Genomic DNA, 200,833 nt, shown 5'->3' on the forward strand with positions numbered 1-200,833 from the left:
CGGCAGCGGCGAGTACACCGAGGTCGGCGTCGGCGATTGGTGCCCGACCGCGATGCTGGTCGATTCGATGGACGCGACGACGCTCGTCGTGCAACTGGCGTCGGGTCGCGGGTTGGATCAGGTCGCTGCCGGCACCGCCGCGATGGTCGAGGATGAGGTGGTGCGCGTGGTCGCGATCGATCCGCAGGCACAAACGGCCACGCTCGCCCGCGGGTGCGCGGACACCGCGCCGGCGCCGCACACGGCGGGCGCACGCATTTGGTTCTATGAGGACTACGTGGCGAACGATCCGACCGACTACAGCGTCGGCGAGATCGTGCAGGCCAAGCTGCTGACGCGAACTTCCAGTGCGCAGTTGGACCCGGCGCTGGCGCCAGTGGATTCAATCAAGCTGGCCCAGCGGCAGGCGCGGCCGTACCCGCCCGGCGACCTGAAGCTCAACGGTCAACGCTACCCGCCGTCGATCGACGGCGACCTGGTGGTGTCCTGGGCGCACCGAGATCGGCGGCTGCAGGCCGACCAACTGGTCGACCACGGCCAAGGTTCGATCGGACCTGAGGCCGGAACGGCCTATGTCCTGCGGCAGCTGGACGCGATTGTGGGTCAAGCCCTCGATAGCCCGGCCGCTCTAACCGGCAACAACTACACCTCGCCATTACGCGGCGCGTATCGCGTGCGCGCGGAGATCGGCACGACGCGGGATGGCCTGGCCAGCTGGCAACGGGCCACCCACACCTTCGACTTCAAGAACGGACTGCTGCGCACGGAGACCGGCGACGAGCTGATCACTGAGGCAGGCGACTACCTACTCATCGAGTAACCATGGCGAATCAAAAACTGTCCCAACTGCCTGCAGCAAGTGCGCTGACCGGCACCGAGATCGTACCCGTCGTACAAGGCGGGCAAACTCGAAGCGCCACCACAGCCGCAGTTGCCGACCTGCGTAAGGGCGCCTGGCAGGCACCGACGCTCAACGCGTCGTGGGCGAACTATGGGGACGTCTTCGCCGTGGCCGGCTACCGCCGGGATGCCGGACGCGTGCAACTTCGTGGGCTGGTGAAAGCGGGAGGTGGGGGCACCGCCATCTTTGTGCTGCCGGTAGGGTTCCGCCCGCCCACGCAACAGATCTTTACGGCCGTGAGCGATTCAAGTGTTCAGGCACGCGTCGACGTGAAAGCGAATGGCGAAGTGCTGGTGTCGCAGCCGGGCGCCGGCGTGCTCGGGTGGCTATCCTTGGATGGGGTCGCGTTCTTCGCCGATCCCTAGCCCATACGCGGCAAGACGCGGTAGCGCCCATTCGTATCCGCAGAACAACTGCAGAGATCGCCTAGCGAGCCTGACCTGATTCCGCGGCGTCCGTAAATTGGAATGGCTCCGAAGGAATCCAGCAGCCGCGCGCCTGGCGAATTTTCACGCGGTAGGTCTCCCGTCCGACAGGCCTACTTTGACCCAGGAAGGTCAGTCGATCACCCGGAGGAATCGTAACAATTGCCGACGCGGGCTCCGGGTGGTCGATAACCGTCACATCATCGCTCCACCCATCGAATGCCAGCTTCTCAATTGTGAAGTTCAGCGGATAGAAGACCATCGGCTCTTTCTCGCCTTTATACGTCCAAAATCGCAAAATCTTCTTCGAGTTATTTATCAACAAGTACTTGCCATACACATAGCCCCAATCGCGAGCCCGCTCGGCATCGGCTCCACGATGGGTGATCTGAACCCCTTCAATCACCTTGTCACAATCGCCGTTGGCATGAGATGTCGCGGGGACAGTCAGAGCAACTGGTAGCAAAAGCATAACTAAAAGGTTCATCAAGCGCTTCCTTCCATGAAGAATCGGCGCCCCGATTTGAGGCGCCGATCGGACTTACACCAGTGACAGAAACCGTTGCCTAAGTCAGCTGTCAATCGTCTTCAGAACGAACTTGAAGGGCTCAGAAGGAATCCAGCAGCCTTTTGGCTCACGTACCTTCAGGCGATAAGTTCCATTCGGCCCGCCGTTACCGGACGCCAAAAATTCTCGTGTCTCACCAGGGCGAACTTTCAGCATCGAATCCGGTGGCTGCGGGTGATCGAGAACGATGACATCAAATGCCCAAGACCCTGCGGAGTTTTTATACTCAAGTGAGGCATCCATAGGATACGCGCGCTGCGGCGCAGGCCCTCGGTAAGTCGCAAGCCGAAACGTCTTCTCGGAAACATTCGAGATCGAATACTTTGCCAAGTGCACCGTGCGCCCATCTTTGACGACTGGTGCGTCCTCGATGTACTGGACGCGAACTGGCACGGCATCGCCTTCCTTGAGTTCACACACATCCGAGGCCGCTGCGGCTTCCGTGGAGAAGAGCAGCGCGCAAAGCGCGATCGACTTACTCAACATTGGCCACTCCCTAGTTGTTCTTGTCATAGTATGTATGCTTTTTGTTTGCATCCCAGTTCAAATACGATTGATTGGTTGTAATTCTCGCGCCTTCGGTCATCATCCCGCCCATCGCACGTTTGGCCGCATTGATGCAATCAATCTCGGTGCTATAGACATCTCCCTGCAACTTCTGCTCAAGCGCCGCTGCTTCTGCCTTCGCAGTTTTAAGCCACTCTTTGTAGTCGCCGACATGGTTATGCTCTTGGTTGATGGTGATCGAGCGCTGCTTAAGGTCATCAAAACGCTTTCGCAGATGGATAATAATCTCAGTCTGGACCGAGACCTCCTTCAGTCGGTACGATCCATCATTACATAGGCAGGTCGCATCGATAGTCCAGTCAATCGCCGTCCGCCCCATGGATGGGATTGCCTGGTCTGGCGTAGTCGCGTGAACGTAGGGGGCACCCGGATACGTAAACATGCCCATGCTGGTGCTACTGGTTAGCCAATCCAATCGCTTCAGAGGAAGTTCAGACCACTGCAACAGGCCGGTTGGGTCGGACCAATTAAGTGGAGTATTAGATACATAGTTGTAAGTATTCAATCCTCCAACTAAGCCGACAGGGTCACTCTGAAGAAATCGGCCTACCTTGGGGTCGTAGTCACGATGCAGGTTGTAATGAGTCCCGGAAATAGCGTCGAACTGTTGGCCTGGGAAACGAAGATCAAAGGGGAACGCTACGCCGTCGTTGTCTGGGTCTTGATTGGCCAGGGAACTACCAAACACATCCCCGCCTAGATCCCAGGTCCAAACCGCACGCTGCCGAGCAGGGTGTATCACAACGCGAGGCGTCCCCAAGTGATCGGACTCAACATAGTGCAGTGTGCCGCCTGAGATGACACCAATCGGCGCGTTACCCATCCAAATGACCTCTTGGGCTGCGGTGCCTGCGGCGTTGTAGCGGCCCAAGACTCGCCCGATAGTGTCGTAGCTCGTGTAATCCACGACAGTGCCAAGTTGACGTTGGACCCGTTCGCCGGTTCCGCTGTAGCGATAGGCCGCCTTCGTCACTCCATTCGCCTTGACGGCACTCATACGGCCCGCCGCGTTATAAGCGAACTCTTTCGCCGTGCCTCCGATACTGATCGTGTTGCCCGATGCATCATACGTTCGAGTCGTTCCGTTCCATTCAGTCAGGCGATCCACGGTGTAGGTAGAACTCGTACTTGTCGCACCGTTCGTGATCTCCATGGTGCGGTTCTGCGTGAAGTCGTGGTACAGGTAAGTCTTGAGAGAGGTATCTGCTCCGGTCTTCACATCGGTAAGCTGACCGAGCGTGTCGTAACCGTACTTTCGCAGCGCAGGTGAAGATTGATCACCTTTGCGTAGCTCCGATAGATTCCCGACTTCATCGAACACAAAGCCAGCCGAAAGACCGTCCACGCCGGTATCGAGAAAGCTGGTGGGTTGATAGTTTAGGTTGTGCGTCCGGGTAAAGCGCCGACTGTTTCCAAAGATTAGCTCGCGAGCTGGGCCGAAGGGGTAGTAAATGATGCTCGTGAGCAAGGCTTGGCTAGTTTGGCCAGGCCGAGTCACTGTGATGCTGGCTATGTCGCCTTCAGCGTTCGAACCATATGAAACCAAAGTCCCACTGGGATAAACCATGGCTTTGAGTCGCCCTCCTTTGGTGTACTCGTACCGTGTGCTGAAGGTCTTTCCGTTGACCACCTGGACTTTTCGGACGATATTGCCGTAGCGCCCATAGCAATAGTCGGTATGGCCAGTGGAATCGGTCATACGGGCCAAGCGTCCCTTGCCAAACCTCTCATCGACCGCACAAGCCGCGGATGGGCCGTCGTAGGAACGAGAAACTGTCAGGGATGGATCGGCTGGGTAGAGTGTCGCCAACGACCGACCGAGCGCGTCGTAGGTGGACTGCGTAACTCGTCCGTCAGCGTCGGTCGCCGACGTTCGATTTCCACCGCTATCGTAGACATAGGTGTTCGTTCCAGTCGCCGGGCTTCTCAAAGTCAATACTTCACCAAAGCGATTGCGATCGTAGCCGGTCTCGCGACCCAGGCCGTCATAAGTCGAAATGATCCCGCCAATGGCATCGTAGAAGTGACTTGCACCCGTGGTGCGTCCGGTCAAATTGGAGCGTGTCTGGTCGGTCTGGCCAAACCAGTTGGCTGTTTCAGTTCTTTGTCGTCCCAACGCATCGGTGGTATAGCTGGGAGTGCCGTTGGCCCAGTACGTGAAGCTTGTCGCTCGTCCATAAGCATCCTTCACGGTCTTGATCTGTCCCATCTGATTTCGCAGTGTGGACAGGGTGCGTTGAATAGCGCCGCCGGGATCCTTGATATCCGTTTTCTCGGGGCGCCCTTCGTTGTCCAGGGTGTAGTGGATCCGAGCGCCCGCTGAGCTGATCACATCCGTCAAGCGCCCCGCCGGATCATATTCAAAGCGGGCAATGACGCCATCGGGATCTGTGGTCTTTTTCAGAAGGCCGGCGGCGTCGTATTCCATCACAGTGATCGCGTCATCCGCCTCTGTCGCGTTGTCGCTTCCGCGAACGATCTTCCTCAGTAGCCAGCCGCGGGGGTGATATTCTAGATCCGTGACTACTCCGTTGACGTCCCTACTCGAAACGGCTCGGCCGCTACGGTCGTACTTCAGAACTTCTGCGACTTGGCCGAGAGCATTCGTCACCTTCCACACATCGCCCTTTCGATGTCCGCAGCTTCCGGTGGGCGTGGTGCATCCCGCCTCATCCTGGGCGTAATAGGCGAAGGATGTGATGTCATTGACGTCTGTGCGCGGTACGTCAAGCTGAGTGACCAGCCCAATGATCGGGCAGCGGCCCGCCTGCACATCGGTTGCTTCGCAGTAGCTCGTCACGCTAGTACGAACGGCACCACTCGGCGGGTCGAGTTTTATTGCCGTAAGTTCCTGCCCTCGGGCATTGTAGGTCCATTGCCGCTTTGTCCAAAGCTCGCCGTTTCGGTTGTAGACGCGCTCCTCCGTCGGAACGTCGAACGTCGGATGCCAATCAATCTGTGTGAGTCGCTCCTCTCGATCTCCAATTGCTTCGCGCTTCTGGGCAACTAGCCCACGGGTGTTGTAGTCGTAGTCCGCAGATGTACGCCCGAAGTCGCCAACCCGATCGGGAAAACCGTTGGCATCGTAGGTGTAGACGGCCGTCGCGCTGGCGCAGCCGTCCGTGCAGATCCGCTCTGCATCCGTCGTGAGTTTCCGCCCGTTGATCGTGGTGAACTTGTACTTGAATCGCAGGCCATTCGCATACACGACATCCGTTGTGCCGTACTGGCCACCTTCGACAACGTAGCGTTCCGCTCCCTGAGAGTGCTCCGTAGATAGGGGATTGCCGCTGTTGTCGTAGCCGAACGTGGCTTTCACCGCGCCGGTCTCATCCAGGATCTGAGTCAGGAGTCCGCGCATCCCAATCTCTGTGCCTGCGTAGTATCGGTACTCCCGCTTATACCCTGAGGTAGCCACGACCTTTTCTAGCCGCCGTTCCGTATCCCCCGGGAAGGTAGGGTAGTCGGGAGCCACGTACGTGTAGTCGTACCTGACGCCGTTTGGATCGGTCAATGACGAAATTTGCGCATCCCCATTGTGCAAGATGTGCAAGGACCGTCCTTGAGCATCGGTGACCGTGCTAAGGAGCCCCGAGGCGTACTCAAGTGTGAGGTGATAGCCATCGCGGTAGTCGATAGCCAACAGACGTCCATCCGCGTCATAAGTCTCGACAGACCCATCGGCGGCATTGGTCAGCTCCCAGCTGATTGGCTGTCCTGCCTCCAAGGTTGGGATCAAAACCATCTTTACCTCAGCACTGGGCAACCACGCGCCATCGACCCTGCGAAATATGATCTGCATGCCGTCATCACGATGGACAGTGATGGCCTTACTGTCGGCCGAGAAGGCATTGAACTCAAGATTCCGACTGTACGTATGCCGCCAGTTCTCGCCGAGATCAGCCGATTCGACTTCGGGGGCGCTGTTGTAGTAACGATGGAACTTCAGGCCCCTGCCGCCGGTGCCGGCATAGTCCGTCTCGTCCTGGAACTTGTTTGCGGCGTTCACCACGATAGGATTGCCGATGCAGTTGTTGCTGCAATCGCTTCGACCTAGATTCTTGCCGCTGTCCTCCTCGAGTGTTTTCAGTGGCCAGTACGCGTTGGTCGACCCGTAATAGTACGCATACCATTCCACGGGCGGATCTTTAGATGGCGGAAGATCGTACCGATTGCCCATCTCCAAATGAATGGTGAGCTTTCCCCCTGTCACCTCAGGCTGGACAATTGCCTTCTTGCAGTCGGTGATGATCCATGTCCTTTGATTGAATCCGTCTTGCATCGGCGGGTACTCAATCAAGTCCTCGGCTCTATCGATCTTGTGCTGCTTGCAGCTGGCCATGGCGTCACGGAGCGTATAGGTCGACGGCCATGCGCCCATCCAATTCGGACCAGGTGCAGGCCACTGGGACCGTCCGGTCTCAACCGGGAATGCGGCCATCGCCGAAAATGGGGCCATGGCAGTCAGCGCGAGAGCAAGGCTTGCAGCTAGCGGATTGAGTATTTTCCCAGCGAGCATCGTTATTCCTTGGAAATATGGTTGTTGTCCAGGCCGTCCCCGTCGTCACGCAGCGACGAATCGTGTTCTTGGCCAGTGTTGTACAAACGCGTCTCTTGATTTGAGATGCCGCGGCTACGAGAGGTGGCTGGTCAACATCCCGGTTCGGCGCGGCTGCGCTAGGCTGATGCTGCCAAACCAGGCGTTGCTCCGGGCCTCGCTGATCTGCTTGCGAGAGAGATCAGGCATGGTCCTTCCCTTTGCGGCAAACCCTATCGCGGACACCTTGGCGCGGGGGCTGGCAAAGAAGCTCCTCGCGCACGACGTGGGCCGTTCTCGGAGCCGTAATGCCGACTCGTACTTCACCCACGGAACGTGGCGGTAGTAGGCGGATCTCGATCTCGTCGCCGATCATTAGTGCCTGACCTGGGCAGCGTGTAAGGACGAGCATCGAAGTTCGGTTCTTGATGTTCATAGGCGCGCGACGACCAGACCGTAAACATCGCAGGCCTCGCGCAGCTGACGGCTGCTGCCACTCTCGGTTTCCACACAGAACTCAAGTAGCTCGTGCGGGAGCATGTACGTGACTACTGATTGCAGGGAACCATCCGGGCCGGGAGCCCGCACTTCCGTAGGAACACCCATATCATCATGCCGCTGGCGGGCTCGCGCCCGGGCGGCAGCGATACACGTTTCCTTCGAGGCAAACGGCACGTGTTCGTCCTCGCCGTTGACGGACACCCGCCAATTTAGTGATCCGCGCCAGACCACATCGAAGTGCACGACCCTTGTGCCTACCATCCCTCGTACTCCTTAAGAACGCCGATCCGCCGAACGAACTCTTCGCCCACCCATTGCGGGTGATACGTCCGTCCTGGCATTTGATCGGGATGCATGAACAGTGCCCGGGTCTCGCGCTCATCAGCGCAACACATCAGGGGAAACAGGGCCCAGAAGGTCACGTCGATTACTTCCTGGCTCGGCAGGGTCAACCAGGCATGCAGGCTCACGCGGGCGCCGGGCGCGATCCCGGTTCGTAGCATCTGCTCCAGTCCCTCGACTGGGGTATGGCAAAGCCGCTGTCCGTCCTGTTGGACATAGCCAAGCGTGTAGGCTAACGGCACCTTGAGTTCGGCCTCCAGCAGTACCCGCAACGCCGCGGTAAGCCCGAAGCGCTGGGTGGCGACCAAATCCTCATTGAGATGCCCGATCGAGCGAACGAGTTGCCAGCGGACGGCTGCAACCGTTGCCGTCGAGGCGCATCGGACGGGCGTAACGTCGATCGACGGCGGGCGCAGTCCCCATAGAATGGTGCGCGCACGCGCAGCCATGAAGGCGAGCTCGTAGTTGCCGGCCGCTCGCGGCATTACCTTGCGCCGTGAAGAAAAAAGCCGGCGTAGCCAATTCGGCAGCAGGGGGTTCATATACGCCGGTGACCAAAATCGGGACACAAAGCTCTCCGTGCAGCCCTTTCGGGGCGGCGTAGCTGAGGTCAGGTTGTAAACGGGGGAGCCGTCTTAGGCCACGCTAAAGGCCTCGGCGGAGCTCAGTCTGTTGCTACTTGCGCTAATCACGTCTTCTGCGCTGCACGGAATGCAGCTACTTCTCGGGCGACATCTTCAAAGGAATCTGCGCCGCGATACCGAACAGAACGACAGACACAAAACGAGCCACGATTATCATGCGGAGAGAGATCCACTCGATTCCGTCAAGTGACGTTGACATGCGGAACGAGCCCACTCGCGGGTCAGGCGTATCCCTAACGCGTGCGCGGTCGCTACTCCGAGGAGCAAGCCAAAAAGCCACGGCTTGATCAATGCGAATGGCATAGCGGCCAATGCCAACTGCAGGGCACCGAGAGACACCCAGGAGATTAGCGAGGCCAGGAACATGCGGTTCTTTGACGGCAGGAGCTCAATCTGTGCGTTTTGGCCGACCGTCATCCGCAGGATCATGCACCACGTGTAGCCGATCCCGGCCAGGCTTTGCAGAGCGGCGGCGGCTACCCCGGCAAGGATCGCCGGCCTGAGTATGGGTGCGAATGAGCCGCCCCAGCCGATAGCCAGCATGCTGATCGCCACACCGAGGAAGGCGAAGGCAGCAATGGATAGGGCACCGCACACGTCGGCGCTGCGCTGAAACAACCGATAAGTCGTCGTGCTGGCGTTCATGAGCAAGCCATCAGCGAGCACGAACAGGAAGGCTGCAGCCACTGAAATAGACCCAGCACTTCCCGGTACTCGACTCTTTGCAACGCTGCTGTCCCGCCGTAACCGCTTCGTTCTCTGTGGCAGCACTTTGTGAGAATGATCGGGTGCTGGAGTTGACGACCGCGGCACACTGGTTACGGAACACCAAGCCTGAGGAACAGGTCATGCCACCACGGCTTGTGCACTCCGATAGCGCTGACTTTTTCGCTTCGCGCTCGCTCTTCTTATCTGTGGCGATACCGAACGCGCCCTTCTCGTCGGTTGCGACCGCGCCCCAGCGACTTTCCCATTTTCGGCGACGCGGCTCCTGAGGGATAGGGACGCAGCTCGCCATCGAGGCTGCGGCCCCCTCGGCCGCCGTAAGGTTGCCCGGCATTTGTCCCGGTGGGCAGCCGCCTTCGGCATGAGAGGCGAAAGGAGCGACGGACAACGCCACGAGTATGAAGAAGAACTGGTATCGCATGCTCACTCCTTGCGGACTTCGCCAGCAGACTTGATTCGATTCTCATGCTTCGGGGTTGATTGGTCAGTTACCCTGTTTGCATGAGTGTATGTGCTGTATGGAGCTTGGTTGTTGCCCTTGACCGGGTCCTGGATATTGGTGGGTGAGACCGGTGCCCGATCATTGGTATTCGACGCCTGCCCAACTGCCGCCGCTTGGCCGAACCTGCCGAACGCCGAGCTGGCAACAAAGCTCCCCACCTGTGTCTGGAAGAAGTGTGCGGCCATGGGGGGCACTGAGATGATAAGCACCGTGAAGATCATTCCGATGCTGCCTTGTTGCATCGCTTGGTCGGTAATGCCTTCAGTACTGATGCCGGGGATGTTCACAAGTTTACTGAGCCACATGAACGACGCGATTCGAACGGTCAGCTCAAGCAGGATATTGGCAACGAAACTTAGCATCGCGAGCGAGAACAGCGTGCCCAGACCATACTTGAGCCAACTGGTGAACATTGCTTTGGTGGCGGGAAACGCAAGAGCGAATATGAAGATGGGTCCCAGGCCGATCCATAGATTGATCGCAAATGTCCACAGCAGCAGCATGCAACCTGCGGCGATGGCTGGGCCGGCGGAGCCCATGGTTGCCCAGGCCTTCGCCGAGCGCTTCTCCTCCAGCAGTTCGGGATCGGCTTCAAGCAGCTGAACGCCATTAATGGCCGTCATTGCGAGCTGCACGACGGCGAGGGACTTGTCGATGCTGCTCGCGGTGGATTGATTGTCGTTTCCGGTAACCAGCTGATGAATCGCCTTGTCCAAATCCTTTGTGAGAAAGGAGTTCAGAGGGATATTGTTGATCGCCATGGTTGTGGAGATGCCGAAGATCAAGGCAATTCGCGTCCCTTGCAGGACCGTGCTCATCATCGACTCGCGGGCGCCGTTGAGGATTCGGTAACCTTGGAAGAGCAGCCACAGCGTTACCAAGCTGAGCCCGACGCCGCCCACGAACCTCATGGAGCGACCCATGAGCGCCAGACCGAAATCCTCGACCCTGTTGGTGATCCAGCCGCTAATGAGGCGGAACAGGGCGTAGTCGGCCAGACCGCTTTGCGACGACGGCGAGAGCCAGCTCAGTAGGTCCATCGGACCGTTCAACAAATCCATGGGATGTGCCTGCCTCAAAGATGAATGAATGGTTCACTGGCCGATGGCTGACTTGATCACGTCGGTGGGAACGATGCCGTCCAGCGCGCCCTTCTTGCCGCGCATCGCGCGCTTAGCCAGGCGCGTGTGATCCCCCTTGAGCGCAACGATGTAGTCGTCATAGGCCTTCATTCGGGCCTGCCAATAATCCAGTTCCAGTTGGTTCCTGGCGACGAAACGGTAGGCTTCGTTGTCATTGGCGGCTAGCGCTCCCTGGCTACCGCCGACGCTGTCGCGCTGAACTTCGATCTGTGTGAACTCACGGCTGCGCTGCATCAGCGTTCGGAGCATGTTCACTGACTCGTTGTACTTCGCGTTATCGGCGTAGACCATCCGCTGACAGATCGCCAATTGCTCGTCGACCATGTTGCCTTCCAGCTTCGGCATAGCCTGCCGGAACGCCTTGGTCAGCTGATCCTTGATGCCTCTTCCAGGGCCGGGGCACATGTCTTCCATCCCGTAGTCGAGTTGGCGCGCAGGGAAACTGTCCTCCATCTGCGCCTGGCCAAAGTTCAACCGCTGCAGCTTGATCAACTGCTGCTGATAGTGGCTGGCGGTTGCCTGCCAGCGTTGCGCGTTCTTTCCGAACTCGGCCGCGTCCTTCGCGATCTGCTGGAGCTTGGCTGCGTAGTTGACGGGATCGTTAACCACTAGCTGTGCATTGGCCGGGCCTGCGGTCAAGCTCAATGCAACTACGATCGCTGCCCCAGTCCCTCTGAGGGAACCACGATTGACTCTGCTGCGATTATTCATGTTGACTCCCTGTCTTCGGGGCGGTGCGGGTTCTGATAGATCGGCCGGATGGCTTCGGCGTCAGCGAATCTCTGTACTCAAGCGCCTTGTCGAGCGCTGCGGCGGCACCGCCGAAGTGGCCGTCAAGAAAGATGCGGCTGCCCTTCTTCTTCCGCCCATGCCGCATGACTCTCCAACCGCCGACCGGACCGGCCTCGGGAAGGCGGTAGACATACTTGAGATATGACCGCTGGGACTCCATGAGGTCGGCGGCGACCATGGCCTCCCTGAAGGTATCCAGGGTTCGCTTGTGGTTCGGGCCTGACTGCTTCGTAGCGTGCGCATCAGCAGTTGCGGGTCGGCTGTCCGCGCCGATCGCGCCTTGCGCGAGTTGCCGGCGCTTCTCTGCTGCGGCCTCCCCTAGTACCTCAGCGTGTTTGCCCTTCCCGACAGGGAAGATGCTCGAGAGCACTCGGCCCGAGGGGAGACGTGTCTCCGCTGTGTACGCAACGATTCTTCCGTTGAGGCGAACTGAGCAGATGCCGTCATAGATTCGATCGAACACCAGCTGACGACCGCGGCGGCGTGTCGGCGGCGCGGTCGAGACAGGTGGGGTGTCGTTGTTTCGACGTCGCGGTATGTCCTCGCGCTTCGTCGGAAGTTGTGCCGATCCAATTCCCGTTGACTGCATGTCGCCCTCCGTGGCGTGTGTTGATACCTCGCAAGAGCGAGCGGAACAAGTCTATTTGAAGCGGATGTCAAAAAATGTAGGGAAAGTCTGATTTTCTCGTGGACGTTTGTCCAAGCCGCTTGGACAAACGTCCAAAGCCACTTCGTTTACTCTCGAAAAGCACACTTCGACAGGCTGTAATGCGCGGACGCCTGAGTGCATATCGTGGATGAGGAGCGACGGCTTCTGGACAAATGTCCAAGCCAAGATCGGAAGCGCGGCAGTCCGAAAATGATTTGTATTGATAACTCTAATTGCGTTGGGCTTAGTCGCACACCCCCGAGGACGTGTTTGCCAGGAGGCACCCATTGATCCGCGTATTTTTGGTGGAGGATCACTTCTTGTTCCGTCACGCACTGCACCTGATGATCGAGGATCAATCCGACATCGTCGTAGTAGGTGAGGCCGCTGGTGGTCGTGAAGCGATTGCGGCAATCTCCCGAACTGAAGTCGATATGGTGGTCTGCGATTTCATCCTTCCTGACATTGATGGGCTAGTCGTAACTCATAGTCTGCTACGGCAGAAGCCGGATCTCCGAATCCTGATTCTGTCCGCTATTGATCAGGGGCCGATCCCGAAGCGATTGATCGCTGCAGGTGCATTGGGCTATGTGACCAAAGGAGGCGATGATGGCGGGAAGATTGTTCGGGCTATCCGTGAAGTAGCAGCTGGCCGGCGGTACTGGGATGAAGTCCTAGGAATGACCGAATCGCTGACCAACACGCCCTTTGAGCGGCTCCAACCCCGGACGTACCAGGTTGCCATGCTGACGGTCAGGGGGCTCAGCATCTCTGAAATTGCGGAGGCAACAGGGATGACTGCATCCGCGGTTCGCAGCCAGAGGCAGGCGATGTTCACTACCCTGAATGTCCGGAACGACATTTCCTTGCTCTACTTGGCTCAGCGATATGGACTGGCAACTTTCGGAGCCGAGCCATGGGTGCACGCCGCTGGCGGCGACGGCGACGGCGAAGAGTAGGCGGGCTCTGTTGCTCGCTGCACCGACGGGCAGGGGATAGCGAGACGACCTTGAGTGTCAAGAACGCACTGGCCGCCAGTCCAGATTCGGCCGATCGCAACAGTCGAGATGACAAAAAGCACATTCCCGGGATGACGAATACTCACCACCAGCGAGTGGTGCATCACCAAGCCGACTGCGAACTCGGATCTGGGCGATACCGAACCGTTTCCTCGGAAACCAGTGAGCGGTCTTGACTCCCGCGTAGCCTACGGTACAAGCTTCATCTATTCCTCGGACGCGCCCAACGTAGGTGCTCCCGCCTGACCCAATCCTTGACTAGCCCCCGTAGCGGGCATTCAGGTACTTACCGCACATGACGTACGGTGAGAGTGTTTACACGGGTCCAACATGGACAGTTCATGCGCCACCGCTGCTACCGACCTCCGGCCAGTTTGCACCGCTCCGCTCTTGTACGCGGAAGCGCGTCGCCGCGCCTAAGAGCCGGGGCGTCTGGAGACGATCAATGTTGAAGTTCTTTTCGATCCTGTACGTGGGAACCGCGTGCCTGTTGATGCCATTGACGATCTGGAAATTCGATTGGCCACTAGGAATCATCCTGGCCTTTGGCGCAGCGATCGTTGTTACGCCGATCTTGGTGGTCGTACTTTCGTCGAGGGGCGGCTGGCACTAGGACATGGCTGGTCATGCCCTGCCCTTGAACGCCGTCAGTGGCTGAACCCTGGTATCTCTTCTAGCAACTTCTACAAGGCTTTAACGATGAGCAACCTAGTCCCGAACAATTCTTCTTCGATCCCCTGGCCGCTAACCTTCGATGCGTTCTCGTTCGGTGCTAGCTGCTACAACACATTGGCGAGCAATGTCATCTTCATGAACCATCAGTTCGCCTTAGTGATCGATGGTCCATCCGGCGAACCGCGCTCACCCGAATGGAAAGACCGCTGGACTGCCGGTTTCATCGTCATGGCCGACGAAATGCCTCCGGACCCGGTAGAACTTCGATGGACATCACTGGATGGTGTCGAGCACTACGCGGAAATCGACCTAATCAAAGACATCTTTCCCGAGCAGGTGGTCCTTCACAACGTTTCAAAAGAAGATGTCAACGAAGATTGGGCGCGGTACGAGGGCGGGAAAACCAACCCCCCCCAAATCCTAATGGAGGTCAATGACCGAACCATCAACATCTATTTAAAGGCAATGGTGCTCACCAAGCTCCCTCCGAATCCTAAACGACCTGACATCGTTGGCTGCCATGACTTGGTTCTGGCCTGGACGAAGACCTCCTAAGGAAGGGTGGGCACATGGAAGATAGAAAGGACAAGAAGAAGGTAGTTCGGCTCGACGAGGACGGGCTTCCGAAGGCCGACGTTTCGCACTTTGCCGCCACGCCGGAGCATCTGACGAGCTACAACCGGGCCGCCGATGAACTGTACAAGTTCCAGGCCCCAGCGTTGCTCGACACTAAGAATGAGCACTCGTACCTCCTGTTCGGATTGATGGATGGCACCGGCAACGATGCGGCGAAAGACCCGCTGCACGCGACTAACGTTGCTAGGTTTGAAACGCAGGTCTATAAGCTCAAGCAATCCGGCGTGAATGTCGATGTTGTGTACAAGGCAGGCCCCGGCACGCAGAACAACGCCCTGATAGAAACGTTCGACGCAGCAACCGGTCACACCAGCGAAGGAATCGCTGAGCGCACTTACCAAGAACTAGTGGTTCGCGCGAATGAAATTTACAAGCTTGATCCGGACGCGAAGATCGCAATCCATGCCGAAGGATTCAGTCGAGGTGCCAGTCAAGTCCCGCTCTTGGCACGAATGATTCACGATCGTGGTATTCCCAACTTATACCGCCCCGAGTACGTCCCAGACGAGCACGGGAATCTTACGAAGACCTACCCGCACTTCCATCAAGCCCCTGGGCACACGCCGATGTCGGTGGGCCTGTACGACCCGGTGCCGACCGGAGCGATGCAGAAGCTGGATCGGCGTTTGCCGCCATCAGTGGTCTCTGGCTTCCAAATCAATGCTGCCGACGAGAAGCGCGGAACGTTTCCTGTGGATCGCATCATCCCGACTGGGCTGTCGGAGGATGGACGCTTCCTGAGCGTCAGCGTGGCCGGCGCGCACTCGGACATCGGCGGCAGCTACTTGCGAAATGGTCTAGGCACGCGCAGTCAGAACCTGATGACGGACTATCACAACGCACTCTTCAGTGAGCCACTGTTGCAGCGATTGCCGGAGACCTACGACCCTCGCTTGAACGTCATCCATCGCTCGGAAGAGGGCGGTGTCTTTAAGTACATACAGTTTATTTCTGCCGCAGAGCGACATACGCCGAAAGGCGAGGTAACTAAGCTCATGCCAGACGACGGCAGTCATGTGTCGGCAGACCCGGCTGTTGCACTGGCTCGGCATCGGCCGGAGCCGTTGGCAGTGACAGTTGCAGAGGTTGTGCAGCGCGCTACTCCTGTGGTCCGCTCCGTTCCGCAGCAGATGACTGCCGTTCCTGCCGAAGAAGCGTTGGAGCAGTGGTTCAAGCATGTCGGCAAAGTCGAAGTTGAGCCGTACCGGCCACCGGTGCAATTGAGCCCGGGTGCCAAGGTCATGGCGGCGGCCGGCGTCGCCGGCATTGCCGCGAGCGTGGTGGATGCCAAGGCCAGCGCAGACCGCGCCAGCACGTTGCTTTCGCAGGACAGTCTGCTCGCCGCGCAGTCCGAGCTGACGCACTACGCCGCACGCGGCACCGGCGGCTGGATAGGCGGCGCGACGGCGGGCTTGGTCGCCACGGCGGCGGCAACCGGTCCCGGCGTCGTCGGCTTCATTGTGGTTGGCGGCGCGGCCGTGGCGGGCAGCCACGTGGGTGAGCACGTCGCCACGGTGTTGGATAGCTACAAAACCTTCAAGCAGACCGACCTTCAGGGTGTTAAGTGGGAGTCCAACGGGCTCCAATGGGTGCGGAAAGACCTGGGCGACATGATCGACGACGGCAAGAACAAGGCCGTTAAGCAAGACTTTTCGGCCGATCCGGAGAAGGCAAACGAGCTGAACTACAGGGCCAGCAATTCCGCAACCGAGCTGGCCATTGGGAAGTTGCAGCCACCGCGGAATCCGTACGCGCAGGCGGCGACGGACAACGATCCGCCGAGTCAGCGCCGCGCCGATTGGGAGCGTAACCCGCAGACCGGCACCTGGGATCGCAGGGTCGTCCTAGGGTTTGAGCAGCCCGGCGTGCCAATGGTTCGAGTCGATACGGCAAGCCCCGAACGTGCAGCCGAGCTCGATCGCGCCTCCCTGCAGGTCATCCGCGAGAACATCGCCAACGGGCCTGCCCCCATGGCTGCTCGCTATGAGATGGTGCATCGAAGCGAGGGCTGGGAACGGTTCGGCCCGGTGCCGCCCTCCATTCAGTCGGCGCTTCAGGAGGATTCGCTGGTCGCCTCGGATGGAAAGTTGTATCAGCGCTCCTCGGACGGGCAGTGGCAGCGCAACGGTGAGTCCCTGCAGGCCTCCGGGAATTTGCGTCAAGAATTGGAAAGCACGCGAGCGGCACTGCAGCCACAGTTGACGCAGCATGAGCAGCAGGTCGCCGCGATTCCGAATCGACAGCCGCCGACCTTGGAGGATATTGAGCGTAAGGACTTGTTGGCGACCCTCAAAGTGCACGAGGTCGAAGCAAAACCGGAGCAATTGGAAGCGATGCTGGAAGCGGTGAGGCGCACCCAGCAGGAGCAAGGCCTCAATCCGCTGACGACCTCGCTTCACCTGGGACTCAACGCGCGTAATGAGTTCGACATTGATAGCCCGATTGAACACGTCGGCCGTGACGCGGACGGCGCGAACCGGCCTCAGGCCGTCACGAGCCCCTTGGAAGTACAAATGGCGATGCTGGATCTGCGGTCACCGCCGCCCACGACGCCCGAGGCTCCTGAACTCCGAATTGCGAATCTGTCTCCGCAGCAACAGGCGGCCTTGGAGCAAGTCGTTCGCGAAGCGAATCGCTTAGGGCTGAAGCGGGATGATGTCCAGGACACTGCCCGCCAGGCTGTAGCGGGTGCGGCGGATCGGGAACCCGAAATAGTCGTTGGGGCAATCGACGTCGATCGCCTGCGACCGGCGCCCAAGGTTGAGGCGTCATCGGATGCGCCATCACCCGCGCCAACCAAGCCCGCGATTGCTGAGATCGCAGTGGAGAAGCCGAAGGAGCCGCAGCGGGGTCAGAACCGTACAGAAGATGGGCATACACCCGCCGAATCTCTGGACGGCGCGCAGCGGACCGCCGCCGCGCCTCCGGTCGTCCCTCTGACGACAGCGCCACCAGTTCGCGATGCACAGAACAGCCGTGCGTTGGCCGAACCGGAATCGCCATCAGCACCGAAACAGGTCGAGCCCGCGCCGGTTACGGCGGCGCTGGCTGAGCCAGTTAAGCCGGACGTCCTGGTCGCTAAGCCGCCGGCGCAGCAGGTGCCCACACCACACCCCGTGCCTGCGCCGGACGTGCCGACTCCGACGCCTTCCCAACCCGCCCCTCAAGTCACACCGCCTGTGGCGGCAGAGGCCGCGTCCGCACCGGACGACGGCACCTTGCGGCGCGGCGACCGAGGTGATGACGTCGAGATGCTGCAGTTCCGTTTGCAGCGCGTCGGCTATCGCGGAACTGAGGAGAATCCGATCCCAGAGCGGGGGCACTTCGACGCCGCGACTGAGCATGCTGTCCGTCAGCTGCAGCGCGACCATGGCCTCGCCGATACCGGGCGTGTCGACCCGGATACCGTTCAGGCACTTGCGTTAGCCCAGCAGGCCAAGATCGAAACGCAGAAGGCCGAAAAATCAGAGGTAGAAGCACTCACTGCCGAGAAGGCACCGAACCCAGCGGAACCGGCCTCGGCGCGCGACGGCCGCGTCGTCGAGCCGGCCGCGGCAGCGATGGCTGCGTCGCCGCCCAGTGTGCGTCCGAACGAAGCTGCCGCTATCAGACCAGAGCCTCCGGTGGCGCCTAACGAAAGCCAGTCAACCGCGCGCGAGCAGCGATACGCGCAGAATGGGGATGCTGCCGGCAAGGCTATTCCAGAACGGTCGACAGTGAGTCCGGACCTGTCGGGCCTATCTTCTGCGGATAAGGCGATGTTCGCGAAGATTCGTGGAAAGGTATCGGCTGACGTGCCAGACGAAACGGTGGCGGCGGTGATGCTAGCGGCCAAACGCAACGGTATCCCGGACGCGGAGAGCATCGGGCCCGTCGGCGTCGCCAACGGGAAGCTTTGGGTAGGGGCGAAGATCCCCGGCTACTATGCCGGCGTCTCGGCCATCGACCCAGCCCCGCCGATGCAACACACCTTGCGCGAAACGCAGTCGTTCAATCAGCAGCGCGATCAGCAACTGGCAGAAGCCGCGCAGCGCGCGCCGGATGATCCGAGCCGAGGACCGAAAATGTAGTCGCGACCTTGAGTGGGTCGAGCGCGGAAAATAACCTTGCGATGCCGGCAACGGAAGCTGCCGGCAAAAATCGATTGGAGATGTCGAATGCAACTGAGAATGTCATTGCGTTCCTGGTTTCTATTATTCTCATGCCTCTTCGCGCCACTCACGATTTGGCTCTTCGGCTGGGCGCTTGGCATCCTTCTAGCATTCGTGTCAGGCGCGATCTTTTGGTCAGTTGCGATAGTCGCATTAGTTTTCTGGGGGAGCCGCGGCGGTCGAAATCCTTGGCAATAGGTCGAGAAGAACGCTAGATGAGCCAGGCAACCTCACCTTGGATGGTCTACCTGTTGGCGGATCAACGCGCCGGCCCGTATGTGATGGGCATCGGCGGTTTGTTGGACGAGGTGATGCAGGAGGTTCGTGAAACGCATCGCAAGCGAGTCGCGGCGTCTGGCGATCGCAACTTGGCCGCTTTTTGCTTGGTGTGGTACGAGGGAGTGAAGACGTACGAGGAAGCGCGCGCGCGCGGCCGAGATCCGGCGTTGGCCCCACCGTTGGCAACGCCGCTTGATTGAGTCGGTGAATCCAGATTGGTGGGAACGCTCCCAAATGGAATCCGGGTTTCCCCGCGTGTTCTGGCAATGCATTCCAGAAAAGGCTAGCAGGCGAGGCAAATCGGTCTAGCCAACTATTTTTGAGGTCATGCGAAACCCTATGAGTAGGATGTTCTCTGCGATCGCGCTGATCTCCCTGCTTCCCGGGACTGGATTCGCATGTAGCCTCTACAGGTCAGATGAATTTCACCTGGAGGCCAACAAGCAAGCTTCCGCAAAACCACCGCGGGTTGGCGTGCGAGATGTCAAGTTCGTCCCATGGATTTCAGCCGATGACACCTGTAATGGAGTTGGCTTCATCAGAATTGAGCTTTCCGGCCCTGCGGCCCGTGACACCAATAACTACGGTGTCTTCGTCCAGGCGCAGACTGGAGTCAACGACGAGAATTTGCTCCCCCCGTATCCGCTTGCTCCAATGCGAAGCCATAGAGGGAAGGCCTCAGTAAGTTTGGCTTGGACAAGTATCTCGCGGGATGCAGATGGCCATGTCCGTTGGAGGTTGAAAATTACCCCTGTGTCGCTCGCGGGAGTGCTAGGCACTCCAGTGTCGGTCTGCGTGGCGTCCGACGACTCTTGCCCTCATCTTGTGCCTGACCAGCCGGCGGGCTGGCCCGTGATTGGCGCCTCGCCCCTGGCCGCTCTGGTGCTCTCGGTTTGATGCTCGCTTAGCGGGTCATCTACGCCGTCAAACCGCTCTATTTGATCCAGCGCTAAGCCTTTGAAAATAAAGGAAACGCGAAATCGACCATTGGACCAAAAAACCAACGGGCAGAGAAAAGAGGGGGGAGAGACCGGATTCGGCCGGAAGTTGGCCGGTGCGGCGAGGAGCTAGGTCCAATGCCTGTCGCGGAAACCCTCGAAAATAGGGGGCTTTCCGGTGCCGATGAAGTCGGCAGAGACTTTCCGAAGTGGGGAAGTTGGCGCGCCCACGGCTCCCAAGTTCAAACCAGTCTATTCACGCATGGGAACAGGCAGGCACACAGACGAACATGCCGCCGATGGGATAGTTCACTCCACATACCCCGCCGGACCGCTTTCCTCCCTGGCATAGCCCATGCGGCCGGCGACTGCGCTGAGTCCGAAGTCCGCCGTGACGGCGCCGTTGAAGATGTTGGTGTCACTGGGGGCGGGTCTTGATGATCTGCCGCACCGCAAGTGGCGTAGCAGATGGCGATCCACTAGTAGAGCGCGCTAGTGGACTGGCCTCGTTACAGTTAGTCAATTGAGAGGTTGCGTGAGCAAGATTGGAAGTGAGATGGAAATTTGATTCTGTTCTAGTGCCAAGGGATACATTAAGCAGCGTTTCGTTTGGAAAGCGATTTTCAATCGAATGTCAGACGGCGGATCGTAGCGGGTGACGATGAGGGTTGAGTTAGTGGCTTCCATCGCTAACTTACTTATTTATGATTCACTGAGACTGGAGGATCGGAATAATGGCCATGAAATTCATTTCATCGTGGTGCTCTGTCGTCATGGCAGCCGCCCTTTGCTTTTGCTTCCCGACGGCTGCGCGGGCCGAGATGGTCTTGATGACATGCACTGGCACGACCACCTTGCAGTACAGTCCTGGCCTTACGTTCACCCCAACGCTCAATTCGTACGCTGTAAATGCTGTAATGGCGCCATGCGTTGGCATCCCAGTTGGGGTGTCAAGTGCAAACTACTCGGCGAGTGGTTCTGAGGTGCTTTCGTGTGAGGTTATTACGAGCACTGTTACAAAGCCCCCCTACACGTTCCATTGGGGCGACGGAACGCAAAGCACAACGCAAACTGACACCGTCGTCATCCAGCGCCCATTGGGTCAGATCGTACGCATCGATACTGGTCACGTAGTGAGCGGTCGATTCTTGGGTGCGACTGTCGTGAAGACGATGACATTGCTGCAGACCGATCTGGATGCCTGCCTTACGACGGGTGTGACCAGCACCGGTGGGCCAGTTGTGCTGACAGTAACGGGCATCTAAGCCACGAAATCCTGGTAACTCCAAGTGGCGGGGGGCGAAAACCGCCCAGACGATCCCTTCCCCGTTACACCTGACGGAACAGGGGCCTGGCAGTGAGGGGGCGGCGCGCCCAAGGGACGCCTACTCCAGTGCCCGCCCTCGTTCGCGCGGTCGAGCACATCGGGCCGCCAGTCTGGTAGCGCAGCATCGACCTGCCTGATATCGGCGAGCGGCATAGATCTGCGCCGCCAAAACGTATCTTTGTGACTGAGTAACTCCTGCATCGTCCGGATATCGCCGTTCGCTTCGAGCAGATGGGCGGCAATGCAGTCTTGAAAGATGTGTGGGCTGACGATTCGAAGATACCAACCACCCAACCCGTGCTCTAGACGGACCGCCATGCAGCGGATCTATTCTGGCTCGTTATCGCCTGAGTCATTTTGACCAATGATCTCGACCTTGGCCGTGAACATGCGTGCATTGACCGTTGTGCGATACACAGTCCCGACACCTCCGCCATTCGCAACAACGAGCGGGATCAGTCCTACCATGCGGTGCTCCGTGAGGGTTAGAAATGTACTGTCGGCCACATACTGACCTTCAGGCAAATGCATAAGTGCGGTGCTGGGCACGCCGGCATACCGGTTCGACATTGAGCTCTCGCTAAGAACGTTAACCCAACTCACGTCACCGTTACTGGTGACGTCCACTTCCTTAAAATTGATGCGTGGGCCGTTCACGCTTCCGATCCGGCGCTGGGCTTCGGTTAACCGCGCGGCGCTGATCGGCCAGCCTCGAATAGCGAACACGCTACGGTCGACTTGACGCAGCAACGGCGAGTGAGCGAGGGCAGCGGAGAACGATACTGGGTTCATTCCCTTGCCTACCACTAGCGCCTGATGCAACTCGCTTCGGGATGCGAGGCCACCCCGAAGTCTGAGTTCCCCCAGGATTGATTCGGCGACACCATGCTTGGCGTTGAATTCACTCCCCTCCGCGGAGAGGCGGAAGTCGTCGCCCTGTTGACAGATCACCGCGGGCGACTTCGTCAGCAACTTATGCACGATCCCCATTGGAGGCCAGACGCCGGCTTCTTCGGAGACATCGGAATCACGGGAACGCGAATATCGGGTCAGCCCGCCATAGATGATCTCGATGTCGAGTGGGCGCTTTGCGAAAGCCAGGATCTCGATGGTGCGCTTGATCAGACGATTGGCGCTGCCCTCGGGTCCGAACCAGAACCAAGCCTCGTCATCGCCAATCCAGTCGAATCCTGGCGCATGAGCAATCACCTGCCGGAACTGATCCGGCGGAATCCAATCCTGGTGCTGACGCATGGTCAGCGCCCATACCAGGTTGAGTTGCGCAGCGCCACAGTGGCGGATCATGGTCTTAGATTGGGTGATCGCGGCTTGGAACCACAGCGGCAGATCGCCGGCAATGACGATAGTGTCGCCATTCCGGATGTGGACAAGTTGAATTGGGAGCGGTCTGCCGAGAACGTCCCGCCCGTAGTCGCTTGCGCCTTGCAGGCTCAGATTGCCGCCAAGAAGGTGTCGAAGGCGCGCCTCTGCCAACGAGACCGCGACCGACTCAAGCGCTAGACAAGCGGTTGCCAACGCATCGAAACACTCGGTTCTCAACGTTGTGGCGGGTAAGAAGGAGAGCTGCTTGTCGACAATCTGTCGAATTCGCTCTCGCGTCACCCCATGAGCGTTCCCAATAGCTCGCAAGGTGCTTTCATCGTCGCCGCGCCCGCCATAGCGCGCACGGAAGACATGGGCATTTCGTTCAACATGCCTCGATACCCGGGCGCAGCGGCTCAATAGACGTCCGGTGTACAGGATCTCCTCGTCCAACGTACTTGCAGCCTGGAAGTCCGAGCGATCATCGTTGTCAGTCGCGAAGAGCCGCGTGTCGAATGCGATCATTGGTTCCGGAACGCCGCACGCGGCGGCGATAGATTTGACTTCTTTTGATCTCGGGATCCGATTGAAATCTGGATTCTCCCAGGCCGCCACTGACGCCTGCGATTTGCTAATGCGTGCGCCTAGCTGTCCTTGGGTCAGTGGGCCACTGCGCCCTCTCGTGCGGGCGTCCTTGAGCCAAGCTTTCAGCGCTGGGCGCGACGTGATCTTGCACTCGCCTGGAGACTCTGTCGAAAGCAGCCCATCGATGATCTGCGGATGCAGGAACTTCGAGGCTTGCACCGCCAGGTCGTCGGCGGGATAGCCAGTAGCGGCAGAGAGGCTTGTGAGCTCATCTGGTGTCGGAGTTTCTTTACGATTGGCACTAGACAGTTTGGCCAGTCGATCGCGATTAATGCCTGCATACGCATGCAAGTGGGTGAGGCTACGTGCTCCGTGGCGCGCAAAAGTTAGCCAGTCCTTGAGGATCGCGGTTGCGTATTCCTCAGTCAATTCCTTCCCGTCAGCCCCGATCCATTCCGACACCACGTTGTCCTGTCATAAATTCGACGTTTCGTTTCCCTGCTTTGGTACGTCAGGAGAGCCAATCACCTCGCTCGGCATGAACAAGTTTCACGCCTCGTTCTCGAAGCATTGCGCCAAGTACCTCGGGCCACGCTGCATTCTCCGTCTCGAAGCAGAGAGCAGCCTCGACAAACGTTTCGTGAAGCAATCTGCAGCCTCGTACTCCAGGCGCGCTGCCAATAATCGATCGAGCCAAGAGGCCGATGTCTGCGAGTTTCGATGGCCGGTCAGGCGCTCTTGCGACGATTATCAAGTGCTTCCCCATGGCGTCCATCCGTTACATCCCTCGGGCATCCTCGCTCTATCTCAGTACGAATAGAGGACCGTTGGTCGGGTATGTCAGCTACGACGCGCAGCATGGTCAGGCGTTAGGCCGGGGCTCTAGGCAGTTGAAGTGTCAGAGCTGGGAGCGCGTGTGGCACTCCGTGCCGTTCGCCGCCCCGGCAGGGCTGAATCGATGGTCCGGCCTTAGCGTCCCCGATGCGGTGCCGGGCTGCAAAACCTAGCTAGCATCACAGCTGCAATGAGATGCGTACTCTGCGATTCGAATTCAGTGGATTGAGTTAGCGTCGCGTTGGTGGTCGCCAAGACGTTTCGCCGGAGAGCTGCGCATCCCAAAGCCTGCCGCGGCAGATCGATAGATTCTTCGATCTCCGGCAACTCGTCGCGGTGCGGATTCTGATGTCGGCGCGGCGGGCGCGATTGAATGCGACGAGCACGACTGGAAGCCGCTAGCCTAGCGCGGACGAGGTAGCCGTCGTGGGCACGCTAGAGCGCGCATGCCGAGGATGCCCTCGAGTCGCCGCTGGCTAGGGAATATTGCACTGGAAGGCGAGGGTGACTTGATTGCTCCCGGGTGTAGCGGACAGGGTGCCGAGCGCCAGACCGGCGGACAGGTCGCCGAAAGTCAATGCGCCTGCAGGACACGCGCCGGCCGGCCCGCTGCAAGTGACTGCGTTGCCGGCTGGGCAGACGATGCCAGTGCCTGCCGTGTCTCTTACCAGCGCCCCGGTTACCGAATCCGGTCCGGTGTTGGTCACCACCACGGTGTAGGTCGTGGTCGAACCTCGCGTCACGGTGTCGTTGGGTTGATCGATGTCGTTGTTGACGCCCGGCGTATTGGTCTTGGTGATCTGCAGGTCGGCCTGCTGGCGGGTATTGGTGATGGTGCAGACGATCGCCGTGTCGTTGTCGCCGACCGTCAGCGTGTTACCCGACAGGCCTGTGGTGCCAGCGCAGGCCCAGGCGCTTGGGTTGTAGAGGCCGATGTTGCCGGCGCCCAGGGTCTCGGTCAGGGTGAACACGGTACCGGTGTCGACGGCCACTGCTGTTCCGGTGTCGGTTTCGTTGGCGCTGTCGGCGATCGAGGCCAGCGTGGGATTCGCCACGCCACCGGTGGCGGTGAGGCTCGCGCTGTCGTTGATCGCGGCGCCGACCCAGGTCTTGGCCAACGCTACCGAAGCGGTCTTGCGCGCATTGGTGAAGCTGCAGTTGAAGTCGGTGCCCGCCACGACATCGGCGGACGCGATGGTAAAGGTGGTGCCGCTCAGGCTGCCGACATTGGCGGTGCCATTGCTGCAGGTCGCGCTGGCGAGTTGGTAGATCGCAGGCAGCGCGTTCTCCTGGATCGTGATCGCCGCGCCCGGTGCGACGATGCCGAACGGTTGGATGCCCGCGGCTGCGTTGCCGTCGACCTGTGCTGTGCCCGATACCGGGGTGCTTACCGTCGCGGCGGTCAGCGCTGTATTGGTCAGGGCGAACCCGAAGGTGCCGGCCGCGGCCGGGCTGGTGGTCTTGCTCAATGTCAGGCAGCCGGGGTCCACAACGGCCGTCGCTGTGTTGTTGGCGACGCCGCCCGGCGCCGGAGTGACGAATCCGGCTTGCACGCCGGTGCCCTCCTGCATCGGCGCGAGGACCGCGACCGTACTGGTGTTGGTGGTGGCCGCGCATTGGGCTGGGTCGAGCGTGCCGGTGATCGTATAGGTCAGGATGCCGCCGGCCGCGGCATTGCCGGCGGGCAAGATCGCGGTCGCGCTGATGGCGCCGGTGCCGCTGGCGGCCGGACAGACCGGCGCGGGCGTGCCGGTAGCAGCGCAGGTCCAGGAGAACGCGGTGAAGCCGGCCGGCAGCGCATCGGCGATCGAGACCTGCGCGTCGTGGACGTCGAGATCGGCGCCCGTGCCCACGGTCGGGCGCGCCGTGTTGTTCTGGTACGTCACGGTAAACACCGAGCTGCCGCCAGCTGCGGGGTTAGCGTTGCCGACGGCCTTGGTCGTGCGCGTGTCGACGTCGTTGTCGAGAATGGTGTAAGTCGATTGCGGCACGGATGGAGCGCCGCATGTGGAGGTACTGGCGATGGTGTAAGCCGAGGGATTCGGCACCACGCTCATCACGACCGTCTCGTTGTTCTCGATGATCGTGTCGTTGACCACCACGATGCCGGTGGCGAACTGGCTGCTCGCGCCGCCGTCGTAATTGCCGGCCGGTATCGTCATGGCGAAGGTGTTGGTGCCCGACGGCGTGGTGTAGTCGCTGCCGAGGGAGGCCGTGCTGGCGGCTGTGACTTGGATGGTCACGGTCACCGCAGTCGCGAGGGTGCCGGATACTGCGATAAGCGGACCAGCGCCGGCGCCCACGGATTCGGATCCCGAGCTGGAGGTGGTTCTGAACTCCAGGTAGGGGGTCAGGAAAATTTGGATTTGGTCGAGCAGGTTGCCAACCGCGTTGTTGCCGGTGGCCGTGCTGATCGCCTCGAAGCCGAAATTCTGAATGCCCGATGCGCCATTCCAGGTGAAGGTGCCGGTGTAGTCGGCCCACGTATTGATGGTCGTCGGCGGCGCGCAGCTTGCGCCGAGGACGAGGCCGCCCCCGCAGGATTGGACTGTGCCGGCGCCGGCCGTGTTGGTCGCAAAGCGGCCGATCTCATTTGCCGTGGAATCGATGTTGAACGACATCACATCGATGCCTTCACGGCCGCGATGGCTCAGTTGCCAACTGACCTGCTCGCCGGTAACCAAGCAAACGGGCTGATAGAGGCGCGAGGCCGCGTGGGCGTTGAGCTCGGCGAAGTTGCTGCCCGCGCGCGACGGCACCCCGGCGAAGCCGTTGCTCCACAGCTCGATCAAGGGGCCCGTTTCGCCGGTCGGAGGGCTCGTGCAGGAGCCACTGCTCGTGCCGCTAAAGTGAGTGGTGCTCCAACCTGGCACCCTCGTATCCGTGACGATGACGAAGCAACTGGCCGGCACCAGTATTGGATCTTCGAAGCCGAGATTGATGAAGCTGCGCTGGATTTGCGCCGCTGCCGGAAATGCCAGCAGCGACAGCAACGTTACTACGCAGCACCAGGCGAACAGACGCCCGCCGTGCGCAGTACGTGTGGTGCTTGGACGGTGGTAGGTAGACAAACGGCACCCCCTTGCACAGGCCAACCGATGAATCAGCATCGAGCAATGACGTTCTTCGCTCGATTCCTGGGGTTCGAACAACGCTGCGGTGGAGCCCGTTGAGACGCCAGCTACTCGGTTGGCGGCCCGACCAGGCTTTAAGCCATGGACCGTGTGACTTATATGGCAAAAAGGCGGCTGCCTCAATCAAGAAGCGACATTCATTGATCTACTTCATCAAGTGTGAGAGCCCCGCAAATGAGACCGGTCATCGCGGACGACCCTGTCTGCCACCTGCGTCGCTGCTCGCGAAGGCTCGCATGGAACCCTTGGCGCCTCCATGAGAGCCGGTATGGTATCGATCAGCCCACACCGTCTGCGCGGCCGTAGTACTGGCTGATGACGCCTTCCATTGCGCGGATCAAGGCGCCCTTGCTGATGGCTGATGGCTGATCGCCCGGTCGCCTGGGCGGAATGGGGGCGAAGATCCGCTGCAATTCGAGCTCGGCGGACGGTGCCGCAGGTCTAGGGCAGAAGAAGTCTGCGACTCAGTACTCTGTTTGTGGCGAAGTTTTTGGTGAGAGTGCGTGAGTGAAGCGACGCGCAATTGAGAAGTAGCGTTTCACGGCGTGTAGGTCCGAACCAGGGAGAACTCGATTGTCGAGCCAGCGGCTGATATCGAGAGAGGTTTAAGGAGCTCTCGTGATAATCGATGTATTGCTTGACTTCGCCGCCGACATCGCCCGCTGGCTGCATGTGCTTGCTGCGATCGCATGGATGGGATTCGGCTTGTGGCTCCGACGCCTGGCGTTCCGAGCTCGCCCGTTCGTAAGCCCGAGAGCCGAGTTGGAGGTTTGGGATACTCACAGCTTAGGGTTCTGGAGGACCACGAAAGTCGCCATGCCGACGGCTTCGGAGCTCGAAGGTCTGGTCTGGTCGTTCAATCAGATTCGCTGGTTGTTTTTTACAGGCTTGTTGCTATTGGGCCTCATCTATTACCGGCAGCCCCAAGCCTACATGGTCGATCCAAGTGTCTTTGCGCTATCCGGGCGAGAGGCAATTGCCTTGTCGGTGTTTGGCTTGTTGGGCGCGCCATTGATTAACGAAGTTATCAATCGCATCCCGCTTCGCTATGGAACTGTATACCTTCTAGCTTGCGTAGTTCATGTTCTTGGCTGGGTCTGCGCCTACGCAAACTTGTATTCGCAGCATGGGGCGATGATCCAGATTGGCGCCATGCTTGGCGTGATCATCACCGCCAATATCTTGTGGTACCTCTATCCGGCGACGCGCGAGGCAGTGGATGCTCTTATAAGGGGCGAGCGTCCCGATCCGGAAAAAAAACAGTACTGGGACCGGCGCAACAACCATTCGTTTCTCCTGCCTGCCGTCATCTTCCTGATGCTGTCCAGCCATATGGGGGCCGTGGTGCGCGCCAATGGCCACGCATTTCTTACGATCTCCACGGTTCTTGTCCTCAGTGCGATATCGCGTTGGGTGCTGGAGGCGACGCACAGGAACGGCGGCGTAATGCCCTTCCGACTTCGCTGGATAACGGCTGGAGCGGTCGTGGCCCTGGGCCTCGGAACAGGCTGGCTTTCATGGGCCCGGTACGGGTTCGATCAAGTACGCGGCGAGGCGCGCGCGCACAACCCAACAATCGATACGGCTCCATTGCGCGCGGAAGCGATCGTCTTTAGCAGGTGCGTGGCCTGCCATGCTGCACAACCAAGCTTTCCGGGCATGGCCTCGCCGCCTCGCGGAATTATTTTTACTTCCGACACGTTGCCTCACTATGCCGGTCAAATCGCGGTAGCGGTGCGAAGCGAGCGCATGCCGCCCGGGAACGCCACGGAAATGCTGCCGAGTGAGCGCAAGATACTGGCGGACTGGGCGATCAATCATGCACGCTGATCCGAAGAGACAAGGGCAGATTCACGGCATATCGGTGAGAGCTTCATGGCAGTTGCGTCCAACGCGCCCCCATGGAGACGTGGTTAAGGTCGTAATGAGCGGGCACCGCCTGCAAGCGGTCCCAGTGTGCGGCGCGAAGCAGCGCTCGGCCTGATCCGAGGGCGCTTCCAGGTCGAACTCGTTGACGTAGCAGCTGCTGGCGATGCCGACCAACTCGTCGTGCAGCGCCTTGAGCCAACGTCCGTTGACGTCGTGACCGCGTTCTTACTGCGACGGAATGGCCAGTCGGACATGTCGTCGTACAGATCGGCCAGGGTTTCGAGCTGGTCGACGTTGTGTTGAGACATGGGGTGGACGTTCTGTGCAACGGAAATCGTCATACTGTCGATGGAAGACGATGGCGCGTTCAATCTGCGCAGGGTGAGATGAGTGCTGCTTGTGCGCTGCAATGGGTTCGTGCGAGCGCCGCTGACTCTTCGTGGCGCTACTAGTACCTCTGAATTCACGTGAAAGTATGTGATTGGCTAATCACAAATACGTTTGCTAACGGATGTTCACGCGAACGGCTATCACATAGAAGAGAGCGGCATAGATCCTATCGGAACTGTTGCAGCTCCTTAAATTTCTCAGGATTTAAACGTGAACTACAGGGCCTGAGTGAGAAGTGAGCCCGTATCCCACTTCATGTTGGATCAATCGACTAATTCGCTGATCTGACCGCCGAATGATCACGCGGCGTAAGCAATGAGTCGCGCAACCGGTCCACGATGTCCTCGGTATCTAACTGCTGAATGTTCAACCTCCAGATTTCCGCGCGCTGGATTTTCTTTAGCGTAGGGAACGCGCGTTTCGCCGCCGCCTCATGCTTCGGCTGACGCAGGATTGCAGCTGCAATTTCCTCGATCGTTCGCCCTTTTTGCCTCGCACCCAACGCACGTCGACGTTGGACGCGATCCAGTTTGAATCCCAGCGTGGATTCAACGTCTCGAATATCGATCAATTCTCTCGTGAGCCTGGTGATCGACTCACAATGTTGCGCGCGGTCGCGTAAGTTCGCGAGTTCAATCCGGCTCAACTTCGGATGGCCTTTTGCCATGCTGTGTACGAGGATCGCCGTTCGCGTCGCCAGCACGACATCAATAATCAATTCGGGCTCGAAACCCTCCCGGCCAAGCAGCCGGACCACCGCTCGCTCCAACGGGTGCAACTCATTTAGCTGGGCAGACACAACGTCGAGATTCGAGGAAGAAATCATTAGGGCCTCCTGGCTAAACAACTGAGGTGACCTAGTTATGTGCTCGACCCTTGGAGCGGTCGCCTTGATGACACATCGGTCAAGTCTGTCGTAACTGCACTAACGCGAATGGCTAATAGATGCCCCGACCGTCGGCTATCAAATTCTTTAACGTCGTTAAAGCCTGCGTGACCAAGGCTCGCAAGCGCCCGTGACTGTGCTCTGTTGCGCGGTACACGAGTGAATCCCCATAGCGAGTAGATGTAACTCATGTCCCGCTCAAAAGCGACATCTGCCTCTAGTACAAGGAGCGTAAGGAATTTATCGGACCTCAGTGGCTCGGTGTAGCCCCTGGAACGGCGGTGCTCCCCTATATAGCCTACTGATGGGCTACGCCCAAAAGGGCCGTTCATCTCGTGGTGAGCTTTGGTGATTGTGGTGCGATGAGCCCTGGCGTACATGTTCGCGAACGAAATATTTACGCAATCTCCGGTGGGGATTCGAGCCATTTAAGCCTTGCGGGGAAGGGCTTCTGCCGCCCTAACCTCGGTCTGGAATTAAGCGTTGCTCAGTCGCTGTAACGTGCGTCTCAGTTTGCCGGAACGTAAAGATCCTCTGCGGGATAGAACGCAGAGTCCATCCCGATGGGGGCATCATGAAGAAGCTAGTCGAGCTCTTGGCGTCGAGAGGGCGTGTGTTGTCTGCGATCCTTTCGAGCACGGGAAACTGTCCGCCCCGCTCAGAGAATTCGATGGAGCTCGATGCTTCTAGGGATCGAACGGGAACTCCCCGGAAGCGCGGCCGTGCCTATGGCCTATGGGCGCTACTCGCATTGTTGTTTTGGTCTGGGGCGGCATTCGGACAGCAACCGAATTTTGGGACTTGTGATGCCCGGATGTGGTTAGGGCAGGGCCCTGTCGCCGGAGCCCCAAGTCAGCTCACAGCGGTCAACACCAGTACCAATCCGTTTTTGTTCACCCCGGTAGGTCTGCCCACGATGATCTACAACGGGATGGGGTACAACCCCGTTGATAACTACATTTACGCGATGGGTGGCGCTACTCCGACTAACACGCTAGTGCGGATTGGTGCGGACGGTAGCGTGGTTTCGTTAGGGCCGGTTACTGGCTTGCCCCCGGCGGCTTACAACGCTGGCGGGACGACTCCCAGCGGCGGCATCCTATATGTACGGGAAGGGACTTTGAACTCGACCCTGTACGCGATCAACCTTAGCACGCTGACCGCAACCGCGATCACCTTGTCACAACCGATCCAAAGTGCGGACTTCGCAGTGTCAGGGGGCTTGATATACGCGGTAGCTGCTGGCACCAACACTGGCCAGCTGTATTCCATCAACCCGACTACTGGCCAAGTGGTTGCCATTGGCACCCCGCAAAACACAACGTTGTTCTTCGGCTCTATGTTCGGAGGATCAACTGGGGTGTACGGCAGTGCCAATACCGGCGGATTCTATAAAATTGATGTGGCGACCGGCGGGCAAACCCTGATTTCAGGATCGCCTGGAGCATTTAACAACGATGGCGCGCACTGTCCGGCAGCAGCAATCAGCTTCGGTTCTGATCTGGCTATCACTAAAACCAATACGCCGGGTGTCAACGGCAATGTCGATCAGACGAATGACATCTACACCCCCGGTACCAACGTCGTTTACACCATCGTCGTCCGCAACAACGGCCCATTCGGCGCGCAGAACGTGCACGTCACCGATCCGTTGCCGGTCGGCATCACGACGGCCAGCTGGACTTGCACCGGCACTGCCGGCGGCATCTGCACTGCAAGCGGCACGGGTGCGATCAATGATTTGACCGTCGACTTACCGGTCGGTGGGTCCGTGACCTATTTGATGACGGTCACGGTGCCCGCGGCCTTTACCGGTCCGCTTACCAATACCGCGACGGTCGCGCCTGGCCCCGGTACCACTGAAACCACCCCTGCGAACAATCAGGCGACCGACAGCGACGATCACAGGCCGTGGGTAACGCTGAGCAAGATCAGCCTCGGTGGCGTCGGCAGCTTTGGCTTCACTGGCAGCAACGGCATCGCTGCACAAACATTGACCACGGCCGCGGCCGGCACGCCGGTTAACGGCGCGAGGCAGACGCTAACGACGGCAGGCGTGGCCACGACCATCACCGAAGCGGCGGTGGCTGGCTACCTAGTCACGGATATCACCTGTACCGGCATGGCGGCCGGCGGTACCGCGACACCGAACCTAGCCGCCCGCACGGTGACGCTGGATGCTGCTGCCACGGCGCTCGGCGCGGAAATCGTTTGTACTTTCACCAATAGCCGACAGCCGATTCTGCGTCTGCAAAAATCCCTGCCCGCAGGGCGCGCCGTCGCGAGCGACCAGTTCACATTGCAAATCCTCGGGCCAAGCGGCGGCAGCACGATCACCACAACGGGCAGCAGCAACACACCGACAGAAGTAGCCATCTTGAATCCGGCCACCATCGGTGGTGCGCACACCTTGTCCGAGGCTGGCGCTGGGGCGACCAACCTGGCGGGCTATACGACGACCTACGCCTGTACGAACGCCCTGGGCGGCGGGCAGACACCGACGGGCAGCGGCACCAGCTTCAATGTGACACCGGTGGCGGGCGACGACCTCACCTGCACCTTCATCAACACCCTCATACCGATTTCCGACCTATCGTTCAGCAAGGCCGTCGACAATGCCGCCGCTGCGGTCGGTACCAACGTCACCTTCACCTTGACGGTCAACAATGCCGGTCCGTCCGACGCCACCAATGTGGTGATCACCGACCTGTTGCCGGCCGGCTACACCTTCGTGTCCTCGGCTGGGCCGGGTACGTATACGCCGGGCACCGGCGTGTGGGCGGTCGGTACGGTCGTTAGCGGCGCAAGCGCCGTGCGCACCATCGTGGCGACGGTCAATCCCACCGGCCCCTACGTCAACAACGCGGAGGTCACCGGTGTCGACCAACCGGACCCCGATTCCACCCCGGGCGACGGCACCGGCGACGATTTCGCCAGCGTTACAGTGACGCCGAGCGTGACGGCCGATATAGCGGTCGCCAAAACCTTGACCACGGCCGGGCCGTACCTCATCGGCCAAACCGTGTCGTTCGACATCGTGGTCACCAACAACGGCCCGTCGCCGGCATCTAACGTCCAGGTAACGGACACGCCGACCAATATGACCGTGACCGCGGTGACCGGCGCTTGCACGGCGCTGCCATGCACCATCGCGAGCATCGCAGCAGCGTCTTCGGCGACGGTTACCGTTACCGGCACCATCACCGCCGACGGCGCGTTCTCCAACTCCGCGACCGCGACCTTGCCGCCGGGCACGATCGATCCCACGCCGGGCAACAACACCGGCACCGATGGGGGTACGACCACACCGACTGCTGACATCGCGGTGGTCAAGACCTTGACGACCGCTGGGCCGTACCTCGTTGGCCAAGCCGTAAGCTACGACATCGTGGTCACCAATAACGGCCCCTCGGCGGCAACGAGCGTGCAGGTGGCCGATACGCCGACCAACATGACCGTGACTGCGGTGAGCGGCGCTTGCACGGCCTTGCCGTGCACCATCGCCAGCATCGCAGCCGGCGCTTCGGCGACGATCACCGTCACCGGCACCATCAGCGCCGACGGCGCGTTCTCCAACTCCGCGACCGCGACCTTGCCGCCGGGCACGACCGATCCCACGCCGGGCAACAACACCGGCACCGACGGTGGTACGACCACACCGACCGCTGACATTGCGGTGGTCAAGACCTTGACGACCGCTGGGCCGTATGTCGTTGGTCAAGCCGTTACGTACGACATCGTGGTCACCAACAACGGCCCGTCCGCTGCAACGAGCGTGCAGGTGGCCGATACGCCGACCAACATGACCGTGACTGCGGTGAGCGGCGCTTGTACGGCGCTGCCGTGCACCATCGCCAGCATCGCAGCCGGCGCTTCGGCGACGGTCACCGTTACCGGCACCATCAACGCCGACGGCGCGTTCTCGAACTCCGCGACCGCGACCTTGCCGCCGGGCACGACTGATCCCACGCCGGGCAACAACACCGGCACCGATGGTGGCACGACCACACCGACTGCTGACATCGCGGTGGTCAAGACCTTGACGACCGCTGGGCCGTACCTCGTTGGCCAAGCCGTAAGCTACGACATCGTGGTCACCAATAACGGCCCCTCGGCGGCAACGAGCGTGCAGGTGGCCGATACGCCGACCAACATGACCGTGACTGCGGTGAGCGGCGCTTGCACGGCCTTGCCGTGCACCATCGCCAGCATCGCAGCCGGCGCTTCGGCGACGATCACCGTCACCGGCACCATCAGCGCCGACGGCGCGTTCTCCAACTCCGCGACCGCGACCTTGCCGCCGGGCACGACCGATCCCACGCCGGGCAACAACACCGGCACCGACGGTGGTACGACCACACCGACCGCTGACATTGCGGTGGTCAAGACCTTGACGACCGCTGGGCCGTATGTCGTTGGTCAAGCCGTTACGTACGACATCGTGGTCACCAACAACGGCCCGTCCGCTGCAACGAGCGTGCAGGTGGCCGATACGCCGACCAACATGACCGTGACTGCGGTGAGCGGTGCTTGCACGGCGCTGCCGTGCACCATCGCCAGCATTGCAGCCGGCGCTTCGGCGACGATTACCGTCACCGGCACCATCGGCGCCGACGGCGCATTCTCCAACTCCGCGACCGCCACCTTGCCGCCGGGCATTACCGATCCCACGCCGGGCAACAACACCAGCACCGACGGTGGGACGACCACGCCGACCGCGGACGTGGTAACGCAGAAAACGCTGACCACCACCGGTGTGATCATCGCCGGGCAAACGGTGCAATATCAGATCGTGGTGACCAACAACGGTCCGTCGATCGCCACCGGCGTTGTCGTTAACGACACGCCGACCAATATCACCATTACAGCGATCAGCGGCGCGGGCTGTACCGCATTCCCGTGCACCCTCGGCAGTCTGGCGGTAGGTGCAACCGCGACCATCACGGTCACGGCCACCGTCGGGCCGACCGGTGGCGCGTTCAACAACTCCGCGACCGCGACCTTGCCGCCGGGCACGACGGATCCGGTGCCGGGCAACAACACCGACGATGCACCCGCGACGGCCGGCGCTCAGCCGATCAGTGCCAACGCCGACAATCCGCCGGCCATCAATGGCGGCGCGGGTGGGACCACGCCGAGTGTGCTGGCCAACGACACGTTGAACGGTCAGCCCGTCACGGTTGGCCCTGGCGGCAACGTTGCGTTGACCCCGGGCCCCAGTCCCAATCCGAACTTGAGCATGAACCCGGACGGCACGATCACCGTCGCGCCGGGCACGCCAGCCGGTACCTACAGCTATCCGTACACGATTTGTGAGTTGGCCAATCCGACCAACTGCGCCACCGCCATCGCGACGGTGACCGTCGATCCGTCGGATTTGGTCGCCAACCCCGATGATTACAGCGCCCCACCCATCAACGGCGCCGGCGGCGGCACCACACCGTCGGTGCTCAGCAACGACACCCTCAACGGCCAGCCGGTCACGGTCGGTCCGGGTGGCAATGCGGTGCTGACCCCGGGCGTGAGCCCGAATCCGGGTTTGACGATGAACCCCGACGGCACGATCACTGTCGCGCCAGGCACGCCGGCAGGCACCTACACCTATCCGTATACCGTGTGCGAGGTGATCAACCCGAGCAACTGCGCGACCACCACCGCGACCGTCGTGGTCAGCGCCGCGCCGATCGTCGCGGTGCCGGACGATTTCAGCGGTACGCCGATCAACGGCAGCAGCGGCGGCACCACGCCGACGGTGATCAGCAACGACACCCTCAACGGCCAGCCGATCACGGTCGGTGCGGGCGGCAATGCGGTGCTGACCCCGGGCGCGAGCCCGAATCCGGGCCTGAGCATGAACCCCGACGGCACGATCACTGTCGCGCCAGGCACGCCGGCAGGCACCTACACCTATCCGTATACCGTGTGCGAGGTGATCAACCCGAGCAACTGCGCGACCACCACCGCGACCGTCGTGGTCAGCGCCGCGCCGATCGTCGCGGTGCCGGACGATTTCAGCGGTACGCCGATCAACGGCAGCAGCGGCGGCACCACGCCGACGGTGATCAGCAACGACACCCTCAACGGCCAGCCGATCACGGTCGGTGCGGGCGGCAATGCGGTGCTGACCCCGGGCGCGAGCCCGAATCCGGGCCTGAGCATGAACCCCGACGGCACGATCACTGTCGCGCCAGGCACGCCGGCAGGCACCTACACCTATCCGTATACCGTGTGCGAGGTGATCAACCCGAGCAACTGCGCGACCACCACCGCGACCGTCGTGGTCAGCGCCGCGCCGATCGTCGCGGTGCCGGACGATTTCAGCGGTACGCCGATCAACGGCAGCAGCGGCGGCACCACGCCGACGGTGATCAGCAACGACACCCTCAACGGCCAGCCGATCACGGTCGGTGCGGGCGGCAATGCGGTGCTGACCCCGGGCGCGAGCCCGAATCCGGGCCTGAGCATGAACCCCGACGGCACGATCACGATCGCGCCAGGCACGCCGGCAGGCACTTACACCTATCCGTACACCGTGTGCGAGGTGCTTAACCCGAGCAACTGCGCGACCACCACCGCGACCGTCGTGGTCAGCGCCGCGCCGATCGTCGCGGTGCCGGACGATTTCAGCGGTACGCCGATCAACGGCAGCAGCGGCGGCACCACGCCGACGGTGATCAGCAACGACACCCTCAACGGCCAGCCGATCACGGTCGGTGCGGGCGGCAATGCGGTGCTGACCCCGGGCGCGAGCCCGAATCCGGGCCTGAGCATGAACCCCGACGGCACGATCACGATCGCGCCAGGCACGCCGGCAGGCACTTACACCTATCCGTACACCGTGTGCGAGGTGCTTAACCCGAGCAACTGCGCGACCACCACCGCGACCGTCGTGGTCAGCGCCGCGCCGATCGTCGCGGTGCCGGACGATTTCAGCGGTACGCCGATCAACGGCAGCAGCGGCGGCACCACGCCGACGGTGATCAGCAACGACACCCTCAACGGCCAGCCGATCACGGTCGGTGCGGGCGGCAATGCGGTGCTGACCCCGGGCGCGAGCCCGAATCCGGGCCTGAGCATGAACCCCGACGGCACGATCACGATCGCGCCAGGCACGCCGGCAGGCACTTACACCTATCCGTACACCGTGTGCGAGGTGCTTAACCCGAGCAACTGCGCAACCACCACCGCGACCGTCGTGGTCAGTGCCGCGCCGATCGTAGCGACGCCCGACACCGCGACCACCCCGCAGAACACGCCGGTGGTCACCCCGGTGTTGTTGAACGACACGCTCAACGGCGTGCCGATCGACCCCACCCAAGTGGCGGTGACGGTGCCTACGCCGCCGGCGAACGGTACCGTGACGGTGAATCCGGACGGCACGATCACTTACACGCCGAACCCGGGCTTCTCTGGTACCGACACTTACACCTATCAGGTCTGCGAAACGATCAATCCGAGCAACTGCGCGACGGCGACCGTGACGGTGACCGTGCAACCCAACCAGGTGACCGCTGAAGACGACACGGCGAGCACACCGGCCAATACGCCGGTGACGATCCCGATACTGGGCAACGACAGCACCACCGGCTCGCCGCTGAATCCGGCGTCGATCACCTTCCCGACGTTGCCGGCGAACGGCACGGTGACCTTGAACCCCGACGGGACGGTGACCTATACGCCGGCGCCGGGCTATCTGGGCCCCGACACGTTCGTTTATCAAGTGTGCGATTCGTCCACGCCGACGCCGGTGTGCGACACCGCCACGGTGACCGTGCAAGTCACCGGCAGCCCGCCGGTCGCGAACCCGGACGGCGAGCAGGTTACCGGTGTGGCCGGCGAACCGCTGATCATTCCGGTGCTGGCCAACGACAGCGATCCCGACAACAACATCGATCCGACCTCGATCCTGTTGGTCGGTGCCGGCGGCGACGGCAAGACCCTGGTCGTGCCGGGCGAGGGCACCTGGACGGTGAACCCGAACGGGACGCTGACCTTCATGCCGGTGCCCGGCTTCGTGGGCGCGGTCACGCCGATCCAGTACACCGTGGCCGATACCACGGGCCTGCGCTCGAATCCGTCGACGGTCCGCGCGACCATCGTTGGCGACGTGCAGTTGCGCGTCAGCAAGACCGCCCAGCCGCGCGACGTGCGGATCGGCGATCTGGTGCGCTACACCCTGACCATCGAGAACGTCGGTCAAGCCGACGCGGTCGATGCGGCCTTGATGGACACCCCGCCGCCGGGATTCACCTACGTCAGCAATTCGCTGATCGTGGTCGATCGTGACGGCGGCGGTCGCCAGACCGGCACGTATCCCATCCGTGTCGATCAAATCGACATCGCCCGCGGCGGGCGCGCGACGGTGGCGTACATGCTGCGGGTCGGTGCCGGTGTGCGTCCGGGCGTGCACGTCAACCGCGCGCTCATGCAGGACAACGGCCGCACCGTATCCAACCAGGCGCAGGCCGAGGTGCGGCTGGTGTCCGATCCGCTGCTCGACGAGTCCTTGCTGCTGGGCACCGTGTTCGACGACCGCGACGGCGATGGCTGGCAGGATCCGGCCACGCTGGAGGACCTGCGGGTCCAGGGCGGGTTCGCAGCCGATGCGTACGTGCCGGGTTCGACCACGATCGATCGTGGCGACGGTCCGCAGCCGCTGGCCGATGCGAGTGCGCCGTTGCTGCACGGCATCACCGTCGGCACGCTGCCGGGCCGCGGCTCCGAGGCCGATCCGGCGCCGGTGGTGGTGATCGCTCAAACCTTGCGCGAGCCGAAATTCACCGACGACTTTGCTTTGACCAGCGGCAGCGGCACCGGGTTGCGCCTGAGCGCAGACGGCACCGGCCGCGTCGAGCGCAACGGTCGCGCGGCGAAGGGCCTCCATGGCGGTGCGCCGCGGGTGGAGCGTCGCATCAGCCAAGTCGAAGGCGGCGTGCGCGTGGAGTACGCGGTCTACAACGACGGCATCGACGAACGCGGCATTCCCGGCGTGCGCATTGCGTCGGTGGAGGGCCTGTTGATCGAAACCGATCCGTTCGGTCGCTATCACCTGGAAGGTGTGTTGGGCGGATCGTGGGAACGCGGCCGCAACTTCATCCTCAAGCTCGATCCGGCGACGTTGCCTCCGGGCACGGTCATGACGACGGCCAACCCGCTGGTGCGCCGCATCACCCCAGGCCTGCCGGTGCGCTTCGACTTCGGTGCCAAGCTGCCTCCGGGCACGCTGGACGCGGCGCCGGAAGCGGTGGAGATGCGTCTGGACGAAGTGATCTTCGAGCCCGGCAGTGCCGTCATCGGCGCGAAGTACCAGCCGGTGATCGCGAACATGGCCGAGCAGGTCGAACGTCATCGCGGCGGGGAGGTGGTGATTGCCGCGAACGGCGAAACCCAGACGCTGGCTTACGAGCGGGCTAAGGCCGTTCGTGAGGCGCTGCTGGCGAAGTTGCCGGCCGAGCAGGCCCAGTCGCTGAAAGTCACCCTGCGCAGCGATCTGGAGGGTGGCGAAGCGCTTGCCACGCTCGGCGACTCGCCGAGGCTGGGCACGGTGTTGTTCGATACCGGACAGGCGCGGATCCGACCGCAGTACCGAAGCTTGATCGAGGCCATGGCCGCCGATATCGAACGGCGCGGCAGCGGCACGGTCAGTGTGGTCGGTTACGCCGATGTCCGCGGCGACGTTGCCTCCAACGATCGGTTGGGATTGGCGCGGGCCAAGGCGGTGCAAGAAGCCATCGCGGCGAAGTTGAGCCCGGCCGTACGAGCGAAGTTGACGGTCCGTGTCGAGAGCGATCCGCAAGCGCCCATAGTGCGCAGCCAGGGGAGGACGCCGTGATGAGCCTCAAATTGAAGCTGCTGGACTACTCCCTGATCTGCGTGATTGCGAGTCTTTCAACGCAAGCGACCGCACAGACTCAGGAGCCTGCTTCCGCCACGCCGGCGCAACCGGCGGCGGCATCGGCTGAGGCGCCCGCAGGACAAGCGTCAGCGGACGCGGTGTCGTGCGGGAAGGACGGCTGCGGCGACGCAAACGGCCTGGTGATGCGCGTGTACACCCGGGGCGAGCGCGAGCCGAGCGTCGAAGGGGCCAACCCGCGTGCCGCGGCCGAAGTGCTGCAGCCCGATCGCCGTGTCGAGGTATCGCGCGACGGTCAACCGGGCCGTGCGGTGGCGACCGGCAAATGGTCGGCACAATTGCCCGGTGGCGGCGTGATCTGGGCGACCGAAGATCCCAATCTCGGCCAGCCCGAACTGAATGTATCGGCGCCGAGCCTGGTGGCATTCGATGGCCGCCGGGTGGTCAAGCCGGTGCAGTTCTACATGCAGAACAACTACTCGGCCTTCATCCGTCGCAGCGAGGTGCTGATTTACCGCGCCAGCGATGTGGATCTCGTCGAGCCGGTCGCGACCGTGCCGTTGACAGGCGGCGCCACCGGCAGCACCGAGTGGAGCGGCGAACTGCCGGAATCGATGCACCTGCGCGCCGGCGATGAGCTGGTGTACATCGTGCGCGCCCATGGCGACAACGGCGCCTACGACGAAACCTTCCCCCGCAAACTGCAACTGGTGCGCCCCGAAGAGGCCGAGCGTGGCGCGCAACAACTGCGCCGGGCGATCGAGCAGCGTTACGGCGATGCCTTCAACAGCGAGCAGGCCCAACAGCAGAGCCTGGTCGACAGCGCGTTCGGCGAGAATAGCCTGCGACAGCAGAACATCCCGATTTACGGCTCGCGCATTCGCATCCAGGGCCGCAACCTGCCGGCGGAGACCAGCGTCACCATCAACGGCCAGTCGCACCCGGTGGATCTGGAGCGAAAGCTGGTCGCCGAGTACCTGGTGCCGGTGGGGCAGCATCGCTTCGAGGTCGCGGTGGAGGGCAAGGGAGGCCAGTTCAAGCGCCAGCTCGATATCGACGTCAGCGGCCGCTACCTGTTTGCGGTGGCCTTGGCCGACGTGACCGTATCCAAAAACAGCGCGTCGGGTTCGGTGGAGGCGCTCGGCGCCGACGCCGACCGGCTGGACGATAGTTTGCTGGTCGACGGACGCTTGGCGTTCTATTTGAAGGGCAAGGTCCGCGGCAAGTACTTGGTCACCGCGCAGGCCGATACCCAGGAACGCGAAATAAGCGAACTGTTCAACGGCTTCTGGGATGCCGACCCGCAGGACATCTTCCGCCGGCTCGATCCGAACCTGTACTACCCGGTGTACGGCGACGATTCCACCGTCTACCGCGACGTCGACACCCAAGGTCGCTTGTACCTGCGTGTGGACTGGGACAAGAACCAAGCGTTGTGGGGCAACTTCAACACCGGCATTACCGGCACGGAGTACGGCCAGTACTCGCGTGCACTGTATGGCGGCGCGTTTGCGTGGCGCTCCCAGCGCAATACCGCACTGGGCGAACCTGGCACCGAGCTGCGCGCCTTCGTGTCGGAGGCGCAGACCGCACCGGGTCATAGCGAGTTCCTCGGAACCGGCGCCAGCCTGTACTACCTCAAGCACACCGACGTGCTGCCGGGGTCGGAGCGCCTGGTCATCGAGGTGCGCGACGACACCACCGGCCGGGTCGAAAACCGTATCGAGCTGCACCGCGGCGCCGACTACACCATCAACGAAATGCAGGGACGGATCGAACTGTCGCGGCCGTTGCTGACCCGCGCCGACAAGTTCAACTTGCCGCGACTGACCATCGACACCCCGCTCGACGGCTTGAGCCAAGTGCTGCTGGTCGACTACGAGTACGTGCCAACGGGTTTCGACCCCGACGACGTGACCGCGGGCGTGCGCGGCAAGCATTGGTTCGGCGAGCACCTCGCGGTGGGCGCGACCTATGTGGACGAAAACCGCGCAGGCGAGGACTACACGCTCAAAGGTGCCGACATCACCCTGCAAGCCGGGCGTGGCACCTACCTCAAATTGGAGCAAAGCCGTACCCAGGCCACCAGTGCGCCGGTGTTCTTCTCCAGCAACGGCGGCCTGAGCTTCACCCAGCGCAATGCGGCCTTAGGGGCACGCGAAGGCGATGCGCGAGCGGTCGAGGCGCGAGTCAACTTCAAGGAACTGGGCTGGACCCAGGACGATTGGGCGATGGCCGCCTGGTGGCGCAAGGTCGACAACGGCTACTCGATCAGCCGCTTCGATCAGGGCTTGTCGATCGAGGAGCGTGGCGCCGAGTTGATCGGCATGTTCGGTCCGCGCTTCCAACTGTACTCGCGCTACAGCCGCGCCGAACGCGGCTTGGACTCCCTCACTCAAGCGCAGATCACCGGCGAATGGCGCATCGATGAGAACAATACGCTCAGTGCCGAGCTGCGCCGGGTCGACGAGGAACATGGCGGCGGAGGCCCCTTCTCCGACGCGGCGGGCACTTTGGCGGCGCTGCGGTACCTGCGCCGGATCGGCAGCACCTGGGAGTTGTACGGGACGGCCCAGAAAACCGTCGACGACGACGATGGAAAATACCGGGACAACGACGCGGTGACCCTCGGCGGCAAGTACCTGTTCGGCGATCTTTCCAGTGTGGGTGCCGAGCTGACCAGCGGGGATCGCGGGGATGCGGCACAGATCAATGCCGAGTACCGGCTCACGCCCGATCACAGCTTCTATGGTGCCTACACGCACTCGACCGACCGCAGCGAGTACGACCCGCTGTTCAACCGCCGTCAGACACCGGGCTGGACATTCGGCCAGCGCTGGCGCCTGTCGAACCAGGTCAACTTGTTCAATGAGAGCCAGTTCTTGAAAGAACCGGACGCCTCGGGCATCGCCCACACGTTCGGCATGGATTTCTTCCCTGCGCAGAACTGGAATCTGGGCTTTACCCTGCAATCGGCCGAGTTGGATAAGGACATCGGCCAGGTCGATCGCGACGCGATCAGCCTCAGCGGCGGGCATACCACGTCCAATACGCAATGGCAGAGCAAGCTCGAGTGGCGGCGCGATTCCGGCGCCGAGCAGCGCGAGCAATGGGTCAGCACCAACCGAGTGCTGCACAAGTTCAGCGAAAGCTTCCGCGTGGCCGCGAGGGTCAACTACTCCAAGACCGAAGATCAGATCCTGGCCGAGGCGGGCGCGAAGTTCATCGAAGCCAATCTGGGTTTTGCGTGGCGGCCGTTCGACAGCACCCGCTGGGCGCTGCTGGGCAAATACACCTATCTGTACGACGTGTCGGCTTTGGAGCAGGAGGGCCCGAATCGCGCCGAGTACGACCAGCGCAGTCAAGTGCTGGCCTTCGAGGGCGTGTACAACCCCGACAACCGCTGGGAATACGCGGTCAAGCTGATGCGCCGCGAGGGCGAGGTGCGCACTGGACGACTGCAGGGCGAGTGGGCCGACTCGGCCGCGACGTTTGCCGCCGGCCAAGTTCGCTATGAATTTGGTGGCGTCTGGCACGCCTTAGCCGAGTACCGCTGGTTGGCTGTGAAAGACGGCGGCGACAAGCAAGGCGTGCTATTTGGCATCGACCGTGACATCGGTCAAAACTTCCGCATTGGCCTGGGCTACAACTTCACCGAGTTCAGCGATGACCTGACCGATTTCGACTATGACCACCGTGGCGTATTCCTTAATGTGGTCGGCAAGTACTAGTTGCACGAATACAAACGGTTCGTGCGACATGAGCTTCCTGGCCTTTGGACGGCACGCCCCCGAAGGGGCGTGCGCTGGCGGTTGATCCAGGGCTGGATTCCGGCTTCACGCCAAAATGGGGCGGGATTGATCGTGAGTAGCCCTGCTGGAAAGGGCATTGTCCGTTGCGCGCTGTCGGCCAGCCTAAGGACGTAACGCTTCATGGGTATTCACGTCACTTATCACCCGTTTGCGCCGGCCGAAGTGAACAGCATGTACTTCGACCTCATGAGCCGCGATGCGTCCATCGAGCGTTTAGCCCTGCAGCTAGGATTGGACCCGGACGCCTCGACCAAGCTGAAAACGTTACTGTTGAATGGCGGCCGCGCTCGTCCCGGTGGGATGAGTCTTAGCCAGACTCACGCGCACAACATGGCCAAAGTGTCGGGTCTGCTACGCAACTGCTGGTATACGGGCAACTGCCGATTTTCTGCACTAGAAGCGATGCCCGATTTCGGCCAGTACATGACCGATTGGCGGGACCTCATGCTCGGGAAGATTGTTCGCGGGCCGTCTCGCCATGAGAGCGTCGTGCCCGGCGACGACCGTATCTTATTTTTAAGCTGCGAGGCACTGAGGCGATTGCGTGCTGATGCTGCCGAGCATGGGGCAATGCGATCACAGTTGAATCGCGTCTTCCCACGAGGCTGGCTCCCGATTTTCTGGGAAGCCGCGGACCACGCTGTTGCGAGCGACTGTGGGCTTATTGAAGCGGTCGACCTTGTACGCCCTGACATTATCGCCCCGTCGTCGCTTATGGCGTAGTTTCCAGGTCCGATGGTTGCTCATGAGCGCGCGCCCTTGCGGACACCGGCAGGGCGGTGAGCCGAGTACGGAGCGCGACAGACGACGGGTCGACTCGATCGATCGACGCATAGCGGTAGCATCTTCGATACGGCGCTACTGCTGCCCATCGCGATGGGGGCGCGCTGATGCAGGTAACGACCTGGCCGACCTCCGCCCAGGCCCAATTGGCTGCCGCACCGGAGACAAGCGCCAGTTCGACGGGCAGGGCGTCTTCGATGCTAATCACGCCGGATGTCGCTGCGGGGTGGGTTGGCGTGCTGCCATTGGTTACCTGCAGCGTATCGGTGCCGTTCCTGCCACTGAACGAGTCACCGACGATGGTCTTCGCCAGCGTCAGTTGCGGCGCCAGTAGTGCGTCCGTGTCGAACGAGGCGTTGTTCTCCCTCGTGGAATCTATGCGGTTGGCTGGCACGGACACCGAGGCGGTGTTCGTGACTGTCTGGGCCCCAGCCGAAGACATCGCTCCGGCCAACCCGTAAATCAGAGGCGCGGCCGCCCACCACCGGGACCGGGCGGCACGCTGGGGCGATGTCCGAAAAATCATGTCGACATCCTCTCTTCTTTCGTCCACGACTTCACCGGGTATGCAAATCACAGAGCTTCCATTTAACGCCAAGAGGCTATTGCTCCTGATCTTGCAGCAATGTACCGGTTTCCTTTGCAAGTCGAGCGCACTTCAAGCTGGCATTCCTTAACCTGTGGCTGAGTGATACAGCCGCATCAGAAGACAGTTTCCTCGTGAGTTCAGGCACTTTCGATGTTGGAACGGATCGATCTTGATCCTGGATGCCACGCGTTCTTCAGCCGTCCGTCGGAGGACGCGGGTAAGCCTCACAGCGAAGGCGACAGTCCGTTTGCCGAGATGAACTATTCACGTGGCTTGCTTCCATAACGGTTCAGCCTCACGCAACTGTTTACCAGTGAGAAATCGTGAGCGTCCCACGTTATGAGCACTAATCCACAGAAGTAGTGCGCGCTCTATCTGATAGCGTTGCCTGGGGTGTCACCTCCTTAGCGCTGACCTAGAAAGGAAGGGGCAAAAAGGGAATCTACAAAACGATCGGCGCAGCTGCTGCGAGCGGCTCGAACGCTTGCACCTATTTTCCGCGGCTCCAGAGTGTCTTTATGCCGTGGCCACACCGCCCCAGCGTGATCCGCATGCCGAGCCCTCGGCGCGCCCGGCCATGCTTGATTCGCACAGAGATAGGCTAGGAGATTCCGCAATGATAGGCACATTGCTCGACTTGGCGGCCGATCTGGTCCGTTGGCTGCATGTACTCGCTGCATTCGCTTGGCTGGGCGGCGGCCTTTGGGTAAGACGCCTAACACTACGAGCAGAACCGCTCTTAGATCAGCGGTCTGACTTAGACGTCTGGGAAACGCACAGCCTACAATTTTGGCGGTGCGAAAGAATCGCTGCACCTACTGCGGCAGAGCTTGCCCGCGTCGTTTGGTCGTTCAATCAGATGCGCTGGATGGTCGGCAGTGGCATTGTGCTGTTCTGCCTCATCTACTATCGGCAACCCCTGGCGTACTTGGTCGACCCAAGCGTTGCTCGGCTGTCAGCCCGCGAAGCAATCGCAGCCTCGGTACTAGGCTTAATTGGCGCGCCTATTGTCAACGAATTCGTCAATCGCATACCGCTGCGTTACAAAACGCTATATATGATCGCGACCATCGCCCACGTCCTTGGTTGGGCTTGGCTGTATGCGAACCTGTTCTCCCAGCACGGCGCCATGATCCAGATTGGCGCCATGATCGGCGTAGTTATTGCGTCCAATATCCTCTGGTGGCTCTATCCGAGGATGCGCAAGGCGTTTAACGTGTTGTTTAAGGGCGGGAAGCAGGATCCCATCGATAAGCAGTATTGGGCTCGACGGGGTCTTCATTCGTACCTCACCTTAGCTATCGTCTTCTTGATGCTTTCCAGCCATATGGGAAGTGTCGTCCGAGCTAACGGCTACACGTTCCTTACCATTGCTACCGTACTGGCAGTGAGCGTGGGTGCTCGATGGGTCCTCGACGCCATCCACGAAAACGGCGGGGTCATGCCAATGCAGCTGCGCTGGAAAGCTGCGACTGCAGTCGTAGCACTCGGGCTAATGATGACCTGGATGGCCTTGCCGCGAACCCCGACCAAACAGGTCACCGCTCACACAAGTACCCACGCTCCGGTAAGCAGTGGCGCGCACCCAGCTGAGAACTCAAGCGTGGGTTCTGTCGCGAGCTCAGCCGTCAGTGGCGCAGTCCCATTGCGCGCTGATGCGATCGTTCAACAGCGCTGCGCGGTTTGCCACGCCGCGCAGCCCAGCTTCCCTGGCATGACCTCACCTCCGAAGGGAATCGTCTTCACCTCCGAAACCCTACCTCTCTATGCGAGCCTGATCGCCGCTGTAGTGCAGAGCGAACGCATGCCGCCTGGCAACGCCACGGACATGCAGCCGGATGAGCGCAAGACAGTGACTCAATGGGCAACCGAGCATGCACGCTGAGTTGCTCCCTTATTGGTACCCGATAGCGCGAAGTGAAGACGTGCGCAAAGGCCCCGTCAGCGCGTCGCTGTTAGAGCGCGATCTCGTGCTGTATCGGACCGGCCAACACATCGTGGTAGCCGCCGATCGTTGTCCGCACCGCGGCATGCGGCTTAGCTTGGGACAGCATCGAGATGGTGTCTTGATATGCGCCTACCATGGCTTGGCGTTCGGGCAGGAGGGGCGCTGCATTCATATACCGGCACATCCCCACCTCACGCCATCACAGCAGTTCCAGCTCTCCACTTATCCCGCGGTGGAGCGTTATGGATTGGTTTGGACCTGTCTTGGCGCCTCACCTTCGCCATTTCCGGAACTGAGCTCCGATTGGGACGATCCCGCATTTCGCAAAGTGGCGCCCGATCCAGTGCCGATCGCCGCTAGTGCGGGTCGACAAGTGGAGGGCTTCATCGACGTGGCGCATTTCGCGCACGTGCACACCACCACCTTTGCCGATCCTGCTAACGCGGCAGTGCCTACATATTCCGTCCAGGTCGACGACGGTGGATTGCGTTTTGACTACTGCAGTACGGTCTCGAACTACGCCGTCGGCAGTGGAATCACTGCGGAGGACTTCGTGTGGCGTCGTAGCTTCAACGTTCGCCTTCCCTACTTGGCTCACCTGACGGTGCATTTCCCCAACGGGCGCCTGAATATTTTGAACGCCGCCAGTCCGGTGGCGAGCGACCGTACCGTGCTGTTCTCTCCGGTGTGTTTCGACCTGGAGCTCGGCACGAACGAGGCGGTCAAGGATTTCAACGCCCGCATCTTCGCCGAGGACCGTCTGATGGTGGAGAACCAGCAGCCACGCCATCTTCCGCTGGAGTCCGGCGAAGCGTCCTTCGCGGCGGACCTCGCATCGGTTCACTACAGGCGTCTATTACGGCAAATGGGGTTGTCCACGGCATGAGCCGCACTATTCCATTTCTGTGGAATTCTCAGTGAGCCCCTCCCGCATACCGAGACGAGTGTGGTCTATCGGTCTGGTCTCTGGCATGGGCGGCATGCTGGTGATGCTGGACGGCACCCTCGCCGGCCTCGCCCTGATCTGCGTGCAAGCGGATCTCAACGCACCACTTGAAGAGGCGCAGTGGATTATTTCCAGCTATCTCATCTCCATCGCCGTCTCACTGCCGACCTCGACGTGGTTCGGCAGCCGGTTCGGCCACGGGCGTGTCTGGGGCGCCGCGTTGGCGGCCTTCATTGCGGCGTCGATAGGCTGCGCGTTCGCGGCCAGTCTCGACACGTTGATTCTGGCTCGTATTGTCCAAGGGCTGGCTGCCGGCATCATGCTTCCGACCGGGCATGCCATCTTGATAGGAGGCGCCGAGCGCGACCAGATGGGTCGTGTCCTCGGCGTTGTCGGCACCTTGATCAGCCTGGCTGCGGCGATCGGGCCAGGCATCGGTGGTTGGCTGGTTGATGTCGCCTCATGGCGGTGGTTGTTCTGGATCAATGTGCCGCTGGGAGCGATCGCCGCGGTGTGGGCGGCGAAGGTGATGCCGGGGGGCGTCGCCCAACGCGGCATCAGACTTCCTCTGGGGCAACTTGTCCTCATCGTTACCGGGCTGCCTTTGGCTCTATACGGCGCAGCGGAAATCACCTCCCGTCATCCTTCGGGGACCGGTTGGTTGTCCATCGGCGCCAGTGCTCTGCTTCTGGCCCTCTTCGTCGCGGTTGCGCGTACGAGCAACTCCTCGCTCCTGGCGCTCGAGCTGATGCGAAATCGCCAGTTCCGCGTGTCGTCGCTGCTGGGCGTAGCAAACAGCGCCAACGCGTTCGGAGGGCTGCTGCTGTTCCCGCTGTACTTCCACGCCAAGCATGAGATGAGCCACTCGCAGATCGGTGTGATGCTGGTATTCATGGGGGCCGGAATGGCCTGTGCACTATATCTCGCCGGTAACTTGGTAGACCGCTTCGGCCCCCGGCCCGTGGTCCTAGCGGGAGCGGCCATGCTGGCGGTGTCTGCGGCGCCCTTCGCCTTGGTCGCCGTGCCGTCCGACATCGCGGCGGTGCTTATGTTTGTCCGCGGCATCGGGCTGTCTTGGACTACGAACCCGACCACCACGGCCGCCTATGCCGCGGTGGAGCGTAAGGACATCGGCGGCGCGGCCACGCTGGTTCATATCGTGCAACGCGTAAGCGGCGCGCTCGGCGCGGTAGCCGTGGTTGCAACTATCGGATGGCTGAACGGAGGCGGGGGCCACGGTGAAGTTCGTGCGATGGGACTGATAGCGGTTCTGCCGCTACTCCAAGCGTGGTGGGGGAGCTATCTGACCGGGCATCGTGCCGTGCGCGAACCGGGTTAACCCTCCTGTCGTCAAGCAGCACGCTGTCGAGGCGTTACGGACATAGCAGTTGGAGGCTTTATGAGCTACTCACAGAACCTCATTGACTACTATTACCCGGTGGCCAGGCTGCAGGACCTCGATGCGGCCACGGTAGCAGGTAAGCCTCTGGCGGCCGTGTTGCTCGGCAAGCCGCTGGTGATCTACAAAATTCGGGGTGAAGTGGTAGTTGCCGACGACCGCTGCCCGCATCGCGGTGAAATGCTCTCTGCAGGTGCCGTGAGTGAAGCCGGGTTGCAGTGCCCTTACCATGGTTTGCAGTTCGCCCATCTGGGGGCATGCGCCAGAATTCCGGCTCATCCTCAAGTGCAAAACTTGAGAAGGTTCGATCTCCACTCCTATCAGACCGTCGAGTCGAATGGGCTGCTCTGGACCAGCCTTGGAGCAGGCACATTCTATGACTTAGGGCCTGAGCGCGAGACTGAAAGCCAGCGGCTGGTGGTAGCGCCGCCGGTAAACGTCAATGCGTCCGCTGGCCGACAGGTCGAAGGTTTCATGGACATCTCGCACTTGCCGTTCGTACACCGGACGACATTCAACGAATGCACGACCGAGATCATGCCGGCGTATAAAGTCGAATCGGTTGAAGGTGGTTTTAGTTTTGAATACACCAGTTCGCTTGGAAACTACCCACTTGGCCATTCTTCGCCAAAGGATTTCATGTGGCGGCGGGCCTGCAGAATACATTTTCATTTCATTGCCATTCTGGATATCTACTTTCCGGATGGGCTGTTTACCATCTTCAATTGCGCCTCCCCGGTCAGCGAGGAACAGTGCGTCTGGTTCTATCCCATCCGATTCGATAAATCGTTGAGCTTGGGATCGGATGAGGAGGTCAACGCATTCTCGGAAAAGGTGCAGAGGGACGATCTTGCTGTCGTGGAAAGGCAGCGCCCCAGATACGTCGATCTCACCAGCGACTCTGAACAATCGTTTGGCGCAGATGCGGCATCCGTCGCCTATAGGAAAATGTTGCGAACCCTTGGCCTGTGCAAAGTCTGAGCCCCGCGGCATTGTCAGGTTGTCGACAGCAACGAGCGACACTAAAGACCTCGTGATTTGACGATCTGCTGATGCTGCTTGGGTTGGCGCGTCGACTGAACGGCGATCGCGGCGGTAGCGGCGCGGCGGATGCAAACTTTCAATCAATGGCCCCACGCTTAGTTGTAGGGACAGCACCTGCGCGGCGGTTTCTCGTTAAATGTTTTGTAGACCTATTAATGGCTGGCTAGCCGGGCCCGCGCGTGGCCGCCGACCGGGCGTGGCGTTCCTCGGCACTGTTCTTTCTGTGGCCAGAATACAGTGAGTCCATCGCGAAGATTAACCCTTCAGCTGCCTATTGAGATGCCACATTCGCCCGAGACGCGATCACTGTTTAACAATGATATTCGGCCTATGTTTCGTTCCCTGCTAGGGGATGCAGGTGCGCTGTATATGTAGTTAAGGGGGTCAGGATGCGCCATTTACTTAACCAGCTTCCATTTGCCGAGAAGACGCTGGCTCTCGGCCCCAGCGAGTGTGTCCGTCAACAAGGTGAACCCGGCTATGACGCGTGGCGGCGCCAGGCATGCTGGAACGAACGCGAGGTCAGCCGACGCCCCGACTACATTGTTCGCGCTCGCTCGATTGACGACGTAGTAGCCGCCATCCAAGCCTGCCGCGAACAAGGGCTAGTCTTGGCGCTGCGCAGTGGAGGCCATAGTTTCGCCAATGCCTTCATTCGCCAGCATGGCGTACTCCTCGACCTGTCGGCGCTGCGCACATTGGTGGTCGACCCAGACTGCCAGCGCGCCACGATCGGGCCTGGAGTTACCAGTCGCGACCTGAGCTGCGCGCTTGCCTCCCACGGCCTTGGTTTTGCTACCGGGCACAGCGGCAGCGTCGGCCTGGGGGGCTTCTTGCTCGGTGGCGGGCTGGGCATCAACTTTGCCAACTGGGGCCCCATGAGTGCCTTCCATGTTAGGTCGCTCGAAGTGGTGACCGCCGATGGCGTGCTGCGCCACGCTAGTGCCGAGGAAAATCCCGACTTGTTCTGGGCCGCCCGGGGCGGTGGCCCAATGCTGTTCTTTGCGGCCGTATCGTTCGAGCTCGAATGCCACGCTTTGCCGGCGGTAATCACAGTGCGCAGTTTGCGGCTTCCGCTGATGAAACTGGCCAACGTGCTGAGATGGGTGGAAGTCGCCGCGCCTAATCCGCGGCTGCAAGTCATGCTCGCAGTGATTCCCTGTGAAAACAATGCTTCGCAGAAAACGCCGTCCCAAGAGCTGGCATTAACCACCGTCGCATTCGCCGAGAACGAAAAAATAGCCCACTCGCTGCATGCCTCGGTCATTGATCGACTGCTGCCGTGGGCATTGGGCCCGGCCAGCGAAGAACAGGCAACGGACTTCGCTGCCCTGCACGACCACGGTGACGCGACGTTCGGCGTCGGGCGCTATCTCGCCGATAACATCCTCACCGATCAGCCGGAACGTGCAGCGGAAATACTGCTCGCACATCTTCCGATGCTGCCTTCACCGGCCACACTCCCGCTCTTCATCTGGCGCGGCTCGCCATACCTTCCGGACGCTGCGTTCTCTGCCCGAGGGCATTGGTACTTTTCCACGTACGCTCGATGGCGAGATGCGAGCGAAGACGACGTCAACCAACAATGGATTCGATCGCTTTACGACGACCTGCAGCCGGTCGCCACGCACAGTTACATCAACGAATTCGACCTTGAGTACCGCTCGCGAGAAGTGTCGCGCTGCTTTTCTAATGCCGGCTGGCAGCGTCTTCGCGAGCTGAAACGGCGGCATGATCCGGCTGGGGTCTTCCACGATTTTGCGTCATGACAAGCGAATTGTTGAGGGCACATTGTCGCCACGAAACCGCGCCATCAGGAGATACCATGAACAGGAAAAGCACCGTTCTTGACGCGGTACGCCGCCAGGACCCCAATCACGTTGCCTTAGTCAGCGACCACGAGACACTGACTTACGGCGAACTTGATAGATACAGCGATGCCGTGGCGGCGTTCCTCGCCGGCCAAGGCATCTCTTCGGGCGACTTGGTCCCGATCGAAGCGACGCGGTCGACGAACTTCATCATTGGGCTATTGGGAATCGCCAAGTCCGGCGCGGCCTACATTCCGATCGATCATGCGTACCCCGAGGCACGAAAGGCCTACATCATCGAGCAAAGCCGCGCCGCATGGCTGCTGACGACCATCCCGGGCGTTGCGACCACAGCGCACGGTGTTCAGACCGTCGACATTGACGCGCTCAGACGCAATGCGACCGCGGCGCCGGCGCCGCGTTGCTTCCTATCGCCGAACGATCTGATGTACGTCATCTTTACCTCGGGGACGACCGGGGTTCCCAAAGGCGTTGCGGTCGAACACCACTCGGTGGCCGCGTTTATCGATTGGCACAATTATCGTTTTCAGGTCGATGGCCAGAGCCGATCCACGTCCATGGCAGCGCTCGGCTTCGACGTCGCGCATTGGGAGATTTGGTCGGCACTCTGCGCGGGATCGAGACTCTATCTGCTGAACGACGACATTCGGCGCGATGCCGGCGAGCTGGTGCAACAGTTCGCTCGCGAGGAAATCACGCACGCGTTCGTGCCGACCATTATGGCCGCGGAGGTCATTCGCCACAGCACCCAGCCTTCCGCGTTGAAGTACTTGTTCACGGGCGGTGAAAAGTTAAATCCTGTGGTGACGGACCATATTAAGTTCACGCTGGTAGATTATTACGGCCCGACCGAGGCCACCATCTGGACCACCTGCCATCTGGTGCCTAGCGCGTCTTTAGGCCGCGAACCATCGATCGGCAAGCCGGTGGGAGACGCCCGTGTCTGGATCCTGGACAAGACCATGCGCGAGGTGCCGACGGGGGCGATCGGTGAGATCTGCCTCTCCGGTGCGTGCCTGGCCCGGGGCTACCTCAATAACGATCGCCTCACGGCCGAGAAGTTCCCACCCCATCCGTACGAGGAGGGGCAACGCATCTATCGGACGGGCGATCTCGGTCGCAAGCTGCCGGACGATTATATCCAGTTCCTCGGCCGGGTCGACGAGCAGGTCAAGATCCGCGGACACCTGGTCGAACCGAGCGAGGTCGAGGTGGTTCTCGCCAAGCAACCCGGCGTTCGCCAGGTCAGTGTGTCCGCCACCACGCCGACGGACGGCAGTCCGAAGGAACTGGTCGCCTTTTTGATTCCCGAGAACGCCGAGGCTGTGCACCGGGATGTCGTCGCTCGCGTTCGTGAAGGGGCACGCGCCGTGCTGCCCGATTACATGGTGCCGGGTCACTATGCCGTTTTGGATCGCTTCCCATTGAACTCCAATGGGAAAACGGACAAAGCCGCCCTCATGGCCAACTTCGCGCGCACGACCTCGCCGGTCCGAACGTTCGAGGAGGTCGAGGACCGCGTCGAGCGGGCCGTCCTGACCGCATTTCAGGACGCCCTGGAGCACTCAGATTTTCAACGCAGCGATAACTTCTTCGACATCGGCGGGCATTCCATGCTCGCTGCCGAGGTGATTGCAGCCTTGTCGAAGGAACTCGGACTGGCTTTGCGGATTACCGACATCTACAACCAGCCGACCGCCGAATCCCTCGCCGCGGAGATTCGGCTGCGACAAGATGCCACCGACGACGTTTCCGACTACATTTCGCCTGTGATCTTGCGCCGGGACGCCACGCTTCCGGAGGACATCGTTTTCTCCGCCCCCTTTGATGCGCGTCGACTGGTTAGCCCCAACCACATAGTCCTCACCGGGGCTACGGGCTTCGTCGGCATTCATTTGCTCGCCGAGTTGCTCGCCAACACGCGCGCTGTCGTCCACTGCATCGTACGCGCCCGCACCGCGACTGAGGGCATGCGGCGGATTCACGAAAAGGCGGAAGAGTACAAGGTGTCCATCTCTCCCGCGGATATGGACCGCGTGCGAGCGCACCCGGGCGATATCGCCTCGCCCAGCTTTGGCCTGCAGGCGGACGACTACGACGCGCTGTGCCGCGACGTGGAGGTGATCTATCACTCGGCCAGCTCGGTCAATTTCATCAAGCCCTATGCGGCGATGAAGCGCGACAACGTCGATGGACTCGTCAACATCATCCGCTTCGCTGCCGAAAGAACCACCAAGGCGCTGATGCTACTGTCGACTATCTCTGTTTATAGCTGGGGATATTGGATCACGGGTCGCGATGTCGTCACGGAAGCCGCCGATATCGACGAAAACCTGGATGCCGTTTGCGCGGACATCGGCTACGTCAAAAGCAAGTGGGTCATGGAAAAGATTGCCGATCTGGCCGAGGCCCGCGGTCTTCCATTGGCCACGTACCGGCTCGGCTACGCCACCTATCACGCCCAAACGGGACTGAGCGCCAGTTACCAATGGTGGGGGCGGCTAGTGAAGACCTGCCTATCTCTCGGCCTCGTTCCGGATCTGCGTGAGCTGCGCGAAGGTTTGAGCTCGGTCGACTACATGACCAAGGCGATCGCCCATATCGGCCGGCAGCCAGCCTGCCTGGGGCAGAAATTCAACCTGATTCATTCCGGGGATACCAACGTGTCCTTGAAGCAGTTCTTTGATTTGCTGGAGCGTTACTTCGGCTTTGAATTTCGTGTGGTCCCCTTCCGCGAATGGCGTGCTTGCTGGATGAACGACCCGAAGACCCCGCTTTATCCGGTACTGAACCTGTTCCGGGATCCCATGCATAAGGACAATTGCATCCTTGAGATGTACCAGCACACCTATCTCTGGAAGCACGACAATACTTCAGCCCTGCTCGAAGGGAGCGGGATTCGTCCCCCAGCGTTCGACGAGCCCGAGCTTCGGCGCTACCTCGAACAATCTATCGGCGTTAGCGAATGGGTCGACGCGAAGGAGGCGGTGTAGTCAGGCCGCGTTGCGCGCTGACCCAGAAGCTCGGCGAGGCGCGGTGGAATCTGCGTCTTCGCCGCCGGCATTATTACCATCCGGCTCTAATACGCCCGCAAGTATGACGCGATGGCAGCGCCTAGCGGATTCGTTGGGCTAGGTGCATGCATAGAAGGGGTCGCCACAACGGAGGCGCCAATGTCAAATCAGGTCGCAGAACAGTTTCTAGTCACTCTTAACAAGGTGTGCAACGAGGCGGCCTATGCCGCCGCCTTGGGGCAGGAGATATTTTCCGACAGAGAAGAATCCAAGTACGTGCGGAGGGAATTGGTCGAATTGATGGAACAAATCGACTTAAAGATTATCCCCATTCTTCGCAAGCACTACCCGGACATTGACGGCTATATGCCGCTGGGGGAGTAGTGGAGAGCCACCGGACGGACGAGCTAATGATCTCGAATAGAGAACTAGCGGCCAGATATAAGTGAGCGCGTCTTGCGTGTATCCGACACGCCACAAGCATGCCATAGCGGGCTCTTAAGCCAGGGAGGGTGCTGGTGCGAGAAGGCGGCGATGCGAGGGCAAGGCTTTCTCCGAGAGCGATGTCCTCTAAGTGACCACTGCTTCGGTTGGCGAAGGGCTCAGACGGCGAGTAAGCATGCGATACAAGGGCTTCATGACGACGCCATGCGTTGTCGCGTCAGGTCCCGACTCCGTAGCGGGCATCCGTGCGGCGGTGATTTGCTCGGCTATGGTGAAGGTCTGAGCCTAACTGTTAATGGCACGGTCTTGCGCGAGGCTGGGGATGTTTGGTTACCGTTGGTGCTACGAACTGTTAAGTCTCCCTTCGCGCGGTTACGACACGCTGTATATGAGCCGCGCCCGATGCTCGCGTCTTAGCGGACAGTTCCGATCCGCCTTAGGAGGGACATCATGGCAAGCAGCAACGACAAGCGGGATCTTAACCGCGATCCGATCACCGGTACTCCGGGCTCTCACCCTGTCGGGGTGGGCGTAGGTGGCGTAGGCGGTGCCGCTGCCGGCATGGTCATCGGCGCTCTCGGAGGCCCGATCGGCATGCTGATCGGTGGCGGAATCGGTGCCATCGCAGGCGCTTCAGCCGGCAAGGGAGTCGCCGAGCGCCTCGATCCGACTGGCGAGGCCGAGTACTGGCGTGACGAGCATGCTCGGCGCCCGTACTACGATTCTAAATACAACTACGACACCGATTACGCGCCGGCTTATTCATATGGTGCTGACGCTCGTTCACGCTTGGGAAGTCGCGCCTGGGACGACAAGACCGACGCCGAGTTGGAGCGCGACTGGGCCAGTGCGCGCGGCGAATCCCGGCTGGATTGGAAGGACGCGCGCGCGGCAGTGCAAGATTCCTGGACGCGGGCGGACCACACGTACCGGGCGTACGAGGCGACTGACCGCTATCACCAGGCAAAGTTCGATCAGGCCCCCTATCGGGCAGCCGACGCCTCGTATAGCGATTACCAGCCCGCCTACCGGCTCGGCACTTACGCTCGCCAGCACCGAAGCGACCGAGACTGGGACGATAAACTCGAGGCGGAGCTGGGGCAGCGCTGGGACAGCGTGAAAGGCGAATCCCGACTGGGCTGGGAGAAGGCCAAGATGGCCGCCAAAGACGCTTGGCATAGCGTTGAACGGGCACTTCCCGGCGATGCCGATAAGGACGGCCGGTAACTAGAAGGCGGCGCGAAAGCGCCGCCTTTTTTACAACCATTAGAACCAGCGCCGTCTACGGCCCAGCGCTGTGGCAGCGGCGGCCATAGCGGCCACCGCGACCCAGAATCCGAGGTCGTGCGTTTTTGAAGAAAGTCGCGTCAAAATTCATCCCAAGCACGCCCGCAATGACGGTCTGCACTCCGATCACCACCGTGATGAAAGTCAGCACCCGCATGCTGGCGTTGGTTTCCAGCGCCACTTGGTTGGAGAACAGCTCGAAGCTGCCGATGATCTGCTCGCGGGCATTCTCGATGACGTCCATGGCGCGTTCGAACTGGTCGCCCAACGCCTTCAAATGCGCTTCCGACTTGCTGTCGGCGTCGGGCCGGAAGTCGGGGCGGGCCACGCTGGTGAATAGAACGCGGTGCGGCGCGAGCATGCGCCGCAAGCGAGAGGAGCCCTTGCGCAGTCGGCGCAGCTCATCAATGCTCTCGGCGGTGTGGTCGCGCAGCACGGATTCCTCTAGGCGCTCGACGCTGCGTTCGAAGCTTTCTCGCTCCCGTTCGACGGAATGCACGGAGCCGGGTTAGTGGGAGCGGGTGCAAAGGATGCCCCCATGGTGCAGCCTGTAGCCCAAGTCCGTTCCCGTTCGGACCCCTGAAGGCGATCGGCCGGCGCCCCGGGGGGGCTGGGCGCGCCGTTCTCCAACCCTCAACCCTTTCTGCGCCTCGTCACAACGACGAAGAAGCCCCGTATCTCGAAAATAGTGGGCTTTCCGTCGCCGATGAAGGCGGCACAGACTTTCCGACGTGGGGCGTCGGTGCGCCTGGCGGGATTCGAGCCCCCGACCCATGACTCGGCATTCGCCACGCCGGCCAGCTGATCTGCAGGCGCGTGGTCGCTTGGTGCGCCCGCGCCCGTGGCAAACGAGGGCCGCCGGTTCCCTCGTTGATCGAGCGGGCGCGGCCCGGACGGGGCCGGGCGCATGACATAGCGTGGGACTCCGCGAAGTGCCTGTCGCCCTCTGGGCGTCCAGGGCCGGTCGATGTCTGCCCAAAGCAAATTTACTAAACTATATTGCAATTTCACTAATCATGCGATACATTACCCAGAGGAAGGAACTAAATTTACTAAAACACCCCCTTTGGAGGGCGAATGAGCGTCGCGGCATTGGTGAGCTTGGCAATGGATGCGCAAGGATGTAACCAGAAGCAGCTGGGTCAACGCTTGGGTGTATCGCCTACACAGATCAGCAAGTGGAAAAAGGGAGAGCACATCTCCTCAGAAATGGAGGCCAGGCTGCGTGAACTGGCCAACCTCTCGGATGAGCATCCGGAGTTCGTGCAATTCGTGGGGACCGCGGCCGAAGCCGCCAAGTGGAAACGACTCGTGCACCACCTCGCCGACCGAGCCTATCAAGGCGCCGAGACGGGCTACAACACTGCGCCCCTTAAGGATGAGATGGGGTTGCTTTGCTGGAGTACGTTCCACGTACTGAAGGGAATGGGCGTGACCATCCCGCCGGCGTTCCCCAAAGAGCTGGACTTCGACTACGACGCAGAACTAGATTGCGAAGCCGCCTATGAGAAGAACGACGAGCTTCTGCAGACGCACCCACTCTCTCGCTTGATTTCGGATATCTACTACGCGCTCAATAACGTGTATGGCTTCTATGTGGCCTATGTAGGGGATCTGATCGACGACGATGATCTGGAGTTGTTCGACACGGATGCCGTTAACGTCGAGCCTGAACTGATGTCGCTAGCGGCATGCAAGCTAGAGGTCGACTCGGCGTTGGCACCGAACTTCTTGCGCTTCCGAAGGGAGACGCTGAAGAACTATCGTGAGTGGCTCGGCATAGTGAAGCAGGCGGCTTTTCGCTCTGGTGTGCCACTGCAAGCAGAACTACTGAACTTGGTCTATGAATCCGATGACGCCTTAGGGCACGAGGCAGAGGCGGAGAGCCTAGGTTTTAACGCCTCGCGCCTGCATCCGGATATCTACATGAACGAGCTATTGGTTGGAATGCGGATGATTCACCAGGTGTTGCCCGCGATCTTGAAAAAGCTGGCAATCGACAAGGAGTTCGAGCTGGATACCTCTAAGTTGTGTCTAGGAGATTAGCTTTGATCGCTCCACCGCTGCTGGCCTGCGCCAGATTCAAGGGGCAGCGGATGGGCGAGACAATTAGTGTCTGCTTTCAACCCGAAGCGGACACTAGATGCCTAGATTCCCCGGCGGCTCGTACTGTGGCTGCGCATCAACACCGACGAGCAATCCGAAGGGAAGGGGAGGAAGTCCTGGCCCGGGAGGGGGCGTGATGACCGAGGACCCTCTCCACACGGTCGAGCCTTGACGAAAGGTCGCCGCCGGGTTCCCAGCCGCGCTACGAGCCTTGTCGAACCACTCGCTCGGAGGCGCCCTCAACTTCAAGAAGAAGCAGCAGAAGGAACGGTGGACACTTGGAGAAGAGAAAGCCGACCAGTTCATTCGCGAGCACCGCGCGCTCCTGGAACCCATCATCGCCGCAGCGCGCCGGCCGGCCCCATGGTCCAAGCCGATGTATACATCGATGGCGCGACCGATGTCGAGACAGCGCAATGGTTGGCGGGCCATTTCGAATGATGTACGTGCGGCGCGCGAGGCTGACCCCATCACCATGACGCGGACGCCGAGTCCTGTCCGACCCCAAGGGCCATCGCGAGAGAACCACTACGTCCCCGAGTGGTACCAGCGCGGCTTTCGCGTCGCTGGCGCCGATAACTGGTTCCTCGACATTTCGCCACCACGCCCGCGTCCCGACGGAACCCCGATCCTCGCTAGACCGCGCCAGCGCCCGCCGAAGGCCTGCTTCTGGCAGAACGACCTGTACGTCACGCGCTTTGGCGAATACCTCAACGACCAGATCGAGACGGTGCTGTTCCAGGGCATCGACGACTACGGCGCGGCCGCGGTTCGAGCGTTCATTGGCGGCGACGTCGTGCAGGTCCACGACCAGTACCAGCCGATGTTGGCGTACCTGGGCGCGCAGAAGCTGCGCACGCCAAAGGGCCTGGACTGGATCCGCAGCCGCTACCCGGCGTTGTCCCAGCTCGAGCTGATGCGTGAGATGCAGCACCTGCGACAAATGTTCGGCACGCTGTGGGCCGAGTGCGCGCACGAGGTGGTATCGGCCGAGGATTCAGCGGTGAAGTTTCTGATCACTGACCACCCGGTCACGACCTTCAATGCCGGTCTTCCGCTCGACGCGTCGCTGCTCGACTACCCGAATGAAGCGCCGATCACCTGGAACGGGACGCAGACGCTGTTCCCGCTGGATGCCGAGCATCTGCTCATCCTGACGCACGTGCCGTACGCCAAGGACTCCGGGAGCGTGGAGCTGACCGCCAAGCGCATCAACGCCCGCTACTTCGGGCACACAATGCTGCGCACCGATACGCTGATTCGCGGACGACGCTTCGACACCGACGCAGTCCTCGCGGTGAATGCCTGGCTCAAAACGCGGGCGCACCGGTACATCGCGGCAGGGGATCGCGAATGGCTCTACCCCGAGCGCACCACAACGGTCGACCCGGAAACGCTCGCCCGGTTGCTGTTGCCGCTGAAGAGGGAGCTGTGGCGGCACGGCGGCGAAATCCACATCGGCTACAAGGACGGCACCTTCGGCTACCGCGACGCCTACGGGCGCACCTCGCACGAGCACGAGTTTGTCGCAAAGGAGCCACCGGCCGCACCGCCAGGGCCGGCGGATCGATGTCCGTGTGGCGCGAAAGCTACTTTCGGGGCGTGCTGCGCGAGCCTTCCGCCATGGGAGCGCCCCCCGTGGGACGTCTTGAGCCTGCGCGAACGAAACCTGGGATTTCTTCGCGCGATTGGCGGCGTGCTGGAACTGACCGAAGAGGACTCGTGGCAGAAGGTTCAACGAACCCTGTCCGACGAGCAGGTCGCCAGGCTGCACCGCATCTCCCGCGGACTGTGGCCGGAGGGGACGGACTTGGCGGCCATGCTCCCGCGCCCCGGTGACGGCGGCTTGCGGGCGATCTACATGGGCCCCTCCGACCCACGAACGGCCGGCGAAAGCATCATGAGCCTGGTGCCGTTGTTCGATCAGGTGCTGGTGATGGATCCGGTCCTTGCCTCGCGCAATTTACGGCCCGAGTACAGCCCGGTCGACTCCCCGGCGCAGCACAAGCAGCAGTTCCTCAAGAACATCATGTTCTGGCTGATGCTCGAGCCGTTGATCTGCGCCGGCAAGGTGCTGGTCTTTCCCGACCCGGGCGATCTCAGCCCGGAGTTCGAATACGCCATGCGCACCATGGCGATGGAACGCACCGCGCAGTGGTGCCTGGAGCCGCAGCAGCTCGACGAGTTTCGCTGGTTGCTGCGCGACGATGTGAAGCGCTCGATGCTGCAGCTGCCCGATCGCGTCCTGCTGTCCTTGGTCAAGGATGCCGCTCCGGATCAAGGAGAAGAGCATCACCTCGGCGCCGTAGCGTACATGCGGCGTCAGGGCGAGGAAGATCCGATGGCGCTGCTCCAAGTCCTTGAGGACGAAAAGACGCTAGACCAGATGTTCGTCGTTCGCTGCGTGAACTTGGAGGTGGCGTTGTTCATGGCGCAGAGCACCGGTGCCGCGGTCGTAACAGATGTCCGTGCGCTTTGGGACCACTTGCACCTGCATACGCGTGCGGAGCAGGCGACGGCCCCCGCGCCGACGTACGGCCAGATCGCGCTCAACGCTCCGCTCAACCCGTTTGATGCGCTTGCCGTCTACGCAACCGAGGGCGCCGCGGCAGTTCGCACGGTGCTCGACGGTCTACTCACCACTGCCGACGCCGAAACCAACAGTAGTGCCATATCCGATCTGGTCGAGAATTTACGCGCGAGTTGCGCGGTACTGGGCCAGGGCGTGCCCATTACGCGTGAGGAACTGCAGGTGGCGATGCACCTGACGCCGTCCGTGCCGCCCAGCGGATTTGAATCGCCGACGGTACAACGACTGGTGGTGGCCTTCGGCCGCGAACGAGCCCCGGTGACGGTACGGCTGGCGCTGTTTCGGCGCACCTTTGGCAATGCACCGCGCGTTGACGATGATGATCCGGACTGACCGGCGTCACGAGCCTTGAGAGCCTTCCGGAGTATGCTGGGGCAGCGAATTGATCTAGGCAAGAAGGGAGGCCGCAGTGAAACTTGATGCGCCGCATGTCCTCGAGGGCTATTTCTGGTTGCCCGGCCAGCTCGACAACGTCAGCGGGCGGCTGCGCATTTCAGAGGTCGGCAAGTGTAGCCTGGAGCTGATGGGGGCCTTCGGTGGCGAGGAGGCACAATTCCGCGACGAGCCGCATGATCTATCGACGATTCACGGCGTTGTCCAGGGCGGTGCGGTCACGTTGTATGACAGCTTCTATCTGACTGAGAACTTTTCCTTCGGCGGCGTGGCCATCTCCAATCTGCACGTGGCCACCGTATTTCGCGGTGCGAATTTGCCGCCCGAGGCGCAGCTTCGCTTCAGCAAGCTCGAAGCGGTGGTGTCCGGGCTGGATGACTGGCTGCAGATCACGGGGATTGACGCCGGATTCGAGTTCGACGCCGCGCACAAGGTGCAGTCGGCCTTCATCCGCTACGTCCCGCCACCCAAGATCGAACTGTCACTGCCCGGCATTCGCGTGAGCTTTGAGTTCTTCTGGACCGCACCGGGGGGCAAGGTCAAGAACGAAGCTAAGATCACCCACCAGTCACGACTAGTCGTCGTGCCGGAAGGCGAGGCGACCTTCGACGACCTTCGGCAGCAGTTGGGGCGCCTGGTCAACTTCCTTTCCTTCGCGACCGATCAGACGCTGGAGATCGACGCGCTTTGTGCCTATTCGCCGTCGGCGACGATGGACGTGTCGGGCGGAGAGAAGCCCATTTCGATGCCTGTGTTCTACGAGAGCAGCACGCCGGCCCGGCGTGTGGAGATCGAGCGCTACTCGATGCTGTTTTCCTACCCTGACGTCGCCGATCGGCTGCAGGGCATGTTGACCGATTGGTTGGCGCACCACGAAGCGCTGTCGCCGGCGTTCAACTTGTACTTCGCCGTGCGCGCCGGGCGCCATGCGTTCCTTGAAAGCCGCTTTCTATCGATCGCCCAGGGACTGGAGTCGCTGCACGACCGCACCAGCAGTGAGACCGGGGAACCGCCCGAAGAGTATGCAGAGCGCGTTTCCGCGATCCTCGCCGCGTGCCCGCAGCCGCATCGCGAATGGCTCGAGGAACAACTGGCGTACGCCAACAAGCTGTCCCTGCGCAAACGGATGCAGCGCCTGCTCAAGCCGTTCACTCGTCACTTTGGCAACGCCGAAGCGCGCAAAGAGCTTGTGGATAAGATGGTGGACACGCGCAATTACTTGACGCACTACGACCCGGCACTCGCCGCTCGTGCCGCGCAGCGCGGGGACCTGCTGCCGCTGGTCTTCAAGCTCGAGGCCTTGTTCCAGCTCCACCTGCTGCTCCTAATCGGTATTGACCAATCGCGCATCGATGCGCTGGTTGCCTCCAATCGCAAGCTGCGTTGGCGTCTGGGCATGGAGCCGGGGTGATCCACACGAGACTTAGGACGTCGACAACGCCATCGGCAGGCCTTAGCTGCGGCAGACGTAAAGCCCCTAAGCGGACGAACCAGCCCAAGCCGGCCCGGAACAATTCAGGCGTTGATCGATGCCCGCTCATGGCCGAAACTAGTCGGAAGCTGGCCGAATCCGTGGGAGGTCCTTCCTGCCCCGCCCCTCATCGGCCCCCACTAGCCCCCAAACGCCCCCACTAGCCCGTCAAGAGGGTTTGAACCCGGTTCCCGTGGCTCCACCACTAGCACGCCGAGGGTGTTTTCCTCCCCCCTCACGAAACGTCGAAAAACCCCTTATTTTCGGCAGTTCCCGCGCTGCCGTGGACTCGGAGATTGCCAGAAAGTCGCGGTTTGGCTAAAAAATCGCCACAGACAGCTCTCTCTTCTCCCTTCCTGTAGTCTTGAAACCAAGGGCTGGATTTTCGCACCTTACAAAACAACTGGTTAGCCGTGGACTTTTCTGCGAGTTTTTTGGCGATCAACCTCACAATGAGGACGATCAACTTGAAACCACAGCCTAAGAGAATTGAAGCCTAGTCGCCGCAGAAGTCGACGGACGTCACCGATTGGTCGGCGGTTTGCATCCTTTCGGACGCGCCAAACTCCCAGCCTCAACCTTTTCTACGCCTCGTCGTAACGACGAAAAAGGACTTATTTCCGAGGCTTTTGGCGTATTCCATTGGTCGGCGAGTTATCCACAGTCGGTAGCTCCAGGCGACGACCTCACTTGCACGTTCATCAATACACGCAATTCGATCGCGGATCTATCCATCACTAAGACCAACACTCCGGGTGCGGGAGCGGGCGATCAGGCTACCGACACGCTTACCCGCGGTACGACCTACATGATCGTGGTGACTAACAATGGTCCCGACGCAGTAACAGGCACTGTTCTTGCAGATCCGCTCATAGGCCGCAGTGGCGTAACCTGTACAGCACCGCCGACCTGCTCAGGTTCGGCATGCCCCGTTGGGCTGGCGCTTGCTCAGCTAGAGGCGGGAGTCGCCATAGGAAACCTGGAGAATGGGGCTTCGGTGACTGTTACCGTTACTTGCGTTATCAACTGACAATACGAAGGTGCTGCCACATCTTCTTCGTGCTGGCCCATCGTAATGGCAACAGTTCTCTCTATCATCGGCTCGGCTGTGGTTGCCGCGATCAACCGTATAGCAAGCAGAAATATTTGGTGCGCCGTTGCCGAACATGCAGAGCATAAAAGAGGGCGACTTTTGGTGGGTGCCAGGCCTGAACTTAAAGTAGGCTGCAGTGGCGCATGGAACATATTTTCCTGCATAAATATACGCTAGCGGAGGCAATGTAGGACTCGTCGTTTTACTGGATGTAATACGACAAATTCTGCAGACTGAGCCGAGACGATGCTACCGTCGCGCTGGTCGGCCCAGATATCGAAAATTTAATCCGGGCATGGATTAAATTGCACATTTCGTTTGCTTAAAAGGCTCAGGCGAGTAGCAAGTAACAGTTTCAGTTGAGGTGTCTACATTGCGTTTATCATTCATTACGGCTGTCTTTTTGAGCTTTCTGGCTGTATGCGGATTTTTTCTCCCCGGGTTCTACGACCGCCATGTGCGCGTCGATTGGAAGTCATGCGGAAGCGTCGAATACCGATCCTGGTTCCCGGATCGGCCTGCTCCGCCGCGGTTACTATGCGGTTACGTTGATGCACCGCTCATCTATGGGCCATATGAACATCGGCGGCGCCCGAAGGCCATTGCGGTCAAGCTTGCTATTACTAAACTTCCCGCAACACGAAAGCGACTCGGCAGCCTACTATCTATTTCCGGCGGCCCGGGAAGCCCAGGAATCAATGTTTATATTGACGACGATGGTCCGGCCAAAGTGATTGCGGCGCATTATGACATCATAAGCTATGACGCCCGAGGAGTAGGCAACTCTGTCCCTAGAATCAGCTGCCAACCCAGAGAATTTTCCTTCTCTCATGAGACATGGCAGTTGCCGGGAGACCGGGCTAAGAGTTCAGACGGCGTTGAATTGACGGCCCGAAAATTCATCGACGACTGCATTGAGGCTACAGGAGCGGACTTCCTCAAGCATGCGGGTACGCATTCGGCTGTAGGTGATGTCGAGACTTTGCGCCAGGCCATTGGCGAGTCTCACCTGAATATCATCGCTTATTCGTATGGCACAAAGGTCGCGGCTCTTTACGCGGAGCGATATCCATCAAAAGTTCGAGCCATAGTGCTGGATGGTGTAGTCGACCTGTCTGAAAATGATGCCACGATGTTGTTGAATCAGCAGCGAGGCTTTCAAAAGTCATTCGAACGCTTCGCCGCGTACTGCGCAAAAAATTCAGCGTGCCCTCTAGGAGACGATGTTAAGACGGCCATGCTCAGCTATCAGAAACTCTTGGCGAACTTGGATGAGCAACCAATTCAAGCTCCGTCGGGCCGTAAACTCGGATCGGACGAAGTAAGAGATGGCCTTATGGACGCGTTATTGTGGCCGGAACAGTGGTCCGACGTTATTTCCGCGTTGGCAGAGATTAAGTATGGAAGGGGCGAGAAAATGCTGCTTCTGACAGTAAAAAGTGAAGCTTCCGTCGATAGCGACGCTCTTGTAGTCATCAACTGCGCCGATACGGCATGGAATATGGAGGCACGAGGATTTGGTTGGGAACACGCGGCGCTTATTGATGCTGCATCGCCCTTCGATAACTCGGAGCCAGATGATGATTCAATCTGCAAGCTATGGCCCTTCCCCGGCACGGACGTCGCTCATATTCCAGTGCGCCATAAAGATCTGCCCCCTTTGTTGTTTGTGGCACAGCGACACGACCCCACCACCCCGCACGCTAACGCACGAAAGATGGCCACATTCTTTCGTAGCGCCTTGGTCACAAGGGAATTCGATGGCCATACGCTAGCCCTGTCCGGGCTGGACCATTGCGTTGATGAAGCGGTGGTGGCCTACTTGCTAGCCCCCCTGCAGCCGAGATCAGATACAGTCTGCAAAGTTCCTGAATAGACGGGAAATCTTCATGGCAGAGCAATTCTGCGCCTTCGCGAATGCTGGCGACCTGCGTACGTATTTTGTAGCCAATCAAGCAGTGAGTTCGGCCTGGATGCTATCGGTTTCGCGCCAGCCACGTCGAAGGCTGGGTGGTGGTTTGTAGCCAAGCGCACTATGTGGCCGTTGCTCGTTATAAAACTGCCGCCAACGTTCAATCAGGACCTTGGCCTCAGCACGACTACGAAACCATTCGCGATTAAGCAGTTCGTCGCGCAACTTGCCGTTGAAGCTCTCCACAAAGCCGTTCTGCCACGGACTGCCCGGCGCAATGAACGCCGGGTCGATCGCGGCATCGCGCAACCAACGCATCACCCGGGTGGCCGTAAACTCCGCGCCGTTATCGGAACGTACGAATGACGGTTTGCCGTACAGCCGCATTAGTCGCGATAAGGTCAAGATCACGTCCTGCGCGCGCAGGCTGGCTCCCACCTCGATGGCCAAGCACTCACGGGTGGGTTCGTCGATCACGCACAACAGCTTCAAACGACGCCCGTCGACCATCTGGTCGTGAACGAAGTCGTAGCTCCATACCGCGTTAGGCCGCATTGCCCCAGGCAAACAGATATCGCTGCCACTGCGTCGACGGCGTGAACGTCGCTTGGGAATATTCAAGCCCAATGATCGCAACAGACGGCGCACGCGAGCCTCGCCCATCGCCTACCAAGCCGCCGTGCGCCGGTAACCAAACCGCGGCACTTGCGGCGAATGGGCCAACAGGCTTTCAGCCAATGCATGGTCCTTGGTGTCTTGGATTGTGCCACGCACCGCAACTGTTGGCTCAGCAGCAACGAGTGACTACGGTTGCGAAGACAATTTCATAGTCGGTCGCCGTGATGGCATGGTGGACTTTCAAGCCAATGCCTTAGTAGCCAAGGGTGCCGACTTGCGACAAGTGGCGAGTCAGGTCAAGCAGGCGATTGAACGAGCCGGTTACCGCATCGAAAGCGAAGAAAGTATGAGTTCGGGCAATGTGGAAATCACTTTCTTGCCCGATAGGGCGTCCCGCGACGCTTGGTACGCCATTACCGCAGTAGTGGCCAATACCTCGGGTGTGCCTGCAGTCGGGCTGAGAAGTCTAGGCGACAGCGAATTGAAGCAACAAAGCACACCGCAGATGCGGAGCTTCATGTGCGGTTTTCTGGACGACTTGCCTAGCGTGAAAGCCAATACGCAGCAAGTGGCGCAGCAAGAGGCCGGTATATACCGCGGCGCTGCGCCATCGCCGAAAAAGAAAGGCCGCGAAATCCGGCCCAAGGCCGAGCTCGACTTCTGGCCGAAGGGCGCTAACGTGCGCCAACGCGGGTCGCGGCCTATTGAGTCAGGGCGTTAGTGGCTAGGGCGTCGTGTACCTTCTTTGCGACCACGTGGTATGCAGACGTGATATCGACGATTTCTCATCGACGTATCAAGATCAGTTAAACATTTGGTTCCATTCGCGCCTGAGGTCACTCAGATGCGACTGTCCCCAACCTCTACCGCCCCAACCGCCACGGTATCCACCGCCCCAACCACCACCCCAACCGCCACCGCCCCAACCACCACCGCCCCAACCACCACCCCAGCCGCCTAGTCCTTTTAATGGGGCGGTCGCTCTTCTAACCGGATCGATCGAGTACGCGTGCATATGGCCAGAGACCACTTGACTGATACCCACCTGCCATAGCCCGTTGTCGCTCAATGCAACCGCCCGACTGGAAAACCCGCCCAGCGTACCCAGGTCTTCGATCCCATCGGTTGGCGTCCATCGAAAAGCGTGGCTCCGCCCAACTGCAGTTTGACCGACACCGACGATATGGCCGTTGTCGGCGATATCCACGGCGCGGACCCAGAACCCGTCCAGCGACCCGATATCCAAGCCCTCCTCCAGTGCGGGGTTTCCGTTCGGTGCCCACACGAAGGCACGACTGAGACCATCGTCGGTGACGTAGTTGCCGACGATGATGCCCGCCTCGTTCAGATCCTCGACCGTTAACTGCTGCCGTGACTCGCCGGAGACGTCCAAGTAGTCGAGATAGGTCAGGTCGTTCCCATCGGGCGTCCAGCGCACGGCAACAACATCCCCATCCATGTCTTCGCATGTGCCAGCGACGAACTCATCGTCGTTGATCGCAGCGGCAACGCAGTTCGAACCGCCTTCCAGTCGCGGCAGCTCACTGGCGGCGTAGCCGCCCAGCAATCCACGCTTCCAGCGAACCGCCACCGATCCACCATCGCGCAACTCACAGGTTCCGATCACGACAGGTTCGATCGCATCGGTCATATCGGCCACACTGCACTCCGTGCTACTGGGAAGCAAGGGCGGCAACAAGCCCAGCTCCGGCAAGTTGGTTGGATTGATCTGGCCCGCCCGCCAAATCACTGCGCGCGCGCCACCGCCGGTCTCAATGCTGGCGCCCGCGACCACGCCGGAATGGTTGATCAACCATGCTTCGGCTTTCGCATGGCCTGTCAACGGGTTGAGGCGTTGCGGGCCGCTGCCGGGCAGCGAGGCAATCCAGCGGACCGGGAAATGCTCCCCCTTTGTGCCTTGCTCGCAATTGCCCGCTGCGATATTGCCGTTATTGATGTCGTACACGTCGCAGGGCCCGTCCACTTCGAGCGCCGCCAGCGGCATCGGCACTGCAGTGCCTGGGGCCCAGTACGTTGCGACGATGTCGCCGTCTGCATCTCGACAGGTGCCGATGACTGCGCCGTTGTCGTTGGCGTTTTTTGCCGAGCATGCATTTCCACCCAATGTGCCGAGCTCGGTCATCTGCGCGATGGACGATGGAGCGTAGAGGAGCGCTGAGGATCCTAAGATGGTTGCGGCGAGGTACCAAGGCATGTATGACATGCGAGCCTCTGATTCGGGTTGGCGATCAAGTTTGATCGCCCATAAATCTTGGTCCCCGTTACACCCGAAATCTGCAGTACCGGACGGCACTTATTGGCTCACGCTTTCTCACTATTCGGATTTGTGGCAAGAAACACACCACATCTCAATCATCGCCGAGCCCATATCGGTGCTTGGGACCGAAGTGCCTCTACGCGGCTCGAGCGTTCCGTCTAAGACACACCGCGATCAGCATGCCGACTGGGCTAGGGTAAAAGCGGGGTTTTGGGACACCCCCGATCTTCGCATTGGCCCCCGATCACCCCCATTCGCCCGCAGCGGTACAAAGTCATCTCGCTTTTACTTGTGGCTGTACCCGTACCGGCTCAGCAAAGCGGGGTAAAGGTCCGTTGAGATGCGCCATCACCAGCACCAAGGCATGCTGCCAGCGACGCCACGCGGTCTTTTGCGAATCTATCCGGTCCGAGCACACACCTCGCGCCACGGAACGTACTGCGCTCTCAGCCATATCAACCGACGTTGCTCCTCGTCCAGCCGCCTACCTTGGGAAGACGTGAAAGCCCAGCTTCGGCGCTGGCAAGAAATCGATCATCCACAGGATTAATCGTCGTAGTTCCTGCCTTGCCGAGGACGATTTGCCGCTGCCAGGCCAAGCTAAGTCGCGACGTTGCTCGCCGGCCGCGCAAGCACGGCGCAGGATTATTTGCGACGCATCGGTGTGATCGCGGTCACGGCGAAAAACACCGTGTCGCGGCAGCGGCTGGGCTCGAAGCCGCCGCCGCGCAGGCGTCGCCGCGGCGCTAGGGTCGTTCCTAGCTTGCGGGCGCCCGAGCCCCCATTAAGGTTTCCGGCAAACCCCACTCGCGCTCGCGTCCGTCCATGACCGACCCCACCCGTCCCGTCGCACCTCCGCCGATCTTTCCGCTGCCCACCACCGGTTCCAGCTACGACGCTGCGGTGCTGGCCGAAGCCGACCGCATCGTCTCGACCCACCAGTACTGCGGTCGTACCGATGTGGAAGGCATGGCCTACGCGGTCGCCGACTACGCGCGCCAGCATCCCGAACAGGGCCAGCAGCTGCAGGACGCGATCGGCTCGCGCCTGCTGCCGATGGATCAGATCGCTCTGACCAATGCAGTGCAGACCGTGCAGCGCCTGGATCAGGCCAAGCCGATCGGCACTCAGCACGGCGTCGCCGTCGATGTCGCTCCCGGCGACAGCGAGCGCAGCGTGCTCGACAAGGGCTACCGGCAGATGGCCGCCGACGCCGGGCTGTCGCCGCAGGCCGCCGCCGAGTTCGCGCGCCGCGCGCCGGCGCTGGACGACGGCACGCTGCACGCACCGTCCGGCGATCCGCAGCAACAGGGCGCGGCCATCGATTTGTCGGCCGCGCGCGACGGCAAGATCGAACTGGCGCCGACCTCGGCGCAGTCGGGCCTGCTCAAGCTGCTGGCCGCGCAGGACCGCTCCGGCCTGGATCCGAACGCGCCGACCGGCGCCGCCGCCGGCATTCCGTTCATGCCCGACGGCAGCCGCGCCGGCGCGCCCGGCAACGGCGCGGTCACTCCGGAAATCGCCGCCGAAATGCTGCGCAACGTTTCCGAAGGCAAGCCGCCGTTCCGTCCCGACCTCGGCAAAGTCGGCCCGGTGTCGTGGTTCGTCACCGAAGGCAATCCGCACGTCGGCGTCGGCAACGACAAGAGCGTGGTGGTGCCGGTGGAAGTCGCCAACACCAGCGGCAAGCCGCCGCTGCAGTTCGGCGAGCGCGAACTGCTGGAGATCTACGACCGCAAGTACGCCGCCGCTGCCGAAGCGGTGGAGCAGCAGGTGCGCGAGAAGGCCGGCAAGGGCCCCGACGAGCCGCTGTCCAAGCGCAACCAGAACACCATCGAACGCAGCGCCAGCAAGATGGCCGAGCGGCAGATGTGGACCGAGGTCGGCGAAACCGTGGCCAAGTCCGAAAGCGGCGTCGGCAAGGTCAGCCTGCAAGACAGCATGTTCTCGCGCTCGGCCAACGGCGAGTTCACCCTGACCAGCCGCCCTGAGAACGTACGCGTCCAGGGCGGCGCGCAAGGCCTGCTCGACGTGATCAAGAACCACGGCGTGAAGGCCGACCCGGAGGTGCTCAAGTCGGCCAACGACCTGGCCGCGCGCGAAGGCTGGGCCGGCAAGGTCGAAGGCGCGTTCCGGGTCGGCGGACGGGTGCTGATCGTGGTCGGCGTGGCCGCCGACGCGTACCGGATCTACACCGCCGAGGACAAGGTCAAGACCGTGGTCGAAGTGGCCGGCGGCTGGGCCGGCGCGGCCGCCGCCGGCGGCGCGTTCGCTACCGTCGCCGCGCCGGTCAACACCACCGGCCCGTGGGGCTGGGCCGCGTACGGCGTCGGCACGCTCGCGACCGGCGCGTTCGGCTACATGGCCGGCTCGGAAATCACCAAGACCATCTACGAGCTGGTGGTGGAAGGCAAACCGATCGAGGTCGGCGGCTGACGGCGCGGGCCGACACCGGCCCGACGCCGATCCGATACCGATCCGATACCGATCCTATTCCGGCAAGATGCAGGGCATGAACGCAGAACATCGATCGCACATCCTGCTGCGCGGCCCGGTCGGGCGCTGGCAATCGGCGCTCGGCACCGCCGCCGGCCTGACCGGCGACCGCATCGAATTCCACGACGGCGGCCGCGGCGTGCTGCACAGCTGGTCGCCGGCATTCGGCCAGGAAGCGCTGCCGTTCGAATGGCGGATGCAGGCGCCGGGGCATTTGCTGGTGCGCCAGATCTACGACGACGGCGACGACGAAGTCGAAGCCTGGACTGCACTGGAGCTGGAGTTCCGCGAACGCGCCAGCGATGTCGGCGCGCAGACGGTGCTGGCGGAAAAAGGCGCCGAAGGCTTCTGGCTGATGCTCGATCCGCTGGCCTGGGTCGGCCCGCCGCAGTGACGCGGCGGCGCGCGGCTCGGAAGTCACAGGCTTCCCAGCCCAGCGCGGTGCCGTCGGTGGAGCGACCCTTGAAGCCCGCATTGAGGGTGTTCTGTGCCCAGGCGAGTCGCCAGGCTCGCATTCGCGACACTAGATAGCGGTGCCAGTCCTGGTTTGGGCTATCTGCGGCGGCAGGGGTTCACACAGTCGTCACGATCATTCCGCAGCCTTCAAACTTCACTCGCAGGAGCACGTATGAAGATGAATAAGTATCGCGCCGTCGGCACTGCCTTCCTGATGTCGATCGTGTTCAGCGGCGCCGCTCTTGCGGACCGGCATCACTATCAGGTTATCGGCGAGGGCTACGGCCACGACCGCGATCAAGCGTATGAAGCCGCATCGTACTACGCGAACCAAGCTTGTTACTTGGGATGGGGAGAATCCACTCAGGAGGAGACGATCCTCGTCGAAGAGTTTCAGCCGGCATCTGGCTACTGGTACGTCAAGCTGGCGCAAGGCTGCTTTTCGGACGACTAAGCCGAGTGCGGCCAGCGTAATTCAAGCGGCAAGCCGGGCAACGCCCGGCTTGCCGTCGGCGCCGAGTTGCGTGGCCTTGGGCTGGATGCCAGTAGACCCGCTCCTTCTTCCTTAGTAGAGCTCAGCGGCTAGCCCTTCTTCTTCAGGGCGCCCGCAAAGAATCCGCGCACCGAGCGCCGCTACCATTCGGTCGTTGCCATCACTTGCGCGATGATCGTCCCCCTTCAGACGCAGCAGCAGGCCGGCCACTTGATGCAGCTTGCTCTGGACGCGTTTCCCGGGTGGGTTGGACCTACTGGCCCCGGTGCTGCCGGCATCTATGCCCCGGCCCCAGGTCAGAACTGACTGTCGCATCGATCGCAGTGTTTTCGCCTGCGTCGTCGTCGGCGTTGCCGAGCTCATCGCCATCGGCGTGTTCGGGCTGTGCGAACGCCCCGATTTGGCTGCTGCACGCACGGAACTTCTCACTCGTTGGTTACTGATGCTTTTGCGAGCGAAGTCGCATTCGAACGAAATAGAAGCCGAATTTTGTGAGACGTATCAAGCATCGATCAAAAAGATTGGCCGCGGCTTCCGCCTAACAGCGTAGTAGCTGGCGATGCGCTAAGACGCAGATGCTTGAACCTAAGGCGACGGTGCTTCCGTCGAATCACAGAAAGGCCATCCAGGAACCTTAAGACTACTTCGTCACTTGTCGCCCTGTGTCGTTGACTAAGGAAAGTCGCTGCGCGAAGCGCCAGGTTCTGATTCAGGCCTGCGTGTTTTGACGGCAGTCGAGCTGGGCCGTGATGTGGGTATGGAACGAGGCTCCTCTGAATTGTGGAACTGTCGCCGGAACGGTAGCGCCCATTCGGAGTGTCCTTGCAATAGTTCTGCACCGCCATGCACGACGCTGTCGACGTGAGCCGGCGGAAGAAAACTCCGTGCTCCACAAACTGCTCGACGACACTGTTGCGGTAAGCAATGCCATGCGGCACCGGTTCCGCGAAGCCAGCGGCATGACAGCCGATGAAGGCAGCAGCGGCGCCTCACTCAATGCTGGAAGCCAATCAAGATAAGGAGATTCCATTATGGCAAACATCCAATGGTCGAACCCTCAATCCCTGGAATACATCCCCGACGGCAAGCTCGTGACGTTCACGGCGATGCATCAGGCCTCATATACGCAATACGTCCAGGTCATCGACTCCGGTGGCAATCCCATCAGCTTCAATCTTCTCGATGGCACTCAGGAGACCTTCCCGATCTCGGGAAGCGGCGTCGAAGTCGGTTTCCTCCAGAACGGAGCCGGTAGGTTCATCATGGCGCAGGGGATGCAGGTCCAGTTCGGCAGCAGCGGGCCGTACATTCCGAAGGTCTCGGCGGGCGATCCAATCGAGTTCTTCGGCGACAGCAAAATACTCGGTGGTGGCACTTTATACGCGACGGAAGACGGTACCGATAACGATTACAACGATACCAGCTTCGTGATCCAGTGGTACGCGCTCGCGGGCTGACCCGCCTTCGTTCCCGTTCCCGGCTGAGGTGGGGACGGCACGATAACTCATGAATTCCCATGGCTGCCGCGATGGATCGCATGGATTCACCACGGGGCGCAACAATGACGGAGTGCAGCAATGAAGACCCGTATCATTATCTTCGGTGCACTCGCCGGTACGCTGGCGATGTCCACATCATGTACGAAAACCGAGCCTACTGTCGCCGCTTCATCGATCTCCAAGGATCAAGAAGCATCGTTTCCGGGCGGAAAAAAAATCACGCCGACTGACCTGACTGCGACCCCGGCGCCTCTACCTGCCGCCCCGCCGGCGTACAACTACGACCCCCACAAGCCCAACATCACTCACGAGGAATACGCCCGCTTTGCCTGGCGGCAGTTCATCCATTTCAATTCTCCCGCGAAGAAAAACGGCGTCGATGCCGCCGGCAAGTCTCCGGTAGTGCGGGGGAGTATCGATCCGAGCCGCAACTTCGCCGCCTCCGGCGCAAGCGACTTCCATCAAAGCGGCAGAAGCGCCGGTTCCAACTTCAGCAGCAATCAGCTGGTCTGGGAAACCTTTGCTCACCGGTCCGAGCTGTTCCCGGCGGGATCGGCCCCCAGAGGGAACCTTGCCACCCTGGACCCTGAGTACGTCTTCCAGAAAAAACTCAAGGTCGCGTCGACCGATGCCCGATTCAACAATCTCGACGAAAATACCCAGATCGGCCAGAACCAGATCTTCTTCCCGAAAAACGGCAACACGCCGTCAACGAATCCGCAAGAAGATCACATCATATTGTTCCAGGCCAAGGTGAACCCTGTTGAATATGATTATGTGAAATCCATCTACAACGCCAACAATCCCCCGACTTCACTGGAACTGCCCCCCAACGGGACGAACCCGGGAGAATCCGTGGAGGTCAAGTCGGCATGGCGGGAAATGACTCCCGAGTTGATCGCGTCCGGCCGTTATCACACGGCCGAAGCCCTGTACTACTACAACGAGAATGGTCAGACCAAGGCTAAAGTGGCCACTTTCGGTCTGGTCGGCGTACACATCCTGCGCAAGATGGAGAACTATCCGACGTTCGTCTACACCACCTTCGAACAGGTGGACAGCCTGACCACGCCAGAAAAGAAAGACACCGGGTTGTATATCGTCAACCTCTATGACCAACTGCAATACGATGCATCGGTACCGCCAGGGACGCGGCCGTCGGCCATCCTCAATACCGGATCCAACCGGACCCAGGTCGCGCTGCCCTTGGCAGGCGCAATAGACAGTGCCCACGGCTACGATGTCGTTCCCGGTAAATTCGACGTGCCAAAGGGGTTTTCGGGGCCGATCAAGGTCCAGAATCCACCGGTAGCGACATTGGCTGTCTATAACGTCAACACCGAAGTCCAGCAAGCCATGGCCAGCACGCCCGAGTTCAAGAATTCGGTGTGGCAGTATTATCGTCTCGTGGGGCTGCAGGTGTTGCCGACGAACGAGGACAGCTCTATCACGCCGAAGACGCCCGATCCGCTTACCCAGGACTTTTACCTGGCGAATATCGTGATCGAGAGCAGCCAGCCCGGCATCCAGCTGTTCAAGGGCGGAGTCAAGGATCCCCACCCCGACAAGAAGGATTTCACCCTGCTTGCCAAGCGCGGGTTGCCAAGCATCCTGGGCGTGAAGGCGAAGGGGTTGCCTCCGAATGCCGACCAGTTGGTGATGGGTGGATGCATGGGTTGCCACGGCAACGCGCAATACCCCAGGGACAAAGTTACCGGCCAGGGGCCGAGTATCTTCAGCTTCCTGATCGACGGGAACACCATGGGCGGCCAAGGCTTCAGTGCCGACGTGCGCAACGAATCCCCTGCGGAGTTGAGCGCGAAACGTCTGGAGTATCTGTCCTATTAGGCAGGGCGTGAGCCCGGAAGCGTTCGCGCTTCCGGGCAATGCGCAGCGGTCACGCGGCGCCCTCGAGCCTGGGGCCACGCCGCGAAAAGCCGGGGTGGCTCAACTTCGCTCGCTCATGCCGACTTGTGTCGGCCTTTGCTTTCTCATTTGGCTTGGCCCGGGATTTCTGTCGGTGGCCAGGTCTGTCTAGGCGCGTGGGGCCAACAATTCATTCAAGCCGAAGCCGCTGCATAGTTCGACGTTCACCAGGCTAAGTGGGCGGGCCGGCTGGGATCAACGATTTCCAGCGTCTGAGTCGTCACGCCAAGCACTCTCCCGAGGCAGCTGACGGCTACCCGCCTTCCACGCAGTGTGCTTTCTGTTGCGGATAGCGCCATTCGCGGCGGCGACTGCATCAGCACGTTCTGATTCCAAGCGCTCTGGGCATAAGCCTCGGCGAGCGGGAACACTCGGCCAAGCCGCCCATCGCGAAAGCCGCGGCCGCATCGGATGACTATTGGCCGCAAGCAGCGTCGAGCGCCGTTGTCCCAGTAACCAGGGGAGGGAGCGCCATGGCTGGCAAACCGCATTTCGAGGTTTATCGGGAAGGCATGAAAGCCGGTGGGCAGCGCTCGTTGTCCAATGCGTTCTTGGCCGGATCTCCGACCGATGGGCAGTGGCGCTGGCGGCTGGTTGGCGGCAACGGCGAGCCGATGGCCCATGGCGAGTCCTACCCGGACAAGGACTCCATGCTGCGGACCATTACCCTCATTGCGAACTTGGGGGGCGCTGAGATATTGGAAGTCAACGGCTAAGGCATTAGCAGCCCTTGTTCCTTCTGTGCGCTCGGCCGGTCTAAGGACGGAACCAATCATGAGGATTCACGTCAGCTATCACCCGTTTGCGCCGGCCGACGCGCACAGCTTTTACTTCGACGACATGGGCCGCGATGCATGCATCGAGCGCTTGACCCAGCAGCTAGGGCTGGAGCCGGGTGCCTCGGTCACGCTGAAAGCCGTCTTGTCGCACGGCGGTCGCGTTCGCCCCGAGGGGATGAGCCTTCGCCAAGCGCATGCATACAACATGGCGAAGGTATCGGACTTGCTATGCAGCTGCTGGTATACGAATAACTACCGCTTTTCCGCGTTGCTGGAGTTTCCCGATTTCGGCCGGTACGTGACCGATTGGCGGTACCTCATGCTTGAGGGGCGTGTTCGCGAGCCCTGTGCGCATGACAGGTTCGCGCCCCGCGGCGACGTTGTTTTTCTAAGCTGCGAAGCACTGAAGCGATTGCGTGTTGATTGCGCCGAACATGGGGCAGTGCGCTCGCAGTTGAGTCGTGCGTTTCCACGCGGCTGGCTGCCGATTTTCTGGGCGGCGGCGGACTACGCCGTCGCGCGCGACTGTGGACTGATTGAAGCAGTAAACCTGGTACGCCCCGACGCCATCGCGCCGTCGTCGCTTATGGCGTAGTTCGCAAAGAAAAAACCATGCGCTCTGCTGGCATAACGGTTCAGCCGCGCGCAGGTGTTTAACGGTGAGAAATGGTGAGCGTCCGACGTTATGAGGATGGGTGCACAGAAGTAGCCTGCGTCCTGTCCTATAGCGTTGCCACACGTACCGCATCCGCAGCGCGGACCTGGCAGGGAAGGGGGATAGAGGGGATATGCAAAACGATCAGCGCAGCTGCTGCGAGCGGCTCGAATGGTTGCACCTGTTCTCCGGGGCTCCAGAAGTCGTCTCTCGCCTTGGCTGCATCGGCCGAGCGTTAAGTCCGCATGTCGAGCCCTCGGCGCGCAGGGGCCGTGCATGAGTCGCCCTGAGACAGGCTAGGAGATTGCGCAATGATAGGCACTTTGCTCGACTTGGCGGCCGATGTGGCCCGTTGGCTGCATGTACTCGCAGCATTCGCTTGGCTGGGTGCCGGCCTTTGGATAAGACGCCTGACGCTACGGGCCAAACCGCTCCTGGATCAGCGCTCCGAGCTGGAGGTTTGGGACACGCACAGCCTGTCGTTTTGGCGGACCTCAAAAGTCGCCGCACCGACTGCGGAAGAGTTGGACGGCCTGGTTTGGTCGTTCAATCAGATTCGCTGGCTGGTCGGCACCGGCATCGTGCTGTTCTGCCTGATCTACTATCGGCAACCTCTGGCGTACTTGGTCGACCCAAGCATCGCCCCGCTATCGGCCCGCGAAGCGATCGCAGCCTCGCTGCTTGGCCTGGTAGGCGCGCCTGTGATCAACGAGTTCGTCAATCGCATACCGCTGCATTTCAACACCCTATACATGACGGCGACCATCGCCCATTTGCTCGGTTGGGTGGGGCTGTACGCGAACCTGTTCTCCCAGCACGGCGCCATGATCCAGATCGGCGCCATGCTGGGCGTGGTGATTGCCTTCAATGTTCTGTGGTACCTCTATCCGAGGATGCGCAAGGCGTACGACGCGGTGCTGCGGGGCGAGCAGCCGGACCCGGTCGACAGGCAGCACTGGGATCGACGCGGCTTGCATGCGTACATCACCTTGGCGGTCGTCTTCCTGATGCTTTCCAGCCACATGGGAAGTCTCGTCCGGGCTAACGGCCACCCGTTCCTTACCATCACCGCCGTACTCGCTGTGAGCGTGGTGGCCCGATGGGTCCTCGACGCCACCCACCAGAACGGCGGGGTCACTCCGATAGAACCCCGCTGGATCGCTGCGGCAGCAGTCCTGGCGCTCGGCCTGGGGATAACCTGGACGGCCTTGCCGCGGATTCCAGCCAAACAGGTCGCCACTCCCGCCAGTGCTCAGGTCTCGGCAAGCAGCGCTGCGCACCCGGCCATGCACCCGCCGAAACACCCGATAGCGAGTTCGATCGCGAGCTCCGCCGCCATGAGCGCCGCCCCATTGCGCGCCGATGCGATCGTTCAACGGCGCTGCGCGGTTTGCCACGCCGCGCAACCCAGCTACCCAGGCATGGCTTCGCCTCCGCGCGGAATCGTCTTCACGTCCGAAACCCTGCCGCTGTATGCAGGCCTCATCGCCGCGGTAGTGCAGAGCGAACGCATGCCGCCCGGCAACGCCACGGACATGCAGCCGGACGAGCGCAAGGCAGTGACTCAATGGGCCACCGAGCATGCACGCTGAGCTGCTCCCCTATTGGTACCCGATAGCGCGCAGCGAAGACGTGCGCGAAGGCCCCGTCAGCGTATCGCTGTTGGAAACCGATCTCGTGCTGTATCGGTCCGGCCAAGACATCGTGGTGGCCGCCGACCGTTGCCCGCACCGCGGCATGCGGCTCAGCTTGGGACAGCATCGAGAGGGTGCCTTGGTGTGTCCCTACCACGGCCTGGCATTCGGGCAGGAGGGGCGCTGCGTCCATATACCGGCGCATCCGCACCTCACGCCATCGCAGCAGTTCCGGCTCTCCACCTATCCCGCGGTGGAGCGCTATGGATTGGTCTGGACCTCTCTTGGGGCTTCGCCCTCGCCGTTTCCGGAGCTGAGCTCCGATTGGGACGACCCCGCATTTCGCAAAGTGACGCCCGATCCCGTACCGATCGCCGCCAGTGCGGGGCGACAGGTAGAGGGCTTCATAGACGTGGCGCATTTCGCACACGTGCACACCACAACCTTTGCCGATCCCGCCAACACTGCAGTGCCTACCTACGCGGTCCAGGTCGACGAAGATGGGTTGCGTTTCGATTACTGCAGCACGGTCTCGAACTATGCCGTCGGCAGCGGGATGACCGCGGAGGGCTTCGTGTGGCGTCGAAGCTTCGATGTTCGCCTTCCATACCTGGCTCACCTGACTGTGCATTTCCCCAACGGGCGCCTGAATATTTTGAACGGCGCCAGCCCGGTGGCGAGCGATCGTAGCGTGCTGTTCTCGCCGGTGTGTTTCGATTTCGAGATCGGCACCGACGAGGCGGTCAAGGATTTCAACGCCCGCATCTTCGCCGAGGACCGCCTGATGGTCGAGAACCAGCAGCCGCGCCATCTTCCGTTGGAGGCCGCCGAAGCCTCCTTCGCCGCGGACCTCGCATCGGTTTATTACAGACGTCTGTTACGACAAATGGGGTTGTCCACCGCATAAGCAGCACCTCTCCGTTTCTGTCGAATTCTTAGTGCCGACGGAAGTGGGGTGGCACCAACGCAACAGGATAAAACGCCTGCCGGATTACCCGGAGGAGGCCATCACGATGGATGCTTTGATCGATTTCATGACCGACATCGTGCGCTGGCTGCATGTTATTGCTGCCATCGCCTGGATGGGCTTCGTGCTGTGGTTGCGCAGACTGGTGATGAGGGCGCGCCCATTCGCCAGCCCGCCGGCGGATCTCGAGGTCTGGGACACGCATAGCCTCGGGTTCTGGAAAACGGAAAGAATCGCTCATCCCACAGCATCCGATCTCGAAGGGCTTATCTTGTCTTTCAATCTGATCCGTTGGCTGTTCGCTACCGGCCTGATCCTTTTCGGTCTGATCTATTACCGGCAACCTCAAATCTACCTGCTCGACCCCAGCGACCCGTCGCTGTCGTCTCGCGCCGCGATCGCTCTTTCGCTGGTCGGATTCATTGGCGCCCCGCTGATCAACGAAGCGATCAATCGTATCTCCCTGCAGCGCAAGGCCCTCTATTACTTCGCATGCGCCGTCCATCTTCTGGCCTGGACGTGGCTCTACACGAATCTGTTCGCGCAGCACGGGGCGATGATTCAAGTCGGCGCAATGCTCGGAATAACCGTATCGATCAACATACTGGGTAACCTTTATCCGGCGACCCGTGAAGCGATGGCCGCGGCGATGCGGGGCGAGCGATCCGACCCGGCCAAGAAGCAATACTGGGATCGACGCAACCAGCACTCATTTGTCCTGCCCGCTGTCGTCTTCCTGATGCTGTCCAGCCACATGGGCAGTGCCATAAAGGCCAATGGCCATGCGTTCTTGACCATCGTCACCGTACTGGTCCTCAGTCTGGCTTCGCGCCATGTGCTGGAGATAATCCATCGCAACGGTGGCACGCTGCCGACGCGACTTCGCTGGGCAGCTGCCTCCGCCGCGCTCGTTGTGGCGATGGCAGTGGCGTGGTTGCTAAGCATTGAGTACAAGTCCGATCCCCAAGCCAGGATATACGTACCCTCCGGCGTTGCCGAAGCCAGCACACCGTCCGCAAGGACGGTCCCGCGCAGTTCCGCGTCATGAACCCTCCGCGCGTATCGCGACGAGTGTGGTCTATCGGTCTGGTGTCCGGGATGGGCGGCATGCTGGTGATGCTGGACGCCACCCTTGCCGCACTCGCTCTTATCGCTGTCCAAGCGGATCTGAACGCACCTCTCGAAGACGCGCAGTGGGTCGTTTCCAGCTATCTGATCGCCATGGCCGTTTCGCTGCCGACCTCGACATGGTTCGGCAACCGGTTCGGGCACGGGCGCATCTGGGGCGCCGCGCTGGCCGTCTTCATTGCGGCGTCGATAGGCTGTGCGTTTGCGGCCAGTCTCGAAACACTGATTGCCGCTCGTATCGCCCAAGGGCTGGCTGCCGGCATCTTGCTGCCGACCGGGCACGCCATCCTGATAGCAGGCGCCGAGCGCGACCAAATAGGCCGTGTCTTAGGCGTTGTCGGCACCTTGATCAGCCTGGCCGCTGCGATCGGGCCTGGCATAGGCGGTTGGTTGGTCGACGTCGCCTCATGGCGCTGGCTGTTCTGGATCAACGTGCCGTTAGGAGCGATCGCCGCGGTGTGGGCGGCGAAGGTAATGCCGGGCGGCGTCGCCCAGCACGGCCTTAAACTTCCTATGGGGCAGTTGTTCCTTATCGTTACCGGGCTGCCCTTGGCTCTGTACGGCGCGTCGGAGATCGCCTCCCGCTATCCATCCGGAAACGGTTGGCTGTCTATCGGCGGCGGCGCCATGTTGCTGATGCTCTTCATCGCGGTTGCCCGTACGAGCAAATCGTCGCTGCTGGCGCTCGAGCTGATGCGAAATCCACAGTTCCGCGCGTCGTCGCTGCTGGCAGTGGGAAACAGCGCAAACCTGTTCGGAGGACTGCTGCTGTTCCCGCTGTACTTTCATGCCAAGGGAATGAGCCACTCGCAGATCGGCGTGATGTTGCTGTTCATGGGGGCCGGAACGTCCTGTGCACTGTATCTCGCCGGCCACTTTGTGGATCGCTTCGGCCCCCGGCCGGTGGTGCTGGCCGGAGCCGCCATGCTGGCGGTGTCCGCGGCGCCCTTTGCCCTGGTATCCGTGCCCTCCGACATCGCTGCGGTGTTCATGTTCGTCCGCGGCATCGGGCTGGCCTGGACCACGAACCCGACCACCGCGGCGGCTTATGCCGCGGTGGACCGAAAGGACATCGGGGGCGCGGCCACGCTGGTCAACATCGTGCAACGCGTGAGCGGCGCGCTGGGCGCGGTAGCGGTGGTTGCAACAATCGGATGGCTGGACGCAGGCGCGGGGCATGGCGAAGTCCGTGCGATGGGACTCATGGTCGTCCTGCCTCTGCTGCAGGCCTGGTGGGGAACCTATCTGACCGGATATCGCGCCATGCGCGAACCGGGTTAACCCTTCCTCGCGTCAAGCAGCAGGCTGTCGAGGCGTTACTGACAGAGCGGTCGGAGGCTTTATGAGCTACTCGCAGAAACTCATGGATTACTATTACCCGGTTGCCAGACTGCAGGACCTCGAGGCAGCCACGATAGAGGGTAAGCCGCTGGCGGCCGTGTTGCTTGGCAAGCCGCTGGTGATCTATAAAATTCAAGGCGAAGTGGTGGTTGCGGATGACCGCTGCCCGCATCGCGGCGAAATGCTCTCTGCAGGCGTCGTGAGCGAAGCAGGGTTGCAGTGCCCTTACCACGGCTTGCAATTCGCCCATCTGGGGGCATGCGCCAGAATTCCAGCGCATCCCCAAGTGCAAAACTTGAAGAGGTTCGATCTCTGCTCCTATCCGGCCGTGGAGTCTCATGGGCTGCTGTGGACCAGCCTTGGAGCAGGCGCATTCTATGAGCTTGGGCTTGGGCGCCAGAGCGAAAGCCAGCGGCTGGTCGTGGCGCCGCCGGTGAGCGTCAACGCTTCGGCTGGCCGGCAGGTCGAAGGCTTCATGGATATTTCGCACCTGCCATTCGTACATCGGGCAACCTTCAGCGAATGCACTGCCGAGGTCATGCCGGCGTATAAAGTCGAATCGTTCGATGGGGGTTTCAGTTTCGAATACAGCAGCTCGCTTGGTAATTATCCGTTCGAGCACCCGTCGCCGAAGGATTTCACCTGGCGTCGCGCCTATCGAATACATGCGCCTTTCATCGCCATTCTGGACATCTATTTTCCGGACGGGCTGTTTACCATCTTCAACTGCGCATCCCCCGTCAGCGAGGAGCAGTGCGTCTGGTTTTATCCCATCCTGTTCGATAAATCATTGGGGCTTGGCTCGGATGCGGAGGTCAATGCATTCTCGCAAAAGGTGCAGACGGACGATCTTACGGTCGTGGAAAGGCAACGACCCAAATACATCGATCTGACCAGCGACTCCGAGCAATCCTTTGGCGCAGATTTGGCATCCACTGCCTACAGGAAAATGTTGCTGAACCTGGGTTTGGTCAAAGCCTGAGCATCTGCGGCAACGCTGGATTATCGAGATCAGCGGGCACTGCTAAAGCCCCGTGATTCTGACGGTCCATCGCGTTGCTGGGTTGGCGCACCGACTGAGCGGCGATCGCGGCACGCCTGCTGGGGCATAAGAGGCCGAATGGAGCCCGCGCGAGCTTCCTCGCGCATCAGGGATTCTGCGTCAGCCCTGCTTGATGAGCGTTCGTTGGCCTATTGGACTGTTCTTGCGGGCGGTGGGCTTTGCCAGGCCCGGAATCAGGAAGTCAGTGACGCTCCGGCCATACTTCGTCTTCTGGGCCAACCACACCGGCATCCGGCCACGGCCCGACCAGGTGTTGCGCTTGTTATCCGGGTCGCGGTACTTGGCGGCGACCTTGCCCGTCTTTCGCCGCGGCGCCCGCTTCTTGCCGGCAATCTCGGTTACCGGCCGATCTCCATAGAGTTCTTCGATCGTGTAACCGTGCTGGGCAGCCAATGCGATAACCTTCCGACGAACCAAGGCAATGGGGCGACGGCTGGCTATCAACTGCCTGCGCCGCTCCGCGGCGGTCAGAAGGGACGTCAGTTCCGACAGGCTGAGCTTTTCGATATCGATATTCATAGCGCGCAGGGTCCAGCTCTACCTGGCAACCTGTCAAGCAGCAGCGCCGATGGCCCGGGGAAGGCGCCTCGGGCCGGCAGCTGCAGCCCGTCGGAGCTGGGGCTGCGCAAGAGGGGGCGTATGAGCCTCTGATGCCATTCCTCTTGGCCCTCACCGCCCTCCAATCGCCCTCCAATCGCCCTATCGGCCCGCCAAGAGGGGGGGCGGGTACCTGTGGCGCCACCGTGCCACAGCGTCGAACTGAGGCTGGCGTAACGGGTGGACGCCTGGTGATGCGGGTCGGGCGCCATATCGGCCAAGCGATCAGTTGGATACGCTAACGTCTAACAATTCGTTCAAACCGGACCCGCGTCGCGGCCTCGGCACTCGCGCCGTAGCTGCAGCCGCGTCGGCTCCCTGCTGTTCGCGCTGCGGGTCGGGCTTAATATAAATATTTAGGAGTGAGTCGATGGAATGTTTCGCGCACCCCAACATGGCAGCCGTGGGGGTCTGCAAATCCTGTGGCAAGGGTGTCTGTCGCACATGCGCTGTCCAAGTAGAGCGAGGACTCGCTTGTTCCGAAAGCTGCCGACCATTCGCCGAGTCTTTGTCGATGGTGCAGCAGGCGTCCATCCGCAATATAGGTTTGTTGTCCGCCCAGCGCGCCGTGCAGCCTCTATTCGCGGCATTATCTTTTGGTCTTGGGCTGTTTCTGGCCGTTACCGGTCAGAGAGACATTTTTACTTGGTTCTTTCTCGCTTTGGGTGCCGGCCTCGGCGTCGCCTTCCTCCTGTTCCGCCAAAAAAGAAGGGGTGGCAGGTGAGCGGCGTCACTCCTGACAATTCATCAAGCCGAAGCCGCTTCGCGGCGCGGCACCGATTCGGGCATTAGACGGCAAGGGAGAGACCAATGGCGATCATGGATATCCTCGAGTTCGGGGAGCTGTTCTTGTCATGGCGGCTCTATGTCGGTTTCGCCGTTACCGCCGCGCTGTGCTGGCTCGTTTTTGCCTGCATTCCGAATGAAACTGCGGCTTGGATCATCGGAGCGCCGCTGGGTATCGCCGGATTAGGCTTGAGTTTCTGGTGGCAAGTGCGGGCGGACTTCGGTAAATGAGCAATAGCTCCGTATGCTCGGCGGAGAGCAGATTGCACGAGCCAGCCGTCTGACCATTCATTCAAGCCGAAGCCGTTTCGCGGCCCGGTGGCATATCTATCAATCGATGCGGATCGCCGCGCCCAGCCGCGCCCGAGCCTGACCGCTGAGTCAGATCATCGCGCGATTGAAGTAGGTCGTCTGCTCGAATTCGGCGATGTTCGCGGCAATGCGAGGAAGCTGGGGGAACATCCCGGCCAGCTCGCTGACGATCGCCTTCGACAAGGCGGCGCGTTGCTCGACGGTGCGCCCCTGCATGATCCAGGCGAAGGTGTGGATGAAATCTTCCTGCCTGCCGCCGACGGAATAGGTGCCGAAGGGGCGTGTGCGGACCTTGATGTCCGCTTCGCCACTCGATGCAGCCGAGCGATGATCGATGCTTCGTCGTGAATCTGAAGTATTCCCTGAGAGCAGTCGACTACGAAGTGCGGCATGAGGGTTCCATCGGTTGAGGGTTTAATCGAGGGCGCAATAGCCCCGAACGGAAACGGGACAGGGCTTAATCAAGCCGGCGCCACACCGACACCGGGATGCTCCCATCCGCCCGGGGCGGCACCTTGTAGCGCAGTTCGGGGCCATGCAACTTGTACTCGCGCTTCTGTGTCGTGCCTTCCCAGTTGGGGAAGGACGAGCCTTCGATCGAGAACGCCAGCAACCCCGCCTGATCGTCGATTGTTATCGTGCCGTAGTGGGTGCTGCTGCCCATGACCGCGGACTCGAATTCGTCGACGCTGCCATCGGCCTTGCTGTCGCTGGCGAAATGCAGGCGTTCGGATTTGAAGATCTGCAGCGAATACCGCCCCTTGGTATCGACGACGAGCCTGCCCTTGGGGTTCTCGCCGTAATCCCGCGTCGTCTTCCCATCCGGCAAGAGCTTGTCCGCGGCGACCAGGGTCCAGGTGCCTTGCAATGGGAAGACGTTCGTCGGCACTGGCGCGTCGCGCCCGGCCAGTCCCGCCAGCATTGCGACGAATACGCCGGTCAGTGGTTTCATCGCGGTGAGTCCTTATGGCTTGGGGTCGATCGGCCCATGCTAAGCCGCTTGATCGATATGAAGAATGCATTTACAAAGATATCTGGCATTTCAAAATCGAATCTTTCGGCATGAAAGCGATGGATGTGGACGCGATCAGGGCTTTCCTGCTGGCGGCCGACTTGCAGAGCTTCACCCGCGCGGCTGACGTGCTGGGCACCACCCAGTCCGCAGTCAGCCTCAAGCTGCAGCGTCTGGAAACGCAACTCGGCCGCCGCCTGCTGGAGCGCACGCCGCGGCACGTTCGCCTGTCGGTCGAGGGACTGGCCTTTCTCGGCGTGGCGCGCGAACTGGTGTCGTCCCACGACCGCGCGGCCGCTGCTTTCGAGACCGACCAGCGCAGGTTGGCGATCGGCATCAACCAGCAATTGGTCGGCAGCGAACTACCGCTTCTGCTGCGACAGATACGCGACCACGATCCGAATCTGCTGGTCGAGATGCGCATCGGCGGCACCAAGGAACTCATGCAAGGCCAGGAACGCGGCGAGCTCGACGCCGTGCTGGTGCTGCGTCCCGAGGATCGCGGCAAGCGCGGCAAGGTGGTGTTCGCGGAATCCTTTTCGTGGTTCGCGGCAGCTGGCTGGGAGCCGCGCGCCGGCCAGTCATTGCCGCTGGCGACGCAAGGCGAGTCGTGCCGCATACGCTCCGAGGCGGTGCGCGCGCTTGACCGGGCCGGGGTCGAATGGCGCGAAGTCTTCGTAGGCAAGGGGGCCGCGATCCTCGGGGCCGCAGCGGTCGCCGGCCTCGCGGTGGCCCTGCTCGCGCGGCGCGCGGCGCCGCCGGGGACGATGGACGTCAGCGGGCTCCTGTCGCTGCCGCCGATTCGTTCGCAGGACGTGATGCTTTATAGCAACCTCAGCGACCGGCGGACGCGCGATGCATTGCGCGTCCTCACGCTGGCCTTTCAGTGAAGGACTCGGGCCGCGGGGCAGGGGGTGCGTCAGCTACGACTCGTCGCCCATATGGAACGGCAATAACAGTGAATCAATTCTGGCTGTCCGGACCGACTAAGGCGTTTCGTCGCATAGCTACGTCTTCACCTTCGAGCTTTCCAAAAGAAGAAACCCCGGCCGAAGCCGGGGTCCTTTACCTCATCTGCAAGCGCAGTGACGGAATCGCTTTACGATTCCTGTCGGCTGCCTTCATCAGAACTTGATGCTCCAGCTCTCGAGCGTGCCGATGTCGTTGGTCGCGTTGTCTTGTACGCGCAGCTTCCAGGTGCCGTTCAAGCCTTCAGTGGTCAGGCTGAACGTCTTGGTGCCGCGAACATCGTCGGCGCTGTCGTTGGCATTGAAGCCCTTGATGGAGTAGAGCGAGCCGTCCGGCGCGACCAGGTCGACACGCAGGTCGCCGCGGAAGCTGTGGTCGATCGCCACCGTGACCAGCGCGTTGCTGGGGGCGTTGCCCGTGCGTCCGGCCACCGTGATCGGGCTTTCGATCGTGGTGTTGTCCCTGATCGCATAGTCGGCGTCGTTGGTATAGGTCTGCACGCCGCCGCCCGGGGCCGCCACCGTGACCGAGGCGGTCTTGGTGTGGGTGGCGCCGGCGTTGTCGGTGACGGTCAGGCTGACGCTATAGGTGCCGGCCGCGGTATAGGTGTGGCTGGGATTGGTGGCGGTGGAGGCCGCGGTGCCGTCGCCGAAGTTCCAGCTGCGCGAAGCGATGCTGCCGTCGCTGTCGGTCGAACTGTCGGTGAAGGTCGCCGTCAGGCCGCTGACGGCGGAGCTGAAGTTCGCCACCGGCGCCTGGTTGCCCGGGCCGCCGCCGATCAAAGCGTCCACCGCTTCGAACGCGCGCACCATGCCGAAACCGTACTCGTTGTCGCGACCGGCCGTGCCCAGGTCGAGTGCGCTGCTGGTCAGTGCATTGCGCACTTCCGTGGCGGTCGCGCTGGGCTTGGCGCTGAACAACAGCGCAGCAACGCCTGCGACGTGCGGGCTCGCCATCGAGGTGCCGCTCAGCACGGCATAGGCGTTGACGTCGAAGGTGTAGCTGGGGGTGATGGAGGCGGTCTGGCCGGCCAAGCCGCGCAGCGCTTGCCCGCTGCCCTGACTGACGGCGACGGCGCTGAGGGTGGTGGTGGCCCCACCGGGAAGGCCGGTGCTGTAGGGGAAGGGATCGGAGACGTTGTTGTACAGAATGATGCCGCGGCCGCCGCCGCTCTTGACGAAGTTCACCTTGTCGGACGTGGTGTTGTCGCCACGCTCGCACAACACGATCTTTCCGCTCCAGGCGCCGGCCGCGGTGCAACGGCCGCCATCGGCGAGGCCGCCGCTTGCCGCCGCCGAGGCCGAACCCACCATCGGCAGGCTGTCGAAGCTTTGGCTGCCGACGGTGACGGGCTGGCCGATCTTGGGATAGGTGCTGGAAATATCGGAGCCCGGCGCGGCGATATCCACCGCATCGTTGTACTGCGAGAACGAGGCCTTGGCTTTGTTGGCGTCGATCGCCGCGACCGAGATCACATCGGGATAGGAGGCCGGATAGCTCTTGGTGGTATTGCCGGAGTTGCCGGCGGCGGCCACCGACACGATGCCCTGGTTGAACAGATTGGTGAACGCCGTGCTCTCGTTGCTGCTGGGCAGCCCGCCGCCCAAGCTCATGTTGATGACCTTGGCGCCGGCCTGGGCGCAGCGGTTGGCCGCGTTGACCAGGTCGGAGGCGTAGCTGAAGCCGCAGCTGGGGCCGTCGAAGTACTTGACGATGTGCAGGGAGACTTTGCCCGGGCTGACGCCGATTACGCCCTTGCCGTTATTGCCGACCGCGGCGATGGTGCCGGCCACATGGGTGCCGTGGCCGCAGGTATCGGTGTTCCAGGTCTGGCCCGTGCTGGCATATCCGCTGACGGTAATGCCGGCGAAGTCTTCGTGGCTGGCGCGCAAGCCGGAGTCGATGACGCAGACTTTGACGCCGTTGCCATCGGCGCCGCTGGCGACGGTATCGGGCGCCTGCACTTGCGGAATGCCGTAGGGCAGGTACTCCGCCATCGGGTATCGCGGTACGTCGCGCTCCACCACCAGGTTCGGGTTGCTGCGCAGCTTGCGCAGCACCTGCTCGGGCAGCGACACCACCATCGCGTTGAGGTGATCGAATTCGTAATGCGTCTTGCCGTTGGAAATGCTCGGCGCGGACGCGCCAGCGGCTCGAGCCATGCTGGCCGTCTCGGCGCGCACCGCGCTCACGGTCTGTTGGATCTGCGTCTTGACCTGGGCCTTCTGGCCCGGCTGGAAGCGGACCCACACACGGTTGGGATCTCCTTCCGGCCGGTTCTCCGGCAGCTGCGCGCCGGCGATGCCGGAGACGCACAGCGCTACCGCCGCCGAAAGCGCGCAAATGCGCGGATGTCGCTTGAATGCACTATTCATATCCACTCCCCTAGAGTTTGTTTTATGTAGTTAGTAGCGCAGCGATTGGATTGGCCGCGCAGTGCTGGAAAGATCGGGTGGCACGATCTGAATCCATACTTCGGGAGGGTGTACGCGAATAGAAGACCAAGACACCGATGACAATCACAGATAAACGCGGGATCAATCACATTTGCAGAAGGAGATGTTTCGCGTGCGAACGCTCGTCTCCTCCATTGCGATTGCGGCCTTGAAGCAATCTGTGCCGAGACTTGCACATGAGCGGCGATGGCGTCCCGGTGATTGCGTTCGCGGTTCGAGCCGGTCCGGCAGTCCAGGTCGGTCAATGACAAGACGCCGATATATGCGTGTGAGTGAGATCCGGCGAACGCCTGAGAACAATCGCCGCTGCACCGTATCGGATTTCATTGGCCAGAGGGGGCCAACTTGCCCGATGGCCGACCCAATCCAGGCAACCGGTTCTTGGCCAAAGTTCAAGGCACCTGTGCGGATGCTTTGAATAGCGATTGTGTGCCAAGACCCCATTTGTAGGGAGCAGCGAGAGTGTGTGCAGTGAGAGTCCGTGAGTGAAACGCCGCGCTGTTCAGAAGTAGCGTTTTATGGCGGTACCAGCCGGAACCAGGAAGCGCCCGATTATTGAGACGAGTTTCTCGATCATCGAGACAGGGTTGAAGGAGATCTCGTGATGGTGGACGCCCTGCTCGATTTCGCTGCCGATATAGCGCGCTGGTTGCATGTGCTTGCTGCGGTCGCATGGATGGGTTTCGGCTTGTGGCTCAGACGCCTGGCATTCCGGGCTCGCCCGCTGATCGGTCCGCAAGCCGAGTTGGAGGTTTGGGATACCCACAGCCTGAGTTTCTGGAGGACCACGAAAGTGGCCGCGCCGACGGCTTCGGAGCTCGAAGGCCTGGTCTGGTCGTTCAATCAGATTCGCTGGCTATTCATGACGGGCCTGGTGTTACTCGGCCTCATCTATTACCGCCAGCCCGAAGCCTATCTGATCGATCCCGGTGTTCTTTCGATGTCGGGGCGAACGGCCATCGCTGTCTCGTTACTGGGGTTGCTAGGCGCCCCATTGATCAACGAGGCCGTCAACCGCATTCCGCTTCGTTATCGGCGCACCTACCATTTTTCCTGCGCGATCCATGTCCTTGCCTGGGTCTACGCATATGCGAGTTTGTTCTCGCAGCACGGCGCCATGATCCAGGTCGGCGCGATGTTGGGTGTGACCATCACCACCAATATTCTGTGGTACCTCTATCCGGCGACGCGCGAAGCCGTGGACGCCCTGATCAGGGGCGAGCGTCCCGATCCGGTAAAGAAGCAACTCTGGGATCGGCGTAACCATCATTCGTTCCTCTTGCCGGCGGTAGTCTTCCTGATGCTGTCCAGCCATATGGGAGCCGTCGTGCGGGCCAATGGCCACGCATTTCTCACGATCGCCACGGTCCTCGTCCTCAGCGTGATCTCGCGGCGGATACTGGAAGCGACGCACAGGAACGGCGGCGTCATGCCCGCGCAATTCCGCTGGATCACGGCTTGTGCGGTGCTGACCCTGGGCTTGGGAGCTGGCTGGCTTGCATCGGTCCGGCACGGGTTCGATCGAGTTCGCGTCGAGGCCCATGCGCATGGTTCCGCAATCGATAGACGCCCATTGCGCGCGGAAGAGATCGTTCTGCGCCGGTGTGCGGCCTGCCACGCCGCGCAACCCAGTTTTCCGGGGATGGCCTCGCCGCCTCGCGGGATCGTCTTCACTCCCGACAACTTGCCTCGCTACGCCGGTCAGATCGCGATAGCGGTGGGAAGCGAGCGCATGCCGCCCGGGAATGCCACGGAGATGCAACCGAGCGAGCGCAAGGCGCTGACGGAATGGGCGACCGTTCATGCACGCTGAGCTCTCGCTTTACTGGTGACCGGTAACGCGCGGCGAAGACGTGGGCGAAGACCCCGTCGGCGCGTTGTTGTTGCAGCCGCCGTCGATGTTGTACCGCGCAGGCGGCACCGTCGTCTCCGCGGCTGATCACTGCCCGCACCGCGGCATGCGGCCGAGTCTGGGTCAGTGCCGCGACGGCGCATTGATATGTCCCTGCCGCGGCCCGAAGTTCGGCGACGAAAAGCGTTAACCGGTCCGCACAGCGTCGGGCTCCGCGTTGCCGGACAGGCTCGTCAACCGTTGGCTTGGTGGTGCGTTGGATGGCGGTCGGCCGCGTCCCGCGCGCCGGCGATCAATCATGGAGCGAAACGATGATTCTGGAAAAGGAAGCAACGAGGCGTAATACGAGGTCGCGCCTGTGGGCGGGGCTGGTGTGCGTCGGCGCGGCGTTGGCCCTATTTGTCGCCGATGCCGGCGCATGCGTACCGGCGAAACTGCCTATGGGCGCGAAGGGGCCTGGGCTTTGCTACGGGGCGGAGGTCTGGCTGGAGCCGACCCTGGGAGGGCGAACGCTGGAGCAGCAGTTCGACTTCTACCGCACGCCGTCGACGGCGCCTACGCCGTTGATCGTTTGGGCGCATCCGAACGGGATGAGCAAGGCGTTGGCGGAAGACTCGCCGATGTATCAGGCGCTGGTCGTTCCGGCGCTGCGGGCGGGCTTCTCGTTCGCGTCGATCGAATTCCGGCATCCGGTGACCAACGATGCGCTGACGAACAGCGATACCGATCCGCGCGTTCCGCATTACGATCTCGCCTATGCACTGCAGTTCATTCGCGCCAATGCCGATGCGCTGAACATCGACAAACGCAACGTGTTCTTCGTCGGGCAGTCGCGTGGGAGCTTGGCGGTGTGGACGGCGCTGCAGGACGACATGCGCGATCCGGACAGCCCGGACCCGATCGCGCGCCAATCCACGCGCGTGAACGCGGTCTACGCGGTGAACGCGCAGACGACGTATTCCGGTGCGGAGTTCGCCAATCGCTTCTTGATCGCGGGCGATCGGGCTAGGTTCACCGCTGCGTTCAACCAGCAACACCCGAAGCACGACCAGTTCGGCAGCGCGATCGGCAGCGTCAACGCAGGCGTCAAGGCGGATCCTCCGGTCCGCTTGATCTACGACAGCCCGGAGGTGGGGCGGCTGTTGTCGCTGGAGGAAATGAGCAAGCGCGATCCGATCCACTACCCGGATTTCGGGCCAGCGCTGTGTCGTGCGTACGCGAAAGCGTTCGGCAGCAGTGCGCACTGCACCTACGATGCGGACACGCGCTATGAAGCCGACCCGATAGCGGCATACGCCGGCTATGTCGACTTCTTCAAGCGGTATATTCGCCCTGGTGCGGCCAGCCCCTAGTTGCGGCCGCGGCGCAGCCCAGAGTGCTGGGAAACTGAGCCATTGCACGAATAGTTGGGCGTAAGCCGGGAGTAATTGAGTCCGGCTCTCCGTGCGCCCCGGCAGGCATTCACGTTCCGCCCCGGGCCAGCGCAGCTATGGCGCTGGGCCGGGGCGTCGGTAGCATCGAACCGGCCAGGGTGCTTGCGTGTCTCAGCCGAGGTACCGGAGCGTGAAATCCATCTCGGCGTTATTGCCGTCGATCGAGCCCGGCATGTCGAGTTTGTATCGATTGTTATCGCTGACGCCGCCGCCGTCGGAATTTCTGCCGTTATAGGGGTCGTCCCAACTCACCGATACCGAGTTCCGCGACTGGTCGAGGATGTAGTAGCTCACCGATCCATACGTCCCGGTCCCGAAGCGGTCGGACTCGGACTTCCACTCGCCTCTTTCTCCGGACCTGATGACCGTCGGAGGATAGTCGTCCCATTTCCCGTCCGGCAGGCTCTCCGAATTGTTGTTGAGTTCCAGGTCGTAGGGCGTGTCGTTCTGCAGGGTCACGACTACCGAGCGTGCGGCGTCCTTGGACTGCTTTCGGGAGGTTAAATCCGACATGGCGGCTGTCTCCTTCTTTCGGGGGGGGGCGAGGGTGCGGTCTCTCTCTGGCATCGGCGAGTGCCGACCGGTCGGCTCGCGATCGTTGCCTGGCAGGATGGAAGCACTGGCCGGCCGTAATGTTGCTCACGAATCTTCATTCTGTGATCGCGTGAGCTGGATTCAGATTGCGTCCGCACTCGTGTGCTGGCGATGGCAGGGCCTTCCGGCGGGTGCCTAGTGCCGCGTCTGCAAGGTGGACCGCCTCGCAGCGTTCGCCTGGTCGCGACCTGTGCGCTGGGCTCGCAATCGACTGTGACGTCGCCCCTGAAACCGAGCACCCGTGTCGTCGGAGGTAGGGGATCCGTCAGTTCGAGTTCGTCTGTATATGCGATGTGGATCTCCACATCCGGCGCCACACCGACTCCGCGTGCAGTTCTTGAGCCGGGCCGCTCGCAGGCCCGGAAAATAACTGTCGTCGAAAGCTTGTTTCGCGGATTCCGGCGTCCCACCTACGTCACGAAGAACGGAGCCGTCGCACCTCCAGTGCGGTCTGTTGCTCGCTGTTCTTAATCACATGGAGCGTAACTATGAACATCACGAAGATCGCTTTTGCTGGCGCGCTCGCTATCTCAACACTGCTGGGCGCGAACAACGCCGCGGCTGCAACGCCGTATCCCACGGCGACAGCGCCCACCTCGGCGAAGGTAGCCCCATCCCCCGAATCGGTCGAGTTCTTCCGGCAATTGTGGGATAACGCGATGCTTTTTGCCTATCGCGGATATGGGAATTTCGCGCAGTCCACCTGCGATATCTATCGGTCGCAGGTTTGGCCCGACCCCGGTGCCAACGAGGTCGTCCCGCTCCTGCATCTTCAATGCCGGATCAGCGTAGTCAACATTCACATCCACCACACCAATCCGCTGCCGTTCCCCCTGTGAACCGCGCAAGTCGCCCAAACGCCGATGTGGCGGCATCGAGGGCGATAGTCCGGTGGCACTGATCCGATCGAAAGGCGAGGACGGATCATCGTCCTCGCCCTTCGCCTTGGCGCGAACCCGCGGTGCTCAACCGGGCGGCGTTCTTCATATCCGGTTGGGAGCGCTAACGTGGGGTCTGCCTCTTGCCGACAGTTCCGGCGTCGCCGGCAGCCCTCCCCGTCGCTGCGTTACGAGCGATCTTCCCGGCGCCTTGACCGCTTGCGTGGCGATGCGCCGGTTGCGACTGCCCTTCCGCAGGCGTCGAGATTCATGCTAATCATGGCAGCCTTCCGTGATCGGTTGCGCGCCCAAGGATCGAGCGTATGTCGAAGGTAGTGCAGGTGCTTGCAATCGCGCTGGTGTGTTCGATCTCGGGTTGCGCCCCTGTTCGCTACTATCAGGCGCTCTCCGGAAAATCCGTCGCGGAGCCGGAGCCGCCGAAGATCGTGGAGCGCGGACAGCGCGCGCCGTCGCACGAGAAAGTGTCGACGATGAGCGACGGTTTGTATCTTGCGCGTATTCGTAAACACGGCGAGCAGCGGTTCGGTGTGGTCGACCGCTCCGGGCGGGTGGTGATTCCGATCGGCTACCAGTACCTGAGCGATCTTGGCGGCAAGGGCTTCAAGGCCATCGGTTTGCAGAGCCTGCGCGGTTTCGACCGGCAAGGCAACGAGGTGTCGACGATGCTGTTCGAGCGCGAGCTGCATTTCGAAAACGGCCGGGCGGTGGCCGTGGTCAAGTCGGCAGCGGGCGACTCGGCCGAAGAGCGTTACGGCGTCATCGACGCCCGTGGAGACACGGTGATCCCGTTCGAGTACAGCGGCATCTTCGAAAGCGCCACGGATGCGAAGCCTGCCGTGTCGTGGTATCGGGTCCGGCGCAATATCGCCGGCCCGGGCGAGCCCAGGAAGATTCGCGATGGCTTGCGCGATGCCCAGGGGCGGTCCGTTCTGCCGATCGCTTACTACGACATCTCCCCTGGCATTGATCGCCAAGGACTCGATCAAGGCTGGGCGATGGTGTTCGAGCAGGAATACCGAGGCGTGGCGGTCAACTTCGTCACCGGTTTGCGCATGCCGCGCAACGGCGGCAGCTTCTATGGGCGGACCGTCGGTTACAGAGCCTTGCTCAATCCACCGCCGGAAGCGCTCAATCAGTACGAGAGGATGCAGTACCGAAAAGCCCATGAAGAACGGTATCGGCTGGAGTTGTTCGATACCCACGGCAAGCTGGTGTACGACCAGAGCGACATCGGCGCGACCTGGGACCTGCACGGGCTTATCGCGGTGTCCCGGATGAAGAAGTTCGCCTTGCTCGATGCTGACGGGCGCCAGTTAACGCCGTTCAAATACGATGAAGTGAAGGATTACGGCGGCGGCCAGGCGTTGATGATGGCCGCCGGGAAGGTGGTATGCATCGATGCCGCCCTGGCGCCGGGCACGGAACGGTCCGCGCGCGAATGCACCCGGGCGACGGCCAAGAAGCAAGGCGGGGAACGAAAGCGCCGACAGCGCGATCCCATCGCAGTTCCCGCGGTCTACCCGCGTTATGGCGGTTGAAACGATGAATGCCGAGGATGCGGTGCGTCTTAAGGTAACGACCCAGGCGCTGCCCCATGCCTCGGGGGCTGCAGCGAAGCCGCCGTCGTCACCATCATCGAGGGCAGCCTCGGCCAGCGGTTCAAACCGATGGCCGTCTTCTTTAAGGCAGACGGCCGTGCTTGTTATCCTGCCGGCTCGCCATGGATGGGACTTCTCTTGTCGCCTCGACTCGCTCTTGCCCGTACCTGCCGCGGCCGTATCGCCCGGCTACGTGTTGCCGTCCCCGAGGACGAAGGCCGTTACTGCCTGCACTGGATCGATGAAACCGCTGCGGCGGAAGCCCCGCCGCGTCTGTTGTACGGCCGCGTGCAGGCGCGTGGGGCCGCCGAGCCGGCGCGCAGCCTGGCCGCCTTGGGAGGGATGATCGCGCGGGCCGCACCGGCGACGCTGGGCTTGATCGCGGCCCCGGGCGAGGAGGAGGACTGGGTTCACTGGGTGGTCGTCGACGGCGACGCGCCGAGCCTGATCCCGCCCCAGCGCGCGACCTTGATCGACAAGGCCATGGTCGGAAGCCAGCGTTGGCTGCCGGCATTCCTGCTCGCCTGCATCGTCGCGGTCGCATCGATGCTCTGGTTGTTCTCCGGGGCGGGCGACGGGTTCTTGATGTGGGGCGTGCTGCTGGCGCTGGTCGTCTCGAGTCTGGCGACTCTCGTCACGGGCATCATGCTATATGAGCACGCTGCGACGTTGCTGGAAAACTACCGCTATCGCGAGGCGATCGAGGCCTCGGAGGCGGGCTTGCGCCGAGCGCGTGCGCAGGCGTTCGAACGTCCTGCCGTTGCAAGCGAGCCTGCCGTTCTATGCCAGGGCAAGGACGAGCGCATCGACGCGGATGGGGACGTGGACGAGCACAAGGACTACGACCCGCTACCGCCGCGGCGGCCGCCGGCCCGCGGCCGCAAACGCAGGCGGCGCCATGCAGGTTGAGACGAATCGGCCGATGCGCCTGGAGGGCCGGCTGCGCGAGCTTCGGCTGACGCGCGAAGCCAGCAGCGGCAACCACCTGCATTTCGACGTGTACCGGTTTTCGCTCGGCGAGCGGCGCCTGGCGTTCTACTGCCTGCGCGGCAACCGCTGCGTCGCGCCGTTCCTGGCCGCCGGCGATCGGGTCGAGATCGTCGCCGACGCGCCCCTGGATGCCTCGGGCGATGAAGGCTTGGTGTATGCGCTGCGCAATCTGGAGGATGGTCGACTCTATCTTTCGCACGGAATTTTCCGCATCCGTTTCCAAGACCGCGCAATGACCGTTTTCACCCCGCGCCGGCTGAGGGAGTTGAGGCTGATGCTCGGCGCGCTGGCGCTGCCGACGATGCTGCTGATCGCGGCGATCACTGTGTTCGCGGGGCCGGATCCGCAGTGGGATCTGCTGTGGCTCTGCGCGATCTGCTTCGCCACCGGTTTCGCGGCGATCGTGCTGTCTGGCGCGATCGCTCGCGCCCTGTGGCGACGCGGTTGGGTCACCCCGCGCCAAGACCTGACCGAACGCGTCTACGCGGCATTCGCTTTGGCGCCGCCCCTGGCCGCGTCCCTGCCGCCGCGGGTCTACGAGGTCTGAATCATGAGGCGACCGAGCGGATGCAGCCGGGCCCTCGGCGCGCGGCGTCCCTATCGGTGGTGCCGCCGGCACGCGGATGCGTTCCGCTGTCGGCGTCCAGATGCATCCGGATGCGACGAGTCAAGGTGGATGGCGCGCGTGGCGTGCAGCCCCGTCGGGGCGGAGGTTCCGCGGCCGCGCACGCCGGGCGCCCACGGTTTCGCATCCGGCTGGCGCAAAAGCGGGGCCGTAGCTGGACCCCGCCTCGATATGCGTCGCCCGGCGGCAGATGCGACGCCTTACATCTCCACGATGGGGCCGCCCGGATCCGGCGCAGGCGGGCAACCCCGGTCCGGGGTGCACAGCCCGACCAGGCGCCACGCGGCGGCGCGGCATTGATACAACGAGCCGGGGTCGTAGGGATGATCGTAGGCGACCTGGAACATCTCGCCCTCTCTTTCCAGGGTGCAGGCGTAGGTCGGTTCCGCCGCAGCCGGCATGGCCGAGCCGAGCACGCCGGCGACCAGAGCGAATGCGGCCGTCTTGGCAATCCATCCTTTCATGCGCTGTTCCTCCATTGAAAGCCGCTCCGGTTCACGCCCCTCGCGCCGGGCCGGTACGCGCAAGCCATGCGCATCGCGACGACACGAGTCCCGGAAGCGGCGGCGGCCTCCGGCGTTCCTGCCGCAAGGACGCTAGCACAGGGCGCTCGCAGCGTCGCTGCGGGCGCGCCGTTGTTTCGGTTCGCGACGAGGCGGCAAGGTTGGACGGGCGGTGAACAGTAGGCAGTGGGCACGGGCTAGGAATCGTCATGACGCACGCGGCCGGTATGCGCCGGGTCGTGGAATACGCCATCGGCGTCGTAGCGGGCCCGCAGCGATCGCAGGCGCATCCAGGCCCGACTCGAATAGCAGCGAGCGATCGACCGGCTCCGCTCTTCCAGGTCGAACTCGTTGATGTAGCAGCCGTTCGAAGAGGGTTCCAGGGCGTCGTACAGAGACTTCAGCCAGACCCGGTTGCTCTCGTCGTCGCGCTCGTCGTTCCATTGCGCATAGGTCGATACGAAGAATCGCCCGGACACCGAGAAGGCAGCGTCGGGATAGTCGTGGGCCGGGCGGGGAATGACGAGCGCGCGGGTGGAACGCGACGGGCGCTGTCGCAGGTGCTCGAGCAGGATCTGTGCCGTCTGCGCGGCACCGTCGGTCAGTACATTGTCGGCGCGGTAGCGCCTGGAGTGCATCATCGCCTCGGTTTGCCGATAGATTGCGGCGAAATCGACGGGCTGTTCGGCCTGCGCCTGCGTCTGCGTCCATGGCGAAAGGCGCGAGCGCAGCTCGCGCTGCAGCCGTGCGGCCTCGGCCGCGTGGTCGCAGAACGCGGTTACGCTCAGCAGCGCGGCCGCGCCGTCGCCATCGGCGTGGTCGAGCACGAACATGGTCTGCAGCCTGGAGTCGACCTGCGGCTCCGACAGGGCCGCCATCGCCGACGCGAGTCGCTCGGCGTCGACGCCGTAGGTGCAGTTCGTGATCGCCGCCGGTGCCGGCCAGCATCGCAGATAGAACTTGGTCACCACGAAGAACAGACAAGGCCCCGCGCCCCGGGCGGCCCACAACAGTTCGCTGTTTTGATGTTCGTCGGCGTGCAGTATCTCTCCGTCGGCGGTCACGACGTCGACCGCGATCAGGTTGAATGCGCTCATGCCGCCCCAGGCATCGCAGTTGATGCCCAGGCCGCCGCCGAGCAGGAAGCCGCCGAGGCCCACGCTGCCTCCGTGACCGGTCGGAAACGCCAGGCCCCAGGGCGAAAGCGCGTGCGTCAACTGAGCGCTGGTGACGCCGGGGCCTGCGATCGCGAGGTTCCGGTCCGGCGCGATCTCCAGCTCGTTGAGCAGGGACAGGTCGAGCAAGATACCGTCCTGCTGCAGGAAACAACCGGCGTAGCTATGGCCCGTGCCCTTGATGCCGATGCTCAGGCCATGAGAGCGCGCGAAGAAGACCGTATGAACCACGTCGGACACCGAAGCGGCCCGGATGATGTACTCCGGATAGCGTTCGAACCTGCGTCCGTTCCAGGCGGCGCTGCCGTGCCAGCTCGCATACTCGGCGTGGTGGCGCGACCGGACCTTGCAGTCGAGGCTGCGCGAAAATACGCGGTAGTCGTCGGGCGACGACCTAGGTTGAAGCGATTCCATGTCGGACTACCTCCGGGAGGACCGTAGCGTGCGGATGGGTTGGACCCGCTGCCGCCCGCACTTCGCCGGTCGCGGCATACAGCGGCAGCGGTTTCAAGCCGAGTCGGGCCTTGATGCGTTCGTTCAGGCGCCCTGCCTCGACCATCGGGATTCCTTGTTCGAAGGCGTGCCGGTACACCTGGGCGAAGCTGATCGTGTACGGGCTGAAGTCGGTCCGGTCGTAGCGCATGCCGGCCGACCAGATGCACAGGAAGCGCTTGTCCAGGAAACAGATCAGGCCGCCGGCGACCACGCCGCGATGCTCGACCAGGCACAGACGGGCCAGGTTGCCGCAGGCGCGTACGAACTGGGCCAGAACTTCGGCGGGAAAGTACTGCGGCGTGCCGTACCGGGCGGTCGTTTGCTGGCACAGCTGCGCCAGTTGTTCGAGACGGTCGTCGAACGGCGGCTCGACCAGAGTCACGCTCGCGTCGGTCTCGGCGAACCGGCGCAACTGGCGGGTCATTTCGCGGCGCCCGTCGGTGGGCAGCGCGGCGACGAGCGCATCGAAGCCGGCATGCTCGCGAAAGTCGAGGTAATACCGGTCGACGACGTGCCGGGTCGACAGGCCATGGTCCGCCGCGTGCCGAAGCAAAGGCCCGTCGGCGACATTCAACAGGCCGAAGTAGCGCGCCTGGGCTTGTCTGGCCAGGACCGCGAGTCGATTCAGCAGCAAGGGCAAGACCTCGCCGCTCGGCAGCGTGGACACGATGCTGCTGTCGAAGCAGTGCATGACGTGACTGAACAGTCCCAGCTGGCCGTCCTGGCTCAACAAATTCGCCCTGGCGGCGAGCAGGCCGAAGGGGTCGACGACGGAAACGCGCTGCAGATACGCCGGCAGGAACGCCACCAGGCGTCCGCGGTCCTTGAGCGCGAGATAGTAGGGCTGCAGCACTTCCAGCAGCGGCGAACGTTCGGCCGCGTCGAGGAAGCGCCAATCGTAGAAGAACGATGCGCCGCTCGCTTCGTACAGCGATTGGTAGGCTTCGCGATCGATGTCCTCGAGCGATCGCGCGACCTCCACGGTGATGGACATGAGTCTCTCCAGTGATCGGATCGGGTCCGCCGTCGCAGGTCCTGGTGCGTCGTTCGCCGCTTGCGTGCTGGTCCGGCACCGCGCCCGTTGCGTGGGCGCGACCGCTGGCATCGCGCAGCCCACGCAGCGAGCGCCAGGGCTGGAGGCGGACCGGCCTCGCCGAGCGCCAGTCGCACTCGGCCATCGCCGGGCTCGTTGCGGCTTATTCCTTGCGGCACTCGATGACCGCGGCATGCGGTTTGTCGACGTAGGCCTGCAGTTCGGGCGGGACCTGCGCCGGATCGCCGCGCCTGTCGATATCGGGGTTGCTCCAGGTTACGGTGGCGGCGCCGGCCGCCCGCAGCGCGGCGTCGATCGATTCGGCCGACCAGTACCAGGCATAAACGCTTGCGTCGTGCTGTTGGTAGCAAAGGTCGAGCCGGATCCGGCTGCCGTCGCGATAAGGCGTATCGCCGTCGTCGGGAGTGAGGCGAAAGCCGCAGCCCTCGTAGTAGCTCGGGACGGGCTCGAAGCGCGGATGGATGGGCAGGGCGATGAGTCGGCCGCCCGGGCGCAGAGGACGCATCATCTCGGCGCACATCTGGGTGAGCTCGGTGGCCGTCGTCGCATAAGGCAGCACGTAGACGGAAAGCACCAGGTCGAAGGATTCCGCATGATCCGGCGTCAACGACGAAGTGAATTCGACGTCCACCCGTTCGGCTTGCGCGCGACGTTTGGCGTAGGCCAGCATGCCGTCCGCCAGATCGTAGCCGACCACGCGTCGCGCGCCGCCGTTCTTCAGGACTCTCGAATAGAAGCCGCTGCCGCAGCCGTAGTCGAGCGCGTCGAGCGAGCGCAGATCGCCGAGCGCGGTCTTCACGCTCGGCGTTTCGATCCGCCGACGGAACGGCCAGTTCGCCATGTCCTCGTAAAGGGCGCCGAGCTGATCGAACTGAGCGGCGGTTTCCTTGGCCATGGCATCGATCCTCGGCTGTTTATCTGCGTGGTCGTAAGCAGGGCGCCATAGTTTGAAAAATATCGAATGCAAACCGAGTGCGTCGTCTGATTTATGAGTATCGAAGTTGTGACAGTCGGTTTCTGTGACGCGGCGTTCGCGGTGTCTTCGACGTCGCGATACGAAATCTGTGCCACTAGGATACAAAGCGTTAGTTTCGAAAGGCGCGTCGCGCAGCGAGATGGCCGGCCCGGCGTATTCAGATGGAGGCAAGCGTTGTGGCGCTGATAGCGACGGCGCGTTCATGCCTGCCGAATGCGTTCGATACCGGCCGAGAATCGGTCGGGTGTGGTCTCCGCCTTGAGCTCGGATTTGCCGGATGCGATCGACCTGCTCGTGCTCGATGGCGCCAAGGCGCCGTATGGCGAAGTGCTGGCTCTGGTGGAAGCGCGCTTGCGCCCGGGTGCGCTGATCGTGGCCGACAGCGCCGACTACAGCCCGGATTACCTGGCGCATGTACGCTCGCCGGACTGCGCTTATCTGTCGATTCCCTTCGCCGACGATGTCGAGCTTTCCATGCGGCTCGGTTATGTCGTTGCCGTCTCCAGGAGGCTGTCGATGAGGTGCGCGAGCTCGATGCGGTGCATCTGAATGATTCACCGTTCGCTGCGCGGGACCGAGGCGGCGGCGTTCTTTCGCTGTTGAAGAATCCGTTTATTTCAAAGGTTTACTCTCTTCGACGCGGTATGTAGTAGGGTCTGAAGCCGGCTTGACGGAAAGGTCATGGGCCTCGGCGTATGGCAGATGCCCAGCGGTGCCTGGAATGAGGGGGTTCGTCGACTCAAAGACGGCGTCCAATGTACGACGCAGCGGTCCAGAACGTGGTCGGCCAGCCAGGGAGTGACGCGGGCTGCCGAGCGGTGGTGCGACGAGGTGTTGAGAGCCGTCGGTACTCGCCTAAAGTCGCTCGCGAGCGAGCAGGTCGCCGTGTGTCATTTCGTCAGCGACGAGTTCGTCGTCATTCAACAAGGCGGCGACGGATCAAGGGCCGTGCGTCCGGCCGAAAGCATTCGCTTGTTGCTGACCTTGCCGTTCGAGGGTACCGGTTACCGCGTGTTGTTGACCGCGACGATCGGCATCAGCTACGCCCCGGCGCATGGGCAGATTTGATGCGTCGGACTCAGGCGGCCGCGGAGCGCGGAAAGATCCTGGGCCGCAACTGCGTGTGTCCGTTCCGGACCGAGGACATGCAGGATATCGAGGACCGTATCGTCATCGGCGGTCTCCTGCGCGAGGCGGTCCAGGCCGGGGAACTGGTGCTCAAGTACCAGCCGCAATTCGCGGCTGCGGACATGCGGTTGACCGGCTCCAAATCGCTGCTGCGATGGAACAGTCCGGTTCTCGGCGACGTGTCGCCGGACCGGTTCATCCCCATCGCCGAGGGGCGGGGCTTGATTCGGGAGATCGGCGATTGGGTGGTGCGCGAGGCTTGCCGCCAGATACGCCTTTGACTGGACGCCCGTTATGACGGTTTCACGATTGCAGTCAACGTGTCTCCGCAACAACTGCGGCGCGCGGGCCTGCACCGTGCGGTGGACCATGCGTTGCAGGAATTTCGAGTGCCCGGGCCTATGCTCGAAATCGAATTGACCGAAAGTTCCGTATTGGAGAACCTGGCGCGAGTGCAGGACGAGCTCGACCGGCTCAAGGCCTTGGGTGCAGTGCTGACCCTGGACGATTTCGGCACGGCCATTCGAGCCTCGCGTATCTGGAGCATTTCGCCTGGGACAAGTTGAAGATCGACAAGAGCTTCGTGCGAGGTTTGCCGCAGAGCACCTTGGACGCCTCGGTGGCGCGGGCGATGCTGACCTGGGCGCGGGGCCTGGGGCTTCGGATAACCGTCGAAGACGTGGAAAGCGTGGATCAGGCCGACTTCCTGCGCGAGCTGGGCTGCGACGGGTTGCAGGGCCATCTGATGGGACAGCCGGAGTCTCCCTACGAGGCGGAGAGGCATTTCAAGACCACCGCGCCCTAGCGGTGCGGGCGATTCGCCGCTTGTCTCGTTCCGTTGCGGGTGCGAGCCGTGTTGCTGCGCGGCCAACCGAGTGCCGGTGTCCCAAGCATGTCGGTGGCGCCGTGCCTCTGGCTCTGCAGGCACGCATCGCAGCCCGGCGAATACGGGGCCGTTCTTATCCAGCGGCCGGCTTCGCCGGCCGGGTCGTGAGCTGCGGGCTGCGTGCACGTCCCGGGCTGGGAGTGCACGCTTGGCGGCGCGGCGCGGCTTACCAGATCTTGATGCGCTCGGCGGGTGCCAGGTACAGCTGCTCGCCCGGCTTCGCGCCCCAGGCGTCGTACCACGCGTCGATATTGCGCACGGTCTGTGCGCGCTGCGCCGCCGGTGCGTGGCCGTCGGTGAGCAGGCGCTGGCGCAACGCGGCGTCGCGGATCTTGCCGCGCCAGGTCTGGGCGTAAGCGAGGAAGAAGCGCTGGTCGCCGCTCAGGCCGTCGATCACCGGCGCCGGCTTGTCGCCGAGCGACTTGCGGTAGGCCATGTAGGCGATGGTCAGGCCCGAAACGTCGGCGATGTTTTCGCCCGAGGTCTGCTTGCCGTTGACGTGCAGGCCCGGCAGCGGCTCATAGGCGCTGTACTGGGCGGCAAGCTTCTTGGTCGCTTCCTGGAAATGTTGCGTGTCCGACGGGGTCCACCAGTTGGCCAGGCGGCCCTGAGCGTCGAACTCCGCGCCGGTGTCGTCGAAGCCGTGGCTGATCTCGTGGCCGATGACCGCGCCGATCGAGCCGTAGTTCGCGGCCGGGTCGGCCTCGGGATCGAAGAACGGCTTGTCGAGGATCGCCGCGGGGAAGTTCATCGCGTTCTGCAGCGGCAACTGCACCGCGTTGACCGTCTGCGGCGTCATCCACCATTCGCCGCTGTCGACCGGCTGGCCGAGCTTGCCGAGTTGGTGCCGGTACTCGTGCAGCTCCGCACGCAGGCGGTTGCCCAGGGCATCGTCGGGGCGGATCTCGAGCTTGGCGTAATCGCGCCAGCGTTCGGGGTAGCCGACGCTCACGCGCATCGACTTCGCCTTCTCGCGGGCCTTGGCCTTGGTCTGCGGCGTCATCCAGGCGAGCGAGTCCACCCGTTCGTCGAATGCGGCGAGGATGTTGTTCACCATCTCCTCGACCTTCGCCTTCGACGAGGCCGGGAAGTATTTCTCGGCGTACAGCTTGCCTACCGCGTCGCCGAGCGAGTGGCTGGTCGCGTCGAGCGCGCGCTTGTCGCGCGCGCGCGCCTGCGGCGTGCCTGCGAGGGTGGTGCCATGGAAGCCGAAGGCGAGGTCGATGTAAGCCTTGGGCAGCTCGCCGGGGCCGCGCAGGGCCTCGTTCCAGGCGGCATGATTCAGGGCGTGGAAAGCGAGGTAGTCCTTCCATGCCGGCAAGGGTTCGCTGCCCACCAGAGCGGCGATGCCGGCGATCGCGCCCGGCTGCCAGGCCACGATCTTCGGCTGCGCATCCAAGCCGGCGGCGGCGAAGAACGCGTTCCAGTCCATGCCCGGGGCGCGCTGCGCGAAGGCCGCGGTTTCCCAGGGATTATTGGCCTTGTGCACGTTCTGCGAATCGGTCAGCGGCGCATGCGCCTTGGCGATCTTGGTCTCCAGCGCGACGATCGACTTCGCCTTGGTCTCGGCATCGGCGATACCCGCCTGCTTCAACAACGCGGCCACGTAGGTTTCGTAGGCCTTGCGTGCGTCCGCCATCTCCTTGTCGGCGGACAGGTAATACTCGCGGTCGGGCATGCCCAGGCCGCCCTGTATCAGGGTGGCGACATAGGCCCGCTCCTGCAGGCCCTGGGCGACGAACACGCCGAACAGATTGGCGGTGTGGAAGTTGGTGGCATTGAGCGGGTCGGTGTCGGCGCGCACGCTGGCGCCGAGCACGCGCGACAGGTCGCTGCGCGAGGCGATCGCGCCGACCGCATCCAGCTGCGGTTGCAGCGCCTGCAGGCCGCGCTTCTCGATGCCGGCTTCGTCCAGATAGGCGGCGTGGAAGTCGGCGATGCGGCGCGCGTCGCTGCCGGCTGCCGGTTTGGCGGCGGCCAGTTCTGCGATCAGCGCGGCGTTGCGCCGTTCGGCGGTCTCCAGCAGTACGGTGAACGCACCGTAGTTGGAGCGGTCCGCGGGAATCTCGAAGGTCTTGCGCCAACCGCCGTTGGCGAACGCGTCGAAGTCGTCGCCCGGCTTCACCGCCTTGTCCAGGCCGGCCAGGTCGATGCCGGATTTCGCCGCCGCGGCCGCGGTCTTCGCTTGGGTGGAGGTAGAAGCGCTGTCGGTCGGGGCCGGCTTGCACGCGGTGAGGCTGGCGGCCAGTGCGAGGGTCAATCCGAGGCGCAGAACGTTCGGTCGGTAGGGCATCGTCGTTTTCCGGGGCGGAAGCTTGGAGGGGCGGCCGACGTCATCGCCGGAACCTGGGTCGTCGCCTGCGAGGCGGTAGGTTCTGGCCGGCGATCGACCGGCGATCCGGGATCGACGGCCGGCGGCCTTCGAATAGCGGCCCCATTGTGCTTCAGCATGTCATCGGCTTGGAAGTGCACGGATATTCATAACCGAGGGCATGTTCAAGCTGGGGCCCTGCTGAAGCCTCTGATGAGGTTCCACTCGAGCGCGCAAGCGCCGCATCCGGGCGATGAGCACGTAGGCCGGAATGCGCGAGCTGGCTTCGTCGCCCGACCTGCGCGGCGATCTATGAGCCTCGCCGAGTTCGGGCGGATCAACCCGATTCAGGCCACACCTCGACTACCATCTGGCACTTGGCGATGTGCTCAGATCTTCGTACAGCCCAAGCACGTCGTTGTCATCGACGCCCGGATCGCCGATCGCGTACAGCGTTCCGAAAACGGCTTCGTAAGTGGCGCTGCGATAGAGCAGACACAGGTCAGCGGCAGAAACGCCGGCCGCCGGCGCCCGCTCGATGGCCGGGCCGACCTCGGCGAAGGTGCTATCGGGGCGACGCCTGCAGTTGGCGATGATGTTGTCGAGCCAGGAAGGATCTTCCAGCGGATTGATGATCTCCCGCCAAAGATGCTCGACCAGTTCTTCTCTCGTAGGCATGAGGAACTCCTGTCCGCGATCCGCCTTGGGGTGAATGATGGATGGGAGGGCGCACAGGGGCGCCCTCTTGCTGTGTGCGAGCTCAGGGTGTGACTCACGACCGAGTTGCTTCAGCCGCTGCGTGGCAGCCCGCGAGCGCCGTCGCTGCGGCGAGTGCATCAGTGACGGCCCGGCGGTGTCGCTGCCGACACCGCATTGGTTCCATCCGCACGATTGCGTAGCCGCGCACGTTCGGCGGCTGCGGCTGTCAGGGCCCTGTTCTTCGGGCTGCCTGCCCGAAGAGGCGCTGCTGCGCTACGACGCAGGCCTCAAGCCTTCGCTTCGACGTAGCGCCCGAAGTTGTCGAGGATGGCCTGCCAGCCGGCGCGCTGCATCTCCGCCGGGTTTTCCGACTCCGCATCGAAGGTGGACTTCACCCGGACGCCGTCGGGGCCGTCGATGAATTCGGACTGGACTTCGCGCCCGTCGTCCATGCGATAGGCGATGGTCCGGTAAGGCTCGATACGGGTGTAGGTGCCCTCGAAGTCGAAGCCGAAACTGCCATCCTTGGCTTCCATGCGCGACAGGAATCGACCGCCTTCGCGCAGGTCGACGGTGCTGCGCGTGGTGTGCCAGTCGTCCTGGGCGGTATTCCACTGCTTGATGTCTTCGGGGGTGTTCCAGGCGGTCCAGACCTGGTCCAGCTTGGCGTTCACGACGGTTTCGATGGTGATCTTCATTGCATTCTCCTTTGATGCCCGGGGTGGGCTTTCATTACTACGTCGAACGGGGAAGGGTCAAAACGACATGCTCCCGAAAATTTTTTTCGGTCTCGCTGAGGCGAGCCCTGATCCGTCGTTCCAGGGGTAAGCCCTGTCGGCTTGATGTCCGGAGGCGCCGGATGGTTTATCCCGACGCAGACCGCTTCCGGGTTCGGTTCCGCCCGGGCAACGGCGGACGTCGGCCTGACTTGGATCGGGTGCTGCCATGCCTCGCCGGTCGTGGGCGGGCGGATACCATCCCGATCTCCGTCGAGTAGCATGGGCGCCACTACTCATTCGAGCCGAAGCCGCTTGCTGTCTCGGCTTAATTACGGAGCTGGTGAGCATGGAAAGCGTTTTGCGCTCGGCAATGTGGGTCTTGGCCGGCATGCTGCTGGCGGGCTGCACCGATGAGGTAATGGATGCCGGTTACCCGGCGACCTCGGATGCTGTGGCGAGCGGTGTGGCAAGCAGGGGCTGGGTTCCTGCGTGGGTGCCGGCCTCGGCCAGGAACCTCCAGGAAGTCCATGACGTGGACACCAACCAAAGCGCGCTTTCGTTCACCCTGGAACGCTCTGGGTGGCGACCGCCCGCGCCGTGTCGACCGGCGGAAGCTGATGAGTTTTCGGAGCCCGCGTTCGATCGTTCCTGGATTCCCTCCGGGCAGGACCTTACCGCCGCCTATGACTTTTACGGCTGCCCGTCTGGCCTTGGTGAGTCCATGCTGGAGGCCGTGGCTGTGCAAAGGGAGGGGACGCATGTGCTGCACTGGCGCGTGTTTTCCCGCTAGCGATTCTTTCAAGCCGATGCCGCCTCGCGGCTCGGCTTAACTCAGGCAGTAGCCTGCAGGAGACCATCATGCGCAGCTTATGTCCGACCATCTTCTTATGCCTTGTCGCCGCATCGGCACTCGCGCAGGCGCGCGAGCCGATCGTTGGCCTGCCCTGCGAGGGCTGCGATGCGGTCTTCGATGGTTTGCCCGACCAGTTCGGTTCACGCGCTCGCATCGCGCCGATCTCGGAGTCGGGCCAGCCGATGCTGGTCACCGGACGCGTACTCAATCAAGGGGGCAAGCCGCAGCCCGGCGTCGTCGTTTACGCCTATCAGACCAACAGCGGCGGGATCTACCCGGAGCCATCGGGCGCTCGCGCGTCGCATCGGCATGGTGCGCTCCGTGCCTGGGTATCAAGCGACGCGCAAGGCCGCTACGCATTCGACACCATCCGTCCCGGCAGCTATCCAAGCAGGGACACGCCGCAACATATCCACATGCACGTGCTCGAGCGTGGCTGCGCCACCTACTACATCGATGACATCATGTTTCTGGACGATCCGCTTCTGACCAAGGCGGAGGTCGCGAGCCGGCCGAAACGTGGCGGAGCCGGCATCGGCGCGCCGATGCGCCACAAGGGCGTCTGGCACATCGCGCGCGACATCCATCTGGGCCAGAATATTCCGGGTTACCGATCGTGTCGCAGCGGCCGTGAGGCCTGACAATCCATTCAAGGCGATCCGCGTCCCGGTTCGACTTGATTCAGGCGTTCTGAGTCAGGCGGCCTGAGGCAGGCGCTGGTTGGAACGCCGACCTTCAAGGATGATTCGAATGCAAGTCCCGTACTTGATTGCAGCAATTCTTGCCGCAGTAACCGGCCTGCTCCATTCGGTGCTCGGCGAGATTCTCATCTTTCGACATCTCCGCAACGGCAGTCTGGTGCCGACACTGCCTGCGCCACCGCTACGTGAGCGCAACATCCGAATCATCTGGGCCACGTGGCACCTCGCCACCTTGTTCGGCTGGGCGTTCGCAGGCGTTCTGTTGCAGTTGGCGCTCGGCCACCCCATGTCCGCGCAACTCGCCATCAGGGCGATCGTGTTCGCCTACCTTGGCGGAGCGGTCCTGGTGCTCGTCGGCACGAAAGGGCGGCATCCCGGCTGGGTGGCGCTGACGGCTGTGGCGGCATTGACGGCCGCAGGTTCCACCTGAGCATCGATGGCTCCTCCCGCAGGCGCCCTGGTCGATCGTGGGCTCCACCAGCGGCATAGATTCGTCGATCTGCTTGCGATGCCAGGGCCTGGCACTGGGCTCACGGGCAGGCGAAGGCCACGCTATGAACGAGCTGTTGCGTTGGGTCGGGTTCGATCTGAAAAAAGCAGGAATCCTCGTCGACGCCATAGTGCCAGGTGCCTTTGTCGTCGCCCTCGTAGATTTCGCCCTCGCCCCAACGCTTGCGCGCTTCCGCCAGAGGCTGGCCCGGGCACAAGCCCGAAGGCGTGCAATAGTCCGGCGACGTGGATTCCAGCGTGAGAACTCGACCGGGCTCGATCATCTCGATGCGTAACCCAGGATAGATCAGCTGATAATCGTGATCGCCGGGGGCGCCTATCGTGCTCTGGGGCTTGCCGAGCTTTTTGCGGACCAGGGCCAGAGAATCGCCCAGCTTCAAGCCGGCCAAGCTCAGCTCGCCCCGGGATGGCGCGGCGGGCGGTGCGCCGCAGGCGGGTCCCGCGAACAGCAACGACATCAGCACGATGGCGCGCCAGTTATGAATCTGCATGGTGTCTCCAGATCGCGGGTTCATGATCGCCCTTGCTTCGGCGTGCAGTTCAATTGAAACCGGCTTAGCCGAACCCCGCGCGCAACCTTGAGAGCGTCGCACCCATCCTCGCCGAAAGTTATCCGATTTGCACGCCGGTCCAGGGCGTTTGTTCCAAGGGGCGATGCGCGGTTTCTCTCCATCCGGTGCGGAAGTTCGTGCCCGCGCTGGCGTCCTGGCTGCCGTCGAGGCGCTTGCGGCTTGGGAGTCTGTCTTGGCGAAGCGGCGTTGCGAGTAGCCATCCTGATGGCGGTGCCAGGGAATTTCGCCGCTCTACAGCACGGCCGCAGTATGTTTCAGGAAAGAATCGTCGGATTTGTAGTTGCGAATTCGCGATGCCGGACACGGCCCGCCGCAGCCCTCGCTGTATCTTGCCCCTGCGACGATCTGTCGCAAGCCACGGAGAGGATGACGATGCGCAACATCAAGTTGATCGTGTTGGGAGCCCTGTTGGCGGTCTCTGCCGGTACCGGCGCGGCGATCGCTTCCGCCGGTTGTTACTGCTCCGTCGTGTACTACGACGCAGCCGGTACCGTCGTCGGCATACGGCAGCCGGCCGGATGCGGCGATCCGGGCTGGGGCATCATGACGATCCGGTCGAAGGCCTACGCCGGCTGCATCATGTAGCGCGTAGCGCTCGCGATACTGCGAAGCCGCCCAGCGCTTCCGGGCGGCTTCGCATCCCTTGAGGCAAACGCTCGCCGTTGTGCATCAAGTCGTCGCAAGCGCGTCGTCGAAGTCCGTCTTTGACGGAGAAGCAGGTTGTTCGGCGCGGCCGGATCATCCGCTATGCCGGCCCTAATGCGCCGACCTGCGTTTCGCGCTGTTCCTGTTGAGGCTTGGGAAACATTGCCGGCAGGGCGCCGCGCTCACTCCGCATCCGGTCCTGAGCGGACGACTTGTTGGCTCGGCCCAATGACGTCGGCCACGGACTGAAAAAGCGGGACCCGTGCAGGGCCCCGCCTCGAATCGCATCGTCGGTAGGCGGCTGCGAATCCCTACATCTCCACGATCGGTCCACCCGGGTCCGGCGCCGGTGGGCAACCCCGGTCGGGGCTGCACAGTCCGATCAAACGCCATGCGGCGCCGCGGCACTGATACAGCGAGCCGGGATCGTACGGATGATCGTACGCCACCTGGAATAACTCGCCCTCCCGTTCCACGGTGCAGGCGTAGGTCGGTTCCGCTGCCACGGGCGCAGCCGAGCCGATCAGTCCTGCGAAGAGAGCGAGCGCGGCTCCTTTGGCAATCCATCCCTTGATGCGGTGTTCCTCCATTGAAAGCCGCCTCGCTTGATTCCTCTCTGGGTTTGGGCGGTGGTTGCAAGCACGGCCCATCGCGATGACGCGAGCTCGCCGGAAGCGGCGGCGGCCTCCGGAATTCCCTGAAAACGACGCTAGCACAGGGCGTTTCGCCAGTCGGTGCGCAGATGCCGGTACCGGTGAGTTCGAGCAGATCGGCCGTGCTGTCGCCTGGGGGCGCATGAACGACGTTGCGGGCCGCCGGGCGCTTGGGGGCGGGGCGGTGGATGCGCTCGGTTGCTGCGCGTTCGATCCGCAAGCATTCGCGGGAGCGAACAGGCGATCGCGTTGCGCTGCCCGATCACGCATGCGGTCCGGCGCGGGTGCTGGAGCGGGATGCGACTGCCGGCATGCAGCGACGATGCGGGTGCGCGGCCGCGTGCTGTTTTTGCGATGCGATCTCCGCGACCGCCCGCATCGAGCGGTGCTGGCCGTGGCGTTAGCGCATCAGCCGCAATGGACATCGTCGGCCGATAACGCGGTTGCCGGTCTATCGAGCCGGGCCGGGTGTCGGTGGGGATGGCCGGGGCGGACCCGGCGGCGGCACAAAGCATGCAGATGGGGGCGGGCTGATCCGGCCTGCGGAGAGGCCCATGGCCGCTGCATCACGCGCTCTGCCGCCCAGCATCAGGGTGTGCCAGGAAGGGCAATTAGTGACCAAGAAGGAGGCCAAAAAGGTCACCTTTGCGGACTGTTAATGGAATTTAGCTAAATTTTGGAGAAATTAGCCGAATTTGCCATTACTTGGTCGCTGCCGACGACTGGCATGATTTTTGTGATGTAAGTCACATAAACTAGATTTATCGTCCGCCGCCCCCCTCCGGCCGGACGCGGCCCAGTTCTCCGCGATTACGGATGGCTGGGCGATGCAGTTTTGCTTTGCGACCTGAGCAAGGTCTGCAGGCACAAGTCTGAACGGGCAGGAAGCCCCGATAGCTTTAGGGGGAGGCTATGTCGACCATCCAGTCCGAGATCCGGTGTTACCGCTTCGTAATGCGGCTAGCGCTGTCTGTGCGATCCAGCTCTTTAAGCCCATCTGTCGCGACGGCGAGCCGCAGAACGCAACCTGCCGGCTCGCATGACGTTGCCGTGGCGCGCCGCACACGGCGCGCGTTCCCGCTACGACGCTGGGCGGTCGGCTTGACGCTGATACTGGGCGCTGGCCAGGCATTCGCGGCCACGTATACGGTCACGATGCCGTCCACCGATATCGCCGGCGCGTGCACGGCCGTAGTGGCGGGCGCATCCACCTGCACCTCGCTGCGCGCCGCCATCACCGCAGCGAACCTGACCACGACGGTGGACGACACCATCGCGTTCAGCGCAGGCGGCAGCATCGCCATTGCCTCGGCGCTACCGCTCATCACCGATACCACCACGGTCAATGGCAGCGGCATCACCTTGAACGGCGGTGGCGGGGCGTATTCGGCCATCCAGTTCAGCGGTGCCGGTGCGATCAACAGCCAACTGCAAAGCATCTCGATCGCGAACTTCAGTCAGACGGCAGTCGCGATCAGCAATGCGCCCAACGTCGTGTTGAACAACAACACGATCAGTGTGCCCAGCGACAGTTTCGATGCCATTCGCTGCTTCAACAGCGACAACTGCAGCATCACCGGCAATAACATCAGCAACGGCTTCTATGGCATCAGCGTGTTCAACGGTACCGCGATCGCGGGCTACAACGCCACGGTCACCGGCAACATCATCACCGGCACGAACTACGGCGTCGGTGTGGCCAGCGTAGGCAACGTTACCGTCGGCACCAATACGATCACTAGCACCAATTTCGCCGGCATCCGCCTGGTGCCACAGTTCAACCTCAGCAATACCGACAACAACAGCATCACCAACAACAGCCTGACCGGAGGCGCCGGCGCAGGCATCGTGTTCCAGGGGTTCGGCGGGATGGTCGGGCTGAGCACCATCAGCAACAACCTGATCCAGGGCAACACGATCACCGGCAATAGCGGAGCAGGCATCAGCTTCCAGAGTTCGCCTGGGGTGCTGGCCATCGATGCCAATACCGTCACCGGCAACACCATCACCGGTAACGGCGGCGACGGTGTCGAGATCTCCGGCGCCAATGCCGCCAACAATGCGATCTACGCCAACCTCAATATTTCCGCCAATGCCGGCCTGGGCATCGACCTCAATGCCGATGGCGTGACTTTGAACGATGTGGGCGACGGCGACGCCGGCCCCAACGGTCTGCAGAACTTCCCGGTGGTGACCAGCATTGCCGGCAATACGGTCGGCTTCACCCTCGACACCAGCGCCAATGCGAGCGGCTATCGCATCGATTTCTACAACAATCCCGGCGGCCTGGACCCGACCGGTTACGGCGAAGGCCAGATCTGGCTGGGCAGTTGCATCGTCGCCAGTCCGAGCGCCGTGACCCCAAGCACCTGCACGATCGCCGGGGTCAGCGCCACCACCTTGCGCATGACGGCGACACGATGCCTGACCGGGGCCTGCACCTCGGGCGCGACCTCCGAGTTCAACACCATCGTCCCCACGGTGACGCTGACCAAGGGCCTGAGCGGCAATCGCCTGAGCGACAGCGACCAATTCACGGTGCAGATCAAGAACGGTGCGAGCGTACTCACCACCCCCGGCAACGATACCTCCGCGGGCAGCGGCAGCTCGGTGAACGCCGGTTCCGGCACCACCGGGGCCACTGCGGTCGCCATAGGCACCGCCTACACCCTGACCGAAATCGCTGCCGGCACGGCCAACCTGGCCGACTACGCACAAAGCATCGCCTGCACCAACGCCAACACCGGCTCGACCACGACGCTGCCGAGCGGCAGCACCCAGCCGTTTACGGTCAACCCGACCAGCGCCGCCGACAGCATCAGCTGCACGCTGACCAATGCGTCTCTTTCGAGGGTGACGGTGACGAAGGTGTCCAACGGCGGCACCGGCACGTTCGCGTTCTCGGGCAGCAACGGGGTGGCGAACCACAGCATCGTCACTGTCAGTCCGGGGGTGGGCGTGGCCGGCACGACACAGACGCTGAGCACGGCCGGCGCCGCGACGACGATCACCGAGGCGGCGCCGCCGGCCGGGTTCGTACTGAGCGCGATCAGTTGCACCGGTCTGGGAGCGGGCGGCACGGCGACGCCGACGATCAATGGCGCCTCCGGCGGCAACGTCGTGCTCGATGCGGCGGCGACCGCGGCGGGCAGCAACATCGCTTGCACCTTCACCAACACCAAGCTGGCGACCTTGCGCATCCAGAAGACCCGCATAGGCACCGTCGGCGGCCCGGTGGTCTTCAATTTCAGTGGCGACGGCCCCGGCACCGGCCTGCCCAACGACGACAGTTTCTTCTTCAGCCTCAGCACCACCAGCAGCCAGACCCACGACTACGGCACCGTCAACAGCACGCCCTCGCCGGGCACCAGCGCGCTGAACAATTTGGTGCCGGGCACCTACACCGTTGGCGAGAGCTTTACCGACGGCAACAACAACGACTTCGAATTGACCAACGTCAGTTGCATCAATCAGGCCGGCGGGATCACCGGCAGCACCGTCACGCCGACTTACGGGGCCAACGGCGGCAGCGCCGCGATCAACCTGGTGGCCGGCGCGAACTACCTGTGCACCTTCATCAACACCCGCGATCCGCACATCGTGCTGACTAAGGAAGTGCAGGGCGCCGGTGCGACCTTCGGCTACAGCATCACCGCGACCGGCAACGGTTCGATCACCCCGGCCGCTCCGGCCCTGTCGCCGGTCAGCAACAGCACGGCCTCGGTCGATGTGGATGTTTCGGTGCAGAACAACAACTCGCGCGACGTGACGATCACCGAGAACGCACCGCCGGCCGGGTACGTGCTGGTCAGCGTGTCCTGCACCAAGATCAGGACCGCCGCCAACGGGACCATGACGTCCACCACCTACGCCGGCAACACCGCGACCCGCGCGGTCACGATCCTGGATTTCACCCCGGACGACACCGGCTCGTGCAACTTCGTCAACGCCCAGCAGTCGACCGTGACGATCCGCAAGCTGAGCACCGGCGGCACCGGGACGTTCGCGTTCACCGGCGGCACCAATGGCCTGCCCGCCAGCTTGAGCCTGAACACCGCCACCGCGAATCCGCAGACCTCGGCCGTATTCGCGCTGTCCACACCCGGCCAAGCGGCGAGCCTGACCGAAACCGTGCCGGCGGGTTGGACCCTGACCGGCGTCGCCTGCGTGGATGCGAGCAACAACGGCGTGCCCGTCACGTTGACCGGCAGCACCTTGACCATTCCAGGCGGCTCGACCGGAGGCGGCGAAGCCCTTACCTGCACCTTCAGCAACAGCAAGGCGCCGCGCCTGCGCCTGCAGAAACAATTGCCGCTGGGCCGCTTTACGGGCACCGACCAGTTCACTCTGAACATCGGCAGCAGCGCCGTCACTACCACCGGCACGACCAACGCACCGACCGAAACGGCGACGGTGGACCCGGCCGCGATCGGCACCAGTTACACGTTCGCGGAAGCCGCCGCCGCAGGTGCGGACCTGGCGAACTACGCCGTCACTTATGCCTGCAGCAACGCGCTCGGCGGCGGGCAGGCACCGAGCGGCAGCGTCGGCAGTTTCAGTCTGACCCCGGTCGCCGGCGACGACCTGTTGTGTACCTTCGTCAACACCCGCAATCCGATCGCCGACCTGAGCATCACCAAGACCAATACGCCAGGTTCGGGGCCGAGCGACCTGGCCAACGACAGCCTGAGCCGGGGTGCGAGCACCACCTACACGATCGTGGTCACCAACAACGGCCCGGATGGCGTCACCGGGGCGAACCTGCGTGACCTGGCTTCGGGTCGCAGCAATCTGGATTGCACCGCGCCCGCGACGTGCAGCGGCACGGCTTGTCCCTCGGGAACGCTCACGCCGGCGCAACTGGATGCCGGTGTCGTGCTGGGCTCGATGGCAATGGGAAGTACGGTAACGGTTGCGCTGACCTGTGTCGTGCAATGAGAGCGGCCGGCCACTGGCCGCTCTCTACCCGATGCCCTGGCTTCCGACACCCGGAACTGCACGATGTCCGCATGCTTCCGGGGAGTGTCGACGCGATGCGGCAGCGAGCGAGCGGAGCTGAGACTTCTACGGAACCTCCCGGCTGATAGCCCAGGCCGGTAGGTCGAACCTGCTGGAGCCGTCAACCAATCGGCTCTACCGGCCGGCGAAGATCGAATCGGCAATGAAGACAGAAATCGGTTCGATAGTCGGTGTACGCGCGGTCGTCGGACGGATTGTCCGCCACCCACTGATGCGGGATCTTCGCGCAGGACGGGCAACGGAACTGATCGGCTTTGTCGAGCCGCTTGACCGTGCGCACTGCCAAGACGATCAGGACGAGGACGGAAGCGGCTATCGTAGCGACGGCGACCGTGGTCGAGTGCGCAAGGAAGCCGAGGAGCCCGAAGGCGATGGCGCCATAGGAAAACAGCAGGGTGGTATCGGAGGGCGCCCTCAGTCGGTTGTACTCGTCTAACGTCATGCTTCTAAGGTCCCGTTCCTTCGCTATCTGAGGGCTAAACGATAGCAGTGTCAGTGCCTCCCGGCCGGCGGTCGGTGCGAGGGCTTCATACTGCATCGGCCGAGCCTTCGCCGCTTCGCATTCCCGGCTCGGGTCGGAGTTGCAAGCGGCTCCCGACTTCACTGCTTGAATAACGACAGAGGAAAGCCATGCGTTACTTGATGTATGCGGCAGTACTGGTGTTGCTTGCGGTCGGCAATGCGAAGGCGGAGCCGGTGGCAACCGACATCGTCGTCCGGGCGAAGGCCCGGGACGGAAAATTCATCGGTTCGTCGATCGGGGGCGCCTGGGTTCGCATCAAGGACGCGGACAGCGACAAAGTGCTGGCGGAAGGCTTGACCGAAGGCGGCACCGGCGACACCGAAGCCATCATGAGTACGCCCCGAACGCGTTACGGCGCGATAGCGGGGAACGCCGCCGCATTCAAGGCCAGGTTGTTACTCGACAGGCCGGTGTTTGCGACCGTCGAAGTGCTGGCGCCTTACATCAAGAAGCAGGCCAGGACCGTATCGCAGACGCAACTCTGGCTCGTCCCCGGAAAGCCCATCGCGGGCGACGGCTTGATCGTCGAGGTGCCGGGCATGATCGTCGACATACTGAGCCCGGGCACCCACCTGTACACGCCGCTCAGCCAGGCGCCCTACGAGCTCAAGGCGAACGTGGTCATGATGTGCGGCTGCATCCTTACCGAAGGCGGCACCTGGGACGGCAAGAGCATGGACGTGGCCGCGATCGTCGAGAAGGACGGGCGTCCCTATAAGACGATACCGCTGCAGATGCAGGCGACGATGAACACCTTCCAGGCGCAGTTGAAGCCCGATGCCCCCGGGAACTATCGCATCACGGTGTATGCCTACGACCCCAAGACCGGTAACACGGGGGTCGATCAAACCAGCTTCGTGGTGACGAAATAAACGGAGTCGAGCTCCGTCCGCCAGCGACTGATCCGGTGTCGCGCGATAGGGCCAGGCGCGCCATCGCGGTGCGAGGGTATGGCAAACTCGGTCGGCTATGGAGTCGGTCGCCTTCGAGCGGCGACCGTACGGCAAGCGACATCGGTTGCGGGTAACGCCGCGGATTGCGAGAGGCCTGGGTGGGTATGGAGCGACGCGCAAGGGATGGCTGGAGGGGCAAGGTCCTGATGGGAGCCTTGGTAGCGCTCGTGGTCGGGGGAGCGGCCTGGTGGGGATTGGGGCGCGACCGGCGGACGGACGACGAGCATCGCTCGGCCTCGCAAGCGACCCCGGCCGATGCACCGGGACGGAACTCCGTGCCTGCCGCGGCGCCGCTGCCCCAAGGCTCGTTTCTGGATACCCACAAAGAACTCGAAGTCCGCGCGCGCGCAGGCGACGTGCGGGCCGCCTATCGCCTGGGCCAGGTCATCAGCCGATGCCGTGAGTACCAGCCGATTCCCGGTGGCGCCTTTACCGAGATGCTGGCACAAGCGATCGCCAAGGCCGGCAGCAGCATGCGCTGGGGCGGACGCAGAATGGACGATCCGGACGTGCTGGATGCGTTGCTGTACGGCAAAGACAGAATGGACGCGATCTGCGGCGATGTAGGGGACTTGCCGGCCTCGATAAGCAAGGGCGATGCGCGCGCCTGGTTCGAACTGGCCGCGGAAGGCGGCCATACGAAAGCGATGGTCGACTATGCCGCTTTCGCGTTCGAGGAATTCCCCTCCGAGGCGGACCTGCTGGACAACGCCGCGGAGGTGGTCGCACGGCGCGAGCGGGCCCGTGGATACCTGCGCCGTGCGTTCGAGGCGGGCGAGCCCGAGGCGCTGCTGGCATTGGCCGCGTCCCATGGGCATAACGCGTATCTGGGCCGCAACATGACCGACGCGCTCGCTTACTGGAAAGCGTATCGACGGACGGACGAAGGCAGTCAGCTGCCACAAGGGCTTGCGAAGATGATGGAAGCGCAATTGCTGGAGCATGCGAACCCCCAGCAGATACGCGATTCCGAGCGACGCTCGTTCGAAATCCAGCAGGCATTTCAGCAAAGGAGGGCACCGCGATGAAACGAGGGGTCGGGTTGGGAGTGTTGGCATTGGCCCTGGGCGGGCTGGCCGCGTGGTTTTATATGAGCCGAGCCACGTCAACGCAGGGCGGCGTTACAGCGCAGGTCGTGATCGCCGAAGCGAAAACTTCCGAGAAGCGCGCAGCGCCGGCTGGGCAAGATGCCGCCGCCGTGCTTCGGCAACGCCTGTCGCAATTTCCGCAAGAGTCGGCCGCGGATCGCGCCGCCAGCAAGCGCTTCCTCGAGCAGATGTGGAGCAAGAATCCATCCGGTAAGTGGTGGCTCCCTCCGCTCGACGAAGTCTATGCCGAACTGCGCGCGGCAGCGGAACGAGGCGACGTCCAAGCCGCCTATATTTTGGGGAGCCGATCGGACCAGTGCCGCAAGACGGTGATGGAAGGCACGCCGGACAAACTGCTGGCCCGGCTGGAAGATGAGATGGAGTCCTCGGGGAACGCCGAATATGCACAAGCGCGCATGACGACCGTCCACGATCGATTCGCCAGGGAACTCGAGCAGTACGAGTCCTGTTCGCGGGTGGGCCAGGCCGCCCTGGACGAATCTTTGCTGTGGTTGGAGCGGGCAGGTCGGGGCGATGCGAAGGATGCGAGGCTCGCCTATGTGGCCACCTGGTCCGAACAAGCGGATCGCGACCGCGGTGGATTGATCGCCGACATCGAGCGCGCGGCGCAGCAGCGCACCTTGGCGCACGAGTGGCTGGCTCAAGGCCTGGCCGCCGGCGAGGACCGCGCTTTGGATATCTACATCGATACGTACTCCGGGAACGGCGGACTATTCCCGCCCGACCGGGTGCAGGAGCTGGCGTATGGCTATGCCCGCGACCTGGTCCGGGGCCGCCGCGGTTCGGGGTTCGAGGCGCTCTGGGCGAATGGCCCGACTCGCTTCGGCGACCTGTCATCGCAGCAATGGGACGCGATCGAGACGCAAGGGCGGGCGATTTTCAAGGCTCACTACGAATCGCGCCCGGTGGGGCCGAATGATGCGCCATCCTCGCCGGTGCGGCAGCTCCAGCAACAGCTGCAGGAGCGCGTCGGGCCTGCCGATAACGGGCGCAGATAAGCTGGCCCTGTTTGCGTTCGGCGGCGCGCCGGTTGCGGCGAAGGCTCCAGGCAGCCCCTTGCGAAGGTAGCCGAGGCCGAGTGAAACGTGCCGGTGTTCATCGGCGGCGAGAACCATCTTGATGAACGAGGCGACGGAAGCGAGCGGTCGCTTCCGTCGTTGTTCGAATGTCTGCGCTCGGGGCGAGGCTGCCGACCCGGAGTGGAGCGGGGCTTGGTCAGGTCAGCTCAAGTCAAGTCAACAGCTTGAGCTTGTCGCGATAGCTGCGCGACAGCTTCAGCTCGTGTCCGGAGTCGAGCAGAAGAAAGTACTCGCCATTGAGGTGGGGGCGCATTTCCCTGACGCGCCCCAGGTTGACGATGGCCGAACGGTGGATACGCGCGAACTTATGCGGATCGAGGCGGCGCTCCAGTTGTTGCATCGTGCCGCGCAGGACGTGGGTTTCGTCGTTGGCGTGGATGCACATGTAGTCGCCGGCGGCATCGATCCAGCGGATCGAGTCGGCGTCGATGCGCAGCAGGCGATGGCCGTCCTTGATCGTCAGCTTGGAGCCGGCGCGCGGATCCTCGTCGCCCAGCAGGCCGTCGACCTTCGATCGGTGCGTTCCGGGCAGGGTCGCGACGAACTTGAGCAGGCGCTCGTAGTGATCCTCGGTCTTGCGCGCGGCCAGGCGCGAACGCGCGCGTTCGACCGATTCGTCCAGGCGCGCGTCGTCGACCGGCTTGAGCAGGTAATCGAGCGCGCTCGCGGCGAACGCGGCGATGGCGTAGTGGTCGTAGGCGGTGACGAAAACCGTCAGCGGGATCTGCGCCGCCGGCAGCATGCGCAACAGCTCGAAGCCGTCGATCCCGGGCATTTGCACGTCGAGGAACATCAGCTGCGGACGCAAGGCGGAAATGGCGTGGAAAGCCTCGCGGCCATTGCCGGCTTCACCGACGATCTCGACGTCCTCGTGGCGGCCCAAGCGCAGTTCCAGCCCTCGCCGCGCCAAGGCTTCGTCGTCGACGATCAGGGTGCGGATTTTCTTCATGTCAGGGCTTCTTCATCTCATGACTTCTGCGCGGTCGCGAACGGCAGCCGGATATGCACGTCCACGCCGCGAGGTTCGCGGTTGCGGATGTCCAGTCGCTGGCGCTCGCCGTACAGCACGCGCAGGCGTTCGCGGGTGTTGGCCAGCCCGACCGGGGCATGCCCATCGGCCATGGGGTCGGCCTCGACGAAGCCGGGGCCGTCGTCGCGAAGATGCAGGTCGAGCATGTCGCCGTCGAGCCGTGCGACCAGTTCGATGCGCCCGCCCTCTTCGCGTTTCGACACCGCGTATTTGATCGCGTTCTCGATCAGCGGTTGCAGGATCAGGCTGGGTACCAGCGCATTGCGTACGGCCGGTTCGATATCGATGGCCATCTGCAGGCGATCGCCGAAACGCACTTGTTCGATGCCCAGGTAAAGATCGAGCGCGTCGACCTCCTGCGCCAGCGTGACCGGCTGCTCCGGGTCGGAGTCGAGGGAGCGACGCAGAAACGCCGACAAGCTTGCGACCATGCGGTAAGCCGTGTCCCGCCGGTCGTCGAGGACCAGGGTGGAAATGGCGTTGAGCGTATTGAACAGGAAGTGCGGATTGAGCTGGTAGCGCAGCATCTTGATCTGCGCCGCGTGCGCGGCGTTCTGCGCACGCAATGCGGTCTCCTTCTGCTGTTGCAATTGCAGCGCGAACTTGATTCCGAAGTACAGCCCGCTCCACGAAAGAAGAATGTAGAGCGTCGAGGTGAAGTACCACAGATAACCGAAAATGCTGCGGATCTCGCAGTCGTCGCAATAGCGAAACGCGATGGTCACGTAAAGCTTCATCTGCGCCAGCGTGGCCAGCACGAGCAGCGCGATCGCGGCGGCGGTCATCTGCGGTACCGACAAACCCCATAGGCGCCGATAGCCCAGGCGCAGCAGGCTGGTGACGGCGAAGCCGCAGACGGCTACGGAAAGCGAGGCGGACACATAGCGCAGCGGCTTGCCGTCGCCCATCGCGGTGGTGAAGTGGAGTATGAAATAGCCGAACCAGCCGATGCTCTGCAAGGGCCAGAACAAACGCTTCGAGGCTGCCGACATCGAATCGGGCAAGGCGATGGAACTCATTGGGCTTCTTCCTGGCAGGCCGCCACTATGAATGACTCCCCGCCCAGAGTGAAGGGAGCGTCCGGCCGATGCAGCGGCTCAACGCTTCGTCGCGCGCCAGCAACGTTCTGCCGCACGGCAGGCAGACTTCCGCTTTCGGGTCCTGCCTAATGGCCGAATCGATCCGACTCGGCGACACAGACAACCATGCTGACATTTTCCTTGATCATGGCGGCGGCAGGCGCGGCGGCGCCCGCCCCGGCGAACGTCGATCCGGCGACGGTCGCGGCTATCGAAGCGACCTGCTTCGACTATGTGGACGGCCAGCTCGAGGCCGATCCGGATCGCGTCGCGCGCGCATTGCACCCGGACCTGGCCAAGCGCGCGGTGATCGGGGACACGCCTTACGAGCGGCTCGGCTTGCGGCGCATGTCCAAGGAAGAACTGGTGGCGCTGACCAAGCAGGGGGCGCTGAAGACGCCGAAGGAACAGTGGGATCGCAGCTGCCGCGTGCTCGACGTGGTCGGAAACGCCGCCTCGGTGCGCCTGGAAACCCAGTGGTTCGTCGACTATTTCCACATGGGCAAATTCGACGGCAGATGGATCATCGTCAATGCCTTGTGGTACAGCAAACCGAAGTGAGTCGCGCACCATCGATAAGGCCGTGGTGGGCGAAATCCATGGGGAGTATGTAATGAGAAGTGTTGTCCTGACGGCGCTCTGCGTGCTGGCGCCGGCCTGCACGCCGATGAATCCTGCCGAGCCTGCGGCGGCCTCCGCCAAGCCCTCGGTATCCGTGCAGAAGCCGGGTGCCGCGTTGGGCGGCGAGCGCCAGCTGGTTTCGCCGCAAGCCGATGCCGCACGCCTGCTCGGTGCGAGTTGGTTGTCGGGCACGCGCAACGATTACAACCTCAGCACCGATTCCGGTCAGCGCGCGATGGTATTCGCGCGTTCGGCGGCGAACTTCAAGGACAGCCGGATCTGGTTTGCGCGACGGGACGGCAACGGCTGGGGAGAGGCCGCCGAGGCGCCGTTCACCGATCCGCGCTACCGCGACTCCGATCCCTGGTTGACGCCTGACGGCCGAACGCTCTATTTCGTTTCCAACCGTCCGCTCAGCGGCGAGGTGCCGAATGCCAGCCTGGATATCTGGCGCGTCGATCTGGAGAACGGGAGTTTCGGCGTGCCCGAGCGCCTCGATGCGCTGGCCAGCGATGGCGAGGAACTCGGTCCCGAGTTGCACGATGGTTGGCTGTACTTCAACAGCTCGCGCAAGGGCGTGCCGGCGAAACTGGCGATCTACCGGGCGCGCGTGAACGGTCGTGGCTTCGATGCGCCGCAACCATTGGGCGCGCCGTTCAACGACGGCGCGATTCAAGGCGACTTCACCCTTTCGTCGGATGGCGGCCTGGCCGTGTTCTGGAGCCAGCGCGGCGGCTCCGCGGATGCGGATCTGTTCGCCGCCTGCCGAACGAACGACGGCTGGTCGGCGGCGGTGCGCTTGCCGTCACCGATCAACGCAGCCGGCATGGACTTCACCCCGTCCCTCACCGCCGACGGCAAGGAATTGCGCTTCGCCAGCATGCGCACCTCGGCGCACGCGGACGATGCCGCTCAGGTGTTGAACGGACTAGCCAATATCTATGTGGTTCCGACGGCATTGGCGACTCAGGCACTCGCCGGAGAACTGGGCCGGGAAGGCTGCAGTCCGGCGGCCGCGCGCGAACCCTCCGCGGCGGCACGGCCCGTCGGGGCAGGGCGTCGCTCGTAAGCAGCGCCTGCCCGGGCGGTTTCGACCCTGCGCCCTCGTGCCGCCCACCGAAGCGAGCCCCGGAGCCATCGCCGCGGAGATCGGCCCGTCTCGTGGAGCCTCAGCCGCGCCGAGCCGCCTCGATCGTCGCGATGTCGATCTTGGTCATCTCCATCATCGCGTCGAACGCCCGCTTGGCCGCCGCCGGGTCGGGATCGGTGATCGCCGCGGTCAGGGCGCGCGGCGTGATCTGCCAGTTCAGTCCCCACTTGTCCTTGCACCAACCGCAGGCGCTGGTCTGGCCGCCGTTATCGACGATCGCATTCCACAGACGATCGGTCTCGGCCTGGTCGTCGGTTGCCACCTGAAACGAGAAGGCCTCGTTGTGCTTGAACGCCGGCCCGCCGTTCAAACCGAGGCAGGGGATGCCCATCACCGTGAACTCGACGGTCAGGACATCGCCCTGCTTGCCCGAGGGGAAATCGCCGGGCGCGTGGTGGACGGCGCCCACCGTGCTGTCGGGAAAGGTCACGGCGTAGAACTTCGCGGCATCCAGCGCGTTGTTGTCGTACCACAGGCAAATCGTGTTTTTGCTGACCATTCCGAATCTCCTGGTTCGGCGGCGTGGATCGGGCCGCGCGGGAAGTGGAACTGCGTTGGAGTTTTGCAAACAACAAGATATCCGCGATCGACGTGCGACACCGATTCGGGGAATCGCTTCTGTGCCGCGCCGGGCTGATGGTCGATGCGAACTTCTGGGGGCCTTGGGCAAGGATCGGCCTGGAGGACCGTTCGGGGATCGTACTCCGGTAGCGGCGTATCCGCAGGCAGGGCGCCAATGATCGATCCCGGGATACTGCGGCGCTCTGAAACGCTCGTTAAAAAAGTATGGAACCGCAGCGTCAAGCACCCGAAGCAATCGCACGAGCACCTTGCTGCGCGTTACTTTCGATTACCCTGTCGCCCTTCAAGGAGGAATGCGATGAAGCTTTATCACCGGATCAGTGTCGTCATCAGTCTGCTGTGCCTGGGGGCTTGGGTTTACGCCCACCTGGGCTATCGCTCGCCCGGGGCTCACGACGGCCAGGGCCCCGATCCGCTGGGCATACTGCTGTACCTCGCGGCGTGGGTGGTGGGCGGCTTGCTGCTGCATTCGACCCTGGTTTCGACCTGGTTGGCGACCGGCAAGCACAACGCGGAGCGGGTGCGCGAGGGCAGCCGCGGCCTGTGGGTCCAGGCGGCGGCGTGGGCGGTGCTGGCGTTCTGCGTCTGGCCCTGGCTGTCGCTGTAGTTCTGCTGCAGACCCCGCCATGCGAGCCAAGACCGCATTCTCCACTACCTTCCTTGCGACGATCTGCATCGCGTTCCTGGCCAATGCGGTTCCTTATTTCCTGACCCGTCGCGCCTATCAACGCGATGGCCAGGAAGTGGCCGGCTTTCCTTTCCTGTTTCGCAAGGTCGGTGGGGACTGCGGCGTATCGGCCTGCGACAGCTACGGCTTTCATGTCGCTCATTTCGCTGCCGACGCGGGGCTTGCGCTGGCCTGCGCCACGCTTGCCGGATACATTGCGCTGCGATGGGCCCAGCGCGCCCGTACTGGGGCTTAGCGATTCATTCAAGCCGAATCGGTTCCACAAGCCAGCCTTACTCGGGCGTAACGCCCTAGGTGGACAATTTCATGGCAATCGCGCTTAGGCCAACCCATATTTTGCTGTGGTCTGCGGCGATCGCCGGATCGGCAGTGCTGGGCATTGCTCTGCTCATGCAAGACGCGAGACCACTTCAAGTCGCGGCTGAACCGGCTTGCCTGGCGTTACCGTCCAACCTCAGGAGGCTTGGGCCGGCTTTGGCGTCGAAGGAAATCGTTCGCGCTCACGTAAATCCGAAGTGGGAGTCTCTCAAGGCCGGAATGCGCCCCGGAGACACCGTTCACGAGTTCGAAACTGGAGTGACAGGCGGCTTGCTCATGTTGCGGGGCAGTTGCTACCTCGGGCAGACCGTGGACTGGATACGCTGATCTCCGGCGTGCGGTATTGCGGTAGGCTTGCTGAGGACTCGGCAGGAACCACGCGGTACCAAAGGTGCGAATCGCCTTCGACATGGATGGCACCTTGACGCCGTTGGGAAAAGGGCAGATCCCTTTGGCGGCGCTGAGGTTCCCGATGAAATTGTTCTTTCGAGAGCCGTTGCGACAAGGCGCTGTCGAGCTGATGCATAAGTTGCAAGCCGATGGGCACGAGCTATGGATCTATACCTCCCTTCGGCATAGCCCTGCTTGTCGATGATTCCGATGGGGTGATGCTGGAGGGCGAGATGCACGAATTCGGCGTTATTGTTGTCGACCCCGGGGATCCGTGCTGGGCCTTCAAAGTAAAGGCGGCGTGCCGAGTCTCGCCTGATGGCTCTGGCAAGCCGAAGCCGCTTCGGGGTTCGGCTTAATCAATCCTCGAATCGTAGGAGCATCCTATGAAGCGCACCTGGACCATCATCGGCGTCGCCGACGTCGCTCGCAGCTTCGGCTGGTATCAGTCCTTGTTCGGCCAAACCAAGACCGCTCCCGCTCACGACTTCTTCGGGCAAATCCGCGATGCGGATGGCACGGTCCTGATATGTCTGCATCGATGGGGCGCTCACGACCATCCGTCCCTGGCCAGTCCCGAACATGCCCAGCCCGGTAACGGCCTGCTGTTGTTCTTCCGTGTCGACGATTTCGACGAGACCTTGACCAGGGCCCGCGCGCTCGTCGCGACGCTGGAGGAAGAACCTGGTCTCAACCCGAGCACCGGAACGCAAGAGTTCGCGCTGCGCGACCCCGACGGCTACTACGTGATGGTCAGCGCGCTCTGACAATACGTGCCGCTCGCGGGCCCGGCGCAACCCGGAAGTCCGGCCTCGGTGATGCCTGCCGAGGCTTGGGAGCGATGTTCCCCAGGCTGCGCGATTCACTCGGAAAACCGTGCGCCAGCAAAGCCGTCGGCGGGTGGGGCCGGTGCAGGCCGACGAAGAAACGCTAGTCGTCCTGCCTGGCCACCAGGTCGCTGATGTAGTCGTCGAGCGTGGTCGTGCCCCGCAGCGGGTCGTCGGACAGGTCGAAGCCGCCGTCGATGCTGACGGCGGTCATTCGCGCATAGGAATCGGCGGCGGCATCGGAAAAGCCGAGGGCCAGGAAGGCCTGCTTCCACTGGTCGCGTGGCGTGACCTTCACCGTCACCGGCTGTCTGAGCGCTTTCGAGAAGGCCTCGGCGACGTCGTTCGAGGAATACAGGCGCGGGCCTTCCACGTAACGCACGCCGGTATCGTCCAGTGGCGACAACAGCCTCGCGGCGGCCACTTCGCCCAAGTCGCGCGGTGCGACCATCGGAAGGGCGAGATCGGCCGGAAACAGGGTGGACAACTCGCCGGTGCGGCGGATGGCGTCGAGCTGCCCGTCCCAGTTGCTCATGTAGTAGGCCGCACGGTTGATGGCGGCGGGAATCGATCCGCCGCGCAGGCCTTGTTCGAGCTCCCATAAGACATTGAGGTCGCCGATGCGCTCGCCGGGCTGCGCGCCGCCGGTGGATTCGGCGACCACTTTCTCCAGTCCCGAGCCATCGAGCGCGGCGAGAATATTGGCCACCGTGCGCCGTTCGACCGCATCGGTATCGGTGCTGGTGTCCGCAGGTGGGTTGAGCAGAAAGGCGCGGCGCCCGAGGCGCAGCGCCGCGCGCAACGAGTCCACGTCCTCTACGTCCGCCTCGGCGATCCCGGCGCCCTTTGCGCGCCACTCATCGGCACGCGCGGCAGAGCGGGTCACGATGGTGACCGGCTCTCCGCGTGCGAGCAGACAGTCGGCCGTGGCCGACCCTACATGTCCGGTACCGCCCATGATGACGTGCACGCGGCTTTCCTCCCTGGCGCCTGTGCGCCGATAAGTGCGACGGCCTGAGTGCGGTCGCCGGGTATGAGGTCTCAGAGGCCAGAGCGCGCGGTCGCAACGGCCTACTCCAGACGCCCGCGCTGCGAACCTGGAGATTCCGAGCGGCGACCGCACGGCCCTGGCGAAGACTGCTGGCCGACGATGCGGCCGCAAGTCGAAGCGGTCAGTGCTTGATCGAATCGGCCGGACTTTCCGTGTGCATCACGCAACGCCACTGGTCGCCCACCTTGACCCAGGTCGAGGTGTCGTAGACATCCATCTCCGTGGTCTTGCCTTCCATCTCCACCTTCTGGAGCACGCGATAGCTGGCGACGGCCACATCGTCCGTCGGCAACAGCACGTCCATCGCGGATATCTTGTAGTCGAGCAGCTTGACTCGGTCGTCGTTCGCCATCTTGGTGTAGGTGGCATGGTCGAACTTGTGCGCACCATGTCCGCTGACCATGAGAGCCGGCTCGGTCAGCATTTCGGTGGCCACTTGCGGCGATCCCTCCAGTATCGACTGCCAGAACGCTTTCTCCAGTCGCTCGATCTCGCCTTTCTGTTTCGTCGTGCTCATGGCATTGCTCCCTAGTCGGGCCAGGAGTGCACAGGGATAAGTGCGAACGCGTTATCCCGTCGTGAGAGGGATGCGGTCGCCGTATAACAATTCGTTCCAACCGCATCGCGGCTTGCTGGCTTTGGACAATGAATGCGCCGGTCCGAGCGCCGCCAACCCGAGGGGCGTCACGTTTCTGGCCGGCTCATGGCGTCGAGCAGTGCGCGAGCGATATGGCGCTAACGCTCTTATCCCAGCCGGTCCGAGTCGCTACACGACCCATCATGCGCCATGCATGACGGATGGAACTGGTGCTGCGGCTTGGGCATACGGATCTTCGGACGAACCGGGCGGGCGACCTGCCGCAGCCTTCGACGTCCATCAGAGGAGATTCTTATGAAAGCCGGTATTTTATTTCTGGCCCTGACCGGCCTGTCGATCGGCTGCGCCGTCGCGGCGCCGCCAGCCGTCAAGGGCGACGCGGAGCCCTTGCGTTCCCGGCTCGTCGGTACCTGGCAAGTCATGGAAGTGGTCGATACCGATCCTGCCGGAAAGATCCAGCATCCTTATGGCGAGCGCCCTACGGGATACATCGTCTACGACCCGACCGGCCATCTGCATGTGCAGCTCATGCGGACGCCGGCGACGCCGCCGTTCGCCGAGGGCGACCAGAAAGGCAGCGACCGCGAAGTCCGCGCCGCTTACGACGGCTACGTGGCCTACTTCGGTACCTACCGAGTCGATGAAGCCCAGAGCAGGGTGATCCATGAGGTGCAGGGCAGCTTGATGCCGAGTTACACCGGGACCGACCAGCCCCGACCGTTCAAGCTGAGCGGGGATGAGTTGATCATCGAAGGGAAAACCCAGGAAGGCGGTTTCTACCGGCGGTTCCGCAGAGTCAAATAGGTCGCAGGTCCGGTCGGCGAATGCGCCGCCGGACCGGGCCGGTGCCGTAGCGGGCGTCATGCCGAATCGTGATTGCCTGCGTGCTTTATCGAAGGCGGCGTGGATTCTTGGGGTAGGGGGCAGGCGAAAAGCCGGACTTGGTTGCCAAAGCCGCCTGCGCGGGGCAACGTATGCGCCGTTTGCATGCGTATCGGTCGTGCATCGACGCAGCGCGCTCCCCTCCACTGTCAAGAAGTAAGCAGTAAGAACCATGAAAAATCACTGTTTTGCAATGCTCCTCGCGGCAGCGGCACTGTCTCCCGTCACGGCAACCGCCGCATCGCGCAGCTACACCTATCTGGATGCGGGCTATGGAAAGCAGACGATCGAGTCGGCCGACTCCGATCCCTTGCTGCGCCTGGACGATATCGATGCCGACGGCGGCTATGTCGGCGGCTCGGTCGAGCTGGGGCGCGGGATGTTTGTGACCGGCGCCTTCCACCGGGGCAATGGCGATGTCGACGTGAGCTCCGGATCGCAGGTGCTGACTCGGCTGGACGTGGACGTGCAGCAAGTCGCGCTCGGCCTGGGCTACCACTACGAAATCAACGAGCGCCTCGATTGGACCGCGGAGCTGGGTTATCTCAACACCCGCTTCGAGTACGAGAACCGCGCCCTATCGTTCACCGAGAAACGCGATGGCGACGATGCCCGCGCATCGGTCGGACTGCGCGGCAACCTGAGCGAGCGCCTGGAGGCCTGGGGCAAGCTCAGGTACACCGATGGCGATACCTACGACGGCGAGGTCAGCGGCGCGGTAGGCGCTTTGCTGAAGTTCAACGAGCTGTGGGGCCTGACGGCCGAAGCCGGGGCGGGCGCGGGCAATCGCCAGTACACGCTCGGCGTTCGCGCTTCGTTCTGAGCCAGGCCTTGAAGGCTGGGCGAGTATCGAAGCGGTGCGGCAAAGTGTCTCGGCCCATTCAGCAAGCAGCGGGTCGATCTTGTGGTGGGGCGCGTTGGTATCTGCTCGAGGCTCAGGCGTTCGTCCGGAGGCGGACGCTTGAGCGAGTAGTCGAGGGCGGAAGCTCATGATTCCTCGTGCCGTCTTCCCGGCTGCGATCAGCGCGATCGTGCGGCAATGGGGTATGCGGGGGAGCTTGTCTGTTGCGGTTATCGGCTGCGGTGGAGCCGGGCCCTGTTCGCATCACCGGTTTTTGGGGGTTCTGGGGGTTCTGGTCGATCGTGCCTGCCGGTAGGATGCCGATGGTGCGAGCACTGTACGAAGTGCTTGCTGCCTTGGAGGCATTCCGCCAGACAATTCGATAGGGTCGTCACTGTGGGAGCGGTTCTGAAGCGAATGCCCGCGGTCTTCTGGATGGTCGTCATCTGGTGGGCGGGCTACGCAATTGCGTTTGCCGCCCAGATCGTTCGCATGGGCGGTCCAGAAGGCATGCCGATGTCCTGGCCACAGGCGCTTCACTTCAGCTTCGGCAGTTGGATGATGTGGGTGCCGGTAACCTTGGGGCTGTACTGGCTGGTGCGGCGCAGCCCGATTGAGCGCGGCCGCATACTGCGATCCTTCGCGATCCTGCTCGCTGCGTCCGTTCTGACGGTGTTGCTCCGGGGGAGCTATGTCTATGCGACAAGCTCCGTCTTCCAGTGGTTCGGTCATCACCCGCGTCCGGGATTCACCGAGGTTTTGACGAGCAGCTTAAGTTACAACTTTATGCTCGCATGGGTCGTGATCGGATTGGCGCACGCGCTCGTCTTCTATCAGAGGAGCATGGAGAGGGGGCAGCAGATCGCGAGGTTGCAAGCGGGCCTGACCACGGCAAAGCTGGAAGCGCTGCGCGCGCAAATGAACCCCCACTTCCTTTTCAATACATTGAACTCCGTCGCCGAAATGGTGCATCAGGATGCGGAACTGGCTGATCGAATGCTGGTTTCGCTCTCGGCCCTGCTTCAAGCGGGACTCTCCGTCGAGAGCGTTCAGTTCCGGACCCTCAGTGATGAGATCGAGCTAGTCCATAGCTACTTGATGATCGAGAAGGTTCGTTTGAGCGATCGGCTAAAGGTCGAGTGGAGCGTCGAGGCGGAGGCCTTGGGTGCTTCAGTGCCCGCGTTGATGCTGCAACCCTTGGTCGAGAATGCCGTAGTGCACGGTATTTCGCGACGGCGGGCGCCGGGCGTGCTGAGCATCAGTTGTGAATTGCGTGGCGAGACCTTGGTCGTCGAAGTGTCTAACTGTGTCTCCCCCGATGGGGCGGCGCCTCATGGTTCGGGCATCGGCTTGGGAAGTGCGCGCAGCCGTCTGCAGCTCTTGTATGGAGCGCGGGCGACCATCCAGCAATGCGCGACGGAATCCGGGAGATACCTCGTTCGAGTAACCATGCCGGTGGAAAAGCCTGGGGCTGCCAGTCTTCCGGGCAGGTCTGCGGCATGACCTTGATGCGCGCGGCCATCGTCGATGACGAGCCCATGGCACGGGTCAGGTTGCGCCGTCTGTTGGATAGAGTCGGTCGGGATCTGGTGTCGGTCGTGGCCGAGTGTGTCGACATCGGGGAGCTATCGGCAGTTGCGGCAAATCTGGACATCGATGTTCTCTTTCTGGACATCGAGATGCCGGGCGGAGATGGATTTCAGGCTCTGGCTCGGTGGCCCGGGCCCCGGCCGCAAGTGGTGTTCGTGACGGCATACCCGCAGCACGGCGCCCGCGCCTTCGACGTGCGTGCCGTCGATTACCTGATAAAGCCGGTATCGGGCGAGCGTTTGCGAGATACGCTGGAAAGACTGAGCGGGACTCGGCCGAAAGATGGCGTTGTCAACGAAGTCGTCGGCGACGCCGATCGCATTCCGTTGAAGGTAGGAAGCCGAGTTCATCTGGTGCAGGCCAACAAGATCGATCTTGTCGTTTCGATAGGAAATTATCTCGAAGTTCATGCGGACGGGGCGGTCTACACTGTGCGTGGAACCTTGACGGATTTTCACTCGCGGCTCGGTCATGTCGAGTTCGCCCGCTTGCACCGCTCGGCCGTTGTACGCATCGCGGCCATTCGCCAGATCGTCCCCGCCGGTTCGGCCAGGTTCCGGATCGTGCTCGTCTCCGGGCAGCATCTGTTCTCCGGACGTCAGTTCCGCAGCAAGGTGGACGAGTTGCTGGTGTAGCGCCAGCCCACGAAGTCTGCCTGCATGGAGCCGCTCGAGCCGACGGTCGGGCACCTATTCGTGTCGTTCGTCCCATCGCGCTTCACTAACTGGCCTCGGGTCGATGTCATGGCTCTGCCACAACGTCGTCGATGATGGCTATGGCCCCTCGGGCAAGCCGTTCGTCGTCGGACGGGGTGGGGCGTGCGTACAACGCACAAAATTCTGGCGCTATGGACTGGTAGGTAGATTGATGAATATCTGGAAGACCGCCTCGTACTCGATGTTGTTCGGAGTGCTGCTCGTTTCGGCCGCCGGCGCGGCTAATGCAGGGCAGGTACATCGTTGCGATAACTGCACTTACGCTCAGAAAATGAACAAGGCGCTTACGACGACCCCGTTGGGGTCGGCTTATGTGGCCGACATCCCGAATGCAGAGTTGACCATGTGGGAGGTTCGGCACGATGGCGAATTGAGAATGAAAACGGCGGATCAGACCGCGGTCGATCCGGCTGCATACAATATGTTCTTGAACGTCCTTAGCGATGCAAGCGCGCCAAAGGCGGAGAACGGCCGGGCGACGCTTATTCTGGACGTTTCCGCCCCGCCAGGCTCACGGTTCGCAAGCAACCCGCTCTCGGGGTTCGAAGGTTATACGGCTTACGACTTTTCGCGCTCTGGAACCCTGCGGAGCCAATTGGGAACCAGCATCGCGAATTCCATCGTAGGAGGGTCGGGAAACATCGGTAGTCCGCTCGGATCGCTTTTGTTGTCTCTGCTACTCAACTACGGCGGACCTATTCCGTCGGGTTATACCATCGTCATTACCTGGGGCGATGGGTCTAAGACTACGTTCGTGATCGAGGCGGACGATACCAGTCAGGCGAAATATGTCGCCGGCGCGAGCACGACTCCCGAGGGAGTACCGATTCCCGACAGCGCCATCAATACCGATGCCGCGGGAGGGATCTTTACCGGCGAATGGAATTTTTCGAACGTGCAGTCCCTTGAGGATTGGATCAATGCGATGGCCATGAATGGCGTACCGATCACGGGCCAACGCACCAGTCAGAACAAGGTCGCCTGCGTTCGCGTCGATGGCGTGCTGAGCTGTGAGTTCCTTTGATCTAACAGGCTTTTCGGCCGCTTCCCAGCGGAAGCGGCCCATCTGCGGTTACCGCAACGAAGGTCAGCTTAGATGTGGGTCGATTCGGTCGGACTGAGTGGTATCGTCGCTGGGTTTAGCGAACCTCAATGACGGTAGTTGCAGAGTCCCTTGCCTGGCCAGGTGCGGCTTCAGCGCCTGGCCACGCCTTAGCGATGGAGGACGGCCGATGCCCTTCCGAACCCGCCGAGTGATCCTGTTCGGCGACTGCGACCCGGGTGGGGTCGTGTACACGCCGCGTATCGCCCACTTCGTCGTCGAGGCGGGGCTCGATTTTCTGTCCCACGCGCTCGGCGGACCCGCGGCCAGGCGCTTGTTCGCCATGGGCATCCTGCCGCCCGCGCGCGCCCTTTCGATCGAATTTCTGCATCCGATGGCCTGGGACGATGCGATCGATATCGAGGTTTCGGTCGACAAGATCGGCGAGCATTCATTCGCCCTCTTGGTCCGTGCATTCAATGCCGCCGGCGACAACACGTTCCGCGCTACGATCACGCAGGTCACCATATCGCCCGAGACGCGACGGCCGGTGCCCCTGCCGGCTGAACTGAAAGCCGCGCTCGATGGGGCGCGCGACGGCTGACCGGTCCGATGTCGGCTGGAGGACGCCATCAGGACGGGTTGTACGCAACCCAGCCCTTGAAGGTAAAGCCGGCGTAGAACAACTCGACCTCGTCGAAGCCCGCCTCTTGCAGCAAGGCCAGGTCCTGTTCGGGTGAAAGCGCCGGCAGTCGGCTGCCGATCGCGGCGATGGCGTTGCCGGCATCCGCGGCGGGAATCCCGGACGCCGCGGCGAAGGCCGCGTAGCGACTCAGCCAACGCGTCTTTTGCTTTTCGCCTTGGGGAAAGCTGTGGTGCGCCACGATCAATGGGGTACCGGGTTTCAGGCGTCGTCTGAGTTCGATCAGGGTATGCAGGCGTTGTTCGGCGGGAAGAAAATGCAAGGTCAGCAGGCAGGTGGCGCCGTCGTAAGGCCCCTCGGGCGCGGTGTCGATGTAACCCTCGACGAGCTCGACGCGCGATGCGAGCGGCCCCAAGGTGGCGCTCGCGAGTTTCAGCATCTCGGACGACGGGTCCACGCCGACGAAACGCCACTCAGGTTGCGCTTCGGCAAACACCTTCAATTCCAGGCCGCCGCCGGCGCCGAGGACGAGTACCTGGCCATCGTGGGGTACGCTCTCGGCGAGCAGCAGCCTGGCCATCTGTTGCAGCGCATGAAAGCCCGGTACTTGTCTGACCGGGCCGAGCGCGTAGCGGGCAACCGCCTGAGGGTCGGAGAACGACAAGGCAAGGCTCCTGCGCGGATGAAAGCGACTGATGCTACTGCAGATGCCCCCCGAGCCGACCCGGAGGCAGGCCGAGGCCGTCGCCTTCGGTGAGGTGTGTCGCTTCTGGCCGCGTCGCAAAGCCATCATGGTCCGACCTTGAGGCATGCAGCCCGGATGCCGCACTGCTGCGGCGGACGGAATCGATGCGACAAACGATAATGCGAAGCCGCTTTGCGCAGCGGATCGACCGAGAACGTTGGACTTCATTGGAGAGTTTTATGCGATGGATCGTTGTCTTCGCCGCCGCCGGCCTGCTCGCTGGCTGTGCGACCACCCGCCCGGCCGGGCTCAGCAGCCAGTCCTTGGTAGGTGCCTGGCGATGTGGGCCCACCGCTATGCATGGCCCCACTTTCGATATGGCCGTCAGTACCGAGACGATCAATCGGGCCGATGGCCGTTACACCAGCCTGACCACCTCGGTGATCACGCCGCATGGCAAGTCGCCGGTGGTCATCCAGGACCGGGCATCGGGGATCTGGCTGCTCGAGGGCGACATCCTTGCCTCCGAGGTGCAGGAGGTGAAGTTCCTGTCTTCGTCGGATCCGTCGATCAGTAACGAGCGCGGGCAGAAAATGCAGGACGATCTGCTCAAGAAGAAGTCGATCTATCGGTCGCGCATACTGAAGTTCACCCGGCGGACGCTGCGCATCATTCCGGTGGAACCGACGGACAAAGAAGCCGAGGTCGAGTCGCTCTGCAAGCGGGTTTGAGGATGCAGATTCGTTGCTCGCCCCACTCGCGGCTCCGCTCGAGCTGGGCGGCCTTCGACCTTTGAGCTAGTCGAAATCGTGCGGCATTCCGCTCACGATGTCGCCAGGCTTCTTCGCGCCGGAGCGGGGCGGCCTGGCCAGATCATCGAGGGGTGTTAGGTTCCCAAGCCCCTGAGCTGCGGAAGTTCTGGCTGGCGCTGTGTCGGTCGGGCGACCTGCGTGCGTTCGGGTTTGCATAAACGCGCGATTGATTCTCGGTAAGGCATTCGCGCTACCGCGGCCGGCCGACCGGTGTGACAATTATCACGAAAGCAGGTTCGTCGTCGTCGGTTCGAAGAACGCGATGCTACTTTGAGTCCTGCGCAAAGCGGGTCGGGCTCCCCGCGTTTTTCGCAAGCTGGCCCGGATTTCCTTGGGGGGAAACGATGGACGCTCGCTCGATGGAGGCCGCGCGGCGGCTGCCCACGCTGGCGGTGGTGGAAGACGATCGAACATTCCGGGAAGACGTTCTTTTGCCGGTGTTGGCCCATTCCGGGTTCTCCGTCTTCGGGATGGCGGGTGCGCTGGATCTGTACCGGTCGATGACGCTTCGCTCCTACGACCTGGTGCTGCTCGACGTCGGCCTGCCCGATGAGGACGGCGTCAGCATCGCGGCGCATCTGCGCAAGCTGTCCCCGCGTGTCGGGATCGTCATGTTGACCGGATACGATTCCGGCCCGGATCGGATGCGCGGGCTGCGCGCGGGTGCGGACGCTTATCTGTCCAAGCCGGTCGATATGGAAGAGGTGGTGACGACTTTGCATAACCTGGCGCGATGGGTCGTGCCGGAGACGAACCCCACGCATGCGCGTACGAAGTGGCGTCTGGACGACAGGGGCTGGTGCATCCTGACTCCCGGCGGTGTCGAGATCGAGATGAACCTGGCCGAGCGGCAAGTCATGGCGATGCTGGCGGCAGCGGCCGGCATTCCGGTGCAGCGAGAAACCTTGATCGCGAGCCTGGTCAAGAACGCCTACGACTTCGATCCGCACCGCTTGGAAATGCTGGTGCATCGCCTGCGCAAGAAATGCCAGCAATTGGCGGAAGAAGAGCTTCCGCTGCGCGCGGTGCGCGGCATCGGCTATGTGCTCAACTGGTAGTCGGTCGCGCCGGCGCCCAGCCGGCGATGAGGAAGGCGCGGTGTGAGTAGTCTCACGGCTGGGTTACGGCTGACGTGGTCGTTGCTGGCTCTGTTCGTCCTGTGCGGTTCCGTTTCGGCCTCGCCGGTGGTGCAGCCGCGCTATCGAGTGGGCGTGCACGCGCTCACCGGAGACGACGGGCTGCCGCAAGGCGGCGTGAACGCCGTGCTCCAGACCCGCGACGGCTATCTCTGGATCGGTACGTTCGGCGGCCTGGCGCGTTTCGACGGCCTGGCGTCCAGGGTTTTTCGCGCCGAGCCGGCGCTCGATGCCTCCGGTCCGCCGCGCGAGTCGCAAGCCGGACCCGCAAGCGATCGCATCCTGGCGCTGCATGAAGACGAGCGCCAGCAACTGTGGATCGGCACGCAGGACGCCGGCCTGAGCGTGTACAGGCAAGGGGCGTTCCATCACCTGCCGCTCTGCGGCGGTACCTGCCAGGTCAACGCGATCGCGCAGACGCCCGACCGGACGCTGTGGATTCTCAGCAATGTCGGCTTGTTCACGCTGGACCCCGTGCACCGGCAGCCGACCTGGGTCGATTCGCAACGAACCGGCCATACGCAGCTGGTGCGCGACCGGCATGGGCGTATCTATGTGGGCGGCGGGGAAGGCCTCTTCGTTCTCGACGATGGACGGCTGCGTCGCCTGCCGTTGCCGGGCGGGGACGGATGGGTGCAGGTGTTGAAAACCAGCGGCGACGACTTGCTGGTCGGCACCAACCGTGCGTTGTATCGCTACCGGCCCGATCAAGGCCAATGGCAGCCCTTGGGTGTGACCAGCCCTACCGCGGCGGTAAAGGATGCCGATGGCCGATGGTGGGTGGCGACGGCGCCCGGGCGAATGCTGAGGCAAGACGGCGGCGGTGGCTGGCAGGACATTCCCGAACTGTTCGGCATGGGCGTGATCAGCCTGGCACGGGACGACGAAGGCAATCTGTGGCTGGGCAGCGGCAGCAAGGGGCTGTTGCGCGTTCGCAAACCCGTGTTCGGAGCGATCCCCGCGTTCCATGGCGGCGTCAACATGGCCGGCCGCGCGGTCGTTGCCGATGGACAGGGTGACCTGTGGCTCGGTTCGGCTTGCGGAGGGCTGCGTCATTGGCGACAGGACGGCAGCATGCGGCGGCAGCCGGTCCTGCGAGCCGCGGGCGACGAATGCGTCACCAGCCTGGCCTTGGACGATGACGGCGCGCTCTGGGCAGGCACCGCGGAGGGACTGTTGGTACGCATCGCCGACGGCCGGCCGACGCTGGTAGGGCAGTGGCGCGGGGGCGGCGCGGTCAATGTCTGGCGACGAAGTGAGGGTCGTCTGTTCGTCAGCTCGGGCCGTTCCGTGCTCACGGTCGAGATCGATGGCGAGCGGCGTATCTCCGCGCAGCACCGCATCGAGGCGCTGCGCGACATGAGCATCAATGCCATCGTCCCGGCGGCGAGCGGCGGCGACTGGTTCGTCGGCGACCGCGGCGCCTGGCGTTTGCTCGGCGACCGCGTCGTCGAGCGATGGACGCCTCGCGAGGGCTTGTCCTCGCGTTTTGCACGCGCCGTGTATGAAGACCGGGCCACCGCCACGCTGTGGGTGGGCACCTACGGCGGCGGTCTCAACCGGATCCGCAACGGAAAAGTGCAGCGCTACGACAGCCGCAACGGCCTGTTCGACGATACGGTGTCGTGCATCCTGCCCGACGGCCAAGGGCGTCTATGGCTGGGCGGCAACCGCGGTATCACCGTGTTGCCGGCGCCGGGCGAAGCCGGCGCCAAGATCGAATCGGTCGGCTACGCCGCGGGCGATGGCTTGGTCCCGGCCGAAATCAACGGCGGCCATTCGACCGCCTGCCACCGCGACAGCCAGGGCCGGCTGTGGTTTTCGCTGGTCGAAGGGTTTGCCGTCGTCGACCCCAAGGATTTTCCGGTGGTTGCGTCGGTCCCGCTGAGGGCCCGCATCGAACAGGTGGCGGTCGCCGGACGCGCGCAGCAGATCGCAGGATCTTCGCTGGCCCTGGAGCCTTTCGCGCGCAGTCTGGAAATTCATTACACCGCCATCAATCTGAGCCGGCCGCGGGAAACCTATTTCCGCTTTCGTCTGCTTGGATTCGATCACGGCTGGGTGGATGCCGGACAGACCCGCAGCATTCTGTACCCGCTGATTCCGTGGGGAGAGCACTTGTTCGAAGTGCAGGCGCGCACGCTGGGGGGACGTTGGTCGCCGGTCTCGGCCCGCCTGAGGATTCTCAACCCGCAGCCCTGGTATCTGCGGCCCTGGGCCTTGATCCTGGCGACGGCCCTGGGTTTGCTGGTGCTGGTCGCCGCCACCCATATCGGCACGAGCCAGGACAGGATGCCGGCGAAGCCTCCGGATTGACGGAGTACCGGTTGAGCGAGTGCCGACTAAGCGCGCGCCGATGAGCGCGCTGCGCCCATCGCGGCGATCAGGGGGCGGCGGCGTGGCGCGTCATGGCCGACTCCGCCGCTACGACCGTCGAGATCTCGCGATGGCCCGTCCTGTGCGGCGTCTGCACAAGCTCCCAATCGGCCTCGTCCCGCAGGGCGTCTTCGGGCTCGGCCAGCGGCAAGCGGATTCGGATGCGGGTGCCCTCGCCGGGGGCGCTGTCGGCCGCTATCGCGCCACCGTGGTCGGCGACGAAACGGTGCACGGTCGCCATGCCGATCCCGGTGCCCCGATCCCGGGGCTTGGTCGTGAAGAACGGCTCGTACAAGCGCGCGAGCACTTCCGGCGTCATGCCGATGCCGGTGTCTTCCAAGCCGATGCAGGCGTGATCTCCGTCGGCCTCGATCGACAACGTGAAACGACCGCCCTGCGGCATGGCATCGCAGGCGTTGCTGGCTATGTTCAACAGCGCCAGCACCAGTTCGTCGCGGTCGGCCTTGACCCACAGGCCCGAGACCGAGGTATCCAGCGATACCTCGATCGCGCGCGGGAATACCGGCAGGATCAGCGGCCGCACTTCTTCGATCGCCTCGGCGAGATCGAAGGTGGACAGGTGTCGCGTGTGCGTGCGGCTGAAGCTGAGCAGGCGCCGGGTGAGGGTGGCGCCGCTGCGCGCCGCCTGGCGTATGCCCGGCAGGACCGCATCGATGTCGCCGCGCCGGCCCACGGACGTCGCGTGGCCCAGGATCACGCTGAGGATGTCGTTGAAGTCGTGGGCGATGCCGGTCGAAAGCCGGCCGATGGTTTCCATCTTCTGCGTCTGCACCAGGCGCTCGTAGGCGCGTTCTTTCTCTTCCACTTGGCGCTGGAGCTCCAGGCACAGCGCGTTGAGTTCTTCGCTGCGGCTGATCGCCCGTCGCGACGACAGGATCAAGCGGTCCAGGATCGCCACCAGGACGAGAAAATTCATCCCCGACAGAAGCAGGTTGGTCGAGGCTTCCGAGGCCTGCATGGAATCGGTCGCGAGTTGCAGGTCGGTGCGCGCCCCGATCGCGAGTGCGGCCGCGTAGGCCAGCGCGGTCCACCAGACCGCGGTCCTGCCCAGGAACAATCCCGACAACAGCAGGGGCAGCAGATGGGTGATCTGCAATCCGGATTGCGAGCGTAATCCGTAGGCGTGGTAACTCACGGCCATCAGGATCACGCCGCCGATGACGGTGAGGCTGGTCGACAAGCGGAACAGCCCGTGGCGCAGCAGATAGAAGCACGCCCAGGTGTAGGCGCTGACGATCAGCAGCAGCCAGTGCTCCGTGTAGCTCGCCATGTCCGGCGCGGCGGCGCAGGAGCCGATCGCCATCAACAGCGTGGCGACCGCGACCACGGCGAGTATCGCTTGCAGCGCCATGGCATTGCGTCTGTCGCGTGTCGCGCGGATGGGCACGCGTTGCATCCAGCCGATGAAGCGATGCCAAGGGGATGGGGACGATTCGCGAGCGGTCATCGGTACGGTCGATGCGAGGAAGCGGTTGAAGGCCGGGACACTCGAGCCTTGCGACGGGTTGGCCGAGCAGCGGTCGGACCGGTCCGATCGGGCGCCAGCACGGTCGATGCGCCTGGCGTGGCGGGACGGGTCCCCTTCCTTGAATGACTACCGGTGGACAGCCTAGCACCGTGGTTCGGCAGGCCGTGGACAGCAATCGCTTTCGGCAAAAATTTGCGACTCGTATCACCCTTCATGCGGCTCTCGTCCCGATCAATCGTGCAATCCCGGCGATCAATTTCTCACCGTTAGTGAGCGTTTGAAACTTCACCGGTGGATACCGTGGCGTATCGCCCCGGCCGCGTCGGTGGCGACCGTCCTGCGAAAGCACGCCGACGATTGCCGATTGGCGCCTCGACGAATCCCTGGGCCAAGCGATGTGTCGTCGCTACCCGACCGCGGCGATCGCAAGTCGCTTGTCTGCCGCGGGCATCGGGCCGTGCGCACTCGCGGAAGCTTCGACGGCTAGATGCGTCGAAGCGTTTTTACGCAGCGATGGCGCTCGGCTCGGAGGCGATGCCGACGGCAGTCATCGCTTGCACCCGTCGCGGCACGATCGCAGCGTCGATGTCGAAGCGGTCGCACACGAAGTCGACGCTCGACCCGGTACGGACGCGACGGATATCGCGATCTCGCGTGTGACGCAAGCGCAGCCGGCTGAAATTTTTCGTGAATCCTGGTGCGTGTAATCGCTATGCCCGGTCACTAGTGTTTGCCACGCAGCGCACGGCTCCGTATCGCAGGAACTGCACGCTTCGGGCCGGGATAGGCCGGGCCGTGCATGACCCCCGCGAGCGGCGCACGGATCGGCAGTACGACGGAGGGACCGGGCGCTTTGTTCTGCTTCGTTGGCTGTTGCAAGGCGCGCAACCCCTCGGGCTTCGTACGACGCGATCGTCGACAGCGCCTCATCCGTAACCGGCCTGCGCTTGGTCGTGGACGCGGCCGTGTCGGTTATGCGGGCGTCTCCGCGTCGCCATGACGGCCATCGCGATGCCTCTCGGAAAACTTCACAGGCGACACCGCATCACCTTCATCCCGCGGCCCATCGGATTGGCGTGCAACTGGGGAAACGAGTAATGAACAAAATCTACAGCGTGGTATGGAGCCGGTCGCTCAATCGGCTGGTGGTCGCTTCGGAACTGGCCGCGCCGCTCGGCCAGGCCGCCGGCAGCGGTAACAGGGCTTCGTACTCGGCGGGAACGTTGTGCGCCGGGATCCTGGCCGCGCTGGCGACGATGGGTGCGGTGGGGTGGGTTCCGACCGCGCAGGCACAAGCGGTGGACTGCAGCGGGCCGCCGTACAACTTCTACAACGGCACCGCCTCGTGCATGGGCTTCAGCTCGCGCGCGTCCGGGACCGGCGCCACCGCGCTGGGCTCGCTCGCGACCGCCGAGGTGCTCGGCGGGGTCGCGGTCGGCTATACCGCGCGCACCACCGCGTTGAACTCGATCTCGGTCGGGTTCGGGGCCTATTCCACCGGCGCCAATTCCCTCTACCTCGGCGCGCGCACCGCGGCCGGGACCGGCGCGCTGGGCGGCGGCTCGATCGCCATCGGCACCGACGTGACTTCGAACGCCGACGGCTCCATCGCCATCGGCAGCGTATCGCGTGCGACCGGCGTGGTCGCCATGGCCTTCGGCGACAACTCGACCGCGGCCGGACTGCGCAGCGTCGCCATGGGCTACTTCGCGAACGCCGCGGTGCTTGACACCATCGCCCAGGGCACCGGCGCCTCCGCCGGCGGCCAGAACGCCGTCGCGATCGGCTTCCAATCGATCGCCTCCAATCTCAATTCGCTCTACCTGGGCTCGCGCACCATCGCCGGTAGCGGAGCCACCGGCTTCGGCGCCATCGCCATCGGCACCGACGTCACCGCCTCTCAGCAATACGCCATCGCGATGGGACGGCTGAGCGCGGCCACCGGCGTCGACTCGGCCGCGATCGGGCCGAGCGCGCGCGCCACCGCACTGAGTTCGCTCGCGTTCGGTGCGCAGGCCAATGCCTCTGCGCAGTCGACGATTGCGCTCGGTCTGAATGCGGCCGCGTCGGGCCTGAGCTCGATGGCGCTGGGCAGCGGCACGGTCGCCAACAACATCAATGCCGTCGCGCTTGGCGCCAGCGCCAGCGCCACCGGGGCCGGCGCGAGCGCCCTGGGCACCTTGTCCAGCGCCACCGGCGGCAACGCCACCGCGGTCGGCGTCAGTTCCAGCGCCGGCGGCAATTACGCCTTCGCCGCCGGCTGGGGCGCCAATGCCAGCGCGGACAACGCCATCGCCGTCGGCCGCAGTGCGACCGCCAATTCGGCCGACGCGATCGCGATCGGCACCAACTCGACCGCCACCGGCGGCCGCGCGGTCGCCATCGGCGCCGGCAATTTCGCCAGCGGCGACGGCGCGGTGGCGATCGGCGATCCGAACACCGCCACCGGCAACGGCGCGATCGCGCAAGGCCTCGACAACACCGCCACCGGCAACGGCTCGGTGGCGATGGGCAACACCAACATGGTCGGCGGCGGCGGGCAGGCCGTGGGCGTGGCCGGCGTCGCCGCGCAAGGCGCGGTCGGCATCGGCTTCCAGAACACCGTGGTGGGCCAGGGCAGCGTCGCCATCGGCCACACCAGCAGCGCGCTGGCGGCCGGCGCGGTGGCATTCGGCGACAGCGCCGCGGCCAACAACGCGCGCGATGTGGCGCTGGGCTCGGGCTCGACGACGGCGGTCGCGGTCGCCACCCCGAGCACGACCATCGACGGGGTGACCTACAACTTCGCCGGTGTCGCACCGACCAGCACGGTCAGCGTGGGCACGGCCGGCAACGAGCGGACCCTCACCAACGTGGCGGCGGGCCGGATCTCCGGCGCCTCGACCGATGCCATCAACGGCTCGCAGCTGTTCGCGACCAACCAGGCGATCGAGGCGGTGGCTACCACCGCCAGCGCCGGCTGGAACCTCAGCGCGCAGGGCGCCAACGCCAGCAACGTGGCGCCGGGCGAAGCCGTCGACCTGCACAACAGCGACGGCAACATCGTGGTCTCGAAGAGCGCGGCCGACGATAACGTCAATTTCGACCTCGCCGACAACATCACCGTCGACAGCGTCACCGCCGGCAACAGCCTGCTCAACAGCAACGGCCTGACCATCACCGGCGGGCCCAGCATCACCACGACCGGCATCAATGCCGGCGGCCTGGTCATCGCCAACGTGGCGCCCGGCGTGGCCGGTACGGATGCGGTCAACGTCAGTCAGTTGACCGACGCGACGACGGCGGTGCGCACGCATTACTACAGCGTCAACGACAACGGCGCGATCGGCGGCAACTACAACAACGACGGCGCAGCAGGCATCAATGCCCTGGCCGCGGGCGTCGGCGCGGTGGCCGGCACGGATGCGGCGACCGCGGTGGGCTTCGGCGCGACCGCCGGCGCCCAGGCCGGCGACGTGGCCCTGGGCTCGGGCTCGATCACCGACACCGTGGTGGCGACCGCCGGCGACAGCATCGACGGCGTCGCCTACAGCTACGCCGGCACCGCGCCGACCAGCACGGTCAGCGTCGGCGCGGCGGGCGCCGAGCGCACCATCACCCATGTCGCGGCCGGGCGGGTGTCCTCCGGTTCCACCGATGCGATCAACGGCTCGCAACTGTTCGCCACCAACCAGGCGGTGGGCGCGCTCGGCGGCAACCTCGACCAGTTGGGCAACAGCACCGCCGCCTCGCTGGGCGGCAGTTCGGTCTACAACCCGGTCACCCATACGGTGACGGCCGGATTGGCGGTGGGCGGCAACACCTACAACAACGTGCAGGACGCGCTGACCCAGATCAACGACAGCGCGAGCGCCGGCTGGAACATCGCGGCCGGCGGCAACGGCGGCAACATCGGCCCGGGCGAAACCCTGACCGTGGCCGCCGGCAGCAACGCGACGGTCGCCTACGACGACGGCACCGGCACGCTGACCGTGGGCGTGGTGCCGGACCCGAGCTTCAACAGCGTGGTGGTCGGCAACACCACGATCACCACCAACGGCCTGACCATCGCCGGCGGCCCCAGCATCACCAACGTCGGCATCAATGCCGGCGGCACCACCATCACCAACGTGGCGGCCGGCATCAATGGCGGCGATGCGGTGAACCTGGACCAGTTGAACCAGGCGGTGACGGCCGGCGCGACGCACTACTACAGCGTCAACGACGGCGGCATCGCCGGCGGCAACTACGCCAACAACGGCGCCACCGCGGCCGGCGCCATCGCCTCGGGCGTCAACGCCAGCGCCACCGCCACCAATGCGGTGGCGATGGGCACCGGCGCGACCGCCGGCGACGCCAACAGCGTGGCGCTCGGCGCGGGTTCGACCACCGCCGCGGCGGTGGGCACCGCCAGCGCCACCATCGCCGGTACGACCTATAACTTCGCCGGCGGCGCGCCGGTCGGAACCGTGAGCGTGGGCAGTGTGGGCGCCGAGCGCACCCTCACCAACGTTGCCGCGGGACGGTTGTCGGAGACCTCGACCGATGCCGTCAACGGCTCGCAATTGCACGCGACCAATCAGGCGGTCAACGCGCTCGACGGCCGGGTCACCAACGTCGAGGGCGACATCGCCAACCTGACCGGCACCATCAACGGCTTCGACGGCCGCATCACCCAGGTCGAAGGCAACGTCGCCAACCTGACCAACACCGTCAATACCTTCGACGGCCGCATCACCGGCGTGCAGAACGGTTCCGACGGCATGTTCCAGGTCAGCCAGGAGGACGCGGTGGTCAAGCCGCGGCCCACCGGCGCCAACTCGTCGGCCGGCGGCGACGGCGCGGTCGCGAGCGGCAACAACGCGCTCGCGGTCGGCAATCAGAGCACGGCCAGCGCCAGCGGCAGCACCGCGATCGGTACGGGCGCGACCGCGATCCACGCCAACAGCGTCGCGCTCGGCACCGGGTCGGCCACCACGGTCGGCGCGCAGCGCGGCTACAACGCCGCCTACGTGGGCAGCAGCAACTCCAGCGGCGAGGTCAACATGGGCGGCCGCACCCTGACCGGCGTGGCGCCCGGCATCGCCGGCACCGATGCGGTCAACGTCAGCCAGCTCAACGCCGGCGTCAACCACGCCGTCGATCAGTCGAAGGCCTATACCGACGCGCGCTTCGAGCAGTTCGACAACGACGTGTGGGCCCTGCGCAAGGACTTCCGCGCCGGCACCTCCTCGGCGATGGCGATGGCGGGCCTGCCGCAGGCCTATCTGCCGGGCAAGAGCATGCTCGCGGTGGCGGCCGGCGGCTATCAGGGCGAATACGGCATGGCGGTCGGCTTGTCGGGCATCACCGAGAACGGCCGCTGGGTCTACAAGGCCCAGGCCAGCGGAAACACCGCGCGCGACTGGGGCTTCTCGGTCGGTGCCGGCATCCAGTGGTGAGGACAGGCGCGCCCCGCTTCCGGGCGGGGCGCGATAGCCGATGGCGAGCGGCCGAGCGCCGCTGCGGCCACCGATCCGAAACGTATCAAAACGCTGTCCGGTAGCGCGGATCCAAACGCGCCCGACGATGGCCATCCGTCAAAGCGAGGAATCATCTATGGAAGCCAAACGGTTCGCCGGCGTCGCGATCGTATGCAGCGTCGCGATGGGACTGCTGTCGGCATGCGGCACCCGCCATGTCAGCCGCGATATTTCCGCCGATGGCGTGCCGGGCGAGGTGGTCTTCCCGGCGCTCGAGCGCGCCGTGCTCAAGGAAGGAACGTTTCCGAACCTGGACGACCTGCGCCAGGTGGCGCCGGGCGTCAGCAAGGAGCAGCTCTATCATCTGCTCGGGCGCCCGCACTTTCGCGAAGGCTATGCCGGCGTGCGGGAATGGGACTACCTGTTTCACTTCCGCCGCGAGGGCGGGGTGACCACCTGCCAATATAAAGTCGTCTTCGACCAGAACTATCTGGCGCGAAGTTTCTATTGGCTGCCGGAAGCATGCGGCGATGTGTTGCGCGAGCCGGTCGCGGCCGAGCCGTCGTCGTCGCCAGCCGCGGCTGCGTCGCGTCGTTTCACCCTGTCCGCCGATGCCTTGTTCGCGTTCGGCCGGGCCGGGGCGGACGATCTGCAAGCGGAGGGTCGGGCCGAAGTGGCGCGCGTCGCCGGCGAGCTGCGCAGCGCCAAAGGCGTGCGCAATGTGCGGGTGACAGGGCATACCGACCGCATCGGTAGCGGCCCAGCCAATCAAACGCTATCGCGCGAACGCGCCGAAACGGTGCGCCAACTGCTGATCGCCGAAGGCGTGCCGGCGCAGCGCATCTCGGCGGAAGGTCGGGGCGAGTCGGAACCGGTGGTCGGCCACTGCGATGCCGCGAAAGGGCGGGACGCGTTGATCGCCTGCCTGCAACCCAATCGTCGCGTCGAGATTTCCGCCGACGTGGAGCAGTAAGCCGGCGCGGCGCGCGCGCCGTCCACCGCCGCTGCATCCGCCTTTCCCCAACCGTACGAGAGATCGAGATCAGGCCCATGAAGCGCTTCTCCCTGACGATGGCCGTCGGCCTGCTGTCCACTGGCCTGTTTACCACGACGGCGCTTGCCCAGGCGCCGGCGCAAGCGCAGCGGCCGGCGCCGGCAGCGCAGCAGGCCGCTGCGCGCGACGTCGATCCGAATACCTTGGCCAATACCGCGCTGCAACTGCTCCAGGCGATTGACCGCGACCAGGCCGGCGCCTTGTGGGATGCCTCCTCGAACGTGACCAAGCGTTCGGCCAAGCGCGAGGACTTCGTCGCTTATGTCGGCAGGACCCGTAAGCCCCTGGGTACGGCGAGTTCGCGCAGCTGGATCGGGGTGCGCCGCGAAGTGGTCGGCAACGGCGCCCAGCTTCCGCCCGGCCTGTACGCCAGCATCGAGTTCTCCAGCCAGTTCCAGGGCAAGCGAACGGCGAAAGAGCTGATCTCCCTGCGCCAGGACGAAGACGGCCTGTGGCGGTTCTCCGGTTACGTCATTCAGTGATGCGCTCGATGCGATCCGTAAACGAGTGCGGATCGCGTCCTCGCACCCTGGCGCCCTGAGATGTACCGGTCGCCCCGTCCGGCTGACCCGAACCTTCGGATCGGCATTGTGGTCAGTCGAACCGCAATGTTTCCGGCTTGAATGCACCAGTCAGAGCCCGAGGCCTTGTCCGACCGGCTAGACTAGGTCGTCCAGTCGCAAGGGAATGCGTGTGAGGAAACGGGAAATCGCAAACCAGGTCGCGCGGCTGGGCGGCGATCCGTCCGATGATGCATCGCGGCGCGAATCGGCCCAGCTCTTGGCATGATGACTTCGAAACTAGGCAGCACCGCAGCGGCCATCGCGCGGCGCGTCTTTCTCGCAAGCGCCCCGCTGGTCGCCCTGTACGCCTACGCCCAGTACGCATTCGCGCAGGCCCGCGCGCAGGAGCATCGTGGCGACACCGGGCTCGGCATCGCGATCTTGCTCGCCTTCGTCTGCGTCACCCTGATAGTTTCGTTTCTAGTCGATCTCATCGTCCAGATCGCCAGGAAGCGCATAGCAACGTCGATGACGAGTCTGTTGATCCTCGCGGTTCTATGCGTCCCGCTCGGCTGGTTCGGCTGCAACTGGTTCGATCTGCGCGCGAGCATGGCCTGCGAGCAGGTCGGCAATGCATTCGGGACGTTTCTCGCGCTGTTCGAGAAAGCAGCCTGACGGCTCGTTCGCGCCGGCGGTTTTCGCTCCATGAACGATTTTCCTGCTACAGGAGCGAGCAACTCGGCATGGGCCAAACCGGCGCATAGAGGCCAGCGAAAGCGCTGCGATGGATCATCCTCCGGGCCGCTAGCGCCCCGCCCAGGGCATGGCACACATCATCATGAATCGGCTGAATCGGTCGCCGGGGCCGTATTCAGGCCCCCGGGACTGCCGTCCTTGACGGCTTGTCAAGCGGTGGGGCATTTCCAATTACGTGTAAAATGGCGATCTTTTAGCCAGTAGTAATGATGGAAGCACCCCGACGGGCGACGGTACGTGGCCCGACGTTCATCCGCTCGCTCGCTCGCCTGACGGCTGCAGACCTTCCCCAGCCCACGCGATCGTTGTCGGATCAACTGAGTCTATGGATCGATTGGACTCACGCGGTGGCGTTGTCCACTGCGCTGGACGGCAAGCCGCCAGTGGCCGTCCTCGACGAACGGACCCTGACCCGCATCGACGAAGACGAATGCGTGCGCGTGCGCAACGCCTTGGCGCAGGCCATCGCCGGCGATCGCGCGTTCGGCGCCAGGTCGAGCGGTGCCGGCTTGTCCGGGGCCGAGCAGGCGTTCGCCGAGGAAAGCCTGGATTACCCGTTCTATCGCCAGCGCTATCTGGCGATGCAGCAGGGCATCGAGGCTGGCGTCGGCCGCCTGCGCGAGCGTCTGCGCGCGCGACTGGCGCTGCGCAACGACGGCCTGGAGCGGCTCGCGGCGGTGGATACGGTCATGGAGCGGGCGCTGAGCCGGCGCGAGCGGACGCTGTGGTCGGCCGGGCCGGTCTTGCTCGGCCAGCATTTCGAGCGCCTGCGTCAGGCCGCGGCCGACGCGCAAGCCTCGGGCGATACGTCGGCGGCCGCTTCCGATTTCTGGCTGGAGGCGTTCCGCAACGACATGCACAAGGTGCTGCTCGCCGAATTGGATGTTCGCTTACAACCTGCGCAGGGCCTGCTTGCGGCCCTTTGCACCAGTCCCCACGGATAACATGTTCAGAAATTCGCTCTATCCCGTTGTCTTTCTCGCAGGTTTGCTCGCCGTAGTCTGGGTCGGTGCCGGCTACGTCGGTTCGAATGCCCTGGCGCTGTCGGTCGCGATGTTGATCGCCGCCTGCTATCTCGCCGGCGGATTCGAGCTGTACCGCTATCGGCAAGCCACCGCCACGCTGACGCGCGCGGTCGCCGAGTTGTCGGCGCCGCCGTCCAGCCTCGGCGACTGGCTCGGGCGTCTGCATCCTTCGCTGCGCAATGCGGCGCGCCTGCGCATCGAGGGTGAGCGCACGGCCCTGCCGGCGCCGGCGCTGACGCCGTATCTGGTCGGCCTGCTGGTGTTGCTGGGCATGCTGGGCACCTTGCTCGGCATGATGACCACCCTGCGCGGCACCGGCATGGCGCTGGAAAGCGCGACCGATCTGCAGGCCATCCGCGACTCGATCGCCGCGCCGGTGACCGGTCTGGCGTTCGCATTCGGCACCTCGATCGCGGGCGTCGCCGCCTCGGCCATGCTCGGCCTGTTGTCCGCACTGTGCCGGCGCGAACGCGGCCAGGCGGTGCAAGGCTTGGACCTCGCCATCGCGACGACGCTGCGCAGCCATTCGCAGATCCATCAGCGCGAAGAGGCCTTCAAGCTGCTGCAGCGCCAAACCGAAACGATGCCGGCGCTGGTCGATCGCCTGCAGGCGATGATGGCGGCGATCGAACAGCAAAGCCTGCTCGCGCACGAGCGCCAGGCCGCCGGCCAGGAGGCCTTCCATGCCAGGACCGAAGCGGTCTATACCCGCCTGGCCGAGTCGGTCGAGCAGTCGCTGAAGCACAGCTTCGATGAGAGCGTGCGCGTCAACAGCGCGGCGCTGCGGCCGATCGTCGACACCGCGATGGCGGCGATCGAGCGCGAGAGCGCGGCGATGGCGGCGATCGAGCGGCAGAGTCTGACCGCCCACGAGCGCCAGGCGGCCGCCCAGGATGCGTTCCATGCCCGGGCCGAAGCGGCGTATGCCGGACTGGCCGCTTCCGTGGAGCAGTCGTTGAAGGACAGCATCGGCGAAAGCGTGCGCGCCACCAGCGCGGTGCTGCAGCCGGTCGTGGAAACCACGATGGCGGTGATCGCGCGCGAGACCGGCGTGCTGCACCAAACTCTGACTCGCGAGACGGGCGTGTTGTACGAGACCGTTACCCGCGAGACCGGCGCGCTGCGCGAGAGCGTCGCCCAGGCCGTGCAGCAGCAGGTCGACGGGCTGTCGGCGGGCTTCGCCACGGCTACCGCCACCGCCGCGGCCAGCTGGAGCCAGGCGCTGCTCGAACAGCGACAGTCCAACGCAGGCCTGATCGAGGAACTCGGCAATACCTTGCAAGGCTTCAGCAGCCGCTTCGACCAAGGGGCCAGCGGCCTGCTGGAAAGCTTGTCGACGCGTTTCGACGCCAGCACCGGCCAGGCCGCGGACGCCTGGAAACAAGCCTTGTCGCAGCAGCTCAGCGCCAACGACGAGATGGCTGCGCGCAACCAGCAGGCGCTGGTCGCCGCCGCGGCGACGTTCGAGGGCCATGCCGTGTCCCTGGTGGGCGCGCTGCAGGATGCGCATAAGCAGCTGCAGGACGCGCTGGAGTCGCGCGATCGACAGCGCCTGGCGGCCTGGGCCGAGAACTTCGGTTCGATGACCGCCGCCCTGGGCGAGCGTTGGCGGCAAACCGGCGAACAGGTCGCGAGCCGGCAGCAGGAGATCTGCGACACGCTGGCGCGCACCGCGCAGGACATCTCGACGCGGACCCAGGCCCAGGCCCAGGACACGATCGCCGAAATCACGCGTCTCGTCGACGCCGCCTCGGAAGCGCCGAAAGCGGCGGCCGAGGTCATCGCCGAACTGCGCCAGAAGCTGTCCGACAGCATGGTCCGCGACACCGCCATGCTGGACGAACGCAATCGCCTGCTGGCCACCTTGGAAACCCTGCTCGACGCCGTCAACCATGCTTCCACCGAACAGCGCACCGCGGTCGATGCGCTGGTGGCGACCTCGGCGGATCTGCTCGATCGCGTCGGCACCCGTTTCACCGATCACATCGAAGCCGAGACCGGCAAGCTCGGCACGGTCGGCGCGCAGATCGCCGCCGGCGCAGTCGAGGTGGCCAGCCTGGGCGATGCCTTCGGCGCGGCCGTGCAACTGTTCGGCGAGACCAACGACAAGCTGGCCGAGCGCCTGCAAGGCGTCGAGGTCGCGCTGGACAAGTCGCTCGCGCGCAGCGACGAGCAACTGGCCTATTACGTGGCCCAGGCCAAGGAAGTCATCGACCTGAGCATGCTGGCGCAGAAGCAGATCATCGACGACATCCATCAGCTGGCCGATCGGCAGGCGTCGGTCGGAGCGCAGGCGGCATGAACGTGGAGATCGACGGCGACGCCGAATCCAACGCGCCGATCTGGGCCGCGTTCGGCGACCTGATGTCGGTGCTGGTCGGCGTGTTCGTGCTGATCCTGGTCGGCGTGATCGGCGTGCAACTGCAGCTTTCGAACAAGCTCGGCGAGGAAGTCAAGCAGCGCCAGCTCGAAGCGCAACGCCGCAAGACCCTGGAGCAGGCGCTGGCAGTGCCGCTGGCGGCGGGCCGGGTGACCCTGATCAACGGCCGCATCGGCATCAGCGGCAGCGTCTTGTTCGCGCTGAACTCCGAGCACCTGCAGCCGGAAGGCCGCGAACTGTTGAAGACCCTCGCCGGCCCGCTGTCCGAATATCTGCAATCGCGCGACGAGATCCTGATGGTGAGCGGCTTCACCGACGACCGCCAGGTGCGCGACGGCAACCGTCAGTTTCTCGACAACTGGGAGCTGTCGGCACGGCGCGCGCTGACCGTGACCCGCACCCTGATCGCCGAAGGCGTGCCCGCCTCGTCGGTGTTCGCCGCCGCGTTCGGCTCCGAGCAGCCGGTGAGTTCGAACGCGCAGGAAGAGGGGCGGGCCAAGAACCGCCGCGTGGAAATCGCCCCGATCCCGAAGCCGTCCAAGGCGACGTGACACGCCGTGAGCCGTAATCCTCCACTGCAGGCCCGGGCGATGCTCGATGCCTGGCGCGAACAGGGCGCCGACCGCATGAGCCCGATGCGCTTTCATCGCATCGACGCTCTGGCGCGCCGTGCCGCCGCCCATGGCGGGGAAGTGCGGCGTCTGCTCGATGGCCGTTTGGCCGAACTGATCGGCGCCTACGCCGGCGATCTCGAACAGGCCGCGTCCAAGAGCAAAGGCGCCGGTGTCGCATCAGCGGATGCATCTACTGGGACCAGCTTGGGCGGTCTGGTCGACTACATCGCCGATCGGGCCACGCTGCGCGATGGCCTGGCAATCGGCGGTGCTTCAAGCGGCGCATCGTTTCCGGAGCTCGGCGTGCTCGATGAGTTCCGCAGACTGTGGTCGAAGCTCCGTGTCGAGAGCCAGTTGCGCCAGTCGCTGGAGCAGTCGCCCGCGAATGCCGGTCCGCTCAATTCCGGCAGGCTCGTGCACCGCTCGCTGACCCTGATGAGCGAGCTGTCGCCGGGGTACCTGCAGCAGTTCCTGGCCTACGTCGACGCCCTGACCTGGATCGAGCAGATGAGCGACAGCGGCCTGCTGGCGCTGGAAGACACCCAGCGCGCTGCCGGCAGCGGCGGCAAGCGCGTGCGGGAAAAGCCGCGTAAGCGTCGCGAGTAAGCGCGGCCCGGTTCGCGGCTAACGACCGCGTGGCGCGTCGCTGGCGATCAAGGTCCACGCCCCGACGCGGGTGCCTAGGCGTCGCGGTTCCGCCGCAACCGTTTCCGAATCGCCAGGAAACCCAGGCGCAAGGCCGCCGACAGGCAGGCGAACAGGACCGCGAAGAAGCAGGGCAGGATCGCGCCGAAGGTGAAGCTCATGCCCGCGACGAAACCGAGCATGCATTCGGCGCGATAGATCGGCGCCACGATCGCCAGCGGCAGCAGGCCGAAGAAGATCGCTTGGGTGATGTCGGTGGCGCCGAGCTCGAAGCTGGTGGCCAGGGCCGCGCCGTACGCCAACGACGCGACCAATCCGACCCAGATGCTCCGGCGCGCGCCGGGACGATTGCGCAGCCGGACGCCGAATGCCCAGCCGAGCGCGGGCAGGATGATCAAGCCGAACCAGTTGGAGATGTCAGGCAGGTCGGCCCGGTTCAACACATGATGGCTGCGTACGCCGCCATCGACGTATTCGAAGCCGAGGTGCATGCCGGCGAACGCCAGGGCGACGAGCGCCGCCGCGACCGGCAGGCGATAGGAAGACGGCATCGGGGCGGCCTCATCGATTGAACGTCGACGACTATCCTCCGGGAACCGTCGCCGGGCCATAGGCAGGAAGTGGGCATGACCATCGGTAGTGGGTCGGCGGCGCTCGGTTGCCGCGTCAGCGGACGGAAGTTCCACTCTCGCCATTGCGAATCCATCCCTGTAGGAGCGACGTAAGTCGCGATCACGACCTCTCAACCTCGCGTCGATGGCGGCCGTGGCTCGCCAGGGTAGGGGCGGCGTCCTACTGGATTTCCTTCGGTCGCAAGCCGCGGCCAAGGGATGCGCAGGGTCCACAACGCCTTCGTCAATGACCGAAGGCGTGAACTGTCGCGAGGGTAGGAGCGGCGCGAGCCGCGACCGCGCTGTAACGGTCTCGCGGCGTCACGCTTCCGCAAGATCAAGATCAAGATATAGATCAAACGCCAAAAGCTTCCGCCACTAAAGCGGCGGGTAACTTTCTTTTGTCTAAAGCAACAAAAGAAAGTCACCAAAGAAAAATGCTTTTGTCTTGAATCACAAGCCCGCGCGCTCACTGCATACGCGGGGATTTTTCATACGGGACATCCATGTCCCGATGAAAAACGGCCCGCATCCTTGCGGGCCGCCCTCCGGGTCTTCGTTTGCCTTCGCGAGTCTTAAGCTACGCACAGCAACAGCAACAGCAACAGCAACAGCGACAGCGACAGCCAAAGAAAAAGGCCCGAGTCGAAGGCTCGGGCCTTTGCGGGCGGCTCACTCGCGACCGCAAGCGCGCGGTCGCCTACGGCTTCGAATCAGGGCTGGACGAGTTCGACGAAGCCCAGCATCTCGCCGGCGCGCGGCTGCAGGCGCACGACGCGCAGCGAACCGGTGTCGAGCTTCAGCTCGCCGTCGCGGGCGATGTCGTGGCGGTGGACCTTGGCGGCATCGACTACGTCGCGCGGATGCAGCTTCGGCCAGGTTTCGACGCTGACGTTGTCGCGATCGAGGGCGACGATGCGCAGGGCCTGCTCGCCGATGACCAGTTCGCCGCCTTCGACCAGGACCAGCGATTTGTTCGCCGGCGCATCGATACCGGGCGCGCTGAATTCGACCAGCGACACGTTGTCGCGCTGGCCGTCGTTGCCCACGTCCTGCACGCGCAGGAAACCGCCGGCCACCGGGAATACGTCCGAACGCTTGAGCTTGAGTTTGCCGAGCCAGCGCTTGTCCTCGCTCCATACGTCCAGACGCACGTCATGGCGGTCGAAGACGTTGACCAGGCCGAGTCGCGTAGTGCTGTGCGAAGCGGTGCGGCCCTGGATGATCTGGATGCTGTCGCTCATGCTGGCTCCTGCCTTCTTGGCGGCGTGTGGATACTCGTGCGCGTCGACGCGGGATAACAGCGCAAGACCCAGTATCGCGGCCGTGACGGCCAGGAAAAGTCTGTTGTTCATCTGCGTGATCGCCTGGATGGGAACGGCAACGGCATGTAAGCACTTGGCCCAGGAACGCGCAAGCCGCACGGGTGTGCGGCTTGCGCGCGGATTCAGCAGAGGTGCTTACTTGGTCGGCGTCGAATTCACTTCGTGGTACAGCTTCTGGTAGTCGCTGTACGGCATGTCGACGTCGCTGTGGCCCCAGGGATTGTCGAGCTTGATGCGGGTATTGCCGTCGGCGTCGGTGTAGACGTCCTCGACCCGGTAAGCGTGACCGCCGACCGCGCCGTAGTCGGCGGCCAGCTTCTTCTGTTCGTCGTTCCAGCCGTCCGAGCCGGCGGTCCAAGCGACCACGGCATCGCCGTTCTTCAGCTTGTCGCTGAGCTCGCTGGAGTCGTATTCGGACGGGCTTTCGGTGCTCGAGTCGCGGCCCAGGATGGCTTCCTGCACGTCGGCCGGGCTCTCGCCGTCGTCGTAGGTTTTGTAGCCGCCATCGGCGTACTGCGCGTAGGCCTTTTCGATGATCGCCGGCCACACTTCGCCCTGGCCGTCCTTGCCCATGTCGCCGATGTCGGCGGCCTTGCCGTCGAACGGGCCGGCCACGGTCACTTCCTTCTTATCCCAGCCGGAGCCGATGCCGAAGAAGCCGTTGTCGTATTCCTTGAAGGTGACGGTGTAGGTGCCGTCGCCGTTGTCGCGGATCATGTTCTTGAGCACGTCCGGGTTCTGCGCCGCGATCGACTTGATCGTCGACAACACCGCGCAGCTGCCGTAGCCATCCTGGTTGACGTCGTTGGGATCGATGGCGTTGCTGTCGCCCTCGCCCTGCACGAACGGCGTTTCGGTGGCGTTGGCTTTGGCGGCCTTCTCGTGATCGATTTCGGCCGGCAGGTTGACCGGCTGGTAGGCGTAGAAATTGGCGTTGCTCAGTTCCATGAGTCTGCTCCGGGGGAAGCTGTCGAGGATTCCGGCGCAGGTTACGTAATGATGAAGGCTCGCAAAACTAGGGCGTACCCCAGTAGGGCCGCCCCCAGGATAGGGGGCCGGTGGCGGCTCGCATCGCGCTATTTTCGGGTCGCGGGCGCGCTCCGGGACCGCGATCCGGCCCGAACTTCCGCAACTGGCCGGGCCCTGGCCGTTCTTGCGTATTAGAGGGCGTTAATCGACGCAACCGAAGCCGTGCGCCGGGCCGTCGCCGGGCGCTGCGGCGTCCTCTATCGGGAGAGGGGAAATGGGTTTTCGACTGGAAGAAAAGACGCTCAGCAGCGGCGAGCCGGTCACCTTGGTGCATTGGGAAAACGAGTCGCCGACCAAACACGGGGACACCCTGCAGAACCGGACCTGGAAGGACAGCGATACGCGCTCCGGCCTCGGTTTCTACGATTCGACCTCGGAGTACATGCACAACGACTGGGCGCAGAAAAACATGTCGCCGCAGGGCGTGACCGTGCCCGACGCCGGCTCGTTGCTGCTGTACCACCATGCCGAGACCGACACCTGGCACAGCGCGGATGCCTTGGACATCGACCATGTCGATCAATGGAAGGACCACTTCGATACCTTGAAAGTGGCCAGCCACGCCGATGCGCACATGGCCTACAACGACACCAGCAACCTGCGCCTGCTGCCGGCACCGGTCAACCGTGCGCGCGAGGCCGCGTTCCGGATCCTCGAAGAACACGGCGCCGATTCGCCGCAGTGGCAGGGCTGGGTCGAGAAGCGCTTCGGTTTCGATGCCGACGCCGACCGCCCTGGTTTCGATCCCGACAACGACGGCGCCAAGCGCAAGCGCACGACCATGGAGCAGCCGTGGTCGGCCGACGACGGCCGCAAGGGCCTGAGTTTCGACGCTGCCGTGCTGGGCAAGTGGTACGAGTCGAAACTGGAGGAGTCGCATGTCGACACGGTGACCTTGAAGAGCCCCACCAGCGGCAAGATGATCCCGGTGCCGCTGTTCTATTGCGCCGCCTCCGGACAGTTGTGCACCCGCGACGCGCTGGATATCGACCACGAGATACCGTTCGAACTGCTCGCCAGGAAGATGGAAGAGCACGGCGGGCCGAACGGGCTCAGCAAGGCCGACGCCCTGGACGGCTACAACGAGACCAGCAACCTGCGTCTGGTCGGCCGCAGCGTCAACAGCTCGCACGAATACGAGATGGACGAAGAGGGCAACTACCGCGACGACGAAGAGCCCGAGCAGCCGGGAGAGTTCGACGGTCTGATCGCCAGCGACGACGAAGACGAGGAGCTGTCGCCCGAGACGATCAGCGAGTTGCACTCGCTGGGTCGGAACTATCGGGTGCCGGAGACGCGAGTGGACCAACCGGGCCATCGCGACAACAATCTGTACCAGCAAGCTTTGGGCTGCCTGGAGAACTCGAACGTGGGCCAGGGCATGAGCGAATCCGAACGCAAGAACGCCGCCGGCACGCTGACCTTGGCTGCGAAGAATTCCAATCTTGCTTGCATCGACGCGGTAGCGACCGACAACCAGGATAAGTCCAAGCTGTTCGCGATCGAAGGCGACCCTCGAAACGCCAACTACGTCTGGGTGCCGGTCGAAGGCGCGAAACAGCAGAGCCTGGAGCAGAGCACCGTGGGCTTGAACCAGCTGGCCTACGAGCGCGAGCAGCAGGGCCAGCAACAGACCCAGCAGCGGACTCAGAACGCGATGACGATGTGATAGCGCGAGGGTAAGGCGGCCGGCAAGCCTCGGTGCGGTCGCATCGAGGCCGCGATGCCCCGGCATGCCCTGGCAGGCCGCCCGGCGATGTCCTGCGATCCTGGGTTCGTCCCTTCCCACCTCGCTTTCGTCGCCAGGGGCCCGGTTTCGTCGCATCGGCCGATCTGGACCGGGCGTTAGCCCCTATGCTCCACCGCATCGACGATGGCGGGGCCGGCAAACGCCCGCGACCGCGTGCGGGTCCGGCCGGGGAGGCCGGGTCATCGACGCGAATGCCAGCGATCTCCTTGGACGGAGCGGCTACGGCCCAGTCCGCTCGAATGCCCAGGCCGTCAACCCACTGCGAGGACTTGCGTGAGAATTATCGGAAAAACGATCGGCGCCTTCATGGTCGCCGCAACGATGACGCTGTCGGCGCCTGCGCCTGCGGCTTCGAGCGAGGCGCAGCCTGCGGACAGTCGCTTGCTCGACACGATCATGGCTTTGGACTGGGCCGCATTCGACGCCTTCAATCACTGCAGTGCGCCCGATAAGCTGCAGAAGCACGCCGACTATTTCTCGCAGGACGTCGAGTTCTATCACGACACCGGAGGCGTGACCTGGTCCCGGCAGGAGATGCTGGCAAATACCGAGAAGTACGTTTGCGGAAAATTCCGCCGCGAACTCATTCCCGGTTCGGTGACGGTCTATCCGGTCAAGGATTTCGGTGCCATCGAAATGGGCTCGCACCGGTTCTGCCAGTTTTCCAGCGGCAACTGCGATGGCCTGGCCGATTTCACCATCGTCTGGAGCAAGCAGGGCGGCGACTGGAAGATCACCCGCGTCCTCAGCTACGGCCATCGGTCCAGCAAATAGGTCGCTTCCGCTCCGGCGTGTAAGAGACGTACGGGCATCCCCCCGTTCGCCCCTCAGCCATGCACCGCCGGATGCCGCGCCAGCACGGCATCGAGCAGGCTCATGCGCAGGCGGATCATGTCTTCGCCGACGGCGACGACCTTGGCGCGGCGGTGCGGGTGGTCCTGCAGCAGGCGGTTGATGATGTCGCGCATGACCAGGGCGTGGTCTTCGTCCTCGCTGACGTGCAGGACGAAGAAGTGCAGTTGCTCGTTGCTGTAGCCGGCCGCGCGCAGGCCGTCGAGGATGCCGCCGTACAAGGTCGGCACGATCGCTTCGGCGCCCAGGCACAGGGCCGCCAGGCCGTCGAGCGGGTCGGGCGAGCGGCAATAGTGGAACATGCTTTCGATCAGCGCCGTGGTTTCGGCCAGGATCGGCGCACTGCGCGGCTGCACGCCGATCTCGCCCAGGCAGCGGCGGTACAACTCGGCGTGGGTGACCGCATTGGGGCGGTCGAGGCCGGTTTCCTCGACCAGGTTCATCGCCAGCGCGCGCACGTCCTCGTTGCTCGGCATGCGCGACATCAGCGCGCACAGATAGCGGGTGAAATTTTCCGAGTAATAGCTGTGCTGGACCAGGAACGCGCGCAGCATCTCCAGTGCGCGCTCGCCTTCGCGGCAACGGCGCAGAAAGGGATGGCGCTCCAGTTCGAGCAGCAGGCCCGGCGGGAACAAGTCGTCCCACAGCGCGGGCGGCGCGTCCGGGCGGGCATGGATGTCTTCGATGACGTGCATGGCGTTCCTTTAGGATCGTTGCGTTGTGTGGGAAGGGCTGTGGACGGGCGGCCAGGCCGCACCGGTGCGTTTGCGGACGAGGTCGGCATAGGCCGTGCCGAGGCGGCGCGTGATCGGGCCGGGGGCCCATTCGGCCACGGTGCCGCGTGCGTCGACGACGCGGCGGATCGGCGCCAGGCCGATCAGGGAATTGGTCATGAAGGCTTCTTCGGCGTCGCCGAGCCGCGCGTAGGCCAGCGGCCGTTCGGCGTGGCGCAGGCCCAGCGCGGCGGCCAGCGACAGCACGCAGGCGCGGGCGATGCCGGCGAGCGGGCCCTCGCTCAAGGGCGGAGTGATCAGTTCGCCGTCGAGCACGAAGAACAGGTTGCTGTAGGCGCCTTCGCAGACCTGGCCGCGCGCATTGCACAGCAGCGCTTCGTCGGCGGCGTGGGTCTGCGCCTCGTCGAAGGCCAGGATCGAGCCGAGGTAGTTCGCGTGCTTGCAGGCGGTCGGCGCTTGATCCGGCAGCGGATGGATGCGCTCGCTCGCGAACAGGGTCGTGCCCTGCTCGTGGACGTGCGGCTCGTAGTAACGCGCCGGCAGGCAGGCGGCGACCCAGGTCGGCCGATGCGCGCCGCTGCAGGACAGGCCGGCGCTGCGGCCGCGGCTCATCCACAGGCGCAGGGTCGAGGACGGCTCCTTGCAGGCGCCGATCACCGCGGCCGCGGCCGCGCGCCAGTGCTGTTCGGACGGTGGGTCGAGGTAACGCAAGGCGCGCGCGCCGTCCTGCAGCCGCCGCAGATGTTCGTCGAGCAGGAACGGCATGCCGTCGTAGACCGGCAAGGTTTCGAACAAGCCGTCGCCATAGAGAAAGCCGCGGTCGAACACCGAGACCTTGGCGTGCTCGGCATCCACCAGATGGCCGTCGAGCCAGATCATCGTTGCCAACCCCAGGTGCGGCGCAGTTCCAGCAGCATCAGGCGGTCCTTGCGCAAAGCGCCGAGGTCGGAGTCGGCCGGGCCGGTGAAGTGTTGCCAGCGCGCGAGCAGGCTCCAACGATCGTCGAGTCGGTATTCGAGATTGGCGAACCAGGCGCGGCCGCGACCGTGGGTGGTCTGCAGCAGGCCGACGTCGCCGCTGAGGTCGCCTTCCAGCGGCGCGCGGGTCAGGCCGAGGTAGAGCGCATCGCTGTCGGCGTGGCTCTGGAACCAGACCGCGCGATTGGCGCGCAGTACGAAGTCCGGCTGGGCGACGGTCGAACGGGTTCGCTCTGCGCGCCGGTGCACGTACTGGGCCAGGCCGAGCCAGCCGCCGTCGAAATGGCGCTCGAGGCCGAGCACGGCATAGAAATGATCGCCGAGGCCCGGCGGCGGTGGCCCCTCGAAGCGGGTGTCGGCGATCTCGCCGCGCAGCCCCCAACGCTCGCCGAGCGAAACGCTGAAGTCGGCGCCGAGCACGCGCACTTCCGCCTGCGCCAGCTGCGGGCCGGCGGCATAGGCGAAGGCGGGCAGGATGGAGTAACCGCGCACGACGCTGAGCGAGGCATCGAGGCCGTTGCCGGCGTAGTCCAGGCGCAGCGCATCGGTCGACCCCGGCGCGCGGATGCGGTCGCCATGCAGTGCGGGCACCGGCTTCCACAGCGAGGCCGGCAGGATGCTCGCGCGCAACTTCGGTAGGTGCAGCGCCGCCAGCGACCAGCGTTCGTGCAGTTGCAGGCGCGCTGAGACCAGATCGGTGCCGATACGGTCTTCGTCGATGTCGCTGACCAGCGCGCGCATATTGCGCGGGGAAAGATTGTCGGTCGGGTTGAGGCGGTCGGCGCGGCCCCAGACCACGATCTGCCGCCCTGCGCGCAGCTGCAGCGGGCCGTGGGTGTATTCGACGAAGCCCTGGCGCAGCACCGGCGCGTCGTCATAAGCGAGCTGACGGGTGTCGCCCACGGCTTCGATCAAGCCGCGCCAAGCCTCGCCGCGCAGTTCGCTGCGCAGCCGCGCCGCCAGGCCGAGGCGCGAGCCGACATCGTCGAGGTCGCGGCTGCCGCTGGCGGCCAGCGCGGCGCCGGAGGCGGTGCCGCTCCAGCGCACGCCGTCGGCAGCATCCTCGGGAACGTCTTCAGTGGCGGCTTGCTCTGGCGCGGACTCCGCGTTGGCCTCGGCCGCCACGACGACGTCCACGCCGGCCTGCGCCATCGCCGGCAGCGAAGCGCAGGACGCAGCGGCGACGGCGGCGGCGAGGGTCATGCGGCGCATCACTGGCCCAGGCGCGATTCGATGAACAGGTCTTCGCGCAGGGCGCGATTGCTGTTGACGTTCTTCAGGGTCAACACCGAGCTGCGGCCGCCTTTGGCCGCGACCATCTCGCGACGGGTGGCGATGAGCTTGCCGGGCTGGTTGGCCACGGCGACGTGGCCGGAGATGGTCTGGCGCTTGAACTCCTGCCCGGATTTGTCGAAGTAACGCACCGATACCGCGGCGAAATCGCTTTTGCGCACGGTCGCGACGAGCTTGGAATAGCCGAGCGAGGCCGCGGTCTTGGCATCGCGCGGCACCGACTGCACCACATAGCAGGTCGCGTTGGCGCAGGGCTCGTCGGCGAGCAGGGTATGGGTGAAATCGGCGCTGTCCTGCGCCATCAGGTCGGCGTAGGCGAAGTCCGAGCCCATGAAGCTGTCTTTCTTGTTCGAGGCCAGGATGCGCCGGGTCTTGCCCATGCTGGGGAAATAAATCCACAGGTCGTCCTGGCTGGCGGCGTTTTCGTGCACTAGCACCGCGGTGCCGGCGACGTCGGCCGGCGTGGCGAAGCGGAACAGACGATGGCTGTCGACCGCGTCGGCTTGCAGCTTGTTGTAGACCACGCCGCCGCGGCTGCGCACGCGTTCGCCCTGGCGGATGCCGAGCTGGCTGTCGGCCTGCCAGTCGGCGACTTTCTCGGTCGCGCTGCTGCGTTCGAAGATCTGTTGCGCGCTCGGTTTGGCGCCGTCCTGGGCCGGCGCGGCCAGGGAGACGATCGCAGCCGCGACGCCGGCGAGCGCCGCGCCGGCAAGGCGCAGGGTGAGGGGACGGGTCATGGGGTCTCCTGGATCGTGTGGGTCGACGAGGCGCCGTCGGCTTCGCGCGGCAACAGGTGGCGCAGCAGGCCGACGCGCTCCAGGCCCATCAGCACCGCCGGCGTGAACAGGAACTCGCACAGCGCGCCGACGCCGATCGCCAGCGCGGTGACGCCGCCGAACTTCGCCAGGCTCTGCACTTCCGACAGCATGTAGATGACGAAGCCGAGCACCAGCACGCTCGACAGCAGCAGCATCGCCAGGCCGGTGCTGGCGAAGGTGTCGCGCAAGGCCGCCGCCATGTCGTGCTTGCGCCGGTAGTGGTCGACGACGGTCTTGACGAAATGCAGGGTGTCGTCGTCGAGGATGCCGATCGCGATCGCCGACACCAGCAGGGTGAACGGGTCCAGGAACACGCCGCCGAAGCCCATCACCGCCAGGGCGATGGCCACCGGCACCAGGTTGCACAGGGCCATGGTCAGGCCGAGCGTGGCCGAGCGGAACACCAGCACCATCACCGTCAGCACCACGAAGAACGACAGGCCGATGCTGCGGATCTCGTTGCTGGCCAGGTAGTTGGTCAGGCGCGACCACAGCGGCACCACGCCGGTGGTTTCGATCGAGCGGATCTGCGGCGTCTCGCGCAGGATCCGTTCGGCCTCGGCCTGGATGTCGCGGAACAGCGGCTGGTACTGCGAATCGGGCCGGTACTTCATGCGCAGGTTGATGCGCGCCTTGGCGTAGTCGCCGGTGACCAGGCGGGTCAGCTCGTCGGTGCCGGAAGACTCGAACAGGATCAGCGACTCGGCTACCTCGGCGCGCGAGTCCGGGATGCGGTAAGCGGCCTTGTCGCCTTCGTGCAGGGCCTGGCTGATCTCCATCACCACGTCGGCGATACTGTAAGTCTTCAGGCCGAGGGCGCCGTAACGCGCTTCCAGCCGGTCCTGCAGCTCGCGCATGCGCTTGAGCACCGCCGGGTCCTTGATCGACTCGCCGCCGACGCCGGCGCTGTCGACGATCAGCTCCATCGAGGCGGCGCCGCGCAGGGTCTGGTCGACGTAGGTGTAGGAGCGGTAGATGTCGGTGTGGGGCTTGAACAGGCCGACGTAGTAGTAGTCGGTGGTGACGCGGGCGACGCCGAAGCCGGCGATCGCGATCAGCCCGGCCAGCACCAGCAACAGCATGCGCCAGCGCCGGGTCACGAAGTCGGCGAGCCAGTGCATGCCGCGCACGCGGCCGTCGAGCAAACGCGCCGCGCGCTGCGCATCCGGCAATAAACGAAAACGGCTCAGCGCCAGCGGGATCAGCAGCCAGCCGATCAGCAAGGACGCGACCAACCCCGCCGCCATCGAGATGCCGATGCCCTGCACCGGGCGGATCTCCGACCACGAGAACGACAGCAGTGCGCCGGCGGTGGTCAGCACCGACAGCGCGCTGGCGCCGGCCGAGTGGCTGAAGCCTTCGACGATGGCCGTGCGCAGGTCGCCGCCAGCGGCGTACTGACGATAGACCTCGGCGAGCAGGAAGATGCTGGAGCCGACCCCGACCGAGATCAGGAACGAGGGAATGATCGCGGTGAGCATGCCGATCGGCGCGCCGATCAGGGCGCTGACCGCCATCGCCACCACGATCGACAAGGACGCGACCACCAGCGGCAGCAAGGCGACCGCCCAGGAGCGGAAGATCAGCCAGAACCCGACCGAGACCAGGATGAAGGACAGCGTGCCGAAGATCGCGCTTTCGCGGTTGATGATGGTGAACACGTCGGCGTCGATGATCGGCGCGCCGACCACGCGCATGTTCAAGCGCTTGAACTCCGGCGCCTGGGCCAATGCGCGGATCTGCTTGGCCAGTTCGATCTTGTAGACGATCTCGCCGGGCCGCACGCCGGTCTCGGCGAGGATGCCGAGATGGCGCCCGTCGCCGCTGATCAGGAAGTTGCGGTAGTAGGGATGGGCCAAGGCCTCGCTGCGTTTGCTCGCCAGGGCGGACGCGTCCAGCGCTTCGCCGAGGAAGGGGCCGACATCGAGGCCGCCGTCGTCGACGCTGGCGATGTGGCGCACGTTGGCGATGGTGGTGACCTTGTTGACGTTGTCCATCGCCTCGATGCGCGCGCCGAGGTCGCGCACGCTGGCGATGAAGGCCGGCGTCCACTGCGCCGGCGCGTCGAGCACCAGGAAACTGTATTCGTCGCTGCCGAAGTCCGCCTTGTACTGGGTGTACTTGATCAGCGCCGGGTCGTCCTGCATGAAGAACGAGTCGGGCGTGTTGTCGAAGCGCAGCTGGGTCAGGGCCAGGCCGGACAACGCCAGCAACGCCAGCAACAGGACCAGGCAGGTGCGCGGGTAGGCGAGGATGCGGAGGATCAGGGGGCGCATGGGGACTCAGCCGTGGGCGGCGATGTGTTCGGGAAGGGAGCTCGCACCGGTGATCCGGCTCAGCTCGGCGATCAGCGGATAGACGAAGCGCTCGCGCATCTGCGCCTCGCTCATCTGGCCCTTGTCGTAGAGGTAGACCAGGCGCAGATGGCCGCGGAAGGCGCTGACCTGCACCATCACCTCGCCCGGCGGGAACAGTTGCGGGAAGGAGTAATAGGTGCGCACCGGGATCGGGCCGAAGTGCTCCAGGCGGGTGTCGATCGGGCCGACGTTGGTGCAGATCAGGTTGGCCCGGGTCAGCACGTTGGCGGCGAAACGGATCGTCGCCGCCTTCGGCAGCAGCAGCGAGCTTTGGAACAGCAGGCGGAAGCGGTACAGCTCGGACAGGATCTCGCCGCTCTTGAGTGCGTCCAGGCGCGCGTTGGCGCGCTGGATCACCGCCTCGTCGTCTTCGTCCGGGTCCAGTTCCAGCGTGTACGGCACGGCCACGCAGTCGTACAGCTTGTGCACGCGCGGGTCGTCGACGAAGCGGCGCAGGCTGAAGTTGTCGACGATGCGCAGGCCGTGCTTGAGGCGCTTGCCCTGGCGGCCGGCATCGGCCTGGGCGGTGCGCAGCAGGGCGAGCAGCAGCAGCGGATGGATGGTGCTGCCGCGGCGCGCGCCGGCGATCTTCAGCGCCTCCAGCATCGGCGCCGGCAGCTCGATCATCAGCACGTCGGTCTCGCCGCTGCGCTTGCCGGAAATGAGCAGGCGCCCGGCCGGCATGACCAGGTCGTGGAAGAAACCGGCCACGCCCTTCCAGGCCAGGCGTAGCGCTTCGGCGCCGCGCAGCTTGGCCAGGAACAGGCGGTCGTGGTTGTGCTCGGGCAGGTCGACGATCTCGTCGTCGAGCGGCAGCCCAGCCGACAGGCGGCCGTAGGCCTCGGCGATATCGCCGGAGAGCAACTGCGCGGCCTTGCCGTCGGTGAAGGTGTGGCTGGTGAGGAACTGCAGGATGTGTTTCTCGGGCGTGCGGGTGTAGATGAAGCGGAACGGGTGGCCGTCGCGGGTCGGCACGCGTTCGTTCCAGGCATTGCCGAGCAACTCGGCGCGCAAACGCGCCGGGTCGATGTTGATGCTGCTGCGCTGCTCGATCTCGATCGGCAGGCGCTGGGCCAGATGACGCCAGCCCAGGATCACGCCGCGCTGGTACTGGACCGAGCGCGCGCGCGGATGCCGGTCGATCGTGTGTTCGATCGCCCGCTTGAGCAGGGCGAGGTCGGGCGCCGAGTCCAGTTCGATCCAGTCGCAGGAATTGGCGTTGCAGATCAGGTTGAGGTGGGCATAGATCTGATTGAAACGTCCGAGGCGAAAGTCGCGAGAGGTCGTCGGCGCCATGGGCTCAGCCCTCGTTGCCGGAGCGGTAGGGGAAGTCGTTCTTCTCCAGCTCGATCAGGTCCTGGCGGCCGAGTTCGTTGAACACGTCTTCGACTTCGGCGCGGAACTCGTTGCGCAGGGTTTCGTTGTCCTTGCGCTTGAGGCCGTAGGCGCTAAGCCGCGCGCCGCGCGAGGTCGACGGCGGGCCGAAGAAGTTCAGGCCCTTGGCGTACCAATTGGAGATTTTGATCCGCGCTTCGTTGGTCTCGCCCTTTTCGGCCAGGTAGGTGCGCAGTTCGGCGAAGCCGAAGCCGATGTGGCCGCGCTCCTCGCGCAGGATGGTCTGGTTGGCTTCGGCCCAGGGCTTGAAGCTGGCTTCGCAGAAATTGCCGACCATGAACTTGCCGGCGCGGTCGAGGAACATGTGGTTCAGCATGATGTCGATCCACTCGTTGCTTTCGTCGCCGACGCTGAGCGGGCCCTCCAGCGAGGCGTCGTGCATCGGCCGGTGGGCGCGGCCTTCGGCGATGGCGATGGCCTGCTTTTCCGGAACGCCCATGCGCTCGAGCAGGTTATAGATCAGATAACTGTGGCGCGCTTCCTCGGCGATGATCTTGGCGAACACGCGGCGGCGCTTGTAGTCGGGCGCGTTGGCGATCCACTCGATGCCTTCGGTGGCGGCCTTCTCTTCGGAATAGGCCTGGATCGCCATCAGCCGGATCAGCTCGTGGCGATACTCTTCGGGCACGTTGGGCAGGTCGGGAAAGTCGATCGAGCCGGGGGCGTAGTCGAACGGCGCGGCGTGGGCGTCGGCGATGGCGGTAACGGTGCTGCTCATGCGGAAGTCCTTGTCGGTGAAGTGATGGGAAGGTCAGATCGAGGCGGCGGCTGTGACGGGCGCTACGGCGGGCGCTGCGGCAGGCACGGACGCGTAGCGTTCGCGGACGTGGCGCTTGAGCACCTTGCCGGTGAGCCCGCGCGGCAGTTGCTCGCCGGGCGGCAGTACTTCGATACGCAGGCCGTCGTAGCCGGGCACCTGTTGGCGCAGCCAGGCCTCGAAAGCGCTGGCATCGGTCGGCTGGCTGGGGCGGCATTCGATGACCGCGCCGGCGCCGGTGCTGCGGTCGGCACGGCTCAGCTCGACCACCGCCACGTCGGCCACCGCCGGGTGCTTGAGGATGCGTTCCTCCCACTGCAGCGAATAGACGCGGCCATCGCCGACGCGGATCGAATCCACTTCGCGGTCGAGGTGGTAGTAACCGCCTCCGCGGGTCTTGACCGCGACATCGCCGGTCCACCACCAGCCGTCGAAATGCACGCCGTGCAAACGGTCGTGGGCGTTCCAATAGCCCTTGAACAGGGTCGGGCCCTTGACCATCAGGCGTCCCGGTTGGCCGACCGGCAGCGCGCGGCCGTCTTCGTCGGCGATCTTGACCTTGGGGCTGACCATGGTCGGCTTGCCGACATAACGGTCGAAGCGCTTGGTGAAGGAAAAGCTGACCTTCATCAAAGCGGCGAAACCGACCTCGGAGGTGCCGAAGAATTCCAGGTACATCGAGCTCAGCAGGCGCTTGCCGAACACCCGCGCCATCGCGCCGTGCGCGGTGAGCTGACGGATGTGCACTTCGTGGCTGGAGTCGCCGCCGGCCATCCAGGCCTTGACGTGGGACAGGTCGAAGCGCGACAGGCCGGCGTCGCACATGCCCTGGTAGACGTCGGGGAAGGACAGGACCAGCGAGCAACGCTCGCGTTCGATGATCGACAGCAGTTGCTCGGGGGTTTCCTTCGCCGGCACGTAGCCGGGCACGCCGGCGGCGAGGCAGCTGACGATGCTGGCCTGGGTGATGTGATGGTTAGTCGGCGAGGCCAGCAGGATGCGGTTGTTGCGGGTGATCGGCTGGATCATCAGCTGGCCCTTGGTGGCGCGGACCAAGCTGTAGGAGCCGTGCAGCACGCCCTTGGGGAAGCCGGTGGTGCCGGAGGTGTGGACGATCATCACGTCGTCGTGCTGATGCATGCGCACGGGGGCGAAACCGTCGGCGCGCGGCGCCAGGCATTCGCTCAGGGCCACGCTGCCGGCGCCGCCGGCCTGCACGGCATCGGTGACGATGGCGACGCGGCGGCCCTGCGCCAGCGCGCCCGCGTCCAGCCGCGGCAGCCGCTCGCGGTCGATGAAGACCAGGCGCGCGCCGGTGTAGTCGAGGTAGGCGTTGAGGTCTTCGGCGCGCATGCCGCCGTTGATCGGCACGGTGATCGCGCCGGCGCGCATGATCGCCAGCGAATAGATCAGGTACTCGACGCCGTTGTCGAGATAGATCGCGACCCGGTCGTAGCGTTTCAGGCCCAGGTCGAGCAGGGTCTGCGACAGCCGGTCCGACAGCCGGCGCAGCTGTCCGGCGGTGATGGCCCGTCCGCCGACGCCGAAACGTTCCAGCGAGCCGGAGAAACGCAGCACTTCGAAGTCTTCGCCGTAGACGGCGATCGACTTCTCCAGCGCATTGGCGACGGTCAGGCCGCCATCGAAGATGAACTTCAATCGGGACAGCATGGGGTCTACCTCAGGCGGGGATGGTTTCGGCGGCGTGCGCGGCGGCCGACTGTTCCTCGGCGCGTCTGCGCAGCGGAGCGCGCTGCAGCTTTCCGGTGCTGGTGCGCGGCAGCGCATCGACGAACTCGACCAGGTGCGGATAGCGCCGCGCATCCAGGCGGGTCTTGCACAGGGTGCGCAATTCTTCGGCGAGGTCCGGCGAGGCCTGGTCGGACACCACCCAGGCCTTGGTGCGCAGGGTGCTGGAGTCCTCGGTGGCGACGCCGTCGGCGCTGGAGGTGATCGCCGCCTCGCGCACCAGCGGATGGCTCAGCAGCACTTCCTCCAGGTCGAGCGGCGACACCCATTGCCCGGCGACCTTGAACATCTCGTCGTGGCGGCCGCAGAAGTGGAAATAACCGTCGCCGTCGCGCCAGAACACGTCGTTGGTGCAGTACCAACCGCCGTGGAATCGGCTGCCGGCGTTGCGGTCCTGGCGCGATACCGACAGCGACGGCCCGCGCAGCCACATCACCCCGCGTTCGCCCTTGCGGCAGGGGCGGCCGTCGTGGTGGCGCAGCACCGCATCGAAGCCGGGCACGAGCTTGCCGGTCGAGCCCTGGTAGTCGCCATCGGCGACGTTGCTCAGATAAGTCGAGAAGGCTTCGGTCGAGCCCAGGCTGTCGAGCAGGCGGATGCCGTGGCGCTGCAGCCAGCGCGTCGCCACCGCCTGCGGCAGGCGTTCGCCGGCGGCGATGCACAGGCGCAGGCTGTTGCGGCCCTCGATCCGGTTCGACAGCGCTTCGTCGTCGAGCAGGTACTGATAGACGGTGGGCACCGCGAACATGACGGTCGGGCGCGCGGCGACGATCAGCTCGGCGACCACCGCGGCCGAGATCTTCTGCGGTGCGATCACCGCGGTCGCGCCCTTGAGCAGGGCGATCAACAGGTTCTGCAGGCCGAAGGCGAAACTGGTGCGCGAGGCCGAGAACAACACGTCGCTGACGCGCAGGTCGAGCAGGTGGGCGGCATAGCGCTCGGTGGCGACGATCGGATCCAGGTGCCGGTGCTCGATCAGCTTGGGCTGGCCGACCGAGCCGGAAGTGAACACTGCGAAGGCATGGTCCAGCGGCCCGGTCGGCGAGGCCAACAGGGGCTCGCGTTCGGGGCCGCTCGGCGCGGCGCAGACCGCTTCCAGCGGCAGCAGCGGCGCGCCGGCATCGATCTCGGACAGGCGCTGGCGGGCCATGACGTCGGCGACCACCAGGCTCACCTCGGCCTGTTCGAGCAAGGCGGCGATGTCGCGCGCCGGCAGCAGCGGATTGATCAAGGTGCAGACCGCGCCGAGGTGCATCACCGCAAGCAAGGCGGCAACGTGCTCGATGCCGTCGTGCGAGATCAGCGCGACCCGCTGTTGGTAATGCACGCCGGCCGCCGACAAACGCCGAGCGCAGGCGGCGATGCGCTCGGCGAGTTCGGCGTAGCGGATCTCGCCGCCTTCGTGGCGGATGGCGATCTTGTCCGGGTAGGCGCGCGCCGCGCCCTGCAGCAGATGCTCGGTGACGTTGAAGTGCGCCGGTAACGCACGCTGCTGGGTGAACAGCCGTGCTTCCGGCGACGCGTCGCTATGCACCCGGCTGCGCTTGAGGAAGGCCTGCAGCCACGACAGCACTGCCTGGCGATCGATGCGGCGCTCGGTTTGCAGGTCGCTGCCGCACGCGCGCACGCTGGCGGCACGCTCGAAGCGCTTGTCGCCGTACAGGTAAGGGCGGTAATGGGCGACACGGCGGGCGAATTCGACTTCGCGCCGCGACAGCGGTTGTTCGGCCAGCTCCTGCGCGCTCGCCATCGTCAGCGGGATGCCGGTGGCCGCGGCGACGCTGGACAGGAAGTCGGCGGTCGGCACCGTGCTGGCCGAGACCAGGTGATAGATGCCCTTGCGGCTGTCCGTATTGGCGTCGATGGCGAGCATCTCGGCCACGCACACGTCGACCGGCACCAGGTTGAGGTGCGCGTTCTCCGGTGCGGCGAAGCGCAGGCTGCGCGGCGCCGCCGCCCCGCGTTGCGACGACCAGAAGTCTTCCAACAGCTCGCAGAACTTGTAGAGGCCGCTGTCGCTGGCGCTGAGCCAGGTGCGCGAATGGCCGACGATGATGCTCGGGCGCAGGATCCGCCAGGCCAGGCCGGCGGCCTCGGCGCGCGCGACGATGCGGCGCTCGGCTTCGAATTTGCTGCGCTCGTAGGGGTTGGAGAAGTTGGCCGGCGCCTGCGGCTCCAGCTGTTCGGCGATCTCGCCGCTGCGGTCGCCGCAGACGTAGGCGGTGCTGACGTAGTTGTAGTCCGAGCAGCCTGCGGCGATCGCCAGTTCCAGCGCGTGGGTCGCGCCCTGGGTGTTGATGCGTTCGAGCTCGCCGGCTTCGGATTCGGTGAAGCGCACGGTCGCGGCGACGTGCCAGAAGGTGGCGTCGCCGCCGCCGGCGACGGCCTGGGCGATGCGTTCGGCGAGACCGGTTTCGGGCCGCAAGGGATTGCCGCTCACCACCTGCAGGCGCGCCAGTGCTTCGGCCTGCAAGGCCTGGCCGCAGGTCTGCGCGGCCAGGCGCACGGCGGTGACGACCCGCTGCCGCGCGTCGCCGCCATCGCTGCGGGCGATGCAGACGACCTGCGCTTCGGGCCGGCCGAGCAACAGTTCGAGCACGAGGTGGGAGCCCAGGTAGCCATTGGCCCCGGTGACGATATGGCTGCGTTGCATGCTTAAGTCCCTAGCTGCGCGACGGGAACGGCGGGTGCGTCGGTGTGCGGCGAAAGCTCGCCGGGAATTCGCCAGCCCTCGGCGTCGCCGCCGGCGCAGCGCGCTACCGCACGCATCGGCGCGCGTGCCTTGACCAGGAGTTCCTCGAATTCGCCGTCGGCGTCCGACAGCGCGATCACCGCGCCGCCGACGCCGAGCTCCAGGCTGCCGTCCTGGTGGACCAGGGTGCGGATCACCATGCTCAGGTCGGCGGCGCCGTTGAGCGACAGATAGCCGATCGCGCCGGAATAGATGCCGCGCGCCGAGGCTTCGAGGGTGTCGATGATTTCCAGGGTGCGGCGCTTCGGCGCGCCGGTCATCGAGCCGCCCGGGAAGGTGGCCTGGAGCAGGTCGATCACGTCCAGACCTGCGCGCAGCTGCGCGCGCACCGTCGACACCAGCTGATGCACCGAGGCATAGCTCTCGACCTGCATCAGCTTGGGCACCCACACCGAGCCGACCTCGCACACGCGGGCCAGGTCGTTGCGGGTCAGGTCGACGATCATCAGGTTCTCGGAGCGGTCCTTCTCGCAGTGCTTGAGTTCGGCCAGGACCGCGCGGTCGTCCTCGTCGCGCGCCGAGCGCGGGCGGGTGCCCTTGATCGGCTTGATCTCGACCACGCCGTTCGGGCTCAGGCGCAGGAAGCGCTCCGGCGAAGAACTCAGTACGTCGAAACCGTCGTGGCGCAGCAAGGCGGAATAGGGCGCGGGGTTGATCTGGCGCAGGTGGCGATACAGCTCGACCGGGTCCAGGTCGACCTGTGCGCGCAGGCGATTGGTCAGGCAGACCTCGTAGGTTTCGCCGTCGCCGATCTGCTCGAAACAGCGGCCGATGCGTTCGCTGTAAGCGGCGCGGTCGAGTTCGAGGTGGAACTCCACTGGCGTTGCGCGCTCGCCGTGGCGCAACGGCGGCGCGGCCGGCACCGTGTCCAGGCGCGTGGCCATGCGTTCGAGCCAAGCGGCGTCTTCGCTTGCGCGCTCGGCCGGGCCGCTGGCGACCGCATGCCAGCAGCGTTCCAGGTGATCGTAGGCGAGGAAGCGATTGATGAAGCGCAGGAACAGGTCCGGCTGGCGCGAGCGATGCGGGCCGCCGACTTCGGTCAAGGCCTTGAGCTCGTAGCCGAAGTAGCCGACCCAGCCGCCGACGAAATCGAACGGCAGGGTTTCGCCGCCGTGCAGCGCGACCGCCAGGCCATCGCGGATCCGGCCGAACAGGCGCTCGCCTTCGCCGGCGTTGTCGCCGCCCGGGCCGACCCGATGCACCAGGCTGTGCGCGCCCGGCTCGTTGCCGTCGCCCATGAAGCTGAAACGCGAATAGCCCGGACGCACCGCGCTGGAGTCGAGCCAGAATGCGGCATCGCTGGCGGCGAAGCACGCCAGGAACACCGACTGCGGATCGGCCTCGGCGGCGATACGGCGCGACTGGATGCGCCAGGTCTGCGTCGGTGCCGGCCATGCCGCCTCCGGCTCGCGGCCGGCGGCGCTGTCGCCACTGCGGCGCCTGCGCTTGCGCAAGGTGTGGCTGCGCGCCAGTTCGATGAAGTTGTCGATGATCTGGTGGCCGAATTCGGTGTGGATCGACTCGGGGTGGAACTGCACGCCCCACAGCGGGCGGCTGGCGTGCTCGAGCGCCATCACCAGGCCGTCGGCGGTGCGCGCGGTAACGCGCAGCCCTTCCGGTAAAGGCTCGGCCGCAATCAACGAGTGATAACGCACCACGTCGAACGGGGAGGGAATGTGGGCGAACAGCGCGCTACCGTCGTGCTCGACCGCGCTCAGCCGCCCGTGCATCGGTTGTGGAGCGTGCACGATGCTGCCGCCGAAAGCATGCACCATCGCCTGGTGGCCCAGGCAGATGCCGAGCACCGGCACGGTGGCCATGGCGAGCACGTCGTTGCTCACGCCCATGTCGCCGGCGCGTTCGGGGCGGCCCGGGCCCGGGGAAATCACGATCGCGTCGTAATCGGCGGCGTCGATCTGCGCCCAGTCGATGCGATCGTTGGCGACCACCGTGGGCGGCGTGCCGTTGGCCTCGCCCAGGTAGTGCGCGATGTTGTGGGTGAAGCTGTCGTAGTTATCGACCAGAAGCACTCTCAACTTTTCCACTGCGCTTGGCTCCTTGCTGATCGGCTGGGGCGGATGTTCGTAGAGAGTCGGCCGATGCGCGCTTGCGCACGGCGGCGCGACGCGCTGTCGAGTCGATGAAAACGGTCGGTTCGATGAAAGCTTGGGCAAAAACTCACCCGGACCGCATTCTCATGCGGCGACAGGTCTGCTGCGTTTGTTCCCTGAAACCAGCGGCTGCGCAGAGGCGAAGCCTTCGGTGGCCGCTATGGGCGGCATGCCGTCGGCTTCGCGCATTGATGCGCGAGATCGTGGAGAAGGGTGGCGTTACAGAAGCACTTTCGATCTATCCCTGTGCGTTGCACTCCATGTCGATTCACTATCGATTATCCAAAGCAACAACGTCAACATGCGTTGTTCGATGCAGTTGACTAAATTTTGTGATCCGAACTGAGGAAACGAATCTACGCAAAAAAAGGACTATTCGCGTGTTTCATAACTGATCGATCGCTTGTGCGAAAGCCGTGAAAAATACGGATTTTCATTAGTCGAAGGTCGATATAAGACTTTCGGCGCAAGGCCCGTGTGTGACTGTCGTCTTGCGCGTTCGGAGATCGCCGAGCACGAATAAACGTGAGGGCGGCGTGTTCGAAAGTGATCGGTTGCCGGCTTCGCAGCAGGCGTTCGATAGATAGAAGCGTCGATGTTTCAACTTGATGTGGGTTGCCTTTTGCATCGCGAATCTGTGATTGCATTCATCGACGATGAATAACGTAGGTCATGTTTGCGATGCGCACGCCGGATGCGCCCGGCGGCTTCGCGAGCCGAGTGCGTGGTGCGTTCGGACCGACGTGTCCGTTGCATGTGCCCAGATATGAGAAAGCCTCGTCGCAGCGGACGACATCGCGTCTTGTTATCGGTGTCGATGTGATGAGGTCGGCATCGAATCGCCGCTGCAGTGCGAAAACCGCAGGCTCGGCACAGGTTTCCGTACGCCAAAGTTCGGAGCCGATATCGATATCGATGGCGATGCGCGATCGAAGCGTCTGTTATGCGCGGCACGAGCGACTCGACCGAGCCGCAAGGCAGCCGCGTCACTCGCGTCTCGCGAAGCGGCGAACCGCCGGTCTATGCCGTCAGCGCGCACGCCCTTATGGCGAGGGTTGGATACGCGATCGAATGGACGGGGCAATGGACGAAGCGACGCCATGCGTCCTCCGGCCGACGCGTGCGCATCGGCCGGAGCCGGATCGGTAGGCAGGATCAGCCGGCGGCGTCGAGGCAGTCGCCGTGCTGTTTGAGCGCGCGACGGGCGTAGTAGGCGAAGGTGACCTGGCTGCGCTTCGGGGTGGAGATCCAGTCGTGGGCTTCGCGCGCCAGCGCCGGCGGCAGCGGTTTGATCTCGCCGGCGGCCATCGCCAGCAACTGCATCCTGGCGGCGCGTTCGAACAGCGCGGCGAGCACGCAGGCTTCTTCCACGCTGGCGCAGGCGACGAGCTGGCCGTGGTGGGCGAGCAGGATCGAGCGCTTGTCGCCGAGGGCTTGGGAGATGATCTCGCCTTCTTCGTTGCCGACCGGGATGCCCGGCCAGTCCTTGAGGAAGGCGCAGTCGTCGAACAACGGACAGATGTCCATGTGCGAGACCATCAGCGGCACCTCCAGCATCGACAGGGCGGCGATGTGCAGCGGATGGGTATGGATGATGCAGTTGACGTCCGGACGCGCGCGATAGACCCAACTGTGGAAGCGGTTGGCCGGATTGGCCATGCCGTCGCCTTCGAGCACGTTCAAGTCCTCGTCGACCAGCAGCAGGTTGCGCTCGCTGATCTCGTCGAAGCCCAGGCCGAGCCGTTGGGTGTAGTAAGTGCCCGGAACTTCGGCGCGGGCAGTGATCTGGCCGGCCAGGCCGGAGTCGTGACCGGCGTCGAACAGGATCCGGCAGGTCAGGGCGAGCTTCTGGCGGGTGGTCCAGGTGTTGTCCGGCAGCAGGTGCTGCATGCTGCGCTTCGCTTTCGCGACCAGTTCGTCCTTGTCTAGCTGCAGGGTGGTGGCCATGGGCTTCCTTTGCGTGCTGCCGTTCGCGTCGCTTCGTGCGACAGATGAGCTGGCGTGTTCGAACAAGCGCCGTCGAATGCCAGGGCGCAGAACATACCGAGTGCGGCTTCAGCTGTCACCCGTCCGGCCGGGCGGCGTGCCCTGTTCGCTGAGCTTGTATATATAGGCGTCGACCGAACCGCCGTCCTTGCGCTTGGCCGTGGTCAGCACGCGCTCGTAGCCTTCGCCCTCGAATGCATCCAGGCGCGCCCAGTGGTCGGGCAAGTGCTCCGATTCGAACAGCAGGCCATCGACCTCGGCGCCGTCCGGGTCGAGGACGATGCCGGGATAGCCGACTGCGGCGCCCCAGCCCTCCTGCAACAAAGTGCCGGTGACGCTGGCCGGCTCCCACGTACCGGGGATGCCGGCAAGGACGTGCTCGTTCGGCCGTCCCGGCGCGAGCGTTCCATAAACGAAAAGTCGGTGGGTCATGGTTCGGTCGGGTTCGGTCGGGTCTTTGGGAGCGCCAAGCTTCGCATGCCTGCGCCGGCCGGTCGCGTCCGCCTCGATGCCTCAGGCGTTCGCACGCGTCGTGACCGAGTCGTCGAGGCGGGCGGAGTTTGAAGTTCGTTTCACATCGGCCGCCTAAGGTGCCTGCGACGGCAATCATGAGATGGCGGCGATGCGCACCGGCTATTGGAAGAAACTGAAGACCGCACTGTTGGCGACGTTGTGCACGCTGTCGCTGTTGGCCCTCGCCGGCTATTGGTATGCCGACGGCTTCCGCCTGGACGAGCAAGCGCTGGCCGATCCCGCCAGCCGGTCGACCGATCTGGCTTTCGTACGAGCCGGCGTCGGCGAATCGCGTGGCCGCATCCTGGCCGTGCTGACCAGCACCGCCGCCATCGGCGCCTCGGGCAAGAAGGCCGGGTTCGAACTGACCGAGTTGTCGCGCGCCTATTACGTGTTCGTCGCGAACGGATTCGAGGTCGACATTGCCAGCCCGCTCGGCGGCAAGCCGCCAATGCGGCTCGACGACGAACTGGTCGCCGCCGACTACGCCTTTCTCAACGATGCGCAGGCCATCGCCAAGCTGGATCGCTCCGTGCCGTTGGCGCAGGTCGACCCGTCCCGTTACGCCGCGGTGTACTTCGTCGGCGGCAAGGGCGCGATGTTCGACTTTCCCGGCCATCGCGAGATACAGCGCATCGTCGGCGCAGTGCACGACCGTGGCGGTATCGTCGGCGCGGTCTGTCACGGCCCCGCCGCCTTGCTGGAGGTGCGTCTCGGCAACGGCCGACGCCTGATCGAGGGCAAGCGCATGACCGGGTTCAGCAACGACGAAGAGTTGTTTCTGCTGAAGGATGCGCGCCGTCTGTTTCCGTTCCTGCTGCAGGAGCGCATCGCCGGCTACGGCGCCCGCTACGTCGAAGGCCCGATCTATCTCGACAACACCGTCGTCGATGGCCATCTCGTCACCGGGCAGAATCCGTGGTCGACCTGGTCGGTGGCCGAGTCGATGGTCGCCGCGCTGGGCCACGCGCCGGTGCCGCGCGAGCGCACCGGCGAAGAGATCGGGGTGCGACTGTTGAGCGTCTATTACCGGGAGGGCCGAGACGCGGCCGATCGCGCCAAGGCCCACAGTGCGCAGGCGGATCGCCGGATCCTGTTGATGCATGCGCTGGTCGCCGCCATGCAGTACCGATGGCGCGATGCCTTCCATATCCAGCGCCTGGCCCGGCCGTGATGCTTGCCTGACGCGATGCAGGCGGTCGCGAACGATCTTTGCGCCGGGCTCGCCATGCAGTTTGTGATGCAGTTTGCGATCAAGTTTGCGGATTCCAGCCGTTCGGCGTCATCGTCCACATGCGATGGCCGTTGCGCTTACGCTTTTGCGTAGTTACAGGACTGCTGTCGAAGCTGCCGCCGAAGCCCAGCCGCATGGCGCCGGAACCGATGACGGTGCAGATCGAACAGCGCAAAGGAGATCGAACACGTGAGCACGAGCGCGCAACTGAAAGTTCTGTTGGACGGGTCGAGTGGGTTCTACTTCACCGATAAGAAAGTCGCCAGCGACATCAATAATTACTTGAAGAAGAACGACCCCGATCTGCTCAGGCAACTGCTGCCGGACAGGGACAGGGAGCTGAAGATAGGCAGGAACTATCCCGCGGCCCTGCTCGACGGAGCCAGCGAAGCAGACCGCGATGCCAGGCAGGTGAAGCTGGCGAAACTGTCCGAGCGGCTGTCCGGCATGGTCGAAGCCAAGGCGCACGGCGGCGAGGCGCTGGCCAAGAACATCTTCGCGGCCGCTCGTTTCCCGGATGGCGACTCCGATGGCAAGCTGACGCGCGGCCAGGTCGAGTCCAAGCTGTACGCGGCCTACGCGCCCGCGCACAACCCGGAGGCGGATGCGGCCACCCTGGTCGCCAGCCCGATGCTGAAAGGCCATCCGGCAACGCGTGAGCCGGGGTTCAAGAAGTTGGGGGCGCAGGAGCAACTCACTGCGATTTCAGCGAAGAACCTGGAAGGGCTCGCCTCCGAGCTCGACAAGTATCAGAAGCTGTTCGCCGCCGATCCCAAGTTGGCCACCTACGACAAGTTGGTCGGTGCCGCGTCGGAGGATGTCTGGAAGCGTTACGGCGGCGGTCTGGCCACGCATGCGACCAACGGCGATATCGCCAGCCATATCCTGCCCACCGCCGACCGTCATGCGATCCAGGGTTTCGCCAAGGGCCTGACCGGCGATACGACTCGCGCGGCCAAGGTTACCCACACCTCCGACACCAATACCCAGCATCTGGCGACGCACGATTACGCATTCTTCAATGTCTACCCGCAGACCAACGATGCCTTGAAGCGCGAGATGCTCGGGGCCACCCGCTATCTGCGCGAGACGCCGGAAGTGGCGTCCTCGGCGATGGCGGCCAAGGCGCAGTCCTTCACCTTCGGGCTGGGCGATTTCACCGCGCCGGAACGGCTCAGCGTGATGACGCTGCGCGACCCGGTATATCCCGCCGGCGGCACCACCGCAGCGGATGCGGGAAAGCGCATGGAGGGCGCCGACGGATTCGCCACCTACGGCGGCGCCGAACCGTCGGCGGGCAAGGCGAAACGTCATTTCGGCACGGAGGTCGACGAGTACGAAACCTCCAGCCGATTGTTCGCCGGCCAAGACGCGAAGAAGGCGTTGACCATGAATGTCCATGTCGGCTTGTACAAGACCTACTATGGTTTGTATCAAGACGTCTTGGCGAACTCGAGCAAAGACCCGGCTTCTTCGGGAGCGAGCCAGGAGGGCGAGGCGGCGAGAGAAAAAAAGCTGGAGCAAGCGAAGGGCAAGCTGGAACGGTTCAGCCATCTGGTCAACGACATCACCGCAGGGCCGCGCCCGAAGACGGACGGGCAGATGGAAACCGCGGAAGATTGCTCGCACCGCCAGGACAAGGCGGCATTGGCGGCGATCAAGTTGTACCAGTACCCGCAGTTGATGGTGTCCGGCCCGGTCGATATCAGCCGGGCGGAGAAGTTCACACCGACCCAAGGCCTGGAGCGGGCGCCGACCGTCGCGCAGGTGGCGCCGGCGGAAACGCAGGTCCAGGCCGGCAACGAGCAGACCCGGCGCGCGATCACGCAGTGAGGCGTGGACGGCCGCGACCCGGCTGGGTCGCGGCCATTGCGCAGCTATCGCTATGCGGCGGCGTCGACGGGCCGGGCTCGCGCCTGGCCCGTCGTCCGCGCCGTTCGCCGCGCTCAGGGCGGCGGCTTACCCAAGTCCTTTACTTCAGGACCTGGCCCGCATCGACGATCTCCACGCCCTGCATCTGTCCCAACAAGTCGTCGAACCAGGGCTTGTGGGTGCGGCCGACGATCGACAGCACGCGCGCGCCGGGACGTTCGCGGAAGGCCTCGCGGATGTTGGCGACCATGCGCAGGTTGCGGGTTTCCCAACCGGCCACGTACAACCGGCCGTAGTGCTCGGGCGAAGTGTCGCGCAAGGCGGAGCCGAAATCGCCGTCGACGACGGTGCGCAAGACGTCCGGGCGGTTGACGTAGCGGTACAGCGCCAGCATGTCGCCGCTCTTGATCAAGGCTTCCTCGCGTTCGAGAATCTGGCCCATCGGTGCGGCGGCCGCTTCCCAGGCGGTCTGGATCGCCTTTCCGTACGCGGCCTCATCGGCGATAGCGACGTTGTCGCCGGTATGGTCGTCGGTCGCATGCAGGCGCTGCAGGCCCAGGCGCGCGGCCAGGCGAGCGCCGATCAGCAGGCTTTCGTCGTTGTGCAGCATCGCCTTTTCGAGCGGCGCGACCAGGACATCGTCGAGGCCTTCGCCGCTGTGGCGCTCGGCCTGCGGCAGTTGCAGCCATTGCACCAGGGCCGAGGCCTTGTCGTTGGCGGCCATGAACACCGCCGCGAGACGGCGGCGCTGTGCGGGCGAGGGCGCCGCCGGCCAGTTCTTCAGCATCTTGTGCGCTTCGGCGATCGCCGCCGGCGCGTCCAGCCCGGTCGCGGCCTTCGCCGCGTCGGTCTTGCGGCAGTACGGCGCCAATCCTTGCGCACCGTAGATCGCCGGATGACGCGCGGCCAGGTCGCATTGCTCGCCCGAGATCGCTTCGATGGTGATGACGTCGGGCTTGAACGCGGCCAGACGATCGATCACCGGCGCCAGAGAGTCGTGTTTGAAGTCCTTCGGCAAGCCGCTGAGGTGCACCGAGCCCAGTACCAGCACCTGCGTGGACGGCCCAGCCATGCGCTGGTCGAGCGTGGACAGGTCGACTTGAGCAAAGGCATCGCCGCAACCGAACAGGCCGATCAACAAACCACAGACAGCAAATGACTTTTGCAAGGTCTTACTCCTGGTGACGACAGTCGGGACGACGAGCCGGCATGGTACTCAGGCGCCGAGGGCGGTACCAGGGAGCGGATCGGCGTGCGAGACGCATTGGGTCGCACGCGATGGCTGCAGCCCCTGGCGGCCCGCTTCGCTCGCCGCCTTCGCTTGCCACTGTCACGGACGTTCGTGTATCTATGCGCCTCGGCTACATCAAGGATGGATGCGATGCGTATTTCAGGATGGGCATTGGCGCTCGCATGCGCGCTGGTCGCCGCCGCCTGCGGCCAGGATCGGGCCGCGGATGTCACGCCCGCGACTACGCCGGATCGAGCAGCGACGACCGCCGACCCGGCAACCGACAGCGAAACCGATGACGAGGCCGGCGCCGATCGCGCGGCCGCCGATGCGTTCCCGGCGATTCCGGTGATCGTGGTGCCGGAGATCGTCGGCGTGACGCCGGCACAGCGGGCATTGGAATCGTCGATGCAGGAGATTCTCGACCCGATCGCCGGGATCAGCGTGAGCCCGGCCCGCTGCGACGCCGGCGGCGGTCTGGTGCGCGACGCCGGCATCACCAGCGTCGACGCGCAGGGCAATCTGAGCCGCAACGGCGATGCCGGCATCTTCCGCATCGCCGCCGACGGCAGCGGCAGCGCCAACTTCGAAGGCGGGCTGGTCGTGGTCAACCGCGACGGCAGCGGCAGCATCAACGGCGGCGAGGACGGCGAAGACGATGCCATCGTCCGCGTCGAGGCCGACGGTTCCGGCAGCTACAACGGGCCGGCGGGCATGATCACCCTGGATGCCAAGGGCGCCGGCACCTGGAACGGCGAGGGCAGCCTGATCCGCAACAACGGCGACGGCAGCGGCACCTGGAACGGGCCCCTGGGCCTGGTCACGATCAACAAGGACGGTTCGGGCACGTGGAACGGTCCGCAGGGATTGATCCGCAACAACGGCGACGGCACCGGCCAGGTCGGCACGCCGGCGCGCACCATCAAGATGGAACCGCTGGCTAAGGTGCCGCCGGCCGGGCGCTTCCCGCCGATCAAGAAGTTCGCCCCGCCGGGCGCACCTTGCGGTTATCTGATCACCCTCAACGACCGGGTCTTGTTCGACTTCGACAAATCCGACATCCGCGCCGACGCGGCCAAGGTGCTCGATGCGCTTGCGGGCGCGCTCAAGGACATCGAATCCGACGGCATGGAGATCGGCGGCCATACCGATGCCAAGGGCAGCGACGATTACAACCAATCCCTGTCGACGCGCCGCGCCGATGCCGTGGTCGAGGCCTTGCGGCAGCGCGGCGCCGCCGCCGACGCCTCGGCCAAGGGCTATGGCGAATCCTTGCCGGTGGCGCCCAACGAGATCGGCGGCCAGGACAATCCGGGCGGGCGTCAGCTCAACCGCCGGGTCGAGATCTTCGTGCGCAGCTGAGGCTGCCGGTGAGCATGGTCGGGCGCATTCTTATCAGTGCTGCCGACCTGTCGTATCCTTCGCGCTTCTTCCAGCGGAGCTAGACAGTGGACTTTGAGACGATCGGAGAAGTGGTGCAGACCGACGAGTTGTCGGACGTCAACCAGCGTCTGCAGGACGGCTGGGTGATTCTCGCGATCGCCACCGGACATCGCGCGGACGGCGAGCCGCGCTTCGCGTATTCGATGGGGCTGCCCTACGAAGACGACGAGGAAGAAGAGGACGAAGACGAGGAAGAAGAAGGCGACGAGTAAACCCTCGCACCTGCTTCGCGTTGCGCTGCGGAGGGCCTCGGCCCTCCGCAGTCGTTTTGGGCCAGGTCGATCGCAGAAGCATCCGGGCAATGGCGCCGCTTATCGGTCCGCCGGGACTGAGCCGTGGACATCCGAATACATGCTTTCGGGGCGGCGTGGTTATGCGTGCAGAACCGCAATGATGGCTTTGTCTTGCGCTTCGGTTTGGCACCATCGAAATACGTGCTGAAAAGGAACCTCTTTCAGGGTGTTCCCTAGGTGCCGGAAGCATCGGGAAGGACTGGAATCGAGCCACACCCACTCGACGAGGCCTCCCCCATGTATCCCGACGGCATACGCCCCAACCGCCTGGCGATTCCGCAGAGCGAACCCGAGACCGTGCCGAATCGAGCGCCTTCGGTTCCGGGCGACGCGACCGCGCCCGTGCAGGCATCGTCGCCGACCGCAGTCGACCTCGCCGGTCGCGGCTATCATCAGGCGCAAGACAATCTCGATGTATTCAATCGTACTTTCAGCGGCCAGGAGGTCAGGAACGATCCCGTCCTTCTGGAGATGCGCGCCGGCTACGAGCAATCGGTAAAGCAGGCTCGTGCCGGGCTAAAGCAGGCGATCGAGACGGAGATCAAGGCCGGTTATCAACGCGAATTCGAGGCGCGGCCGACCGGCGCGGTCTACGACGAGAGCACCATCGACAGTCACGGCAAGGCCATGGCTGCGCGCTACGGCGACGATCCGCAGATGAAGCAGGATGTCGAGGCGATACTCGCCGAGGTCCGGCTCGACTTCGAGGTGAATTCGACTCTGGATACGGCGCGTGCCATGGGCGACCCGCGCAAGGCGCTGGACTACCTGCGCAGCGAGGCGTCCAAGCTGTCACCGGAGGCGCAGAAGAGCCTAGCGGGCAATGACGAAGTGCTCGGCTGGAAGCGGGAACTGGGCAAGCTCGACGGCGAAGCGGTCGCGCGCGCCTGGCGCGAGTTCGAAGCGGCCGAGCCGGGGACTTCCGATTACGATTTGAAGCGCCGAGTTCTGCAGGGCGCGCTGGACGATTTGCGTGCAAACGCCGCCGACCCGGCTTACGCCGAGGCGACGCTGAAGGGCGTGGGCGCCGCCGACTTTAAGAGCTTCGTCGATGGTTTCTACCGGATCGACAGCGCCAACCCGAACATCACGCCGGGTAACTTCGACTTCCTCAAGGGCTACTTCGGCCCGCTCGCGCAGGTGGTGGCGACGGCCGACCGCGCCGGCGTGTTGCCGGCCGATACCAAGAAGGCCTTGTTCGAGTGCGGCCCGGCCGAGCTGGCGTTGTTCCTGCGCTCCGCGCCGCAGACCGAAGGGATGATGCGCGATGCGATGCAGATGCTCCTCAACGGTCCGGGCTATACCCCGGCCGGCAACTTCGCGATCCAGCAGCTCATGGTCGGCATGGATCAGCATCCCCGGCTGATGCAGGAATTGCTGGCCGATCAGAAATCGCGCGACCTGCTGTTCGGCAGCAGCATGTTCGCGCCGAACCGCGGCACCGATTACGAGCAGGACTTCGCGCGCGCCTTGAACGTGGCGCTGACGCCGGGCCAGGGCGATGCGGCCACCCAGCAGAAAGCCTGGACGGCCTTGATCAAGAGTTCCGACGACAGAGATTGGCGCTCGTATCCCAATGGACGAAAAGACGACGAGAAGGACCGTGGCTTCCGCTCGACGATCGACAGCCATCCGCTGCTGGCGCGGGCCATGGCTGAGCAGTTCAAGCTGTACTTGCCCTGGGCTGCGAACCAGCAGGCGCGGGAGTACGGCGACAAATACCCGATCCAGCCCTTGCCCGGCGATGCGCTCAAGCTGGACGCTGCCTTGTCGGCCGATCAGCTGAAAAGCTTTATAGCGGCGATGAGTTCCGACCCCCAAGCCCTGGACAGCCTGCTCAACGAGACGAAGCGTCTGTTCCAGCAAGGTGGCTTGGCGAACCTCACCCCGGAGATGCTGAACTCCAGAAACCGACTGCCCTTGCAGGGACAGTTGCAGGCCGATTTCGCGCTGTTCTCGTTAGTGCTGGCGGGCATCGCGCGCGCCGACCTCGATGAGCTGGGCCGGCGCGACGCCATGGCCGATGCGCTAAAGACCGTGGTCGTGGGCTATGGATTGGCGATAGTGCCTCCGGGCGCCGCGCCCTTCGTCGACATCGCCATTTCGCCGCTGACGACACCGGCCTCCAAGCGTTGGGCCGACCTTATTCAGAGCGTCACCAACGGCGAGCAGGTCGATGCCAAGACGATTTTCGAGTCGACGACCGCGGCGATACGCGAAAGCGTCGATCTGAAAGTCCAGAGCATCGCCCCCGAGCTGAGCGCCGACGAGCGTAAAGGCATGGTCAACGACATGATGGGACAGTACGAGTCGACTTCGCTGCGCGAGGTGCTCGAAAAATATTGGTGAGGAATCGCCAAGGGGCGGCTGCGATGTTCCGCCGATTGACGACCCGAGGCGTCGTCAGTCGGCAGCGGATCACCGTTCGCGATCAGTCCCCCAACGTCAGGCTCAGCATCACCCGGCGTTCGGGCTCGTAGGTCTGGATGCCGCTGGTGCCTGCCGCCCAGGCGTAGCGGTTGCCGGCGTTGTAGACGCGCAACCGCAGCGCCGCCGGGGTACCGTGCCAATCGAAACGGTAGCGCGCGCCGAGATTGACCAGGGTGTAGCCGGGCGTGCGGAATCGGTTCAGTGCATCGGCGGGGCGGGCGCCGTAGTAGTTGGCATCGGCGTCGAGCGACAAGCCCGGCAGGCCGGCGACGCGATAGTTGAGACTCAGCAGCGCCTGCTCGGCGCTGCGCCCCAGCGGGCGTTTGCCGATCTTCGCTGCGTCGATCAATTCGCCGCGCAGCCGCAAGCGCATCCGGGTAAGGCCGGCGACCAGGCTCAAGCGCTCGCTGAGGTTGCCGGCCAGCGACAGCTCGATGCCGCGATGCGAGACTTCGGTGAGGTAGCGATAAGCCGAAGTGCCGTCGAAACCGGGAGACGGCTTCTCGATCTCGAACGCCATCGCGAGCAAGGCCAGGTCCGGGCGAGCCTGCCAGCGCAGTCCCAGTTCGTTCTGCCGTGCCAGGATCGGCGCCAGCACTTCGAAGCGATTGCTGGCGTTCTCCGGCGCGGTCACGCCCTCTTCGATGCCGCGAGTGGTCGCGACGAAACCCGCCCACCGCTCGCCGAGCGGTGCGACCGCGGACGCGTTGTACAGCCAGGCCTGCGAGGAGCGCGATTGGCCGGGGCCCAAGGCCGGCCGCGCGATCTGGTCGATGGCGGCGCGGCGGGCGCCGAGGTTCAGGGCGTAACCGCGTTGGTCGTGGTACTGCCAACCCAGGCCGAGTTCGTACTGATCGATCGCCGCACGCGACTGCGCTGTCGATGTCGCTGTGTCGGGCAAGACTACCGGCATGCGGCCGTCGAGGATCGAGACCGGCCCGATAGCGAGATAGTCGACGCGCGGGTTGCGATAGCTCGATCGCCGCAGACGCGCGAGCAAGGTCAGCTCGTGGCGGCGCCGCTCGCCGGTCCAGTCGTAGCTGGCCATGGCTTCATGGCCCCAGGCCTCGATCCTGCGTCCGCGTGCGACGACGATGGCGGCGTCGGCCTGGCCTTGCGGGGTGACGGCGTTGAACAGATTCAAGTCGGAGCGAGGCCGGTTCACCCCGGAGAACAGGCTCGACACTCGATAGTCCCAGGCGTTGTCGCGTGCGGCGGTGGCGGCGATGAGGCCGTAGGTGCTGTTGCGGGTGTCGTAGCGCGACCACGGCTGGCCGAGATACTTGAGGCGATCGGGCTCCGGCAACGGTTGCGTGCCGGCGGGCGTGAAACCGACGTCGGCCTGATACCGATGCTCGTAACGCGTGAGCAGGCCGGTCAGCTGCCAGCGATCCCCCACCTGCAGCCGCGGCACCAGGCCGAGGCCGTAGTACTCGGCTTCGTTGCCGAAGATGTAGCGTGCGCTGTGCGTGCCGATGAAGCCGACGGCGAGCGAAGCGTCGCGGTCTTTCGATTGCCGCGCCGCATGGAAGCGCAGATACGGGCGCGGATTGTCGTCGCTGAGGTGCTGGAAGCCGAATTCGAGCTTGGTCCGCTCGCGCTCGCCCGGGATCAGGCGGTACTCGACCAGGCCCGAGGGCGCGGGGAAGTCGAGGTCGAGGGCGTTCGGCCCGACCTTGACCTGCACGCCTTCGACGACCGCGTCGGAAGGATTGGCGGCGCGCACGAAATAGGCGCCGTCGAGGCGGTAGTTGCCGGCTTCCTGCAGATTGAAGCCGCGCACCAACGATTCGGAGTACAGCCCGATGCTTTCCTGGCCGATGCGCTGGCCGAAGGCGTCGTCGGCTTTCTGCACCGTTGCTTGCTGCGCTTCGACGGCAGCGCTGCAAAACAGGCCGGCCATGACGAGCAAGCGGCGGGGCAAGCGCAGGCCGGGCCGGGCACGCAGCAGCCAGGGATGCAGCAAGGGCAGTGAGCGCATGGTGGGAGGTTGGGGCGGGAAGGCCTCCATTGAAGCGATACGGCGCTTGTTGACATAGCGCCGCGATCGGTGATGAGCTGTGCGCCGTATGCACAGCTCAAAATCGCTGCCGCCCCTGGACGGCCTGAACGCGGTGATCGCCGCCCGCGATACCGGCTCGTTCACCGCGGCCGCGGAACGGCTCGGCCTGACCCATGGCGCGGTCAGCCGGCGCGTGCATGCGGTCGAGCACTGGCTCGGCACCGCGGTGTTCGAGCGGCACGGCCGCGGCGTTCGGGCGACCCCGGCCGGGCAGCGCTTCATCACCCAGGTCGAGCAGGCTTTGAGCACGATCAGCGACTCGGCCGATCGCTGGCGCCCGCGGCGCGAGTTGCCGGTGATCCGCCTGAGTGTGGTGCCGTCGTTCGCGCGCCTGTGGTTGCTGCCGCGCATGCGCCTGCTGCAGGACGTGCCGGCGCAGCGCCGGGTCGAATTGACCATCGAACATCGTCTGGCCGATTTGTCCGGCGGCGAGGTCGACTTGGCCGTGCGCTACGGCAAGGGCCCGTGGCGTGACGCCTGCGCACAGTTGCTGTTCAAGGAACGCCTGCTGCCGGTGGCATCGCCCGACCTGGCCGCCGAACTCGGCGGCCACCCGGGCGCGAGTCGCCTGGCCGATGCGCCGCTGTTGCACGACTCCGATACCAGCCAGTGGCGTGCATGGCTGAAGGCGCAAGGCGTGGCTTATCGCAGCAAGGCCGCGGACCGGCGCTTCGAAGACTACGATCTGGTATTGGCCGCGGCCAAGTCCGGTCTCGGCATCGCGTTGTTGCGCTCGCCCCTGGCCGACGAAGCGCTCGCCTCCGGGCAACTGGTGCGCTTATCGAAGGCGTGGCTGGCCAATCCGGCCTCGCACTACCTGGTCATGCGTTCGGGCGAAAGCCGCGGCATGGTGTTGGAAGCGGCGGCGAAACTGCTGGCCTTGTCGGCGCCCTTGCGGCGTTGAGCCGGCGCCGGCGTTTTAAAGCAGCTTGGTCACCGACAGCACCACCGGGCCGCCGACCGATTCGACGCCGGTGGTGGAGCAGGCATCCAATTGCGTCTGCAGCAAGGTCACCGTGCGCACCGTGGCGGCGCCGAGAAAGCGGCCGCTGACGATCTGGCCGGATTCGATCCGCACCACTTCGCCGACCGGCCGTTGCGTAACCACGGTGGTGGGTTGGATCACGCTGGTCGTGCCGTCGCTCCACTGCACGGTCAGCGGCGGCGTCGGCGCCGCACCGGAGAGGATTTCGCATGAGAGGTTGGCGGTGCCCGAAGTGCCGTAGCTCGCGCTGGTCACGCCGAGCGGAATGCCGGCGCACGGAGCCAACAGTCCGCTCACCGAGAACGCGACCGGCTGCGGCGTGAAGGTCATGCCGGGATCGTACTCGGCGGTTTCGGTGCCGAGGCAAGTCAGGCTGACGGTTTGCGCGGGCAGCGAGGCGGAAAATCCGAGGGACGACAGAAACAGCAGGGAAGTCAGGGCGTCGGCGATGTTCTTGCGGAGGTTCATGGCGGCTCCTCGGCCGGTACGCCCGGCGGATTCGTTCCACATTCGTCATCGAATGCGCCTAGCGACCGCAGCGGTTGCTTTGAGCGCGGCGCGGCCTGGACTCGCCATCGTTCGGTCGGCGAGGCGTTGAATGTCGATCAGGCGGGCCCACAAGGCCACTCACCTTTTTTCACACTGCGACCGCGATCCGATCCTGGGCCGCGTTCGCGCGCCCCCTGTCTTTCGCTTGGGGCCTGGCCGCGGCGAGTCCGGTTCGTGTCGGCGAGGCGAAGCCCAGGTTCGATCGCTCGACCCGTTGGTTCCGTATCGTTGCGTCCGTCCGCGGGCGCAAAGTCCACGCCTGCGCCGACGTTGCAGGCGCGGCGTTACAGCGGGCGAATGAGGATGTTGCGGTAGGCGACCTCGTCGCCGTGGTCCTGCAGGCCGATCACGCCGCTGCGCGCAGCGGCGAACTCCGGCCAGTCCTTGAACTTGCTTTGCGCCAGCCGCGCGTTCCAGTCCGCCGAGCCGATCCGGTACGCGACCACCTTGACGCCGTTCAACCAGTGCTCGACCTCCGCGCCGCGCACGCGGATACGGGCCTGGTTCCACTCGCCGGCCGGCTTGGCGACGAGTTCGGCCGGCGGATACAGGTCGTAGGCAGCCGAGGCCCAGCGCTTGCGGCCGTTGCCCGCGTCGGGATGGCGCTGGTCGTCGAGCACCTGGTACTCGATCGCGCTGCGGTAGATCGGCGCCTGGGTTTCCGCGGCGCGGTAGAAGATGCCGCTGTTGCCGCCGGGCGCGATCTTCCACTCGATGCGCAGCTCGAAGTCGCGGTAAGCACGGTCGCTGACCAGATCGCCGCCGGGCCCGCTGCGCACGATCGCGCCGTCGATCACGCGCCAGCCGGTAATCGCTTGGCCGCGCTGACCGTACAGATGCCAGCCCTTCAGGCTGCGGCCGTCGAACAAGGGGCTGAAGCCCGCAGGATGTGCGGATGCTTGCGGGGCATCCGCGGCCGCCGCCGGCACGGTCGATACCAGGGCAATGACGAAGACGAGAGCGATGGCGAGCGGTTTCGGCATGATGCGGAAGTCCTGTGGTGCGCAGTTATCGATAGGGATGGTCGCCGGCCGGGGCATCTCCGCTCCGGGCCGCAGGGCTCAGTCGATCGCCGCGGCCGGCACCGCTTCGGCTTTGAGCATCCGCGCCTTCCATGCGCGAGGCGACAGCCCCGTCGATGCCTTGAACGCGCGCGACAAGGCGGCTTCGCTGCCGTAACCGACGTCCATCGCGATCGACTTCAGCGGGCGCCCCCCCAGCAACGACTGTTGGGCCAGGCCGACGCGCCATTGCTGCAGATAGGTGCCGGGCGTGCAGCCGACGCTGTCGCGGAAGGCATTGGCGAACACGCTGCGCGACATGCCGGCGCGTGCGGCCAGCGTGTCCAGGGTCCAGTCGTGCTCGGGCGTTTCGTGGATGGCGACCACGGCATGCCGCAGTTGCGGATGCGACAGCCCGGCCAGCATGCCGACGCGGGTGCGGCCGCTCTCCATCAGGTGGCGCAGCACCTGGATCAGCACCACCTCGAACAGACGGTTGATCAGAGCCTGTCGGCCGCAGCGTCGTTCGAAGGCTTCCTCGAACAACAGCGCCAGCACCGGGTGGCTGCCGTCGATCTCGTCCAGGCCGATGCAGACGAAGGCCGGCAAGGCGGTGGCGATCGGGTTGGCCGCGCCGCCTTCGAACTGCAGGTTGGCGCAAGCCAGGTCGGCGCCGCGCTCGGCGTCGGTGATGAAGCGATGCGCGAGCGGGCGAGGGTAGAGCAGCAGGCTCGGCACCTCGACGCGCAGCCCGGGTTCGCCTTCGTGCACCACCTCGACGGTGCCCTCGCGCACCAGATGCAGCTGGCCGGCGCCGTGTTCCGGCGTGAGGTCGTTGATGCCGCACAGGGCGCCGGCCTGGAACAGGCGGGCGCTGGCGGAGAAGCGTTCGAGCAGGGCTTCGAGGCGGTCGGTCATGGAAATACGATGGGTAAAGTTTTACGGACTATACGTCACGTGGAGTCCTGGCTGAGCCGGCAAAGTATCTCCCACGGGCCCAACGCCCACCCAACAAACCGGAGACCGCCATGACCACCCTGCAACGTTCGCTCGCCCTGTCCCTGCTGAGCTTCGGCATCGCCACCTCGGCCCAGGCCGCCGGCCCCGTCGCTACCGCGTCCGCCGCCTCGACCCAGCAGGCCGCTGCGCTGCGCCAGTCGTCCAATGTCATCGTCACCCAGGACGGCGTCCAGCTGTACTACAAGGACTGGGGCCCGAAGGACGGCCCGGTCGTCGCCTTCAGCCACGGTTGGCCGCTGAGCTCGGACAGCTGGGAATCGCAGATGCTGTTCCTGGCCGAGCACGGCTACCGGGTGATCGCCCACGACCGCCGCGGCCACGGCCGTTCCAGCCAGCCCTGGGACGGCAACGACATGGATCATTACGCCGCCGACCTCAAGGCGGTGCTGGACACCCTCGACGTCCGCGATGCGGTGTTGGTCGGCTTCTCCACCGGCGGCGGCGAAGTCGCCCGTTACCTCGGCCGCTACGGCAGCGAACGGGTGCGCAAGGCGGTGCTGGTCAGCGCGGTGCCGCCGCTGATGCTGAAGACCGCGGCCAACCCCGGCGGCCTGCCGCTCGAAGTGTTCGACGGACTGCGCAAAGCCTCGCGCGAGAACCGCGCGCAGTTGTACCTCGACATCGCCTCGGGCCCGTTCTACGGCTACAACCGCCCCGGCGCCAAGCCCTCGCCCGGCCTGATCGAATCGTTCCGCTCGCAGGGCATGCAGGCCGGCCACAAGAACACCTACGACTCGATCGCCGCGTTCTCGGCGACCGACTTCACCGAAGACCTCAAGCGCATCGACGTGCCGGTGCTGGTGATCCACGGCGACGACGACCAGATCGTGCCGATCGATGCCTCCGCACACGCCGCGGCCAAGCTGATCAAGAACGCCAAGTTGATCGTGTACTCGGGCGCGCCGCACGGCCTGCCGGATTCGCACAAGGACCGACTCGACCGCGATCTGCTGGAGTTCGCCGGCAAATGATCGACGGCGCTTGTCGGTAGTCATCGGCGAACGCAAGCGGCAGCGCAAGGCCCCGGTCGATCCGGGGCCTTGCGCGTTTCGCCGAAGCGAAACCGCAGCAGGGAGGGCTGCCCGCAAGCGGTCTGCGGCCGAGCGTGGAACCCGTGCCGCGACCATGGCCGAATTGTATTTTTTGTCGGTTCTGCCCGGCGGCGAATCGCAGAAAAAATCCTGGGAACTTAGCGCCGGGAGCGGATGCGGACAGGCGGCGGCCGGGGCCGCCATCGAGCGGCATCAGCGCTGCTTGCGCACGGCTTTCGCTTTGGGCGCGCGCGAGCGCCGGCCGAGTTCGGTCGGTCGTTGCGGTGAGCCTTCGCCGTTGAGTTCGTCGGGCACGGCCGCCGAATAGTCGGCGTACACGTTGCCCCACCCGCGCTTCGATTTGCCGTCCCAGACGCGCCAGCCGTCGGCGGGGACGGGCTTGCCGACGTAGCGTCGCTTGCGGGCTCCCATGCGTCGCCTCGAAGCAGTTGCGGAGCGGCAGCGTAGGTCCGCCGCCCAGGCACAGACGGATTCCGTTCTCGAAACCGTGATCCGATTCGCCAAGTCGAAAACCGGCGCTCGGGAATTTCTCGAAACTGGATGTCGCACGACGCGGTTCCGGATTTTTCCATTGGGCGCCCGCCGTAGACAACGGCAACCTGATGCCGCGATTACCGCACCAGGAGAGATCATGAAAGAAGCATGCTTATTGCCGCGCACGGGCAAACCGAGCCTGCGGCTGCTGTTGACGCGCGCCGCATTGTTGGCCGGCGGCTCGCTCGCATTGGCGGGCTGCCCCCAGCAGGAGGCCGCGCCGCCCGCTGCGGCCGCGCCGCTCGAAAACGCCACGCCCGCCGCGGCGCTGACGGTCGGTTCGGCGCCGCCCGCGTCGGTATCGCCGCAGGCCGCCGCGACCGCCCGTCCGGATTCGTCGGTAGCGGCCCCGACCCGCAGCGCGCTCGTCGCGTCGTGCACGCAGGTGAAGCAATACGAAGTCACCTTCGTCCTCGACCGCGCCTATCCCTGCGGCCAGTTCGCCAACGGCGACTACTGGGTCGCGCCGACCGCCGACAGCCTGGGCAAGGTCAAGGTCCTGTCGATCTCGCCGGCCTTCTCCAGCGGCCGCAACGGCTTCGAGGTGAACCCGACCCAGGTCGACCGCCAAGGCTTCGACTCGCGCGCAAGCAACTACCTCCGCACGCTCGTGCCGGCGCTGCCCTATTTGGCCTCGCCGAACCAATCCATCGTCAAGGCGAAATCGCTCTCCACCTTCAACAAGACCGCGCTCGATACCGCGGTGGTGCTGACGGTGTTGGCCGCGCCTCCGGCCGACGGCGGCAGCACCTCGTTCCGTCCGCCGTACTTCGGCCGCAGCAAGCCGTTGTACTCGACCAACCGGCTGCGCCTGGATCGCTTGCCCTCGCTCGCGCCGCTGGCGTCGGCGCCGACCCTGAGTGCACTGTCGGCGAGGTACCAGCGCCTGCAACTGGATCACCAGTTGCATTGGAGCGCCGACGAGATCCATCCGCTCAAGAACATGCCGGACTACGGCGCCTGGATCGCAATGAACTTCGCCGAGGCATCGCTGCGCTTGATGGTCGACGGCGATGCGGCCGAGCGCCGCAAGCTGGCGATCAACATGGTGCAGTACGGCATCGACCTCGATGCCGGGATGCAGGGCGGCTTGCATTTCAATGCCGACGGCGGTCACCGCCACGGCCGCAAGTTGGTGCTGGCCTTGTCGGCGCTGCTGCTCGACGACCCGGCGATGGCCGCGCGCGTGCGCGACTTCCAGCAGGGGACCTTCCAGGAGGACGGCCAGCTGTACGTCGGCGCCGGCGCCGGGCAGGTGTTGTTCGGCGGCCTGTGTTCGGCCGAAGACTACTGGGACAACCAGAACACCGGCGGCAACTCGCGCGATTGCCGCGATCCCTATGGCTACATCGACGGCGGTCAGGAACCCGGCGCCTACTATCAGATGTGCTGCACGGCCAAGGGCTACAAGGCCATCGCGCTGGCGTTGCGCTTGATGCCGTCGCTGCGCTGCATCTGGACCGACGACAAGATCCTGCGTTACGCCGACCGTTGGGTGAACCACGGTGCCTGGACCCAGCCCGACCCCTACCAGCCCAACGGCAACGGTGCGCTCGACAACAACCCCTCCGACGGCACCGGGCGCTGGCCGGCGCTGCACGGCGCCGCTCGCGACGGGGGCTACTACGGCAGCGAGTTCGCCGATGCGATGTGGACCGCCTACCGCGCGCAGGCCAGCGATACCTATAGCTGTCCCTGATCGAGGCATATCCGCATAGCGCCCGACGATAGCGGTCGGGTGTGAAACCATCGAAGGGCCGCTCCATTCGTGGAGCGGCCTTTCTTGTTTCGGGCGGGCCGCTCGATACCGCGATGCGATGTTTGCGCCGGCCGGGACCGCGGGCGTCGCGGCGAGCGCAAGGCTAAGCTGGTGGCAGCCGACAGACCGGCGGCCTCGCCGCGATCACATGAAAATTCCGATGCTCATCGCCTGCGCCTTGCTCGCCGTGACCGGTTGCGCCAGCTTCTCCGGCGGTCGCCGCGACGACGATTTTTGCCGCGAAATGGCCAAGTTCGCGAACGCGACGGCGCTCGGCAGTCAACGCGAGGTCGAGTTGCTGACCAATTGGGCGGAGTGGAGTAAAACGTGCCAGCACGGCGGCTATCAGCCGGGCATGCGTTTCTGCCAGTGGTTGATCGACAACACCTCGACCGAATTCGCCGACGCCAATATCCGCAGAGCGCTGAGCTGCCTCGACCCAGGCATGAATTATGCAGGCAGTGGGCGCGTTTCCCTGAGCTACCTGACCGGAAAGATCGAGTCCTACCACGCTGAAGGTGCCGATGACGACGTGCGCATCGAAGTGGAGTACGCGGACGGCATCGAGGGGCAATGCCCGAAGCTCAAGATCACCGCCGAGCGCTGGGTGCTGGACGAGTGAGTCTCGTTCCTGCGCAGGCACGGCGGCAGCGGTGCGGGCGCGCGGATAGCGCGGCGACTGCGAAATCGCCGGGATTCTTGCTATGTTGCCGGCTCCGAGGGCCGCGCCGCACCGAGGCCGAAAGGCACATTCGCGGGCAGGCCATCGGTCTTTCAGGGGGAGGGCGCAGCAGCGCCCGGCCGATAGGGAACATCCAGGGGGCAGTATCCAATGAAGCAGTCGATGCAATCGGCCCGTCGCGGGCCGGTAGGTTTTTTTCGTGCGCGGATCGCCATGGCGGTGGCACTGGCCGCCCACGGCGCGGTAGCCGCGGCCAAGCCGCCGGAGCCTTTGCCGTATCCCTTGGCGCCTGAGCTCGCGGTCGAGTTGTACCTGACCCAGACCGAGCTGACGCCGGTCAGCGGGGTCTCCAGCCCCGTCGTCGACCCGGTGATGATGAATAACCTGGTCGCGAATTACGGCACGGCCGGACTGGTCGGGGGCTTGATCGGCGGCCTGATCGTCGGCGCCATCATCCAGAAAGGCGCGAACGACGGCGCCAAGTGGGGCAACGAGGTCGTTGGTCCGTACGATTACCGGACCTCGATGGAGGCCAGCCTGCGCGCGGCGCTCGTGTCCGGCGGCATCACCCCGTCGCCGGTCATCAAGCTGGTACTGCCCGAACCCAAGCCGGAGTCCAAGACCGAACCAGGCGCGGCCGCGGTCAAGCCGGCGCCTGCCAGCAAGGGCCCGGTGGCATGCACGAACCCGGTGCTGCGTCTGCGCCCGCTGCGCTGGGTGCCGATGAACGGCACGCTGGCGACCGGGCTCAATGCCAGCTTCTACGATTGCGTGCCCGGCAAGAAGGGCGGGCTCGAAGAGAAGCTGGGCTGGTCGCGGGGCTACCAGGTATCGATGCTGGCCGACGCCGAGGCGATGCCGCGCCAGCAGCAGAAGGGCTATGTCGAAGGGCTGGAGCCGGTGCGCGTGCACCAATTGCTCGACCATTCCGCGGCCGAAGTGGCGGCGATGTTCGCCTACGAGTTCTCGCAGGAAGGCCGGGTCGAGCGCGAGCAGAAGGTCAGCGTATGGAACGGTCTGCGGCAGATACGCGCCGGAGAGCACTGGGTCTGGAACCGCCATCGCCACGCGATGTTGCCGGACATCCTGGGCACCTACCGGCTCAGCGACGCCTCGATCGTCGCCTTCAGCGCCGACGCCGCAGCGCCGGCGACCGCCGTTGCGGCGCCCGCGACGCCTGTCGTCAGCGACGCCGTGGCTGGGCCGGCTGCGGCGGTCGCTCCTACAGCTCCTGCGGCACCTACAAGTGCTGCGCCTTCCGCTCCTGCGGGTGCCGTAGCTCCCGCGGCCCCGCTCGTGCCTGCGGCACCCGCGCCGGCCACGCCCGAAGCCTCGGGCCCGGCCACCGGCGGCGATGCCGTGCAGGGAGGCTGACCGAGGGCATGGCGGTGCCCGGCGGTCGGCCGGTCTCGCTTGCCGCGATAACAGCAAAGGCCCGCAATGCGGGCCTTTGCTGTTTGCGGATGCCGCATTGAAACGCGTTACTCGCTCGGCGATGCGTATCCGTCGAGGTTGCTGACGATGTTCATGCACTTGCCGGTGCTGTCGCAGGCGGCGTGGGCGATGTTCTTGTCGTTGCAGTTGCCGTAGGTCTTGGTGGTCTGGCTGGTCGCCGGCAGGTTGCCGTTGGCCACCGGCAGGTAGAACACCGAGGATTGCGCGCCGATCACGTTGCACGAGGGCAGTTGATTCGCGCCCTGGCTGTATTCCTCGACGAAGCTGACGGTCTGGCTCTTGAAGCCGCTCCAGGTGGCCGGGATGTTGATCGTGGCGACGGTGATGCTTTCGCCGGTCATCAGGTCGGTGACGACGCCGGTCACCTTGGTCGAGGCGCGGATCACGTCGACCTTGTACTTGTGGCCGGGCTTCCAGTTCCACTTGATCTGGCACTGCACGCCGCTGCCTTCGTGGGAAAAGTGGCCGCAGCTGGCGCGGCTCGATGCATCCCAGCCGCTGGCGAGCCAGATCGAGAAGTTGAGCCAGCGCTGGCCGCTGCGGTTCTGCAGGCCGATGTAGCCGCCGTCGCCGCCGTGGAACCAGAACTGGTTGGCCCAGTAATAGTTCGAACGCGAGCCGCCGTCGTGGTTGACCTGATCGTAGAAGGTGAGCTGGTTATAGCCGGCGGTGGTCGCCGGCCAATGCGCATCGGTGCTGACGATCCCGCCCACGACCACGGCCTGCGCGGTCGGCCCGATCAACATACATGCTGCTGCGATCAGCCCGGTCAGAGCTAGCTTCTTCATTGCGGTTCCTCTTGCGGATGGGGCCGCCCGCGAATGCGGGTCGGTGCACGGCCTGGGTGCAGCGCGAACCTAGCGGTCCGCTGGGCACAGTGGAACGGCCGATATCGTTGTCATCCGGGAATGCGGCGGTAGCCGATCACGGTATCGATCATTGCCTCGCGATCCGCGCGTGGCCGGGTCACGAAGCTGTCGCGAAATATCCGTGGCGACCTCGGATATCGACGCCGTCGTCCTGTTTTCGCGGCGATGCGTCGACCGCAGGCGCTTTCGTTGAAAGACAACGGTGTCTTCAGCGCGGATGCCCCGTCGAGCCGATCGCAGCGCGTTGCGACTGGGCGGCTGTCGCCGTGGATGCATCGGGCGCGCTGGCTCGGGCGGTGGGTTTCGCATCCGGCGATGCTTTAAGACTTCTTAGTCCGTTTCGCAGCACCGTCTTGCCGGGACAGTCGCAGCGGGCATGTCCGAGGTCGGTGCGAACGCGGCTAAGCGCACACGGAGGTGCGCAGCGCCCTCGCTTCGGCCGATTCGGTACAGCGCCTTGCCCCCCAAGCGCGCCGCGAGCGGGTATCTTCACCGCCCTCCCGCGTCTGCAATGCTCCAATCGAGCCCCTATGGCCAAGAAACAGCTCCGTCGCGACCCCGGTTTCGACGCTTTCGTCCGTGTCCGCGGCGCGCGCGAGCACAACCTCAAGGACATCGACGTCGACATCCCACGCGATGCGCTGGTGGTGTTTTCCGGCGTGTCGGGTTCGGGCAAGTCCTCGCTCGCTTTCGGCACCCTCTATGCCGAGGCGCAGCGGCGTTACCTGGAATCGCTGTCGCCGTACGCGCGGCGCCTGATCGATCAGGTCGGCGTGCCCGACGTCGATGCGATCGAAGGCCTGCCGCCGGCGGTGGCTTTGCAGCAGCAACGCGGCAGCCCGAACGTGCGTTCGACGGTGGGCAGCGTGACCACCTTGTCGAGTCTGCTGCGCATGCTGTATTCGCGCGCCGGCAGCTACCCGGCCCAGCAGCCGATGCTGTACGCCGAGGACTTCTCGCCGAACACGCCGCAGGGCGCGTGTCCGAATTGCCACGGCCTGGGCTATGTCTACGAAGTGAGCGAACAGTCGATGGTGCCGGACCCGTCGCTGAGCATCCGCGAACGCGCCATCGCCTCGTGGCCGCCGGCCTGGCACGGACAGAACCTGCGCGACATCCTGGTCACCCTGGGCTACGACATCGACAAGCCCTGGCGCGATCTGCCGAAGAAGGATCGCGAGTGGATCCTGTTCACCGAGGAGCAGCCGTCGGTGCCGGTGTATGCCGGCTTCAGCGTCGCCGAGACCCGCGCCGCGCTGCGCCGCAAGGCCGAGCCCAGCTACATGGGCACCTACATGGGCGCGCGTAAGTACGTACTGCATACCTTCGCCAGCACCCAGAGCGCGCTGATGAAGAAGCGCGTGTCGCGCTACATGATCGGCGCGCAATGCCCGCTCTGCGACGGCCGGCGTCTGAAGCGCGAGGCTTTGTCGGTGAGCTTCGCCGGGCTCGACATCGGCAGCCTGTCGCAGCTGTCGCTGGACCGGATCGCCGAGGTGTTGAAGCCGGCGGCGGAAGGCCGCTTCGATGCCCCGGCGAGCGGCGCCACGCGCAGCCGCGCGGCCGGCCGCAGCGCCGAAGCCAAGCGCATCGCCGCCGGCGGGCTGGCGCATGCCGGCAGTTCCGACGTGCGGCGCACGCCGAATCTGTCCGAGGAAAAACGCATCGCCGCGCAGCGCATCGCCCACGACCTGGTCGAACGCATCGGCACCTTGCAGGCCCTGGGGCTCGGCTATTTGGCGATGGACCGGGCCACGCCGAGCCTGTCGCCGGGCGAATTTCAACGGCTGCGCTTGGCCACCCAGATCCGTTCGAATCTGTTCGGCGTGGTCTACGTGCTCGACGAGCCTTCGGCCGGCCTGCATCCGGCCGACAGCGAGGCCTTGCACCGCGCGCTCGACCAGCTCAAGGCCGCCGGCAACACCGTGTTCGTGGTCGAGCACGACCTGGAGACCTTGCGTCGCGCCGATTGGCTGGTCGATGTCGGCCCCGACGCCGGACAACACGGCGGACGCATCCTCTACAGCGGCCCGCCCGAAGGGCTGCGCGAGATCGAAGCTTCGCGCACCCGGCCGTATTTGTTCGATCTCGTTGCCGCCGTGCCGCGGCCGCCGCGCAAACCGTCGGCCTGGCTGGAACTGCGCGGCCTGCATCGCAACAATCTGCACGGCCTCGACGCGCGCTTTCCCTTGGGCGCGTTCACCGCGGTCACCGGCGTGTCGGGTTCGGGTAAATCGAGTCTGGTCAGCCAGGCCTTGGTCGAACTGGTCGGCGAGTACCTGGGCCACGAGCCGGTGCCCGAAGAGAGCGACCACGACATGCCGCAGCCCGGCCCGCTCGCGCGAGTGTCCGGGCGGTTGCACGCCGGCGCCGACGCGATCAAACGCCTGGTCAACGTCGACCAGAAACCGATCGGCCGCACGCCGCGCTCGAACCTGGCCACCTACACCGGCCTGTTCGATCACGTGCGCAAGCTGTTCGCCGCCACCGCGATGGCGAAGACGCGCCGCTACAACGCCGGGCGTTTTTCCTTCAACGTCGCCCAGGGGCGTTGCGACACCTGCGAGGGCGAAGGCTTCGTGCAGGTCGAGCTGCTGTTCATGCCGACCGTATACGCGCCGTGCCCGACCTGCCACGGCAGCCGCTACAACGCCAAAACCCTCGAAGTCGTGTGGAACGGACGCAACATCGCCGAAGTGCTGGCGATGACGGTCGACGAAGCGCTTGAGTTCTTCGACGGCGAAGCGGCGATCCGCCGCTCGCTGAGCCTGCTGCGCGACATCGGCCTGGGTTATCTGCGTCTTGGGCAGCCGGCCACCGAACTGTCCGGCGGCGAAGCGCAGCGCATCAAGTTGGCGACCGAGCTGCAGCGCAGCCAACACGGCGACACCTTGTACGTGCTCGACGAGCCAACCACCGGCCTGCATGCGGCCGACGTCGACAAGCTGATGGCGCAGTTGCACGGCCTGGTCGAGGCCGGCAACACCGTGGTCGTGGTCGAACACGAGATGCGTGTGGTTGCCGACGCCGATTGGGTCATCGACATCGGCCCCGGTGCGGGCGAGCAAGGCGGACAGATCGTCGCCAGTGGCACGCCGCAACAGGTCGCGCGATCGAAGGCAAGCCGGACCGCGCCGTATCTGCGCGAAGTGATGGCTTGATCATCGGCACATAAGCTCGATCGGTACGCGATCGGCACCTGTAGGAGCGACGTGAGTCGCGACCGCGTACCTGGCGGGCGCGCCGTCACTTGCACGGAGCTCCAGGGTAGGAGCGGCGCGAGCCGCGACCGCGGATCTACGGCTGCCGACGCGGGTAATCGTTGCGGCGTGGTCGCGGCTTGTGACCGAAGGGAATCCAGACGGACTCTTGTTGCTTATGACAAAAGAAAGTAACCCGCCGTTTTAGTGGCGGAAGCTTTTGGCGTTTGATCGTGATCTTTTTTCTGAAGAAGCCATAAGCAAGAGCAGAGCTTCCGTCCGCTAACGCGGCCGGGTTACTTTCTTTTGCTA

General features: G+C 63.8%; 155 protein-coding genes and 2 pseudogenes (1 of these 157 only partly in view). 94 read left to right on the forward strand and 63 right to left on the reverse strand.

What is annotated here, in order from left to right:
- Both ACKN61_RS02220 and ACKN61_RS02225 read left to right on the forward strand, forming a co-directional pair.
- Positions 1-820, forward strand: the 3' end of a protein-coding gene (locus tag ACKN61_RS02220; protein WP_408952101.1) for a phage tail protein. Its footprint begins 1,394 nt before the window's first position; only the last 820 of its 2,214 coding nucleotides appear in the window; its start codon lies off the left edge, out of view; it ends in the stop codon at positions 818-820.
- A gap of 2 nt (positions 821-822) precedes the next feature.
- Positions 823-1,266 carry a hypothetical protein gene (locus ACKN61_RS02225; RefSeq protein ID WP_408952102.1) on the forward strand — a complete coding sequence of 148 codons (444 nt, stop codon included), beginning with the start codon at positions 823-825 and terminating at the stop codon, positions 1,264-1,266.
- A 61-nt stretch (positions 1,267-1,327) separates the two neighbouring features.
- On the opposite strand, the gene ACKN61_RS02230 is transcribed toward ACKN61_RS02225, so the two are convergent.
- From ACKN61_RS02230 to ACKN61_RS02275, 10 genes are all read right to left on the reverse strand, one after another.
- Positions 1,328-1,813 (reverse strand): hypothetical protein, encoded by a 486-nt coding sequence (locus ACKN61_RS02230; protein ID WP_408952103.1) that lies wholly within the window; start codon positions 1,811-1,813, stop codon positions 1,328-1,330.
- 84 nt (positions 1,814-1,897) lie between these two features.
- Positions 1,898-2,380, reverse strand: coding sequence for a hypothetical protein (locus ACKN61_RS02235; RefSeq protein WP_408952104.1), 483 nt, complete (start codon positions 2,378-2,380; stop codon positions 1,898-1,900).
- Positions 2,381-2,390: 10 nt separating this feature from the next.
- Entirely contained in the window at positions 2,391-6,980 is a 4,590-nt protein-coding gene (locus tag ACKN61_RS02240; RefSeq protein ID WP_408952105.1) for an RHS repeat-associated core domain-containing protein, read from the reverse strand.
- 220 nt (positions 6,981-7,200) lie between these two features.
- A complete protein-coding gene (locus tag ACKN61_RS02245; RefSeq protein WP_408952106.1) occupies positions 7,201-7,434 on the reverse strand; it encodes a carbon storage regulator in 234 nt (77 codons plus the stop codon).
- 319 nt (positions 7,435-7,753) lie between these two features.
- A complete protein-coding gene (locus ACKN61_RS02250; protein WP_408952107.1) occupies positions 7,754-8,383 on the reverse strand; it encodes a hypothetical protein in 630 nt (209 codons plus the stop codon).
- A 255-nt stretch (positions 8,384-8,638) separates the two neighbouring features.
- Positions 8,639-9,130: a hypothetical protein gene (locus ACKN61_RS02255; RefSeq protein WP_408952108.1), complete on the reverse strand. Its 492-nt coding sequence runs from the start codon at positions 9,128-9,130 to the stop codon at positions 8,639-8,641.
- A gap of 10 nt (positions 9,131-9,140) precedes the next feature.
- Positions 9,141-9,632 (reverse strand): DUF4189 domain-containing protein, encoded by a 492-nt coding sequence (locus ACKN61_RS02260; RefSeq protein ID WP_408952109.1) that lies wholly within the window; start codon positions 9,630-9,632, stop codon positions 9,141-9,143.
- A gap of 2 nt (positions 9,633-9,634) precedes the next feature.
- Positions 9,635-10,774 carry a type IV secretion system protein gene (locus tag ACKN61_RS02265; protein ID WP_408952110.1) on the reverse strand — a complete coding sequence of 380 codons (1,140 nt, stop codon included), beginning with the start codon at positions 10,772-10,774 and terminating at the stop codon, positions 9,635-9,637.
- 33 nt (positions 10,775-10,807) lie between these two features.
- Complete coding sequence (locus ACKN61_RS02270; protein ID WP_408952111.1) at positions 10,808-11,566, reverse strand: hypothetical protein; 759 nt, start codon at positions 11,564-11,566, stop codon at positions 10,808-10,810.
- On the reverse strand, positions 11,559-11,825 hold the full coding sequence (locus tag ACKN61_RS02275) for a hypothetical protein (protein ID WP_408952112.1): 267 nt from the start codon (positions 11,823-11,825) through the stop codon (positions 11,559-11,561). Before ACKN61_RS02275 ends, ACKN61_RS02270 begins: the two co-directional genes overlap by 8 nt.
- A gap of 758 nt (positions 11,826-12,583) precedes the next feature.
- On the opposite strand from ACKN61_RS02275, the gene ACKN61_RS02280 reads away from it, so the two are divergent.
- The 4 genes from ACKN61_RS02280 to ACKN61_RS02295 all read left to right on the forward strand — a co-directional run bounded on the left by ACKN61_RS02280 (position 12,584) and on the right by ACKN61_RS02295 (position 19,256).
- Positions 12,584-13,255, forward strand: coding sequence for a response regulator (locus ACKN61_RS02280; protein ID WP_408952113.1), 672 nt, complete (start codon positions 12,584-12,586; stop codon positions 13,253-13,255).
- Positions 13,256-13,798: 543 nt separating this feature from the next.
- On the forward strand, positions 13,799-14,545 hold the full coding sequence (locus ACKN61_RS02285) for a hypothetical protein (RefSeq protein ID WP_408952114.1): 747 nt from the start codon (positions 13,799-13,801) through the stop codon (positions 14,543-14,545).
- A gap of 14 nt (positions 14,546-14,559) precedes the next feature.
- Entirely contained in the window at positions 14,560-18,696 is a 4,137-nt protein-coding gene (locus ACKN61_RS02290) for a peptidoglycan-binding protein (RefSeq protein WP_408952115.1), read from the forward strand.
- Positions 18,697-18,992: 296 nt separating this feature from the next.
- Positions 18,993-19,256 (forward strand): hypothetical protein, encoded by a 264-nt coding sequence (locus ACKN61_RS02295; RefSeq protein ID WP_408952116.1) that lies wholly within the window; start codon positions 18,993-18,995, stop codon positions 19,254-19,256.
- Positions 19,257-21,648: 2,392 nt separating this feature from the next.
- Here ACKN61_RS02295 and ACKN61_RS02300 read toward each other — a convergent pair.
- Positions 21,649-23,691 (reverse strand): sigma factor-like helix-turn-helix DNA-binding protein, encoded by a 2,043-nt coding sequence (locus ACKN61_RS02300; RefSeq protein WP_408952117.1) that lies wholly within the window; start codon positions 23,689-23,691, stop codon positions 21,649-21,651.
- An 848-nt stretch (positions 23,692-24,539) separates the two neighbouring features.
- Positions 24,540-27,056 (reverse strand): beta strand repeat-containing protein, encoded by a 2,517-nt coding sequence (locus ACKN61_RS02305; protein ID WP_408952118.1) that lies wholly within the window; start codon positions 27,054-27,056, stop codon positions 24,540-24,542.
- A 759-nt stretch (positions 27,057-27,815) separates the two neighbouring features.
- Between ACKN61_RS02305 and ACKN61_RS02310 the strand changes: the two genes are divergently transcribed.
- A complete protein-coding gene (locus ACKN61_RS02310; protein WP_408952119.1) occupies positions 27,816-29,027 on the forward strand; it encodes a urate hydroxylase PuuD in 1,212 nt (403 codons plus the stop codon).
- 700 nt (positions 29,028-29,727) lie between these two features.
- Here ACKN61_RS02310 and ACKN61_RS02315 read toward each other — a convergent pair.
- The gene (locus ACKN61_RS02315; protein WP_408952120.1) at positions 29,728-30,282 is read right to left on the reverse strand and encodes a hypothetical protein; all 555 of its coding nucleotides are present in this window, start codon (positions 30,280-30,282) and stop codon (positions 29,728-29,730) included.
- An 874-nt stretch (positions 30,283-31,156) separates the two neighbouring features.
- On the opposite strand from ACKN61_RS02315, the gene ACKN61_RS02320 reads away from it, so the two are divergent.
- From ACKN61_RS02320 to ACKN61_RS02330, 3 genes are all read left to right on the forward strand, one after another.
- Entirely contained in the window at positions 31,157-40,174 is a 9,018-nt protein-coding gene (locus ACKN61_RS02320) for a DUF6923 family protein (RefSeq protein ID WP_408952121.1), read from the forward strand.
- Positions 40,174-43,926 (forward strand): hypothetical protein, encoded by a 3,753-nt coding sequence (locus tag ACKN61_RS02325; RefSeq protein ID WP_408952122.1) that lies wholly within the window; start codon positions 40,174-40,176, stop codon positions 43,924-43,926. The genes ACKN61_RS02320 and ACKN61_RS02325 overlap by 1 nt, the downstream gene beginning before the upstream one ends.
- 201 nt (positions 43,927-44,127) lie before the next feature.
- The gene (locus ACKN61_RS02330) at positions 44,128-44,730 is read left to right on the forward strand and encodes a hypothetical protein (RefSeq protein ID WP_408952123.1); all 603 of its coding nucleotides are present in this window, start codon (positions 44,128-44,130) and stop codon (positions 44,728-44,730) included.
- Here the strand turns inward: ACKN61_RS02330 and ACKN61_RS02335 are convergent.
- Entirely contained in the window at positions 44,720-45,190 is a 471-nt protein-coding gene (locus tag ACKN61_RS02335; RefSeq protein WP_408952124.1) for a hypothetical protein, read from the reverse strand. The genes ACKN61_RS02330 and ACKN61_RS02335 overlap by 11 nt on opposite strands.
- An 805-nt stretch (positions 45,191-45,995) precedes the next feature.
- Between ACKN61_RS02335 and ACKN61_RS02340 the strand changes: the two genes are divergently transcribed.
- The 8 genes from ACKN61_RS02340 to ACKN61_RS02375 all read left to right on the forward strand — a co-directional run bounded on the left by ACKN61_RS02340 (position 45,996) and on the right by ACKN61_RS02375 (position 57,233).
- Positions 45,996-47,264 (forward strand): urate hydroxylase PuuD, encoded by a 1,269-nt coding sequence (locus ACKN61_RS02340; RefSeq protein ID WP_408952125.1) that lies wholly within the window; start codon positions 45,996-45,998, stop codon positions 47,262-47,264.
- Positions 47,254-48,213: a Rieske 2Fe-2S domain-containing protein gene (locus ACKN61_RS02345; RefSeq protein WP_408952126.1), complete on the forward strand. Its 960-nt coding sequence runs from the start codon at positions 47,254-47,256 to the stop codon at positions 48,211-48,213. The genes ACKN61_RS02340 and ACKN61_RS02345 overlap by 11 nt, the downstream gene beginning before the upstream one ends.
- An 85-nt stretch (positions 48,214-48,298) precedes the next feature.
- Positions 48,299-49,612, forward strand: coding sequence for an MFS transporter (locus ACKN61_RS02350; protein WP_408952127.1), 1,314 nt, complete (start codon positions 48,299-48,301; stop codon positions 49,610-49,612).
- Positions 49,613-49,672: 60 nt separating this feature from the next.
- On the forward strand, positions 49,673-50,653 hold the full coding sequence (locus ACKN61_RS02355; RefSeq protein ID WP_408952128.1) for a Rieske 2Fe-2S domain-containing protein: 981 nt from the start codon (positions 49,673-49,675) through the stop codon (positions 50,651-50,653).
- A 452-nt stretch (positions 50,654-51,105) separates the two neighbouring features.
- Positions 51,106-52,485, forward strand: coding sequence for an FAD-binding oxidoreductase (locus ACKN61_RS02360; RefSeq protein WP_408952129.1), 1,380 nt, complete (start codon positions 51,106-51,108; stop codon positions 52,483-52,485).
- 56 nt (positions 52,486-52,541) lie between these two features.
- Positions 52,542-55,541, forward strand: coding sequence for an amino acid adenylation domain-containing protein (locus ACKN61_RS02365; protein ID WP_408952130.1), 3,000 nt, complete (start codon positions 52,542-52,544; stop codon positions 55,539-55,541).
- Between the two features lie 180 nt (positions 55,542-55,721).
- Positions 55,722-55,946 (forward strand): hypothetical protein, encoded by a 225-nt coding sequence (locus tag ACKN61_RS02370; protein WP_408952131.1) that lies wholly within the window; start codon positions 55,722-55,724, stop codon positions 55,944-55,946.
- A gap of 510 nt (positions 55,947-56,456) precedes the next feature.
- Positions 56,457-57,233, forward strand: a complete 777-nt coding sequence (locus ACKN61_RS02375) for a hypothetical protein (protein WP_408952132.1) — start codon at positions 56,457-56,459, stop codon at positions 57,231-57,233.
- A gap of 55 nt (positions 57,234-57,288) precedes the next feature.
- Here the strand turns inward: ACKN61_RS02375 and ACKN61_RS02380 are convergent, their stop codons facing one another.
- Positions 57,289-57,792: a CorA family divalent cation transporter gene (locus ACKN61_RS02380; RefSeq protein WP_408952133.1), complete on the reverse strand. Its 504-nt coding sequence runs from the start codon at positions 57,790-57,792 to the stop codon at positions 57,289-57,291.
- Between the two features lie 578 nt (positions 57,793-58,370).
- Here ACKN61_RS02380 and ACKN61_RS02385 point away from each other — a divergent pair.
- The 5 genes from ACKN61_RS02385 (at position 58,371) to ACKN61_RS02405 (ending at position 66,822) form a co-directional block, all read left to right on the forward strand.
- Complete coding sequence (locus tag ACKN61_RS02385; protein ID WP_408952134.1) at positions 58,371-59,339, forward strand: helix-turn-helix domain-containing protein; 969 nt, start codon at positions 58,371-58,373, stop codon at positions 59,337-59,339.
- A 271-nt stretch (positions 59,340-59,610) separates the two neighbouring features.
- Complete coding sequence (locus ACKN61_RS02390) at positions 59,611-62,322, forward strand: hypothetical protein (RefSeq protein ID WP_408952135.1); 2,712 nt, start codon at positions 59,611-59,613, stop codon at positions 62,320-62,322.
- A gap of 76 nt (positions 62,323-62,398) precedes the next feature.
- On the forward strand, positions 62,399-63,793 hold the full coding sequence (locus tag ACKN61_RS02395; protein ID WP_408952136.1) for a HEPN domain-containing protein: 1,395 nt from the start codon (positions 62,399-62,401) through the stop codon (positions 63,791-63,793).
- A gap of 601 nt (positions 63,794-64,394) precedes the next feature.
- Complete coding sequence (locus tag ACKN61_RS02400) at positions 64,395-64,883, forward strand: hypothetical protein (RefSeq protein ID WP_408953745.1); 489 nt, start codon at positions 64,395-64,397, stop codon at positions 64,881-64,883.
- 436 nt (positions 64,884-65,319) lie between these two features.
- A complete protein-coding gene (locus ACKN61_RS02405) occupies positions 65,320-66,822 on the forward strand; it encodes an alpha/beta hydrolase (protein ID WP_408952137.1) in 1,503 nt (500 codons plus the stop codon).
- 75 nt (positions 66,823-66,897) lie between these two features.
- On the opposite strand, the pseudogene ACKN61_RS02410 reads toward ACKN61_RS02405, so the two are convergent.
- Positions 66,898-67,638 (reverse strand): annotated as a pseudogene (locus ACKN61_RS02410) (IS3 family transposase); the annotation flags it as partial.
- A 67-nt stretch (positions 67,639-67,705) separates the two neighbouring features.
- On the opposite strand from ACKN61_RS02410, the gene ACKN61_RS02415 reads away from it, so the two are divergent.
- Positions 67,706-68,197: a hypothetical protein gene (locus tag ACKN61_RS02415; protein ID WP_408952138.1), complete on the forward strand. Its 492-nt coding sequence runs from the start codon at positions 67,706-67,708 to the stop codon at positions 68,195-68,197.
- Between the two features lie 81 nt (positions 68,198-68,278).
- Here ACKN61_RS02415 and ACKN61_RS02420 read toward each other — a convergent pair whose 3' ends face one another.
- Positions 68,279-69,619, reverse strand: a complete 1,341-nt coding sequence (locus ACKN61_RS02420) for a hypothetical protein (RefSeq protein ID WP_408952139.1) — start codon at positions 69,617-69,619, stop codon at positions 68,279-68,281.
- A 960-nt stretch (positions 69,620-70,579) separates the two neighbouring features.
- Between ACKN61_RS02420 and ACKN61_RS02425 the strand changes: the two genes are divergently transcribed.
- The 14 genes from ACKN61_RS02425 to ACKN61_RS02490 all read left to right on the forward strand — a co-directional run bounded on the left by ACKN61_RS02425 (position 70,580) and on the right by ACKN61_RS02490 (position 84,110).
- Entirely contained in the window at positions 70,580-72,190 is a 1,611-nt protein-coding gene (locus tag ACKN61_RS02425) for a hypothetical protein (protein WP_408952140.1), read from the forward strand.
- 76 nt (positions 72,191-72,266) lie between these two features.
- Positions 72,267-72,644, forward strand: a complete 378-nt coding sequence (locus ACKN61_RS02430; protein WP_408952141.1) for a hypothetical protein — start codon at positions 72,267-72,269, stop codon at positions 72,642-72,644.
- 234 nt (positions 72,645-72,878) lie between these two features.
- Positions 72,879-73,160, forward strand: a complete 282-nt coding sequence (locus tag ACKN61_RS02435) for a hypothetical protein (protein ID WP_031370199.1) — start codon at positions 72,879-72,881, stop codon at positions 73,158-73,160.
- 286 nt (positions 73,161-73,446) lie between these two features.
- Positions 73,447-73,749 carry a hypothetical protein gene (locus tag ACKN61_RS02440; RefSeq protein WP_408952142.1) on the forward strand — a complete coding sequence of 101 codons (303 nt, stop codon included), beginning with the start codon at positions 73,447-73,449 and terminating at the stop codon, positions 73,747-73,749.
- A 334-nt stretch (positions 73,750-74,083) separates the two neighbouring features.
- Positions 74,084-74,218 carry a hypothetical protein gene (locus ACKN61_RS02445; protein ID WP_408952143.1) on the forward strand — a complete coding sequence of 45 codons (135 nt, stop codon included), beginning with the start codon at positions 74,084-74,086 and terminating at the stop codon, positions 74,216-74,218.
- A gap of 12 nt (positions 74,219-74,230) precedes the next feature.
- Positions 74,231-74,656: a hypothetical protein gene (locus ACKN61_RS02450; protein WP_408952144.1), complete on the forward strand. Its 426-nt coding sequence runs from the start codon at positions 74,231-74,233 to the stop codon at positions 74,654-74,656.
- Between the two features lie 120 nt (positions 74,657-74,776).
- Positions 74,777-76,546, forward strand: coding sequence for a hypothetical protein (locus ACKN61_RS02455; protein WP_408952145.1), 1,770 nt, complete (start codon positions 74,777-74,779; stop codon positions 76,544-76,546).
- Positions 76,547-77,097: 551 nt separating this feature from the next.
- Complete coding sequence (locus ACKN61_RS02460; RefSeq protein ID WP_408952146.1) at positions 77,098-77,340, forward strand: YegP family protein; 243 nt, start codon at positions 77,098-77,100, stop codon at positions 77,338-77,340.
- 58 nt (positions 77,341-77,398) lie between these two features.
- Positions 77,399-77,998, forward strand: a complete 600-nt coding sequence (locus tag ACKN61_RS02465) for a hypothetical protein (protein WP_408953907.1) — start codon at positions 77,399-77,401, stop codon at positions 77,996-77,998.
- Between the two features lie 371 nt (positions 77,999-78,369).
- Positions 78,370-79,650 (forward strand): urate hydroxylase PuuD, encoded by a 1,281-nt coding sequence (locus ACKN61_RS02470; RefSeq protein ID WP_408952147.1) that lies wholly within the window; start codon positions 78,370-78,372, stop codon positions 79,648-79,650.
- Positions 79,640-80,599, forward strand: a complete 960-nt coding sequence (locus ACKN61_RS02475) for a Rieske 2Fe-2S domain-containing protein (RefSeq protein WP_408952148.1) — start codon at positions 79,640-79,642, stop codon at positions 80,597-80,599. Before ACKN61_RS02470 ends, ACKN61_RS02475 begins: the two co-directional genes overlap by 11 nt.
- A 106-nt stretch (positions 80,600-80,705) precedes the next feature.
- A complete protein-coding gene (locus ACKN61_RS02480) occupies positions 80,706-81,707 on the forward strand; it encodes a urate hydroxylase PuuD (RefSeq protein ID WP_408952149.1) in 1,002 nt (333 codons plus the stop codon).
- A gap of 59 nt (positions 81,708-81,766) precedes the next feature.
- Complete coding sequence (locus ACKN61_RS02485; RefSeq protein WP_408952150.1) at positions 81,767-83,068, forward strand: MFS transporter; 1,302 nt, start codon at positions 81,767-81,769, stop codon at positions 83,066-83,068.
- Between the two features lie 61 nt (positions 83,069-83,129).
- Complete coding sequence (locus ACKN61_RS02490) at positions 83,130-84,110, forward strand: Rieske 2Fe-2S domain-containing protein (RefSeq protein WP_408952151.1); 981 nt, start codon at positions 83,130-83,132, stop codon at positions 84,108-84,110.
- Between the two features lie 180 nt (positions 84,111-84,290).
- On the opposite strand, the gene ACKN61_RS02495 is transcribed toward ACKN61_RS02490, so the two are convergent.
- Positions 84,291-84,710 (reverse strand): H-NS family nucleoid-associated regulatory protein, encoded by a 420-nt coding sequence (locus ACKN61_RS02495; RefSeq protein WP_408952152.1) that lies wholly within the window; start codon positions 84,708-84,710, stop codon positions 84,291-84,293.
- 592 nt (positions 84,711-85,302) lie between these two features.
- Here ACKN61_RS02495 and ACKN61_RS02500 point away from each other — a divergent pair.
- Together ACKN61_RS02500 and ACKN61_RS02505 are read left to right on the forward strand one after the other, a co-directional pair.
- A complete protein-coding gene (locus ACKN61_RS02500; RefSeq protein ID WP_408952153.1) occupies positions 85,303-85,512 on the forward strand; it encodes a hypothetical protein in 210 nt (69 codons plus the stop codon).
- A gap of 86 nt (positions 85,513-85,598) precedes the next feature.
- Entirely contained in the window at positions 85,599-85,805 is a 207-nt protein-coding gene (locus ACKN61_RS02505) for a hypothetical protein (RefSeq protein ID WP_408952154.1), read from the forward strand.
- Between the two features lie 150 nt (positions 85,806-85,955).
- On the opposite strand, the gene ACKN61_RS02510 is transcribed toward ACKN61_RS02505, so the two are convergent.
- Positions 85,956-86,102, reverse strand: coding sequence for a hypothetical protein (locus tag ACKN61_RS02510; protein WP_408952155.1), 147 nt, complete (start codon positions 86,100-86,102; stop codon positions 85,956-85,958).
- 241 nt (positions 86,103-86,343) lie between these two features.
- A complete protein-coding gene (locus ACKN61_RS02515; RefSeq protein WP_408952156.1) occupies positions 86,344-86,838 on the reverse strand; it encodes a lipocalin-like domain-containing protein in 495 nt (164 codons plus the stop codon).
- A 110-nt stretch (positions 86,839-86,948) separates the two neighbouring features.
- Between ACKN61_RS02515 and ACKN61_RS02520 the strand changes: the two genes are divergently transcribed.
- Positions 86,949-87,788: a LysR family transcriptional regulator gene (locus ACKN61_RS02520; RefSeq protein ID WP_408952157.1), complete on the forward strand. Its 840-nt coding sequence runs from the start codon at positions 86,949-86,951 to the stop codon at positions 87,786-87,788.
- A 234-nt stretch (positions 87,789-88,022) separates the two neighbouring features.
- Here ACKN61_RS02520 and ACKN61_RS02525 read toward each other — a convergent pair whose 3' ends face one another.
- Positions 88,023-90,242: a S8 family serine peptidase gene (locus ACKN61_RS02525; protein ID WP_408952158.1), complete on the reverse strand. Its 2,220-nt coding sequence runs from the start codon at positions 90,240-90,242 to the stop codon at positions 88,023-88,025.
- 685 nt (positions 90,243-90,927) lie between these two features.
- Here ACKN61_RS02525 and ACKN61_RS02530 point away from each other — a divergent pair.
- From ACKN61_RS02530 to ACKN61_RS02540, 3 genes are all read left to right on the forward strand, one after another.
- A complete protein-coding gene (locus tag ACKN61_RS02530) occupies positions 90,928-92,136 on the forward strand; it encodes a urate hydroxylase PuuD (RefSeq protein ID WP_408952159.1) in 1,209 nt (402 codons plus the stop codon).
- An 85-nt stretch (positions 92,137-92,221) separates the two neighbouring features.
- Positions 92,222-92,365: a Rieske 2Fe-2S domain-containing protein gene (locus ACKN61_RS02535; RefSeq protein ID WP_408953746.1), complete on the forward strand. Its 144-nt coding sequence runs from the start codon at positions 92,222-92,224 to the stop codon at positions 92,363-92,365.
- Between the two features lie 121 nt (positions 92,366-92,486).
- Positions 92,487-93,527, forward strand: coding sequence for a hypothetical protein (locus ACKN61_RS02540; RefSeq protein ID WP_408952160.1), 1,041 nt, complete (start codon positions 92,487-92,489; stop codon positions 93,525-93,527).
- Between the two features lie 192 nt (positions 93,528-93,719).
- Here the strand turns inward: ACKN61_RS02540 and ACKN61_RS02545 are convergent, their stop codons facing one another.
- A complete protein-coding gene (locus ACKN61_RS02545; protein WP_408952161.1) occupies positions 93,720-94,121 on the reverse strand; it encodes a hypothetical protein in 402 nt (133 codons plus the stop codon).
- Positions 94,122-94,690: 569 nt separating this feature from the next.
- On the opposite strand from ACKN61_RS02545, the gene ACKN61_RS02550 reads away from it, so the two are divergent.
- The 4 genes from ACKN61_RS02550 to ACKN61_RS02565 all read left to right on the forward strand — a co-directional run bounded on the left by ACKN61_RS02550 (position 94,691) and on the right by ACKN61_RS02565 (position 98,236).
- Positions 94,691-95,041: a hypothetical protein gene (locus ACKN61_RS02550; RefSeq protein WP_408952162.1), complete on the forward strand. Its 351-nt coding sequence runs from the start codon at positions 94,691-94,693 to the stop codon at positions 95,039-95,041.
- Between the two features lie 362 nt (positions 95,042-95,403).
- A complete protein-coding gene (locus ACKN61_RS02555) occupies positions 95,404-96,639 on the forward strand; it encodes a WG repeat-containing protein (RefSeq protein ID WP_408952163.1) in 1,236 nt (411 codons plus the stop codon).
- A 186-nt stretch (positions 96,640-96,825) separates the two neighbouring features.
- On the forward strand, positions 96,826-97,608 hold the full coding sequence (locus ACKN61_RS02560; RefSeq protein ID WP_408952164.1) for a hypothetical protein: 783 nt from the start codon (positions 96,826-96,828) through the stop codon (positions 97,606-97,608).
- A 13-nt stretch (positions 97,609-97,621) separates the two neighbouring features.
- Positions 97,622-98,236 (forward strand): hypothetical protein, encoded by a 615-nt coding sequence (locus ACKN61_RS02565; RefSeq protein WP_408952165.1) that lies wholly within the window; start codon positions 97,622-97,624, stop codon positions 98,234-98,236.
- 278 nt (positions 98,237-98,514) lie between these two features.
- Here ACKN61_RS02565 and ACKN61_RS02570 read toward each other — a convergent pair whose 3' ends face one another.
- The 4 genes from ACKN61_RS02570 to ACKN61_RS02585 all read right to left on the reverse strand — a co-directional run bounded on the left by ACKN61_RS02570 (position 98,515) and on the right by ACKN61_RS02585 (position 102,721).
- Complete coding sequence (locus ACKN61_RS02570) at positions 98,515-98,778, reverse strand: hypothetical protein (protein WP_408952166.1); 264 nt, start codon at positions 98,776-98,778, stop codon at positions 98,515-98,517.
- A gap of 236 nt (positions 98,779-99,014) precedes the next feature.
- Positions 99,015-100,406 (reverse strand): FAD-binding oxidoreductase, encoded by a 1,392-nt coding sequence (locus tag ACKN61_RS02575; RefSeq protein ID WP_408952167.1) that lies wholly within the window; start codon positions 100,404-100,406, stop codon positions 99,015-99,017.
- Positions 100,387-101,481, reverse strand: a complete 1,095-nt coding sequence (locus tag ACKN61_RS02580) for a GNAT family N-acetyltransferase (RefSeq protein WP_408952168.1) — start codon at positions 101,479-101,481, stop codon at positions 100,387-100,389. Before ACKN61_RS02580 ends, ACKN61_RS02575 begins: the two co-directional genes overlap by 20 nt.
- A gap of 202 nt (positions 101,482-101,683) precedes the next feature.
- Positions 101,684-102,721 carry a class I SAM-dependent methyltransferase gene (locus ACKN61_RS02585; RefSeq protein ID WP_408952169.1) on the reverse strand — a complete coding sequence of 346 codons (1,038 nt, stop codon included), beginning with the start codon at positions 102,719-102,721 and terminating at the stop codon, positions 101,684-101,686.
- A 66-nt stretch (positions 102,722-102,787) separates the two neighbouring features.
- On the opposite strand from ACKN61_RS02585, the gene ACKN61_RS02590 reads away from it, so the two are divergent.
- The 3 genes and pseudogenes from ACKN61_RS02590 to ACKN61_RS02600 all read left to right on the forward strand — a co-directional run bounded on the left by ACKN61_RS02590 (position 102,788) and on the right by ACKN61_RS02600 (position 104,450).
- Positions 102,788-103,066 (forward strand): hypothetical protein, encoded by a 279-nt coding sequence (locus ACKN61_RS02590; RefSeq protein ID WP_408952170.1) that lies wholly within the window; start codon positions 102,788-102,790, stop codon positions 103,064-103,066.
- A 132-nt stretch (positions 103,067-103,198) separates the two neighbouring features.
- On the forward strand, positions 103,199-103,585 hold the full coding sequence (locus tag ACKN61_RS02595) for a diguanylate cyclase domain-containing protein (RefSeq protein ID WP_408952171.1): 387 nt from the start codon (positions 103,199-103,201) through the stop codon (positions 103,583-103,585).
- A gap of 77 nt (positions 103,586-103,662) precedes the next feature.
- A pseudogene (locus ACKN61_RS02600) lies at positions 103,663-104,450 on the forward strand (EAL domain-containing protein).
- A gap of 247 nt (positions 104,451-104,697) precedes the next feature.
- Here ACKN61_RS02600 and ACKN61_RS02605 read toward each other — a convergent pair.
- The 3 genes from ACKN61_RS02605 to ACKN61_RS02615 all read right to left on the reverse strand — a co-directional run bounded on the left by ACKN61_RS02605 (position 104,698) and on the right by ACKN61_RS02615 (position 108,239).
- Positions 104,698-106,824: a M13 family metallopeptidase gene (locus ACKN61_RS02605; RefSeq protein ID WP_408952172.1), complete on the reverse strand. Its 2,127-nt coding sequence runs from the start codon at positions 106,822-106,824 to the stop codon at positions 104,698-104,700.
- A 381-nt stretch (positions 106,825-107,205) separates the two neighbouring features.
- Positions 107,206-107,520, reverse strand: coding sequence for a hypothetical protein (locus ACKN61_RS02610; protein ID WP_408952173.1), 315 nt, complete (start codon positions 107,518-107,520; stop codon positions 107,206-107,208).
- A 308-nt stretch (positions 107,521-107,828) separates the two neighbouring features.
- Positions 107,829-108,239 carry an SRPBCC family protein gene (locus ACKN61_RS02615; RefSeq protein WP_408952174.1) on the reverse strand — a complete coding sequence of 137 codons (411 nt, stop codon included), beginning with the start codon at positions 108,237-108,239 and terminating at the stop codon, positions 107,829-107,831.
- A 367-nt stretch (positions 108,240-108,606) separates the two neighbouring features.
- Here ACKN61_RS02615 and ACKN61_RS02620 point away from each other — a divergent pair, with 367 nt between their 5' ends.
- The 3 genes from ACKN61_RS02620 to ACKN61_RS02630 all read left to right on the forward strand — a co-directional run bounded on the left by ACKN61_RS02620 (position 108,607) and on the right by ACKN61_RS02630 (position 110,244).
- Positions 108,607-109,050: a hypothetical protein gene (locus tag ACKN61_RS02620; protein WP_408952175.1), complete on the forward strand. Its 444-nt coding sequence runs from the start codon at positions 108,607-108,609 to the stop codon at positions 109,048-109,050.
- Between the two features lie 68 nt (positions 109,051-109,118).
- On the forward strand, positions 109,119-109,754 hold the full coding sequence (locus ACKN61_RS02625; RefSeq protein ID WP_408952176.1) for a hypothetical protein: 636 nt from the start codon (positions 109,119-109,121) through the stop codon (positions 109,752-109,754).
- A 109-nt stretch (positions 109,755-109,863) separates the two neighbouring features.
- Positions 109,864-110,244 (forward strand): hypothetical protein, encoded by a 381-nt coding sequence (locus ACKN61_RS02630; protein ID WP_408952177.1) that lies wholly within the window; start codon positions 109,864-109,866, stop codon positions 110,242-110,244.
- 100 nt (positions 110,245-110,344) lie between these two features.
- On the opposite strand, the gene ACKN61_RS02635 is transcribed toward ACKN61_RS02630, so the two are convergent.
- Positions 110,345-110,815, reverse strand: coding sequence for a hypothetical protein (locus ACKN61_RS02635; protein ID WP_408952178.1), 471 nt, complete (start codon positions 110,813-110,815; stop codon positions 110,345-110,347).
- 453 nt (positions 110,816-111,268) lie between these two features.
- Between ACKN61_RS02635 and ACKN61_RS02640 the strand changes: the two genes are divergently transcribed.
- Positions 111,269-111,481 carry a DUF6289 family protein gene (locus ACKN61_RS02640; RefSeq protein ID WP_408952179.1) on the forward strand — a complete coding sequence of 71 codons (213 nt, stop codon included), beginning with the start codon at positions 111,269-111,271 and terminating at the stop codon, positions 111,479-111,481.
- Positions 111,482-111,852: 371 nt separating this feature from the next.
- On the opposite strand, the gene ACKN61_RS02645 is transcribed toward ACKN61_RS02640, so the two are convergent.
- Entirely contained in the window at positions 111,853-112,131 is a 279-nt protein-coding gene (locus ACKN61_RS02645) for a hypothetical protein (RefSeq protein WP_408952180.1), read from the reverse strand.
- A gap of 1,218 nt (positions 112,132-113,349) precedes the next feature.
- Between ACKN61_RS02645 and ACKN61_RS02650 the strand changes: the two genes are divergently transcribed.
- On the forward strand, positions 113,350-117,132 hold the full coding sequence (locus tag ACKN61_RS02650) for a beta strand repeat-containing protein (protein ID WP_408952181.1): 3,783 nt from the start codon (positions 113,350-113,352) through the stop codon (positions 117,130-117,132).
- Between the two features lie 181 nt (positions 117,133-117,313).
- On the opposite strand, the gene ACKN61_RS02655 is transcribed toward ACKN61_RS02650, so the two are convergent.
- Positions 117,314-117,655 carry a hypothetical protein gene (locus tag ACKN61_RS02655; protein ID WP_408952182.1) on the reverse strand — a complete coding sequence of 114 codons (342 nt, stop codon included), beginning with the start codon at positions 117,653-117,655 and terminating at the stop codon, positions 117,314-117,316.
- A gap of 188 nt (positions 117,656-117,843) precedes the next feature.
- Here ACKN61_RS02655 and ACKN61_RS02660 point away from each other — a divergent pair, with 188 nt between their 5' ends.
- The 3 genes from ACKN61_RS02660 to ACKN61_RS02670 all read left to right on the forward strand — a co-directional run bounded on the left by ACKN61_RS02660 (position 117,844) and on the right by ACKN61_RS02670 (position 120,796).
- Positions 117,844-118,608: a hypothetical protein gene (locus tag ACKN61_RS02660; protein ID WP_408952183.1), complete on the forward strand. Its 765-nt coding sequence runs from the start codon at positions 117,844-117,846 to the stop codon at positions 118,606-118,608.
- Positions 118,609-118,835: 227 nt separating this feature from the next.
- Entirely contained in the window at positions 118,836-119,717 is an 882-nt protein-coding gene (locus ACKN61_RS02665; RefSeq protein ID WP_408952184.1) for a hypothetical protein, read from the forward strand.
- Positions 119,714-120,796, forward strand: coding sequence for a hypothetical protein (locus tag ACKN61_RS02670; protein ID WP_408952185.1), 1,083 nt, complete (start codon positions 119,714-119,716; stop codon positions 120,794-120,796). Before ACKN61_RS02665 ends, ACKN61_RS02670 begins: the two co-directional genes overlap by 4 nt.
- A gap of 232 nt (positions 120,797-121,028) precedes the next feature.
- Here ACKN61_RS02670 and ACKN61_RS02675 read toward each other — a convergent pair whose 3' ends face one another.
- On the reverse strand, positions 121,029-121,826 hold the full coding sequence (locus ACKN61_RS02675) for a LytR/AlgR family response regulator transcription factor (RefSeq protein ID WP_408952186.1): 798 nt from the start codon (positions 121,824-121,826) through the stop codon (positions 121,029-121,031).
- Between the two features lie 17 nt (positions 121,827-121,843).
- Complete coding sequence (locus ACKN61_RS02680) at positions 121,844-122,926, reverse strand: sensor histidine kinase (protein WP_408952187.1); 1,083 nt, start codon at positions 122,924-122,926, stop codon at positions 121,844-121,846.
- Between the two features lie 186 nt (positions 122,927-123,112).
- Here ACKN61_RS02680 and ACKN61_RS02685 point away from each other — a divergent pair, with 186 nt between their 5' ends.
- Positions 123,113-123,547 carry a nuclear transport factor 2 family protein gene (locus tag ACKN61_RS02685; RefSeq protein ID WP_408952188.1) on the forward strand — a complete coding sequence of 145 codons (435 nt, stop codon included), beginning with the start codon at positions 123,113-123,115 and terminating at the stop codon, positions 123,545-123,547.
- A 25-nt stretch (positions 123,548-123,572) separates the two neighbouring features.
- Positions 123,573-124,676 (forward strand): hypothetical protein, encoded by a 1,104-nt coding sequence (locus ACKN61_RS02690; RefSeq protein ID WP_408952189.1) that lies wholly within the window; start codon positions 123,573-123,575, stop codon positions 124,674-124,676.
- A gap of 100 nt (positions 124,677-124,776) precedes the next feature.
- On the opposite strand, the gene ACKN61_RS02695 is transcribed toward ACKN61_RS02690, so the two are convergent.
- On the reverse strand, positions 124,777-125,256 hold the full coding sequence (locus ACKN61_RS02695; RefSeq protein WP_408952190.1) for a VOC family protein: 480 nt from the start codon (positions 125,254-125,256) through the stop codon (positions 124,777-124,779).
- 381 nt (positions 125,257-125,637) lie between these two features.
- Here ACKN61_RS02695 and ACKN61_RS02700 point away from each other — a divergent pair, with 381 nt between their 5' ends.
- The 3 genes from ACKN61_RS02700 to ACKN61_RS02710 all read left to right on the forward strand — a co-directional run bounded on the left by ACKN61_RS02700 (position 125,638) and on the right by ACKN61_RS02710 (position 127,502).
- Positions 125,638-125,946, forward strand: a complete 309-nt coding sequence (locus ACKN61_RS02700; RefSeq protein ID WP_408952191.1) for a hypothetical protein — start codon at positions 125,638-125,640, stop codon at positions 125,944-125,946.
- Between the two features lie 19 nt (positions 125,947-125,965).
- The gene (locus ACKN61_RS02705) at positions 125,966-126,262 is read left to right on the forward strand and encodes a hypothetical protein (RefSeq protein WP_408952192.1); all 297 of its coding nucleotides are present in this window, start codon (positions 125,966-125,968) and stop codon (positions 126,260-126,262) included.
- A gap of 859 nt (positions 126,263-127,121) precedes the next feature.
- A complete protein-coding gene (locus ACKN61_RS02710) occupies positions 127,122-127,502 on the forward strand; it encodes a VOC family protein (RefSeq protein ID WP_408952193.1) in 381 nt (126 codons plus the stop codon).
- A 163-nt stretch (positions 127,503-127,665) separates the two neighbouring features.
- On the opposite strand, the gene ACKN61_RS02715 is transcribed toward ACKN61_RS02710, so the two are convergent.
- Entirely contained in the window at positions 127,666-128,532 is an 867-nt protein-coding gene (locus ACKN61_RS02715; RefSeq protein WP_408952194.1) for an NmrA family NAD(P)-binding protein, read from the reverse strand.
- Between the two features lie 202 nt (positions 128,533-128,734).
- Positions 128,735-129,130 carry a nuclear transport factor 2 family protein gene (locus tag ACKN61_RS02720; RefSeq protein ID WP_408952195.1) on the reverse strand — a complete coding sequence of 132 codons (396 nt, stop codon included), beginning with the start codon at positions 129,128-129,130 and terminating at the stop codon, positions 128,735-128,737.
- 375 nt (positions 129,131-129,505) lie between these two features.
- On the opposite strand from ACKN61_RS02720, the gene ACKN61_RS02725 reads away from it, so the two are divergent.
- The 6 genes from ACKN61_RS02725 (at position 129,506) to ACKN61_RS02750 (ending at position 134,886) form a co-directional block, all read left to right on the forward strand.
- Positions 129,506-130,015 carry a lipocalin-like domain-containing protein gene (locus ACKN61_RS02725; RefSeq protein WP_408952196.1) on the forward strand — a complete coding sequence of 170 codons (510 nt, stop codon included), beginning with the start codon at positions 129,506-129,508 and terminating at the stop codon, positions 130,013-130,015.
- A 271-nt stretch (positions 130,016-130,286) separates the two neighbouring features.
- The gene (locus ACKN61_RS02730) at positions 130,287-130,916 is read left to right on the forward strand and encodes an outer membrane beta-barrel protein (protein ID WP_408952197.1); all 630 of its coding nucleotides are present in this window, start codon (positions 130,287-130,289) and stop codon (positions 130,914-130,916) included.
- A gap of 435 nt (positions 130,917-131,351) precedes the next feature.
- Positions 131,352-132,437: a sensor histidine kinase gene (locus ACKN61_RS02735; RefSeq protein ID WP_408952198.1), complete on the forward strand. Its 1,086-nt coding sequence runs from the start codon at positions 131,352-131,354 to the stop codon at positions 132,435-132,437.
- Positions 132,434-133,159, forward strand: a complete 726-nt coding sequence (locus ACKN61_RS02740) for a LytR/AlgR family response regulator transcription factor (RefSeq protein ID WP_408952199.1) — start codon at positions 132,434-132,436, stop codon at positions 133,157-133,159. Before ACKN61_RS02735 ends, ACKN61_RS02740 begins: the two co-directional genes overlap by 4 nt.
- Positions 133,160-133,391: 232 nt before the next feature.
- Positions 133,392-134,264: a hypothetical protein gene (locus ACKN61_RS02745; protein ID WP_408952200.1), complete on the forward strand. Its 873-nt coding sequence runs from the start codon at positions 133,392-133,394 to the stop codon at positions 134,262-134,264.
- A gap of 208 nt (positions 134,265-134,472) precedes the next feature.
- Entirely contained in the window at positions 134,473-134,886 is a 414-nt protein-coding gene (locus tag ACKN61_RS02750) for an acyl-CoA thioesterase (protein WP_408952201.1), read from the forward strand.
- A gap of 28 nt (positions 134,887-134,914) precedes the next feature.
- Here the strand turns inward: ACKN61_RS02750 and ACKN61_RS02755 are convergent, their stop codons facing one another.
- Positions 134,915-135,589, reverse strand: coding sequence for a class I SAM-dependent methyltransferase (locus ACKN61_RS02755; RefSeq protein WP_408952202.1), 675 nt, complete (start codon positions 135,587-135,589; stop codon positions 134,915-134,917).
- A 398-nt stretch (positions 135,590-135,987) separates the two neighbouring features.
- Between ACKN61_RS02755 and ACKN61_RS02760 the strand changes: the two genes are divergently transcribed.
- The 3 genes from ACKN61_RS02760 to ACKN61_RS02770 all read left to right on the forward strand — a co-directional run bounded on the left by ACKN61_RS02760 (position 135,988) and on the right by ACKN61_RS02770 (position 139,874).
- Entirely contained in the window at positions 135,988-136,341 is a 354-nt protein-coding gene (locus ACKN61_RS02760; RefSeq protein ID WP_408952203.1) for a hypothetical protein, read from the forward strand.
- 425 nt (positions 136,342-136,766) lie between these two features.
- Entirely contained in the window at positions 136,767-137,480 is a 714-nt protein-coding gene (locus tag ACKN61_RS02765) for a response regulator transcription factor (protein ID WP_408952204.1), read from the forward strand.
- A gap of 42 nt (positions 137,481-137,522) precedes the next feature.
- Complete coding sequence (locus ACKN61_RS02770) at positions 137,523-139,874, forward strand: two-component regulator propeller domain-containing protein (RefSeq protein ID WP_408952205.1); 2,352 nt, start codon at positions 137,523-137,525, stop codon at positions 139,872-139,874.
- A gap of 67 nt (positions 139,875-139,941) precedes the next feature.
- On the opposite strand, the gene ACKN61_RS02775 is transcribed toward ACKN61_RS02770, so the two are convergent.
- Positions 139,942-141,402 (reverse strand): sensor histidine kinase, encoded by a 1,461-nt coding sequence (locus tag ACKN61_RS02775; protein ID WP_408952206.1) that lies wholly within the window; start codon positions 141,400-141,402, stop codon positions 139,942-139,944.
- Between the two features lie 1,118 nt (positions 141,403-142,520).
- Here ACKN61_RS02775 and ACKN61_RS02780 point away from each other — a divergent pair.
- The 8 genes from ACKN61_RS02780 to ACKN61_RS02815 all read left to right on the forward strand — a co-directional run bounded on the left by ACKN61_RS02780 (position 142,521) and on the right by ACKN61_RS02815 (position 153,802).
- Positions 142,521-146,843 (forward strand): YadA-like family protein, encoded by a 4,323-nt coding sequence (locus ACKN61_RS02780; protein WP_408952207.1) that lies wholly within the window; start codon positions 142,521-142,523, stop codon positions 146,841-146,843.
- Positions 146,844-146,970: 127 nt separating this feature from the next.
- The gene (locus ACKN61_RS02785) at positions 146,971-147,837 is read left to right on the forward strand and encodes an OmpA family protein (RefSeq protein ID WP_408952208.1); all 867 of its coding nucleotides are present in this window, start codon (positions 146,971-146,973) and stop codon (positions 147,835-147,837) included.
- Between the two features lie 77 nt (positions 147,838-147,914).
- A complete protein-coding gene (locus tag ACKN61_RS02790) occupies positions 147,915-148,400 on the forward strand; it encodes a DUF4019 domain-containing protein (RefSeq protein WP_408952209.1) in 486 nt (161 codons plus the stop codon).
- A 306-nt stretch (positions 148,401-148,706) separates the two neighbouring features.
- A complete protein-coding gene (locus ACKN61_RS02795; RefSeq protein WP_408952210.1) occupies positions 148,707-149,096 on the forward strand; it encodes a hypothetical protein in 390 nt (129 codons plus the stop codon).
- A 287-nt stretch (positions 149,097-149,383) separates the two neighbouring features.
- Positions 149,384-150,121, forward strand: a complete 738-nt coding sequence (locus ACKN61_RS02800; protein ID WP_408952211.1) for a DUF3348 domain-containing protein — start codon at positions 149,384-149,386, stop codon at positions 150,119-150,121.
- Position 150,122: 1 nt separating this feature from the next.
- The gene (locus ACKN61_RS02805) at positions 150,123-152,504 is read left to right on the forward strand and encodes a DUF802 domain-containing protein (RefSeq protein ID WP_408952212.1); all 2,382 of its coding nucleotides are present in this window, start codon (positions 150,123-150,125) and stop codon (positions 152,502-152,504) included.
- A complete protein-coding gene (locus ACKN61_RS02810; RefSeq protein WP_031371865.1) occupies positions 152,501-153,133 on the forward strand; it encodes an OmpA family protein in 633 nt (210 codons plus the stop codon). The genes ACKN61_RS02805 and ACKN61_RS02810 overlap by 4 nt, the downstream gene beginning before the upstream one ends.
- Positions 153,134-153,139: 6 nt before the next feature.
- The gene (locus ACKN61_RS02815; RefSeq protein ID WP_408952213.1) at positions 153,140-153,802 is read left to right on the forward strand and encodes a DUF2894 domain-containing protein; all 663 of its coding nucleotides are present in this window, start codon (positions 153,140-153,142) and stop codon (positions 153,800-153,802) included.
- Positions 153,803-153,876: 74 nt separating this feature from the next.
- On the opposite strand, the gene ACKN61_RS02820 is transcribed toward ACKN61_RS02815, so the two are convergent.
- From ACKN61_RS02820 to ACKN61_RS02830, 3 genes are all read right to left on the reverse strand, one after another.
- Complete coding sequence (locus ACKN61_RS02820; protein WP_408952214.1) at positions 153,877-154,527, reverse strand: hypothetical protein; 651 nt, start codon at positions 154,525-154,527, stop codon at positions 153,877-153,879.
- A gap of 638 nt (positions 154,528-155,165) precedes the next feature.
- Entirely contained in the window at positions 155,166-155,696 is a 531-nt protein-coding gene (locus ACKN61_RS02825) for a hypothetical protein (protein ID WP_408952215.1), read from the reverse strand.
- Between the two features lie 216 nt (positions 155,697-155,912).
- Positions 155,913-156,725: a C2 family cysteine protease gene (locus ACKN61_RS02830; protein WP_031371226.1), complete on the reverse strand. Its 813-nt coding sequence runs from the start codon at positions 156,723-156,725 to the stop codon at positions 155,913-155,915.
- Between the two features lie 295 nt (positions 156,726-157,020).
- Between ACKN61_RS02830 and ACKN61_RS02835 the strand changes: the two genes are divergently transcribed.
- Positions 157,021-158,475 carry an XVIPCD domain-containing protein gene (locus ACKN61_RS02835; protein WP_408952216.1) on the forward strand — a complete coding sequence of 485 codons (1,455 nt, stop codon included), beginning with the start codon at positions 157,021-157,023 and terminating at the stop codon, positions 158,473-158,475.
- A gap of 332 nt (positions 158,476-158,807) precedes the next feature.
- Here ACKN61_RS02835 and ACKN61_RS02840 read toward each other — a convergent pair whose 3' ends face one another.
- Complete coding sequence (locus ACKN61_RS02840) at positions 158,808-158,954, reverse strand: hypothetical protein (protein ID WP_408952217.1); 147 nt, start codon at positions 158,952-158,954, stop codon at positions 158,808-158,810.
- On the opposite strand from ACKN61_RS02840, the gene ACKN61_RS02845 reads away from it, so the two are divergent.
- Positions 158,953-159,330 (forward strand): nuclear transport factor 2 family protein, encoded by a 378-nt coding sequence (locus ACKN61_RS02845; RefSeq protein ID WP_408952218.1) that lies wholly within the window; start codon positions 158,953-158,955, stop codon positions 159,328-159,330. The two genes, ACKN61_RS02840 and ACKN61_RS02845, sit on opposite strands and share 2 nt — an antisense overlap.
- Positions 159,331-159,383: 53 nt before the next feature.
- On the opposite strand, the gene ACKN61_RS02850 is transcribed toward ACKN61_RS02845, so the two are convergent.
- From ACKN61_RS02850 to ACKN61_RS02905, 12 genes are all read right to left on the reverse strand, one after another.
- On the reverse strand, positions 159,384-160,103 hold the full coding sequence (locus tag ACKN61_RS02850; protein WP_408952219.1) for a TenA family transcriptional regulator: 720 nt from the start codon (positions 160,101-160,103) through the stop codon (positions 159,384-159,386).
- Positions 160,104-160,112: 9 nt separating this feature from the next.
- Positions 160,113-161,021 (reverse strand): aminotransferase class IV, encoded by a 909-nt coding sequence (locus ACKN61_RS02855; RefSeq protein WP_408953747.1) that lies wholly within the window; start codon positions 161,019-161,021, stop codon positions 160,113-160,115.
- Positions 161,018-162,322: a DUF1302 family protein gene (locus ACKN61_RS02860; RefSeq protein WP_408952220.1), complete on the reverse strand. Its 1,305-nt coding sequence runs from the start codon at positions 162,320-162,322 to the stop codon at positions 161,018-161,020. The genes ACKN61_RS02855 and ACKN61_RS02860 overlap by 4 nt, the downstream gene beginning before the upstream one ends.
- Before the next feature lie 8 nt (positions 162,323-162,330).
- Positions 162,331-163,149 (reverse strand): outer membrane lipoprotein-sorting protein, encoded by an 819-nt coding sequence (locus tag ACKN61_RS02865; protein ID WP_408952221.1) that lies wholly within the window; start codon positions 163,147-163,149, stop codon positions 162,331-162,333.
- Entirely contained in the window at positions 163,146-165,506 is a 2,361-nt protein-coding gene (locus ACKN61_RS02870; RefSeq protein ID WP_408952222.1) for an efflux RND transporter permease subunit, read from the reverse strand. Before ACKN61_RS02870 ends, ACKN61_RS02865 begins: the two co-directional genes overlap by 4 nt.
- A gap of 6 nt (positions 165,507-165,512) precedes the next feature.
- A complete protein-coding gene (locus ACKN61_RS02875; RefSeq protein WP_408952223.1) occupies positions 165,513-166,883 on the reverse strand; it encodes a hypothetical protein in 1,371 nt (456 codons plus the stop codon).
- A gap of 4 nt (positions 166,884-166,887) precedes the next feature.
- Positions 166,888-167,700 (reverse strand): Phenylacetic acid catabolic protein, encoded by an 813-nt coding sequence (locus ACKN61_RS02880; protein ID WP_031371215.1) that lies wholly within the window; start codon positions 167,698-167,700, stop codon positions 166,888-166,890.
- A 33-nt stretch (positions 167,701-167,733) separates the two neighbouring features.
- Positions 167,734-169,410 carry a class I adenylate-forming enzyme family protein gene (locus ACKN61_RS02885; protein WP_408952224.1) on the reverse strand — a complete coding sequence of 559 codons (1,677 nt, stop codon included), beginning with the start codon at positions 169,408-169,410 and terminating at the stop codon, positions 167,734-167,736.
- Positions 169,411-169,420: 10 nt separating this feature from the next.
- Complete coding sequence (locus ACKN61_RS02890) at positions 169,421-172,141, reverse strand: AMP-binding protein (protein ID WP_408952225.1); 2,721 nt, start codon at positions 172,139-172,141, stop codon at positions 169,421-169,423.
- A 2-nt stretch (positions 172,142-172,143) separates the two neighbouring features.
- Complete coding sequence (gene pabB, locus ACKN61_RS02895; protein WP_408952226.1) at positions 172,144-174,285, reverse strand: aminodeoxychorismate synthase component I; 2,142 nt, start codon at positions 174,283-174,285, stop codon at positions 172,144-172,146.
- Positions 174,286-175,506: 1,221 nt separating this feature from the next.
- Entirely contained in the window at positions 175,507-176,298 is a 792-nt protein-coding gene (locus tag ACKN61_RS02900; RefSeq protein ID WP_408952227.1) for an aldolase, read from the reverse strand.
- Positions 176,299-176,406: 108 nt separating this feature from the next.
- A complete protein-coding gene (locus tag ACKN61_RS02905) occupies positions 176,407-176,769 on the reverse strand; it encodes a gamma-glutamylcyclotransferase family protein (RefSeq protein WP_408952228.1) in 363 nt (120 codons plus the stop codon).
- A 190-nt stretch (positions 176,770-176,959) separates the two neighbouring features.
- Here ACKN61_RS02905 and ACKN61_RS02910 point away from each other — a divergent pair, with 190 nt between their 5' ends.
- Positions 176,960-178,024, forward strand: a complete 1,065-nt coding sequence (locus ACKN61_RS02910) for a type 1 glutamine amidotransferase domain-containing protein (protein WP_408952229.1) — start codon at positions 176,960-176,962, stop codon at positions 178,022-178,024.
- Positions 178,025-178,273: 249 nt separating this feature from the next.
- Positions 178,274-179,917, forward strand: a complete 1,644-nt coding sequence (locus ACKN61_RS02915) for a hypothetical protein (RefSeq protein WP_408952230.1) — start codon at positions 178,274-178,276, stop codon at positions 179,915-179,917.
- A 139-nt stretch (positions 179,918-180,056) separates the two neighbouring features.
- Here the strand turns inward: ACKN61_RS02915 and ACKN61_RS02920 are convergent, their stop codons facing one another.
- Entirely contained in the window at positions 180,057-181,124 is a 1,068-nt protein-coding gene (locus ACKN61_RS02920) for a DUF5694 domain-containing protein (protein ID WP_408952231.1), read from the reverse strand.
- A gap of 213 nt (positions 181,125-181,337) precedes the next feature.
- Between ACKN61_RS02920 and ACKN61_RS02925 the strand changes: the two genes are divergently transcribed.
- From ACKN61_RS02925 to ACKN61_RS02935, 3 genes are all read left to right on the forward strand, one after another.
- Positions 181,338-182,549, forward strand: a complete 1,212-nt coding sequence (locus ACKN61_RS02925; protein WP_408952232.1) for an OmpA family protein — start codon at positions 181,338-181,340, stop codon at positions 182,547-182,549.
- Between the two features lie 86 nt (positions 182,550-182,635).
- A complete protein-coding gene (locus tag ACKN61_RS02930; RefSeq protein ID WP_144436486.1) occupies positions 182,636-182,842 on the forward strand; it encodes a hypothetical protein in 207 nt (68 codons plus the stop codon).
- Positions 182,843-183,160: 318 nt separating this feature from the next.
- Positions 183,161-185,272 carry a hypothetical protein gene (locus tag ACKN61_RS02935; protein ID WP_408952233.1) on the forward strand — a complete coding sequence of 704 codons (2,112 nt, stop codon included), beginning with the start codon at positions 183,161-183,163 and terminating at the stop codon, positions 185,270-185,272.
- An 82-nt stretch (positions 185,273-185,354) separates the two neighbouring features.
- On the opposite strand, the gene ACKN61_RS02940 is transcribed toward ACKN61_RS02935, so the two are convergent.
- Positions 185,355-187,334, reverse strand: a complete 1,980-nt coding sequence (locus ACKN61_RS02940) for a TonB-dependent siderophore receptor (RefSeq protein ID WP_408952234.1) — start codon at positions 187,332-187,334, stop codon at positions 185,355-185,357.
- 88 nt (positions 187,335-187,422) lie between these two features.
- Here ACKN61_RS02940 and ACKN61_RS02945 point away from each other — a divergent pair, with 88 nt between their 5' ends.
- Positions 187,423-188,319: a LysR substrate-binding domain-containing protein gene (locus tag ACKN61_RS02945; RefSeq protein ID WP_408952235.1), complete on the forward strand. Its 897-nt coding sequence runs from the start codon at positions 187,423-187,425 to the stop codon at positions 188,317-188,319.
- A 15-nt stretch (positions 188,320-188,334) separates the two neighbouring features.
- Here ACKN61_RS02945 and ACKN61_RS02950 read toward each other — a convergent pair whose 3' ends face one another.
- From ACKN61_RS02950 to ACKN61_RS02960, 3 genes are all read right to left on the reverse strand, one after another.
- On the reverse strand, positions 188,335-188,868 hold the full coding sequence (locus tag ACKN61_RS02950) for a hypothetical protein (RefSeq protein ID WP_408952236.1): 534 nt from the start codon (positions 188,866-188,868) through the stop codon (positions 188,335-188,337).
- Positions 188,869-189,233: 365 nt separating this feature from the next.
- Entirely contained in the window at positions 189,234-189,932 is a 699-nt protein-coding gene (locus tag ACKN61_RS02955; protein WP_408952237.1) for a DUF1080 domain-containing protein, read from the reverse strand.
- 78 nt (positions 189,933-190,010) lie between these two features.
- Positions 190,011-190,868 (reverse strand): cupin domain-containing protein, encoded by an 858-nt coding sequence (locus ACKN61_RS02960; protein ID WP_408952238.1) that lies wholly within the window; start codon positions 190,866-190,868, stop codon positions 190,011-190,013.
- A 110-nt stretch (positions 190,869-190,978) separates the two neighbouring features.
- On the opposite strand from ACKN61_RS02960, the gene ACKN61_RS02965 reads away from it, so the two are divergent.
- Positions 190,979-191,941, forward strand: coding sequence for an alpha/beta fold hydrolase (locus ACKN61_RS02965; RefSeq protein ID WP_408952239.1), 963 nt, complete (start codon positions 190,979-190,981; stop codon positions 191,939-191,941).
- Between the two features lie 273 nt (positions 191,942-192,214).
- On the opposite strand, the gene ACKN61_RS02970 is transcribed toward ACKN61_RS02965, so the two are convergent.
- The gene (locus tag ACKN61_RS02970; protein WP_408952240.1) at positions 192,215-192,433 is read right to left on the reverse strand and encodes a hypothetical protein; all 219 of its coding nucleotides are present in this window, start codon (positions 192,431-192,433) and stop codon (positions 192,215-192,217) included.
- A 220-nt stretch (positions 192,434-192,653) separates the two neighbouring features.
- Here ACKN61_RS02970 and ACKN61_RS02975 point away from each other — a divergent pair, with 220 nt between their 5' ends.
- The 3 genes from ACKN61_RS02975 (at position 192,654) to ACKN61_RS02985 (ending at position 196,371) form a co-directional block, all read left to right on the forward strand.
- Positions 192,654-194,255 (forward strand): hypothetical protein, encoded by a 1,602-nt coding sequence (locus ACKN61_RS02975; RefSeq protein WP_408952241.1) that lies wholly within the window; start codon positions 192,654-192,656, stop codon positions 194,253-194,255.
- A gap of 118 nt (positions 194,256-194,373) precedes the next feature.
- Positions 194,374-194,937, forward strand: coding sequence for a hypothetical protein (locus ACKN61_RS02980; protein WP_408952242.1), 564 nt, complete (start codon positions 194,374-194,376; stop codon positions 194,935-194,937).
- Between the two features lie 273 nt (positions 194,938-195,210).
- Entirely contained in the window at positions 195,211-196,371 is a 1,161-nt protein-coding gene (locus tag ACKN61_RS02985; RefSeq protein ID WP_408952243.1) for a hypothetical protein, read from the forward strand.
- Between the two features lie 107 nt (positions 196,372-196,478).
- Here ACKN61_RS02985 and ACKN61_RS02990 read toward each other — a convergent pair whose 3' ends face one another.
- The gene (locus ACKN61_RS02990) at positions 196,479-197,240 is read right to left on the reverse strand and encodes a DUF3472 domain-containing protein (RefSeq protein WP_408952244.1); all 762 of its coding nucleotides are present in this window, start codon (positions 197,238-197,240) and stop codon (positions 196,479-196,481) included.
- A 611-nt stretch (positions 197,241-197,851) separates the two neighbouring features.
- Between ACKN61_RS02990 and ACKN61_RS02995 the strand changes: the two genes are divergently transcribed.
- On the forward strand, positions 197,852-200,482 hold the full coding sequence (locus ACKN61_RS02995) for an excinuclease ABC subunit A (protein WP_408952245.1): 2,631 nt from the start codon (positions 197,852-197,854) through the stop codon (positions 200,480-200,482).
- A gap of 136 nt (positions 200,483-200,618) precedes the next feature.
- Here the strand turns inward: ACKN61_RS02995 and ACKN61_RS03000 are convergent.
- A partial coding sequence (locus ACKN61_RS03000; protein ID WP_408952246.1) for a hypothetical protein occupies positions 200,619-200,833 on the reverse strand: 215 nt, incomplete at its 5' end.

Source organism: Lysobacter sp. Hz25, from assembly GCF_046097045.1.
In the GTDB taxonomy this organism is placed as follows: domain Bacteria; phylum Pseudomonadota; class Gammaproteobacteria; order Xanthomonadales; family Xanthomonadaceae; genus Lysobacter; species Lysobacter antibioticus_B.

What these genes read in the sequence shown, in the direction of transcription:
- ACKN61_RS02225 (WP_408952102.1), top strand. Translation starts at nt 823, where the DNA reads ATGGCGAATCAAAAACTGTCCCAACTGCCTGCAGCAAGTGCGCTGACC.
- ACKN61_RS02230 (WP_408952103.1), bottom strand. Translation starts at nt 1,813, where the DNA reads ATGAACCTTTTAGTTATGCTTTTGCTACCAGTTGCTCTGACTGTCCCC.
- ACKN61_RS02235 (WP_408952104.1), bottom strand. Translation starts at nt 2,380, where the DNA reads ATGTTGAGTAAGTCGATCGCGCTTTGCGCGCTGCTCTTCTCCACGGAA.
- ACKN61_RS02240 (WP_408952105.1), bottom strand. Translation starts at nt 6,980, where the DNA reads ATGCTCGCTGGGAAAATACTCAATCCGCTAGCTGCAAGCCTTGCTCTC.
- ACKN61_RS02245 (WP_408952106.1), bottom strand. Translation starts at nt 7,434, where the DNA reads ATGAACATCAAGAACCGAACTTCGATGCTCGTCCTTACACGCTGCCCA.
- ACKN61_RS02250 (WP_408952107.1), bottom strand. Translation starts at nt 8,383, where the DNA reads ATGAACCCCCTGCTGCCGAATTGGCTACGCCGGCTTTTTTCTTCACGG.
- ACKN61_RS02255 (WP_408952108.1), bottom strand. Translation starts at nt 9,130, where the DNA reads ATGAACGCCAGCACGACGACTTATCGGTTGTTTCAGCGCAGCGCCGAC.
- ACKN61_RS02260 (WP_408952109.1), bottom strand. Translation starts at nt 9,632, where the DNA reads ATGCGATACCAGTTCTTCTTCATACTCGTGGCGTTGTCCGTCGCTCCT.
- ACKN61_RS02265 (WP_408952110.1), bottom strand. Translation starts at nt 10,774, where the DNA reads ATGGATTTGTTGAACGGTCCGATGGACCTACTGAGCTGGCTCTCGCCG.
- ACKN61_RS02270 (WP_408952111.1), bottom strand. Translation starts at nt 11,566, where the DNA reads ATGAATAATCGCAGCAGAGTCAATCGTGGTTCCCTCAGAGGGACTGGG.
- ACKN61_RS02275 (WP_408952112.1), bottom strand. Translation starts at nt 11,825, where the DNA reads ATGGTCGCCGCCGACCTCATGGAGTCCCAGCGGTCATATCTCAAGTAT.
- ACKN61_RS02290 (WP_408952115.1), top strand. Translation starts at nt 14,560, where the DNA reads ATGGAAGATAGAAAGGACAAGAAGAAGGTAGTTCGGCTCGACGAGGAC.
- ACKN61_RS02295 (WP_408952116.1), top strand. Translation starts at nt 18,993, where the DNA reads ATGAGCCAGGCAACCTCACCTTGGATGGTCTACCTGTTGGCGGATCAA.
- ACKN61_RS02315 (WP_408952120.1), bottom strand. Translation starts at nt 30,282, where the DNA reads ATGATTTCTTCCTCGAATCTCGACGTTGTGTCTGCCCAGCTAAATGAG.
- ACKN61_RS02320 (WP_408952121.1), top strand. Translation starts at nt 31,157, where the DNA reads ATGTGGTTAGGGCAGGGCCCTGTCGCCGGAGCCCCAAGTCAGCTCACA.
- ACKN61_RS02325 (WP_408952122.1), top strand. Translation starts at nt 40,174, where the DNA reads ATGAGCCTCAAATTGAAGCTGCTGGACTACTCCCTGATCTGCGTGATT.
- ACKN61_RS02330 (WP_408952123.1), top strand. Translation starts at nt 44,128, where the DNA reads ATGGGTATTCACGTCACTTATCACCCGTTTGCGCCGGCCGAAGTGAAC.
- ACKN61_RS02340 (WP_408952125.1), top strand. Translation starts at nt 45,996, where the DNA reads ATGATAGGCACATTGCTCGACTTGGCGGCCGATCTGGTCCGTTGGCTG.
- ACKN61_RS02345 (WP_408952126.1), top strand. Translation starts at nt 47,254, where the DNA reads ATGCACGCTGAGTTGCTCCCTTATTGGTACCCGATAGCGCGAAGTGAA.
- ACKN61_RS02350 (WP_408952127.1), top strand. Translation starts at nt 48,299, where the DNA reads ATGGGCGGCATGCTGGTGATGCTGGACGGCACCCTCGCCGGCCTCGCC.
- ACKN61_RS02355 (WP_408952128.1), top strand. Translation starts at nt 49,673, where the DNA reads ATGAGCTACTCACAGAACCTCATTGACTACTATTACCCGGTGGCCAGG.
- ACKN61_RS02360 (WP_408952129.1), top strand. Translation starts at nt 51,106, where the DNA reads ATGCGCCATTTACTTAACCAGCTTCCATTTGCCGAGAAGACGCTGGCT.
- ACKN61_RS02365 (WP_408952130.1), top strand. Translation starts at nt 52,542, where the DNA reads ATGAACAGGAAAAGCACCGTTCTTGACGCGGTACGCCGCCAGGACCCC.
- ACKN61_RS02370 (WP_408952131.1), top strand. Translation starts at nt 55,722, where the DNA reads ATGTCAAATCAGGTCGCAGAACAGTTTCTAGTCACTCTTAACAAGGTG.
- ACKN61_RS02375 (WP_408952132.1), top strand. Translation starts at nt 56,457, where the DNA reads ATGGCAAGCAGCAACGACAAGCGGGATCTTAACCGCGATCCGATCACC.
- ACKN61_RS02385 (WP_408952134.1), top strand. Translation starts at nt 58,371, where the DNA reads ATGAGCGTCGCGGCATTGGTGAGCTTGGCAATGGATGCGCAAGGATGT.
- ACKN61_RS02415 (WP_408952138.1), top strand. Translation starts at nt 67,706, where the DNA reads ATGGTGGACTTTCAAGCCAATGCCTTAGTAGCCAAGGGTGCCGACTTG.
- ACKN61_RS02420 (WP_408952139.1), bottom strand. Translation starts at nt 69,619, where the DNA reads ATGACCGAGCTCGGCACATTGGGTGGAAATGCATGCTCGGCAAAAAAC.
- ACKN61_RS02425 (WP_408952140.1), top strand. Translation starts at nt 70,580, where the DNA reads ATGACCGACCCCACCCGTCCCGTCGCACCTCCGCCGATCTTTCCGCTG.
- ACKN61_RS02430 (WP_408952141.1), top strand. Translation starts at nt 72,267, where the DNA reads ATGAACGCAGAACATCGATCGCACATCCTGCTGCGCGGCCCGGTCGGG.
- ACKN61_RS02435 (WP_031370199.1), top strand. Translation starts at nt 72,879, where the DNA reads ATGAAGATGAATAAGTATCGCGCCGTCGGCACTGCCTTCCTGATGTCG.
- ACKN61_RS02450 (WP_408952144.1), top strand. Translation starts at nt 74,231, where the DNA reads ATGGCAAACATCCAATGGTCGAACCCTCAATCCCTGGAATACATCCCC.
- ACKN61_RS02455 (WP_408952145.1), top strand. Translation starts at nt 74,777, where the DNA reads ATGAAGACCCGTATCATTATCTTCGGTGCACTCGCCGGTACGCTGGCG.
- ACKN61_RS02460 (WP_408952146.1), top strand. Translation starts at nt 77,098, where the DNA reads ATGGCTGGCAAACCGCATTTCGAGGTTTATCGGGAAGGCATGAAAGCC.
- ACKN61_RS02465 (WP_408953907.1), top strand. Translation starts at nt 77,399, where the DNA reads ATGAGGATTCACGTCAGCTATCACCCGTTTGCGCCGGCCGACGCGCAC.
- ACKN61_RS02470 (WP_408952147.1), top strand. Translation starts at nt 78,370, where the DNA reads ATGATAGGCACTTTGCTCGACTTGGCGGCCGATGTGGCCCGTTGGCTG.
- ACKN61_RS02475 (WP_408952148.1), top strand. Translation starts at nt 79,640, where the DNA reads ATGCACGCTGAGCTGCTCCCCTATTGGTACCCGATAGCGCGCAGCGAA.
- ACKN61_RS02480 (WP_408952149.1), top strand. Translation starts at nt 80,706, where the DNA reads ATGGATGCTTTGATCGATTTCATGACCGACATCGTGCGCTGGCTGCAT.
- ACKN61_RS02485 (WP_408952150.1), top strand. Translation starts at nt 81,767, where the DNA reads ATGCTGGTGATGCTGGACGCCACCCTTGCCGCACTCGCTCTTATCGCT.
- ACKN61_RS02490 (WP_408952151.1), top strand. Translation starts at nt 83,130, where the DNA reads ATGAGCTACTCGCAGAAACTCATGGATTACTATTACCCGGTTGCCAGA.
- ACKN61_RS02495 (WP_408952152.1), bottom strand. Translation starts at nt 84,710, where the DNA reads ATGAATATCGATATCGAAAAGCTCAGCCTGTCGGAACTGACGTCCCTT.
- ACKN61_RS02500 (WP_408952153.1), top strand. Translation starts at nt 85,303, where the DNA reads ATGGTGCAGCAGGCGTCCATCCGCAATATAGGTTTGTTGTCCGCCCAG.
- ACKN61_RS02505 (WP_408952154.1), top strand. Translation starts at nt 85,599, where the DNA reads ATGGCGATCATGGATATCCTCGAGTTCGGGGAGCTGTTCTTGTCATGG.
- ACKN61_RS02510 (WP_408952155.1), bottom strand. Translation starts at nt 86,102, where the DNA reads ATGCAGGGGCGCACCGTCGAGCAACGCGCCGCCTTGTCGAAGGCGATC.
- ACKN61_RS02515 (WP_408952156.1), bottom strand. Translation starts at nt 86,838, where the DNA reads ATGAAACCACTGACCGGCGTATTCGTCGCAATGCTGGCGGGACTGGCC.
- ACKN61_RS02520 (WP_408952157.1), top strand. Translation starts at nt 86,949, where the DNA reads ATGAAAGCGATGGATGTGGACGCGATCAGGGCTTTCCTGCTGGCGGCC.
- ACKN61_RS02525 (WP_408952158.1), bottom strand. Translation starts at nt 90,242, where the DNA reads ATGAATAGTGCATTCAAGCGACATCCGCGCATTTGCGCGCTTTCGGCG.
- ACKN61_RS02530 (WP_408952159.1), top strand. Translation starts at nt 90,928, where the DNA reads ATGGTGGACGCCCTGCTCGATTTCGCTGCCGATATAGCGCGCTGGTTG.
- ACKN61_RS02535 (WP_408953746.1), top strand. Translation starts at nt 92,222, where the DNA reads ATGTTGTACCGCGCAGGCGGCACCGTCGTCTCCGCGGCTGATCACTGC.
- ACKN61_RS02540 (WP_408952160.1), top strand. Translation starts at nt 92,487, where the DNA reads ATGATTCTGGAAAAGGAAGCAACGAGGCGTAATACGAGGTCGCGCCTG.
- ACKN61_RS02545 (WP_408952161.1), bottom strand. Translation starts at nt 94,121, where the DNA reads ATGTCGGATTTAACCTCCCGAAAGCAGTCCAAGGACGCCGCACGCTCG.
- ACKN61_RS02550 (WP_408952162.1), top strand. Translation starts at nt 94,691, where the DNA reads ATGAACATCACGAAGATCGCTTTTGCTGGCGCGCTCGCTATCTCAACA.
- ACKN61_RS02555 (WP_408952163.1), top strand. Translation starts at nt 95,404, where the DNA reads ATGTCGAAGGTAGTGCAGGTGCTTGCAATCGCGCTGGTGTGTTCGATC.
- ACKN61_RS02560 (WP_408952164.1), top strand. Translation starts at nt 96,826, where the DNA reads ATGGGACTTCTCTTGTCGCCTCGACTCGCTCTTGCCCGTACCTGCCGC.
- ACKN61_RS02565 (WP_408952165.1), top strand. Translation starts at nt 97,622, where the DNA reads ATGCGCCTGGAGGGCCGGCTGCGCGAGCTTCGGCTGACGCGCGAAGCC.
- ACKN61_RS02570 (WP_408952166.1), bottom strand. Translation starts at nt 98,778, where the DNA reads ATGAAAGGATGGATTGCCAAGACGGCCGCATTCGCTCTGGTCGCCGGC.
- ACKN61_RS02575 (WP_408952167.1), bottom strand. Translation starts at nt 100,406, where the DNA reads ATGGAATCGCTTCAACCTAGGTCGTCGCCCGACGACTACCGCGTATTT.
- ACKN61_RS02580 (WP_408952168.1), bottom strand. Translation starts at nt 101,481, where the DNA reads ATGTCCATCACCGTGGAGGTCGCGCGATCGCTCGAGGACATCGATCGC.
- ACKN61_RS02585 (WP_408952169.1), bottom strand. Translation starts at nt 102,721, where the DNA reads ATGAACGCGCCGTCGCTATCAGCGCCACAACGCTTGCCTCCATCTGAA.
- ACKN61_RS02595 (WP_408952171.1), top strand. Translation starts at nt 103,199, where the DNA reads ATGGGCCTCGGCGTATGGCAGATGCCCAGCGGTGCCTGGAATGAGGGG.
- ACKN61_RS02605 (WP_408952172.1), bottom strand. Translation starts at nt 106,824, where the DNA reads ATGCCCTACCGACCGAACGTTCTGCGCCTCGGATTGACCCTCGCACTG.
- ACKN61_RS02610 (WP_408952173.1), bottom strand. Translation starts at nt 107,520, where the DNA reads ATGCCTACGAGAGAAGAACTGGTCGAGCATCTTTGGCGGGAGATCATC.
- ACKN61_RS02615 (WP_408952174.1), bottom strand. Translation starts at nt 108,239, where the DNA reads ATGAAGATCACCATCGAAACCGTCGTGAACGCCAAGCTGGACCAGGTC.
- ACKN61_RS02620 (WP_408952175.1), top strand. Translation starts at nt 108,607, where the DNA reads ATGGAAAGCGTTTTGCGCTCGGCAATGTGGGTCTTGGCCGGCATGCTG.
- ACKN61_RS02625 (WP_408952176.1), top strand. Translation starts at nt 109,119, where the DNA reads ATGCGCAGCTTATGTCCGACCATCTTCTTATGCCTTGTCGCCGCATCG.
- ACKN61_RS02630 (WP_408952177.1), top strand. Translation starts at nt 109,864, where the DNA reads ATGCAAGTCCCGTACTTGATTGCAGCAATTCTTGCCGCAGTAACCGGC.
- ACKN61_RS02635 (WP_408952178.1), bottom strand. Translation starts at nt 110,815, where the DNA reads ATGCAGATTCATAACTGGCGCGCCATCGTGCTGATGTCGTTGCTGTTC.
- ACKN61_RS02640 (WP_408952179.1), top strand. Translation starts at nt 111,269, where the DNA reads ATGCGCAACATCAAGTTGATCGTGTTGGGAGCCCTGTTGGCGGTCTCT.
- ACKN61_RS02645 (WP_408952180.1), bottom strand. Translation starts at nt 112,131, where the DNA reads ATGGAGGAACACCGCATCAAGGGATGGATTGCCAAAGGAGCCGCGCTC.
- ACKN61_RS02650 (WP_408952181.1), top strand. Translation starts at nt 113,350, where the DNA reads ATGCCGTCCACCGATATCGCCGGCGCGTGCACGGCCGTAGTGGCGGGC.
- ACKN61_RS02655 (WP_408952182.1), bottom strand. Translation starts at nt 117,655, where the DNA reads ATGACGTTAGACGAGTACAACCGACTGAGGGCGCCCTCCGATACCACC.
- ACKN61_RS02660 (WP_408952183.1), top strand. Translation starts at nt 117,844, where the DNA reads ATGCGTTACTTGATGTATGCGGCAGTACTGGTGTTGCTTGCGGTCGGC.
- ACKN61_RS02665 (WP_408952184.1), top strand. Translation starts at nt 118,836, where the DNA reads ATGGGAGCCTTGGTAGCGCTCGTGGTCGGGGGAGCGGCCTGGTGGGGA.
- ACKN61_RS02670 (WP_408952185.1), top strand. Translation starts at nt 119,714, where the DNA reads ATGAAACGAGGGGTCGGGTTGGGAGTGTTGGCATTGGCCCTGGGCGGG.
- ACKN61_RS02675 (WP_408952186.1), bottom strand. Translation starts at nt 121,826, where the DNA reads ATGAAGAAAATCCGCACCCTGATCGTCGACGACGAAGCCTTGGCGCGG.
- ACKN61_RS02680 (WP_408952187.1), bottom strand. Translation starts at nt 122,926, where the DNA reads ATGAGTTCCATCGCCTTGCCCGATTCGATGTCGGCAGCCTCGAAGCGT.
- ACKN61_RS02685 (WP_408952188.1), top strand. Translation starts at nt 123,113, where the DNA reads ATGCTGACATTTTCCTTGATCATGGCGGCGGCAGGCGCGGCGGCGCCC.
- ACKN61_RS02695 (WP_408952190.1), bottom strand. Translation starts at nt 125,256, where the DNA reads ATGGTCAGCAAAAACACGATTTGCCTGTGGTACGACAACAACGCGCTG.
- ACKN61_RS02700 (WP_408952191.1), top strand. Translation starts at nt 125,638, where the DNA reads ATGAAGCTTTATCACCGGATCAGTGTCGTCATCAGTCTGCTGTGCCTG.
- ACKN61_RS02705 (WP_408952192.1), top strand. Translation starts at nt 125,966, where the DNA reads ATGCGAGCCAAGACCGCATTCTCCACTACCTTCCTTGCGACGATCTGC.
- ACKN61_RS02710 (WP_408952193.1), top strand. Translation starts at nt 127,122, where the DNA reads ATGAAGCGCACCTGGACCATCATCGGCGTCGCCGACGTCGCTCGCAGC.
- ACKN61_RS02720 (WP_408952195.1), bottom strand. Translation starts at nt 129,130, where the DNA reads ATGAGCACGACGAAACAGAAAGGCGAGATCGAGCGACTGGAGAAAGCG.
- ACKN61_RS02725 (WP_408952196.1), top strand. Translation starts at nt 129,506, where the DNA reads ATGAAAGCCGGTATTTTATTTCTGGCCCTGACCGGCCTGTCGATCGGC.
- ACKN61_RS02730 (WP_408952197.1), top strand. Translation starts at nt 130,287, where the DNA reads ATGCTCCTCGCGGCAGCGGCACTGTCTCCCGTCACGGCAACCGCCGCA.
- ACKN61_RS02735 (WP_408952198.1), top strand. Translation starts at nt 131,352, where the DNA reads ATGCCCGCGGTCTTCTGGATGGTCGTCATCTGGTGGGCGGGCTACGCA.
- ACKN61_RS02740 (WP_408952199.1), top strand. Translation starts at nt 132,434, where the DNA reads ATGACCTTGATGCGCGCGGCCATCGTCGATGACGAGCCCATGGCACGG.
- ACKN61_RS02745 (WP_408952200.1), top strand. Translation starts at nt 133,392, where the DNA reads ATGAATATCTGGAAGACCGCCTCGTACTCGATGTTGTTCGGAGTGCTG.
- ACKN61_RS02750 (WP_408952201.1), top strand. Translation starts at nt 134,473, where the DNA reads ATGCCCTTCCGAACCCGCCGAGTGATCCTGTTCGGCGACTGCGACCCG.
- ACKN61_RS02760 (WP_408952203.1), top strand. Translation starts at nt 135,988, where the DNA reads ATGGCCGTCAGTACCGAGACGATCAATCGGGCCGATGGCCGTTACACC.
- ACKN61_RS02765 (WP_408952204.1), top strand. Translation starts at nt 136,767, where the DNA reads ATGGACGCTCGCTCGATGGAGGCCGCGCGGCGGCTGCCCACGCTGGCG.
- ACKN61_RS02775 (WP_408952206.1), bottom strand. Translation starts at nt 141,402, where the DNA reads ATGACCGCTCGCGAATCGTCCCCATCCCCTTGGCATCGCTTCATCGGC.
- ACKN61_RS02780 (WP_408952207.1), top strand. Translation starts at nt 142,521, where the DNA reads ATGAACAAAATCTACAGCGTGGTATGGAGCCGGTCGCTCAATCGGCTG.
- ACKN61_RS02785 (WP_408952208.1), top strand. Translation starts at nt 146,971, where the DNA reads ATGGCCATCCGTCAAAGCGAGGAATCATCTATGGAAGCCAAACGGTTC.
- ACKN61_RS02790 (WP_408952209.1), top strand. Translation starts at nt 147,915, where the DNA reads ATGAAGCGCTTCTCCCTGACGATGGCCGTCGGCCTGCTGTCCACTGGC.
- ACKN61_RS02795 (WP_408952210.1), top strand. Translation starts at nt 148,707, where the DNA reads ATGACTTCGAAACTAGGCAGCACCGCAGCGGCCATCGCGCGGCGCGTC.
- ACKN61_RS02800 (WP_408952211.1), top strand. Translation starts at nt 149,384, where the DNA reads ATGATGGAAGCACCCCGACGGGCGACGGTACGTGGCCCGACGTTCATC.
- ACKN61_RS02805 (WP_408952212.1), top strand. Translation starts at nt 150,123, where the DNA reads ATGTTCAGAAATTCGCTCTATCCCGTTGTCTTTCTCGCAGGTTTGCTC.
- ACKN61_RS02810 (WP_031371865.1), top strand. Translation starts at nt 152,501, where the DNA reads ATGAACGTGGAGATCGACGGCGACGCCGAATCCAACGCGCCGATCTGG.
- ACKN61_RS02825 (WP_408952215.1), bottom strand. Translation starts at nt 155,696, where the DNA reads ATGAGCGACAGCATCCAGATCATCCAGGGCCGCACCGCTTCGCACAGC.
- ACKN61_RS02830 (WP_031371226.1), bottom strand. Translation starts at nt 156,725, where the DNA reads ATGGAACTGAGCAACGCCAATTTCTACGCCTACCAGCCGGTCAACCTG.
- ACKN61_RS02835 (WP_408952216.1), top strand. Translation starts at nt 157,021, where the DNA reads ATGGGTTTTCGACTGGAAGAAAAGACGCTCAGCAGCGGCGAGCCGGTC.
- ACKN61_RS02845 (WP_408952218.1), top strand. Translation starts at nt 158,953, where the DNA reads ATGGCTTTGGACTGGGCCGCATTCGACGCCTTCAATCACTGCAGTGCG.
- ACKN61_RS02840 (WP_408952217.1), bottom strand. Translation starts at nt 158,954, where the DNA reads ATGATCGTGTCGAGCAAGCGACTGTCCGCAGGCTGCGCCTCGCTCGAA.
- ACKN61_RS02850 (WP_408952219.1), bottom strand. Translation starts at nt 160,103, where the DNA reads ATGCACGTCATCGAAGACATCCATGCCCGCCCGGACGCGCCGCCCGCG.
- ACKN61_RS02855 (WP_408953747.1), bottom strand. Translation starts at nt 161,021, where the DNA reads ATGATCTGGCTCGACGGCCATCTGGTGGATGCCGAGCACGCCAAGGTC.
- ACKN61_RS02860 (WP_408952220.1), bottom strand. Translation starts at nt 162,322, where the DNA reads ATGACCCTCGCCGCCGCCGTCGCCGCTGCGTCCTGCGCTTCGCTGCCG.
- ACKN61_RS02865 (WP_408952221.1), bottom strand. Translation starts at nt 163,149, where the DNA reads ATGACCCGTCCCCTCACCCTGCGCCTTGCCGGCGCGGCGCTCGCCGGC.
- ACKN61_RS02870 (WP_408952222.1), bottom strand. Translation starts at nt 165,506, where the DNA reads ATGCGCCCCCTGATCCTCCGCATCCTCGCCTACCCGCGCACCTGCCTG.
- ACKN61_RS02875 (WP_408952223.1), bottom strand. Translation starts at nt 166,883, where the DNA reads ATGGCGCCGACGACCTCTCGCGACTTTCGCCTCGGACGTTTCAATCAG.
- ACKN61_RS02880 (WP_031371215.1), bottom strand. Translation starts at nt 167,700, where the DNA reads ATGAGCAGCACCGTTACCGCCATCGCCGACGCCCACGCCGCGCCGTTC.
- ACKN61_RS02885 (WP_408952224.1), bottom strand. Translation starts at nt 169,410, where the DNA reads ATGCTGTCCCGATTGAAGTTCATCTTCGATGGCGGCCTGACCGTCGCC.
- ACKN61_RS02890 (WP_408952225.1), bottom strand. Translation starts at nt 172,141, where the DNA reads ATGCAACGCAGCCATATCGTCACCGGGGCCAATGGCTACCTGGGCTCC.
- ACKN61_RS02900 (WP_408952227.1), bottom strand. Translation starts at nt 176,298, where the DNA reads ATGGCCACCACCCTGCAGCTAGACAAGGACGAACTGGTCGCGAAAGCG.
- ACKN61_RS02905 (WP_408952228.1), bottom strand. Translation starts at nt 176,769, where the DNA reads ATGACCCACCGACTTTTCGTTTATGGAACGCTCGCGCCGGGACGGCCG.
- ACKN61_RS02910 (WP_408952229.1), top strand. Translation starts at nt 176,960, where the DNA reads ATGCGCACCGGCTATTGGAAGAAACTGAAGACCGCACTGTTGGCGACG.
- ACKN61_RS02925 (WP_408952232.1), top strand. Translation starts at nt 181,338, where the DNA reads ATGCGTATTTCAGGATGGGCATTGGCGCTCGCATGCGCGCTGGTCGCC.
- ACKN61_RS02935 (WP_408952233.1), top strand. Translation starts at nt 183,161, where the DNA reads ATGTATCCCGACGGCATACGCCCCAACCGCCTGGCGATTCCGCAGAGC.
- ACKN61_RS02940 (WP_408952234.1), bottom strand. Translation starts at nt 187,334, where the DNA reads ATGCGCTCACTGCCCTTGCTGCATCCCTGGCTGCTGCGTGCCCGGCCC.
- ACKN61_RS02945 (WP_408952235.1), top strand. Translation starts at nt 187,423, where the DNA reads ATGCACAGCTCAAAATCGCTGCCGCCCCTGGACGGCCTGAACGCGGTG.
- ACKN61_RS02950 (WP_408952236.1), bottom strand. Translation starts at nt 188,868, where the DNA reads ATGAACCTCCGCAAGAACATCGCCGACGCCCTGACTTCCCTGCTGTTT.
- ACKN61_RS02955 (WP_408952237.1), bottom strand. Translation starts at nt 189,932, where the DNA reads ATGCCGAAACCGCTCGCCATCGCTCTCGTCTTCGTCATTGCCCTGGTA.
- ACKN61_RS02960 (WP_408952238.1), bottom strand. Translation starts at nt 190,868, where the DNA reads ATGACCGACCGCCTCGAAGCCCTGCTCGAACGCTTCTCCGCCAGCGCC.
- ACKN61_RS02965 (WP_408952239.1), top strand. Translation starts at nt 190,979, where the DNA reads ATGACCACCCTGCAACGTTCGCTCGCCCTGTCCCTGCTGAGCTTCGGC.
- ACKN61_RS02970 (WP_408952240.1), bottom strand. Translation starts at nt 192,433, where the DNA reads ATGGGAGCCCGCAAGCGACGCTACGTCGGCAAGCCCGTCCCCGCCGAC.
- ACKN61_RS02975 (WP_408952241.1), top strand. Translation starts at nt 192,654, where the DNA reads ATGAAAGAAGCATGCTTATTGCCGCGCACGGGCAAACCGAGCCTGCGG.
- ACKN61_RS02980 (WP_408952242.1), top strand. Translation starts at nt 194,374, where the DNA reads ATGTTTGCGCCGGCCGGGACCGCGGGCGTCGCGGCGAGCGCAAGGCTA.
- ACKN61_RS02985 (WP_408952243.1), top strand. Translation starts at nt 195,211, where the DNA reads ATGGCGGTGGCACTGGCCGCCCACGGCGCGGTAGCCGCGGCCAAGCCG.
- ACKN61_RS02990 (WP_408952244.1), bottom strand. Translation starts at nt 197,240, where the DNA reads ATGAAGAAGCTAGCTCTGACCGGGCTGATCGCAGCAGCATGTATGTTG.
- ACKN61_RS02995 (WP_408952245.1), top strand. Translation starts at nt 197,852, where the DNA reads ATGGCCAAGAAACAGCTCCGTCGCGACCCCGGTTTCGACGCTTTCGTC.